This is a genomic window from Ruegeria sp., from assembly GCF_965243365.1.
In the GTDB taxonomy this organism is placed as follows: Bacteria; Pseudomonadota; Alphaproteobacteria; order Rhodobacterales; family Rhodobacteraceae; genus Ruegeria.
In genome coordinates this window covers 1,068,315-1,296,049 of sequence record NZ_CBDEUW010000002.1, presented here as the reverse complement: position 1 = coordinate 1,296,049, position 227,735 = coordinate 1,068,315, and the positions used below count along the sequence as shown (strand labels likewise).

Sequence of the window (227,735 nt, the reverse complement as noted above, 5' to 3'; positions counted from 1 at the left end):
GGAGTCTCTGGCGGCGTCGTTCGGTTATCGCGCGACCGATGATTCCGTTGCGATATCGGCACAGTTTCTGACCGAGAACCGCGAGGATGTAATCGATCTGCTGCGCACCACACTCCACGAGCCCCGCTTTGATCAGGACGCAATCGAACGGGTCCGCGCGCAGGTTCTGTCGGGCTTGCGGTCGGATCAGACTGACCCCAACGATATCGCCGGTCGTAGTTTTGCGGAAATGGCCTATGGCGACCACCCTTATGGGTCGGACGGTAAGGGGACCATTGAAAGCGTCTCAGCCCTGACGCGTGACGATATCCTTGGGGCCTATGACGGTGTCTTCGCCAAAGACCGGCTGTATGTCGGGGCAGTCGGCGACATCACAGCCGAAGAACTTGGTGCTATACTTGATAAGCTGTTGGCGGACCTGCCGGAAACCGGGAAACCGATCCCCGAGAAGGCGGACGTAAACATTGCGGGTGGCATTACCGTGGTTGATTTCGACACGCCGCAATCTGTTGCCCTGTTCGCGCAGCGGGGGATCGACCGGGATGATCCGGATTTCTTCCCGGCGTTTTTGCTGAATCACATTCTGGGTGGTGGCGGTTTTGAAAGCCGTCTGATGCAGGAAGTGCGGGAAAAACGGGGCCTCACATACGGTGTTGGAACCTATCTGGTGCCCAAGGATCTGGCCTCGGTCTATATGGGCTCGGTGTCATCGGCCAATGATCGCATTGCCGAAACCGTTGAGGTGATCCGTAACGAATGGTCCCGTGCAGCCGAGAAAGGCGTGACTCCGAAAGAGCTGGATGACGCCAAAACCTATCTGACCGGTGCCTATCCGCTGCGGTTTGACGGCAACAGCCGGATCGCCGGGATCATGGTCGGGATGCAGATGGAAGGCCTGCCGATTGACTACATCGCCACCCGCAATGACAAGGTAAACGCTGTAACATTGGAAGATGTAAACCGCGTCGCGTCGGAGTTGCTGGACCCGGAGGGGCTGCATTTCACGGTTGTTGGCAAGCCTGTCGGATTGGATGGATAGCTGACTTCTTGCCGGTGGGCTAAACGGTTAGTCGTGAACAATGGCGATCCCGGTGAGAGACTGAACCAGAAAGGGCGACATTTGCGCCAAATGTTTGCCCTTTGACAAAGTAGCTGCACAACATAAGGATAGGTTTTGGGGGCCTGATTTGGCCTTCTGGTTCTGTTTGTGCGTTAGTTACTTGGTTTGAGGTTTCAGATGTTCCGGCGTTTATTCAGCGAAATCGCCCATGATATTCCCGATGATCGCCGGGTATTGTCTCAGAACCTGCGAACCTTCGTAAATTGGCTGGCCGTGCGCCGCGTTGATCTGGGCATTTCCGCCCTTATTTGTGTCGTCAGTGGGGTGATGTACGCGTTGCTTGCCCTTCAGATCCCCCCGGCGCTAATCGACCCCGCACGCGAAGCATGGGTGTGGTTCGAGGCCGATTTGATCCGCGTTCAGGATATGATGGTGGACCGGTACGCGAATAATTATCGAACAAACGTTCATCCCCTGCAGCCGATCGTGATGTTCCCGTCCACAAAGGCTTTGATGCTGCTTGGCTTGTCCGAACGGCTTGCGGCGATCGGTTCGCTTTCAGCAGCAGCAGGTCTTTGGGCCGGGGTTCTTTTTGCGGGATTTCGCGGCCTGGGGCTTTTTCGCCTGGACGCCATCATTTTCACCGTACTTGGAATGGTTTCCAGCGCCGCAATCTTTTGGATGACCGTTCCAGAAGCGTATGCGTTTGGCGCTTTGACAGTCACAATCGCTCTGGCCATGGGGATTCTCATCCAGCGTGGAACGGTGCCACAGATCATTCAATCGCTTTCGACGGTCGTGGCGTTTTCGATCACAACCACGAATTGGATGGCAGGTATTTTGACTGTTTTATCCGCCAACCACTACAAACGCGCTGTCCGTATACTGGTCGACGGGTTCGCAATTGCGACGGCGTTGTTTGCGGTCCAGAAAGTGGCTTTTCCAAGCGCAAATTTCTTTGTGCCTCGCATGAAGCAAGAGATGGAGTATGTGTTCAACGAACTTGCGGGCGGCAATCTGGACAAGCTTCGCGCGTTCTTTGCGTATTCAATTTCCGTACCAGACGTGCCGTTTCTGGATAACCCGACCTTTCCGGAATGGATGCGGCTGACTGTTCAGTTCACGCCTCTCACCGCGCTGACTTGGATCGGTGTGATCGGCCTTGTGGCATGGGCGATTGTATTTGTCTTTGGTCTTGTCACGGCCGTTGTCAAACCCGGTCCGAACAAAGTGATTGCGCAGGCGTTGGTCTATTATCTGCTGTTTCAGGTCCTGCTGCATCTTTTCTACGGCGACGAGACATTTCTGTATTCGCTGAACTTTGTCCCGGCGATGCTGTTGCTGGCAGGTTTTTCGGTTCTTGGCCGGGCGCGACCCGTGTTCCTGACCGTTGCGGTCGTTGCCATACCGTTTTTGGCCTACAACAACATCTCGGAATACCTGCGCGTGACGTCAGATTTGCAGGCTCACGCCGATGCGTTGCTGCAAGGCACGGTTGGAGACTAGTGGCGCTGACTTCAACGGCCGTCTAAGCCTGCATGCGCTGCAGAGTAATTCAGAACGCCTGCGTGGCGACCCGGGTTGCATTTGCCATCAATGTAAAGGTCAGGTTCTTCGACGGCAGTGCCGGAAAGACTGAACCATCTACCACGAAAAGATTGTCAAAATCGTTCGACTGACAATCCCGGGTGACGGTGTGTTCTCCGCCATTTTCCGAGATCGGCAGTGTGCCAGAGTAGTGCACGCTGGCACCGGGTTTCCGAATCTGGATCATGCCGGGAACCAATGGGGCCCCGAGATCACGCATGAAGCGCTTCAACCGTGACAAAGCATCAGAGATTTCGCGGTCCTGGCCTTTGGGCGAGGCATAAGTCAACGACAGTGCGGGCCACCCCTCCACGTCTTGCCGTGGATTAAGCGTGGCATAGCTTTCCGCGCGCCGGGTGTCGTCAAAGTTCAGGTTCACGACCCCAAGTGCGGACCGTATCGTTGTGAAAATCTGACGCCCGGCACGCATGCCCAGCGGGACCTGCGCAATAACCGGATGGGCACTGCCCGTTGTCATGGTCGTGACTTGCGCGTGGACAAATTTTTCGGGGCTTTCGCCCTCCAGGCCGATGGCAAGTTGGTGGTACTGATAGGAAGACGGATCATAAGACCGCCCCAGCATGGACAGGTTAAGGAACGGGGCAAGGATCTGCTGGTTATCCATAAGCCCGGGCAGTTTGATGATTTCTCGGCTGGACTTGTAAACCGTACGCAGAAACAGATTGGCGCTACTCAGCGTTCCAGCGGCAAGAACGAAGGCGTCACCGATGATTTTTTCCTCAGTGCCGCCAGCGGCATAAGTGACGACATTTTCCAGTGACTTTTGTGCGGTCACCTCGAAGTGGCTTGCAAAGCGGTTTGGGACATAGGTGAAACGCGGGTGTCTCATAAGCGAAGCGAGTGTCAGAGAGGGAGTGTAGAACGCCCCGTTGGGGCATCCCCACAGACACCGGCCGCACTCGGTGCATGCCTTCCGGGAGCCAAGATCAGCTGACAATGCGGCCTGACGCGAACGGCCCAAACGTATGCCAGGGTGCTTGCTGCCAAGCTTGTTGCGCCGGGATTCGTACTTTTGAAGCAGCATCGCGCTGCTTTTGTCCAGCGCGATGGGGTCCATCATCCCGTCATGCACGGGATACCAGTCGGCCAGATCGTCGGCCTTTCCGCCAATACCAATACGTTCAGCCACTTTTGCATAATGCGGCGCCATGTGGTCATAACCGAACCCAAATGCGCTCAGGTCATCATCATTCAGCGTATAGGCACCGCCGGTCCAGCATTCCGCCAGACCCCCAGCGGCAAAGGACACAAGTGAGGACAACCCATGTGTTTGCATCCCAAATCGGGGCGGGTGATCAAAGACATAGTCTTTGGACGCCGGCAGCCCATAATACTCCTCATCCTGATCGGGATTGGCGGCGGGCAGGCTAACGGCCTCATATCTTTCACCCAGAAAATAGCTGACAGGATCGGGGTGCGTGGCCTTCAGATCGTAGAACCCGGCTTGTGGCAGAGGTTTCTCGTGCCCGGTTTTGCCGACATCGACCATTGTCACGTTATGCCCCCGTTCCAGGGCGGTCTGGGCAAAGTGAACACCGCTGGGGCCAGATCCTACAACGACGATATGCATGTCACTTCGGGCCGCGTGCGGCGGCAGGTTTGGATCGGCCGAGCCAAATGCGTGTGGGCATGAGAATAAGGGCTCCGACCACGGTCGCCATAACAGACATTAGTCCAACGGCAGCAAGCCGGAAAAAGGCCCCACCAGCGCCGATATCTGGGGCGTCGTCAAATGATCGATGTGTCTGGACGTCATTCTCCAATATCGCGGCGCACAGAACCTGCCGCCGCCGCAATACACCATGCCGGTGGAACAATCCGCAATACCCGTCAACCAGCCAAAGCCTCAGCCCTCCGCGTCGCGCAAGAGATAGTGTCAGTTGATCAAAACGGTTGCCTTCCTGATCCAGTCCGAGCGTTTCTAGTGCTTTTGCATAATGCGCAATTGCCGCTGAACTGGGCGATAATCCTGACATGTGTTTGCCCAAGGTTTCCGCCTCGGCCCGGGCGTCCTGCGGTGCGGTTCTAGGGGCGTCGGCCACACCATGTGTATCGTCGGTATCCTTTGGCGGTGGCGTGCCAATCTGATCGTCCAGTTTCGCCATTTCGGACCTCAAGGCATGAACCAGCCAATTGTCCGCGATGGTCGAGTTGTTGCCGAAAACTGCGAATTGCCCGGCGGTGGCTGGCATGACATTTCGGGCCACAGGCTCCAACAGGGCCAGGGGCCACTGCACCAACCGCAGCGGTAGCTTTAGAAAACGTGGTGAACGGCCAAAATGCAGCTGCGCGATCCTTCCCAGCAGATCCCGCATCGACACGACGTCCGGGCCACCAAGGTCCAAAGTTTCCCGATCAAACGCGTCACGATCCAATACTTCTGCTATCCCACGCGCAACGTCCTGAACCGCGATCGGTTGCACACTGACGTCTGTTCCTTTTTGCGGTAGCGGAACGACGGGCAAGCCGGCCAGGGTTCCCAGCGCATCTGCAATGGGGGAACCTGGTCCAAGGACAAGGGTGGGACGAAGAACAGTGTATGTCAGGTCCGACGCGGCAAGCTCTTGTTCCGCTAGGGCTTTGGCCTCGGAGTACGGGTAGAACGACTTGTCTGCATATCCAGCCGCGATAGTGCTGACGAAAAGGAAGCGTTTGATACCCTTTTCTGAGCAGGCCGAGATCAGATCTTTGGTGGCTCGACGATTGATCCGTTCATGGTCCTGCCTTGAAGCCTTGCCGGTCAGCGCGCCCAGGTGGACAACGGCATCCACCCCGTCAAGCGCCGAAAGGTAGCTGGCCGGATGGGTCAGGTCACCGACGCAAATCTCAACCTGATCGGGAAACGCGGAGGATTGTTTGGCGTCGCGCAGCAGAACGCGCAAACGCCATCCTTTCGCAATAAGCACAGGCACCAATCGTTGGCCGACGAACCCTGTTGCACCGGTCAGGAAAATCGTGCCGGTCATGTCACAACGGATCGATCAACGGCTTGTCGGTTCAGTTGCTGCGTGACCGAAATTACCGCAAGCAGGAAAATGATCGCACCAATTGTCGCCAGCCGGGAACTCGGAAAAATCTCAACCTCTGGGACGTGAAAGGCCCAGACATCAGCCAGATTCTCAGAGCGCCAGATCAAAAGTGCACCACATAAAGCAAGGGCTGAGCTGACCCACCCCCCCAGAAACAGCATTGCCAGAGGGACGGCGATCAATACAAAATCATAGATATGTAGTGGGGCCAGCGCGACAATCACTGCGCTTGTCAGCCCAAAAATCTGCCAGGCCAGGACCTGATCGTCTTCCGAGCGGGCCACGCGGGCTGGGCCGACGCAAAGCGAAAGTATCACAGCCAAGGTCACAACAGTGGCGATGGGGTTCCCGATATCGATATCCGCAATCTCCCAGATTATCAGCCGGATGCCGGTCATGGATTGCGGTAGGTTGGCGGCGGTAAACCCGTCATAAGCCCCGAGATTTTGCAAGAAATGAAAGATCGCCCCTGGCGCGGTCACCAGTGCCGGTATCATCAGCAGAACTGACAGCACAAACGATATTGCAACCACCTTGCGCGATCTGTGATCAAGCAGCAGAAGCAATATGGCAATCGGACCGCCAATCTGAGGTTTCAGAATGACCAGCGTCAGGCCTATGGCCTCGAGAAACAGCCGTTGGTTGATCCGCCCCCACAGCATCAGTGTAATTCCAAAACCCGCAATCAGAGTGGTTTGACCGACTGAAAACAGGATTGCCGTGGCTTCCAAAATGGCCATTAGAAAAAACAGTGCACTGAACACCGGCAGGAAAACCATTCCCCCAAAACGGCTTGCGACACTCTGGCTAAAGCTGGAAAAGGTTGAGATCAGGGCGCTGGACGTCATCCCGCAGATAGCGATTACCAGAACCAGCCCGCAGATGTTCCACGCAACATTCGCCGCATGCAAGCCGAGCGTTCCGAAGGGCGTGGCAAAGGCCCACCACGTCGGGGGATAAACCCACATGATGGGTACATGGCCTGCCTCGATTTTGGCGGCCCCGGTAGCTTCGTAGGTGTCACCATAGGGGTTTACCCCATCAAGCCACATATCCCCGGCCAGCCAGATATATCGGAAATCAAACCCCGGAGAACCAGCAAGTTGTTGAATTTTATAAAGTAAGTAGGCGACTCCAAGGCCGCACATCAACAGGCAAACACCCAAAACCACAGGGCGGGGGATTGTGTGCTGGGGCATGGCCACTCTCTGCAAGTCATCCATCAAAAATCACCATCACTAAAGGCCCAGATCTTGCTCATGACGTAGGTGAACGTCGGCACAATCGCGATCATCACAGCCAGAGAGGCCCAATAAGGTTGGCCGAGCATATCTGAGACGGTGAACACGATGATCTGGTTCAGAAAAAGATTGATGACCGAAATGACAAAGAATTTCGGCATCGAAGTCTGAATACGTCCGGGGGACCGAAAGGAATAATTCCGGTGGCCAAAATAAGAAACGAAGAATGCCACCGAATAGGCGACAAGGTTTGCATTGAAGGGGTCGAGCCCGGCGAAATGATGGGCCATCAAGCCGACTGCGACATGGACCGCTGTCACGATCCCGCCTGTCACGACAAATGTTACAACGCTTCTGACTGACATTTCGTATAGCCCGCCCTACTGCGCCGCGTGTTGTGATGAGGCGATCCCACTGGGCAATGCCAGGTCATCCGGGTCGTTGTCAGAGGTTGAAACCTCTCCTTGCCGGACGATCTCTTCGACGATGAACAGGGGCCGTTTTTTGGACTGAATATAGAGCCGCCCCAGATACTCGCCGATCACACCCAGAACCAGAAGTTGCCCGCTGCCAAGGATCAGCACAACCGACATCAGCGTCGTCCAACCTTGAATGGCGATACCGGTCAGATAGCTGTAGGCCGTATAGGCAAAGAAAAAGAGACCCAGAAGCGCGCAAATGAAACCAAGGTAGATCGATAGACGTAGGGGAACGATCGAAAAGCCGGCAATGGCATCCATGGCAAAGCTAAGCATCTTGCGAATTGGGTATTTTGTTTCACCGGCAAACCGGGCAACCCGGGTATATTCCAGCGGTACTTGTTTGAAGCCGACCCAGCTGACCATGCCGCGAATGAACCGGTGCTGTTCCGGCATCTCGTTCAGCACGCTTAGGGCGCGTCGACTGATAAGACGGAAATCCCCGGTGTCCTGCGGGATGTCGATATCAACCAGCATGTTGAGGAAGCGATAGAACAGGTGGGCAGAAAAACGTTTCGAGTGTGTTTCGCCCTGCCGCTCGGTCCGTTTGCCATAGACGACATCAGCACCGTCATCCATCAAGCGCATCATGTCCGGCAGAAGCTCAGGTGGGTCTTGAAGGTCTGCATCCAGGATCAGGATGCGCCTGCCACTGCAAACTTTCAAACCAGCGGTCAAAGCCAACTGGTGGCCAAAGTTTCGAGACAGGAAAACGCCAATGATCGACGGGTGTTCATCGCTGAACTTGCGGATCAGCGATCGTGTCTCATCCCGCGAACCGTCGTCAATCAGGATAAATTCGAAGTTCTGACCAACGGTTTCACTGCAAACAGCAAGAACCCGCCGCACCAGTTCCGGCAGCGACTCCTCCTCGTCGAAACAGGGAACAACGACTGATAATAACGGAGCACTCATTGCACAATGTAACCCTAAAATCAGGCTTCTATCCTAGAGCATATCTTCGGCAAGCAAAGAACTGTCAGTCGAATGTTACATGAAAAGGGGATATCTCAAAGGTATTAGATACATTGCGCACCATTCGGTGGGATTGTTGCTGTTTGATGGAAGTTAACGGCTCAATGGTTGGGTGCAGAGATGCAAGCTGCTATTGATTTTGTGTCTGAAATGGCTGCAGGACGGAATTCAAGCTTTCAAAAGGGTTGTATGACGAATGCAGCGCAAACAGTTCACCCTGCCAAGTGGGTCGTTCGCAGTGTTGTTTTCTGTCGGCCTGATCGATAATATCCAGCGAAGGTTTTTTGTAACAAGTTGAAAAATATGGAAAACATTCAAGTCCGCGAAGACTATCACGCATTGGTCCGCGAGGACGTTTTAGACTTGGTGCCACAGGGGCAAAATACGGTTCTGGATATCGGTGGCGGCATCGGGGCCTCGGCCGGCTACCTTAAAGATGCGGGAAAAGCCGAAAGATACGTTGTTGTCGACTTGGTGGCTGATGCAAAGCACCCAAGCGTGGACGCGGCCTATTCCGGCAATCTGGAAGACTCGTCGCTTTTACAAAAGATCGCGGAAGAGCAGGGCGCCTTCGATGTCATCCTGTGCCTGGATGTTTTAGAACATTTGACCGATCCTTGGTCCATCATTGAGACCTGCCACAAAATGCTGAAACCGGGCGGTGTAATTGTTGCGAGCGTTCCAAATGTCAGGAATCACCGGCTGGTGATCCCGCTGGTCTTCAAAGGGCGCTTCAACTACGCCGAAAAAGGCATTTTGGATCGCACGCATCTCAGATGGTTTGTCCGCGAAACGGCGATAGGGCTGATGACGGGGTCTGGATTGAAGCTGGAACATATTCAGGGACAGTTTTATGGCCGCCGAAAAAAATTGGTGAATTGGGTGACATTTGGTTTGCTCAGGAATTTCATATATTTGCAGTATTTTATCCGGGTTCGGCGCGATCCCTCAGAATGACCTGACAGCCGAGAGTGCGGGTGCTATTTGGTTAATTGGTTAAAAGGGTAATGAGGATATGCAGATCGAAGAGACAACCTTGCCAGGTGTCTTGGTCCTGACGCCCAAACGGCATGGGGATGCACGCGGGTTCTTTTCGGAATCCTGGAACCGCAAGACCCTATGCGAGAATGGGATCGATTTGGATTTCGTCCAGGACAATCATTCGCTTTCCGCCAATCCAAACACGCTTCGCGGCATGCATTATCAGTCTCCGCCGCACGCTCAGGACAAGCTGGTAAGATGCGGCAAGGGGGCTTTGTTCGATGTCGTTGTGGATATCCGGAAGGGATCACCGACCTACCACCAAGTGTTCGGTATTGAATTAACGGCAAAGAACGGCAGGCAATTATTGGTTCCCAAGGGCTTTCTGCACGGGTTTGTCACAAAAGCACCGGATACTGAGATCTGCTATAAATGCACCGATTATTATGCGCCTGATTGCGATGGTGCCGTGCGGTGGGACAGTTGTGGCATCGACTGGGGTTTAAACGCCGCGCCGATTTTGTCGGACAAGGACGCTGCGGCCCCCGCTCTGACCGAATTCGATAGCCCGTTCTATTGGGAGGGCACAGCATGAAGCTTTTGGTGACAGGCGGTGCGGGCTTTATTGGGTCGGCTGTCGTGCGCCGGGCGATCCGGAACGGGCATCAGGTGATCAATCTGGATGCGCTGACCTACGCAGCTTGCCTCGCAAATGTGGCAGAGGTGTCCAACGATCCGAACTACACGTTTATAAAGGCTGACATTCGTGATCGCGCTGCCGTGGATCAGGCGCTGGCCGAACATGCCCCCGATGCGATCATGCATCTGGCGGCGGAGTCTCATGTGGATCGGTCCATCGACGGGCCGGGGACATTCATCGAAACCAACATCACCGGTACCTATACCTTGCTTGAGGCCGCAAGAGGGTTCTGGGACCGACAGAGCCGACCCAATCACTTCCGGTTCCACCATATCTCGACCGACGAAGTTTACGGATCGCTTGGCGCGACGGGCCAGTTCACCGAAGAGACGCCTTATGATCCCCGCTCGCCCTATTCAGCCAGCAAGGCCGCCAGCGACCATCTGGTGCGGGCGTGGCACGAAACCTATGGTTTGCCGGTGGTGCTGACGAATTGTTCGAACAACTACGGCCCCTACCATTTCCCCGAAAAGCTGATCCCGGTGATCATTCTGAATGCTCTGGAGGGCAAGCCTCTGCCAATCTATGGCGATGGGTCCAATGTCCGGGACTGGCTATATGTCGAAGACCACGCCGAGGCTCTGTTGTTGGTGGCCCAAAAGGGTCAGGTCGGACGAAGCTACAATATCGGCGGTGAAAACGAATGTTCGAACTTACAGCTCGTGCAGACGCTCTGCGGTATTCTTGACCGCTTGCGTCCCGGACCGTCGCCTTATTCCGAGCTGATCACCTTTGTAGAAGATCGCCCGGGTCATGATGCTCGTTATGCCATTGATCCGACCCGCATCCGGCAAGAGTTGGGGTGGCGGCCATCGGTCACCGTCGAAGAAGGTCTTGAACGCACGGTCCGGTGGTATCTGGACAATGAACCGTGGTGGCGGGGGCTGCAAGACCGCGAAGGCGTCGGGAAACGACTTGGTGTGGGCCAATGACCGTTCTGGTTTTCGGCCAAACCGGTCAGGTTGCACAGGAGCTGGCAAAGTTTGACGATGTCACTTGCCTTGATCGATCTGCCGCTGACCTGACGCGGCCAGACGAATGCGTTGCTGCGATCCGCTCGACGGGCCCAACAGCCGTTATCAATGCTGCGGCCTATACCGCGGTGGATCGCGCGGAGGAGGAGGAAGCGCTTGCGACCCTCATCAACGCCGAGGCTCCTGCGGCAATGGCTCAGGAATGTGCCGCAATGGGTATTCCGTTTGTCTCTGTTTCGACCGACTACGTGTTTGACGGATCCGGGCAAGCCGCGTGGAAGCCGGATGACAAGGTCAATCCGCTGGGTGCCTATGGGCGAACAAAGCTGGCGGGAGAGCGGGGAATAACCCGCGCGAAGGGCTGTCACGGCATTCTGCGCACGTCTTGGGTTGTGTCAGCGCACGGCAACAATTTCGTCAAGACAATGTTGCGGTTAGGGGTCGAACGTGCCGAATTGTCGATCGTCGCCGATCAGATTGGGGGGCCGACACCCGCCCGCGATATTGCAGCGGCCTGTATTTCAATGGCCGGGGTGTTGGCGAAAGACCCAAATAAATCAGGCATCTACCACTTTGCCGGCGCGCCGAATACCAGTTGGGCCAAGTTTGCCCGCGAAATTTTCGATCAGGCCGGAATCCAGTGCGATGTGAATGAAATTCCGTCAAGCGACTATCCCACCCCCGCACAACGGCCATTGAATTCCCGCCTTGATTGCTCCTCACTGGAGACAAGTTTTGGTATTAGCCGCCCTGATTGGCGGCGGGGTTTGAGCGATATTCTAAGAGATCTGGAACAGCATCATGAGTAAACGAAAGGGCATCATATTGGCGGGGGGATCCGGCACTCGGCTCTACCCGATCACCATGGCTGTGTCGAAACAGCTGCTGCCGCTTTATGACAAGCCAATGATCTATTACCCGCTTTCCGTGCTGATGCTGGCCGGAATTCGCGAGATCTGCGTGATCACCACCCCACAGGATCAGGACCAGTTCAGGCGTACCTTAGGGGATGGCAGCCAATGGGGCGTGACCCTGGACTATGTTGTGCAGCCCAGCCCCGATGGGTTGGCGCAAGCATTCGTTCTTGCTGAAGAGTTTCTGGCCGGTGCGCCCGCTGCCTTGGTCCTTGGTGACAATATCTTCTTCGGGCATGGTCTGCCAAAGCTGTTGGCAGCGGCCGACAGTCATGCATCTGGCGGGACGGTGTTTGGCTATCATGTGGCGGATCCCGAAAGATATGGTGTGGTTGCGTTTGATGCCTCGGGGCACGCGCGTGAGATCATAGAAAAGCCAGAAACCCCTCCATCAAATTACGCTGTAACGGGGCTGTATTTTCTTGACGGAACCGCGTCAGAGCGCGCGAAAAAAGTTCGCCCATCTGCGCGCGGCGAACTTGAAATCACCGATCTGCTGCAGATGTATCTGGAAGAGGGCCAACTGAGGGTAGAAACCATGGGGCGGGGATACGCCTGGCTGGATACCGGCACCCATGCCAGCCTTTTGGATGCAGGTAATTTCGTGCGCACGCTGGAAGAACGTCAAGGCCTGCAAACCGGCTGCCCGGAAGAGATTGCGTGGCAACAAGGGTGGATCACGGATGAGCAGTTGCGTGAACGGGCACAAATGTTCGCCAAGAACGAGTACGGCGCCTATCTGGACGGGCTGCTGAAGTAGCTGGTCCGCGAGTGGTCAGATTCTGTAGTGATCAGGTGTTGGCGTCCTCGTCCGGCTCGATCCCGTGACTGCTTTCAACAATATACAGCGGACGATTCCGGGATTCCTCGTATAGTCGCCCCAGATATTCCCCTATGACGCCAAGAACGACGAGTTGCAGACCGCCGATCAGAAGAACGGCAACCATCAAAGAGGCATAGCCTGGAACGTCCACGCCATGGATCATGGTGCGCAGCATCAGGAACAAGCCGTAAACGATCGCAGCCAAGGCAGTCAGAATTCCGATGTACCCGGCTATTCTTAAAGGGACCGTGCTGAACCCCGTAATGCCGTCCAAAGCAAAGTTCCAAAGCCGCCAGTAGTTGAATTTCGTCTCGCCCGCAGCGCGTTTTGGTCTGTCATAGGCAACATGCGCGTGCCGAAACCCGACCCAGGCAAAAAGCCCTTTCATGAAACGGTTTTGTTCGCGCAATTGAACTATGGCGCGCACCACGCGTTGATCCATCAACCGATAGTCGCCGGTGTTGGCGGGAATAGGTACGCCGGAAAGCCTGTTGATAACCTGATAGAACTTGGCCGCTGACCAGCGCTTCATCGCAGTATCAGAGTCGCGTTGACGTCGAACGGCATAGACAACGTCAAAGCCTTCACGCCATTTTTCAAGGAAGGCCTCGATCAGCTCGGGCGGATCCTGCAAATCAGCGTCTATCGGTACAACGGCCTGACCCTTTGCAACATCGAGTCCGGCGGTCAAAGCGATCTCTTTCCCGAAATTTCGGGAAAAGTTCAGCACTTTGATGCGATTGTCACGCTGGTGGGCATCGTTCAGAAGGTCGGCGGTTCGATCTGTGCTTCCGTCATTGACACAGATAATTTCATAGCTTTCGCCCAGATCATCCAAATATGTCCCAAGACGCTCAAACAGGATGGGCAGCACGTCTTCTTCGTTGAACATTGGCACAACGATACTAAGCGTCGGAACGCTTTGATCGTGAATAACTGGCCGATGTGTAGATGTAAGCTTGTTCATGTTCGGCGGCGCGATAGTGCGCGTATTACTGTTTTGACTTGTGACCAAGTGAGCATGCCTCGGCGCTGTGTTCAAAGGAATTCACGACCCTTCAAAATTTTTCCTATAATTGCGGCAGTTTAGAGCCACCAATCAGACTAAAATTCCAGACATAGCGGACGTGTCCGGAACCACATTGTGCCGTTACCAGACTAAAGATGATCAACTTAGACAGGGTTTTGAATGGGAACGACAATGCACAAAGTTGTCGCAGATTCTGCGGCTGTGACTTGGAAACTGCAGTGAAGGCAGCGGCTTAGGACACCAATGGGCTTTGCTGTTTCTGCGTGCGAGCTTTAAACAATTTGACGCTGACAATGGCAAGAATTGCCATCAGAAGGAACATCCAGCCCGCCATCATGTAAAACCCCAAGGCCATCGACAGAGAGTACCCGGAAAACAAGGCTATTCCACCGGCGCTCAGGCCGACAAGAATTGCAATTCCCAGTAACCCCATCATTTCTTCTAGCCCTCCGGTTCTGACCCCATCCGCCTTAAACTTTGCCATCGGCGGCGACTATTCCTCGGGAAGATATCCCTGGTGAATATTCGGCGCCTCAATCGTGGCAAAATTGTGAACCACCTTGGGTTAAAGTTTGGTTATTTCCCTGACTGTTTTTTGCCTTGCTGCTCATTAACACTGCCTGCCCCCATAGGCTGGGAAGCTGGGTGGCATTCTTCAGTGATTCTTTTGCTCAGGCAATGCGAGACATAAATGGCTATAAAAACGTGCAAATGTCCGCTTGTTTGGCCAAAAACTACCGAAATGTGGCCAAAAAATCAAAACTTCGCGTATGCTGTCGGGCGCCCGAACCCCGACGTCAAACCTGTTTTACCTGCGACAGGATGATTACGCCGGTCACCACAAAGCCGACTCCGACAATTTTCTGCCAGTTCAGGGTCTCTGAGAACAAAAAGTAACCGACGACAAGAATACCCACCATCGCCAACCCTGTGACGGCGGGATAGGCAACACTCAGCTCAAGCCCTCGGATGGCGACGATGAAGCTGCTTAGCAACAGCAAGCCGCTTATCAGACCGGCCCATGCCCAGGGAGACACCAAGAAGGCGCGAATATCGACCGGTCCGGCAAGCTGCTGTACGGCCAGTTTGAACGACACGTTGGTCAAAACGTTCGCGCAGACGGCGACCAGTAGGGCAGACCAGTAGAATGACATATGTGTTCTCCTTCGTTTTCGATCTTTAGACTGCACGATGGCTAAGACGACCGCGGCGGTTCCTTGTCTGTTGGCAGGTTCACCATCCCAGCGCCCGCTCGGCTGCATTCATCATAGGGCGAGGTATTTTGCCGCCAAAGTGCACACTACAAAAGCGGCCCCAATCATGAGGCTAATTCTGTCCCGCAGGGCATACAGGACCGGATCATCAGAAATTTTACCGCGCCGGGCGCCAACCCAGATGCGGTTGCCCCAATACAAAAGCAGCAGGCACAGCAGCCACAAAATCTCAGGTGTTCTGTAAAACCCCTGCACCTCGGGGCTGTTGATATAGAGCGCCAGAATAACAACGGCGGCGGTGATATTCGCGACGCCTAGGCCGAACATCGTTTCACTGTCCGCGTGGGAGTAGTCGCGGCCATGGACCTTGCTGTCAATTTCCGGTGCTGCGGCCACTTCGACATAGCGTTTCAGGTAACCCAGGCTGACGAAGATAAACATCGAGAACGCCAATAGCCAGGAAGACAATACGATGCCGGTCGCAGCCGCCCCCGCGATCACGCGTATCGTATATAGCGAAGCCAGAACCATCACGTCTGCCGTTGCGATCTGTTTCAGCCAGAACGAATACGCCATCGTGATCAAAAGGTAGGCGAACAGGACGACCGTAAACACCACAGGCAAGAACACCAAAGACAGAAAGAATGCAACGACAGGCAAAGCCACCGCGCCGACCACGCCTGCTTGCAGGGACAGGTCACCCGATGGCAATGGACGGTACCGTTTGCTTGCGTGCTTGCGATCGGCTGACAAATCGACCAGATCGTTCAGAAAATACACGCCCGACGCGCAAAGGCTGAAGCAGAGGAAGGCCAGAAGTGCAGCAAGTACCCCGGACATCGGCAGTGATACCTGAGAGGTAAAGAGAGGCACGAAGATCAGTGCATTCTTCGCATATTGATGGGGGCGCATCGATCTAAGAAAGGCAAGCCACAATGGCGGTCGCGACGCGATCACTTTCTCGGCCGTGCCCGACGCTCGGGCGGTCGCCACATCAGATTTCGGCGCATTGACGAATATACCGGACGCAGCAGCGGCCCAGATCGGGCTATCGGCGGTGCTGTCTCCGGCATAGGTAAACGCATCTTTGTCGGTTGAATCTTGTATCGCAGCCAGTTTGTTGCGGCCTTTCAGGTTGCGATTGGAATCGGTTGCCAAAACAGAGTCGAACAAGCCCAGATGGTCAGCGACCGCATCCGCATATCTGCGGTGTGAGGCTGTTGCCAGTATCAACCGCCTGCCGCGTTCCTTCTGCTGTCTGAGGTAGTCCAAAAGAGGGGTTTCAAAAGGGAGCGTTCCGACGTCGAAACTGACCTCATGCGCGATGCGTTCCTTGGCATAGGGAATACCCCTGAGCAGCCAGAAGATCACAGAAAAGATGTTAAGCGGATTGCTTTTGAGGAACAGAAGGATAGCCTCGACAAACAGATCGGTTCTGATCAGAGTCCCGTCCAGATCAACAAAAATTCTTTCCGGCTTGTCACTCATTACTATCGTTCGACTTTTGATTGTTACGTCATAAAAGAATTTTAGCGTCTATTTCTGCCTCACAGGTAGTGGATTTGCTTCGCTGGGCGGGTGCTGCATCAGAGTTTCACAAGCCTGCTGCCCGCTACAGAAATCCCGGCTTTTGCAAAAACGTTTCTTGTATCAAAGATCAGGGACGCCTCGTGCGCGACCAGATCGTAATCCATTGCGCTATGGTCTGTAATGACAGCCACCGCGGCATAGCGCTTGAGATTCTCTGCCGTCAGCGGTTCCGAGGTGCGTCCCGCCAATTGCGGGTATTCGCCGCCCTCGGGCAGACGGGGAAAGAACGGATCGTGGTAATCTACTGTGGCGCCCAACTTCTCAAGCTCGTCCAGAAGGACCAGCGCGGGGCTGCGGCGGGTATCTTCGACATCGCGTTTATACGCGATCCCCATCAGCAGGATGCGTTGTCCGGTCAGCGGTTGTCCGGTTTCGGCCAGTGCCGAGCCATTGCGCGCTGTCAGTTCTGCCGCCATCCGTGCGGCCAGCGCGGCAGGAACGCCATCGTTGCTGCTGCGCGCCAGGTTGATGATCGGAGTATCCGACCCCGCATCTGCTGCACGCCAGGCCAGATAAGCAGGAGACACCGGAATACATGCCCCACCGATACCCGGGCCCGGATAGAAAGGCATAAATCCAAAGGGTTTGGTCGCGGCGGCCTCGATCACCTCCCAAACATCCACGTCCATCGCCTCAAGCGCGGTCTTCAGTTCGTTGACGAGGGCGATATTGACCGTGCGAAAACTGTTTTCGACCAGTTTGACCGCCTCGGCCGTCGCGGCAGAACTGACGGGTACGGCGCTGGTGACGATCGAACGATAAAAATCTTCGACCAGTTGCCGGGATTGCGGGTCGTCAGCGCCAACCACCTTGGGGATGCTGTGCGTGTCGAACTTGTCGTTGCCGGGATCCTCACGCTCGGGCGAAAAGGCCAGGAAGAAGTCAGTGCCGGCGCGCAGCCCGCCTGCCTCCAGCAAAGGCTGAACCAGAGTAGTCGTAGCCCCCGGCCAGACGCTGCTTTCCAGAACCACCAATTGGCCCGGGCGAAGATGCTGGCCGATAGTCCGGGCAGCGGCGGCGACGAACCGCATGTCAGGCTCTTGCACGTCCGTCAGCGGGGTCGGTACGCAAATCAATATGATGTCCGCCTCGGACAATGCGGCTGCATCCTGAGTCGCCCGGAAACGGCCGCTATCAACGGCTTGCGCAACCCGATCCTGCGCCAGATACGAAATGACCTGTTCGCCCTGATTGATCCGGGCCACCCGATCCGGGTTCAAATCAACCCCGGTCGTGTCAAACCCGTTGTCATATGCGGTCAAGGCCAGCGGCAAGCCGACATAGCCCAACCCAACCACGGCAACCCGGGCGTCACGGGCCGCGATAAGCTGCGTGAGGGACTGATGATGCGAGGTTTCGTAATTCATGATTAAACCTGATTATACAAAGTCACACTGGAATACAGGCGGATTTATCCGCGAAAACGGCTTGATTTCGGCCAACAGGATGAAGGGGATAAAGGGCAAAGCCAACACATTTGTTGGAATCCGAAAAAGCCATCAAACACTGTTTGGAAAATTTGGACAATACATCCATTTTTCGCGCTCTGTTTTCTGATCCGGGATGCGTTTCGAGGTGCGAGGAGGTGTGTTTTCCTCAGTGGCGGGTCGGGGCGAACTTCTCAATACTTCGCATTGCAGTGCTACGGATGCGCCGCAGGGCTTGTCGTGTGGCCAGATAAGCATTGCCCCGCCCCGACAGATGCGATTTCCATCGGGCAATATCGGTGAAATAGAACATCTCCAGCCGGGGCAGGTCATAAAGATCAGCGTTTAGCTTGGCCACCCCCAGTCTGGTGCCCACAGATGTGGCGTAATGTCGGGCGACGCATTGTTGCACTGCCGCCGAGGTCGCGCCATATGGCGGGGCGAAGTGACGAACCGGTTGCCCAAGGCGGGCGGCGATATCCTGACCTGATCGGAAAACCTCGTGATCCAGCGCGGTCGGAGATAATGTGGACAAGTCCGGGTGTGTAATACTGTGGGCACCAAAAACCACACCTTCGGCGGCCAGCTTTTCGACCCGATCCCAGCCCATCAGCGGACGGGGTGGAGTATTGCACCCAACCCAGTTTTCGGATTGGCCCATAAGACCGGACGGAAGGTAAACGATAGGCGTAAATCCCAGATCGCGCATAATCGGCCAGGCGACGCTATCAAAGTCGGTGAACCCATCGTCAAAGGTAATGACCACCGAGCGGGTCAACGGCGGTTTGGCCATCGCATCCGGAGACACGACTGGCAGGCCGGATTCGGCCAAAGCCTGCATCTGTTCACCAAACACGCGCGGAGAGATTGATGTCGGACCCGGGTCATCGGATATCGAATGATACATCAATATGTCGAGCTGAGCTCCGGCCACGGATCAATCCTCGACAATATGGGTGGCAAACACTTCGCGGTATTTGTTCCATTTTTCGCGATCGACCTGACCATTTGGTCCGATGACCTCGGCCGCAGCGTAGGCCATGGCAAATGCATGGTGGGTGTTGTCGTGGGCAAACAAACCCTGCCGCCCGAAAACCAACAATCCATCCAGTCCCAGCAACCACTGATCGACGGTATCAAACCGGCTTTGGTAGTCGACGTCGTAAACAGGGTAAGCGTGGCTGAGTCTTCGTGTCTCGCAACGGCGGACCGGGACGTTGACGGGCAATCCAAGCTGTCCCAGCCAACCCGTAAAGGCCTGCCCCAGTTCTTCATCGGACATGTCCCACCATTTCTCACCGGGGTCGCATGGCAGTTCTGCACACAGTACGGTCACACCCTTCGGCTCGGACGAGGCGGGGTAGTTTTTGGGTTCAGACATCCGGCTGATCGGAATCGAGGTTTCCGGGAAATAATGCGCGTCGAATTCTGTGAACTGGTCGGTTTCCAGAATCAGGTACAGCAGGATCATTCCACGGAACCGGATCGTACGGGCGGCCTCGACCACTGCGGACGGGGGGTCGTTGATCAGGCGTGTGAGGCCTGTCAGCGGGATGGTCGACAGAATCAAATCACCATCCACCCGGGTTTCACCATTGTCGCCGCGAATGGTCAGCCCTGTGACACGATCGCCTTCTCGCTGGATTCCGGTGATCTCAGTCTCGAACAGGAATTCAGCACCATTGTTGCGGGCGCTTTGCAGCATCGCATCCGATATCTGCCCAAATCCCCTGCGCGGATAGTAGAACCGTCCTGCGGTTTCGCTGCGCAGCCCCGGCATCAGCCGCAACATTTTCATGAGGATTTTGCCCACCGAACCGCTGCCGACCCGGCGTTCCGCCAACGTGACAGCCAGTTTGTCCGGATCAAGGCCCCAAAGTTTTCGCACATATGGGAAATAGAAATTTTCCGAGATTGTCGGCCCTAAGCCATCATAAAGAACTGTCGAGAATGTCTCGGGGCCTGTGTTCTTTTTGCGGAACGGCTTCAGGACCATGTCACCGATCAGAGACAGCGCGAAAGGCTTTGGAAGGCGCATCAGGGCATCGGTTAGCTTTAGCGGGAAATGAATCCACTTCCCGCCCAATCGAATTCGCCCGTGCCGGGGCCGCAAAAGCAGGTCGTCACCCAGTAACTTCTTTACATCATCAAGCACTTCCGGCTCGGCGGCCGGATGGAAACGATGCGAGCCAAAATCGCAAGTAACGCCCTCAATCGGGAACGAGGCCGAATTGCCTCCGGCCTGGGCGGCGCGTTCAATCACTGTGACACGCGCCTGCCCTTTGCTGGTCAGGGTATGCGCGGCAGCCAAACCTGCCGGTCCGGCACCAAGAATAATGATATGGGGCTTATCCGTGCCCGCAGTCTGTCGGGAAACATCCGTCACTTGTAATCTTCCTTTCCGGTGGGGCGGGGGGCCAGTTTCAGCCCGGGCAGGCTGAACACCAGCGCGCCAATTCCGCCTGCAACAAACAAGACCGCCTGCCACATCAGGCCAGCCGCAACGATAACGGATGGGTCAGCTCCGAATGGGGTCAGAAATACGGCCAATGTGGCCTCTCGCAGACCCAACCCATTTAATGACACCGGCAACACGGCGACGATTTTGGCCAGCGGCCAGGCAAAGAGCCAGTGACCGATTTCAACACCGGTACCTGCCGAAACTGCAAGCCACCAAGCCAGACCCGCGAGCAGACATTGGATCGCGGTCGAAGCCACAAAGGCCAAGGAAAGAAGAGCAGGCTTGCGTCGAAACTCAGCAAAAGCCACGCTCAACCTCTCGGCGAAGCTGCGGCCGGGCAGGGATGGGGCAATCCGCCATGGGATAGGCAGAAGGCGCGGTAACGCAATGACACCGGCGACGGCAACCGCAAGAAACAGGCCTACCTGAAGTATCATTCCGCCGTCTGCACCTGCATGCCGCGACAAGACCAGGCCGATGCCGGATACCGTCAGCAGGGCCAGCATGTCGATCAGGCGATCAACCGCAGCCACGGCAACCACATGCGCCCCATCTTTGACAACCGTTTGCGCCAACCCGGCCCGAACAGCGTCCCCACCGATTGCGCCGGGCAGACAGAGATTGGCGGCAAGTCCCGCGAAATGCGCGCGAATTGCCATAAGCGGCGGAAATTCTCGGTCCAGCAGCAGCCACCATTTCAGGGCGGCTGCGACATGTGCGAGCAAGAACAGCGCCAAAACCAGCAGAAAGACCCTTAGGGAAATCGACTCGAACGCCTGCCGGATCTGATCAAACGGCAGCAACCAGAACAGGATCGACAGCAATATCAAAGAGCCCACGGCCCTTATGATCCAGCCGCGCCGGATCTTTAAGGAAGAGGGCGAAGTGCTCATCTTACGGCCTGAGATGCAGCCGCGAAATCATGTCCGCGATCAGGCCAAGCGACCAGATCATGATGGCGGCTAGGAACGAGAATACGGCCGTTTCACTCAGGTTCCACTGTGTCAGGTCGTAGAGCGTCTTGAGAAAACCAAGGCCGAAAAAGACCAGACCCAACGGGATGAAAACCCGCAGCGGGTTGAACAGGGTGCTGATCCGCAGGATCAGAATGATAAAGTTCAGAAAGTCGATTGGCCGGATTTTCGATTTACCGACCCGTTTGCCGTATTCGATCGGCGTATAGATCATGCGCTTGCCATTCGACGTCATGCACAGCGTGATCGTCGTTGTGAACGAGAAATTCTGTGGCAACAGCGGCAAAAACGGGATCAACTCGGTCTTGCGGAAGACCCGCATACCGGAATTGAGGTCATTGATCTTGCGCTCGGCCAGAAATGACGCAAACGCAAACAGGAACTTTTTGGCGGGCCTGCGCAGCAGCGGGACATTTTTCATGGCAGCGCCGCGGTCACCGACAACCATGTCCTGATCCCGACACAAGGCCAGCATTTCAGGCAAGAAGCGCGCGGGATATGTGCCATCAGCGTCCATGATGGCGACATAGTCGTACTGCGCCATTTTGATCCCGCGTTTAAGGCTGGCACCATAGCCGGAATTGACGTCGTTATAGGTAACAATGACACCGGTTTCCTGCGCGCGCGCGCGGGTGGCGTCCTGACTTGCGTCATCAACCACGATGATTTCGTAGGGGATGCCAAGCGGATCAAGATGTTCGCGCACGTCGTCGATTGTACTGCGAACAGCGTTTTCTTCGTTATAAGCCGGGATAACGACGCTGAGTTCCATGTCCGCAGTGTTTGGTGCGGCCAACTCATCCGAGGCGGTCATTTCAGTCACATTGTTCATAGAGCTGAACTGTCCTTTATTTCTAATCTAATTGCCGGTCCCGATCTGAGGTCTGTGTTAGAGTCCGGATCAGGCCAAGAAGGTTTATGGTGCGGCATGGTCGTTATACTGTTTTCAAGAAAGCATAGTTGGCAAATTTGGCAAAATTCGAACACTCAAAAGCAAAAAATCATCCTCGGCCTGTATGCGACACTTCCGGCCGTCCCATGGTTTGAAACGCACTGGGCGCCACTGTTCAAGCGTGCTTCCCACCCCCGACAGTTTCGATGCGGCAAGATATCAGTGGAAATGAAAGCCGTAGCATTTGGACAAGTACCCAATTAATCAGAAAAACACGCGCCCATTGTGTTGTTTTGGATTTCGAAGTCCAGAACAAGCTGGAGCGACCGGATGATTTTGTTTTGTGCGTGTCCAAATTGGCAACAAAGCCCCAGTTAAGTCGCGTTTAGTTGCCCGTTTGGTTCAAACCTTGCCGAGTGCTTTTCTAAAGCTCGCTTCTGCCAGTTCTGCGCCTTTGTCCCAGCTGAACTTTGAGGCCTGCGAAAGGGCCTTGGCGGAATATGCATCGCGCATCCCCGGTTCGGTCAGCAAACGAATGGTCTGTTCTGCCAGCCCTGTGTCCGAAAGCGGATCAAAGTACAGCCCCCCATCGCCCACCACTTCAGGCAGGCTGCCGCGGTCGGAACTGAGAACGGGCGTGCCACACGACATGGCCTCAAGCGCGGGCAGACCAAACCCCTCCCACAGAGACGGAAAGACCAGCGCGTCGGCGGTGTTGAGCAATAAAGTCAACTGTTCGTCGTCAATCTCACCGGTGAAAACAATGCTGTTCGACCTGGCAGCGTCTGCGGCGGCGCTGGCCTTGAGGTCCTCGACATTGTCCCAAAACCGGGCGCCCGTGGTGCGTCCGACAATCGCCAGCTTGGTATCAGGTGCGCGGTCCAGTATGGCGGGCATCGCCTCGATCAGGCGCAGTACGTTCTTATGCCGATTAAATCCGCCGACATAGACCAGAAGGGGGGCATCCTTTGGGATGCCATGTGCCTGCCGTGTCTGTTCCAGAAGCTGCGTGTCATCGATGGGTCGAAACACCGCCTCTGCCCCTTCGGTGATTATGTCGGTTCGGTTTGCGGGAACGTGCAAAATGCGCTCAAGGTCATCTGCCGACGCCTTAGAGATTGTCATCACCCGCGTTGCCTGCTTTTTGGCCAGCCAGCATTTTGCTTGCCACAGACGGAAGTTCAGCTTTTTGGGGAAAATCAGATCGGGGAAGCGTTCAGGTATTGTGTCATGAAAACACACCACCGACGGCCGTCGACCAAGCTGAGGGAAATAGGAATATACGGCCGGAAAAAAGAACAGATCGCAGTCCATGCGCCGGGCCGTTCGGGCCATGGTAATCAAATCTGCTCCGCCGCGCGCCGATGCGCCGGACGAGGCTTCGGACATGGATTTATCCGATCCGGCAATTTTGACGGCCACGCCCTCCGGCACAGGGCGGGTCGGCTCTTGATCGAATAATAGTGTGTAGCGGAACCCTATCTGGCGGGCGGCCAGAGCCTGGATCAGATTTCGGGTGAACCGCCCGAAGCCACGTTCATTTTCCCAGGAACTGGCATCAACACCAATATGCAACATTCTTTAACCCAAATGATGACCCCGAACTCCGGGCCGCATGTTTCAAACAGCAGGACCCTGATCAGCCAAACCGGCCCCGCAAATAGTCTGCGGTGGCCGCCAGCCCTTTTTCAAGCGGATAGTTCGGCTCATACCCCAGCCGCAATCTTGCATGTGTAATTCGGCATTCGCCTTGGGCCGAGAAAAGCTCCAGCATGTGACGATCGGGATAGGCCACGCCATCGCCCTTGGAGGCGCGCTTTTTGGCGGCGCGAACCAATGCCTCGAACCGTTGTCGCCCAAGCACGGTCCGGCCCACGGCGCTAATGCGCGCCGCGACCGAGACGGTGTCGGGGCCCGAGGTCTGCTCTGGCTCGGGACCAAGCTGGTTGGACAGGGTTTCGTATGGTTCGGTACGGATATCTCCCTTGCCGATGATCCGGGCATATCCCTGTAGAAGATCCGTCCATGACGTGGGATTTGGACCTGAGACGATAAACCGTTCCTGGCCCAAATCCGGCAGCAGCGCGGCCCGAAGGATGGTCTGCACCACATCATCGACGAAGACACCGTTACACAGGCCTACGGGGTCGGGTATCACCTGCGTTCCATTGGCCAGATTTTCGGCAAGTTGATCGGTCCACAGCGCGCTGCCGGGCCCATAAATCAAGGTTGGTTGAAGAATTGCCGCCGGAACAGGCCCTGCCAGCAATTGCTTTTCCATTTCGATTTTCGCAACGCGATACGGGCTGCCGATATTACTTTCGATAGGGCTGCTTTCGTCCAGATCTTCGTTGGGCCAGCCATCGTAAACGACGATCGAACTGGTGTGGACGATCCGGTCAATGCCCGCGTCCTGTGCTGCACCTAGCAGCGCCGAAAAATCCGACAGGTTCTTTTCCGCCGTGGCCCGAACATCATAGGCCAGATGCACCAGTATGTCGTGCCCGTGCATGGAGGCCGCGATTGTCGCGCGATCGCTCAGCGCGCCGGTCACCACCGTTGCGCCGCGCCTTTCCAATTCTCTCGCGCCATGGCGACTGCGCAAAAGGGTTGTGACCGATGCTCCATTCTCTAACAAAGCGGGCACCAAACGCGCGCCAAGAAAGCCGGTCGCGCCGGTCACAAAGACCTTTTGACCTTGCAGATTTTCCGATCCGGTGAATCTCACTGTTGCCAATCCCCCGCCAATTCAAACTCAAACATGAAATCGTTGCGCTTCAGAAGCCTAGCGCAGGGTGAATGCGCATGCTACTCCGCATCTATGTGATTTGCTGTTATAGATGTCCGGGGTGTGACACCCCTTGGTTTTGAGTGAGGAATTTAATGAAGATCGGTGTGATTGGCGCGGCCGGCAAGATCGGGCAGATGCGCGTGCAGACCATTATTGAAAACCCCGAAGCAGAGTTGGCGGCCGTTCTGGATCTGGAGTTTCACCGGGCCGTCGCCGTGGCTGATGGTGCACCGGCATTTTCTGATTTGGATCGTTTCTTCGCCACGCCGATGGACGCTGTCGTGATCTCGACACCCGCGCATGTGCGTGAGCCTTTGTGCCTGCGCGCCTTTGAGGAAGGCCTGCACGTTCTGACCGAAAAGCCGCTGGCGCCAACTGTCGAAGGGGCGCGGCGGATCGTGGAAGCTGCGAAAAAGGCGGGCAAGGCGTTGGGCGCGGGCTTCAACATGCGGTACTACCCGTCCTTTGCCCATGTCAAAGAGGTCGTCACCTCGGGCGATATCGGAGAGATCGACCATGTTCGCGTATATGGCGGCCACGACGGGTTGGGTCATTTCGCCCATGATTGGGAATATAAGGCCGAGTATTCAGGCGGTGGCGCCTTGTGGGATGTCGGCATTCACATGACAGACATGACACGTTTCATCCTGGGTGAGATAACAAGCGTCTATGGGGTGGCCACTAATAAGGTTTGGAACGAGCCGGGGTCCGAAGACAATGCCGTGGCGATCTTCAAGAATCCCGACGGTATTCCGGCGATCTATCAGGCCTGCTGGAACGACTGGAAGGGTTATCAAAGTGTGATCGAAGTTTATGGATCACGCGGCATGGTGCGTGGGGCTTATGCGCCGATGCAGAACCTGGTCATCACCATGGACAAACCGGGTGGAACACCAAAGCGGGTGCGCAAGTTTTACCCCGAGATCATGGTGCGCGAGAAACTGCAGTCCTGGAAATCGACCGCAGTTCTGTCATTTGCTGGCGAACTGGCAGACTTCATTCGGCTGACGCGTGGCGAAACCGGTTTGAACTGTGCAGATGGCTTTGCCGGTTTGCGGGCTGTCGAAATCGCCGCTGCTGTTCCGGAAAGCTCGCGCAGTGGTCAGCCGATTGAGCTGGAAAATCTAGGGGATATGACAATCTGATGAGCAGCGATCCGACCCTTTCCATCGTTCTTACAATCGTACAAGGCGGTAGCTATGTGCGTGATTTCCTGGAAGCTGTGCGCAGTTTCGATGACCCGCCGCTGCTGGATGTGATCATCCCGTATGACGCCAGCGTCGCCGATGTGGCCCAATACGCCGATGACTACCCCGAGGTACGGTTTCTTGATCTTGGCGTCATCGACCCGATCCGTCCGATTACGTCAGAAGCGGGCAAGCACGAGCTTTACGACCGACGCCGTTCGGCCGGGCTGGCCGCAGCCACGGGTGACATTATCGGTATTCTCGAAGATCGCGGCCTGCCGCAATCGGATTGGGCCCGCACCATTGTTCGGCTTTATGCCGAAACCGGCAAGAACGTGATCGGTGGCGCGATAGAATGCATGGAGCCGGTCAGCCCTCTGAACTGGGCCTTCTATGTCACGGATTTTGGTCGCTATGGCCGCCCCTTCGAAACTGGGCCAGCTGATTGGGTGTCGGATGTGAACCTGACGTACAGCCGCAAGGCGCTGGATGAGACTCAGCACCTGTGGAAGGATCGGTATCACGAGCCAATCGTGCACTGGCACCTGATCGAACAGGGCGAGGATCTGTGGCTGTCGAACGAAGTGGTCGTGCATCACCTCCGCCCCAAAGCAACCTTTAAGGAATTGCTGCCCGAACGTTTCGACTGGGGCCGTTTGTTCGGTGAGATCCGCGTGCGCAACCAAAGTAACGCAAAGCGGCTGATGCTGATATTGGCGGGCCCATTGATCCCGCCGCTGCTTTGGGTGCGCCACTACAAGCTGCAGGCCAGCAAGGGGCGGGGGATGCGGTATCTCAAGGCACTGCCGTATGTCATGCTGCTGTCGACGGCTTGGACTTTGGGTGAGGTCTGGGGATACATCACCAAGCGCCCCTGACAAGCGCCCCCGACACGTTGCGCTAACTGAATCGGCCCGCCAATTCGTGGTATGTTTTTTCGAATTGGCGATGCACCCAATCCGGGTCGAAGCGGTCTTCCCGACTGCGTTTAAGGGCGTTTTCCGCAAGGGATTGACGGCGGGCCTCATCCGACAGGACATCCGCCACCGCAGCACAGATCGCATCGATATCGCCGATGGGCACGACTGCACCAACATCGTCGTCGATCAACTCCACCACGCCAGAGCAGGCGGTTGCCACGGCTGGGGTTCCAGCCTGAAACGCCTCGGCAATGGTGAAGGGCAGCGCTTCCCATCGCGAGGTTAGCAGGAACAGGTCTGCCGCCCGCAAAAGACGGATCGGCTTATCCGTGCGGCCAATAAACTGAAGGTGTGGGCCAAGCCCCTTTTCCTGTGCCAGCGCATGCAATTGTGCCTCGTCCGGTCCGTCGCCGGCGACGATGAAACGATAACCGGGATGGCTGTCTTTCATCCGGGCGACGCAATCAATCAGGATGTCGATCCCTTTCTGCGGCAAAAGGCGCGCCAACGTGACGATCAATCGGTCACCGTTGCCCAATAGCTCGGCCCGCAATTTCGCAATGTCCTCGGCGCTGTCTTCAGGCGGAGGCGTGACGCCCAGCCCGATGACCTTCAGCTTGTCCTGCGGCACGTTTCCGATTGTGGCCAGATCTTCGGCAGAGCGATGGCTTGGCGTAATCACAAGGTCGCATTTCGAGGCGATCCGGCCAAAGGCGGCAATGCGTTCGGGCTCTGACCCGTGATAGGTCACGGCAACTGGAATGCGTCGTCCCATACGCGCAAGATTGGCGACCAGAGCGGGCGCGGATTCATGGCAATGGATCAGATCAGCTGGGTTCTCGGCCAACCACCGGCGCAATCGCCAGGCCGCGCTGGCCGTATGGCCCAACCGATTGACAATCCCGCCGCCGTCGCCTGCCACATAGCGTGTCGGAAGGTCCAGGAAGTCGGGGTACTTGTCCGGCCCCGCCCAAATATCGGCAGTACCCGCAAGCGTCACGCGATGACCCCGGGCCTGCAGCCATTCGCTCAGCCCCAGGATGTGTCGGGTAATACCTCCCATTCCGAACTGGGTGCCCATTTCGACGACATGCAGGGGGTTTTGGGATGGGTTGGTTTGCATCTGAAACGATTGAAGCCAAATTTTCGAACTATTCCTTAACCATACCATGGGCTGTGCATTTGCACATATGGTGATCACGGCATGCCCAAGCCCGGCTGCTTTTGCGGCATGTCCGCAACACAGGGAACCAAGCGCCCGGCAGCAAAGCTTCTGTCTTTCGATTGACCTGTGGATGGTGTTTCATGCCGAAAAGTCATTGGTAATTTGGTACAATTCGCATGCAACCGTTGCGCATTTTGATGTTCACGACATTTTATCCGCCGTATTCTTTCGGAGGTGATGCAGTTGGCATCCAACGAATGGCCCGGGCACTTGTGGCACGCGGCCACGACGTCACCGTTGTCCACGATGAGGACAGTTACCTGATCCTTGGCGGCAAACCGCAACCCGAAGGCAATCCGGACGGCGTCAAGCGGATCGGGTTGCGCAGCCGCAATGGCATGCTTTCGAACCTGCTGACCCAGCAGCTTGGCCGACCCGTCATGCACTCTGCCCGCATACGCGAAATTCTGGCCGAGGTAAAACCGGACATAATCTGGCACAACAACACCTCTCTCATTGGGGGGCCCGGCCTGTTGCCGATGGGTGAAGGCCTAAAGATCTACGAAGCGCATGAACACTGGTTGGTTTGCCCGACCCATGTTTTGTGGCGACACGGGCGCGAGCTGTGCGACGAGCGTCAGTGTCTGCGATGTGTGCTGAATTACAAACGTCCTCCACAGCTTTGGCGTTACACCGGTGCGCTGGACCGAGCCTTGGATCACATGGACCTGATCATTGCCAAAAGTGAATTCAGCCGCACAAAACATCGTGAATTCGGCCTGCGTCAGGATATGCATGTGCTGCCCTATTTCCTGCCGGACATCGATCAGACTGCTTTGCCGGATCCGGCAAAACATGAAAGGCCGTATTTCCTGTTTGTCGGTCGTCTGGAAAAGATCAAAGGGTTACAGGACATATTTCCGGCCTTTGACCAATATCCCGATGCTGACCTTCTAATCCTTGGCGATGGCGACTATGCGGACGAACTGAAAAAACAGGCGGCTGGCAATGACCGGATCAAGTTCCTGGGGCGCAAAACGCTGGAGGAACTCAACGCGTATTATCGCGGGGCTATTGGGTTGATTGTCCCTTCGGTATGCTACGAAACATTCGGTATTATCCTGATCGAAAGCTTCCGATTGGGAACTCCGGTGATCGCGCGCCGGCTGGGACCGTTCCCCGAAATTGTCGAGCGGGCAGAAGGTGGTAAACTGTTCGAAACACAGGACGACCTGCTTGCGGCAATGCGCGGGTTGCAGCATGATCCGGGTCTGCGCGAGGCGCAGTCAGCCGGTGCAAGGAATGCGTTTGAAGAGATCTGGCACGAAGACAGGGTTCTGACTGAATACGGGGCCGCGTTTGCCCGCGCCGCGCATCAAAAAGGCGATGTTGATCTAGCCAGAAAACTCGAAGCTGGGTTGTTTGAAAACGGTGGCTAACCCGCCAGAGTTCCAATTCGATGCGCGTTTGCCATAACCGAAAACGTGATTGTTGTTGCTGGAATGCTTGGCAGGACGGACGCGTCGACAACATGCACGCGGGACAACCCCTTTGGCCGACCCAATATGTCCGACTGCCCCTGCAAAGGGTCAGATGACATGGGCAGCGACGCGCCAACATGAAATCCGGACCCCGGTTCTCCGGCGCGAGCGGCAAAGCTGAGAGTCGAAAGGCCGATTTTACCGAACGCTTTGGCCAACCGGGATGTGGCAGAGCTTATGACCGGATGCGTTTCGGCGTTGTGGGCAACCGAAGGTGTCAGCCGTCCGTCTGACGCAAGCGTCAGATTGATCCTGGCCGAATGGTCGGAATGCAAGAACACCTGTGCCACGATCAAACGCCGGGCCAGTGCTCTCCAAAACGGGGCGGTACCAGGCAGTTTTGAACCGTAATTTGAAACCAGGTCATGGGCGAAGAACTCGTTCCACGTATAAATCTGCGCATGGACCAGGTAGGGCGAGATGTCAGGGTCATCGACCTCAAGAAAGGCTTGGGGCAAAGTGTGAAACGGAAACTGGTCCGGCCTGCGCGGTGCTCGCCATCGGTGTAGGCTGGGCAGAAAGAAATGCTGACTGTCCTTCAGTGTCATTGATGTCAGGGCACCATTGCCTGAGGTCATCAAAAGCCTGGCGGTTTCCAGCACACCCGTTGCGACAAAAACGCGATCTGCGGTGAGCGTTTCCCCGGTGTCCAGTGTCACCGATACATTGCCCGGGGTCTCGTCAAACCGGCGAACGGCACCTGTGCGATGTTCGAATTCGGGATGATTGCGCAGTGTGCTCAAGGTGTTTCGTGCCGACCAAATGAACCCCCACGGACAGCCATGCAAACACTGACCGCAATATGTGCAACCGGGTGCCACAGCCAAACGCGAGGTACCCCCGACGACGCCCAGTTCTGCAAGTTTGGATTTTTGCCGCTCCAATCGGTCCAAAAACCGCCCCGCCTGCGGTGATGGTGTTAGGGCGGTTCGCCCTTGCATGGAAAAGGCAGGCAGAACGTTTTCCAGATCGTCGCTGCGGCCACTTACTGGCATGAAATCCGCCACAGCCTTGTAGTGCGGGGACAATTCATCCGGGCCAATCGGCCAGTCAAAGATATCCTGCGCGCGATTTGGCAACACCGCTGACCCCCAGAGGTTTGACAACCCGCCCTCGGCCATCGAAGCGCGAAGGCCTATGTCGTCCGCTGCGGATAGCGTTGCCCTGGCAGGTTCCATCGCGAAATCTGAACCAAATCGCCGAACTTGACCAGGCGGCGTTGCAAATTGCGGTGCTTGCCAATCTGCTTTTTGCGCTTCGGTCCAGTTCTCGGGTGGCGTACCGGCCATTTCTTCGCGTCGTGTGACGGAATTCGGTTCTGGAACTTTACCCCCGTCCAGCATCAACACCCGCCGCCCGCGGGCCAAAAGCGCTGTGGCCACCGACACCCCGGACGGGCCGGTTCCAATGACCAGATCAGTCATATCCAATTCGTTTCAGAACAAGGATGGATCCATCCCCAAGGGTGCCTGGGAACCGGTGAACCAACTGAAAAACCGATCCGATATCTTCTTTCAACGTTGGAATCATTCTGACGGACCGGGCGGGGAACGGTACAACCAGTACAACCGATCCCGATTGAGACAGAACAGCGTCATAATCCTGTTGAGACATCAGATTGCCCCAGTCCGCACCGAAATAGTCTGTAAACACAGGCCCGCTGTGACCGACCGAGTAAACCCTGGTGTCGACTGACCGGATGTCTTCGGCCAAGGCGAATGAACCGGCCATATCCTGTTTCGGAGCCGTGTAATTGCGCTGAATCAACACAACCGAAACAGCGATCATCACAACCGAGACGGCAATGAACAGGTTGGGCCCAAGCTGTGGCCGGCCTATCAGTTGGCCCACATATCCTGCGCAGGCTGAAACGCCGGCGACAATCAAAATCAGGACAAAGCCGATATCCGAGAAAAAGAAACGCGGCCAAATCCGCATTCCTAACACAGACAGCAGAACCACCATTAGAACGATATGCGCCAGTACGCTCAGTGCGAATAGCGATGCATGATTATGCAGCGCGCCAGCGCCGACGCAGGACATCACGATGACGCACGCAGCAACCACCAAGGGCAGGCTGCCAGCACCGCCAATGGCCGTGCGCACACCTTCGAACACTGTCCAGATCGGGTTTTGGTATTCCGACATCAGATCGACTGCCGAGGTTTCGGAAACCGTGCCGACAGTGTTCAAAACATCCGGAACGACCGGAGCGTAGAACATGGCCAGCAACAGCACCCCGACGGCGGCACCGATCAACGGAGACAGCACAAGATCTCGCGGCAAACGCCCTTTGACGGCAAGTGCGATCACCAGACCCAGCCAAATAAGCCCTTGCGCCGCAAAGAAGAACGCTCCGGTCAGATGTGTAAAAACGGCTGCTGCAAGTACGATGCCATAGGCGATCCAGACACCTCGCCCGGGGTCCCGCACACCGCGCAGGAAAAATATCATTCCCATGGTGCTCCAGAAGGCCAGCTCGGTATAGCCACGGGCATTTTGCGAGAACCAGACCTGATGATAGGACAAGGCAATCAACAGGGCTGATACATGCGCGACCTTGATGCCTGCCACATCCCGCGCAAGCCACCAAATCGCCAATACCGTGCCAATTCCAAAAAGAACCGATGGCAGCCGATAGGCCCAAATGTGGTCGCCAAACACCGAAGCGAAGAACTTGGACTGCAAGGTGAACAGGAAGTGATTGTTCATGGAATAGCCCTGCAGAACTTCGTTCCAGGGGCTGTTCACGTAGGTCTGAATGGTGACGATTTCGTCAAACCAAAGCGGAGCATTGAGGCCGATCAGCCTCAACACAATCGCCAGAGCCAGGATGGCTGCCAATACGATATAGTCAATTGACCTGAGCGCAGGTTGCTGCATCGTTGGTTTCTATGCCGTCAGTGGAAGGCGCATCTCATCGCTAATGTCGTCAATAATCTGGCTTAGTGGAACAGTCGGGCGAAAACCGGTGACACGTTCAAGTTTTGAAACGTCCGGCAGCCTGCGTTGCATATCCTCGAACCCGACAGGGTAAACCTGATCGTAAGGAACGTGCTGAATCTCAGAAGACGAGCCAACTGCCGAAATGATCTGCTCGGCCAAAGCACGGATCGATATCTCTTGATCATTGCCGATATTGAACACTTCGCCACGCGCGTCAGGTGTTTTCATGAGACGGCACAAGGCCTCGACCACATCCGAGACGTGACCGAAGCAACGCGATTGGTCCCCGGTTCCGTGGACAATCAAAGGGGCGTTGTCCAAGGCCGCCTTGATAAAGTTCGGAATAACCATGCCATAACGACCGGTCTGTCGCGGCCCGGTTGTGTTGAAGAACCTCAATACGGTGACCGGCAAGCCGGATTCACGGGCATGAGCCAAGGCCAGAAACTCATCCAGAGTCTTGGCGCAGGCATAGGACCAGCGCAGATTCTTTGTTGATCCGATGGTAAGATCGTCGTCTTCCTGAAAGGGGAATTTCGCTGATTTGCCATAGACCTCCGAGGTGGAGGCAACAAAGGTATGCGCCTTGTTTTGCAGAGCGGCGTCCAGCACATTTTCGGTGCCTGCAACATTGGTCAGCATTGACCGGCTGGGTTCGTCCATGATCAGTTTGACGCCGACGGCAGCGGCCAGGTGAAATACGACTTCGGCCGGTTGCACCAGCTCGGCAACCAGCGCGCGATCCAACACGCTGCCTTCGACAAAATTGAACGAGGGATGGCCGGAAAGAGACGAAATATTCGACAACTGCCCTGTCGACAGATCATCCAGCACCGTAATTGTGTGCCCTTCGCGGATCAGACGTTCAGAAAGATGAGAGCCAATAAACCCGGCGCCGCCGGTGATGAGAATATGCATTTTTACTCGCCAGACTTACTACGGAAAACCAATCCTGCGCTTTATAACACGTCGATCCGAAAGCATCTATAAGCCTTGAAAGAATGCAAGGTTATGGCCGGAATTTGGAGGGTTTTTTGTAACTTTTTTCGAAACAATGGGCGAAAACTAGCGTGATTGCTGAGAGCGGAGCATCACGCCGAATTTTCGGGCGCCTCGGTCTGCGGGCGCACAAACGATCGCAACAGTTCCAGCCTGTCTCTCAGGCACAGAAACGCCAGCCCCGCGAACAACACCAGACCAAACACGGTTCCGGCCAATAATACGACAATTCCTGAAACATCCGCCATTTGGCGGCTAACCACATAAACGCCCGACGCCATTATTGCCGCCAGAATCAGAGGCGCGACGTGGGGGCTGATCAGAGAGGCTGTATGGACGCCAGCGATAGAGGCGAGATTGCGGAACCGCAGCGGCCACATCAACAGGAATGCAGCAACAAATGCGATTGCTGAAGCGGTCAGCCCAAATGGGATTGCGAAATAGATCAGCACGATGCCCAGCGCAACTTCGCACCAGGCCAACGTTGCCAATACGCCAACGCGCCCCGCCGCCAGACAATATGTTTGCTGCACTTTGTCGATGCACAGATAGACCCCGAAGAGACACATGATGCTGAGCACAGGCGCTGCTGGCACCCATTTGGGACCAAAAAGAACCGTCAATGCCGGTTCGGCCAGTACGGCCAGACCGGCGAAGGCAGGAAAAACCACTAGTCCGGTCATTCGCATAATGTCTTGCAGTAACTTGGGCGCCGCTGCCCCCTGGCGCATGACATTGCCGATGGCCGGAAGCGTCACCATGCGCAATGGGGTTGTGACCAGAAATGACGCGATTTCGATGACCCGCCAGGCAATCGAATACAAACCGGCCTGAGTAGGCCCAAGCGATGCCCCTATGATGACCGAAGGCATTTGCACGGCTACAAGTTCTGCCGCCCTCAGACCGACCATCCGGTGGCCAAAGTGCAAAACCTCGCGCACATGCGTGGACGAGATGTGTAACCCTGGTCTCCAGGAGACAGCAGCCCAGGCCATGACCACGTTCACGGCAACCTGGGTGACGCGCTGACCCGCAAGGCTCCAGACCCCGAAGCCCGACAGCGCCATTCCAATGCCAACCACGCCGCCTGCAATGACGCCAGCGACGGCCCTGAGAGCCAAGGCCCGGAACTGCATTTCGCGCCGTAACAACGCAACCGGAACCGCAGTCAGGGCAATCATGGGCACTGTTGGTGACAGCGCGATGATCAAAGGGGCGACCTGTTCTTCTTTATAGAAATCAGCGATGGGTCCGGATGCGACCAGTAACAGACCCGCCAGTCCGAACCCAAATACGACCATGAGCCAGAAAACCGAATTCAAACGTTCGGTCGATAACGCATCGTTTGTCAGCAAAATCTCGGAAACCGATTCACGAACCAGAAATTCCAACAGCAGGACAAAGGCCGCCGCCATTGCCAGAATGCCAAACGCTTCGACCCCTAGAAGGCGGGCAAGCAAAGCGAACACGGCAAAGTTTATTGCCTGCTCGATCCAGCTACCGGCCGACATCCAGGCAACGCCGTTGGCAAATTTCCGTTCAAGTGACATCGCGACCTTGCCGTTTTGCCAAGGATGCTACCCGGCCAGGGCCCAGGAATGAAGGGTCGATCATTGATCGGAAGATCGGATCGTAGCGGTTACAAAGCATAGTGATAAATTGTTGAGGCAATCATGCCCAATACCAACAACGCATAAGCCCAACGAAATATTCCAAGCGCTGTCCAGACCCGTCGAATGGCGCTGACTTGATCATGATGGATGCCGTCCTGGCGGGCGGAAAAAGTCAGAATGCCACTGACCGCAACACCAAATCCAACCAAACCCAAACCGAACCATAGCAACCGCGAGGGCAGCCCGCCCCAGGTTCCGTAGTGTAGGTGATCAACAAGGTCTCCCAGCCGGGCGATACCTTTATTGTCCGCAGGGGTAAACGTTGCCAGCAAGTCCATTGTGACCGGATCAATAAAGACTTGGGCCGGACCGATTAGTTGGGCCCCCCCATCCCAATTCCCTACGAACGTGATACCTTCGCGTTTATTGCGGGGAAGAAACATCACGTTTGGAGCGAAGCCCGGCAAAGCTGTTCGCGCCACTGCTTCGGCCTGATCGATGGTCACCTCACCAAAACCTTCCGGCAGAATATCGGCCCTTTCCTGCGCTGGCGGAGGTGATGGTGTCTGCCCGTTGATACCCAGACCCGCGAGAAAGAAGATGACGGTGGTCAAAGCAATCACCAGCATCAACGCACCGGACCAAAGTGCCAGCAACCTGTGCAACCCGCCGAACCATCCACGACGGCCCAATCTGTCAGTCGGGCGGCGGAGAAAACCTTTCCAGAAGCGTTTGTAGCTGACCAGCCCGGACACAATCAGAGCCAAAAGCAGGAATGAAGTTCCTGAGACCAGAAGGTAGCCCAGCAAGTGATCTGTCATGAGCGTTTCGTGAAGCACTGAGAGAATCCCGGCAAAGCCAGGGCCGCGTTCGACGTCAACGACAGCGCTGCTTGCCGGGTCTATCCAAACTGTTTCGGCGCCACGCGTTGAGTAAACATATGCAAGATCGGCCAGTCTTGTTCCGGGTTGCTTCTCGATAATGCTGACTGCCCGAACGCCCTCGCTGGATGAGACCGTTTCGTAGATCGAGCCAAAGCTGGCCGTTCTTTCAGTGTCGGAAAGTGAGGTCCAGATTTTCGGATTGAACGCAACTTCCAGATCTCTTGAGACGGCAAGAATGGACCCCGTCAAAAACATGAAGGCCAGGAACAAAGACAAATGCAGCCCAAGCCATGTGTGTACTTTAAAGGTAATGTTGCGAAAATGACGACCCATTTGAACCCTAGAACCCCTGCAAGGCGGCTTCAAAATCCTTTGCAACTGACAGGGAGTCAAGCAGACAGCGACAGCCATTGGGGTGGCGGGCCTATGAGCGAAAATCTCGGGCTTTGGAGCGTCCACAGAAGGTCGATCATGCCAGAATTCACCAGTGCGCAGTTCGACTCAAAAGGTGATCGGGTTCCATACTATTCAAGATTGAGGCATAATGCCTCAAATTGCGTCTAACTGTTTCCCCGTTGGCGTGGCTTATAGTAGTGGTTCACTGTGTCTTGTCCGAACCTGTCAGGCGCAATTTTGAAGAGGGTTTGAAACAGTCGATTGGATAGCCGCTCTCTTGGAAGACTTGAGTTGGAGTTGAAATTATTCTCGAATGTTAGAAGTGCAATACTATTATTTAAAATTAATAATAACAATAGCTTACGATAAATGAAGTCCTGGGATTCGCGGTTCGTTTCGTCTTGAGCGCCGTGTTTCTCACTCGTTAGGTAAATTTAAGGATGCGCATTTTGCTCGCGAAAATCCGTCTGGAATTGACCCGTCGTCAACTGCGCTTGGGGGCTATTTGCATTGATCTGCTTCCGGGCCAACCTCGACGCTCAGGTGACTTTGCCGGTAGGGTGGTATTAGTTGAGAATCTGCGGCAACCTCTTGTAGCCTGAATGTAGCGTATTGGTATGGGTGTTAGTGATTTGAAAAAAGATATTGTTCCAGTCGTCGTTATTGGAGGTGGCCCAGCAGGTCTGACAGCCGCTTATGAACTCCAAAAACTGAGCGATACGCATGTTCCGCATGTTTACGAAGCTTCGGACATGGTCGGCGGGATTTCGCGAACCGAAAGCCACAATGGCTACCGCTTTGATATTGGCGGGCACCGGTTCTTTACCAAAGTGCGCGAAGTCGAAGACATGTGGCACGAGGTGATGGGGGATGACTTCATCACCGTGCAGCGTCTCAGCCGTATTTTCTATCGCGGTAAGTACTACGATTATCCACTTCGGATATTCAACGCGCTTGGCAATATCGGTCCGTATGAGACCTATAAGATCATCGGCAGCTTCGTTAAATGGAAGCTGCGCCCCAAGCCGCAGGAAGATACGTTTGAAGAATGGGTGATTAACCGTTTTGGTGGACGCCTGTATATGCATTTCTTCCGCAGCTATACGCAAAAGGTCTGGGGCATTCCGCCCTCAGAAATCCGTGCGGACTGGGCAGCGCAGCGGATCAAGAACCTGTCGCTGCCGAAAGCCGTCTGGAACGCGATCTCGGGTGCCAATGATACGGCCAGCCTGATCGAGGAATTCCAGTATCCCCGGCTTGGCCCCGGCATGATGTGGGAAAAGACCCGCGACCTGATCAAGGAAAAAGGCGGAACGGTCGAAACTCATTCGGAAGTGATGCGCGTGAATCGCGACGGCAATCGCGTGACGTCGATTGATGTGCGTCATTGGAGCGAAGACGGCGAGAAAACCACCGAACGCGTTGAAGGTGAAGAATTCATCAACTCGATGGCCGTGCGTGACCTGATTCATGCCTTCGACCCTCCGCCGCCGCCCGAAGTTGTCGAGGCCGCGGATCGCTTGCGGTATCGCGATTTCCTGATCGTGACACTGGTGCTGGATCACCCTGACCCATTCCCGGATAACTGGATCTATATCCACAGCCCGCAGGTGAAGGTCGGTCGTATTCAGAACTTCCGTGCGTGGTCGAAAGAAATGCTTCCGGATCAGGAAACAGCTTCGATCGGGATGGAGTATTTCTGCCAGAAAGGTGACGGGCTTTGGTCGTCTTCGGACGAAGAGCTGAGACAGCTTGCCAGCGAAGAATTGGAAAAGCTGAATCTGGCCGAAGCGAAGGATGTTGTCGATTTTGCGGTGATCCGTCAGCCCAAAGCCTATCCGGTCTATGACACTGACTATAAAGAAGCTTTGGATACCGTCAGCGATTGGTTGAAGACGCTTGAAAACTTCCAGACTGTTGGGCGCAACGGCCTGCATCGCTATAACAATCAGGATCATTCGATGCTGTCGGCGATGTATGCGGCGCGTAACATCATGGGTGAAGAAAATGACGTCTGGGACGTCAATGTCGAACGCTCGTATCATGAAGAGTTCGAAGTGAAGCCTGAGAAGAAGAAGATTCTGGGCCGTGCCACGAACAGAGTGGCGCAACGCTAACTGAAATGCAGATTTGAGCGTCAGGTTTTCCAGGCGCTCAAATCACGATCCAGCAATCTTTCCAGATTTTCGATTTCCGGCGTCAGCCGTTCCTGCAGAATGGCACGCGCGGCCGATGGCATTTGCACACCGCGTTTAAGGTTGAATTCTGACAATCGATCCCGAATCCTGCGCCGGGTTTCCAACGGCATCACCCGGGCAATCAACCCGGTGACGGGGTTGGGTTTCATAAGGAAGTCCTGAAAAAACCGACTGCGCGGAACGCCACCTGCGTTTGCGCGGGTAGACATATCGGGCATGAATTCCGGGTCCGCGCCGATGAACACAGTAATGTCTTCGATGACCTTCTGCGGGTCAGACTGAAACTCTTCATATGTGCGGATCAGAAACTGATCGCTGTCAAACAGGTCGAAGTACCGCGTCAACTGCTGCGCATAGAGCGGAAATCTGGAATATCCGAATAAAGGTTGCCAGCCAGCGGCAAGCCTTTCGTCTTCGGCCTCTATCGCCTTGGTGAAATCCTCTATCGGTTCAATCCGCTGCTTCACGGCATACAGATAGTGGGACAACGCCTGGTCGATTGGATTGCGCAGAATGACCACCATGCGCGCGTTCGGAACATGGTGATGAATTCTTTCCGGTGCCTTTGGAGAATACAGGTAAAGCGGTGAGGCTTCGCCACAGATATTCCCTTCCGGTGCGTCTGCAAACAGCGCCCGGTAGGCCTCGATATCCGTAACCGAGTTGTTGACGTAGTCCGCACCCGGACCGGAATAAGCCAGTGTTTCGCCTTCAAAAGCAAAGAAGTTCGGCTCTTTGGCCGTTGGCATGAAGACACTTGGGTTTTGACGCAGATATGAATACAGCGCAGTCGTTCCGGCGCGGGCTGCTCCGAGGATCAAAAAATCGGGTAGTCTTCCGTTGGTCATTGTTTGAGCGGCGGCGTCAGCTGCGGGTAACATGGAGTTTCTGCTTTTGCCCCAGGACATGATACTCGAACAGGCACCAGACATAGATAGTGGCCGAATAGACGTAATAGACCTGATGGTAGAGCAGGCATTTGAATGCAAACCATGGGCCGCCATGACCAGCCATTGTCCGGGTCAGATCCAAATTTGCGACAAACGCTGCCGCCAAAAAAACAAATGGCAAGGGCCAAGCCGTAGGCCAGAACGGCAATGCCAGAATGGACAACAACAGTAGCCCGGCAATCCCGGCCCGGACCCGCTCGGCCATCGAGGTGTTCAGATCGTCCGTCAGACCCTCTCGCGAGATCATCAGCCGCGCCCACGGCAGTGCCCGGCAATAGATGTCTGTGCTCAGGCTGTTCCGCATTGTCCAGACCTTCAGGTGTTTGCCCTGCAGTTGTGGTTCAACCAGAATGCGGCGCCCGGATTCGGCAATGCGATACCCAAGTTCGATATCTTCGATCGAAGGGACCTCGTAGGTTTTGACGTCAAAGCCACCCACTTCATTGAAAACATCGCGCCGGATAGCGCCGCACCCCGCCCAAAAGGTACAGGCCTCTCGCCGGGCCCGTTGGTGATGGTAGCGATGGAGCAGATTCTTGTAGCGTGAGAACCACGCTTGCCCGTCCGGTGCATCGTCGTAAGAGCCAAACACGGCGCCGACATTGTCTTCGGACATGGCGCGGCGGATATGTTCGGGTCCGTCGGGCCATGCAATAACGTCGGAATCCACAAACCACAGAATGTCACCCTTTGCATGCTGTGCCGCCAGGTTGCGCGCGGCACCGGGGCCGCCGTTCTGTGGTGTGGTCAGAACCGTTGCACCCATTTCGCGGGCAAGGGCGGCGGTGCCGTCCGGGGACTGGTCATCCACCACCAAAACCTCCTGCACCTGACCGGTTTTCAGCATGTCGATCAGGGGTGGCAGCACGCGCGGCAACAGATGTTCGGCGTTATAGGCGGGCATGACCACGCTAATGGAAAGAGGTTGATCAGAAGTCACGATGCTTCTCCGGCAGATATTCGCGGCGTTCCAGCCGTTCTGGCAAGGTAAAGAAAGGCTGCTGAAAAGGGCAGCAACCACATGACACGCGCGCCATAACGGTCGGCGGGTTGGGAAACTCCGCCACACACAATTGCGTTAACCGCGATGCCAATCAGGATGAACAGCGCAAAGAGCTTAACGTCCGGTGATACGCGCCCCGGTATCAGCAGCATGATCACGATATAGACAAAAGATATAAGATAGATCGAGCTATGCAAAACATCGATAGGTTCAATCCAGGAGCGGTCTACGGACAGTAGACCACCTCGGATTAACTCCTGCTGAGTTTCCGTTATGCCCGCCAACCGATGGGCATTGTTCAACTCGATATCCGACGGAATTGTCATATCAATGCTGTCGCGCAAAACCTGACGATACCCGTTGTTGATCAATGCCCAAGTTGTCGCAAACGGATGGGACAGAAACACATCTTTGGCAAAGTCCCTTTGCGTCAAAGCGATCTGTTTTTGATCTTCCTTGGGCAGCCTTCTGAACGAACCCAGTCGGGGGGAACGCTCGAAGATGATGTGTGATGCCGTCAATCTGTACGGATCGTCGGACCAGGACAGTGCTTCATGCAATGTACAGGTCGGTATTTCTGCATCCGGGCAAACGTCATTCAGGTAGTCCATTCCCGGCCCATCGACGATAAGTCTTGCAGTGATATGCGGTGTATAGACGACCTCTTTATTGGTCGTGGTTTCGACCGTGATCTGAAATGCCTTTCGCTCGGCCACCGACAGGGCAAGAACCGCGACCATGAGAACGGTCGCCCGCCAGCGCCCAGGCATTTTTCGGACCAGGGCCGCAAGGATCACGAAGGGTATCATCAACCCCGCAATCGCCATATGCGACGGATGCAGGACCGAGCACAGCAATGCCAGCCCGGAGATCAGCAACAGCTCCCAAATTCGCATTTTTGGCCCAAAAGCAGTAAGCGCCGCGATCGCCATCAACATGACCGGCGCGAATATATCGGGCATCATGTAAGCGATATAGAATGGCAGGGACGTGGTGGCGGCCACCAACAGCGGAACGGTTGTCAGGGTAATGATATTCTGAAACCCGCCCAGGGACCGGATCGCCGTTTTCGCCAGCAACCATGCCATAAGAAATACAACACACAGGTGCAGGATCGGAACAAGGCTAAGGGCATTGGCGCGAAGAAAAGAGGCCATGACAAGCCCGTAGATCAGTGACCGGGATCCGGTGGCCGTGTCGTCTTTGTCTGCTGTCGCGGCACCGCCCTGTCCGCCATCCTCAACAACAGGGGGAAACAGGCTGTCCAAAGCCACACTGCCCTGTCGGATATAGCTGCCGGTATCAAAGTAATACAGCGGTTCGCCATTGATCAGCATTACCGACAAACAGGCCAGCACAGCCGCGAGCACCAGCACAAGGGCTCTGGCGCTCCAAACCTGTTTATCAGAGCGAACCGTCACGGTCATATCCGTTCGTCTGCCCTTTCCGCCGTCAGCGCAGTTCGCTGAAAATACGCGATTGTGGCTTTCAACCCGTCTTCCAGCGCCACCTGTGGTGCCCAGCCCAGCTGTTCGCGGGCGCGGGTGATGTCCGGCTGCCGCTGAATCGGATCGTCCTGAGGCAGCGGGCGCTCAACCAGTTCGGACTTGGACCCGGTCAGGCGGATGACGGCTTCGGCCAGCTCTCGGATACTCAATTCGACGGGGTTGCCCAGATTGATCGGTCCGGTCACGTCTTTCGGGGAATCCATGAGCTTGATCAGCCCGTCGATCAGGTCGGATACAAAACAGAAAGATCGGGTCTGGCTGCCATCTCCGTAGATCGTGATGGGCTCATCGTTCAGGGCCTGCATGATAAAGTTGGATACCACGCGCCCGTCATCCGGGTGCATGTTCGGGCCGTAGGTGTTGAAAATCCGCGCGACTTTGATCGGCAGGTCGTGCTGCCGGTAGTAGTCGAAGAACAGTGTCTCGGCGCAGCGCTTGCCTTCGTCATAGCACGAGCGCGGTCCGATCGGGTTGACGTGCCCGACATAGTCTTCGGTCTGTGGATGGATTTGCGGGTCACCGTACACTTCGGATGTAGATGCCTGCAGGATGCGTGCGCCAACACGTTTTGCCAAACCCAGCATGTTGATCGCGCCATGCACGGCCGTTTTTGTCGTCTGTACCGGGTCGTGCTGGTAGTGGAACGGCGACGCCGGGCAGGCCAAATTGTAGATTTCGTCAACTTCCACGTAAAGCGGGAAGGTCACATCATGCCGCATGACTTCGAAACAGGGGTGACCCAGAAGATGGCGTAGGTTGCCGCGCCGCCCTGTAAAGAAATTGTCGACACACAAAACTTCGTGCCCTTGCTCCAGCAGGGCCGTGCAAAGATGTGAGCCCAAGAAGCCGGCGCCTCCGGTGACCAGGACACGTTTTGCGTTCAGGTTTATGTTGCTGGGGTCAAAATCAGACGCGTTCATTATCGGTCTCTACAGTTATGAGCCAAAGCGTTTGCAGCACTTCGGCATTAATAAATTGGTCAGGCACCATAAACGGTTCTAGAACATCTTCGGCCGCAAAATGAGTGCCTGTAATCGGTACATACAGCTTTGTTGAAGTTATACGAAGATTCCGGAGTGACGAAGGGTAAAGTTGAAGAGCATCCGGATTCCGTACGATTTTCCCCTTACGCTCTTTCGGCAGGAAGTCAGAAGGCGACAATATCATGGTTAACCTGGGATTGTTCCTGTGGGCAGCTTATGATTTCACGGCCATTTAGGGGCGATTTAAGGCATATGACGAATAATCGGCGCGAGGATTCTGGTTCGCCTGCAGGTTTTAGCCGGCGCAGTCGACAAGGTGCCGAAAGTCCGATGATTTCAGTAGGAGTGATTCCCGGGGGATTCGTTTTTTCGCCACAATTGGGGGTAGAATTGTAACCTCTTCGGAAACAAATCGGCGCTGAGTGTAATATTTTGTGTATAAACAACCTATAAGGACACAAAAAAAACATATTGGTAAAGATTTCACTCGCTTACCTGGAAAATAGTGTGCTAACTGAAGGCGTACTAAGTGCTGCATCCAGTTATTTCGTCTGGGTGCATTCAGACAGTGTAACGAGGGTGGAACATGTTTAACACTTTGAAGACCATGGTCATTGCCGCAACGGCAGCCCTGTTTTTCTCTGGAACCGCTGAAGCTGTAACAGTGGTTGTTGAGAACGGCAGCTATGACATCAAGTCAGATAACTTTTTCACAGGCACCGTGTCGACCAATGGTGGCCCGGGTTTTTATATGGTGAACTTCACAACCACAGTGGATCCGCTGGCCGGTAGCGCGAATGCGTCCGTCACAGCGAATATCCTGGGCACATTCAGCGGCCTGACGATGAGCTGGGTTGACGCTGCGACCAACACCTTGATCAACTCGGTTGCTCTGGTTGCGGGTATTACGTCGCTGGATACCATCTTTACGTCCGCGAACACTCAGGGCCAGAACCTGCTGTTCAGCTGGTCAGATTCGCAATCTGCGAACGGTGGTCCGATCCAGTTTGACTTTGACGTTGCCGCAGTGCCGCTGCCGGCCGGAGGCCTGTTGCTTCTGACCGCGCTGGGTGGGCTGGGGATTGTCCGTCGCCGTCGCAAGGCAGCCGTATAAGATAGTTTGGCCAAGCCGGTTTTGGTTTGGCTGACAGTTGGCAAACACAAAGAAGGCCGCGCGACAGCGCGGCCTTCTTTTTCGTTGAAAACTTAGACCAATCGCACGGACAATGAATATCTCATACCACCCGGGCAACGGGGCCCGGGCTTCGTCCTTAGATCGGTGCCCTACATTAACCGGAGCCGCAGAGTGGGTCCGTCACCCGACGTAACGCTCTGTCTTGAAGACAGTCAGGAGAGAAATCAGTGCTGAGCAAGGTTTGGGTCGGACTGATTGCATTGGTCACCTTTTTATTCGCCGTCGTAGCGTTGGGTGCAATCGGAACGCCGATGGGGCATTCATACGGTTTCAACATGAGCTGGACCCTTGCCTTTACCGAAGCTCTTGGACCCGCGTCGGTATACCCCCGGTTTCTGCCCGATCTTTGGGATGGGGTCGGCGGGTTGGATTTCTTCTTTTATGCGCCCTTGCCGTTTTATGTGACTGCGGGTCCGGCGCAATGGCTTTGCCCAGGCTGCAGCCCGCAAGTGGTGTTCGGAGTAACCGGCGGGCTATTGTGCTGGTTGTCGGGGGTCACTTTTTGGGTGTTTGCCCGACAGTTTCTACCGCCGACAGCAGCGTTGTTTTCATCCCTTTTATGGGCGCTTGCGCCCTATCATCTGGGTATCGACTGGATGTTCAGGCAGGCTGCCGGAGAGTTTGCGGCCTATGTTTTTGTTCCGCTGGTCTGTCACGGAGTGCTTGTCGCCCTGAGGGATCAGCGCCCGGCATTGTCCTTGCCGCTGGGGCTGGCCGGCCTCGGTTTTAGCCACCTGCCAACCCTTCTTCTGGTTGCGCATGTGCTGGTGGTTATCGTCGGCGCATGGCTGCTTGTCTTTCGTAGGCATGTCCTGCGCTCGGTCACGCTCCTTACGGTTATGGGAGGAGCGGGCGTTGCCCTGTCTGCGGTCTATTGGTTGCCAGCAGTGGTGCTTTTGGGCGATGTTTCCCCGGACGGGCTATATACGAAGGAACTTGTCCCAGACTATTGGTTCCTATTCGGGCTCGATACGTATCCGGACAGCAAGTTCAGAATTGCGCTGCTGATGTTTCAGGTTGTCGCGTGTATTGTCGCGGCGCTGGCTGTCACGGTCACCAGGGGCAATACCAGAAAAATCGTCACGATCTGGGCGCTGTTGCCCGCTGTCCTTGTGCTGCTGCTGAACGGCTCGTTTTCGCAGGTGTTGTGGGACAATTGGATAATTCAGAAAGTCCAGTTCCCGTATCGCTTGACGGTTATGTCCGATCTGGCGCTCGCCCTGGCGGCGGGGTCGGTGCTCTATGCTTTTCAAACTGGTCGTTGCACATGGCGTCGGGTTTCGTTTGGTGCAGGTGTTCTGGTGCTGTCATTTGCGGCGCTTGGGGTTTTGGTACCTGACCGCATTGCAAGAGGCGTCGCTGCCCGAGGCGAGTCAGTGGTTATGAGGGGGGCGCCTGAATATCTTCCCCCTGCGGTGTTTGATCCTCTGGCCGCAGAGGTCCAAGCCGCCGACGCACCGATCTGGGAACTGCCGCAATATCTGCTGGACTTCGTGGCAACGATCGACATGCCCGCATCAGGGTTCATCAAGCCCGTGGCCGTTGGCCCCCGCCAGTGGCTGATACCGTCCGGCGCATTCAGGCAGGCGGATCCGGTGAAGCCGGTGCACGTGGCCTTGATGTATTGGTCTCATTTGCAGGCAACAACTGTGGACGGGGTGCCGGTGGCGCTGTCCTGGGATACCGATAGCGGGTTTGTCACATTAGAGCCCGTCGGAGAGGATGTCAGAATTTTGCTGCCGTATCACTGGAGCGAAAAAGCTGGCCTTGCAATGACAATCGCTGGTTTGATCCTCGCTGCGGCGTTTGGCCTATGGGCGCACAAGCGGACGGGACGTGAATTGGCAAACAATCTGCCACCGAAGTAAGAGCGGCAGCGCCTAACCGGGTTTCCGAAACACCCACAGCGTCGAGATGACGTAGTTCGCGACAAACGAGGCACCAATTGCCACCAGCAGGATGAACCAGAAGGGCAGAGGCGTGAAATAAGCCAACCCCTCGACCACGGCGAGACGTATCGCTAACGAGGACAACACGGCCAGAAAATACTTGCCATACCCCCTGAGAGACATGGAGCTTTGGTCGGTGTGTTCGTAGCTGAAGATATTGTGCCCGACATAATTGATAATCGAGCCCAGGATGAATCCCAGGGTCGAGGCGATCGCGTAAGGCGTAGACAAGGTTCCGGCCAACAGCAGCGCAAGCGCATAGTCCGCTGCCGTGCCCAGGGCGCTGATGCTGAGAAACCGCAAAAGCTGGCGTTTGTCTTTAAGGTCCGAAATCACGGTGCTGCGGCTTTCTGAATCTTGTAATCAGCGTTGGGTCGGATAATTCCTGACCAGTGTGGAACCAGCCTTGAGGCGGTCGACCTCGCTGCCGGGGCGTACCCCGTATTCGTGAAATCCATTGGCTGAGCCCGTCTTATAAACGATGAACTCGCGATTATAGTACCCACCTCGCGAAGGTGACAGATCCTGAATGAGTGCGTTGTTCACAACGGCCCAGTCGCGCTGGTTTTCATATCCGACGATCTCGCTGACTGCGTTTTGTTCGATGACAACTGACGTCGAGGACGAGACGTTGATGCGTGGGATCGTAACTTGCCCGCTGTTGGATATCGGTATGCGGATGATCGAATTTTTGCGAATGGAAAGATCATCCACCCCGTGCACAGAAATTCCATGAAGATGTGCATTATAAATGACGTTGTTTTCGATCAGAATGTTTTGATGGCGCAGCTGGGGGTTGCTTGTGTCCTTGCCGCTGGCGCCCATGAAAATAGTCTGAGTGTAATCCCCGGCCCCCATATCGAAGACGTTGTCGCGGATGACGACGTTGGTGCTGCGCGTATTCGTTGTGCGCATCAGCTGGATCATATCACGGTGATCTCGCGTGCTGCCGGCGCGAAAATTGTGTACCGTGTTTCGTTCGATCAAGACATCATCGATACCGCTGAACGCCATGCCGTCTGCGCGAATATCATAAATCTGATTTCCACGGATGGTCAGGAACGTCGTGTGGACCGCAGTGATTGCACGCAACCATTTCCTCAGAATATTACCCGAGATGGTGATTTTTGAACTGTCGCGGATAAAAATACCCCGGCCAAACCCGGTCCCAGCATTGTAATCACCATCGAATATCGAATTGGAAATCGTAATGCCGTGGCTGTTTCTGATTTCAAAGCGGATCACATGAACTTTGTCACCCGGGGATCGCACATAGTCGAAAACCAATCCGTCAAATGTGATGTTGCTGGACTTTGTTACACGCAGCTCGGTCAGGCAGGCAGGAGATTGCGGATCAGCGGACCGGATGGTGACGGGCTTTTTAAAGGACTGCCGTACTCTCAATGCGCCATAGTTGCCGCCCGCCAGCAGAAATGTCTCGCCACCCTGCGCGTTTTTGAGTGCGGCTGACAGTTCTTGTGTAGTGCTGATGGTCTGGCCGCCTGTTGCCTTCGGCAACGCCTTGGTGATGACAAAACCACGGCAGGCCGCAGCGGCGTGCAATGGCGCGGTAAGGGTAAGCATGAGAATGCAGGCAAACAGCATCAGGCCAACGGTGGAGTATGTGAATCGCATGTGCAGTCACTCTTCCTGATGAGGGTGCAAAAGTACCCTACGAACACTCAGATGCCTTGTCCATGACACGATCTGGCGGGTTTTTAACGGGCGGCCAGGCCGGTTTACGCGCCGGAAAAGGGCAATTTACCGCCTATGATTAGCATGGATACGCGGCCCCACGCCTGAAAAATGGCAAAATAATGTCCTTTGTTGCGGAATAAGAATCAATTCGCCAAACCCTTAATTACCGCTAAGGGAAGAGGAACAATTCCCAGTATCGAGTATCGAGTTTCACTCGGAAATGACGGCAATGGGGCAATATTGTCTCAATTCAGGCGACAATTTCCAATCACAGCCATATTCCGGCCAACCTGTCGCCATCGTGCGGCTGTTCCCTCTGTCCCAAGTGAGCGGAAACTCGTGCGCTAACACTCATGGCGCCACTGATACAGAAGGTGAAAAATGTCGACGATAATTACGGTAACGTCTGCGACAGAGTTGAAACAGGCTCTTTCACAGGCAACTGGTGGGGAAACGATACTGTTGGCGGCTGGGGATTATGGGCGCCTGGATATCAGCGCTCAATATGCTTCGAATGTCACTATCAAATCGGCAGACGCGACCTCGCCTGCCTCGTTCTCGGAGCTGCGTGTAAAAAACGCTGCGAACATCACGTTTGAGGACGTGAAATTCGACTACACGTTTAGCGGACAAGCTCAAAGCTACAGGCCGTTTCAAATCAATGGCAGTTCGAACATCACGATCAAGGAGTCGGTCTTTGACGGGGATGTGGCGTCGGGCGTGTCTGCTTCGGCTGATGGTTTTGGGACAGGCTATGGGCTGTATGTTCGCAACAGTTCGGGCGTGACAGTTGAAAACAACGAATACTTCAACTGGCTCAATGCGCTGCATGTGGGGGCAAGCAGCAACGTTGCCATCAAGGGGAACAATATTCATTCCATTCGCGCAGACGGAATGTATTTAGACGGCAATCAGGGGATCACCGTCGAAGGTAACTATCTGCATGATTTCAACCGCTCGCTTAATTCGGGCGATCACGGGGACTTCATCCAGTTCTCGAAATTGCTGGGCCCCAGCAGCGACATTACTATCCGCGGCAACGTCATTGACATGGCCGGCGGCGATTATGCGCAGGCAATCTTTATGGGTAGCGGTCACTCCGACCCCAGCGATCCGTCTATGTTCTATCAGAACCTGCTGATCGAAGATAACATGATCTATAATGGTCACATTCACGGGATTGCTGTGTCTGGGGCCAACAATGTGACGGTTTCAAACAACACGGTTCTGGCGGTACCCGGTTTGCTGACCGGCGGTGTGTCTGTGCCCCAGATCAACGTGTCCAGCGTTTCGACGAATGTTACGATCAACCAAAACGTTACATCTGGCGTGGTCGGGCATACGGGACAGGCGGATTGGAGTGTGTCGAACAACGTCTTCGCACAGAACACCAATCCCAACGGGGCAAACTACTACGACAACCTGTTCACGTATCACGCGACCGGAGCGCAGGACGGCTATAACCAGTTCGGCGTCAAGTCGGGCAGTGTTATTGAGACGCTGGGCGCGGGGTCCAGCATCGAGCAGCAATTCCCGATGTCCTATGACTCGTGGGTTGGTACTAGCACGACAGGTTCAACTGATAACGGTGGCGGGACAACAACACCGGACAGTGGTACGACCCCTCCGGACAGTGATTCCACCAATCCTGACACTGATGCGCCTGCTCCGGATAGTGGCTCTACGCCTCCGGACGCCGATACCACACCTCCTGATGGCGGCACGACGGAGCCTGACAACGATCCGACTGCCCCGGATGGTGGAACAACTAACCCTGACTCAAGCGGTGGCGACTCGGATGATAATGCGACCGCTCCTGATGTAATCTCTCCTGTTCCAGATGAGCGTCCGTCGTCCGGAATGGTCTTCGACGATTTCGTGCTGGAAATCGCCAATTTACCGGGGAACGATCAGGCTCGGTTAGTGGGTGATGCCCATGTCGCCGACACAGGGTCCGGCCCGGCAATTCAGTTTGATGGTAAGGACGACTTTGTAAAAATGGGGCGTCTCAAAGAGTTTGAGGGATCGGACCAGATTGCCTTCACTGTCGAATACGCGCGCAATGAAGCCGATGGCAGCATGCAGCGGTTGGTCTGGAATCACACAAAGATCGGTCTGACTTTGGACGATGACGGGTTGATCGCCCACGTCGCCAACAATGACGCCAGTTTCCACAAAGGGTTCCGGGCCTATGATCTTGGCCTGAATGACACCGATACTCATGTCATTACCCTAATGGTCGATGAAACGGCGGATCGCCTTCAAGTGTTGGTTGATGGTGCGGTGGTCATTGATGAGACCAGTGTCGATTTCGACTTCTCCGGCGGCCGCGAACGTGGTTGGACCTTGGGTACTGCGTGGGGTCGGGACGTGGACGGAGAAGTCAGTGCGTTTGCGATCGACAACGAGGTCGAGTTTGTTGACAATCCCGTTGTCGTCGAGACCTGGGTTCAGGATGATTTGCAGATCGTCTGATACACGCCGCCGCTGAACAGTAGGCGAAATTTCAGAGGAATGTTCGGGAGGGGCGCACAATGGTGCGCCCCTCCTTTTTCTTTTTCGAGTCCAAATCCTGAAGTTTTCACGTTTGCCCCGCAGCCGCTTCGTGGCACTTCGCGCCCAGAAAATTAGGACTTTTCGTGCAAATTGAGGCTTCCGGGCCCTCCAGCGTCTAATTTCCCCCGAAAATTCTCGGTGTGGGTCTGAGTTTTTGGCAATCTGCATGAAAAAGGGAGATTTTGCCGGGCCTCAAGCCCGACCGCGCTTAGCAACCAGAACCTGAGACTGGTTCACCCTATTGTGGTCGCGTTTCGACCCATTCAGATATAGGGTGAAATCAATCTGGCTTTTGGTAGTATCAAACGCGACTTTGAGCAGTGGGTGGCGCAGAATTCGCTGCGCAGCAAACACCTGGGCTTGGCGGTTTGAAACAATGATTGACGAAGTTAAATGGTAGCATCGGCAGACACGACAAGAGCAACGCGCGCAACAGGAGGCCGGGCCAGCACAGAGCGTAGCCCGCTCGTCGTTCCCCTCCTGTTTATCGGATTTGTGCTGCCCTTCTATTTTGAAGTCGCCGGACTGCAGATCGGAGTATACCGACTGGTTCTGTTGATTTTCTTTATTCCGGCGCTGGTTCGTTGGCTCGATGGCTCTGGCGGACGGTATACCGCTGACTACCTCATGATCGTTTTTGCGCTTTGGAGCGGCTTGGCGATCTTGTTGAATCATGGCCTGATCAGATGGGAATTCGTTGGAATCGGCGTGGTTGAAACACTAGGCCCCTATTTGATCGCGCGCTGGGCAATACGCAGTGCAGCCGCGTTTCGGGCCTTTGCCTTATGGATGTTCATCCTGACACTGATGATGCTGCCGTTTAGCGTCTATCAATCCTTGACGGACAAATCGTTTATTCTCGACTTCTTTTCGAAATTCGGCGCCGTGGCGGATGTTGTGCACTATGAACCGCGTCTTGGGCTTTACCGCGCCCAAGGCACCATGCCGCATCCCATCTTGTTTGGCGTTTTCTGCAGCGTGGGCTTTGGCCTGACATGGTATGTGCTGGGGTATGGGAAAGGGATGGCCTACAAAGGATCCCGGGTGGGTATTGTGCTGGCTGCGACTTTCACCTCTTTATCCTCGGGCGCGTGGCTTTCGGTTGCCGTGCAGATGGCGCTGATGACCTGGAAGACTGTTCTCTCTGAGGTCAAGAAAAAGTGGAACCTGCTGCTGTACATGTTTGCCGGGCTTTACGTCTTTGTCGACTTGGTTGCCTCACGCCCCCCCGTACAGCTGTTTGCGGCCTACCTTACCCTCAATAAAAGTTCTGCCTGGTATAGGATCCATATCTTCACGCACGCGTCCGATGATATCATGAATAACCCGATTTTTGGTATTGGCCTCAGGCCGTTCAGCAGGCCGGCCTGGATGGTTCCCACCCTTGATAACTTTTGGATGGTGGTTGCCTTGCGTTATGGCTTGCCTGCCTTGTGCATTCTGGTCGCGACGGTCATCGTGACTTACATAGCCGTTGGGCGCGCAAAACTGTCCGGCCGACTGGAAAGCTATCGGTGGGGGTATCTTTTTGCCTTGGCCGGGTTTTGTATCGCCGCCATCACGGTGCATCTATGGGAGGCAACATATTGCCTTTTGATGTTCATGTTGGGTGCGGGCGCCTGGATGATTGATGCCAAGGATGAAGCGGCACAGCCAGAGGGATCGGAGGCGGAGTCCCGTCGGATCAGATACACACGATTTGAACCCAGGAAAGCGCCAGCAGAAGAAACAGCGTGACGATAGGCGCGTTGCGTTCAGAAAGTTGCTCATAAGGAATTGATGCGTGTCAGCTCAGCCAGACAAAATAATGACGGACGCGGGGATAGGTCGTAAGCCAAAAAGATCCGGGTTGCGAAAGTCTATTACCCAGATCCCTATCTCGTTTAGAAAGAACTACGGGCTGCTGAAAAATCCCGAACTGTGGCGGATGTTGCCTCTTTTCTTGGCGTGCAGAGCCAGTGCGAAAGGCACCGGTAAACTACAGCATAAGATTTTTGTCGGAACCCACCACAAGGCGATGACGACCTATTTCAAGGCGGTGCTCAAACTGCTTGCATTCGGGTTGGGGGAACGGTTCGAAGATATCGCGAGGCAAATCCCGAACCCGAAGACCAAGGTCTTTTTGTCCATTCACAGCCAGACCCCTTTATCTGAGATCGGGCCCTATAAGGGCATTCACCTAATGCGCGATCCGCGTGACATGATCGTGTCGTCCTATCACTACCATTTGTGGACAAACGAGACTTGGGTGCATGTCCCGGATGAGAATGGCCAGACCTACCAGGAGAAGTTACTGGCGGCGGACAAAACCAAAGGGCTGTTCATGGAAATTCGCCACTTTATCTTTTTCAACCGCGAGACACTGGAAAACTGGGATCTGGATGACCCGAATATTCTTGAGGTCTCGTACGACGATCTAATGGGCGAAAATCGCGATGAGCTTTATGCCGAAATGTTTTCGTTCCTTGGGCTGAAGGGCAAAGCGCATGAGCTTGCGGTACGTCTGATGCGCCTGTTCGAGGCCGGAAAACGCAGCAAAGTCTCGGCAACAAAAACAAATGAGCGCGCGCATATCCGTAGTGGGCGAAGCGGGCAGTGGAAAGACGAGCTGGAGCCCGAACATATTGCGTATATCGAACAGGAGCTGGGGCATATTCTGGACAAGTTCGGGTATGCGCGTTCGCCTGTCGAGCAATCGCAGGGCGCAATTTGACCCCTGTCTAGCGTAACGGCAGCAAACGCTTTCTGGTCATCCCCAAGGCCCGTCGCAATTGTTTGGCTGGCGGCATTTGGCCAGCAAGTATCGCGTCGAATTCAGTCTCAGTCATGTCCCCGCGCAGGGACGTGCGGGGGCGCAGGAACGCCGCATCGTTCATCAGTCCCATATCGCTGGAAAACGCGACCCGGTAGCCATGGTGACGTAGCGCACGCAAAACGTGGGCGTTGTAACGACCAAAAGGTATCCCGGCCTCGGTCACTTGTTTGGCGCACAATTCCTGCAAAACTTCGCGCGACTTTGACAGTTCCGTATCCAGCGCCGCAGGCTCCAACAGGCTCCAGTCGACATGTGCGATGCCATGGCTGCCAATGCTCATCCCACCGCCGATCAGGGTTTTGATGTGATCGCGGTTTAGCGACCCGGGCTCATCCAGCCGCCCCGTCAGAACAAAGAAAGTGGCGGTCAGCCCGCGCTGCTTCAGCGCCGGTAACGCGATCTCATAGTCCGACAGGTTGCCATCATCGAAGGTCACGACAAACTGATGCGGGTCTGGCGCTGACGCAATGCGATCAAGGACGTGAGTGAACTGTGCCTCAGACAGCCAGTAAGGTGCCTCGCCATCCTCCAGATCGCGCACCGGGGCACCGACCCCGTGAAAATTTATGCCAATCTTTCGCGCCATGTCAGGATTTCAGCTTTTTGTGCAGAGTTTCCGCAAAGTTGACCAAAGCAGCCCCTGGCCCGGCTGGCCGAGCTTCGTAGGGGCCAGCGGCAATGGCATCGGCTCCGCCCGTTCGCAGCTTGAACCGCGTGACGCTTGGGTTTGCCTCGGGGTCGATACCCCCCAGGTCAAAACACTTGATCCCCCGTTCACGGCAGTAGAGCATGGCTTGCCACATCAGATAGTGCCCAGCATTCAACCGCCGCCCCGCGTCTGACGTGGCACCGAATAAATATGTTGCAGTTGACCCGGAACACCCGATTGTCATCGCCCCGATATCTTCGCCATCTTTACGCGCGATCAACACGTCATGGTCGAAATCCGGGCCTGACAGAGCATAATAGAACTCTGGCGGGATATCAGGTTGAAACCCCTTGGCGTCTCGCACCTGTTCGTAAAGGTGGGTGAAACGATCCGACAAGTCCAGGATCGAACCCGTTTCCAGCCCTAGATCTGCCTTCAATGCGTTGCGCAATGGATTGCGCCATTTGCCATGCAGTGCGCGCATCAGGTCTTCCTCATCCTGATCCGGGTTGATCAGCACCGTTCGATACGTCGCGGCTTTGTCTGTTGATGCAAAGCCTGCTTGTGCAACTGCGTCTTCTGCCGGATTGACCTGCACTGGAAACCGCAGACGCAGAATATGACCTGCGGCACGCGCATGGTCGCGCAGTTTCGACAGGATCGCGCCAAGCATCTCGGCGGAGGGTTCGGGTTGGCCAGCAACGCAGGTCAGTGGACCGGCCGCGATCCACGCGATGCCCCGGTTCAACACCGGGATTTTCTTGATCCTCAGACAAGCTGCAGCAATCGGGATGTCCTGCGCGTCGTAAAGGGCAACAAATTCTGCACTGGCCCCGATACGGTCTGCCGCAGCCTGCGCATAGGTCAGGCTTTGCTCATATGTCAGGTCGCTGAACAGCCCACTGATGCGGGGCCAGTCTTCTGGCGCGACGGGGCGCAGGGAAAGCTGATTTGGTGTCATTGATCCGCCACCCTGATGCCCTTCACTTGCAGCATATCCTCCAGATAATCCTCTTCACTGGCCTCCAGCGGCTTGGATGGTCTGAGGGAGAACTGCGCCGGCAGCGTGTTCTGCTGCAAGGCCACTGCGGGGACATGGTGCGTGCCCAGAAACCGGGCAACCTCGGCAAGAGTCCCCTTGGGGTCCGCGCAGAGCGCCGCGTAATCAACCACGAAACGCCGGTCTGCGCCGACATGGGCGCAATCGCGTTCGATATCCTCGGCGACACCGATCACCTGACGGCACGCCCGTTCGATATCCGTATCACCGCCCGCGTTTGACGGGCGGACGGACCACCATTCATCCGCATGGGCCTCGGGCCCTTTGTTGCGGCGCTGCGCCCGCAGGATTGACCGGGCCGTGTCTTTGGCGTCGCGTTGAACTTCCAGAAACAGGCAATTGGGAAACAGGGCATCCAGCAGGCGCACCCGGTTCGAGTGCATGACGTTCTTGTTGATAAAGGGTGACGAAGACAGGTTTGACATTCCGGCCAGCGTCGATCTGATTTCGTCGACCGGTAGTTCTGCAATCTTCTTCTCATCCGTCCAGGGGCCATCCTCCAGCCAGCGCTGCCAGATCCATCCGCCCTCGTTTGGGGCAGCCCAGCCGGAAATGTGGCCATAGTCGCTTTGATAAGATGGCTGGTGGTCAGCGATGAAGGGTTGCCCAAGCCGGGTTGCCGCCAAAGGTGTCTTGTAAAACCGATGCGCCAGATTGGTGAAATATGAGAAGGCAAATTGGGTCGTCATCAACTCATAAAACAACGAAGTCCCGGATCTTGGGGCGCCAAGAATGAAAACATGGGGCCACCGGGCCTCGGCTTGCCGCGACAGCATTTTTGCTTCGATTGGAGCAAGAGCCGTATGTACCGTTCCGCGCACAAGGGATTTGGCCAACGCCTTCATGTCACCAGACCAATATCAGCTTGCGGAGGCGTCTGCCCCTTGGGTTGCCGAACCAAAGCGCCCAGCAAAAACGTAATCCGCGCACGCCAGGCCTCTGCTCCTTTATGACCAGGCCGAAGCAGAGAGAGAGGCAGAAACCAGACGCCGCGAAGAAGGTCGGCCAGAACCATAAGCATGGTTCCCAGCCACGCGACAAAGGGGCCGCGGGTAAAGCGTAGGAAAAGTATGTGGCCCTTAGCGATTTCAACCGATTTCCAAGGGGATGTCTGGCCCGTGGAAACCGCGCCATAGTGCATGAGGCGAACATCGGGATTGTAGCGCACCTTTAGGCCAGCCTGCCGGACACGCCAGCACCATTCGGATTCCTCGCTATACATGAAAAAGCGGTCGTCCATCATGCCGACTTTATCGACGACATCCCGCGAGAGCATCATGAAACAACCTGCGACAACCTCAACGTCCTGAACCGTATCGCGCGACAACGAGGCATAGCGCTGATCCCCAAAAAGCTGGCTACGGCGCAAGACACGGTTTGGAACGAAAAGGCTCCAAAACAGCTTGTTCAACGAAACTTCGCGGAACAAAGTCGGCTGCTGGGTGCCATTTTCAAGCGAAACGTGCCCACCGAGAATGCCGATTTCGGGGTTCTTGTCCATATATGCAACTGCGCGTTCCAGCGTGCCCTCATAAACCAGCGCATCGGGATTGAGGACCAGCAAGTAACGCCCCTGCGCGCGCCGGATGCCGATATTGTTCCCCCACGCATATCCGCCATTATGGCCGGTGTCTAACACGTCTATTTGCGGATGGGCTTCGCGTAACGCCTCGACGCTGCCGTCTTGGGAATCGTTATCCACCACAATCACTTCAACGTCCAAAGCGCCGGAATGGTCCAGCACGGATTGTACGGCCTTTGATGTCTCGTCGGCTGTTTTGTAGTTGACGATGATGACGCTGAGATCGATCTGATGTGTCGCCGTAAGTGTCATGGTCCGGGGCTTTCCGGTATATTCTCAGTGAAAGACATGTCTGCGCATCTTTCCCGCCAGCCTGAACACAGCGCTTTCTACACCGTCAGGCCGTTTCGACAGCTGCCAGAGCAACAGGTGAGTGCCAACATAGGCCGCAGCCCCAACCAGAACCTTCACAATGAACCGAATTCGTAACAGCGGAAGGTCATCGAAGGACTCATAGGCCCAGCCGATCACCTCGGTGCTGCCATAGGCACTGCCGACAAACAGAACAGCGGCGATCATGACAACCGTCGAAGCAAAGGACCGCCAGGCGACCGTCAGGGGGCCAACAAGCGTGCGTTTGCCATACCGCTTTGCCAGAAACAGAGTTGTAACGATGGCGGCAGCGCTTCCTGCCCCCGCACCGGCCAGCGCTCCGGTAAAGCCATAGTCCACACCGACCCACATAAACAGGCAGACAACAACCAGAAGGAACGTGTTGCGTATCAGCAGAATCCTGGTCGAGCCTTCGACGTAAGAGGCCGACTGGACGTTTTCTTGCAGTGTCTCCAATGCTTTCAGTGGTGCCAGAACCCATATGACCTGCGCCGCAGCCAGCCATTGTGGGCCAAGGACAACGATCACCACGTGGTTGGCTACCAGTGCCATTCCAACCGAAACCGGCAACACGATGGCCAGCAGCAACTCGTTCAGCCGGTTAAATGTTTCGTCCTGTCTGTTGGTGTTGCGTGAAATATCTGCAAGCCCGGGATACAGAACACGTTGCAGTGGGGCGAAAAGCTGCGTTGTAACCAATGTGCTCAACCGATTTCCCAGCCGGAACACACCGGCGTCCGCAAGTCCCAGAGTTGCCCCAACGATCAGCTGCGGCATGTTTCGGGAAAAGAACTGAGCGACCAGGGCACCGGTGGACCAGATTGAAAACGAAAAACAATCGTGCCAGCGCGCCAGCGACAACTTGGGGACCATCGGGGCAAAACCGAATGTCCAGACGCAGCGCGTGGTCAATGCACAGAAATTGGCCACGACGATGGCCCAGAAATTGCCCCAGTACCAGGCCAGGCTGATTGCGATGGCGGAGTAGATGATCCGGCTTAACGTTTCTTCTCCGGCTGCGAAGCTGAAGCGCAGATTGCGTTCGTACAGAACAAAACGCGGGCTCTTGATGGCGATGATCAGGGACAGCACACACAGAAGAGGCGTCAGTGGAACAAGTTCGGGTAGCCCGATGAACTCCACAAATGGTCTGGAAGCATAAAACAACAAACCCGCCGTAACACCCAGAATCACCTGAAAGGTGAATACCGTCTCAAGATGTTCGTGGGTGACATCGTCGAGCCGAATGAGGACGTTGGAAATCTGACGCTGCATCATCTCCAAAAACGCCGTGGCGACCAGAAAATATGCCGCGATGCCGAAATCGGTGGGCGTCAACAGCCGCGCGGTCACAATCAATGTCACCAGCCCCAGCACTTGCCGGAACAGGCTTGAGGCCAGTAGGGTTGTGGCCCCTACGGCCAGTGCAGCGCTGCGCGACGAGGTCCCATTCGGCGTCGGTTCGGTTGATCGCTTCACGTTCTATTAACTTTCCATACTCGCAACAAACTAAGCAATACTGCACCAATGTTTCCGGTGTGCGTATTCATGAATTCCTGGCTTGCAGCCGAAAATCGTGATTCCGGAACAGTAAAAACTGGGGTTAAACTACCCTGATAGTGCTATTTTATATGCGGTTCGCAACGATTTAGTTCCATTTTGCCAAGGATGTGCTTTTTACATGTCAGCACATTGAATTCTGCGTCAAAGTATAATTTCAATCGGCGTCATGAATTGGACAAGAATTACACGGATATGCCAATAGGTGGTGCTATTTCTTGTGGCTGAGTTGATGAGTTACCGATTTCAATATGGTGTGACGGAATGAAGATTGCGATTTTCGGTTTAGGATATGTGGGATTTACAGCGGCGTGCTGCCTGACCCGTGAAGGGCACGAAGTTATCGGCATTGACGTGAATGCCGACAAGGTGTCGGAGATTAACGCCGGACACCCTCCGATCAAAGAGCCCCAGGTGGCCGAGCTGCTGACTGCGGCGCTTGGCAAGGGGTTGATCCGAGCCACTGTCGAGATGCCGGATTTGTCGGATGTTGATCTGGCTATTGTTTGTGTCGGTACGCCCAGTTCGACCGATGGATCACATAACATGAGTTTTGTGGCCGAGGTTACTCGCCAGATCGCAGAAACCGTTTCGCCAGACCGGGTGCGGCCATTGACCGTGGCATATCGCTCGACCTTCCGGCCCGGCACGGTGCGCCAGTTGATCGAGCCGATCTTCCAGAGCTATCTGGGTGATCAGACCGGGAAGGCGGTCGAGATTGTCTATAACCCCGAATTCCTGCGCGAAGCCTCGGCTGTGGATGATTTCTTTAACCCGCCCAAGATCGTTGTCGGAACTGCGGACGGCAACCAATCGGCTGTGATGGACGAAATGCACGAAGGCCTAGAGGCTCCGGTTTTTTATACGGCCTTTGAAGAGGCCGAGATCACCAAATTCGTCGACAATACCTGGCATGCGACCAAGGTGGCCTTTGCCAATGAGGTCGGCCGTATCTGCCAGCGCATGGGGGTATCGGCGAAAACCATGCATGAGATTTTCGTCTCGGATACCAAGTTGAACATCTCGGCCTATTACACTCGTCCTGGGGGCGCTTTTGGCGGGTCCTGCCTGCCAAAGGACGTTCGTGCTTTGCAGCATATTGCGGGTGAGGTTGGCGCGCATACGCATCTGATTGACAGCCTGCTGCAAACCAACCAGGCGCACAAGACGTTTCAAGCGCAGGACATCATGGCCCGGGTGCCTGAAGGGGGCAGAGTGCTGATGGCGGGGTTGGCCTTCAAGGCCGGAACCGACGATCTGCGGGAAAGCCCCAATGTCGATATCGCGCGGCGGTTGCTGCAGGCCGGGTATCAGTTGTCGGTCTATGATCCGGCGATCAGGCCAGCCGATCTGCGGGGTCAGAACCTGGGTTACGCCTTCACCCACCTGCCCACAGTCAGCAGCCTATTGGTTGATCGCGCTACGGCCGAGGCTGGGCCCTGGGATATTGTTATTGGATCGAACCGCATTGTGGACGACCTGAACCTTGGCGATACACAGGTGGTGCGAACCTATGAATATGACTAGCTCTGTGTCCGCTGTTCAGCCGATCTCGTTTGACGAGTTGCGCCAGACCGAGCCTTTGAAAGGGCTCAAGGTTCTGATTGTGGTCGAAAACCTGCCGGTGCCCTTCGACCGCCGTGTTTGGATGGAGGCACGCACCCTGGCCGCAGCCGGGGCGGTGGTTTCCGTCATCTGCCCCACCGGCAAGGGGCACGAGGAACGTGTCTGGGAAGACGAGGGAATCAAGGTCTACCGTCACCCTCTGCCGTTGGATGCCAGCGGAGCGTTGGGGTATCTTCTGGAATACGGCGCGGCGCTGTTCTGGGAAAGCTGGCTGGCGCTCAAGATCAAGTTCACCCGTGGTTTCCATGTTATCCATGGGTGCAACCCGCCCGATCTGATCTTTCTGGTGGCGCTGCCGTTCAAGCTGTTTGGCGTGCGCTATCTGTTTGATCACCACGACATCAACCCCGAGCTATATGAGGCCAAGTTCGACAAACGTGGTTTCTTCTGGAAGCTCATGAACACGTTCGAGCGCTTGACCTTCGCCTCGGCGAGGGTGTCGATTGCCACCAATGAAAGCTATCGCAAAATCGCCATCGAACGTGGCGGCATGGCGCCCGAGGATGTCTTTGTCGTCCGCTCGGGTCCCGATCTGAGCCGGTTGCAACACCTGCCCCCGAACCCGGACTGGCGTAATGGGCGGAAGTACATGGTGGGTTATGTCGGTGTGATGGGCGATCAGGAGGGGATCGACCTGCTGCTGGAGTCAGTGGCGCATTTGGTCAAGGTTCAGGGCCGAGATGATATCCAATTCTGCCTTGTGGGCGGTGGCCCCAGCCTGGACAAGCTTCGGGAACAGTCTGCCGATATGGGTCTGTCGGATTACGTCACCTTCACGGGCCGTGCACCCGATCATGATCTGTTCGAAATCCTGTCGACTGCGGATGTCTGTGTGAACCCGGACCGGGTGAACGAGATGAACGACAAGTCTACCATGAACAAGATTCTTGAATACATGGCGTTCGAAAAACCCATCGTTCAATTCGAGGTAACCGAAGGCCGGTTCTCGGCGCAGGAAGCGTCGCTGTATGCCAAGGCCAATGATCCGGTGGATATGGCCGACAAGATCACTGAACTACTGGCGGATGAAGAACGTCGCGCCGCCATGGGCCGCTATGGTCGTGCCCGGGTCGAGGCCGAGATGGCGTGGCCGCATCAGGTGCCCGCACTGATTGCGGCCTACAAGAGGATCTGGAAGGGTTAGCGGGGCGACCCGACCTATTCCGCCGTTTGCTTTGACTTGACCGGTTTCGGAGTTTTGATCCAATGCCGCAGCTTCATCGCTGGAGCCTCGATCAGATGCCAGGACAGCACGGCGCAGATAAAGGTGAAGGGTAGGGAAATCGCGATATTGATGGCCGGAGTCGTCACCCCTGACTGCGCGACCAATTGCTGAATTGGAAACGCATAGATGTAGACGCCATAGGAATAGTCCCCCAGCCGGTTGTAATGCAAAAGCCAGGGCGTTTTTGCGTATCCGCAAAAGAACACGGTGTAGGACAGGCCAACTGCGAAAACAGGCAGAAACAGCGGCGTGAACCACGCTGCAACAGTGACGGCGATGACCCCGCCAAGTGTTCCCCAGGACAACGGTATGTTGTCTCGGAACAAGTAGAAGATCATCCCGGTAATGAATGGCAATCCAAGCCGTGCAAGCTGTTCAATGCGCGGGTTTAACTCAAAGACCATCGTTGCGGCATAGGCACATAAAAACAGCAAAGTCAGCCCGACAAACGCCTTTCGGTGCCCGAGCAGACCAAGAACCCCGCAGATGAAGACACCAGCATAGCACGTGACCTCGTATGACAAGGACCACAGCGATCCGTTGATACCGGCACCGCCAGGGTTGTCGACGAACACGCCGGGCAACGAGTATTGCAGGTTGAACAGCGTAATGTTTCGGATGAAGTATTCTCCGGTTGCGGCCCAATAGATGGATGGGGCCGCTTGGGTCAGGAAAAATCCGGCAAATAGAATCGTAACAATCAACACCGTGGCCAGCGCTGGGAACAGACGCAGTATCCGGGCCATCAGGAACGATGAGATCAATGGCGTCCGGTCAAAGCTGCGCGTGATGAAAAAACCAGAGATTGCGAAGAACAGCCAGACGCATACAGTTCCTAATGCCGTACCGTGGAGCAAACCTTCCAGTGGCTGAGTCGCGCCAATACCCCAGCTCAATGGATAAGCGTGCGAAACCAGCACACCGGTGGCTGCCAGAATGCGGATCAGGTTGAAATTGTTGTCGCGCCCGCCTGCCCGGTCGGCAATGAACTCAGCGCTTTGGCTGGCGGCTTCGCGCGTCAATCCTGCTGTCATCTGCGATTCCCTGGGCTGATCCTATCATGAACTCGGAATGCGGCTATTGCGCGGCAGCGCGCTGATACAATGTCCACGGCGCGGTCGCAGAGATGATCTCATAGCCCTCAATCTCGGCCGCAAAGGAGGCCGTCGAGCAAACGACAACGGTATCCGTCTTTGCGGTCGCCAGAACGGAAAGGGCAAAGGATACCGTCTGCCCGGTTTGAGAGTTGATCTGCCGGATGGTTGCCTGCACATCACGAAGATTGCCAATAATACGAAGGGGCTGCTGGGTGGGGTTGGCAAATGTCGGCACTGCGGTCCCATTGAAGGTCATCAAGAACGGCAGCGGCATGCAGCTTGGTGCCACTGCGCCAGGGTCTTCTGTCCCTTCCAGATAGACCCCTGCGCCCAAGTTGCGTGTGTCGTGTTGGCGCATCGCGTCCAAATAAGAGGAATAGACCAAACCATCCTGATACCAAGAGACACTCAGTATCAGATTTCGAACCAGTAACAGAGCCGCAAGCACCACAAGTGCGGTGTGCTGGTGTTTCTTCAATGCCTGAGGATTCAGGGACAGACTCGCGGCCAAAAGCGTCAGCAGCAAAAGCGGGATGCGCTCACTCAGATGGCCGACACCGAACAGATTGGGGGGCGTGATCACCACAAGGACAATGCAGAGCGCGATAGCAAGCCGCATTCGTTTGTCAATCTGCCAGATGCCTGCCAGCAGTCCGATTGCCAATGTAGCCCAGACCAGCGCTCCAAGTCCGTAATCCGCTGTTCGGGACGTCGATTCCACGACACGCAGAATGCCTTCAGCCCTCAGTGAAACCTCGGTGCCCAGACGGGTAGCCAATGTTCCCTGTTCTGCGTGGGTTACGAAATTGGTGAATGCCGTGGCCGCACCACCTCCTACCGTTTTCGTTTGAAGGAACAGAATGACCGGAGCGACTGCGACCAACAGCAGACGGCCCGCCCGACGCGCAAGTTCAGACAAGCTTGTCTGACCTGCTTGTCGCGCCAGGGAAAGTTCGACCGCGCCTAGAAGCAGACCCCACAGCGCAAATGCCAGACCGTGTATGAAAAACAAGATCAGGCCGAGGCAGACCGTCACAGCTAACTGCCGACTGGGTCGATCGCGGGCGGCGATCCAATATCCTGTGGCGCCCAGCAGGACCCCAAGCCCCAGCAGGAAGTTGGAGAACCCCCAGATCAGAATATGATTGTACGCAACCAGCCCGGCCAAAAGCACGTGCAGGATCGAAACTCTGCCGTGAAGAACATGTGCCAGGTACAGAACACCGGCCATGGGCGCCGCAATAATCAGACCCGCAATCAATTTTCCCGCCAGCAGCGGCGGCAGCGCCTTCATCAAAAAGACACCCAATACGTCGAGGCCCAAATTAGGCAATAGTTGCCAGGCGGTTTCGTAGCTTTCCTGCAGCGTTGGCGAGTCCGCCAGATTGGCAAGAACGTAGTACCGCGCGACATGCGCATAGAAATCGGTCAGAGGCAGGACAGGCGTCACCAACAGTGGAATAAAGCTGAACACCAGAACGAGGACCACCGTCAGGCGCATTTTGCCACCATGAGTCAGGATATCCGTTTCGACTTTTGGCACGTTATTTCCATAGGACAGAATTCTAGTCATCGCGTCTGTTTGTTACCCGAGGGACCTTAAAGTATTGAGATTGTTGTCCAGAGTTGCCCTCACGCATCATGTTTTCGCGGACTATGCCGAGAACGGAATACGCGTCTTGTATTGGCCAACAGTGGGTTTGTTCCTTGGTGTGAGTGTGAAATTGCCGGTTATGTGCTCCGGTTGAGGTGAATTCTAGAATGGAACGAATTGCGGCAGGCGGTTCAGACTGGGTTGCATGAAACGTTGGAGTCGTGCGTCTGCCTCTGCTTCGGTTTCGCCGGGCAGGATCGGAGTCACATATCGAACCAAAGCGCCATCTGTGCGGCCCATCGTGAACCCGTCCTGAATAACGCTCAGCTTGGCGTGGAAATCATTGACCATACGTTTGCCCCGCTGTTCGAACCAGTAATAGACAAGCTGTTTGGACAGTTCTTTCTGAATGACCGCGCGGTTCACGGTGAAGCTGCCATACGGTGTGTTGCCTGGATTGATTTCGACGGGCTCCAGGCTGAAAATCTCCCATCCGCCCACGGGCAGGCATACTTCAGGCGAGTGAATACCGTCTCCGTCGGTTTGTTTGTCGTAGAAGGCGACGAACATATTTACGTAGTCGCCTGACTCCGTATCGATGTAGCTGGCGTTGAGGTAATCGCTTGCCCCAAGCGTGCGCTCGACCTCGGGATCAAGACTGGTCGTTGCGCCAGACCACGGCCCGAGCTGGCGCGGGTACAATACGAAAGGATCTCTGTCGATGGGCTGGACTTCCGAGGCTGGTCGCATCGCCCAACCCGTCGAAACCGCAAGCGTCAAAAGGGCGGCCACGGCCATGGCAACGGATGCCTTGATGCTGAAGATGCGCAAGGCGATGGGTCCAAACCCTTCGGTGTCCAGATCGATTGTTTCGGCAAAGGGTTGAGGATTTGGTGTCAGACGCTGAAGGCCGATTGCCATCAGAAACAGAATAGCCACGCAAAGTAGGAAGATGATCCAGCCTTCGAAGAAATGCATGAACCCTTCTGCCTGTTCGATGCCGTTGTGATTGACCAGAACACCGATCACCCCGATGCGGATGGAGTTCATAAGTACCGTTAACGGGGCGGCAGACAACATGAGAACCGCCTTGTGCCAGATCGGCCCCCGGTAAAGCAGAGCAAACAGGTACGAAAAGCTTAGGATTGGGAACAGGTAGCGCAACCCTGAACACGCCTCGGCCACCTGAAGTTTATAAACGCCAAGATCGATGACATTGCCTTCGATAAAGACCGAGACTCCGGCCATCTGGACAAACCAGACCCCAAGCTCTGAGGAGACCCACTGCAGGAAGATTGTAAGCTTCCAGTAGACGAACTGGGGCAGCGGCAGCATGAAGACCAGGTGAATTACGGGCAACTGATGATGTTTGCCCCGTTCCCACCCGAAGACGACCAGCATGACGCCGCCGACCCAGATGATCATCGCGTAGGTGACGATATCCGGAATACGGGCCAGATTGCCCAAGATAGCAACCAACAGTGCAACCAGAATAACGGCCACACCCGGCCAGCGGTCGTTTACATTGGGGTAGGGTGTGGGGGCGTGGCGCAGTTCTCGCAGGAACAGGTACAGCGAAATGATCGGGATCAGCGGTCCGTGGCTGTATTCCGGCGTGCTCCACGCCGCGCCTAATGAGACGATGCCGATCCAGAAAATCGGCACAGATCCGAGTAAAAGCAAGGTGAACCAGAACAGCCCCGCCGCGTTTATCGCAGGCAGGCCCCTTTGGGCTGCCTTAAGTACGGAGCCCTGGCTATCGTTCGAGTCGAGACGTTGCATCACCAACGATCTTACTAGATAAACACTTGAATTTAAATTGTTCGGTGGCAGTTCGCGCGCTTTTGATCATGCGCCGAAACAATTGAATTGTTCCGGCGCAATTAGTTCAGTTCCAGTGATAAGTCGTGGAAAATCAGGGCCTAAGCGTGAATCGACGTCCAAGTGTCACAAAGACCGAGTTGGATGTAGCTTTAAAGCCATTCTGATCATCAAACTCATACTGATAGCCCACGTTCATCGCCCAATCCCGGGTAATCGCGTGCGAGTATGACGCGTTAAACGTACCCCGTTCTCGTGGGTTGCTGGAGGCTCTGCCTTCATCTTCCTGATCGATGTAGCTGAGGCTGAAAGACAGGCCCGATACCGGGTTGATGACGTAATCGTAGGTCAGGAACGCAAGGGTCTGGCGGGTTTCAACACTCTGCGTGCTGGTGCCAACCCGGCGCTGTATGGTCGCCCCGATCTGAGAGCTGGCCAACTGGTATCTGTAGTCGATCTGACCAATTGGCGTGACTTCATCAAACGGACCTCTGGTCGCGCCGACATTGACGTTGAGCAAAGAATTTGCTCGCTGAAAGCTACGCCCGAATGTTGCGTTTGTTCTGGTGCCGTTGACGCCAAATGTCTGATCGACAAAAATATCGGCGGTTCCGTCCGGCAGTATCTTGTTCCACCCAAAACTCCAGACGAAATCTTCGGTTACATTGCTGACGTTGGTTGTACGTTCGGAATCGTCAACTTTGCTGTAACCGACATTTGCGCTGACCGATGTAACGGCCGAAGTGTTATAGGTAACACCTGTCGAAACAACCGTGGTTTGCCGGTCGGTCCGGACGGTGTCCTCGGCTTTGAAATCTTGATAGCTGACGCGAAGATTGGCCTGAAGGATGGGCGAGAACCGGAAGAATGTTGTCGCGGCAAAATCGTCGTAGCTGTTGTCAAACAGGTTCGGATCGATCGTGTCGGAATAGGTCCGTTCTCGATGGCTGTAGTTGAACAGGAACCCGACCGGATCGGTCTGGCCAATTTCCCAATCAAGGTTCGCACGGGTGTTGACCTGATCGCCAATCGTTCCGATGACGTCCGATGCGTCGATGACTCCATCTAGGTTGGTGTCAGTCAACCACCGGTTGAAGGCCAAATCCCTCTCGCGGTATTCCAACAACAACCCAAGCCGGCTTTTGGTCCCGTTACGCTGATAGTCCAGGCGCGCCAGCGGGTCGGAAAAACTGGAATCTGTGCCAATGATCGGCTCATTTGCGATCCGATAAAGTCCCGACAGATCGAAACTGAGCCTGGAACTGGATGTCTGCTGCAGGACATTCAGGGCAAGGGCGTTTTCCCACCAAGTGGTAGAGCCAAGCGAAGGATCGGTCAGGCGGAGGTTATCATCGTGTCTCAGCGACGAAAAGTAATCCAGGGTGACGGTGGTGCCGGTACCGACCCCGGTTTGCTGATTGTTTTGCAACTGGCCGACCTGACGCGCAGGGTTCTGCTGGGCTTGTTGCCTTATCAGTTGCAAACTGGGCGTCTGCTGAATTTGCGTTGGTGCAACAGTGGTCTGTTGCACGGTCGCCTGTTGTGTGGTGGCCAGCGTCTGTTGCGTCGACGCTGGCGATTGCCGTGGACTTGTCTGCTGCCCGATCGCTGGTGTTATAATTGTGAAAACAGCGACCCCACCCCAAAGTGCCGAGGTAAGTCTGAATTTGGATTTCTCCACCTGTGTCAGCCCCTATTCGAACAAGCGGCGAGATGGAACAACCACGACGTCTCCGGGTTTGAGCACTGTATTGCCTTTGATGCCACTGCCCGAACCGTTGTGATTGTATGTATATTTGTTCATCACGCCTGTTTTATTGTCAGCCCGACGCAATTCGATGCGCTTTGGGGCCGCGAAGTTTGTCAGGCCACCCGCCTGAGCCAAAACCTGAAGGATGGTTGTGCCTTGGGTCGCCAGATGTTTTCCGGGGATGCCCACTTCACCCATAATAAAGACCTCGATCGTCGGACCGGTTGCGGCAACTGCGCCCGGAAGCGGCGGCGGAGCCAGCGATGCGATCGACACGAATACCGACGGAGGAGCATTGAAGTTCGGTGCCAACGCAGCAGCGAGCGACGATCCTAGCGCGCCCGTTGACTGGCCAGCAGCCCGAAGGGTTCCAGCCAATGGAAAGTTGACAGACCCATCTGGCAACACCAGCACTGTTCTGTTCAGCGTTGGGTCCTCAAGGACTTCAACACGCAACGCGTCGCCTGGTTGAATTTGGTAGGATTGCGCCCAAGCGCTGGTTGCAACAACCATGGTTACAACAAATGCGATCAGTGACCCTATTGCATTCCGCATTTTACAATCTCTCATCTTCTTCCCCTTTATGCCTTGTTCTATTTTTCTAAACAATCCCCGTTGAATTCGCCGAAGGCATGATGCGGCAGAATTGCAGCGGTGTCCATTATTGCCCCGCGGTGACCGCGGCGCTGAGCCGTTGTATTTCCTCAGTTAAGTTTGGTGTTACGTCCAAAGTGGCGTCAATTTCCTGCGCTGCTTTGAGGGCTTGCAGGGCGTTTTCCGTCTGGCCGACGGCCTCATAAGCTTTGCCCAGGTGATACAGAACCAGCGGATGATCAGACAAAGCGCTGGCAGCAGGTTCCAGATAAGATAAAGCTTCCTCATAATTACCCAGACGGTAGGCTACCCAGCCATATGTTTCCTGGAAAGCGGGTTCGCGCGATCCCCTTAGGCGGCGCGCAAATTGCTGTGCTTTAAGCAGGCTTTCTTCGTCCGAACGATGAGTTGTAAGAAGGCTGGCAAGGTTGTTGGCAACGACCAGCGACCGGTTGCTGAGCGGGTAGAGCTTTTCATAAACCGCGATGGCCTCGTCCAGCTCTCCGGCGCGTTCGTGTTCCGCGGCCTGGAAAATCAGCAGGTCCGGGTTCTCTGGCACAACTTGCAACGCTGCGTTCAGCGTCTCCCGGGCTTGTTCTGTTCTGCCGCGCTCTGACTGCAAAAGATACAGCGCAAGCCAGGCCCTGTTGGTCGTGGGGCTGTCTTCAAGAATTCCGCGATACACCTGCTCTGCCTCGTCCAGCTTGTTGTCGCTCAACAACGCGCGGGCCTTTACGAAACGAAGGATAAGCGAATCGGGGTCCTCTTTCAGAAGTTCATCCAGCTGCGCGGTGGCACCGGCGACGTCGTCCTGTGTCAGCATCAGCCGGATAAGGGCAATATCTGCGGACAATCCAAATTCGGGATCATTTGCCAGTTCGTTCAGAAATGACGCCAGTTCGTCCGTCTTTTTCTGGGCCGACAGCATCTGCGCCCGAAGTTCATTTGCATGACGCGATGCTTCCGGATCGTCCAGCGCCTGAATAGACGCCAGAATGGTATCCAGGCGCCCCCAATTCTGCATGATCAGATAGACCTGCCCCAGCTGGACCAGCAAAGCCGGATGCCGAGGATTCTGGTTCAACGCCTCGACCAGAATGCTCTCCGCGATCTCGTAGTCCCCCCCTTGAAGCAGGAAGTTCGAATACCGCAGGGTCTCTTCCGGTGCACTTTGTGAAACCTCAACGGCAAGCGCCAGCATTTCACCCATCAACGCTCTGTCCCCATTGCGTTCATGCGCCTGAGCCATCAGAGACATCAATTGGTAGTCGCGTGGCGATGCGCTCAGCGCTTCGCGCAATAGCAGGATTGCATCGCCGATATTGTCCTCTTCGATCAGCCACGCGGCTTTGAATTTCACGGCATCTGCCTGAGAAATGTCTTCTTCAAGTACTTTGTCGATCAACGCGCGTCCTGCGTCGACTTGGCCCGATGCAAATAGCATGCGGGCGTATTCCACTTCGTTTTGGCGGGTTTGTGTCGTCCGAGGCGCGTCTTCAAGCAGCTCCTGCATTTCTGCCAGAGCCTGATCGGTGTTTCCGGATTGAAATTTCAACGCCGCGCGCATGGTCTTGAAACGGGGCGTGTTGCCTTCGCCCTCGGCGATAACTGTGTCCAGTTCGGCAATGGCGGCATCTGCGCCACGATGTTCGATTAGAAATGCGACCAATCTCTGAACGGGCAAGGGGTTGCTGATGTCAGCTTCTTTCTGATCGCGCAGGATTTGTTCAGCGGCGTCCAGATCCTTTTGATTGAGATGATGTTCGAAGAGCATCTGGACTACGCCAGCATCCTCTGGGAACAACGCCATCATTTCTTTCAGCTGGGTCTCAATCTCTTCGGTCTTCTTCAGCTCTTGCAGCGCCCGCAGCCGGATCGCGTAAAGGTTGGCCTCTTCCGGTGCGTAACTCAGGGCAGTGTCCAGCTCTGCCAGAAGGTTTGTCCACTCTTCCGCACGCAGCAGGTGATCGACGACAATCTGCCGGGCTGCGACAAGTTCCGGGTGTTCCTTCAGCAAGGATTGCGCGTTGCCGATAGCAAGACCAACCGCGTTTGCATCCCCATTCTGGATGCCTTCCGAATAGCTCAGAGTGTTGTTGAGCGCGAAGATTTCAACGTCTTCGGGCGCCAGTTCCGCCGCTATGCTGCCGTATCGCTTCAGGTCTTCCCAATTCCCCAATTGCAATGCCATTTCGGCCAAAGCACGATGGCCTTCCAGATTGTCTGGATACTGTTCGATCACAAGCAGGTATTGGCTGTACGCGGCGGGGATATTGCCCCGTTCGCGTTCCAGACGCGCATAGGTCAGGCGCGCTTCTTTATGTTCGCCATTAAGCTTGAAGACATTTCTGAATTCGATCAGCGCGCGTTCGACGTCGCCCTGCTCCAGATGAGCCATACCAGCCTGGAAGTGAGCTTCTGCCCGTTCTTCAGCAGAGTCGCAAGCGCTCAGAAGCAAGGTCAGTGAAAGGGCTACAACAGCCAGGCCGTTGCCGGTCGGAAAGCCAATTTTACTTAGTTTTGTCATTCTTTAAAAACCCTGCGACGAAAATTGCTGCCCGATCAAACCGGACAGCAAGCCACGGCGTCAACAGCCAGTGCCGCGCAGAACGACAGAAACCGTACGCATCAGGATATTGAGGTCCGTCGAAAAGGACATCTTCTCCCAGTACTCGGTATCGTGGTGGGCACGCTCGGCGAACGACGAATTGTTGCGCTTGGAAACCTGCCATTGACCGGTAATCCCGGGAAGCATGGCGTAATAGCGTGTACCTGGGTATAGGTCCTGCTGGTTCACCATCATCGGGCGGGGGCCAACCATGGACATCTCACCAACCAGAACATTCCAGAATTGCGGCAATTCATCCAAAGAGCTTTTGCGCAAGAATGAGCCAAACTTGATGATCCGCGGGTCGTTGCGCAGTTTCTGATTACGATCCCATTCATCCTGAGCATCCGGATTGGCTGCAAGATGCTTCTTCAGCACCGTTTCGGCGTCGTGCACCATTGTGCGGAGTTTCAGTAGCTTGAAAATCTGGCCATTTTTGCCGACGCGTTCCTGACGATAAAACGGCGAAACGCCTTGGCAGGCTAGAAAAATGGCCAAACCAATAATTACAGGAAGAACGAATGGCGCGCTAAGCACAACGAACGCAACATCCAGAAAACGCTTGCCGGCACCTCGGTAAAGACCCGATTCATGTACCGAAGTCCGCGGAACGGAAATTTTAGGATAGACCGGACGCGCGTCGGCCACCTCTTTTGAATGAATTGTCACTATTTAAACCCCCGGTACACACAACAAACCAAGAATCACCTACTCGATTCAGGAACCAACTACGCTCAACCTCAAACTTTGCTCAAAACTGTTATACTTTTATGTCTTTGTTTGACCCACGCCAGCTTATACATAAACAGCAGACGACCCGCGACTAAGTTTTAACAAATTCTTACTGTCTTGCAAAACAAAATTCATGTCCAAAACCGGGTCCGAGCACTGAAAACAAGTGCTTTCCGCGATATGCGGTTTTTGCGGTTACCCTTGATTTATAAGGAATTTTGCGATTCTTTGTCTCCCCATTGGAAACAATTGACTGCGATTCTTCCGATAGGTTCCATTTGGTCTATTGTCTGCGGTTGGTATGAGGTGCCGAAATTTGCATCATTGCGGCGTCGATCTGCCGGATGTAGTGGCATGCCTATCAATCAGAAATAGGAAACAATGATGTGTAAAGCCTTTGATTGGGGTCTTGGGAAGGTCAATTCGCCGCCTGTAATGTTCTAAGATAAGCACTATCTTGATTTTGTGGCAGAGTCGTAGCTTAGTTCAACCGGGTCGTGTAACGTCTCTTTATTGTGTTAGGGTTTTTAGTGGTTCAGGGCGCAAGTATGAGTAACCTCCGAAGTGCCAGGATAAGTTTTGACAAGGCGGAAGGCGACCGGGGTGCCATGGCCTCAAGCGACGGGTTCTATCTAGACTTCTTCGGGCTTGATCAGCGGCCTTTCACGCTGCTGCCGGATCCCGGATTCCTGTATTGGTCACCGCTTCACAAGCGGGGCTATTCTGTTTTGCAGTTCGGCGTGATGAGCTGTGCCCCGATTACGGTTCTTACAGGTGAGATTGGTGCCGGTAAAACGACACTTGTTCAGCACCTTCTGAGCGAAATGGAGCACTCGGTAACGGTTGGGCTGGTTTCAAACGCCCAGGGCGGTCGAGGAGAACTGTTGCAATGGGTCTTGCATGCTCTGGGGCTGCCCATCGATCAAGACGCGACCTATGTACAGCTGTTCCGCGAGTTGCAGGATTTTCTTGTTTCGGAATACGCCGAGGGGCGACGGGTTATTCTGATTTTCGACGAGGCGCAGAATCTGACGGTCGAAGGGTTGGAAGAAATCCGCATGCTGACCAACATAAATGCCAACACGGATGAGTTGATTCAGCTTGTTCTGGTTGGGCAGCCCGAATTGCGCGATATGGTTCTGGACCCTAAGATGCGCCAGCTGACGCAAAGGGTCGCCGCAAGCTTTCATCTTGAACGCATGGATGAGGCCACAGTCGAGCGCTATATCAGGCACCGCATGATGATCGCCGGTGGCAATGGCGAAGAATTCACGGAAGAAGCCTGCAAGACGATTGCAAGTCAAACACGCGGAGTGCCGCGTCTTGTTAACCAGTTTTGTGATTTTGCTCTGCTTTATGCCTGGACCAATGAGTCGCACAAAGTGGACGAAGACATCGTGAATCAGGTGATCCAGGACGGTGTGTTCTTTGGAGGAAACTCGCTTGAGAAGGAGCTGACAGACTGAAATGGGCCTGGTTCGTTACTATCTTTCAATATTTCTAAGACGGCTTCCGTATTTCCTGGTTGTGGCCACTATTGTCTCGGCGGCTTCGATCATTGTCGCATTGAATATGCCGTCGACATATGTTTCGCAGATGCGGTTGATCGTGGAGTCACCGCAAATTCCAGGTAATCTTGCGGCCAGTACGGTGAACACCACTGCCGGTGAGCAGCTTCAGATCATCGAACAGCGTTTGTTGACGCGTCCCGTCCTTCTGGAGATTGCGCGCAAACATGAGGTGCTCGCCAATCAGGACGAGGCCAAGCCCGATCAGATTGTCGATACAATGCGCAACAATACGTCGACATTTATCAGCGCCGGTCGAGAGCAAGCCAGCCTGATGATGATAACGTTTGAAGCGCGCTCTGGCCAGATCGCCGCTGCCGTTCTGAACGATTATCTGACGGAAGTTCAAAAGCTTGACGTGTCCTACCGCAAGAATCGCGCATCGGATACGCTTAGCTTTTTCCAGCAGGAGGTCGACCGTCTGGGCAAGGAACTGGACGAGCGCAGCTCTCGCATTCTTGAGTTTAACCGACAGAACTCGGAAGCTTTGCCTGACAGTTTGCAATTCCGTCTGGCGCAGCAGGGCTCGATGCAGACGAATATCGAACAGATGGATCAGCAGATATTTGGTCTGAAGGGCCAGCGCGAAAAGCTGCTAGAGACTTATCGGTCTACGGGTCAGATTATTGGCGTTGCGCAGATGAACATGACGCAGTCGCAGATTCAGCTGGAGCAGTTGCGCAACCAGTTGGACACACAACGAGCCATTTATTCCGAGAGCAACCCGACGATTAAAATCTTGCGCGCCCGGATTGCACGCCTGGAAGAAACGGTGGCGGCAGAGCAGGCGGCAAACGTGAACTCGAACGCTGATCAAGCCACGTTATCCACAACTGGCAATACAACACTTGATCTTCAACTGGCTCAAATCGACAGCCAGGTCGAAGCTTTGGAGGATCAGCGGGCGCTGGTTCAGGATCGTCTGGCTAAGCTGACACTGACGATCGACCAGACTCCGGCCAATGCAATTGCGCAGGCCGAACTGCAACGGGATCACGACAATATTCAGGCGCAGTACAATGCGGCTGTACAAAGGCTGGCATCGGCTTCTACCGGTGAACGGATTGAGGTCACGTCGCAAGGGCAGCGCATTTCGGTGATTGAATACCCTTCGGCTCCAAGCTCTCCGACCAAGCCAAATCGCATGGCAATTGCTGGCGGCGGTGTGTTCTTCGGGATTGCTCTGGGCGTTGGATTGATTTTCCTGATGGAGCTTTTGAACCGCTCGGTGCGTCGCCCCGAGGATCTGATCAAAAAGCTCGAGGTTTGGCCGATTGCAGCTATTCCCTACGTGCGGTCCAGGGGTGAAGTGATCCGGGTTCGGTTGGCGTGGTCCGCGGTTGTCTTGGCCATTCTCATTGGCGTTCCAGCAGCTGTCTGGGCCGTTCACACCTATTACTTGCCCTTGGATCTTATTGCCGAGCGGGTGATCGACAAGCTGGAGGTTTATTGGTGATTGTAACTCCTGAATTTTTGGGGATGACGTGATGGAGCGCCTTCAGGAAGCTATTCAAAAGGCCCGAAAGGCGCGCGCAAGCCGTCAGGTGGAACCACTTGTTCTGTCTGATGCGCACGCCCCTGCTGAAGCCGAAATCGACGAGAACTTGTGGCAATCGCTGCCCGAGATGAAGATCGACCCCTCGCTGATCGAGAAAAACCGGTTGATCTCGTTCCGGGGCGGGCCCGAGGCGACACCTTACGACATGTTGCGCACAAAAATGCTGCAGCAGACATTGTCCAACGGTTGGCGGCGCGTGGCCCTGACGTCACCCTACAGCGGGTGCGGCAAAAGCACGGCGGCTGCAAATCTTGCATTCAGCCTGGGACGGCAGGCCGATCTGCGCACCATCGTTATCGATCTGGATATGCGGCGGCGCGGTTTGGTCAATATTCTCAAGCAAACCGGAAGCCACAGTATGGCTGACGTGTTGCAGGGGAAAGTGCCGTTTCGCGAGCATGCCCGGCGGTATGGTGACAACGTGATCTTCGGGTTGAACTACACGCCGACGAGGAATTCTTCGGAAATCTTGCAAAGCCGCCAGACAATCGAAGTGCTTGAACAGATCGAAAATGAGTTCAAGCCGGATATCATATTGTTCGATACGCCACCTCTGATGGTCAGCGATGATAGCCACGGCTTTCTGAAAAACGTTGATTGTTCCTTGCTGCTGGCTGCGGCCGAGGAAACCAGCATTGACCATATCGATGTAGCCGAACGGCAATTGGCAGAGCTGACCCAGGTGATGGGCATTGTGTTGAACAAGTGCCGCTATATCAGTGGATCCTTCGGCAATGAACAAGGCTATTACTGAGAGCGCCCCAACCGACGCGGTCATTATTCCGCATTACAACGACATCCCAAGGTTGGAGCGCTGCCTTAGGGCGCTAATGGCCAATGACATCGCTGGTACAGAGATCGTGGTGATTGACAATGCGTCGCCAGTTTCACTGGACGACTTGCGTTATACGTTTCCAAAGGTCCGCTTTATTGTCGAGACGCAAAAAGGGGCTGCGCACGCGCGTAACAGGGGCGTCGCTGAAACAACGGCGCAGCGCTTGTTCTTTATCGACGCGGATTGCGTGCCGGATTCTGACTGGCTGGCAGTTGGGCGCGAGATTGCGGCCAACGCGGATTTGATAGGCGGGCGTGTTGATGTTTTTGATGAAACGCCCCCACCACGCAGCGGTGCCGAGGCCTTTGAGGCCGTTTTCGCGTTCAATTTCAGACGATATATCGAGGTGCAGGGATTTTCCGGGGCTGGAAATCTTTTAACCCGCCGCGATGTATTTGATGCCATCGGCGGCTTTATCAACGGGGTTTCCGAAGACCGGGAATGGACCATGCGTGCCGTGGATCGGGGTTATAGCTTGATCTACGAAGATCGGTTCCGTGTCAGTCACCCCTCCCGTCAGGATTGGCCTGCGCTCAAGGCGAAATGGCGGCGGACGACGCAAGAGGCCTTCATGCTGCACGGGAACGGTTTGGTTGCGCGTTTGCGCTGGGCGTTGCGCGGGCTGGCGATGCCGGCAAGCGCCGTGGTGCATACCCCCAAGGTTCTGTTCAGTGACAAAGTAACCTCACCGAATGAGGTGCTGCGTGCCGTTTCAACTTTGGTGCGTCTCAGATGTACGCGCATGGTTTGGATGTTGCGTCAGGCGATGGGTAGAACAATCTGAGGCTGATGCCTGGAAACGGCGCTATTGCGTTTCATTTACCTACAGCGTTGAGGGTTTTGCCTGTGCCCGCAGCATCTGCCCCATCATTTGTCCAAACTTGCCCGACCCGCGCTGATATAAGGCCCCATCCACGGCCAGCACCGTGCCGCTGATATAGCTGGCCATGTCCGAGCTGAGGAACATGCAGGCATTGGCCACGTCCTGCGCTTGGCCCCAGCGGCCCAGGGGAACGTCCCCAAGGATTTGTCTGCCCGCATCCGGCGTCGGAGCCAGGCGCTTGGCCCCTTCTGTGCCTTCGATGAAACCCGGAACGACCGAATTCACCCGGATGCCTTCCACACCCCATTCCATCGACAAGGTGCGGGTGATCTGGTCGACACCAGCCTTCGCCGCACAGACATGGGCCTGCCCTTCATAGGGCAGGTAGGATTGCGGGGCCGAGATATTGATGATGCTGGCTCCGGGGCGTTTCAGGTAGGGATACGCGCCTTTCATCACATGGATCGTACCCATCAGATCGATATCGATCACCGCTTTAAACGCATTCGTCGACATCTCAGCCGCCAGCGCAGGAAAGTTCCCCGCCGCGCCGGACACCAGAACGTCGAAGTCGCCGAATGCGTCGTGAAATTGCTTGAGGCCCTCATTCACCGCCTCAGGGTCACGTACGTCGAACGCTGCGCCGATGGCATCTGAAGCGCCTGCCGTTTTCAGGGCTGCAACGGTATCATCCACCTTCTCTTGCGACCGGCTGGCCACAGCCAGTTTTGCGCCCGAGGCCGCAAAGGCCTCGGCAATGCCCCGGTTGATACCGCTGGTGCCGCCAATGACGATGACGGTTTGTCCTGAAAAATCCATGAGGGCCTCCCTTTGCCGGAAGCCCTACTCGCCGTAGGGCACCCAGATGTTTTTCACTTCGGTGGCAGCCTGCAGGAAGCGGCGCGAATGGTCCACGCCCCAATCAAAAGCCGTGGCGTTATTGACCCAAGTGCGCTTGAGGTTCCCGGCGGATACGCCTTCGATCTCCTTCGACAGGTCCGTGGACGAGAACGACCACACCGCATCCACATTCAGATGCGAGGCCAGCGGTTTGGCCAATTCTGCATGGCTGCCGGTCAGGATGTTGACCACTCCGGCGGGCACGTCTGAGGTTTCGAGGATCTGGTAGAAGTCGGTCGCCGCCAGCGGGTAGGGCTCCGAGGCGGCCAGCACCACCCGGTTGCCCATCGCAATCGCCGGGGCCATGGCTGAAACCAGACCCAGCAGCGGTGCTTCGTCCGCGCACAGCGCGCCGATCACGCCGACCGGTTCCTTCATCGCAATGGCAACGCCCCGGATCGGAACGCCATGCACCTGACCGTCATATTTGTCGGCCCAGGCGGCGGCAGTGAACAGGCGCTGGATCGAAGCTTCGACCTCTTTCGCGCCGTCCTTTTTGCCGGTCATGGTGTCGATACGGGTGGCGAATTCACCGGCACGGGCCGAGAGGTTCTCGCCGATATAGTACAGGATTTGCGCCCGCAGGTGCCCGGTGGTCTTGGGCCAGCCTTTCGCGCTCGCCGCGGCCTCAACCGCGTTGCGCACGTCCTTGCGGTTGGCAAGGCCCACGTGACCCAAAAGACCTGACTTACCCCAGACAGGTTTCGAATACCCGCCGTCGGGCCGGGCCTGCTTACCGCCAACATACATCTTTGCAGTCCGGTCGATGGGGTCGACCGGGGCGCCTTCGCCCGTCACCGCCTCGACTTTTGCCAGAGGCTTGGCCTTGCCTTTGGGCTTGGTATAGGCCGCCAGACCCTCCCAACCGCCTTCACGGCCAAAGCCGCTTTCGCGCACGCCACCGAACCCAGCAGCCGCGTCAAACAGGTTGGTGGCATTCACCCAGACCACGCCGGCAACCAGCTTGGGTGCAATATCCAGTGCAAGGTTCACATTCTCGGTCCAGACCGTCGCGGCCAGCCCATAACGGGTGTTGTTTGCCAGCTCGACCGCCTCGGACGGAGTGCGGAAGGTCGAGGACACCAGCACTGGGCCAAAAATCTCCTCTTGCATCAGCGGATCGGATGTTTCGAGGCCCGAGATCAGGGTCGGAGGGTAGTAACAACCGTTTTCCGGCAGCTCACAGGCAGCTTGGTGTACGTGGCCAACGGTGTTGCTTTCCACCATCCCCTTGATGGTCTGCAACTGAACCGGGTCCACAACCGCGCCCACGTCGATGCATTTGTCCAGCGGATCACCGATGCGCAGATTGTCCATCCGGGCACGCAGCTTTTCGTGAAAACGGTCGGCGATGCCCTCCTGCACCAGCAAACGAGACCCGGCACAGCAGACCTGACCCTGATTGAACCAGATCGCGTCGACCAGCCCTTCGATGGCGCTGTCGATATCGGCATCGTCAAAGACGATGTAGGCGGATTTTCCGCCCAGTTCCAGGGTCAGTTCTTTGCCCGAACCAGCGGTTGCCTCGCGTATACGCCGCCCCACAACGGTCGAGCCGGTGAACGCGATCTTGTCCACGTCTGCATTCACGATCATCTCGCCCACCGCGCCGTCTCCGGTCACGATATTGACCACGCCCTTCGGCAACCCGGCCTGCGAACAGATATCGGCAAACAGCAGCGCCGTCAGCGAGGTATACTCGGCCGGTTTCAGAACCACCGTGTTGCCCATCGCCAGCGCCGGAGCGATCTTCCATGCCAGCATCAGCAGCGGGAAGTTCCACGGGATGATCTGTCCGCACACGCCCAAGGCCTGCGCATCGGGCAGCTCGCTTTCCATCAACTGCGCCATGCCCGCGTGATAATAGAAATGCCGCTGCGCCAGAGGGATGTCGATATCGCGAGACTCACGGATCGGCTTGCCGTTGTCCATGCTCTCGAGCACTGCAAACAGGCGCGAATGCTTCTGCAACAGTCGCGCAATCGCATAGAGATACTGTGCGCGACCCGCACCACCCAGCTTCTCCCATTTGGGCTGCGCTTTGCGGGCGGCGGCAACGGCAGCGTCCACATCGACCTGTTTCGCTTGGGTCAGCTTGGCCAAAACCTCTCCGGTCGCCGGGTTGCGGCTGTCAAAGCCTTTGCCCGGCTTGGTGAAGGCACCGTCGATATAGTGACCAAACTTGTCGCCCTGATCGACCAGCCAGGCCAGCGCTTCGGCGGCGCTTTCGGGGGCGGGGCCGTAGTCCATGGTCTCGAAGATTTCTTTAACTGTCATTGTTCTTTCCTTCTCCCGGGGCTTCGCCCGTTCGGCAATGAAATCGCTCCACCGGAGCGATTTCCGGGCGTGCCTCACCCCATAGAATGACGGTAACCGGCGGAGTACGCCCCGGTGACATAATGTTCCAACTGCCGTTCGATATCGCCCAGCAGCGACGAAGCGCCAAAGCGGAATAGGTCCGGTTCCAGCCAGCGGTCGCCCAACTCGTCCTTGATCAGCGACAGGTAAACCAGCGCGTCCTTTGCCTTGGAGATGCCTCCCGCAGGTTTGTAACCCACGCGGTACCCGGTGCGGTCGTAATAGTCGCGGATCGCTCGGATCATCACCAGCGACACGGGCAGGGTGGCGTTGACGCTTTCCTTGCCGGTCGAGGTCTTGATGAAATCCGCCCCCGCCATCATGCAAACCAGCGAGGCGCGGGCGACGTTGCGCAGGCTGCCCAGCTCTCCGGTGGCGAGGATCGCTTTGACATGGGCGTCACCGCAGGCAGCGCGGAACGCTTTCATCTCATCATAAAGCGCCTGCCAATCACCCGACAGCACGTGACGGCGCGAGATCACGATGTCGATCTCTTCGGCGCCGGCCTTCACACTTTCTTCAATCTCTGCCACGCGCAGGTGGAACGGCGACAGGCCCGCAGGGAAGCCGGTTGAGACGGCGGCGACCGGGATGCCGGTGCCTTTCAGAGCCTCGACCGCCGTTTCGATCATATCGTGATAGACGCAGACCGCGCCCGTCGTGATCGGCGGCATGTCCATCGCCTGCAATACCGCAGGCGCAACCGGCTGGCGTGCCTTGGCACACAGGCGGCGCACGCGGCCCACGGTGTCGTCACCGGCCAGAGTGGTCAGGTCGATCATGGTGATCGCCTTCAGCAGCCACGCGGCCTGATAATCCTTTTTCACCGACCGCCGACCGGGCAGGGTCGCTGCACGGCGTTCGATGGCCGAGGTATTGGCCTGCACGGCGCGCACCCAGTCCAGACCCAGCTCCATGCCAGGATTTCTGGGTTCGGTCACTTGCGGCAGATGCGCGGTGCGCACGGGGCTTTCTGAGCTCTGCGTTTCCATCTTTCCATCCTTTGGGAGGTTTGCGCCAAAATCGCACGAGCCGCGCTTAAAGGGAAGGGATCGAAGACCTGAAATGGAATTTTTTTGACCATTTGGACAAAATCAGCATTTTCTTGCGAGTAATTCGCAATAGCATTGACTTAGTTGCGAATGGTTCTCATATTCATTGCAACGAGACACGAATTTCGGGGTCAAATATGATTCGCCGCAGTTTTCTGACTGTTCTAGCATTTGCAGCGGCCTTGCCTTTCACGGCGTGGGCGCAGGAACCTTTGAAGGTTGTTGCCACGACAGGGATGATCGCTGACGCCGCGCGTCAGGTCGGTGGTGATCAGGTTGACGTCAAAGGCCTGATGGGGCCGGGTGTTGACCCGCATGCCTACCGTCAGACGCGCAGCGATATCGTTGCGATGACGCGTGCCGATCTGGTTTTGTGGCATGGACTCTATCTGGAAGCGCAGATGGAGGGTTTCTTTGAGGACCTGAGCCGAAAACGGAATGTGGTCGCCGTGGCCGAAGGCATCGACAAGTCCAAACTGCGTGCCCACGACGACTATGCCGATAAATACGACCCGCATGTTTGGATGAGCCCCACGCTTTGGGCTGATGTTGTGGCCCAGGTGCAGAATGCCCTGACCGAAGCACGCCCCGAGGCGGCGGACACTTTTGCGCAAAATGCAAAGGCGCATCTGGCTGAATTAGAGGCCCTGACAACTTATGCGGATCAGGTTCTGGCGACCGTTCCGGAAAGCAACCGTATGCTGGTGACTGCGCATGACGCGTTTGGGTATTTCGGGGCGTCCTATGGCTATGAGGTGATGGGGATACAGGGTATCTCGACCCAATCCGAGGCCGGTCTGAACCGGATCGGCGAGCTGGTCGATACGCTTGTTGATCGCCAGATATCTGCTGTCTTCGTCGAAAGCTCGGTCTCGGACCGGTCCATGCGTGCCCTGATCGAAGGGGCTGCGGCGAAGGGGCACAACGTGATGATCGGTGGAGAGCTGTATTCCGATGCCATGGGTGAGCCCGGAACCTATGAGGGGACCTATGTCGGGATGCTGGATCACAACATCACTTCGATTGCGCGGGCGTTGGGGGCAGAAGCTCCGGCGCGCGGCATGAACGGCAAGTTGTCTGCGGGGTTTTGAATGACACTGGAACTTGCATCCGTTCAGGGTATCCCGGTCGAGGATCAAGGGATCGACAATAGCCCGCTGGCCATCCGCGGTCTCACGGTGTCTTACGGCGACAAGCCTGCTGTATTCTCGGTGGATATGTCCGTCGAGCCGGGTGCAATGACGGCCATCATCGGGCCGAACGGGGCGGGAAAATCGACGCTGCTGAAGGCAGCGCTGGGGATTTTGAAACCGTTGTCGGGGCATGTCACCGTTTTCGGCAAACCGCTTGAACAACAACGCGCCCGAATTGCCTATGTGCCACAACGATCCAGCGTCGACTGGGATTTTCCGACCCGCGTGATTGATGTGGTGCTGATGGGCCTCTCGCGCGAGCTTGGGCTGCTGGGCCGCGTCCGCGCGCGCCACCTGTCCCGTGCGATGGATTGCCTGCATCGGGTTGGCATGCGTGATTTTGCAGATCGTCAGATTGGCCAGTTGTCCGGAGGCCAGCAGCAACGGGTTTTTCTGGCCCGCGCGCTGGCGCAGGATGCCGATCTGTACCTGTTGGATGAACCTTTCGCCGGAGTGGACGCTGCCACCGAAAAGGCGATCATTGCGGTTCTGAAAGCATTGAAGGACGCCGGAAAAACCGTTGTGGTGGTGCATCATGACCTGGCCACGGTGACCGACTATTTCGACCATGTTTTCCTGATCAATACCCGCAAAGTGGCAGAAGGCCCGGTCGCAGAGACCTTCACTGCCGAGAACCTGCAATCAGCGTATGGCGGGCGACTGGCCACCGCCCAGATCGACCAGATTTCGCGCGCGCTGGGATAACTCATGTTCTGGGACGCATTGACCCTGCAGCTTGGCTATAACGCCACGCTGGTCGCCATCGGTGCGACCCTGCTGGGCGTGTCGGCGGGGGTGACCGGAACGTTCCTGTTTCTGCGCAAAAGGGCGTTGGTCAGTGATGCGATCAGCCACGCGACGCTGCCCGGTGTGTGCCTGGGATTCATGGTGCTGGTCGCTTTGGGCGGGGATGGGCGCAACCTTGTTGGTCTTCTGGCAGGCTCGGCCATATCCGCATGGGTGGGCCTGCTCTGCATGAATTGGCTGACCCGCCATACACGTCTGGCCGAGGACGCCGCCATCGGGGCAGTGCTTTCGGTTTTCTTTGGCCTGGGGATCGTTCTGTTGACCATCATTCAGACCATGGGCGTTGGTCGTCAGGCGGGGCTCGAAGGGTTTCTGTTGGGCTCGACCGCCGGGATGCTATGGGCGGACGCATTGATTATAGCCTTTGGCGGGGCTGCAACTCTGGTTTTGGTGTTGATCATTCGGCGACCGATGACGCTGGTGGCCTTCGACCCGGAGTATGCGGCGGCCCGGGGGTTGCCGGTCCACCGGATTGACCTTGCCATGATGGGGCTGGTCATGGCGGTTACAGTTGTGGGGCTTAAAATCGTTGGCCTCATCCTGATCGTTGCTCTTTTGATTATCCCGCCGGTGACCGCCCGGTTCTGGTCGGATCGCTCGGACCGGGTGGTCCTGCTGGCTGGGTTGGTCGGAGGGTTGGCGGGTTATCTGGGTGCTGCGCTATCGGCCTCGGCCCCGAACCTGCCTACGGGTCCGATCATCGTGCTGGTGAGCTTCGGGTTTTTCGCTGTTTCGTTGTTTCTGGCCCCGTCGCGAGGTGTGCTGGCGGCGATTCTGCGCCATCTGAGGTTTCAGCGCCGTGTGCATATCCGGCAGGGCTTGCTGGCGCTGGCGCAGGGCCAAAAGATCTACGAACCTTTGACCTTGCGCCTGTTGCGCCGTGCGGGGATCGTCCGCGCCGATGGTGTGGCGACCGAGTCCGGAAAGGCCCGTGCCGCCAAGGCATTGCGTGACGAGAAACGCTGGGAAATCGTCCGCGCCGATCAGGCGCATGAGGCAACTGCGGCGCTATACGATGGGCTGCGTGATATCGAGACTGTTTTGACCCAAGACCAGATCGCCGAGATCGACCGCCGCATCGGCGGTCCGCAGGGGGTTTCGGCATGAGTGGTGAAGAGTTCGTTCCTCTGTCCTTGACGCCACTGCTGATTGGAACCTTTGCAGCCATCGCATGTGCGCTGCCCGGAAACTTTCTAGTGCTACGCAAGCAGGCCCTGATCGGTGACGCGATCAGCCATGTGGTGCTGCCGGGCATCGTCGTGGCGTTTCTGCTGACCGGGGCGATCTCGACCTGGCCCATGATGTTGGGTGCGGCAGGTGCCGCCGTGGTTGCCGTTGTCCTGATCGAGGCGATCCGGCGTCTGGGACAGATCGAAGCTGGTGCGGCCATGGGTGTGGTCTTTACCACCATGTTCGCAGCGGGCGTGCTGTTGCTGGAGCAGACAGATACATCCACTGTTCATCTTGACGTGGAACACGCGTTGTATGGAAACTTGGAAAGTCTGATCTGGCTGGACGCAACCGGTTGGGCATCGCTATGGGACCCGCTTGCGCTGGCCGGGCTGCCGCCGGAACTGCCGCGCATCGCCTTTACGCTGGTCGGAGTGATTTTGTTCACTTGGCTGTTCTGGCGCCCGCTCAAGATTTCAACCTTCGATGAAGGTTTTGCCCGCACCATCGGTATTCGCACGGGGGCTTTGGGAATGGCGCTGGTCATTGTTGCGGCAATCGCTGCTGTTGCGGCCTTTGATGCGGTGGGGTCGATAATCGTGATTGCGATGTTTATCTGCCCGCCTGCCGCAGCACGAATGGTGACCAATCGGCTTGAGGCGCAGATCGGCTGGAGCGTTCTGTTTGCCACTGTTTCCGCGGTTTCAGGATACGTGCTGGCCGGCTACGGACCGCTGTGGTTAGGGGGGTCGGATGCTGTGAGCGCAGCGGGGATGATTGCAACGATGTCGGGCCTGATTCTCGCCGTCTGCGCAGTATTTGGCCCCTGCCGCGCCCGGGCCGGAGCCCCGACAGCCATTTGATTTGGCATCTTATCGCCTGCCCCAAGCTCCTGAGATCGGCTGATATTTGCTTAGCCGGAAACAGTGGCGTTCTGAGCATAACACTGATCGAAAATATGTGCTAAACGTGCTACAATTCTTACGGAATAGCGACCACTCACCAAGTTCGCCCGGTACCCGGTAAGCAATCCCAACGATGTAGGGGGAGTGTATTGGGGGCCGGGCGATGCTCGTTTTGCTGTGGAAAACACATCTGTGACCGGTGGTAGAATCGCGCCGCACTGTGCTAGGTCTAGCGGTATGGCGCATGCAAACCCCAATATCAGCCAGGAACGGCCTGTCATTCGGCAATTGGATGACGCTGCGATCAACCGGATTGCGGCAGGTGAAGTTGTCGAACGTCCCGCCTCTGTCGTCAAAGAGCTGGTGGAAAATGCAATCGATGCCGGGGCCACTCGGATCGCCATCGATATCGCTGATGGTGGCAAGACGCTGATCCGCGTCACCGATGATGGCTGTGGTATCGCCGCCGAGGATCTGCCGCTGGCCCTGTCCCGTCACGCAACCTCAAAAATCGATGGTTCGGACCTGCTGAACATCCACACCTTCGGGTTCCGGGGTGAGGCGTTGCCGTCGCTGGGCGCAGTTGGGCGGCTGACCATCACCAGCCGTGTGGAGGGCGGGGATGCGGCCTCGGTCCATGTGGCGGGTGGCAGGATGGAGGCGGTCAAACCCGCGGCCCTGCGCGCCGGCACCGTGGTCGAACTGCGCGATCTGTTCTACGCCACACCCGCCCGGCTGAAATTCATGCGCACGGACCGGGCCGAAGCGCAAGCGATCACCGACACGGTCAAACGTTTGGCCATGGCTGAACCCGCGATCACCTTCACCCTACGCGATGCCTCGGGCGGGGGCGAGGGCCGCGTGACCTTCCGCGCCGACCGCGAGAACGGTGATCTGTTCGACGCTCTGCACGCTCGCTTGGCGCGTGTGATCGGGCGCGAGTTTGCCGAGAATGCGTTGCAGATCGACGCCACGCGGGACGGTATCCGACTGTATGGCTATGCCGCGCTGCCGACCTATTCGCGGGGGGCTGCGGTGGCGCAGTATTTGTTCGTAAATGGCCGCCCGGTGCGGGACAAGATGCTGACCGGGGCCTTGCGCGCCGCCTATTTTGATTTCCTCAGTCGCGACCGTCACCCGGCAGCGGCGCTGTTTATCGATTGCGATCCGACGCTGGTGGATGTGAACGTCCACCCCGCCAAATCCGAGGTACGGTTTCGCGATCCCGGTGTTGCGCGCGGGCTGATCGTATCCAGCCTGCGCCATGCTTTGGCAGAGGCCGGGCATCGGGCATCTTCGACTGTTGCCAACGCGACCTTGGGGGCGATGCGACCGGAACCGGCGCAACCAGCCCCGGCGCGGGTGTATCAGATGGACCGGCCTTCGCCCGCGGCGCGACAAACTGCGTATCAGGCGCAATCCCCGGGTTTTGCCGAATTGGCCAACGATTATAGTGGCAGCATTGTCGAACCGACCCCAATGGCGACCCCAGAGCCGGAGGAGGAACCGCAGGATCTGCCACTGGGCGCGGCGCGCGGGCAAGTGCATGAGAATTACATCATCGCGCAGACCGCCGACGGCATGGTGATCGTCGATCAGCACGCGGCGCATGAGCGGTTGGTTTACGAGAAACTCAAAACCCAAATGGCAGAGAATGGTGTCGCTGCCCAAGCGCTGCTGATCCCTGAAATCGTGGAACTGTCGGAAGGGGACTGCGCGCGCCTCATGGGCGTCGCTGACGACCTGTCGCGGTTTGGCTTGACGCTTGAACCCTTTGGTGGCGACGCCATTGCCGTGCGCGAAACCCCGGCTATTCTGGGCAAGGTCGACGCCCGCGCGATGATTCTGGATATCCTAGACGAACTGGCCGATCAGGGCGAAAGCCAGATGGTGCAGGCCCGGATCGAGGCGATCCTCAGCCGCATCGCCTGTCATGGCTCGGTCCGTTCCGGCCGCCGGATGCGAGCCGAAGAGATGAACGCTCTGCTGCGCGAGATGGAGGCAACGCCCCATTCCGGTCAGTGCAACCACGGGCGGCCGACTTACGTGGAACTGAAGCTGAGTGATATCGAACGTCTGTTCGGGCGCAGTTGATCACCGAGCATTGATCCGGTGGCCCTGCCGGGCTATGAAGAATAAAACAAGAACATCCGAGGCGATATGATCGAGATTGCTGGAACCCAAGTGGCGCTAAACGACCCCGTGATTCTGATCGCGGGTGGTGTTGTGGCGTTGATCCTTCTGCTGCTGTTTCTGTCGGTGCGGGCAGCCAACCGTTCGGCCCGGATGGCGGAACCTCTGGCCCGTCAGATGGCGCATCTGGGGCAGCATGTTCAGCAGCTTGGGCAGGGGCAGGAGCAATTGCGTGGTGGATTGCAGCATGTCTCGGACACGCAGGCTAATGCGCAGGTGCAGGTGATCCAGACGGTCGAAACGCGCCTGTCCTCGGTCCAGCAGCAGATGAATGATCGGCTGGCGGACAACGCGATGAAATCGGCCCGCGCGTTGGCCGAGATGCAGGAGCGGATGAAGGAATCGCTGCATGGCTCGTCGAAGCAGACAGCGACCTCACTGACACAATTGCAGGAACGTCTGGCTGCCATCGACAAGGCGCAGGACAATATCACCAAGCTGTCGGGTGATGTGCTGTCTTTGCAGGACATCCTGTCGAACAAACAGACGCGTGGCGCTTTTGGTGAAATCCAGTTGAACGACATCGTCTCAAAAGCGCTGCCGCGGGACAGTTTTCAACTGCAGGCGACCCTGTCGAACGGGCGTCGCGCGGATTGCCTGATCAACCTGCCAAACCCACCGGGACCGATTGTGATCGATAGCAAGTTCCCGTTGGAGGCGTATGAAGCGCTGATTGGCGCGACCAATGATGCCGAATTGAAAGCCGCCGTGCAGATGTTCCGCAGCACGGTACGCAAACACATCACGGATATTTCCGAGAAATACATTCTGGACGGCGAAACCGCTGACGGCGCGCTGATGTTCCTGCCGTCCGAAGCGGTCTATGCTGAACTGCACGCCAAATTCCCTGAGCTTGTGCAGGAGAGCTTTTCCAAACGCGTCTGGATCGTCTCACCCACCACCTGCATGGCGACCCTGAACACGATGCGCGCGATCCTCAAGGATGCGCGGATGCGGGAACAGGCTGGGGCGATCCGCAAAGAACTGGGCATGCTGCACAAGGATGTTGATCGTCTGGGTGAGCGCGTCACAAACCTCGACCGCCATTTCGGGCAGGCGGCTAAAGATATCTCGGAAATCAAAATCAGCGCCGAAAAAGCCGGTCGCCGCGCACAGCGGCTGGACAATTTCGACTTTGAGGAGCTGGCTCCGGACGATCACACCAACGTAGTGCCCTTGGGCAAAACCGAAGGGTGACCTGATCAGATTCGCAGGAAAGGCTGGAACAGTCGCGGCATTAGCTTGCTAAACTTTAGCGGCGCATCAGTCACGGCCAGACAAATGCAATCTTCCGAGATGTCAGCGGTTGGCGTGTGGTGCAGGTCCTCATCGGCGATTTCAACATCGCCGCGGGCAAAATGGTCGACTTCATCCGAGAACGCACCTTGCAGCACCATTGTCAGCTCCATTCCATTGTGGCTGTGATCTGGCACTGCGGCACCCGCCGGAATGAACAGCAACCGGGCGGTCGCCTCACGCGTGGTCGGCAGGATCGCCTGTTTGACCCCCATGCCGATGGGGCGCCATCGGATTGCGTTCACATCGCCACCGACATAATCCTGCAATGGTGCCGGCAGGACCGAGCAGGCCGGACGCGCAGGTTTCGACGTCGGTGCGCCCTGTGCAATCAACGCCATCGTCGCGGCCAAGGCTTCGGAACCCATAGACGCAGCATCCGCTTGTTCCTCAAGAACATGACCGCCCACGGCGTCAAAGCTCTCGGCGCGCGCGCGGCAATGGTCGCACAGCGACAGATGCGTGGCGACCATAAGGTCGAACGCCTCAGGAAGGGTTCCTGCTGCATAAGCCATCAGCAGGTCATCCGTCAGGTGATGTTTGATATCCTTGCTCATCTTCATCATCTCAGTTCATCGCATGGCGCAAGCGGTCCAGCGCCAGCCTAATTCTCGATTTGATCGTGCCCAGCGGTAACCCGGTCTGCGATGCAATCTCGCGGTGGCTCAGGTCGCCGAAATAGGCTTTCTCGATCAGTTCTCTCTGCGCTTCGGGCAATGCTGTCAAAGCAGTGCGCAGCTGCGCGGTTTCCTGTTGCAGCGCGATAATGTCGTCCTGATCCGGCTCGGCCTCGGGTCCCCAACCCAGATCTTCGGGCTCGGGGCGGCGTTGCTTGCGCAGAACGTCTATGCGCTTGTTCCGAGCGATCGTGAACACCCAGGTAGCAACCGTGGCGCGCGACGGGTCGAACAAATGGGCCTTGTGCCACAAGGTCGCCATCACCTCTTGCGCGCATTCTTCGGCCAGCGTCGCATCAGACCCTGATTTGATCAGGAACGCCTTGATACGCGGCGCGAAGTGTTGGAACAGCTCGGCAAAGGCCGACTGATCCTGCGCATCCCGGATGCGAATGACATGGCTCACCCATTCTGTTTTGGTGCCACAATTGCCGTTCGATCCGTTCACCCGTTTGCCCTTGATGCGTTTCTTTACAACCACGGACGATCCCACGCTTGAGGGTAGCGCGGGATCGTCCAGGGTCGCTGTATCGATCTCGGTAAACATAACCACATTACGGCGCTGCGCCCAAGCCGGATCACTTTCAGTGAATTTTTTGATCCGATTTGCGTCAGAAATCGTAGTGCAGACAGATGCACAACGCCGAAATTTGTGTCATATGAACAGTTTAAAGGCAGATCGGACGCAGCCCACTCATGAGCGGAATAGATCACATCGCTGGCCACACATACCACGGCCGCAAGGGCCATGTTGACAACGCGTTTCGCTATTCCATCGACTATATCCTGTTGGACCCCGAGGCGTCTTCGACCACCCCGACACTGTTTTCCATCAACCGCCCGAACCTGACCAATTGGCGCGACCAGGATCACGGAGGTGTGCCAAAACAAGGCCGCGGTGCTGTCTGGCTGCGCGAGTGGTTCGATGCGCTGGGGGTCCCACAACCTGTCCGACTGGCATTGCTGACACAGCCGCGCGTATTGGGGCATGTTTTCAACCCGGTCAGCTTCTGGTTCTGCTTCGACCGACAGGATCAGCTATACGCAGTTGTGGCTGAGGTAACGAACACCTACGGGACGCGGCACAGCTATTTGTGTCATAAGCCGGACATGTCGTTGATTGAGCCGACCGACCGGATCGTTGCAGACAAGCTGATGCATGTCTCACCGTTTCAGGAAATCGAGGGCACGTACTCGTTTCGCTTTGACTATCGCCCGGATCGCGTTGGGGTCTGGATTGACTACGGTCGCGCGGGTGGTGGGCTGATCGCAACCCTGACCGGACCGCGCTCGCCTTTGACCAACCGAAAAATTCTGTGGTCATTGCTGCGCCGCCCGTTCGGTGCGCGCAGGGCGGTTGTTTTGATTCACTGGCAGGCCGTGAAACTCTGGTGGAAAAAAGCGACCTTCCGACCGTTCCGGACCGCTCCGGTGCCCAAACAGCCGATTTCCCGGGCGCATCGCTAAAACGCGTTTCTTGCGTAAGATCAAAGACGGGCGCGGTTTCGGGTGGTTTTAATTGATCGAAACCGCGAACACGAGGAGTTGGGACAGATGCTGGAAATCTCCGCACGAAAAGTTGCTCAGGTCGCCATGATGGGGCGTGAACTGGGCCGCGCCGAAGGTGAATTGCGCGCCTTTGTCGACCGGATGAGCGAGGATGAGCAAGCCGAGCTGGTGGCCATCATGTGGATCGGTCGGGAAAGCTTTTTTGCTGAAGACCTGGCCGAGGCGATTGCAACCGCCAGGTCCGAGGCCTCGACCCCCTGTGCAGACTACCTGATCGGTACCCCGCATCTGTCCGATCATCTTGAAAACGGCCTGGACGCACTGGGTATTTCGGCCGAGGACGTCGAGAATGACCTGATGTAACTACGGTTCAGGCCCATTGCGTAAATGTCGAACAGCGTGTGTTTCGGGAAATTGTAAACGGGTCTTAATCCTTCTGCCTGCGATCCGTTAACCTGCACCTCCTTTATGTGAGTTCAGAACATCACTGAACAATCACATCAAAGGAGACAGGCATGGCATACGCACAGACAATCACCCCCCGGAGCAGCCTTTTTGCGAGCCTGTTCTCCGGCTATTCGAATGCAAAGGCTGAGTTTGCCCGGCGCAGGATGTTTGGAAAAACCATCCGTGCGTTGAATGCTCTGAGTGATCGGCAACTGGCCGATATCGGAATCCCGCGAGAGCATATTAACCGCCACGCTTACCTGAGAATCTACGACCAGCGACGCCATCTGCAGTAGGCAGGCCGCTGCAAGTCACCGATAGAGAAGGGAGGATATGACGATGCTGGATACAAACGTAACCGTTGAGACTGGAGTGCCAAGCAGCGCCTTGCTGTTGTTTGATCGGGCTATGACCATGCGGGCGATCAGCGGAGATATTGTACGCGCTGCGCAAGAGCTCAATCGCCTGTCGGATCATGAACTGTCCGAACTGGGTATCAATCGAACCGACATCGAGGACGTCATAGCACAATACATCTGATGTTATCTTCGGCATGCAGATGACGCAGGCCCGCAGGGCAATGCAGACATTGTAAAGCCATTCCGACCGTGTCGGGATGGCTTTCTTTGTGGGCGCTGGCTTGGGCAACACGCTACTTTATGGCAACAGGCTGAATGTGGATTTAATGTTAAGGTACTGGACATACATAGTTAACTATGGCTAGGTCAGCCTAGTTTAACTTCAGGTTGATTAAATGTTACCAGGTTCCCTTGATAAAAAAGCCTCCGTTAAGCTCTCAGTTGTTCGTATTCTTTTACTACTTTTGATTGTACTGATCACCGCGCTGGCTTATGCGCGCGTCCAAAGCAAGCCCGCGGCAGAGATGTGCGACAACGCCGATCACCAGGTCGCACAGGCATCGGACACCTGTGAGGAATAACTGACCTGCATGTCTTGCCTGAAGACACGGTCTTGATCCCCGATCACCGCCTGTCTGCCGACAGATGACGTTTGGCAGAGCGGGAATAATTGATCCGGGCTGAAACCTTTCCCAACCAACGACGTTTTATTGCCTGGGAAAGGTGCCGTGAATGAACTAGTCGGAGTGATCCACAATTTGCAGGTGCTGCGCCAGCGTATCGATCTGCGCCATCCAATCCTGCACCAGTTTAGGATCACTCGGGGCGGCATGAACCCCCGCTGGGATGGCGCGGTTCAGAACGGCCTCGACAGCCAGAGAAACCGGAATTGAAACCAGACGCGCCATTGCGGTGCCGCGATCGTCGCCCCAGGCATCCATGACATAGGTTTTGTGCCAGACTTCGATACCGTCCTTCTCGGCCTTCAGGCCCACGCACAGAACCACACGATCCGGTTCGCCTTCGTCATAGGCGTTTTCCGCCCAGAACTGATCAGACATCTCTTGCAGGCGCGCATCGCCTTCGGGGCCTGACAGGGTTTCGATTTCACGAAACACATCTGACCACGCATCTGCCCAACCGTTCAAACGCAGGGTGCCACGGACGAACTGTTTGACCGGCCAGTGATCCTCGAAATGGTACTGGGCCATGAAGGGGAGTGAATCGCGGTTGGGGTAGACCTCAAAACTCTCGGGCGTGGGTAGCGGAGCGATGTAGCTGGTGATTGCATCCCACGGCCGAGCCACATCCAGCGGGGCATAGTCGCGGATCGATTTCGATGGCGAACGCAGGGCTTTCAATACGCCCAGAGGCGACCAGCTGAATTTGTAGCGGAACGGGTTGGGGTTCTTTGGAATGCCGCCGCAATAAGAGATGAAGCTCAGGTGGTTTTGCGGATCGAACCTGTCTGAGGCACGGTAGTCGGCAACCAGCGCGTGCGCCATCAGATGGTCGATGCCGGGGTCCAGCCCGACCTCGTTAACCAGTGCCACACCAGCCTCACGCGCCTTGTCGTCCAGCGCGCGCATTTCAGGTGCGATGTATGACGATGAGACGAAGTTGGCCTCATTCGAGATCGCCAGTTCCGCCAGAGGCACATGCCAGTCGCCGGGTAGCATCGAGACGATGACGTCGCCTTTTTCCAGTACCTCTCCAAGCACATCGATGTCGAAAACGCGAATGTCGTCGGTCAGATCTCCGACCTCGGCCTTGGCCTTGTCGATGGTCCGGTTCCAGACGGTGACCTTGTGCCCGCCTTCAATGAGGCGGCGCAGGCCGGGGATGGCCGAAAGGCCGGTGCCACACCAGTGAATCGTCATCGCTCAAATCCCTTCGATATGCGTTTTGTAGGTGGCTTCTGCCCGGCCCCAGACGCCACTGTTCAGATCGGTCAGGGTCATCAGCGAGGGCAGCAGCTGCGCCGCGTAGTCATCCGAACTTTCGACCGGCAGCATCGACGGCAGGTTGTCGATTGCCATCACGTCCATCACCGGGTCGGTGGCCACGCGCAGGGCGGGGGCCTCCCACGTGGTGGCGCGGTCATAGACGGTAACCGGGTTGTAATCGCTGTCCGGGTCGCAGGCCACGTCGCCGATGGCGGTCAGGTTGCGCGGGGCAGTCAGTGCCTCGCGCGGAACAAAGATCGGCGTGCCGGGGCGCGCGAAGATGCAATTCAGGAACAGATCGTGGTCAAGGATTTCCGGGAACGGCCCGCCGCTGGCGGTCTCGGCCATGTCCCATTTGGTCACTGATACGCCCATAGCTTCGCACAGGTCAGCGGCACCGGTGCCAACACGGCCCAAAGCGCCGATGACAATGGCGCGGGGGCGCTGGGATCCGGTTGCATCCAGTTCAGTCAGCAACTCAGCATTTAGCGCGTCCTTGCTGGGATAGACACCAACCGGTGGGCATTCCTGATCGCGTTGCTGCGCCGCCCATGTTTTCAGCGTGACCGCAGCACCCGCGTAACCTGCCCAATAGCCGAACGCAGCGACGCGGCGACCATCTTCATCCACGAGATATTCCAGATCGTAAAGCGTACCGCCCCCGGTCTTGAAACGTTCCAGCAGTGCACGGCCCGAGTGTTGCCCCTTATAGGCGTGGCCGAACATGATGTGGCGATGGGGCAAGGGTGTTCCGTCTTCGGGCAGTTCCTTTAGGCCGAATATGACCGCATCCAGCGGGGCATCGGGCCAGGAATTCTCAGCCGCGATCTCGCAACCTGCACCCTTGTAGCCGTCAATCGGAATGGCGCGAACAGAACTTTCCTCGACCGTCACACGAATGCCCGCCGCAATCAGCGCAGCGGCTCCTTCGGGGGTCAGCCCGACCCGTTCCTCGTTCGGGCGCTGTTCTGCCCGGACCCAGAGATGTGTCATTCCTATTCCTTTTGTCAGAGCATTCCGGCGGCGCGGACCGCCTGAACCGAAGGGCGCGCCTCCATCGCATCGCGAAAGGCGAGAATCCTGGGGAAGGCCGAGAGTTCAACACCGTCGCCTTCAAGCCAACTGCAGACCACGTAGAGATATGGGTCGGCCAGCGAGAACGCCTCGCCCAGCACAAACGGCCCGCGCAGCCCCTTCGAAGCGATATAATCGCAAGACGCCGTCATCGTCTGTGTGACTTTGCCTTTCATATCCTGCCAACTGGATTTCTTATCTGCCCAGCGGTGCCCGCGCATCCCATGCGCGTGGTTCACATGCATGGTCGAGGCGAGATAATACATCACTTCACGCATCCGCGCGGCCATGACCGGATCTTCGGGGGCCAGCCCGGCCTGTGGCGCAATCGCGGCCACATAATCCAGAAGTGCCCCGGTTTCGGTCAGGATGCCACCATCTACCACCAGCGCCGGGACACGGCCTTTGGGATTGATCTGCTTGTAGGCGGGTTTTGTGTGCTCACCGCCTGCAAAATCCAGTTCGATGGCTTCGTAATCCAGCCCCGCCTCTTCCAACGCAATCGCAACGGCGACCGAGATTGTACGAGGTGCATAATAAAGCTGCATTGGGGCCTCCTTACAGATGGGTTTGCGCGTATTGCCGGTCGGGCGCTTCCAGATGGGGCACCGCGTTGAACAGAACCGGGCTTAGCTGCGCGCCAATCGGATGCAGACGATGCATCGACGTATTCATGATGGCAAGAGCCACGCGCGCCATAGCGGGAATATCCAACCCCATCGCCTGCCGCACCACCATCGAGATCAGCCCACCCGATGTGACAACGATGGCCGGGCCGCTGCCCGCCCCGATCTCATTCAGGGCATCACGAACGCGGGATTCGAATTGTTCGAACGTTTCCGGGGTGTCTTCAATCTCGCCATTGGCCCATGCGGCGAAAGTATGGGGCAGATGCTCGACAAACCCTTCGCGGTCGCTGGGTATTGGAACGCCATGCTGCTCTTCGTACAGTTTCGCGATGTTGAAATACTCGATCTCGTTCAGGCGAGCGTCGCAAATTGGGCCCGTCAAACCCATACTGGCAGCAGTCTCGACGTGGCGGGTCAATGTCCCGCAATAGACCCGCGGGTGATGCGCGCGCGTGTCGCGCAGATGCGCGCCCAGCCAGCGCGCCTGTTGATGGCCCAGCTCGCTGAGCTTGTCGTAATTTGCCTCATCCCGCGCGGCGGTGTTGGCCTGCCCGTGGCGGACCAGTGTGATATGTGACATGTCGTATCCTCTTGGGCCGAAGTCTTAGGGCAGGGGCCGCGAAGGGGCCAGAGGCGTTTCATGCTGCGTGGAAAAAATCCTCGCCCAGATCCGATTTCTGGCTATGGTCGCCGCAACCTTTTGCTCCGGAGGACCCTGGATGGCTGTCGATCACAAGCGTTTTCTGGCGGATTTGCACAAGTTGCGTGAATTCGGAGCTTCGGGCGTCGGCAAAGGCGTAATCCGCCCGGCCTATTCGGATGCGGATATCGCAGCGCGCAAGTGGCTGGCAGAGCGGATGATCGGAGCCGGGCTGGCGCCGCATTTCGATCCGGTGGGAAACCTGTTTGGGTTGGCAGAGGGTACCTCGCTGTTAATGGGATCCCATTCCGACAGCCAGCCCGAAGGCGGCTGGTTGGACGGTGCGTTAGGGGTCATCGCCGCGCTAGAGATTGCGCGCTCCTGTGACCGTCCGATATCGGTTGTCAGTTTCCAGGATGAGGAAGGGCGGTTCGGCGTGACAACAGGCTCGGCCGTGTGGTCGGGCGGTTTGCCGCTGGAGCATGCGGACGGATTGACCGACGGGGCGGGAATAACCTTTGGGGCTGCGCGCTCTGCCATGACTGATTTGTCGCAGGGTTTTGTTGATCCGGCCCGGTTCAGCGGTTTCATCGAGATGCATATCGAACAGGGCCCGTCTCTGGATGCGTCAGGGGATCAGATTGGGGTTGTGACCGATATCGTCGGCATCCGGGACATGTCGATCACATTTCAAGGCCAACAGAACCATGCAGGCACCACACCCATGCATCTGCGGCGTGATGCGTTTCAGGCTCTGTCCCTGTTCAACACGCGTCTGAACGACCGGTTTCGCAACGTTGTGACACCGCAAACAGTCTGGACCATCGGGCGTGTCGATCTGCATCCCAACGCATCGTCCATTGTGCCCGGGCGTGTGCGGTTCTCGATGCAATGGCGCGATGGCGATGCCGACAGGTTGGCACGGATGGAGGAGATCATTCGCGCCACCGCGCAGGAGGTGGCAGATCAACAGGGCTTGGTGTTGGAGTTCGGTCCGCTGTTGGGATTGGAACCCGTTGCCATGGATACGACGTTGCGCACCGCGCTGGAAAACGGTGCCGGGCGGGTCGCCCCGGGTAAATGGCGCAAGATGCCTTCGGGCGCGCTGCATGATGCAACAAACCTGTCCCGGTTGATGCCGGTGGCCATGTTGTTTGTGCCCTCGATCAACGGAATCAGCCACGATTTTGCCGAAGACACCGCCGAACGTGATCTGGTCGCCGGGCTAGACGTGTTGGAACACGCCGTCCAGGCACTGGTTTGATCCTGCATTGGGCCTGAATCTCATCGGGGAACCTTGTTGACTACCTTCGTCCCTGGGGCAGTGTTGCCTAACGGAAAAAAGTTTCCTATAGGAACATTCTGGGTGCATGCGCCCGTATACAGTCCTGCTCTACGGGTGGCGCTTCGACCTGAAAATTGGCTGGAATCGTTGCAATCTTTGCAACTTGGGTCAGACTGACGAAGATGCGTTCCAGCCCTTTAGGTACGAAAAGGTATTCGCCATGACAGAGTCTCCAAAACGCACGCCTCTCCACGCATTGCACGTTGAGTTGGGAGGAAAGCTGGTTGATTTTGCTGGTTGGGAGATGCCTGTACAGTATCCTTTGGGGATTATGGGGGAGCATAAGCAGTGTCGTGAGAAGGCGGCGTTGTTTGATGTGTCTCATATGGGTCAGGTGATTTTGCGGGGCGAGAATGTGGGGGAGAAGCTGGAAGCTTTGTGCCCGCAGGCCTATGCGACGCTGAAAGAGGGCAAGGCGCGGTACGGGTTCTTTACCAACGCGGACGGCGGGATCATGGATGATTTGATCGTGTCGAATGCGGGGGATCACTATTTTGTGGTGGTGAACGCGGCGCTGCGGCATCAGGACATTCCGCATATGGAAGCGAACCTCGAAGGTGTCGAAGTGACCGAGATCTTCGACCGGGCTCTGGTGGCTGTGCAAGGTCCCGCAGCGGAAAACGTCGTCGGCGAACTCTGCCCTGCGGCGCGGGATCTGAAGTTCATGGAAACCACCGTGGCGGATATCAACGGCGTTGAATGCCGTATCTCGCGTCTGGGCTATACCGGCGAGGATGGCTATGAGATCTCGATCCCCGAGGACAAGGCGATCGAGATCAGCAAGGCCTTCCTGGCCCATGAGGACTGTGAACCAGCGGGTCTGGGCGCGCGCGACAGCCTGCGGCTGGAGGCGGGTCTGTGTCTCTATGGCAATGACATTGACCAGAGCACCTCACCGATCGAGGCCTCGCTGGGCTGGGCGATCCAGAAACGCCGCAAGGAAGAAGGCGGTTTTCCGGGCGCGGATCGCGTGCAAAAGGAACTGGCCGAGGGCCCCGCACGCAAGCTGGTGGGCATCAAGCCCGAAGGTCGCGCCCCGGCGCGTCAGGGTGTGGAAGTGCAATGTACCAATGGCAACACCATCGGTCAGATCACCTCGGGCAGCTTTGGCCCCACGGTGGGTGGCCCGGTGGCGATGGGCTATGTGAGCAAAGGCCATGGCGAGCCGGGCGAGAAGGTGAACCTGATCATCCGGGGCAAGGCGCAACCGGCGCAGATCGTGGCGCTGCCCTTCGTCAAACAGAATTACAAGCGTTGAAGTCAGGAGAGAGACAACATGGCAACCTATTATTCCGAAGAGCATGAATGGCTGACCGTTGAGGGCGACACCGCCACGCTGGGCATCACCAAACATGCCGCCGAGCAGTTGGGCGAAGTGGTCTTTGTCGAGCAGCAGGAAGCGGGCGACGAGTTCGAAAAGGGTGGCGAGATCGGCGTGATCGAATCCGTCAAGGCAGCCTCGGAACTTTATGCCCCGGTCGATGGCGAGATTACGGAAGTCAACGAAGCGCTGGCCGACAATCCCGGCGCGCTGAACGAAGATCCCGAAGGCGAGGCCTGGATCTACAAGATCAAGATTGCGGACGCGGCGCAGCTGGACGACCTGATGGACGAAGCCGCCTACAAAGCCTTCATCGGCTAACCACATTCGGAGCCCCGCCTTTGGGGCTCCCCCCGCTTCATCAGGGGCTTCCGATTGGGGCTCCGCCCGTTCGGGCCTGAATCTGTCCCCCGGACAGATTCAGGGACGGCCCTCACCCCCCGCCGGAGGCATCTGCCTGCCCGGTCGGACCTGACCTATTCGACAGGAGCGCAACACATGGCCTTCAAACTGACCGATTACGAAGCCTATGACTTCGCCAACCGCCGCCACATCGGCCCGTCGCCCACCGAGATGCGCGACATGCTCAAGGTGATCGGCTTCAAGACGCTGGACGAGCTGATCGACGCCACCGTCCCGCCTGCGATCCGGCAGAAAGAGCCGCTGGACTGGGGTCCGGCGATGACCGAGCGCGACGCGCTGTTCCACATGAAAGAGGTGGCGAGCAAGAACACCGTTCTGACCTCGCTGATCGGTCAGGGCTATTACGGCACCACAACGCCCGCGCCGATCCTGCGCAACATTCTGGAAAACCCGGCCTGGTATACCGCCTACACGCCGTACCAGCCCGAGATCAGCCAGGGCCGTCTTGAGGCGCTGCTGAACTTCCAGACCATGGTCAGCGACCTGACCGGGCTGGACGTGGCCAACGCGTCCTTGCTGGACGAAGCCACAGCCGCGGCGGAGGCGATGGCGATGGCCAAGCGCGGCGGGCGGTCCAAGGCCAACAACGCGGCCTTCTTTGTCGATAAGAACTGCCACCCGCAGACCATCGCGGTCATTAAAACCCGCGCCGAGCCTCTGGGCATCGACGTGCAGGTGGGTGACCCCGACAGCCTTGAGGCCGGTGCCGTCTTTGGTGCGATCTTCCAATATCCCGGCACCCACGGTCACGTGCGCGACTTCACATCGGAAATCGCCGCGCTGCATGAACACAAAGCCATCGCCATCGTCGCCGCCGACATCCTGTCGCTGGCGCTGCTGAAATCCCCCGGCGAGATGGGCGCGGATATCGCCATCGGTTCGACCCAGCGCTTTGGCGTGCCGATGGGCTATGGCGGGCCCCATGCTGCCTATATGGCAACCACCGACAAGCTGAAGCGCTCGATGCCGGGCCGGATCATCGGTGTCAGCATCGACAGCCGTGGCAACAAGGCCTACCGCCTGTCGCTGCAAACCCGCGAGCAGCATATCCGGCGTGAAAAAGCCAACTCGAATGTTTGCACCGCGCAGGCGCTGCTGGCGGTCATTGCCTCGATGTATGCGGTTTATCACGGTCCCGACGGCATCAAGGCCATCGCGCAATCGGTGCACCGCAAGACCTCGCGCCTGGCGGCTGGTCTGGAAGAGGCGGGCTTTGCCGTTGAGCCGGAAGTGTTCTTCGACACCATCACGGTTGAGGTTGGCCACCTGCAAAAAACGGTGATGGAGGCCGCCGTGGCGCGCGGTGTGAACCTGCGCAAGGTCGGCGATACACGCGTGGGCATCAGCCTGGACGAACAGACCCGGCCCGAGACCATCGAGGCCGTCTGGGGTGCCTTCGGCATTGACCGCACCGATGACAGCTCGAACGTGGCCTATCGCCTGCCGGATTACGCACTGCGCGAAAGCGAATACCTGACCCACCCGATCTTCCATCAGAACCGGGCCGAGGCTGAGATCACCCGCTATATGCGCCGTCTGGCCGACCGCGACCTGGCACTGGACCGGGCGATGATCCCGCTGGGGTCCTGCACCATGAAGCTGAACGCCACGATCGAGATGATCCCGGTCACCTGGCCCGAGTTCGGCAATCTGCACCCGTTCTGCCCCGAAGATCAGGCGCAGGGCTATCATGAGATGATCGCCGACCTGAACGACAAGCTGTGCCAGATCACCGGCTATGACGCGATCAGCCAGCAGCCCAACTCGGGCGCGCAGGGGGAATATGCGGGCCTGCTGACCATCCGCAACTACCACTTTGCCCGCGGCGAAGGGCAGCGGAACGTCTGCCTGATCCCGACCTCGGCGCATGGCACCAACCCGGCCTCGGCGCAGATGGTGGGCTGGCAGGTTGTGCCGGTTCTGGCGGATGAAAACGGCAATATCGACCTCGCGGACTTCCGCGCCAAGGCGGAAAAGCACTCGGATCATCTGGCCGCCTGCATGATCACCTATCCGTCCACCCATGGCGTCTTTGAGACCACCGTGCAGGAGGTCTGCCAGATCACCCATGACCATGGCGGTCAGGTCTATATCGACGGGGCCAACATGAATGCCATGGTCGGTCTGTCGCGTCCGGGAGACATTGGCGGCGATGTCAGCCACCTGAACCTGCACAAGACCTTCTGCATCCCCCATGGCGGCGGCGGCCCCGGCATGGGTCCGATCGGCGTCAAGGCGCATCTGACCGAACACCTGCCCGGCCACCCGGAATACGGCACCGCCGTGGGTCCGGTCTCGGCGGCACCCTTTGGCTCGCCGTCCATTCTGCCGGTCTCATGGGCCTACGTGCTGCTGATGGGCGGTGCAGGTCTGACGCAGGCGACCAAAGTGGCGATCCTGAACGCCAACTACATCGCGGCGCGTCTGAAAGACGCCTATCCGATCCTCTACACGTCCGAGACGGGCCGCGTGGCGCATGAATGCATCCTCGACACCAGACCGCTGGACGCCGAGGCGCATGTCAGCGTCGACGATGTGGCCAAGCGCCTGATCGATTCAGGCTTCCACGCGCCGACCATGTCCTGGCCGGTGGCGGGCACTCTGATGGTCGAGCCCACCGAGTCCGAGCCCATGGCGGAACTCGACCGCTTCTGCGATGCCATGCTCTCGATCCGATCCGAGGCGCAGGACATCATCGACGGCAAGATCGACGCGGAAAACAACCCGCTGAAAAACGCCCCCCACACGGTGCGCGATCTGGTCGGCGACTGGGACCGGCCCTACACCCGAGAACAGGCCTGCTTCCCTCCGGGCTCCATGGGCGTCGACAAATACTGGTCCCCCGTCAACCGCGTCGACAACGCATATGGCGACAGAAACCTCATCTGCACATGCCCTCCAATGGACGCATACCAAGACGCAGCCGAGTAAAAACACAAACAATAAAAACCCCCGCCACAAAAGGCGGGGGTTTCTTAGGGTTTAAATCCTTCGGGCACGCCGAAGGGGGGTGTATCGACACTTGTCCCGGTCAGGGCGTTCAGGAATGTGACAAGGTTGTCGATTTCGGCGTCTGTCAATTGAACGGGGATAATGTCGATCTTGTTGCGCATCCGCTGCATCTCTGGTTGATCCTGCCAGACGATGAAGTCCGCCTTTTGCAACCATGGAACCTTGGGTAGCGCTGCCATATTCGGGGTCCATTTTGCGAGACTGGCCTGTGGGTTCAGATGGTGGCGGATCATGCTTTCGAGATCGGGAAACGCGCCGTTATGACCATAGGGCGCGGTCAGGGCGACGTTTCGCAGCATGGGAGTGCGGAAACGGTAGGCGTCTTCGATCCGGTTGCTTTCGCTCATACGGCCCACATCGCGTGCGTAGGGGTCCCATTGGCGGGTGCGGCCGGGGCCAAACGGGGGCAGGGCCAGAGCATGGAATTTCTGATCCGACATTAGGGGACCAGAGTGGCAGGACGAACAGTTTGCCTTGCCATAAAACAGGTTCATGCCGTCCTTCTGAGCGCTTGTCAGGGCCGACGTGTCTCCTGCCAGATACCGGTCAAAAGGGCTATCGGTGCTGCGCCATTCGATTGCCATGAAGGCGGCCAGGGCGTTGGCGATCTGGGAAATGGTGATGTCTTCGGTGGTGCCGACCTCGTTAAAGGCAGCCACCATGGCGGGGCCATAACGCGGGTCCGTACGCACACGCTTGGCAAGGATGGGCCAGCCTTTGTCGATACGGTCGTGAACGGCGCCCGTCACCTCGTTCTCGGCGACATTCCCGGCCATCTCAAATTGCGAGGTCAGCGGAAACAGCGCCTGCGCGGCCAGAAGCGAATTCAGTCCCTCTGGCAGCCATTCCTGCGCCGGAGAATTAAAACCGTTGCCGTAGATGTCCGAGATGCTCAGGCGACCATCATGAAAGACAGTATGGATATCCCGCGCGCCGAGGTTCCACAGCCCCGGCGAATTGCGTGGGATGCGTTTGCGGATCTTATTTGCTCCGAAGCCGGGCGTGCGGTCTGGGCCAAGCCCTTCGCCACCTTCGCCAATCCCTAACGATAGCCCGTCGGATGTGCCGAAATCCGGATGGTGGCAATGGGCGCAAGATATGTTCAGGTTGCCCGACAGGATGGGGTCGTAAAACAGTTGATGACCGATGGCGGCCTGTCCCATATCAAAGGGGAGGAAGTCATCATCGGTCAGCGGGCGCGGCAACTCCTGTGCCGCCGAAGTCCCAGCCAAAAGGAAAGCAATCCCATGCGCCAGTTTGTATTTGCCCTTTGCCTGTTTGCATCCCCGGCGCTGGCTGAATTGGAACAGGCGCGCGATCTGATGGAGGCCGGAGAGTTTGAGGCCGCGCGCGAGGAGCTGCTGCCCGCCGCGCGGTCGGGCAATGCGGAAGCCGAGGAACTGATCGGCGTTATGTACGGGCTGGGCCTTGGGGTGGAACAGGATTATGAACGGGCGTTCGAATGGTATCTGCGCGCCTCGATGAAGGGTCATCCCGGGGCGCAGTCGGGCGTTGGCTGGTATTACGAGCTGGGTCTGGGTATGCCCGCGCCCGATTTGGTGCGGGCGTATATGTGGTATACGCTCAGCGCCATTGGCGGCGATCCCGACGCGGCGATCAGCCTTGAGGAAGTGGTTAAGAAAATGTCGCCGGAGCAGATCGAAAGAGCGCATATCCTCGTGAACGATTACAAAGGGTGGATGTACCCTTTCAGATGACGGATCAGGCCCTTAACGGTTTCGCAAACCGTTTCGGGGCGTTGGTTTCCGGGTCGATAATTGGGCCCGAGGAATATTGGCATACAAAGGCCCGGCGTGGATTTTGTGTTGTGTTCGCACCTGAACTGTGGAGCGTCAGGCTTGAAAACGCCACGATAGTACCAGCCTTGCAGGTCATCGGGGTTCCGGTTTCTGAGCCAAAATATCCGTTGAGCTCGTTGCTATCATCCTGCCATTCATGCCGGTCAAGGCCCGGCTCGGCATCGATATCGCGTGGCAGAATGTAAACGCAGCCATTCTCTTCAGTTGCGTCGTCTACTGCGATCCATACGGTCAGATAAGGCACGTGATCAAAACCAACATACGCCCCGTCTTGATGCCAGGCAAAACTTGCCCCTTTGCCTGCCCCTTTGACCACGAATTGTTCATTGAACAACATCGGGTCTTCAATTCCGCAGGCACTGGTGATCTCGGCGATTTTGCTGCCCAGCAGGAATTCCTCGAGTCGAGGAAATTCGGCGTGCCGGTGGCGCAGAAAGCGACGCGCATCGCCCAGTCCGATTTTGTGCACGTTCCCGCCACCATCATGTGCTGGCTCTTCTAGCAGCGCGTCGCAGGTACCGCGCAGCATCTGCAATTCTTCGTCACTCAATGCGTTCTCAAATACGAGGTAACCTTGACGGCGAAATGCGTCGGATTGATCAAGCATGCTGGGTCTCCCGAGCGAAAGATCTGGGTTTGATTGGGCGATTCAGTGGGTCCGTCGCGCGCGACATTTGCCGCGCGCAACAATTTTGAGCTGCCAGAGCTTATTGCGTTTCAGCAGCGCGCGTCGCCGCGATTTCCGCTTCGGCCTCGGCAACGGCTGCGACAAGCGCGTCAAAGGCCGCTTCGCCACCATCTACATTGGCTTTGAACCAGTCATACACAGGGGCCGCTGCCTCTTTGAAGGCCGCTTTCTCTTCTGGAGTTGGCACATAAAGGTCCCCGCCTTCGGCGACGAAGTCTTCATAGGCTTGAATCGACTTACGCTTGGGTGATGCAAAGGTGGCCTGCTGAAGCTGATAGAAGCCATCGACAATGACATTTCGCAGTTCTGGCGGCATCGACATGAACTTTTCGTTGTTCATGAACCACAACGCACCCATGTAGGCGTGCCCATCCAATGTGACATATTTCAGACCGGCATCCGGGAATTTCATACCCATGATATCGGTGATGCCGTTCTTGGAACCTTCGACAACACCAGTCTGGAAGCTGGTGAACAGTTCTGGCCACGGGATCGGGGTCGGGGATGCGCCCAGTGCTTTCACCAGTTCCTGCGGCAGGTCGGCGACCACGGTGCGGATCTTCAAACCTTCCATGTCTGCGGGGCTGGCCACGCGGCGCTGCGTGTTGGCAAAATTGCGCCATCCGCCGGTATTACCGATGGTCATCAGACGTAATGCACCGCCCGAGTTTTCGGCGACCATCTCTTGCATTTTTGTGACGAAGGGCGAGCCGTTGGCCAGCGCTGCTTCCGCAACGCGATCATCTGACATCAGATAGGGCAGGTCTAGAACCTGCACGAAGGGGAAGATGCCTGATGTCCCACCCGAGGTCTGAATGACAATATCGATCTGACCCTCAGCAACACCCTGAAGGCATTCTGCGCCGTTCGAACAAAGTTGCGTCCCGATGAACAACTCGACCTCGATCGCACCGTTCGAGGCGGCCTCGACATAGTTCTTGAAGACGATGAGGCCGTCATAGTCCTCGTCATTTTCGTTCGAGTTTGCGGTCGCGCGTAGTGTGTAGTCGGCAGCTGTCGCCGCGATGGCAGAGACGGCTACCAGCGATGTGGCCACCGCGGCGGTTTTGATAAAGTTTCTGAGCATGCGTTTCCTCCCTGTGGAACTCAGTTAGTTGGCAAATCCCGTTATCCTCGGGATCGTCATGGATAGTGCGGGGATGTAGGTGATCAAAAAGATCACGATGATTTCGACCGCCAGGAACGGCAGGATCGCCTTGGCGATGGTTTCAACCCGTTCCCGTGACACGGCAGCGGCCACGAACAGGACCAAGCCCATGGGCGGCGTGGCGAGGCCGACGGTCAGGTTGACGCTCATGATGATGGCGAAATGGATCGGGTCGACGCCAAGGCTTGTGAAGATCGGGCCAAGGATGGGCCCAAGGATGATGATCGCGGGACCTGCGTCGAGGAACATGCCAACGATAAATAGCAGCAAGTTGATCAGGAATAGCAGGATCAGCGGGTTTTCCGACAGGCTGAGGATCAGCGAGGCCAGTTGTTCCGGCGCATGGCTGAGGCTGACCACGGTTTTGAATGCCATAGCGGCACCGACCAGCAGCAGCACGACGGCTGAGGTCATGCCTGCGTTGCTGAGCACCTCGGGCACCTCTTTCCATGTCAGCGTGCGCAGGACGAAGAAGCCGATGATGAAGGCATAGCCCACCGCAACAGCAGCGGCTTCGGTCGGGGTGAAGATACCGCCTAGAATACCGCCCAGAATGATCACCGGCGTCATCAGCGGAAAGAAGGCTTTGAGGCTCGCCTGACGCCGCTCGGGCCATGTGTATTTGCGGCTGGCGACCGGAAAGTCGTATCGGTCAGCCATCAGCTTGATCATCAGCATCAGACCAACGCCGACCATCACGCCGGGCACGATGCCTGCAAGGAATAGGGCGGCGACACTCTCGCCCATCACATAGGCGTAGATGATCATGATGCCCGAAGGTGGGATAATCGGTCCGATCACGGAGCTGGCCGCCGTAATCGCCGCAGCGAATTTGCGGGTATAGCCCTGTTTCTCCATCGCCGGGATCAGCATTGACCCCAAAGCGGACGTATCGGCCACCGCAGACCCCGAGAGGCCCGCGAACAGGATGGAACTCAGCACGTTCACATGCGCCAGACCGCCCCGCAGGTGGCCCATCAGGGCCTGAGAGAACTCAACCAGACGGATGGTGATGCCGCCCCGGTTCATCAGCTCTCCGGCCAGCATGAAGAAGGGGATCGCCATCAGCGGAAAGCTGTCCATGCCATTGTAGACATTGCGATACAGCAGCGTGATGTCGTTGGTCTGGCCGTTAAGCCACAGAAGGATGCCAGGCGCGGCCAGAAGGGCGAAAAAGACCGGCAGGCCGATCAGCAGAAAAATCAGGAAAGTAGGCAGGAACCAAATCAGCATTTATTCGGCCCCCACTGCAGCTTCGGGAATTTCTGGCAACAGGTGCCCTCCGCCCAGAAGGGTGACGAAGGATCGCAGGATCAGTTCGATATTCACCGAGATCAGCAGGACAACCCCCACCAGCAGCGAGGCCATCATCCAGCTGCGTGGAATGCGGTACCATTCGTCGAAACCGAAAGAGGTCGGCAGATACAGGGCCGCGGTCGCGAATTTACCACCAAAGCCGGTAACTTCGGACCAGCCGATAGTGACCGCAACCAGCAGGACGGCCAGAGAAATCAGCAGCAGTACCAGATTGAGTGAAAGGCCCAACACGCGCGGCAGGAACCGCTGCAGCATATCGATGGCAACAAAACCCCCGCGACGGAACGCGGTAGGGGCCATCAGGCCGGTCATCCAGAGCATACAGAACCGGGCGGCCTCATCCGGCCACGGCAGAGCGTTGCCCAAGACATATCGAAAAAACACCTGGATCAGGATTGCGATGACCATGAGTGCAATCGCAACGACTCCAACCGCGCGGCCCAGACGCAGCACGGTTTCGTTCACGATTGCAATCGGTGCAAGCACCGTTGCCAGTCCGCTCATGCGGATCCTCCCTTTTTCAGCCGCGGGTTTGTCCCGCGGTCGTCAGATCGCGCTTAGGGCTGCGCGAATTGGCCGAGTTTCCCGGCATAAAAGGTCAGCGCGTCTCCATCCGCCATGCTGGCCTTAAGGACTTTTCCAACGACAATGACGTGGTCTCCTGCGTCGTGGTATGCATGCTGTTCGCACTCGAACCGCGCCAAACAATCAGACAGCAAAGGGGTGCCGTTCTCGCACCTGTCATGCGCGATGTCGCGCAGTGCGAACGCGTCCTTGGAACAGCCAAAACACAGCTCGGCCTGTTCCGAGGACAGCACATGCACGCTGAAATGGCGGGCTTTGTGGAAATAGGGGAAGCGGCGCGAGTTGCGGTCACCCGCCCACATGATCAAGGGCGGGTCCAGTGACAGAGATGAAAAGCTGTTGGCCGTAATACAAACAGGGCCGTCCGGGCTGTCGCAGGTCACGATGGTGACGCCGGTGGCAAACCGGCCAAAGGCATCGCGCAGGGTGCGGGTGTCGTCCTTATGCGGAACGAATGTGTGGGTCATGTCCTTCGAGATTGCATTCATCATGGTACCTCTTGTCCCAGTGCCGCCTCGTACAGGCGGAACCAGCTCTCGCGATCCAGATTGACTTTCAATGCGTCGGACGCGCGTTTGATGCGGTCCAGGTTGTTGGTTCCCAGCACTGGCAGTATGCCAGCAGGATGGGCCAGCAGAAAGGCCACGGCCACGGCGGCACGATCCACGCCGAATTCGGCTGCGATTTCATCGGCGACAACGCCGACAGGCGGATTTCCGGCCATCAACAAGCCACCGCCTAACGGAGACCACGCCATGATCGGTTGCCCATGCTGTTGATGGAAGGCCAGATCGCCATTAGTGAACGGACGAATCTCGCCCAGGGAGATTTCGATCTGGTTGGTGACCAGTTGCGTCTTCATCGCCGATTGCAGCAGCGTCCAATCCCAGGGGCGGAAGTTGGATACTCCGACGGCGCCCACTTTGCCGCTGGCAACGACCTCATCCAGTGCAGCACCGGTTTCATGGTGATCCATCAGGGGATCAGGGCGATGGATCAGCAGCAGGTCGATATGATCGATAGCCATTTCCGACAGAGATATATCGACCGATTTCAGGATATGCGCGCGTGAGGTGTCATAGTATTTCACCTTTGCATCCGCATATCGGCCGACAGGCACGACGATGTCACATTTGGTGACGATTTCCATCTGTTTGCGCAGGCTCGGGTTGGCCCGCAACGCGGCACCCAACACAGCCTCGGCTGCGTAGCCGCCATAGATATCGGCCTGATCGAAAGTGGTGATGCCCTGATCCAGACAGGCCTGAATCTTGGCCTCGACATGGCTTGCTGACGTGTCCGTGTCATCGCCCAGCCGCCACATGCCATAGACAAGGCGACTCATTTCCAGCGTGTCGGATAGTTTCACACGTTGCATCAGCGGCGTTCTCCGTTGCCCAGCGGGGTCGCAGGGGTGTTTGCAGGCACGCGTCCATAGGCCTCGGGCAGCGAGCATGTCTTCAGATTTGGCATGACACGGGCGCCGAAATGACGGGCTTCGTCCATGTGCGGGTAACCCGAGAAGATGAAGGCGCGGATGCCCATCTTTTGGTATTCCTCAATCTTGGTCATGACCTGATCGGTTGATCCAACCAGAGCCGCCCCGCACCCGGAACGCGCCCGGCCGACGCCTGTCCACAGGCCGGGTTCGACATAGCCATATTCATCCGCCAGATCGCGGTTCTTGGACTGATGCGCGACACCCAACGAGGTCGCGTCCAAAGCCCGTTCGCGGATGGCGCGGCCATATTCGTCGTCCAGCTTCGAGACGATGTAGTCGGCGTATTCCTGCGCTTCAGCCTCAGTATCGCGGACGATCATGTGAACGCGCAGGCCGTAATCCAGCGTGCGGTTGTAGTTTTCGGCTACCGCATGAACGGCTTTCATCCGTGCGGCCAGTTGGTTCTTTGTCTCCGGCCACATCAGATAGACGTCGCAATGCTCGCCACACAGGTCCAGCGCGGATGGCGAATACCCTCCGAAATACAGCAGCGGTCCGCCGGTCTGATAGGGTTTCGCCGGATCGGTCGTCAGGCCCTCGAAGTTATAGACCTCGCCCACATGGTTGATTTCATCCTGCATCCAGGCCTTTTTCAGAATCTCGACCACTTCGCGCGAGCGTTGATAGCGGAACGCACTGTCGGCTTTCTCGCCGGGGAAATCGGACGAGATGATATTGACGGTCAGGCGCCCCTTTAGCATGTGATCCAGCGTAGCAATGGTGCGGGCCAACATGATCGGCTGCATCTCACCGCAGCGCACGGCGGCCAGCAGGTTGATTTTTTCGGTGATTGGCGCACAACCAGCGACAAAGCTCAGCGTGTCCTGACCAACCTGATAAGAAGAGGGGCACAGGATGTTGCGGAACCCCTGCGCCTCGGCCTCTTTCACGATGCCCGAGCAGTGATCCCAACTGGATCGAAGATCCCCGTCCGGAACCCCCAGAAACTGATAATCGTCCGAGCACAGCGCTGCAAACCACGAGACCTCAGCCGCATCCAGATCGGGGGATGTGATGGGGACGATGGTCATTTGATTCGTTCTCCGTGCATCTTTTGACTTTCCTCTTGCGTAGCAATCACTTTGATGTAGATCAATAGTGTATCAATTTTTCCCGCGACTCAGTGAAGCGCTCCAGAATGACCACCAACAGCCGAAACCCCAACGCCCTGCCGGTTTACATCCAGATCGCGGAGCTTCTGATCCGCGATATCGCCGCTGGCCGCCTGATCGATGGTGAACGTCTGCCGCCCGAACGGGACATGGCCGCAGGTCTTCAAGTCTCGGTCGGGACGCTGCGAAAATCACTTGCTGAGCTTGAGAAAAAGGGGATGTTGGAGCGCATTCAGGGCTCGGGCAATTACGTGCGCGAGACCGGAACCCAGAATAGTGTCTACGCAATGTTCCGGCTTGAACTGCCCCAGGGCGGCGGCTTGCCGCGTGCGGATATCCTGTCGGTCGATCAACTGAGGAAGCCCGCCGACCTACCGCAATTCGGGAAATCCGAACGGGGATCGCGGGTGCGCCGGATGCGCTATCTGAATGACACAATTATCGCGGTCGAGGAAATCTGGCTGGACGAATCAGCCGGTCAGGTCGATCAGGCGCTGCTTTCGGATTCGCTCTATCGTTATTACCAGCGTCAGCTTGGCTTCTGGATCACGCGGGCCGAGGACCGGGTCACAGTGCGGCCATTGCCAGACTGGACCCCGCCCGGGTTCACCAAACCTGCGGGCGACATGGCCGGATATATCGAGCGGTTCAGCTGGTCGGACAGGCCCGAGCCTGTGGAATTCTCAAAAACATGGTTCGATCCGGATCGGGCCACTTATGTCCAACGTTTGAAGTAAAAGGAAACCTGCATGACCCGGACCATAAACTACGGGCTGATCGGATGCGGCATGATGGGGCAGGAGCATCTGCACAATATTGCGTTGCTTGACGGCACGCGTGTCTCAGCGGTCTACGAACCCGATCCGGAGATGGCAAAAGCTGCACAGGGCATAGCGCCTGACGCAACTATGGTGAGGTCCGTACAGGAATTACTGGCGGTCGAGGATTTGGATTGCTTGGTCATTGCCAGCCCCAACCATCTGCATGTGGACCAAATCTGTGAAATTGCGGCGACACGCCCTCTGCCTTTGTTGGTAGAAAAGCCGTTGTTCACGGACCCGCAGGATATGGCACGGCTGGAGCAGCTTTACGGCAGCTATCCACACCCTATTTGGGTGGCAATGGAATACCGCTATATGCCGCCGATCGCTGCGCTTATCGATAAGGTCGATAAGACGGGCGGCGTCAGGATGCTGACGATCCGAGAGCATCGGTTTCCGTTTCTCGAAAAGATCGGGAACTGGAACCGTTTCAACCGGAACACAGGCGGAACGTTTGTCGAGAAATGCTGCCACTTCTTCGACCTGATGCGGTTGATCCTGCAATCGGACCCGGTTCGGATCACTGCCAGCGGCGGACAGGCCGTGAACCATCTGGACGAAAATTATGGCGGAGAGACGCCGGACATTCTGGATCACGGGTATGTTCTGGTCGATTTCGCCAATGGCACACGCGCCATGTTGGAATTGTGCATGTTTGCCGAAGGCGCACGTTATCAAGAGGAAATCTCGGCCGTGGGGCCAAAAGCAAAGATCGAAGCGTTGGTTCCTGGCCCGGGCCGGTTCTGGCCCGGTCACCTGGGAGAGCCGCCAGTGCCGCAGGTGATTGTCAGCCCGCGTGATCCAAAGGGACCCATTGTTCAGGACATCCCCGTTGACCCACGCCTTTTGGCCGCAGGGGACCACAACGGCTCGACCTTTTATCAGCACCAAGGGTTTCTGGAGCTTTTACGCGGTGATCGGGCGGCACCGGACGTGACTCTGAACGACGGTCTGTGGGCGGTTCGCATGGGGCTGGCGGCGCAGCAGGCGCTGACAGCAGGAGAAGCCGTTCGATTGGCGCGCTGACCTTTTCGCAACCAGACTCCGTTCTGGGTGGGATTTGCGCCTATCGGAAACATGCGTTCCGAAATCGCCCCCAGAGAGGTGTCGTTTTTCGATTCTGAAGCGTCTTTTTCGCTTGCTGGCGCGGCAAGTGGGTTTTAGCCCTGTCCGTGGGACACCCCTCCCCAACGAGGGGCGTGTATCTGGAAGGGTAATACAGATGAGTATTCAACAACCGGCAACGCGGCCGGCGAATCCGCGTTTTTCCTCGGGCCCTTGCGCCAAACCCCCTACATTCGAGTTGTCCAAACTGGCCGATGCCGCGCTGGGTCGTTCTCACCGCGCTGCTGTTGGCAAGGATAAACTGAAAGCGGCCATCGAAGGCACGCGTGAGGTGCTGGGCATTCCGGCAGACTACAAGATCGGCATCGTTCCCGCCTCGGACACCGGCGCGGTCGAGATGGCGCTTTGGTCGCTGCTGGGCGAACGCAAGGTCGAGATGCTGGCATGGGAGAGCTTTGGGTCTGGCTGGGTCACTGATGTGGTCAAGCAGTTGAAGATCGACGCTGAGGTGAAGACTGCGGATTACGGACAGATCGTCGATCTGGCTTCGGTCGATTTCGCCAATGACGTGGTGTTCACATGGAACGGCACCACCTCGGGTGTACGAGTGCCGAATGGCGACTGGATCGCGGATGACCGTCAGGGTCTGACGATCTGCGACGCGACCTCGGCGGCCTTTGCGATGGACCTGCCGTGGGACAAGCTGGATGTGACCACCTTCAGCTGGCAGAAAGTACTGGGTGGCGAGGCGGCCCATGGGATGTTGATCCTTTCGCCCCGCGCTGTGGAGCGGTTGGAAAGCTATACCCCCGCATGGCCGTTACCAAAGATTTTCCGCCTGACCAAAGGCGGCAAGCTGATCGAAGGTATCTTTACCGGGGCCACGATCAACACGCCCTCGATGCTGGCGGTCGAAGATTACCTTTTCGCTTTGGACTGGGCACGCTCGGTTGGGGGGCTGCAAGGGCTGATCGCGCGTGCCGATGCCAATGCCGGAGCCGTGCATGCGTTCTGCGACCAAAATGACTGGATCGCCAATCTGGCCGAGGATGCAGCGACGCAATCCAACACTTCGATCTGTCTGAAGTTCACCGACGCCCGCATTCAGGACGGTGGCACCTTCGCCAAAGCCGTGGCCAAACGGCTGGAGGCCGAGAATATAGCACTGGATATCGGCGCCTACCGCGACGCGCCTGCCGGTCTGCGCATCTGGTGCGGTGGTACGGTCGAAACCTCGGATATCGAGGCGATGTTGCCCTGGCTGGCTTGGGCCTTCGAGGCTGAAATCGCGGCGCAGTCTGAGGCTGCCTGACTTTTGACCGGGCCGCCCAAGGCCCGGACCTTCCATACAATTCAAGGATCAGAGAATATGGCTCCCAAAGTACTCGTATCCGACAAGCTCAGCGAAACCGCCGTGCAGATTTTCCGCGACCGCGGCATCGACGTGGATTTCATGCCCGATCTGGGCAAGGACAAAGACAAGCTGGCCGAGGTGATCGGTCAATATGACGGCCTCGCCATCCGCTCGGCCACCAAGGTTACGCCGACCATTCTGGAAAAGGCCGACAAGCTGAAAGTCATCGGTCGCGCCGGGATTGGCACGGATAATGTCGACAAGGATGCGGCGTCGAAAAAAGGTGTGATCGTGATGAACACGCCGTTCGGCAACATGATCACCACCGCTGAACACGCCATCGCAATGATGTTCGCCGTGGCGCGGCAGATCCCAGAGGCCAGCACCTCGACCCATGCAGGCAAGTGGGAAAAGTCCAGGTTCATGGGGATCGAGCTGACCAACAAGACCCTCGGCGTCATTGGTGCGGGTAACATCGGTGGTATCGTGTGCGAACGCGCGCTGGGTCTGAGGATGAAGGTTGTTGCTTATGATCCCTATCTGGGCGAAGAGAAAGCAGCTAAAATGGGCGTGGAAAAGGTCGAGCTGGACGAACTGCTAGCGCGTGCTGATTTCATCACGCTGCACGTGCCGCTGACCGATCAGACCCGCAATATCCTGAACCGCGAGAACCTCGCCAAGACCAAACCCGGCGTGCGCATCATCAACTGCGCCCGCGGTGGTCTGGTCGACGAAGACGCTCTGGCAGAGGCGCTGCAATCGGGCCATGTCGCCGGGGCTGCCTTTGACGTGTTCAGCGAGGAACCGGCCAAGGAAAACGCCCTGTTCAACCTGCCCAACGTTGTCTGCACACCCCACCTTGGTGCGGCCACGACCGAAGCGCAGGAGAATGTGGCGCTGCAGGTGGCCGAGCAGATTTCGAACTACTTGCTGACCGGCGCGGTAGAGAACGCTCTGAACATGCCCAGCGTCACGGCCGAAGAGGCCAAGGTGATGGGCCCATGGATCAAGCTGGCAGGCCATCTGGGCAGCTTCATCGGCCAGATGACGGATGAGCCGATCAAGGCGATCAACATCCTCTATGACGGTGTTGCCGCCGAGATGAACCTGGCCGCGCTGAACTGCTCGGTTGTGGCTGGCATCATGAAGAAATTCAATCCCGAGGTGAACATGGTCTCGGCCCCGGTTGTGGCCCGTGAGCGGGGCATCCAGATCTCGACAACCAATCAGGACAAATCCGGTGCCTTTGAGGGATACATCAAAGTAACCGTTGTGACCGAAAAGCGCGAGCGTTCCATCGGTGGTACTGTGTTCAGCGACGGCAAGCCGCGCTTTATCCAGATCAAGGGTATCAACATTGATGCTGAGGTCGGTGCGCATATGCTCTACACCACCAACGAAGACGTGCCGGGCATCATTGGCGCGCTGGGTCAGACCATGGGCGAGAACAACGTCAACATTGCCAACTTTACCCTTGGCCGGGCCGAGGCTGGGGGCGAGGCGATTGCGCTGCTTTATGTGGATGAACCCGTCCCGGCTGAAGCACGTGCCAAGTTGGCGGAAACGGGCCTGTTCACCCAGATCAAACCATTGGAGTTCGACGTCGCTTAAAGGGCGGTGTTGAATATCGGTGACAATCGGAAGCCCGCGCCCGGGATGGCGCGGGCGTTCTCTTTTGTACTGCGCCGTTTTGCGCCAAAAGGTCCTCACATCAGCCTATGAGGGAATGACATGACGACTCCGATCTATGCTGTTGGCGACCTGCACGGGAACGTCGCTGAATTCGACAGGATCCTGGCCTTGATCGAGCGAGATGGTGGTGCGGATGCCCGCGTCGTCTTTCTTGGCGACTATGTTGATCGAGGGGCGGACAGTCGGGGTCTTCTGGACCGGCTGATTGCGGGTCGGGATGCCGGTCGGGACTGGGTCATGCTGCTGGGCAATCATGATCGGATGTTTGCCTGGTTTCTGGAGGATACACCCAGGCACGATCCGCATTTGCTGGTCGGCTATCATTGGCTGCATGACCGGCTGGGTGGTGTCGAGACTCTGCGCAGCTATGGTGTGGAATTCGAAGGACAAATCCGGTTGGAGGACCTGCATGCGATGGCGTTGGCCGCAGTGCCGCGCGCACATATTGCCTTTCTGCGTGAGCTGGTTCGGATGCATCAGACCGCTGATCTGGCCTTTGTACATGCGGGTATCCGCCCCGGTGTTCCATTGAACGAGCAGCGTGAGAACGATCTGGTATGGATACGAAAAAGCTTTCACGATCATAAGGGCCCACATCCAAAGTTGATCGTGCACGGCCATACTCCGGTGGATCGCGCAACCCATTACGGCAATCGCGTGAACCTTGATACAGGCGCCGGCTATGGCCGTCTTGCGGGTGTGGCTGTGTTCGAGGGCCGATGCGGCTGGCTGTTGACCGATGCTGGTCGCGTTCCGTTGGAACCTAGGCCGGAGTGAAGACGTCCTTATAAATTTCACGCAAGGCGTTCTTTTGCACTTTGCCCATCGTATTCCGCGGCAACTCGTCCAGCACGATCAGCTGTCGTGGATGTTTGAAGCGGGCAAGCTGATCTTGCACCGTCGCAAGAATGGCCTGCAGGTCCGGTGTCTGCCCGGCTTCGGGTACCAGAATACCCAGAACGGTCTCACCAAAATCCGGATGCGGCACGCCAATCACTGCGCTTTCCAGCACGCCGGGTTGATCGTCCAACAGCAACTCAATCTCTTTCGGATAGATATTGAATCCACCCGAGATGATCAGGTCCTTGCCCCGCCCGACGATGTGGACATAGCCGTCCTCGTCCACCCGGCCCAAGTCGCCGGTGATAAAGAACCCATCGTCGCGCAATTCTTCGGCGGTTTTTTCGGGCATTTGCCAGTACCCCTGAAACACATTTGGCCCGCGTACCTCGATCATGCCGATCTCACCTTGCGGGAGTGCCTCGCCAGTTTCAGGGTCGGTGACCTTCAGGTCGACGCCGGGCAGAGGGAAACCGACCGTGCCCGCGCGACGGTCTCCGTCATAAGGGTTGGAGGTGTTCATGTTGGTTTCTGTCATGCCATAGCGCTCCAGAATACGGTGGCCGGTTCGGGCCTCGAACTGCTCATGGGTTTCCGCCAACAACGGTGCCGAGCCAGAGATAAACAGCCGCATATGCCGGGCCAAATCGCCTGTGAAGCGATCATCGTCCAGCAGGCGGGTGTAGAAAGTAGGGACACCCATCATCGAGGTGGCCTGCGGCATCAGGCGCAGCATGTCGTTCAGGTCGAATTTGGGCAGAAAGATCATTGATCCACCTGCGGCCAACATGACGTTGGTTGCCACAAACAGGCCGTGCGTGTGAAAGATCGGCAGCGCATGCAGTAGCACGTCATCTTTTGTAAACTGCCACTCCCGCACCAATGTTTCCGCGTTCGACAACAGATTGGCCTGCGTCAGCATCGCACCCTTGGACCGCCCTGTAGTGCCCGAGGTGTACAGGAACGCGGCCAGATCGTCCTCGGATCGTCTCACCGGTTCGAATGCGGTCAGCATGCCAAGCGCGCGCCGCATCAGACTGCCACTGCCATCGGCGTTCAGTGTTTCCAAACGAGCGTTCTGAGCCTGGGCCAGAGGGGCCAAGCCTGCTTCGTTAACTGTGTCGCAAACCACCAGCGCAGCCCCGCTGTTTTCGATGAAATAGGTCAGCTCGGCCGTTTTGTATGCGGTGTTTAATGGCAGGAAGATCAACCCCGCCTGCGCGCATGCCGCATAAAGCGCCAGCATTTCCGGCGATTTCTCGACCTGCACTGCAACCCGGTCGCCGGGTTCCAGCTCTAACCCGGTCAGGGCATTGGCGATGCGCGCGGCCATATCCAGAAACTCGGAATGGGTGATAATGCGCCCATCGGGCAGATGCAGAAAGGCCGTGTCTTTGCCCGCATGAATGCCAAACAAACGATCGTAGAGAGGGTTGCCCATCCCGAATTCCTTTCACTCACCTATTGTGTTGGCGTGAATCTGTCCCGGAACTTTGGCGGGGTAAAGCCTTGATCGTTGTAATTCGTGCCAATTCGAAACTGTCTCTGGCAAACATGCTGCACCTGCGATAAGCGCAGGGAAGCTTGCCGGAGGTCGAAGATGTATGTAGCCACATTGTTAACCAGCCCCACCGCGCCGTCATTGGACCACATATTGGTGGAGTCGCTGCGGAATGCTTGGGGTGGTGGCGACATCCGATGGCTGAGCACCAACGAGGCGGCTGAATTCCCGTTGACCGAGGTGCCGGGCAACCGCTGGGATGCCTGGGCTGAGCTGCAGCAATTGGGCGTGGACCTGATCGTACAGCCCTCTGAAGGGCGGCGCAAAGAGATGCTGCTGGCTGATATGGACAGCACCATGATCCAGCAGGAATGTATCGACGAGCTGGCTGATGAGGCCGGTGTTGGCGACCGCGTCAAGGACATCACCGCGCGTGCGATGAACGGAGAGCTGGATTTCGAAGGTGCCTTGATCGAACGGGTGGGACTGATGGCGGGTCTGGACGAGGCCGTGATTGGCAAAGTTCTGAACGAGCGGATCACTCTGATGCCCGGCGGCAAGAACCTGTTGGGCACGATGCGGGGCAACGGCGCCTACGCCGCGTTGGTGTCGGGTGGATTCACGGCCTTTACTGCGCGCGTGGCCAAGGAATTGGGCTTTGACGAAAACCGGGCCAACACGCTGCTTACACAAGACGGCAAGCTGACCGGCGACGTTCAGCGCCCGATACTGGGGCGGCAAGCCAAGATCGAGGCGTTGGAGCAGATATCCACCCGGCTGGGTATCTCTGAGGCTGAGGTGATCGCCGTTGGCGATGGGGCCAATGATCTGGGCATGCTGGAGCGCGCCGGGACGGGCGTTGCCCTGCATGCCAAGCCTTCAGTTGCGGCGCAATGCGATGTCAGGGTCAACCATGGCGATCTGACGGCGCTTTTGTTCTTGCAGGGCTACCACCGGGACGAGTTCGAGCAGGCCTAAGGGGTTTTCTTTATTTAACTTTAGTGTTAAACAGAGGTCATGAACACACTTCTGGCCGCCTTTTCCGCATTGTCCGATTCTACCCGCTTTGCCATCGTTGAACAATTGATGGAGCAGGGCGAGTTGCCCGCCGGTGAATTGATCGACGGCAAGGGCATGTCCGGTGCCGCGATCTCGCGCCATTTGAAGGTGCTGCGGGAGGCCGGTCTGGTACAGCAACGCGTGCAGGGCACACAGCGGATGTATTCCGTGCAACCCGAGGGGCTGCGGGCGATTGCCGACTGGACCATCTCGAAACGGCAATTCTGGGAAAGCAGCCTCGACCGTTTGAGCGATTTGATTGAAAGGGAGACTTCATGGCCGACCTGAAACTGGAACGGGAGTTTCCCGTTAGTCCCGAAGATCTGTTTGCATGGGTCAGTGATGGATCGAAATTATTGCAGTGGTGGGGTCCCGAAGGGATGCACGTGCCGGAGCATGATCTGGATTTTTCGCGTACTGGTCCGTGGTATTCCGTAATGGAGAACAGCGAGGGCCAGCAATACAAGGTGTCAGGCCACGTGACCCATATTGATCCGCCAAAATCGGTGGGGTTCACCTGGGCCTGGCATGACGATCAGGACAAGCGTGGGCCTGAAAGTCATGTCACCTTTTCTGTTACGGCTACAGCCAACGGGTCGCGTCTGGTTCTGGACCACCGGGAACTGGCGGATGCCGAAGCAGCAGCCAACCACAATCAGGGCTGGACATCGTCGCTGCGCAAGCTCGAAGCGAAGTGCAAGTAAATTTCATCAGGGAGGAGCGTTATGCCCCAATTTTTGTTTGTCTATCACGGCGGTCACACCCCAACGGACCCCGCCGAAATCGAAGCGACCATGGCAGCCTGGGGCGCATGGTTTCAGGACATGGGTCCCGCGCTTGAGATTCCGGGCAACCCGGTGGGTCAGTCCTACACCGTAAGTTCCGGTGGAGTGGCGGATAACGGCGGATCAAACCCGGCTTCGGGTTTTACCGTGATCAAGGCCGACAGCATTGATGCTGCGACCGAGATGGCCAAAGGTTGCCCGATGGTCGTGAACGGGTCAGGCTCGGTCGAGGTGGCCGAGGTGCACGAAATCGAAATGTAAAGGCCTTAGGCGGGGAAGCCCGCCGCAGGTTTGATCACGCCGCATTCCAGCCCGCGACGGCTGTATTGCGTAGCGTTCAGGAATTTGCGGGTGGCCGGGTGATCGGCCTCCAGCACCCCCAGGCTGACCAGCAGCGCGGCGATGGCGCATTCACTGGCGCGGGTCGTGCCGTCGGTGATCTTCAGTGCGATCCCCATTCGCTTTTCCGGGATGATGGCGACGAACACGGCTTCAGCTCCGGTCTTGATTGCAGCGCGGCCCTCCATGGCACGCATCAGCTCGGTGCAGGCGCGGGTTTCTCCGGCGACCAGTTCGGGGTGTTTGATCATGGCTGCCGTCAGCTGCGCCGCCGCGTCGCTGGCCCGGCCGGATCGGTCTGCGGCCGAGGCGAACCATGCCATCGACCGCGCCAAACCTACCAGTGACGTGGCGAAGTTCGGGGCCGAGCAACCATCGATCCCATAAGCCGGGCTGGTTTCACCTGTGGTTTCCTCGACTGCGGACAGGCAGGCCTGCTGCACAGGATGGTCGATCTCAAGATACTCCGGCCCTGCGCCCATATGCTGCGCGACGGTCAGGAACCCGCAATGCTTGCCTGAACAATTGTTGTGAATCTGGCAGGGCGTGTCGTCGGCCAGGATCAGCCCGTCACGGGCGGCCATATCGGCGGGCTCTTGCGGGCCGCAGCGCAAATCCGGTTCAGCCAGACCCAGATGATCCAGCCAGGCCGAAACACGGTCGGTGTGGATATGAGCACCGTTGTGCGAGGCGCAGGCGAGCGCCAGATGCTCGGAATTCAGGCCGTATTTCGCAGCCGCGCCAGATGTGATCAACGGCAGCGCCTGGATCATCTTGGCCGAGGATCGGGGATAGATCACCGCATTCGGATCACCCCAGCTTTGCACGATCTGACCGGTGTCGTCGCAGATCACCGCATGGCCCAGGTGCAGGCTTTCCAGCAATGGACCGCGCCACAGTTCTGTCATTGGTACGGGCTGCGTCATCTGGACCTCCGATTTTATGCGCAAAATTCTGCCAATCGCCCTTTCGCCTGTGGCGAAACCTGCGTTAGTGTGTGTATGTCGGCAAACATCGGAATGCGCAACGTTACAGACGAACCGGCAGGGTTCGCAGTCACATCCGATGGGTATGAGGTATGAGTCGAGCTAGGAGGCTGGACAGATGGGATCGAAACTCGTCCGTGTGATCGCGGGCCTGTGCATGGCCGGGATGGCCACAACCGCAATCGCCCAGCAGGCGACCAGCACCAACCGTGTCGCGGCCAAGACCGATTGGAGCGTGTTTGTCGAAGACGATCCCACCGAATGCTGGAGCGTGTCTGCACCCAAGGAAACCGTGAACACCCGTGGCGGTCGTGTGGTTTCTGTTCGTCGAAGCGATATCCTGCTGTTTGTATTCTATCGCCCGAATGCCGAGGTCAAAGGTCAGGTGACCTTTACCGGCGGATACCCCTTTGCGTCCGGCTCGACGGTCAATCTGGTGGTCGATGGTTCGGAATTCGAACTGTTTACAGATGGCGAATGGGCTTGGCCCGCGACCGCAGCGGATGATGCCAAGATTGTCACCGCCATGAAACGCGGCACCGAGGCTGTTCTGACCGCCCGGTCCGAGCGCGGAACACAGACCAAGGATACCTTCTCACTGCTGGGCTTTACCGCAGCGATTGAAGACGCCGAGACACGCTGTACCAATTAACAGCCGGTTTTCGAAACACGGTATCATCTGACGGATTGCAAGGTAGGATCGGGGCACAACCAGTGTCACCGATACAGGAGTTCTGCGATGCGTCCCGCCATTCTTCTCTTCTTAGTGCCCTTCGCCGCATTGGCTGATCCAACGCTTGAATGTTCGGATGCCCCGTCTCAGGTCGAGATCGGGGATTGTGTCGCGCAGATGGAGGACCGTGTGAATTCTGCTCTGCAAGCCGCTTATGGATTTGCAGCCGCCGCGGCGCAAGAGTTGGATGATGTGACAGAGCGGGATGCGGCCCTGCCTGCGCTTGAGGCCGCGCAGTCCGCCTGGGCCGCCTATCGTGATGCGCAATGCGAGGCCATTGGGGCCTCGTACGGCGGTGGGTCGGGGACCGGAATTGGCATTACAGCCTGTCGCGTCGATCTGGGGCGCATGCGTGTGGACGAATTGCTGCGCTTTGCGAATTAAGCAGCACGATTTCTTTTGATCTTTGCGTGCGATCCTATATAGAGGCGCATCCCAAGCCAGAATCCGCAGAGATACGCCAAATGTCGCCCAAAGCGCCGATCACTCAAGACGTCATGACCATCCCCCGCAAACTGCCCGAGGGGAAGATCAACCTTGTCGGTCTGACCCGCGATCAATTGCGTGCGGCGTTGATCGAATATGGGACGCCTGAAAAGCAGGCCAAGATGCGCACCGGGCAAATCTGGCAGTGGATCTACCAGTGGGGTGTTCGCGACTTTGCCGAGATGACCAACCTCGCCAAAGCCTATCGCGCGCAGCTGGCCGAGAATTTCGTGATCGAAATCCCTGAGGTGGTGACGCGTCAGGTCTCTGAGGACGGCACGCGCAAATATCTGTGCCGCATCGCTGGTGGGCATGAGGTCGAGGTTGTCTATATCCCAGAAGAGGATCGCGGCACGCTGTGTATCTCATCGCAAGTCGGCTGCACGTTGACCTGTTCCTTCTGCCACACCGGCACGCAGAAATTGGTGCGCAATCTGACCGCGGCGGAAATTGTCGGTCAGGTGATGATGGCACGCGACGATCTTGAGGAATGGCCGACCCCGGGCGCGCCGAAGGATGAAACCCGCCTTTTGTCGAACATCGTTCTGATGGGCATGGGCGAGCCGCTTTATAATTTCGAAAACGTCCGCGACGCGATGAAGATTGCGATGGACCCCGAGGGGATTTCCCTGTCGCGACGCCGGATCACTCTGTCGACGTCGGGTGTGGTGCCTGAGATCGCGCGCACGGCTGAGGAAATCGGTTGCCTGCTGGCGATCTCGTTCCATGCGACCACCAATGAGACCCGCGATGTGCTGGTTCCGATCAACAAGCGTTGGAATATCGAGGAACTGCTACAGGCGCTTGCCAGCTATCCCAATGCCTCGAACTCGGAGCGGATCACGTTTGAATATGTGATGCTGGACGGCGTGAATGACAGCGACGAAGATGCGCATCGACTGATCGCGCATATCAAGCGCCACAATATCCCGGCCAAAATCAACCTGATCCCGTTCAACGAATGGCCCGGCGCGCCGTACAAGCGCAGTTCGAACAACCGTATCCGGGCGTTTGCGAATATCATCTATCACGCCGGTTATGCCTCCCCCATCCGCAAGACACGGGGCGAGGACATCATGGCGGCGTGCGGTCAGTTGAAATCGGCCACGGAACGCGCCCGCAAATCGCGTAAGCAGATCGAATCCGAAGCCGGTTTGGGTTGAAAGCACTGATGCACGTGCAAGGCACGGATGAAATACTCTGCGCCATCTGTCTATTCATCTTCAAATTTGCTAATGTTTAATTGCGATCAAGCGGTCTCAACTTCACGCACAAGGCGGTGAGATTGTGATCCGGGTCATAGAAAGAATTTTCAGAGCCGCTATTTTGTGAACGGGTGAACCGGGGCGGCGTTCAGGCGAAACCGTATCAAAGACGGATGGGCCACCACGATGATTACAAAACACACGCAGGGAATTGCGGCTTTGGCCGTTCTGCTAGCCGGAGTGTCTGGAACCATTGCGCAGACCAATGAACAGGATGCGCATCTGGCCATCGAAAACCCGGCTGAGCTGACCAAGGATGAGGCAAATCAGCATTACCGCTCATTGACGCGGCGCATGGCCCGAGGTTATGCGGCGGCTCAGCTTGACCTAATCCGCAACTATCAGAACTGGCCTCTGTTCAACGACGCGCCCTATATCTCGGCCACGCATGGGCAGCGCTTTGTAAACAGCTATGCCAACCGGATGGCGCACAACTACGGGACCCTGGCCGAGGGCGAGGTCCTGCCCGCCGGATCGGTTCTGGCCAAGGACAGTATGACGGTGACGGATGAGGGCAAGGTCTTTGTTGGTGCCATGTTCGTGATGGAAAAACTACCCAAAGACACCAGCCCCGATACAGCTGACTGGCGCTATATCATGGTGCTGCCGGATGGTTCGCTGTTTGGCGACACGATGGGAGACCGCGCAGGTGCGGTAGCCTATTGCCATGACTGTCACGAGGCCGTCGCTGACCGGGATTACACGTTTTATGTCCCCGAGGAGTACCGCGTCGCGCAGTGACCCTCAGACGACCTGATCCGGGAGTTTCAGTGCGGTCGCCTCGCGCCGGCTAAGCTGTTCGCCCTGTTTGCGCCTGGACAGAACCTCGCGCGCCTTGGCGTATTTTTCGTCCTGCCAGAAGATCAGGCAGCCGTTGCAGCCTTTGCCGCAACAGCCCTCGGTACCGATGCGGTTCGTCTTGAAACGACGCTCGTTGCCATCTTCTCCGATCCTTTCGACCAACTCGTTGCGGCGGCGCTCATACGCTTGGGGATTGGTGCGGCCAGTCGTTTCCAGACCCTGCACAAGCTTGTCAAAGCGGATGCGGCTCCAATGTTCGTCAGTCAGCGCGCGTTCCTTGCGCAGGACCGAGTAGACGGGGAACCGCGCGCGCAGGTCTTCGATGTCTTCGTGATCGAACAGGGCAAAGGGCAGGCGGATGATGGTTTTTGTACTGCCATGCACCGCGTCCAGCCGCGCGCCATCGTGGGCGCGTTCGAAATCATAGACCCGCAGTAGAACCGTTTCGCGTGAAATCGGCGAGACGAAATCCAGCACGTCGCCCGGTTCAAGCTTGTTCTTCACCTCGACCAGAAACGCATCTTCGGTCACTTCGGTGACGATCCCGGCATATTCCCATTGCGCGATTGAGGCCGTGTGCTCGTAGTCATGCGCATAGTTGGTCAGGCGACCTTCGTGGAAGGCCAGCGTGTAGCCACGGTTTCCGACGGTTTCGAGTTCGCGCATATAGGGCTTCGGGTCCCAGTTGTCAGGGTCCGCGTGATAGTCGTCGATGGCCATACGATAGGCACGCGCGACAATGGCGGCGTAATATTCCGACTTGCCGCGCCCTTCGACCTTGAGGCTGTCGACGCCGATCTTCAGATACTCATCCAGTTTCGGCATGATGCACAGGTCGCGGGAATTCAGGATGTACGAGCCGCGATCATCCTCTTCGATGGGCATCAGATCGCCGGGGCGACAACCCTCTTCCAGAAGGAACTCGAACAGGTCGGCGTTTTCGTCCGTTATGCGCAATTCCTGATGTGTGCCATCCTTGAGGCGAAGCTTCAGACCATAGTTCCAGCGGCAGGAATTGGCGCAGTTGCCCTGGTTCGCGCCGCGCTCAGCCATGAAATTCGACAGCAGGCAGCGGCCCGAATAGGTCATGCACATGGCGCCGTGTACGAACGCCTCAAGCTTGATGTCGGGGCATTTCTCGCGGATCTCGACCAGTTCGGGGTAAGAGACTTCGCGGGCCAGCACCACAAGCTCGGCCCCCTGATCCTGCCAGAACTTCACCGAGAGCCATGAACAGATATTGGCCTGGGTCGAGATATGCAGTGGCAATTCAGGGGCACGCTCGCGTACGTATTGAAAGACGCCGGGGTCAGCGATGATCAACCCGTCGGGCTTCACCTTACGGACCGTGTCGATGTATTCATCCAGCTTCGGGATGTCTCTATTGTGCGAAAACAGGTTCAGCGTCAGATAGGCGCGCCGCCCATGCCGGTGGCAGAACTCAACCCCTTCGATCACCTCTTCCAGCGAAAATTCGGACTTGGTGCGCAGCGACATATCCGGCGTGCCCAGATAGACCGCGTCCGCGCCGTACAAGATGGCGAGTTTCAACTTTCGCAGATTGCCCGCAGGCATCAGCAATTCGGATCTGGACTGGGTCATGGGGCTACCGGGCAAAGGATCAAGGCGGGTTTCTACGGCAAATCCTGCGTCGCCAAAACCCCACTACCTGCGACGGAACCGCGCTGTGCCGATCACCTCGACCAGTTGCTGCCGCACCGGTTCGGGTTGCGCTTCAACTGCGCTCAGAACCTCGCGCAGCTCGGCCCGCAGCCCGTGCATCTGGTCGATCAGCGAGATCATCATCGACAGCGCATCGGCCTCCATATCGTATTGTTCGTGCAACTCGCAGGCCAGTTCCAGCCGCGCGACGTCGATGCTGTGATAGACCAACCCCTGTTCCGATTGCTCGGGGATCACGATTTCGGCGGCCAGATATTCGGTTAGACGGTCCGAAGTCAGGCGGGCGATGGTTTCGATCAGTTCTTTCTCGGTCAAGGTCATGACGGCATTCCTTTCCGCGGATCGTAGCGATGTGTTTCCCGCCAGGTCTCCATGAATTGCTTCAATTCATCGTCAATCTTGTCCGGCATCGTGACCGTCAACTCGATCAACTGATCCCCACGCTCGGACGAGCCGCGTTTCTTGACTCCCTTGCCGCGCAGCCGAAGCGTTTTGCCGCTGCTTGTGCCTGCCGGAACACTGACATTCACCCCGCCATCGATGGTGGGGGCCGGGACTTTGCCGCCCAAAATGGCTTCATCGATGGTGATCGGCAGAGAGATATGAATATCATCGCCCTGACGATCAAATACTGGGTGTTTGGCGACTGAAACTGTCACCAGTGCGTCGCCCGCAGGACCCTCGCCATAACCCGGAGCGCCCTTGCCCCGCAGCCGGATGGTCTGCCCGTCAGTGATACCGGCGGGGATCTTGACCTCGATCCGATCGCCATCTGGCAGGGTCAGCTTTTGGCTGGCCCCGAACACCGCATCCAGAAAGCTGATCTGAAGCGAATAGTTCAGGTTATGGCCCGGCGCGTGGAACTCCTGCGTGTGCTGACCGCTGAATCCGCCGCGCCCGCGCATGAACTCGGCGAAGATGTCGGACATATCGTCCGGGTTGGCCTGACGTCCACGATAGGGGTTGCCCGCGGCCTCGGCATAATCGCGATAGTATTGTTGTTGGGGACGCTCCTGACCCGAAGCGTCGATTTCGCCGTTGTCATACTTTGCCCGCGTCTCGGGGTCTTTCAACAGATCGTAGGCAGCGGCTGCGGCCTTGAATTTGGCCTCGGCTTCGGCGTCTCCCGGTTTCAGGTCCGGGTGGCACTCCTTGGCGATACGCCGGTAGGCTTTCTTGATCTCGGCGTCGCTGGCATCCTTCGCAACGCCAAGTACGGAATAGGGGTCGTCGCTCATCACACTCTCGCAGGTCGTGGGCATGTCTGATCTTGATGAATGTGTTTTATCATGCGTTTTCAACTGGCCAAAAGGAAGAGGCGATTGAATTGGCTCGAAAAATCCTGCAAGCCTGCTAATATCTGCATGTTTTAACCTGTGATTGACGGAGGCCGACCCATGTCGCGCAGAATTAAGTCCGCTTTGGCCTTGCTGGCCGGAAATGCCATCGGGTTGTTACTGGCGATGCTGCTGCTGTCCGGGTTTGCGATCCGGCCTTTATCCTTCATCGTCGTCGTGATCGTGTTCACTGTGGTTCAGGTTGTGGCAGAACCGTTGATCCTGAAGCTGGGTGAGAAGAAAGCACCAGCCCTGAAAGGTGGGATCGCGTTGATCGTGACTTTCGTCGGCCTGTTGGTCACGGATTTGATCACTGCAGGGCTTACGATTGGTGGCATCTCTAACCTGCTGGCCGCGACGCTGCTTGTGTGGTTGGGTGCTTTGATCGGCAGTATCGTGCTGCCGATCTACGTGTTCACCGAACTGCGTGAGCCTAAGCAGTAGTCACAGGGCGTTCAGGCTGTTTTCGATGGCCTGCCACAGCTCCTCGACCGGCTCGCATCCGACTGACAGCCGAATGAAGGCTGGGTCGACATTATCGCCCCAACGCGCCCGGCGCTCGGCCGAGCTGTGGACACCGCCGAAGGAGGTTGCGGGGCGCAAAAGCGGGCAGGTATTGATGAAGGCCTCGGCCTGGTCTTCGCTGTCCAGCGTCAGGGACAGCAGAAAGCCGAACCGCGCGGTCTGTGCCTGTGCCAGCGCGTGAGATGGATCATCCGGCAAGCCGGGGTAGCGGACTTTGTTGACAGCCGGATGCACAACCAATCTTTCGGCAAGGACCTGCGCCGAATTACACATTCGGTCGAACCGCACGTCCAGTGTCTCCAGTCCGCGATGTAACAGCCATGCCTCATGCGGGCCGGGGATCGTGCCGGAAACGCGTCGCCATTCCTCGACCCGCTCCATGATCTGTGTGCTGCGGCTTGCGACGTGACCCATCAGCACGTCGGAATGACCGCCCATCGCCTTGGTGTCAGACGACACGACAACATCTATGCCAAGGTCCAGAGGCCGTTGGCCCAGCGGAGTCATCGTTGTGTTATCGGCGATTGTGATACCGTCCGCAGCGCGCACCTGTTCTGCCACGGCCCCAAGGTCAATCATGTCCAGACCGGGGTTTGAGGGGCTTTCGACGAGCACCACATCGAACCCGTCAAAACCACCTTTGGTGAACGCTGTGGTCGGGCGTTCCTCAACCACCACCCCCAGATGAGATAGGAACCGGTCGGCCAGCAGACGCGTGACGTAATAACCGTCCGATGGGATCAGAACGCGCGATCCAGCCTTTAGGGTTGCAAACAACGCCGCAGAAATCGCTGCCATGCCCGACGGGAAGATGAGGCAGGGTGCATCTTCCAGATGCGACAGCACGTGCTCCAACTGCACCCATGTCGGGTTGTCGACCCGGCCATATGTGGCATGGCCGTCCGGCGCGCCCGGCAGATGGAACATGCTGCTTTGGGTCAGCGGCAACGCCACCGGCTCACCCTTGTTCAGGGTGTTCCCGCGCAGGTGCAGCATCTCTCCGATCTTGGGGGCCATGGCTCAGCGCCCCGGAATTGCGTCGCGGGGCGGGGCGGGTTCCCAGTTCTCGATGATATCGACGGCCTCTTGCGCGGTGTCGACAAAGCGGAACAGGTCGAGGTCTTCGTCCGATATGGTGCCTGCGTCGGCCAGAGCCTCCCAGTTGATCACCTTCTCCCAGAACGCGCGGCCAAACAGCAGGAAGGGCACGCGATCCATCCGGCCGGTCTGGATCAGGGTCAGGGATTCGAACAGTTCATCCATCGTGCCGAAACCACCGGGGAAGATGGTGATGGCGCGGGCGCGCATCAGGAAGTGCATCTTGCGGATAGCGAAGTAATGGAAATTAAAGCTGAGGTCGGGCGTGACATACAGGTTCGGTGCCTGTTCATGCGGCAGCACGATGTTTAGACCGATGGAACAGCCGCCCGCATCCTGCGCGCCGCGATTTCCGGCCTCCATCACGCCGGGGCCGCCGCCGGTGACGATCACATTCTCGCGGCAGCCTGTGGCGTTGGATTTCTCGGTCATCAGACGGGCAAACTCGCGCGCCTCATCGTAATACTGCGACAGACCGGCCAAGGTTTCCGTCCGCGCGGTGTGTTTTTGCGATGGCTCAGGAATCCGAGCGCCGCCGAACATGACAATGGTCGAGGTGATCTCGCGCTCGCTCATGATCATCTCGGGTTTCAGCAGTTCCAGTTGCAGACGCACTGGGCGCAGCTCATCCCGGCATAGGAATTCGTCATCGGCAAAGGCAAGGCGATAGGCCGGGGATCGCGTCTGCGGCGTGTCCGGAACCTCGCTCGCGGTCGAGCGGTCGGTCTGCGCGTCGCGGAACGGGCTGTGGCGGTCTTCTCTCATCGGTGATCGATCCCTGCTTGCGTGTTTGTCAAACAGCTATAGGGTTCGCGGGCAGAGTGCCAGTCACGGAAAGACAAGAATGGATTGGAAGAGTGAAATATCCGCAGCGCGGAACCGTATCAAAGGATACGCGCAGGTCACGCCGGTGTTGGACAGCCACGCTTTGGGATTGGGCTATCCCGTCGAAATGAAGCTGGAGCATCTACAGCACACCGGCAGCTTCAAAGCGCGCGGGGCGTTCAATACCTTGCTCAGCACGGATGTACCCAAGGCGGGCGTTGTCGCAGCATCTGGCGGCAATCATGGGGCAGCGGCGGCCTATGCGGCGCGAGCGCTGGGCCATCCTGCTAAGATTTTTGTGCCCGAGCTTGCGGGGCCGTCCAAGATTGCCCTGATCGAACGTATCGGAGCCGACCTTAGTGTCGTGCCCGGAGAATACGCGAACGCGCTGATCATGGCGCAAGAACACGAAGAGACGTCGGGCGCGATGCAAATCCATGCTTATGACGCCCCTGCCACGGTTGCCGGTCAGGGTACCTGCTTTGCCGAATGGGATGCGCAGGGCCTGCAGGCCGATACGGTTCTTGTGGCCGTCGGCGGTGGTGGATTGATCGCCGGAGCTTTGGCATGGTTTCAGGGCGCGCGAAAGGTCGTTGCGGTCGAGCCCGAGACCTCTTGCGCGCTGAACGCGGCGCTTAGGGCTGGCGAACCGGTAGACGTTTCTGTTTCGGGGATCGCGGCCAATGCGCTGGGCGCACGCCGGATCGGGTCGATCTGCTACGGGTTGGCACAGGGCATGGCTTCGGTTCTTGTCCCGGATGAGGCGATAGCCAATGCCCAAAAAACCCTGTGGCAGGCCCATCGCATTCTGGTCGAGCCCGCCGGAGCAGCGGCGTTGGCGGCCCTGGCATGTGGGGCTTATCAGCCGGAAGAGGGCGAGAAAGTTGCGGTGCTGGTGTGCGGTGGAAATATCGCTCCGGATCCGTTGCAGGGGTAAATTATCCGCTTGTGGAAGTGAGTTATGGTTTTTATCTATAATTCATGACCGCGACCATCGCCGACACGATCTATCAACACCTTAGTCAGCAAATCATCACTGGCGACTTGCTGGCCGGTGAGAAGCTGCGCCAGGACCATATCGCCCGGTCCTTTGACACCAGTCATGTGCCCGTGCGCGAGGCGTTGTTGCGCCTCGAAGCCCACGGATTGGCAAAAAGTGAGCCGCGCCGGGGCATGCGCGTAACTGCACTGGACCCAGCCGAAGTGCGGGAAGTGATCGAGATGCGTGTCGCGCTTGAGACGCTGGCGTTGCAGCACTCGGCCCAGAATATGACGCCTGCGGCCTTGAAATTGGCTGACGAGGCCCGTCTTGCCTGTGACAGGGCCGACAGTATGCCGCTATGGGAAGCGCGCAACCGCATCTTTCATCGTGCGATCCTGACCCCCTGTGGAATGGCGCGCCTGCTGCACACGATCGATGATCTGCACATTGCCAGCGCCAGGCACTTGTTTGCCCATTGGCGGCCCAAATGGGTACAGCGTGTCGATACGGACCATGCGGCTATTGTTCAGGCATTGAAAACCAAGGATGCCGCCGCTGCGACCTCGATTCTGGTGCGCCATATCCGGCGGGCCAATTAACCCGTTTTCCGCAACTATCCCCCAATCTTTGCGCGGTTTCACGCGACAAATGGCAAAAGACGCAATCAGAACCCTCTGCGTCGCATTGCGCCCTCGCTTTCCCTTGCGTATAGGCCAGACCAACGTGAACAGAGTCTGACGGAGTAACCCCATGTCCAACGCGCAACTGGAAGCCGCCATCGAAGCCGCATGGGAGGTCCGCGACTCGATCAGCCCAGCGACAACCGGCGAACAACGCGAAGCGATCGATGATACGCTGAACGCATTGGACAGTGGATCTCTGCGTGTTGCCGAGAAACTGGAGAATGGCGACTGGCATGTGAACCAATGGGCCAAAAAGGCGGTTCTGTTGGGCTTCCGCGTCAAGGACATGGAAATCCAGCCGGGCGGCCCGCAGGCTGGTGGCTGGTGGGACAAGGTGGACAGCAAGTTCGCCGGTTGGGGTGAAAACCAGTGGCAAGCCGCCGGTTTCCGCGCGGTTCCAAACTGTGTCGTCCGTAAATCGGCCTACATTGCGCCGGGCGTGGTGCTTATGCCGTCCTTTGTGAACCTTGGCGCTTATGTGGACGAAGGCACCATGGTCGACACCTGGGCCACTGTTGGGTCCTGCGCACAGATCGGCAAGAACGTGCACCTGTCGGGTGGCGTTGGTATCGGCGGTGTGTTGGAGCCCATGCAGGCCGGTCCGACCATCATCGAGGACAACTGCTTTATCGGTGCACGGTCCGAAGTGGTTGAAGGCTGTATCGTCCGTGAAGGTTCGGTTTTGGGCATGGGCGTCTTTATCGGCAAATCCACCAAGATCGTTGACCGCGAAACCGGCGAAGTCATGTATGGCGAAGTGCCGCCCTATTCGGTGGTCGTGGCGGGCTCGATGCCGTCGAAGAACAATGTCAGCCTGTATTGTGCGGTGATTGTGAAGCGTGTCGACGAAAAGACCCGCTCGAAAACCGGGATTAACGAACTGCTGCGTGACTAAGGCAGTTACAAAACCGAACAAAAGCCGCCGCGACCTGCTGCGGCTTTTTCTTTAGGATTTGATCGGATATCGGTCCGGTTCTTCGAATACGTCAATGACCCGCGTCCCGGCCTGAATCCGACCGCCATGCTCAACGCCTGACGGAATAGAATAACTGTCGCCCGGGCGGTATGTTCTGGTTTCTGTCCCGATAGTCAGTTCAACTTCGCCCTCAATCACCGTGCCCCATTGCGCCTTGTGCGAATGTGCGGGCAGTTCAAAATCCTTGAGAAAAGTGAAGAACGCAACCAGTCCTGAATCTGACCGGATCACCGCAGTTTGCACCACATCATCGGGGAACGGCAATTCGAGGCCTGGAAAACTTTTGATGAAATCGGGGTAAGACATGAAACGCCCTCTGTAAGAATGAAATGGCTTGCATGGGCACTATGACGGCAAAGCGGGACGTTAGCAATTTCCCGGCGGCTTGACCGGGGTTAAGCGCACCGGTATGGCCCCAGATATGGAAAAGCAAAAAAAGCCCTCGCGTCAGCAAGTTTATACCCTTCTCGTGCAGATCGGACGGAAGGAAGGCGACGGCCTGCCTGATGGCGCGACCGGGGCGGCGTTGATGTGTTTTGCCAGCGGAGTTGATGAAGCCGAAGCGGTGCGCGAAACGGTGGCGATCCTGAAACAGGCAGACACGGCACCGTTGGACGTCACCGGATACGGCACTCTGGCCGAACGAGAGGCTCAGGGGCATGAGATAGACCCCGATGAACGCGCTCTGATGCAGCGGGCGCTGGATGAAAACGCGGTTATTGTCGCCCAGATGACTCCGTTTTACGGGGACGCGGACTAGTTCCGCATCCCAAACCACTTACGGTAAATCTCATCATAAGTGCCGTCTTCACGCAGGGCCAGAAGCGCTTGGTTGACCTCTTCGACAAGGGGTGACCCGGTTGGGAACGCGATGCCGTAATTCTCGCGCAGAAAGATGCCGCCGGTCATGGTTGCAATCCTGCGTCCGTCATGGGCCGCGAAATATGACAGGATGGGCGCATCGAAAACGACAGCATCCAGGTCTTTGCCCGTGAAAGCCGCCAGCAAGCTGTCCAGATCGTTGTAACCTGCAAACTCGATTTCGCGGCGGTTGAGGAAATTCGCTGCGGTCGACCCCGAGATGGTCCCGACTTGCTTTCCGTAAAGATCGTTGACAGAGTTCACGTTGCCGCTGATGGCATCCACGGTCATGACCGAGGTGATACGGGCCGTGAATACCGATACGATAAACAGGGACGAGACCACCAGAACCACGCCCAACAGACGGCCGAACGGAGTGCGCGGCATGCGTTCCTCGAACCCGCCATTGACGACAAGGTTCAGCGCCCACCAGAAAGACGGGAACCAGGCCTCGTTCAGTTTGCGGTCGAAATATGGTTGCGCACGGCGTTCAAAGCCCCACATCAGCATGCCGCCGCCCAGCAGGATGGCGAAGGCCAGACCGATGGCGATGAACAGCTCGCGCGACAACAGCGCCTGCAGCAGAGATGGTCGCCGCGCTGCGTCCGAGGGGACCATGATCTGCAGTCCTGCCTCGAAAATTGGCTGGCTGAAATCCATCATCGTTTCGCGCGACGCCGTGATTGAGATGTTTGCGATTGCCAGATCGGCGCTGCCGTCCTGAACCGCCGAAAGCATGTCACCAAAGCCCTCGACACGGTTGACCGAGTAATCCCAGTTCAATGCCTCGGACAGCGCCTCGAGCAAATCCATCGAAAAGCCGGTTTGGGCTCCGTCTTCGACATAGGAAAACGGAGGGCGGGTCACGGTGGTGACCGTAAGGGACTGAGCCTGGCTTTGCTGAGCAAGAACCGCGAAAGTCAGGCAGATCAGAGCGAAGAGGGCGCGCATATTGTCAATTCACCTGTTTCGCGGCCCTCTATCTTACTTGCAGGGCGTGCGGCAAGTCGGTCGCGGGGTCATCTTGCGTGTTTTATTCGCATATCATTGTGAAACACCGGTGGATTTGTACGGGAAATCCGGCTGGTTGGGGTTGGCAATCCGGCCAATTCGTTGAATCTGTGTACGAACCCAGGCCGGAACCAACCCACGAGGCTTTCTATGACCGATCCCGTTCAGCTGACCGCAGATCTGATCCGTTGCCCATCGGTCACACCTGATGAAGGTGGGGCACTGGTTTTGCTGGAAAAATTTCTGTCTGAGGCCGGGTTTGACTGCACCCGCGTTGATCGTGGGGGCATTGCCAATCTGTTTGCCCGCTGGGGGCAAAAGGGGCACGCACGCAGCTTTGGATTCAATGGACATACCGATGTTGTTCCGGTCGGGGACGAAGCCGCATGGACTGTCGCACCCTTTGGGGCCGAGATCCGCGATGGCGTGATGTATGGGCGAGGGGCGACAGACATGAAATCCGGGGTGGCGGCTTTTGCCGCCGCTGCTGTTGAGTTCGTACGGGATACGCCGCCGGACGGGGCCATTATCCTGACCATCACCGGGGATGAGGAAGGCGACGCGCTGGACGGCACCACAGCCCTTCTGGATTTCATGGAGCAAGAAGGCGAGCGTATGAGCGCCTGTCTGGTCGGTGAACCTACTTGCCCCAACCGGATGGGTGACATGATCAAGATAGGTCGCCGGGGATCAATGACCGCGTGGTTTACGGTAACAGGTGTTCAGGGACATTCCGCTTATCCGCACCGGGCCAAAAATCCGTTGCCCGTGATGGCGCGGTTGATGGATCGGTTGGCCAGCCACAAGCTGGATCACGGCACGGATCATTTCGATGCGTCAACCCTGGCCGTGGTGACAATGGACACAGGTAATCCCGCCACAAATGTCATTCCGGCCCAATGCACCAGTGCTGTCAATATCCGCTTTAATGACAGCCACACCGGGGCCAGTCTCAGTGACTGGCTGCTGTCCGAAGCCGCGCAAGTCGCAGATGAGTTTGGTGTTCAGGTCGACACCAGGATCAAGATTTCGGGCGAAAGCTTCCTGACACCGCCGGGCGCACTTTCTGATCTTGTTGCCCGCGCAGTTCAGGCCGAGACCGGCATACAGCCCGAATTGTCAACTACAGGGGGCACGTCGGATGCGCGGTTCGTCAAGAACCACTGCCCGGTGGTTGAATTCGGCCTTGTCGGGCGTACGATGCATCAGGTCGATGAATGTGTCGAGGTCGCGCAGATTCATCAACTCAAGAACATCTACGCACGTATTTTGCGCGATTATTTTGCCTGACCCGACCCACGTATTTGCCGCGCTGCTTTTTGGTCATGACGCGGTCGCATCCGCGTGATAGGCCGGAATTATGACTCGCATTCCCACCAAGCAGGAGGTCCTCGATTGGATCTCGGCGAACCCCACCCTGACTTCGAAACGTGATATCGCCAAAGCCTTCGGCATCAAGGGCGCGGATCGGATTGATCTGAAGCGCATCCTCAAAGAGCTTATATGAGAAAGCGGTTGTCAAGCCCGGAGATTTTGGGTTCTAGAGCATTTCGTTTTCCTTCGTTCAGGCGGCCTTGCTGGCTTGGTATTCGGGTCGGAACGTTTCTTTGCAACGGTTGCGCCTTGTGTGCGCTTCACCAAACTTATATCCGGGTGGCTTCCAGCGACGCTGGTACTCTCCCACAATCCCGCGTGCTGCGGGCACAACGTTCCGGAGGTGGGACCCATCTCGGGATCGGCGTCTTTCAGCCTCGTGCCATTACGGTCACACACCGCCCGGTCTCCAGCCCTGCCGCGTCCGGCCAGACTAGATTCTATAGGGTCAGGCGAGTTTTGCCTCAGTGGGAACGAGCCCGGTTTCACAGAAACGCCATAGCGCAATCAGCAGTTTGCGAGCGAGTGCTACAATCATCACCCTGCGCATGCGCCCTTTTGCCCCTGCAGTGCGCTTTTCAAACCACTTGCTGAGCGCGCTATCAGGCTGATATCTAACCCAGCGCCAGGCCATTTGGATCAGGTTTGCGCGGATCCATCCAGGGCCATCGCCGCCGATCCCCTGATCCCGTTCCGTATCGCCACTTGCATGGGGAGTCGGTGCGATCCCAACCCAACCGGCCAGTTCGCGGCGATTGCGGAAGTCTCGGTAGAAGACCTCATTGACCAGCAAAGTGGCATCGTTCGCGCCGATCCCTTTGAGCTGGCTGAGTGTCGCAATCTTTGCGGCCACCTGTTCATCGCTGCCTGCGACCGTATCAGCTATCGCTATCGTTGCGCCCTTGCAGGCAACTTCGTCACGTTCAGCCTCAACCTCCGCAATCTGTTTCTCGGCCAGTTGCATCCGATCCAGAATCCGCAATATTTCCTTGCGGGCCTGTGCAGGGAACGGCGTCCCATAGGCGGTTTTCACCTCATTGAACCGCGCTTCAAAGTCTTTGCTCCGAGGGTCGAGATCGAAGATGCCGTGCAGCTTCAGCAACCCCTTGATCGAGTTTGTTTTAGATGTTCGATCTTTGACCAATCGATTACGTTCTCGAAGCAGACGTTTACGGTCTTCCTGTTCAACATTCGGAACACGCACCTGGCTGAGAACCGAACTGTCGCCTCGATCATGCGCTAACAGCGCCCGCACCATCTTCTTGGCATCGATCCGGTCGGTCTTGCGCTGTTTAGCCTTGCGATTGACCAGCAAGCTGGCCGGATCCAGTACGATTGTCTCAATCGACATGAACTGATCCAGCCAGCGGGCCAACCAGAAGCCTTCATAACCAGCTTCATAGCAGCAAAGGACGCGCACCTGCTGGCCAAGCACTCGCTCTGCCCTGGCCTGTTGTTCTTCGATCAGGGTTTTGAGGGCGTCCGTGTCTGCCGCTGGAAGCACGTGCAGGCCGATCCGATCCCGGGTCGGGCTTTTAATCCCGAACACCCAAGACTTGCGTGATATTTCCACTGCGACGTAGACCGTGTTATTCTCGCCGAAGACTGGTGCTGCGGTGGCGTTTGTGGTGGACATTCGTGTTCTCCTATTCTGTGTTTGACGGCGCGATTTTGGCACCAGTCGCCGCTTTCTCATAGGATCTTGAGGCAGAGGGTCATCTGGAAAAGCGCAAGCGCAGCTATCGCGACCCGGATCGTCTGCCGCCGGTCAGTGTATTGCAGGTCAAGGCACCCAATGCGGATGGTGATCTGTTCGCACGCCCCTTGGAATGGCATGGCGAAGGGGTTGAGCCAGTTGTTTTGATCATTGCCCGCGCCAGCGATCCTGCGCTGGGCGAGGGTGATCGCATTCTGGCCCGCCTGACCGTGGTGCATGAGGAAGACCACAATTATGAGGCGCGCCTGATCCGCCGCATTGGTACCAACCCGCGCAAGATCGTCGGCATCTTCCGCAAAGGGGCCGAGGGCGGGCGGATCGTGCCCATCGACAAGGCGGGGTCCACCGAATGGCTGGTTGCGGACGGGGCGGTTCTGGGTGCCAAGGACGGTGAGCTGGTCGAGGCCGAACAGGCCGGGCCCAAGAACCGCATGGGTCTGCCCCGCGCGCGGATCGTCGAGCGGCTTGGCGACCCCACTGCACCCAAGGCGGTTTCGCTGATCGCGATCCATCAGCACGGTATCCCGGACGATTTTCCTGACAAGGTGATCGACGAGGCCGACAAGGCCAAACCCGTCGGTTTAAAGGGACGCGAAGACCTGAGGGACATGCCGCTGCTGACCATCGACCCTGCGGACGCGCGCGATCATGACGATGCTTGCTATGCGCATGCCGATGAAGACCCCAAGAACCCCGGCGGCCACGTTATCTGGGTCGCCATAGCTGACGTCGCCGCCTATGTGCAGCCCGGTACCGCGCTGGACCGCGAAGCGCGCAAGCGGGGCAATTCCAGCTATTTCCCCGACCGCGTTGTCCCGATGTTGCCCGACCGTCTGTCAGGGGACCTGTGTTCTTTGCACGAGGGCGTCCCGCGCGCCTGTATCGCCGTGCGGATGCAGATCGACGCCGAGGGCAACAAGATCGGTCACCGGTTTGTGCGGGGTCTGATGCGTTCTGCCGCTTCGTTGAACTATACCGAGGTGCAGGAGGCCATCGACGGTACGCCAAACGACCGCACCGGGCCGTTGTTGGAGACGGTACTGAAACCGCTCTACGCCGCCTATGCCGCGTTGAAAAAGGCGCGGTCCATGCGGCAGCCGTTGGAACTGGACTTACCCGAACGCAAGATCGTCCTGTCCGACACCGGCGAAGTGACCAGCGTGGCCTTCCGCGACCGGCTGGATGCGCATAAGCTGATCGAGGAGTTCATGATCCTCGCCAATGTCGCCGCCGCAGAGACTCTGATTGCCAAACGCCGACCGCTGCTGTTCCGGGTGCATGAAGAGCCCGCGCCCGAGAAGCTGGAAAGCCTGCGGGAAACGGCACAGGCGGCAGGGCTTAACCTGGCCAAGGGGCAGGTGCTGCAAACCCGGCATCTGAACGCGCTGTTGAACGCTGCCGCCGGAACCGAGGATGCGGAGCTGATCAACCTGACCACCCTGCGGTCAATGGCGCAGGCCTATTACAACCCCGAGAACTTTGGCCATTTCGGTTTGGCATTGCGGAACTACGCGCATTTCACCTCTCCCATCCGGCGCTATGCCGACCTGATCGTGCATCGCGCGCTGATCTCGGCCCACGGCTGGGGCAAGGACGGGCTGACCGAGGATGAAATCTCACGGCTGGAGGAAACGGCCACCCATATCTCGGACACCGAACGCCGCTCGATGATGGCTGAACGCGATACGACCGACCGTTATCTGGCGGCGTATCTGAGTGAGCGTGTGGGCAACGAGTTCACTGGCCGGGTCAGCGGCATTGCCCGGTTCGGAGCGTTTGTGAAGATGGACGAAACGGGCGCGGATGGTCTGGTGCCTGTGCGCTCTCTGGGGCGGGAGTTCTTCCACTTCGACCGTGAGGCAGGCACGTTGATGGGATCGGACACCGGCCTGATCATCGCGATAGGTCAACGCGTCACCGTGCGCTTGACCGAGGCGACACCGGTTACCGGTGGGCTGGAGCTGGAGCTGCTGTCCATCGACGATCAGGCGCTGCCTCGGGGACGCGGCCCGGCCAAAAGGGGCGCTCGGCGCAAGGCTGTCAGCACCAAGCGCAAGAAGGACAAGATCAAGCGTAAGGTGGAACGCAAACGGCGTCAGAGGTGATAGGTCAGCGCCCGGGCAATCAGCCAGCCATGGCGGTTCGGGTCGATCTGATCGGGGCTGTCAAACAGAACCGCGCGGGTTCCGTCAATCCGATCTTCGCCCGGGAAAACCGATGTGAAATCCCCCATCAACCGGCTTTGGCAATGCACGAACAGGGCAAAGGACGCTGATTTGTGCCCGCCGAGCCGAATTGTCGATCCTTTGGGTGCCAGATAAGCAGGCTGCCCCCAACGCAGCTCCTCGTTAATGAGGGGTGCGCCGGACAGCGATGCGGCTGTATCAAAGATGAGATCGCGTAGAGCCAATGCGCCTGTGCGGGTGGGCGGGGGCAGGGCCTCGAACGCAGAGGCGACTTTTGGATTGTCAAACGGTCTCATACGATGGGTATCGCCTGTTCCATGCGGTCGATATAGCTGTTCAGTAGATTATCCTGTTTTATCCGTCGGGTCAGCGGTGTATCCGCCGGTGTTGCCCGCATGGTGGCAAGAATGGGGCCAACACTCATATCCACAGCGGTTGGTCGATCCCCCAGCAGAAAAGGCGATTGCCACAGATAGGCCGAGATCGCCTCGAGATCGCTCTCAAGCCGGTCGGTTCGCTCGGCATCCGAAAACCGCGATACGCCTTGCCCATCCACGCGCTTCATGACCGATTTGCGAATGGCGCTGCTTACCGGTTTTCGGATCAGGGCGGGAATGCCGGAAAAGAACATTTCGCGCAGGATCGGCCAGACCTGATCATTGCCCCAACGATCCAGGACGATGTGGTAATAGATATGCTCTTCGGCCATGCGGATCAGGGCGCGCGATTGGGCTTTTTCAATGTCACTAAGACCTTGGTCGAAATCGGCCCCCTGTGCTTCAAGCCAGTCGCGAATTAGGTCGCTGTCGGGCAGCAGGCGTTCGGGCGTGCGCAGGGCAGGCAGTTTCTGATGTGGCATCTTGCTGGGGTCCAAAAGGTCGGATCGCTGCCATTTCTGGCCCGAGTGTTCCAGCATCAGAGCGGTTTTTACGCAGAAGGGGCTGGCGCTGAACAGGCCAAAGGCGGCGGGAAAGGTCAGAAGGGTCAGCATCTTTGGCTCCGTGATTATGGTGGCCCATGGATAGCGGCGGCTAATGACAGTTATTGTCATCAGGTGTACGTTAGGCTGAATCATGTCCCGCACCGCCCGTCTGTTTCAATTGATGCAAGCCCTACGCTCTGGCCCTTCGCCGAAAACATCGGTGCAACTGGCGCAGGATCTGGGTGTATCCGCCCGAACCGTTCATCGCGATATAGAGTCGTTGCGCGGTCTTGGCGCCGTGATCGATGGCGAGGCTGGCTTTGGCTTCACCTTGATCGAAGACGCCACCTTGCCTCCGCTGAGTTTTACCGATGACGAACTGGAAGCGCTGGTTCTGGGCCTGCGCGAGGTGCAGGCGATTGGCGATCCGGGCTTGTCTGACGCAGCCAGCGCAGCCCTGCGGAAGTTGCAGGGGCGCTTGCCGCCAAGACAGTCGCATCGCCTGAGCCACGCGGTTCTGACCGCAACCCGCTTTGACCGCCCGGCAAGGCCAAGCGTTGACGTGGCCAGTCTGAGGCAGGCCACATGGGACGAACGTGCGATTGAGTTCGCTTATACGGACGCCAAAGGTGATGACACCCAACGCCGGGTCAATCCGCTGAGTATCGTCTACATGGACCGCGCCAGCGTGTTGTTGTCCTGGTGCCATTTGCGGCAGGATTTCAGGGTTTTCCGTCTGGATCGGATGCGGGAAATGTCGGTGACAGACGAAAGTTTCAGGCCCAACCGTGTGCCTTTGTTGCGTAAGGCGCTGGCCCGCATTCGCGCCGAGCGGGAAGCAAAAGACCGCGAGGGTGCAGAGTGAGCACTTTGTGAAAATTCGGTTTTGCGCTATCCTGATGCCCGAGCAGTAATCAGGAAAATCGGAATGCGAAAATGCATAAGCGGCGTCATGACCGCTGCATTATGGGCATCCATTGTGCAGGCGGAAACGACAAAACAGTCGCAGAACTTGGAGTTCCCCAAGGCCATGAAATTGGCCTCGGCGGATGTCATGGTATCAATTCGGCCGGTTCTGAGGCCTGCGATCAAGGGGCAGCACGTGTCGGCAGAAGGTAACGCAAGATTTCAGGCCTGGCTTGGCGCGTTTCGAGAGCGGGCTGCTGCGCAAGGGATTGAAGCTGCGACGCTGGATGCGGCGCTGGCTGGGGTGACTTACGACAAGGAGGTCATCAAACGAGATCGCAATCAGGCGGAATTCTCTAAGCCGATCTGGGAATATCTGGATTCTGCCGTGTCAGATACGCGCGTTTCAAACGGGCTGGCCGGGCTGGAACGGCATCGAGAAATTCTGCAACTGATCGAGGCAACCTACGGTGTCGAAAAAGAGGTTGTGACAGCACTCTGGGGGCTTGAGACCTCGTTCGGGTCGCATCGTGGCAGTGATCCGACTATCCGATCTTTGGCCACGCTGGCGTTTGACGCGCGCCGCGCGCAGTTCTTTGAGGCGCAACTGATTGCTGCATTACAGATCATTCAGGCCGGGGATGTGCGCCCTGAGGATATGGTCGGCAGTTGGGCGGGTGCCATGGGGCACACCCAGTTCATGCCGACCTCGTTTCTGGATCACGCGGTGGATTTCGACGGTGATGGTCGACGGGATATCTGGTCGGATGATCCGGCGGACGCGCTGGCCTCGGCAGCGTCATATCTGGCCCGGCATGGCTGGACCAAAGGGCAGCCATGGGGTGTTGAGGTGCAGTTGCCCGAAGGGTTTGATTATGCCACGGCAAAGCGCGGTTTTACACTTTTGCCATCGGAATGGGCGACCCACGGGGTTCTTTCCGCTGAGGGCGGCGCGGTGCCGGATCATGGTCAAGCCGCCATCCTGCTGCCCGCAGGCGGGCAGGGTGTTGCTTTGATGATCTTTGATAATTTCAAAGCAATCGAGGCTTACAACGGCGCCGACGCTTATGTGATCGGGATCGGTCATCTGTCCGATCGACTTGCTGGCCAAAGCCGCTTTCAGGCCAACTGGCCGCGCGGTGACCGGGCGCTGAGCTTTACCGAGAAGAAAGAGCTGCAAACCCGACTGACGGAGGCCGGTTTTGACACGCAGGGTATCGACGGTCGTACCGGTCCAAATACGATCAACGCGGTTCGCGCCTATCAATTGGCTTGGGGTTTGGTGCCGGACGGGTATCCATCTCTGCGGTTGCTGGAACGGTTGAGGTAGCGGCGGGGGCTCTGCCCCCGTCGCCTTTGGCGACTCCCCCGGGATATTTTTGGCCAGATGAAGCAGGCGGATCAGGAGGCGGCCTTCATCAACCCCTGCGCGATGATCTCGGCCCGAGCCTCGTCCAAAGATTTGTGGATGCGTATGAACATCTCGTCGATATCCTCAGGGGTCAGGATCAGCGGCGGTGAGATAATCATCCGGTCGCCCACATGGCGCATGATCAGGTTGTTGGCAAAGCAGCGGTCGCGGCAGATGTAACCGACCTTACCCGGATCAGAGGCGAATTTCGCGCGGCTGGCTTTGTCAGGGGTTAGTGCGATCGAAGCCATCATGCCAACGATCTTCGCTTCACCCACCAGCGGGTGATCGGCGAGAGCTTCCCACTTTTCTTTCAGATATGGGGCGGCGACGTCGCGGACGTGCTCGACGATCTTTTCTTCTTCGAGGATGCGCAGGTTTTCCAGGGCCACGGCAGCGGCAACAGGGTGACCGGAATAGGTGTAGCCGTGGTTGAATTCGGTGCCGCCAATGACCTCGGCGATCTCATCGGTGACAATAGAGCCCCCGATGGGCGCGTAGCCCGAACTGAGGCCCTTGGCGATGGTCATGATATCTGGATTGATGCCAACTGTTTCGGAACCGAACCAGTTGCCTGTCCGGCCAAAGCCGCAGATCACCTCATCCGCGATCAGAAGGATTTCGTATTTGTCACAGATGCGCTGGATTTCCGGCCAATAGGTGTCGGGTGCGACGATTACTCCGCCCGCACCTTGCACGGGTTCGGCGATAAAGGCTGCGACACGGTTTTCACCCAGTTCCAGGATGGCTTCCTCTAACTCGCGCGCGCGGGCCAGGCCGAATTCCTCGGGCGTCGTGTCACCGCCTTCTGCCCACCAGTTCGGTTGGTTGATGTGATGGATGTTTGGGATCGGAATGCCGCCTTGCGCGTGCATCCCGGCCATGCCGCCCAGTGAAGCCGACCCAACGGATGAGCCATGGTATGCGTTGTGGCGGCTGATGATGATATTCTTGTCGGGCTGACCTTTCTCGGCCCAGTAAGTGCGGACAAGGCGGATGTTTGTATCGTTGGCCTCGGACCCGCCTGCGGCGAAGAAGACATGGTTCAGATCGCCCGGCGCCAATTCGGCAATCTTGGCGGCCAGCGCGATTGCAGGAACATGGGTCGTCTTGAAGAACGTGTTGTAATACGGCAATTCGCGCATCTGTCGGGCAGCAACCTCGGCCAGCTCATCACGGCCGTAGCCGATATTGACGCACCAGAGGCCCGCCATGGCATCCAGAATTTCTTCGCCTTCGCTATCAGTCAGGTAGACCCCGTTGGCGCGGGTGATGACGCGCGCGCCTTCCTGCTCCAATGCCCCGTTGGCGGAAAATGGATGAATGTGATGAGCCGCATCCAGCGCCTGCAACTCGGCGGTCGGCATGTGGTTGGTGATGGTCGACATCAGAGAATCTCCTGCGCAAGAGCGGTTGCCGATCACAATATGATCAAATTTTAGACTGTCAATCGAATCGACCCATTCTTATGGGCTGTCCAGGGCGCCAACCATCAGTTCCATCCCCTGTTCGATGTCCTGAGCGGTTGCCCGGGCCGCTTTGTCAGCGTCCTGTGCCCGCAGGGCGGCGATGATATCCTTGTGCCGATCCGGAAGGCTGCGAGTTCCGAACCGACCGCAAACTACGCGCAAAGAGGGGCCGAACCTGAGCCAGAGCCGATCCGCCAGATCGTTGAGGATTGGTGCGTTCGCATAGGAATAGAGCATTTCATGGAACGCGTGGTTCAGCCGTAGATACCCGCCGACATCACCGTCCGCGATTGTGCGGTCCAGCCGCAGGTCAATACGCTCAAGCTGATCAATATCGCGGCTTTTCAAATTCGCTGTGGCGCGGCGGGAAAGCTCTGATTCTATTGACTTTCTGGCAAATATCATCTGCTGGACATCGTCGCCGGATAACAAGGGAACACTGACCCGGCGATTGCCCTGAAAAACCAATGCTCCGTCTGAAATGAGACGCCGGATCGCTTCGCGCACGGGGGTCATTCCGACACCCAGCGAATCGGTCAGGCCCTGTATCGTGACGGGCTGTCCCGGTATCAGGTCACCATACATGATCTGTAACCTGAGGGTCTGGTAAACCTGCTCATGTGCCGGTTGTTTCCCGGGGCCTTCCTGTTGGCGCGCTGCCTTATTTTTGATCAAATCCAACTAGTTTGCCCTGTTTCCGGTATTGGTGACTTGCCTGGTATCAGACCTCGTGAAACCATACGCCGGAACGGGGGAAAACGCAAAACTTGATCAAATCCAAAAAAACGGGAAAATACCCGTACACTTTCAGGGAGAGAAAAATGTCAATCAAGACGCTGACACTAACAGCGGTAATCGCATTGGGGACTTCGGCGGCCTTCGCCGAAGAAGTGCGTGTCTACAACTGGTCCGACTACATCGACGAAGATTTGCTGAGCAAGTTTGAAGAAGAAACAGGTCTGACCCTGATCTACGACGTATTCGACAGTAACGAGGTTCTGGAAACCAAGATGCTGGCCGGTGGATCAGGCTATGACGTGGTCGTGCCGTCTGGCACGTTCCTTCAGCGTCAGATCCAGGCCGGCGCGTTTCAGGAGCTGGATGCGTCCAAGTTGTCGAACGCAGGCAATTTGTGGGATGTGATCCAGGAACGTACCGCCGGCTATGATCCGGACAACGCGTATTCGATCAACTACATGTGGGGCACGACCGGTATCGGCGTGAATGTCGACAAGGTCAAAGAAGCTCTTGGCGACGACGTGGCGCTGAACAGTATGGACCTGGTTCTGAAACCAGAGAACATGGAGAAGCTGGCCTCTTGCGGGGTACATTTCCTGGATGCGCCAGCTGAGATGATACCGATGACATTGCAGTATATCGGTGAGGATCCTGACAGTCATGATCCGGATGTCATCAAGAAGGCCGAAGAGATTCTGGCCAGTGTCCGTCCGCATATCCAGAAGTTCCACAGTTCGGAATATATCAACGCGCTGGCCAATGGTGATATCTGCGTGGCTGTTGGATGGTCAGGCGATATCCTGCAGGCGCGGGACCGCGCGGTTGAGGCAGACAATGGCGTGGAGATCGAGTACCACCCGTTTGCCGAAGGCTCGCTGATGTGGTTCGACCAGATGGCCATTCCGGCAGATGCTCCGAACCCGGAAGGCGCGCATAAGTTCCTGAATTTCATTCTGGACGCCAACAACATGGCGGCCGCGTCGAACTATGTCTATTACGCCAATGGCAACAAGGCCTCGCAGGAGTTTCTTGAGGAAGACGTGATTGGCGATCCGGCGATCTATCCGGATGAGACAACCATGCAGAATCTCTATATCACGACGCCTTATCCGTCGAAGACTCAGCGGGTTGTTACCCGTCTTTGGACCAAGATCAAATCGGGCACCTGATCCGGTTTATCTGCGCAAGGCGGCCGGAGCCGCCTTGCTGCCATATTCAGATAGTCGAACGGGGGCCATAGTGAACTCTGAAGTCTTTGCGCCGTGGGAAGACCCGCAGGCGAAACCGTTGATCCAGTTCCAGAATGTCACCAAGCGCTTTGGTGAATTCACGGCCATCGACAACCTGTCTTTGGATATTTTCGAAAAGGAGTTCTTTGCCCTGCTCGGGCCGTCGGGTTGCGGCAAGACCACCATGATGCGGATGCTGGCGGGTTTTGAGACCCCGACCGAAGGGCATATTCTGCTGGGCGGTCAGGATATCGACCCGATCCCGCCGAATAAGCGGGCGGTGAACATGATGTTTCAGTCATACGCCCTGTTCCCTCACCTAAGCATCTGGGAGAACATCGCCTTCGGGCTGCGTCGGGACAACATGCCCAAACATGACTTGGAAGACCGTGTTGAAGAGATGCTGCGTCTGACCCGGCTAGAGCAATTCGCCCGCCGCAAACCGCATCAGATATCGGGCGGGCAACGTCAGCGGGTGGCGCTGGCGCGGTCTCTGGCCAAGGCGCCGAAGTTGCTGTTGCTGGACGAACCACTGGGTGCGTTGGACAAAAAACTGCGGCAGGACACGCAGTTCGAATTGATGGACATTCAGGAAAAGACCGGCACCACTTTCGTGATCGTGACCCACGATCAGGAAGAGGCGATGACCGTCGCCAGCCGTGTCGCGGTGATGGATCAGGGTCAACTAATGCAGGTGGCCACGCCAGACCGGATTTATGAAAGCCCGAATTCTGTCTACGTGGCCGACTTTATCGGTGACGTGAACATCATCGAAGGGCGCGCATCGTCCAATGGCGAAGAAACCTATCAGATCGACTGGGCCGAGGGGCAGACTCCGCTGACCGCGACCTCGGCCAACGGGTTTTCGCCGGGGCAGGCTTGTCATCTGGCGATCCGGCCCGAGAAGGTGACGATCTCGGCCGACCGCCCGGCAGACGCGATCAACGCGGTGCAGGGAAAGGTGCATGACATCGCCTATCTGGGCAACCTGTCGACCTATCATGTCGAGTTACCGAACGGCACGATCATCAAGGCGCAGACAGCCAACACCCGCCGCATATCGCGCAGGTCGTTTACATGGGAAGACCCGGTCTGGCTGTCCTGGACAGCAACGGCTGCGGTTCTGCTGGCCAACTGATGCGCCGCGCGTTCCTCATCGCCGTTCCGTATGTCTGGTTGCTGGCACTGTTTCTGGTGCCGTTCTTTATCGTCCTGAAAATCTCATTGTCGGACACAGAACTGGCGATCCCACCCTACACGCCCACACTGGATTTGTCGCAGGGCTGGGCGGGGATCAGGGATTTCTTCAGTCAACTGGATTTCGAGAACTTCATCTGGCTGACCGAGGATGACCTGTATTGGAAAGCCTATCTGTCCAGCGTCAAAATCGCTCTGATCTCGACCTTTTTCACGCTACTGGTGGGCTACCCGATTGCCTACGGCATGGCCCGCGCGCCCGAGGAATGGCGCCCGACGCTGATGATGCTGGTCATCCTGCCCTTCTGGACCTCCTTCCTGATCCGCGTCTATGCGTGGATGGGCATCCTTTCGAACGAGGGCTACCTGAACCAGTTGCTGCTTTGGACGGGCATCATCTCAACCCCGCTGACCATCCTGAACACCAACACGGCGGTCTATATCGGCATCGTCTATACCTATCTGCCCTTCATGATCCTGCCGATCTACTCGTCGCTCGAACGGATGGACGGATCTTTGATCGAGGCCGCCGAAGACCTCGGCTGTTCCCGTCTGCAAGCCTTCTGGCTGGTGACTATCCCGCTGTCGCGTCCCGGCATCATCGCAGGCTGCTTTCTGGTGATGATCCCGGTGATCGGTGAGTTCGTGATCCCGTCCCTGCTGGGCGGCTCGGGCACGCTGATGATCGGTAAAGTTCTGTGGGAAGAGTTCTTCTCGAACCGCGACTGGCCCGTCGCCAGCGCTGTGGCTGTTGTCCTGCTGTTGATCCTTGTGATCCCGATTGTGCTGTTCCAGCGCAACCAGCAAAAGCAGACGGAGGCCGAGAAATGAACAGGCTGAGCTGGTTCAACACGGTCTCGCTGACGCTGGGGTTTGCGTTTCTTTACATCCCAATGATTATCCTGATCATCTTCAGCTTCAACGAAAGCAAGCTGGTGACGGTTTGGGCGGGTTTTTCGACCAAATGGTATGGCGAGCTTGTCCAGAACGAGGCGTTTCTGGATGCTGCATGGGTTACCCTTCGGGTTGCCGTGTTTTCCTCAACGCTGGCAACCATCTTGGGCACCGCGGCCGCTTACGTGCTGGTGCGCGGAGGGCGCTTCTTTGGCCGAACACTGTTCTCTGGCATGATCTATGCGCCGCTGGTCATGCCTGAGGTGATCACAGGCTTGTCGCTGTTGCTGCTGTTCATTGGCATCGGGTTAGACCGGGGTATCCTGACCATCGTGCTGGCCCACACCACCTTTTCCATGTGCTTTGTTTCGGTCGTCGTATCCTCGCGGCTGGTGACCTTCGACCGTTCACTGGAAGAGGCCGCGCTGGACCTTGGATGCTCACCTGCTCAGGCCTTCCGTCTGGTGACCCTGCCGATCATCGCGCCTGCGGTCATCTCGGGGTGGTTGTTGGCCTTTACCCTGTCACTAGATGATCTGGTGATCGCATCCTTTACCTCGGGCCCGTCCGCCACGACCCTGCCCATCAAGATCTTCTCGGCTGTGCGATTGGGTGTCAGCCCTGAAATCAACGCCCTGTCGACCTTGATGATTGCCGTGGTGACCGTGGGCGTCATCACTGCCTCGCTGGTCACAAAACGCGCGATGATGCGCCAGCGCGAGGATGAGATGGCCGCAGCGCGTACGGAATGAAGCGGATATTCTCGGATTACGCCTATGGCCCGGAACCGCGCGCTGCGTGTTGGTGGGACGAAACCATCGCGGCCCCGGAATGGCCTGTTCTATCCGAGGATCTGAGTGTTGACGTCGCCATTATCGGTGGCGGTTTTACTGGCATATCGGCGGCTTTGCATCTGGCGCAGAACGGTGCCTCGGTTGCGGTGCTCGAAGCGGAAACGCCCGGTTGGGGTGCCTCGGGCCGCAACGGTGGATTTTGCTGTCTGGGTGGGGCAAAGCTGGATCAGGCCAGGATGGTCATTCGCTTCGGAGCGGATGCCGCGCAAAGCTATGACAAGGCCGAAGTTGAGGCCGTAGATCTGGTTGCCAACCTGCTTTCAACGCACAGGATTGACGCAGACACGCATTCAAACGGCGAAACCCAATTGGCGCATTCCCGGCGGGCCATGGAACGGTTGCGCCGTTTGGAAGACGAACAAGGTACTCTGCATGAGCCCAAAGACCTGCCGTCATTGGGTTTTGGCGATGGGTTTTACGGAGGGTACACCCTGCCGGTTGGTTTTGGGCTGAACCCCAGGAAATACCTGTTTGGTCTCGCCGCAGCGGCAGCGGCGCACGGTGTCAGGTTGTTTCAGAACAGCGCCGTTTCAAACATAGGGCGTATTAAGTCCGGGTATGAACTGGTTACATCGCAGGGCCGTATTCGATCGGATCAGGTTCTTGTCTGCACCAACGGATACTCAAGCGAGGACATTCCAGATTGGATGGCGGCGCGGTATATGCCCGCACAATCGACGGTTATGGTGACGCGCCCTTTGTCCGATGCGGAACTGCACGCGCAGGGATGGACCACTGACCAGATGGCCTATGATACGCGCAACCTGCTGCATTACTTTCGTCTGATGCCGGATCGTCGGTTTTTGTTCGGGATGCGGGGCGGGCTGTTTGCCTCACCGTCGGCAGAGGCAGCAATACAGCGAAAGCTTGCAGCGGATTTTCAGCGCATGTTTCCCGCCTGGAGGCAGGTTGAAGCCACGCATGTCTGGTCTGGGATGGTGTGTCTGTCCCGAGATCTGGTGCCTTTTGCGGGGCCTGTTTCGGGCCAGCCGGGGATGTTCGCGGGCTTCGCCTATCACGGAAATGGTGTGGCGATGGGGACGTATTGTGGGCGTGCGTTGGCGCGTCTGGTGTTGGGACAGTCATCGAATCTGCCGACCCCGATCACCCATACACCGCACCGCTTTCCATTCGGTCGATGGCGTCGTGTTTTGATGCCGCCCGTTTATGCACTGCTGGCCTTGGCAGATTTAGGCTAGGTCAGAGCGCTTTGATCTCCAGTTCAAACCCGGTCTGGTAGTCGGTTGCTCCGTTTTCCGCCCGCCACAGGCAATAGGCTGCCATTCTCCAAGCATACCAAGGACGCAATGCCCGATAACGGGCCGTGATAGTAGGATTCCCATAAGCCGACAGAAATTTCGCCTCTTCGTCCGACGACAGCGGCGCGGCGCGGTATAGCTGTTGCATCGCGGGTGACAGGAACATGGCCAGATCCTCGCAGGGATCACCAAAAACCGGGCACTGCCAATCAATCAGCGTCAGGCCGGTATCCGATACCAGGATGTTGCCCGGGACCGGATCACCATGCACAAGGTACCTGCGTGGAAGGGGCGATACGGCATGCTGCGGTTGGAGATTGGCGAGCGCGGACCGTTGCTCGGATCGACAACCCGCCAGAATTTGCGCGCCGTGACGGGCCAGATCATCGCTGCCATTGCAGCCCTCGGGCAGCGTAAGGGTCACTGGCTGATCGTGTAACTCTCGCAGAAGATGCGCGACGGGTTCGACCCCGCGCTGCCAGGGTTTGCCGGGGGCGTGGTCGTAGAAAACCCATCTGTCGCGGCCGAATGATCCGGTTGCGCGCAGATTGGGCACAAACCCTGTTGACTGCAATGCGTTCAGACAGGCCGCTTCCAGTTCGGCATCATTGCGAAACAACGGGTTGCGCAAACCAGACCGGTAAAGCTTGAGCACAGCATCACTGCGCCCGTCCTGCACTTTCCAAACCTGGTTTGTGCGTCCGCCATACAGCGTATCGAAACGAGCTTTTGGCTTTGTTAGCCCGCCATCGGCAAGCTGTTTCACAAGGCCGGGGGGCGGCAGAGGCAGATCAGTCAGTGGGTTACCCAATTCTTCAGGCGAGTCGTGGTGTCCCCAGCTTTGGACCGCGCGGCCCTTCAGATCAAGCGCCTGCGCGAATCCCGCTGACTTTGTCCGCTGAAATCTCGGCCCCGCTGTCCAAGGTCAGTATGATCTGGCCGCCTTCCATCTGCGCTGCAACCACAGTGCTGTAAACCGCTGCCGGATTTTCGGCCAGAAGCTCATCCCCATTATAGCTTTGCAGTGAGGCTGAATAGGAACCTGCAGGCATAGGGTCGCCCGCGTCGTCCACTCCCGCCCATACGAACTCATTTTCGTCTACCGGTACCGGGATTTGATCGACAACCGTTCCTTCAGCGTCACGGATGACCATGATGGCTTTGTCTGCGGTTGGTTCGGCGTGGACCGAGATTGCAACGGGCTGCGTATCGAACCGGAAAGCCGCTGTTGCCTGCACATCCATGCCCACCCAACCAGCCAATTGATCCAGATTGACGCTGCCCAGGGCCACGGCAAGACTCGAGAGCAGATCGTTTGTTTGAACCTGCTGTTCGACCATCGAGAACTGCGCCAACTGTGATGCGTATTCTGACGAATCTAACGGCTCCAACGGGTCCTGATTGCGCGCTTGCGCTGTCAGCATCCGCAGAAATGTTTCAAAATCCGAAGTCAGGGCTGAGGATTGCGAGGTGCCTGTTGATTGTGGGGCGGCGTTTGGAACAGTGGAATTGACGGAGGTCATCATGGCTCAAAGTCTCATATCAAGGCCGCGTAGAGGCCCGGTTGGTGTGGGGGCAGCGATACTCTCGGACTCGGTTTGCGGGTCGTCTGGCCCAAACGCGGGTTCCGAGGGGTCAGTTTCGCTACCCTGCGGGGTATCCGCCGAGGTTCCGAGATCGAAGGACAAATCGCCATAACCAAGCTTCTGGAATTCGACTGACAGAACAGAAATATGCCTGCGCATCAGTTCCAGCGTCTCGGGGCGTTCGGCTGCAATGGTCAGGTGAAGACCATCCTCACGCCCGTTCAAGGTAATAGACACGCGCCCCAACTCTTCTGGATTTAGGGCGATCTCGACCCCGCCAGAGCCCGGTTTTGCGGTGATGGCGGCGGCTATCTGCCCGGCGACCGCGCGCGCGATTTCAGCCCGGGGGGTGGTCAGGCCTTGCTGTATCCCGGTGTCTCGCCCCGTCGAAACGAGAGGATCGCCCTTGGCTGCTGCAATCTCGTCCCCTTCAAACGCAATGCCGGGGTCCAGCTGAATATCCGGTTGATCCGGCGTTGGTTGCGCAGGGGGCGTGCCTTGGTTGGATGCGGTCTGGGCGGATTTGACCGCAATGGCAGATGTCGACGGAGCACTCATGGCCGAACCTGTTTGGGGTTTCAAACGACTACGTGATGGCCCCTCAGCCCCGGTAGGAGGATGCCCGCGGGCCCGCATGATCACTGCCTGCTCAGCAATTTGATTTGAGGTTGTTTTTTGATAACCGTCGGAGGTCTGCGCCGGAGGTTGATCGGTTTGCGAGCGGTTTGCGATGCCTCCGCGCAGCTTCATCTCTTCGTTCGACAGGGTGCCTTTTTGAGTGATCCCAGGTTGAAAACTATCACCGCCAGCAGAGGCAGCCGACTGCGATTTCGCGGATATCTCGGGTTTATCGTGCGGTCCTGTGACGGCCTCGACCGCCATCATATGTCTGTCGGGTTCGCCGCCGTTAATCGCCTGCAAAGACGGTTCCGTTGACTTGCTGTCAGGCAATTCCAGGTTCAAGTCAGCAGCCGACCCGGTGGCCGCGGTTTCGCCCATTTCACCAACAATCTGTTCTTCCAGTGCAGTCTCTGTCAGGACATCTTCAAATGCCGTGGCGCCCTCGGACTCGTCGACCTCAGGCGAGCGTCCTTCAGGATGTCCAGCCGCTTTTGGCGCGGCGACTGTAAGAATCAGCGGGTTGGGCATTTGCTCCGGCTCCGTTTGTCTGACCGGTAATCTGCCCAAAGGAAGTTACGTTTATTTTAACCGATTTCCTCTTTGATGCCGAAAGTTCCAAGCAATTTTCGGAGAACCCGATGAAGATTCAAATGAACGTTCCAACAGCGCCGCCACAGCCTGCCCAAACCAAGCTAAAGGCCGCCGCCGTCGAGCTTGAGGCAACTTTTCTGGCCGAAATGTTGAAATCCGCAGGGCTGGGCAAAGCGCGCGCTTCGTTTGGAGGAGGTGCGGGTGAGGATCAGTTTGCCTCGATGCTGGTTCAGCATCAGGCACGGCAGCTTGCTCAATCTGGCGGTATTGGTCTGTCGGAAACTCTGTTCGCCACGTTGATGGAGAACTCCAATGCAGGATGACTCGATCAAAGCGCTTGAGGAGGTTCTTGATCATGAACGCACCGCGCTGGTGGAAGGTGATCTGGATAGTCTCGAAACAATGGCGCTGGAAAAAGAAAGGCTGATCGACGCGATCAGTGGGCTTCAGGTACCGGATAGTGACGACCTGATCCGGGTGCAGAAAAAGGTCGACCGGAATCAGGCCTTGCTGAGCAGCGCTGCCGAGGGGATTCGTGCTGTCGCCGACAGAATGTCCGAACTGCGTCGGGTGCGTCGGGAATTCAGCTCCTATGACGCTGCCGGTCAGCGCAGTGGGTTTACGGTGCGCGGCAAAGTCAGATTGGAAAAACGGGCCTAGGGCACGCGTTGAATCAAATGCAATCTTTTCGATCTTGAGGCTTTAGCACTCCGTTAGGGGATAGCGTTCCAAGATAGCCGTGCACCTGAAAATGCGGGTGGCGCGTTGGCCGCAAGGCAAGACGCACAGGTCAGAACGACAGAATGCCCGCCGGTCCGGCGGGGCAAATATGGGCGTCAAATGCGCCTGAACCAAACAAGGATGACACATATGTCCAGCATTCTGACAAATAACGGCGCGATGGTCGCGCTGCAGACCCTTAAGTCGGTCAACAAGAACCTTGCTCAAACCCAGAACGCCATCTCGACCGGTAAAGATGTTGCCACCGCCAAGGATAACTCGGCCGTCTGGGCGATCTCGAAAGTGATGGAATCAGACGTCAAAGGTTTTAACGCGATCAAGGACAGCCTTGCATTGGGTGAATCGACGGTTGCGGTGGCGCGCAACGCGGCGGAAACCGTGACCGATCTGCTGACCCAGATGAAAGGCAAGATCGTTGCGGCGCAGGAAGACAACGTCGATCGCGGCAAAATCAATACTGATGTGGCGGCCATGAGGGATCAGATTGCTTCGGTTGTTGGTGCAGCGCAGTTTAATGGCCTGAACCTGGTGGATGGGTCGGCGGGCTCTGCGTCAATCCTGGCTTCGCTTGATCGCGACAATGCGGGTGGCGTAACGGCGTCTTACATCTCGGTTGCCGGTCAAGACCTGTCGATCGGTGGTTACACCGCCAATGATATCTTCTCGGGCAGTTCTGCAGGGGCGTCGACCAACGGCGATACCGTTGCGCTGGCATTGGACAATGGTGGTGGTAACGAGCAGATCGAGATTGCCGAAAACGCCACTGCATTTGCTGCAGGCGATAGCGTAAGCCTGACAGTTGGTGACCAGACAGTTTCCTACACTGTGACGGCGGATGATGCAGCGGCCACTACCACTGCGGATATCGTGGCGGTTGCACTGAAGGCCAAAGTTGATGAGCTTGGGGTTGCGGGCCTGACCGTGGATTATGACAGTGGTACGCCGGGCACGCTTAACCTTACCAACAACGGGACCAACGATCTGACAGTCAGTGGCCAGTTTGCCAATGCTGGCTCGGGCGGTTTGGGCGCGTTGTCTTCGATTGATGTCTCCACCGGTGCTGGGGCCAATGCTGCCCTAGCAACTGTTGAAACACTGATCGACACCGCAATTGACGCTTCGGCGGCTTTTGGCTCGGCGCAGGGTCGGATTGAGACCCAAAAGGAGTTCATTTCGAATCTGGCCGACTCGTTCAAATCCGGTATTGGCTCTCTGGTAGATGCCGATATGGAAGAAACCTCGGCCCGACTTCAGGCGCTTCAGGTGCAGCAGCAGCTTGCAACACAATCGCTGTCGATTGCCAACCAGGCTCCGCAGTCCATCCTGTCACTGTTCCGTTAATCACGGATCAAACACGGGGCACGCTTGTCGTGCCCCGTTAACGCCCGCCCGTTGATGGCCAATTGGAAGGATTTCAAGTGACACCGCAAGCTCTTGCACAGCGTGCTTACGCGCAATCGGCAGCTCCGACCCGGACGCCGCGAGATACGGAATATGAGGTGATCTCAAAAATCACGCACCGCCTGAAATCAGCGACTGCGCTCAAGGCGTCAGATTACAGCGGGTTCGTCCAAGCCTTGCATGAGAACCGGCGGTTGTGGAGAGTGTTGGCAACTGGCGTTTCAGATTCCGACAATGCGCTGCCAAATGATCTGCGAGCACGAATTTTCTATCTTGCAGAGTTCACCGAACAGTATAGCAGCCAGATTCTGGGGAACAGGGCGGCCGTCGAGCCACTTCTGGAAATCAACATGGCAGTTCTGCGCGGCCTGCGTCAGATGCGGGGGGTGTGATGGGGGGATTGGTTTTAAAACTCGCCCCCAAGGAGCGAGTGCTTATCAACGGGGTGGTGATTGAAAACGGGGACCGCCGCAGCCGGTTCTCGATCATGACGCCGCAGGCCAACGTTCTGCGTTTGCGCGACGCGATTCATCCGGAAGAGGTCACGACTCCGGTGCGTCGGGCGTGTTACGCGGCACAGTTGGTATTGTCAGGAGATATCGAACCTGAAAGCGCCCATCAGCAGCTTTTGCGCCGAGTGGAAGAGCTGAGTCAGGTTTTCACTGACGCCGATAGCCGCCGGGTTCTGGCCGAAGCCACCGAAGCCTTGGTCGCCGAGCAATATTACAAGTGCCTTAAATCTCTGCGTTCTCTGTTGCCACGTGAAGAACGGCTAGTGGCATATCGGCAATGACGTTCCAGCCCATCGTACCAACCGGGGGCTTGGTCGGCTGGCGGTTCCTGCAACGCACCTATGACGCGCAGTTTGAAAGTTATGCGGGGGGCAGCGTCAATCAAAGGGATACGCAGTACTTTCTGGAGAACATCAGCAAGGTGCGCTCTGCCGAAAATCTGGTTTCCGACAGGCGATTGCTACAAGTCGCACTTGGCGCGTTTGGATTGGAGGACGATCTGAACAACCGCTTCTTCATCCAGAAAATCCTTTCAGATGGGACTCGGGCCGAAGACGCTTTGGCGAACAGACTTGCGGATAAAAGATATCGAGAGTTTTCGGCTGCGTTTGGTTTTGGGCCGGGTGATATTCGCAAAACCGGCCTGATCACCAACATGGAAAAGATCGCGCAGGATAATCTGACGTCCCGGTTTGAAGTTGCGGTGGGGGAAGCTGACGACTCCATGCGGATTGCCCTTTATGCGCAACATGCGCTGGGTGAACTTGCTGCCCAACAAGGAAGCGAAGACAAGAAGTGGTTTGATCTGATGGGCCTGCCGCCCCTGCGCCGTATGATGGAAACGGCCCTAGGTCTGCCAGTCGCTTTTGCGCAGCTGGATATCGACAAACAGTTAGAGGTGTTCAAGGACAAGCTGTCGCGTGCGACGGGCTCAGAAAACCTGTCTCAGTTCACCGACCCGGATGCAGTCGCCCAATTGACGGACCAGTATCTGGCCCGCGATCAGATCGCACAGCTGCAGAACGCGATTTCGCCTGCCCAGACAGCGTTGATCTTGCTGGGACCATAGTGTCGCTTGATTTGTTTTTTGAATTCGCAACCCTAGAAGTCAGGCCGCAAATGAGCTGCGGTATTACAAACAGGCGATCGAAATCTGCTATCGTGCCACACCCGAAGAACCCATGCTGATAAGGTGGAAAGGCTCTAGCCCTCGGGTGCCAAGCTCATGTCTGCTTCGGTCTGTAGCGCATAACACGCGATGGGCGCCGAGACGTTGTGAAGCTTGATCGGTCCTAGTGGAACAGCGTTTTTGCAGGCTGGCTCGATGTCCTGTGACACAACGATTCTATACCCCGTTGACTTGCTGTACTCTCCAAGACGTGCCGCAATATTGGCCGCGTGGCCGATGACAGTAAAGTCCAGCCGCTCGCGAGACCCGACATTGCCATAAGTGACACGGCCATATGACAGACCAATCGAGCAATCGCAGCCGTGATCCGTTTCGGACTGGCGCAGCTCGGCCAGCCGTTCGACAATTTCTACCGCCGTGCGTTGCGCGTTTGAACGTGCTTCCGCAGCATTTTCCCCGGCCGGGAAGACGGCCAACACAGCATCCCCGATGAATTTCAGAACCTCACCATCATTCTCATGTACGATGCCCGAGACGGTTTCGAAGAATGTATTCAAAAGGTTGATATAGGCCCCACGGCCCAGCTGTTCCTCTAGGGTCGTAGAGTTTCGAAGGTCGCAGAACATGATCGCGGCATCGATGTCGTCGCCATCACCGCGCCGGATCTCACCGCCCAGCACACGGGCGCCGGTACGCTTGCCGACATAGGTCTCAAGCAGAACCTGCGCGTTTTCCCTTTGCATGAAGACTTCGTAAAACCGGGCAATGACCGATGAGCACTCAAATGTCAGGCCCAGGTTTTCGGTTGTGAAACCATCAGGGTGATCACTGGTCAGAGTCAGAACATTGGTCCGCCCATCCGAGAATGGCAGTGGCATGGCGACATAGTCTGTGCCACCCTTGGCCCTCAGGTCCTCCATGATCGGAAAGCTGTTATGTGGGTTATCGGTATTCAACCGTTGTCTTACCCCTCCAAGCCCGTTCGAGACATGGCGCAGCGGGCTGTTGATAAAGGCCGGGTGGTCGTGAATTTCATAGGTTGGGATATGGGTCGAAATCTCAGCCGAATCCTTTTCCCAGATATAGTGTTTCCCCGCGATCAAAGGATGCAAAGACCACGCCAAAATGCTGAGGCGCTGAATCGCGATCCCGTGTTCCAGCATCTTCTCGGCCAATGCTTTGGTGAAATCTTCAGGTGTCTGAATCTCGGATGCGCCGCGCATCAGCCAGTCGATCAGGGGGCCACTGATATTGCCGTCGTCGGGTTCCCTGAGCCGGTTTTCACCAAAATCAATATGGGTGAAAGCGTCTGGCATAAACCCGATATGCCCCTGGATTGCGGCACTTTCCGGCAGCGCGTCCTCATACGCCCAGATTGAATTGGTCAGCCGCTCGCCGGGCAGGCTGATGTCGTGATAGGTCGCCGTCCCTTTGAAGGGGCAGAATGTCTGCAATTCGGTCTCAGGGCTCAGTTCGACACGCAGGTCTTCACGTGGGATGTATATCGCCGGGGGCAGCCGGGTTTCATACATGACCTTCGCGTTGCTGCTTTCGGCAAGCAGGATATCGCCGCGATAGATTGCAACGCGGGATTTCAGTCGCTCGACGGAAATCCCGTAGCCTTTTGGTTTTGGTGTGGCATGGACGTTCATCATCAGCCTCCCTTGCCCGGGCCCTTATAGAATGGGCCTTGATATCAGGCTTTCCAAGGGGTGGCGTCGAGTTTAGCGCGAAGGCGGGTCCTAGACCATTTGAATCACGTCTTTTTCAATCGACAACATATAGCCTTTCTTGGCGATGTTCTTGACCAGCAACTCGCTGACCATCTGATTGCCAAGCGCATCGCGCAACCGCTTGATCCGCGTGGCCCCTGCGGCTTCGTCGCAGTCGGCGGCATTTTTGCCGGAAATCATCGCCTCAATCTGTGCGCCCGACAGAACTTCGTCATCCAGACGCGATTCCGCAAGAATGGACAGGGTTTCCATTGCCGCCGGGGTCAGTTTGAAATCCATGTTGTTCAGGTAAACGGTGTTTTCTTCCCGGCTGATCAGCAGTGAGGTCACCTGAATCCCTGTCCGTTCAATCTGCGCCATGCGTCGGTTCAGCAAGACAAGCATCACCAGAAATACCAGCGCTGCCACCAGCATGGCGCTGGCAAAAACCAGCAGCACAAAGATCACCATGCGATAGCTGGACAGCGTATCGGCAAAGGCGGTGCCGGACTGGGCCAGAATTTCGAGCAGACGGATCTCGGATTGTGAGGTCAGATCAGCCTCGACAAACAACCGCTCGACTCTTGCGTTGAAGGCGTTGGCGTCGGGAAGCGTCCAGAACAGAAAGACTGCGGCGGTGACAAGGATGGCGACAATTGCTGCGATACCCAGGCCGACCAGACGTACACCGGAACGGCGGGCTTCAGAAACGGAGATAGAATTTTCCGGCATTTGCCTTCCTTTGGTCCAACCCTTCCGGCCCGAAAACGGACATTACGTTCAGCAAGGTCCATCCGGACCCTTTCAGGCGCTGGGCGACTTCTTTTTTTGCCTGTCCCTTGTTGCAGCTTGGGACTTGCATGACGCCGTAATGCAGACGCAGCGGGTTGTCCTGTTTGGCTTTGTAATCCGCATAGCAATCCGCCGCTGCCGCCGCATCGCCGAGCGATATCAAGGCCGCAATGGCCAGAGAAGAGAGGAGCTTTTTCATAGGCCACATCCTGCACATGGCTGGTCAGGATATTCAATAACATAAGGGGAATATGACGCCTGATATTGGATAACAGATGCGCGTTATTGCTTGTCTGAAAGGGGCGGTTGCAGTGTTGGGGCATCATTTTCGCGGCCCACCTCCGGGCTGCACCAACATCCAAAAGGACAGACGTTATGCACCGGAAATTCATTGCCTTGATCGTTGCCACCGCTATTGCCATCACCGGTGTGTCCGCCTCGCAAGCGCGGGCGGCCGACACAGGGGATATATTGGGCGGGCTGGCCGCGATTGCGATCATCGGCGCGGCGGTCAATCACTATAACAAGGAAAAGCGCAAGGATCGGGCCAGCCGCCAGCAGCACCATGTCTATAAGGAGCCAAAGGTTGTGCATCCGCATGTCCGCCCGGTCCCGAAACGCGTGGCGCGATACGATCTGCCGCAGCGTTGCCTGCGCACATACAAAGGCTACGGACCCAACCGGCAATTGCTTGGGCCGAAATGCCTGAAGAAGCACTACAAACATGCCAATAGCCTGCCCAAACAGTGCAAGGTCGGTTTCTGGAACGGCAAAAAGGTGAAGCGGGCGTATGAACCCGCATGCCTGCGCCAGCAAGGATACCGCGTGGTTTACCGGTAAACGTTTTCGAGCAGGAGCAGCGCCGCAGAAGCGCTGCGTCGGAGGGGGCGACACACACCGCCCCCTCTTTTTTCTTGCGGTGGGTGTCGAAAAGCGGTTTGCCGGTCAGTATGACAAAACCGGATTTTGAATTAGAGCGCGCATTGCGGGATCGGGGCCATGTCAGGATTGCTGGCGTGGACGAAGTGGGCCGCGGGCCTTTGGCTGGCCCGGTAGTTGCGGCGGCTGTGATCCTGAACCCCGAGGATATTCCAGAGGGGTTGAATGACTCCAAGAAGCTGTCACTCAAGCGGCGAACCGCTTTGGATGCCGCATTGCGCGAGCGGGCCGAGATTGCAGTGGCCGAAGCTTCGGTCGCTGAGATTGACGAACTCAATATCCTGCGCGCGTCGCATCTGGCGATGGTGCGCGCGGTTGAGGCATTGAACGCCGCGCCGGATTTTCTGCTGATCGACGGAAACATGATTCCCAATGGCCTGACGATCCTGTCACAGGCCGTGGTCAAGGGGGACGGGCGATCCGTATCGATTGCGGCCGCTTCGATTATCGCCAAAAACTGGCGTGATCGGGTGATGGTGGATTTGGCGCAACAGCATCCCGGTTATGGATGGGAGGCAAACGCGGGATATCCGACAAAACAGCATCGCGAGGCGCTGCAAAATCTTGGCGTGACCCCACACCATAGACGTTCGTTCAAACCGGTCCACAATATCTTGTATCAAGAGTAAATCGTAAGTCGCTGATTCAAAAAAGAAATTGACGGCGAATCATCTTTGACTCATCCTTGTCTCAACCAAATGAGCGCAAAAGCGCCGTGGACACTTGAGGCAGTGATATGACAACGACCACCAAAAAGGGCGCAAAAGCGCTCCCTTTAAACACGATTCTATCCGGGGACTGCATCGATGTGATGAACAGTCTGCCCGAGGCGTCGGTGGACCTTATTTTTGCGGACCCGCCCTATAATTTGCAGCTGAAAGGCCAGTTGCACCGACCGGATAATTCTCAGGTGGATGCGGTTGATGATCATTGGGATCAGTTCAGCAGCTTTGGGGTCTATGACCAGTTTACCCGCGAATGGCTGAAGGCAGCCCATCGTCTGCTGAAGCCCAACGGCGCGATCTGGGTGATTGGGTCATATCATAACATCTTCCGCGTAGGCTCGGCCCTACAGGACGCGGGGTACTGGATTCTCAACGATGTGGTCTGGCGCAAGTCGAACCCGATGCCGAATTTCCGTGGCAAGCGTTTTACCAACGCACATGAGACAATGATCTGGGCGTCCAAGCGTGAAGGCGCGAAATACACTTTCAACTATGAGGCGCTGAAGGCCCTGAACGAAGGTGTGCAGATGCGCAGCGACTGGGTTCTGCCGATTTGTACCGGGCACGAGCGGCTCAAGGACGAAAACGGCGACAAGGCGCATCCGACACAGAAACCGGAATCTCTGTTGCACCGTGTCCTGATCGGCTCGACCAATCCGGGTGACGTGGTGTTGGACCCGTTCTTTGGTACTGGGACCACAGGGGCCGTCGCCAAGATGCTGGGCCGTGAATTCATCGGGATCGAGCGCGAAGAAAGCTATCGGAAGGTGGCAGAGAAGCGCATCGCCAATATCCGTAAATTCGACCGCGAGGCGCTGGAGGTCAGCGCCAGCAAACGCGCCGAGCCGCGCGTGCCCTTTGGCCAGTTGGTCGAACGCGGCATGCTGCGCCCGGGTGAGGAGCTTTATTCCATGAATCAGCGCCACAAGGCCAAGGTTCGCGCGGATGGGACTCTGGTGGGCGATAATGTCAAGGGCTCGATCCATCAGGTGGGCGCCCATCTGGAAAATGCGCCCTCCTGCAATGGCTGGACTTACTGGTGCTTCAAGCGCGACGGCAAGACGGTGCCGATCGACGTTCTGCGCCAGCAGATCCGGTCCGAGATGCACAACTGATATTACGAATACCGCCGGTGCCTGTGGCCTGACACATGGCACTTAGCCTTGCCCCGCCGATCTCGGCGGGGTCTTTTGTTTTCGCCTCAGGAATGATTGCATGGGGCAACCCTGACGCCCGTGTGGGAGAACAAGGCAATGACTGAAACGACCGCCAGCCAATCCCGTATCGACAGAATGTTTCTGACCCAGCCGGACAATTTCGATCTGGAGAACAAATATACCGAGGCTGCGCTGGAGCGGCACAAGCGCGAGGGGTTGGAGCTGGCCGTCCGCGCGCGCTGGATCGCGATGGCGCTGACGGCAGTGTTGCTGATTTTCCTGAACCCGCATTGGGAGGTGCTTTGGTACCACTTCATCCTGCTGTTGATCTGCGCCAATGGCTGGCTGATCCGGCGCGCAGGACGGGTGGGGCAATCCCGGATCGAACTGCTTTTGATCTTTGTCGATCTGTTGATCATGACGCTGGGCATGATTGTCCCCAACCCGTTCAGCGACGATGTGCGACCGCTGGCAATGCAATATCGGTTCGACAATTTTCAGTATTTTTTCATCATTCTGGCGGCAGGCACTCTGGCTTATTCCTGGCGCACAGTGATCGCGATCGGGTCTTGGACCGCCATCATGTGGACCGTGGGCTGGGTGGTTGCCTGGTGGGTGGCAACGCCGATCCCGGGGATCAGCGAACGGGTTGCCCAGGCTTTGCAGGGCTATCCGGATGTGGCTGAGTTGATTGACCCGAATAGTTTCATGATCCCTGAGCGCATTCAGCAAGTAATCGTTTTTGTAATGGTGGCCGTGACTTTGGGCATTTCGATGCAGCGTCTGAGCCGTTTGCTGATGACCAATGCAGGCCTGGAACGCGAGCGCGCCAACCTGTCGCGTTATTTCTCACCCAATGTGGTGGATGAACTAAGCCGGAATGACGAGCCTCTGAAACAGGTCCGCAAGGAAAACGTGGCGGTGCTGTTCATCGACATCGTGGGCTTTACCAAATACGCCGCCGGGCGTGATCCGTATGAGGTGATTGAGGTGCTGCGCGGTTTCCATGCGCGCATGGAGACCGAGGTTTTCCGGCACTACGGTACTTTGGACAAATATCTGGGCGATGGGCTTATGGCCACGTTTGGCACGCCGGTCACAACGCCTCTGGACGCGAGCAATGCACTGGCCTGCGCGCGGGGGATGACGGACGTTATCGATCGCTGGAATCTGGATCGCCGCCGGGCGGGAGAGCCCGAGATACATGTCGGGATCGGTGTGCATTACGGCCCGGTCGTTTTGGGTGATATTGGCGCAAACAGGCTGGAATTTGCGGTGATTGGCGATGCGGTGAACGTGGCGGCCAAGCTTGAGGCCCTGACCCGCGATTTCAACGCACGGATTGTCGTCAGTGATGCGGTGCGGAAACAAGCCGAGCAAGAGGCGCCCGCAGCGCAAGATGTGATGGCTGGGTTTGAGGCAAAACCGTCTCAGTCGGTTCGAGGGGTGGAAGGGCTGATGGATATCTGGGTTCTTTAGAGGGCATGGCTCCCGCCCATCGGAACCACATCAAAGATGCAGTGCCGATGGTTGGGCCGGGCAGCGCGCTGGCGCGCACTGCGGTCACGTGTTGGGCGAGGGGGTTTGTGCCTTATTGTAGGGCTGCCAGTTTGTGATCTCGGGGTAATATTGCCGTCGCCATGCCCGGACGCGCGGATTCATAACGCGCCGCCAGAGCGGTGGGATCATGGCAGCGACAGTCATGACAGGATAGCCATAGGGCAGCTGTGGTGCAGCGTCCTGAGAATGATGTTGCAACAGCGGAAAGCGTCGGTTTGGTTTATGATGGTGATCCGAATGGCGTTGCAGATTTATCAGCAGCCAGTTCGAGGCCTTTTGTGAAGCATTCCAGGAATGTCTTGGGCTGACATGCTCGTATTTTCCATCGCCAAGATATTTGCGGGTTAGGCCGTAGTGTTCGACGTAATTCACCAGTTCCAGTTGCCAGATCGCGGTACCTGCCTGGATCAGGAACAGGACCAGGCCAGACCAGCCGCCAATCAACAGGGCAAGCAACACCATCGCCCCCTGCAATCCCCAGTAGCGCCAGAACGGGTTTGCGGCATCGCTCCACCTTCGGTCTTTGCGGGCGAGTTTTTCTCGTTCAGCCCGAAAGGCAGACAGCAGGCTTTCGCGCAGGACGCGCGGATAGAAACGGTGAAACCCCTCATTGTACCGTGCTGTCACCGGATCCCGGGGGGTGCCGACATAGCGATGATGGACCAGCAGATGCTCGGATCGGAAATGGGAATAAAGCACCATCGCCAGCAGGATATCGCCCAGCCAACGCTCAAACCGGCCTTTCTGGTGCATAAGCTCATGGCTGTAATTGATCCCGACCGTGCCCGAGATGACACCCATGCTAAAGAAGATGCCGAATTTCTCTAACCCGGACAGATCGGATCGGGTGACGTACCAGATGAGCCCGTAAAGTGTCAGGAATTGGATCGGCGCCCAGATATTGGTCAGCAGGATGTGCCATCGTAGCATCGAATCCGGTGTGTCGGGATCAGCGTTTTCGACATTCAGGCCGGTCAGCCGGTCCAGCACCGCAAAGACCCACCATGTCGACAGAGGTACCAGCACTATCCACCAACCCCCCGCAAGTGTGGTTGCCCAGATGAGAGGGATCAGCAGGATTGACACCCAGAAGGGCAGGGCGGATTGCCAGCGGGACAGAGACTCTGATGGCGTCATGAAACAGCTCCGGAATCGTGATTTACCCTAGCCATGCGCGGGGTGGATGAACAATGCGCTAATGGCCGCGCCAAAGGTCGTATGCCTTGCGCATGACCGTTGGCAGGTCACTGGGGCGAAAGGCGTGTTTGTCCATGACAATCAGGTCGCCGGTTTGCGCGGCGCCGGGCAATTCCGCCGCCCAGATACGCAGGATCAGGTGAAAATGCGTAAAGGTATGGCGGACTTCGCCCGACAAGGTTTGCCATTGGGCCGAAAAAGGCGGGGTTTCGGGCGGATTGGCAGACCATTCTGACCCCGGCCAGCCGAGCATTCCACCCAACAGGCCCTTGTCGGGGCGACGCTCCAGCAACAGGGCTCCGTCCGCGCGCTGTGCGATGTAGATGTGGCCGTACCGCGTTGGTTTGGGTTGTTTCGGGGTTTTGCGGGGCAGATCGCCCTGTGTTCCCGCGATCCGGGACCGGCAGGGCGCGCGCAGCGGGCAGATGCCGCAAGCAGGGGATTTGGGAGTGCAGATGGTCGCGCCAAGATCCATGACAGCCTGCGCATAATCTCCGGGGCGGAGAGAGGGCGTAAGTTCCGCCGCTTTTGCCTTCAGAATCGGTTTGGAGCCGGGCAGTGGATCGTGAACATCGAACAGCCGCGCCATCACGCGTTCGACGTTGCCGTCCAGCACGGTTTCCGGCCGATCAAAAGCAATGGCCGAGATTGCGGCAGCGGTATACGGGCCGATACCCGGCAATTTCAGCAAAGTGTCATAGGTATCGGGGAACTGCCCGCCGTGGTCTCGCGCGACCACGCGCGCGCATTTCAGCAGGTTGCGGGCGCGGGCGTAGTAGCCCAGACCGGCCCATTCCCCCATAACTTGATCATCCGGCGCGGCGGCTAGCGCCATCACATCCGGCCAACGGGTGGTGAAACGTATGAAATAGTCGCGCACGGCCGCCACGGTTGTTTGCTGCAGCATGACCTCGGACAGCCAGACCCGGTAAGGATCCGGCCATATCCCCGCTGCACGATCAGCCGGACCAACGCGCCAAGGCATCTTGCGCGCGTGCTGGTCGTACCAGCCCAGCAGAGCACCGCTCACATCAAATTCACCGCTGTCACGCAAGTTTTATCTATCTCCCTGTCGGGTTTTGCTGGCGCCTGCCCCTATGCCCCTTACAATAGCGGCGCAGGAGTTGGAAACCAGATGCAGCGCAGACGTTCTTCGACCCGCGGGTTCAAACGCACCGCGACATTGCTGAACGACCAAATCAGACGCGCCGGTGAAAGCCGGGGCTTTGCTGTGTCGCGCCTTCTGACGCATTGGGCCGAGATTGTGGGGCAGGACATCGCCTCGATCGCGCGCCCGGTCAAAGTGGGCTACGGCAGGGACGGGTTAGGGGCAACACTGACGGTGCTGACCACCGGGCCGCAGGCCGAAATGCTTAACATGCAGCGTGAGCAGCTGCGCGCCAAGGTGAATGCGGTTTATGGTTTTAATGCCATCAGCCGTGTACGCATCACGCAGACCGCCCCGATTGGATTTGCCGAAGGGCAGGCCAGTTTCGATCATAAGCCGAAACAAGCCAACCCTAAGATACCACCAGAGATTGCAGCCGAGGCAGGCAAAGTGTCGCGAGATGTTCATGATGAAGATTTGCGCGCTGCCCTTGAACGTCTGGGCCGCAACGTTTTATTCAAGCAGAAACGCTGAGAAAGGGCTGAGAAATGAGCCGTATTGCAACCGTAATCTGTGCGGCTGTCGCCGTAGCCGCTGGCGGCTATTGGCTGACCACGTCGAACCAGACCCCTACCTATCCGCTAGTTAGCAGCGCCGAGGCGCAAGAGGCCGATCTGGACACCTCGACCATTGTTGAAATGGTTCTGGGCGCCGAGGACGCGCCGGTCGAGATCATCGAATACGCGTCTTACACTTGCCCGCATTGCGCGAATTTCCACAACGGGCCGTACAAGCAGCTAAAAGAGGACTTCATCGACACCGGGAAGGTCAGGTTCACCTATCGCGAAGTGTATTTTGATCGCTACGGTCTTTGGGCCTCGATGGTGGCCCGCTGTGCAGGGCCCGATAAGTTCTTTGGCATCACCGACCTGATCTACGATGGTCAGTCCGAGTGGACCAAAGCGGGCGGCCCGGCAGAAATCGTCGATGAGCTGCGAAAGATCGGGCGTTTGGCCGGGATCGACAATGACCAGCTTGAGGCCTGCTTGCAGGATGGCAACCGCGCGCAGACGCTGGTGGCCTGGTATCAGGAAAATGCCGAGCGTGATGGAATTCAGTCGACCCCGTCTTTCATCGTGAACGGCAAGCCGGTTTCCAACCAGTCCTATGCAGATTTCAAGGCTCTGATCGAAGCCGAGCTTGGCAGCTGAGGATTTCGGCCAGTCCTTTCGCGGGGCTGGCCAGCCTTTCAGGGGGCTGGCGCGATCTGAGCCAGCATGTCCTTCACCTGATCGCTTTGCGGTACGTTCAGACGGACCGGCAACGTAATCACCTTATGGCGAAATGCAGCGGGCAGGCGCACCGCGTCTTTTTCCGTGGTAACCAACTGAGCTTTCAGTGCCTTGGCTTCACTTTCCAGACGATTCATCAAGGCCGGGGTCAGGGGCTGATGGTCGTCCAGTGGCTCGGCCCTGACAAGGGTGGCACCTTGCGCGCGCAAGGTTTGAAAAAACTTCTCGGGATAACCTATTCCAGCAAACGCCAGAACCGGAGTGCCGCTCCAGTCCATACCGGTTTGCAAGGGACTGACCTCGCCTGTGACATGGGGTACGGTCAGGGAACTGGCCCAGTTAGCGGAAAACGCGGCCTGTGCTTCTGTGTCACCCAAAGACAAAACCAGATCAGCGCGTTTCATTCCGGCTGAAACAGGCTCTCGCAAAGGGCCCGCTGGCAAACACAGCCCATTGCCAAATCCACGGGCGGCATCCACGACGAGGATCGAGAAATCCTTGACGACTGTAGGGTTCTGGAAGCCGTCATCCAATACAATCACGGAAGCCCCGCCTTCCGCCGCTGCTTTCGCCCCTGCAGCGCGATCCTTGGCGACCCAAACATCGGCAAAGGCGGCCAGCAGCAGCGGCTCGTCCCCGACCTGAGCAGCGGTGTGTTTGCGCGGATCGACCTTGACGGGACCTTCCAGCGATCCGCCATGACCACGGGTGATCACATGCGGTTCGTGCCAAAGGCCTCGCAGCAGGTCCAGGACCCAGATTACGGTCGGCGTTTTGCCGGTGCCGCCTGCGTTCAGGTTTCCGACACATACAACCGGAACGCCTGGCGCCGTACCGGGTTTCGAGGCCACACGACGCGCGGTCGCCGCCGCATAGACCCAACCCAGAGGCGCCAGCAGACGCGCGCGCAGGTCCAACTGATCGGGCCGTGTGCTCCAGAAATCAGGTGCGCGCATCTTGGGCTCTCCGCCGGTCCAGCATGTCCTGAACCATCTCTACCATCTGATCGGATTGCGGCGCACCCTCGGTCACCACTTGCCATCCGGCCAGCGCCATATCGGCACAACGATCCGGGGCCAGCATCTCCACAACCGCATCGCCGAGTTCGGTTGCGCTTCTGACAGCCCGCGCTGCGCCCGCGCGTCCCAATCTTTCGTAACTGTCCCGGTGCAGGTGCACAAAGGGGCCGTGCACAACCGCCGATCCCAACGCGGTTGACGTCAGCGGATCCTGTCCGCCTGCCCCGCGATCAAGCGAGCTGCCCATGAATGTGACGGATGATACCCGATGCCACAGGCCCAGATCTTCGGCCTCAGATGACAGGATCACCTGCGTTGTATCCTCGATCGGTTGGCCGTCATCCCAGCAGGCGCACCGCAGATCCATCGTTTCAAGCCGACGTTGCAAAGGTGAGCTTTCCGCCGGATCCGCAACATTCATCACAAGCGCAAGTCTCGGCAGGATTTTCATGGCCTGACGATGCGCGCTCAGGACCGAAATAAATTCGGTGTCTTTGACACAGGCTGCCAGCCAGACCGGTCGCCCGGACAAGGCGTGGTTTATTTCGATCAGCTCATCCTCGGGCCAGGGGCGCGGCATCGGGCTGATCCTGAGTGGTGGCGATACTGTCACCTTGCTGAAGGCAATGCCAAGCCGCCTTATCGCGCGCGCAGCTTCTTCAGTTGGGGCCAGAACCTGATCAAAGCAATCCAGTGTGTAACGGGTGATGTCCGGCAACCATCGCCCCCCACGTGCAACCTTGGTGTCTGTTTCCGCCTCGATCAGAAGCAGCGGGATGCCTTTTTCTTCGGCCCGCGTAATAACATTGGGCATCAGCCCGCCCCCGACCCACAGCCCAATGTCGGGCCGCCAATGATCCAGAAATGCGCGCGCGCCGCCTGTCTGCTCTGCTGGCAGCTTGATCAGAGAAGGTGCGTGTTCGGCCCAGGGGGCCAGATCGGTGTCCGGCGGTACAGTGAACAGCAGGGACAGCCCCGGGCGCACCGCCAGAATTCTTTGGCACAGGTCACTGACAACCCTCAACCGGTCTTCTGAATTGACGTGAACCCACAGCACTTCGCCTTCGGGCCGTGGCCCGGTTGCCGCCACCGAAGGATGCGGCACACCCCAGGATAAAACCCGATAGGCAGCAAGGCTGAGGGATCGTGGCTTGCTCATGCCTGTATTCCTGCGCCCTTCGGATCAAGTCTGGCGTATAGTTGGGCGTGCAAGTCAGGCCCGGCTGCGACGACACCGTTCAGTCGGGGATGAGGGTTGTTGAACCGCAACGCTTGCCCCGCACGATCCGTGCACAGCCCACCCGCTTCGCGCAGGATAAGATCTCCGGCGGCGATGTCCCATTCCCAACTGGGGCGCAGGGTCAGCATACCGTCGAACCGTCCCTGAGCGACCAAAGCCATGCGATAGGCCAGCGAGGGCCGGTAAACACGGTTGAAGTCGGGCACATCCCCCGCGCGCCAATGCTTAGGGTCCAGATTTGGTTTTGCAGCCAGTATTTCGGCTTCGTTCATTGCTCCGGGGGCTGAGGCGTGAATTGGTGTACCGTTCAGCTTGGCACCCTGACCTTGCGCCGCCGCATAAAGCAGGTCGCGTAGCGGCAAATAGATGACAGCGGCCGTGATCCATCCATCCTCGGCAACCGCCAGCGAATGCGCCCATGTGCGCGACCCTTCGGCGAAACTGCGGGTGCCATCGATGGGGTCGATGATGAACACCTTGTCGCGGGACAACCTGTCCGTCGAATCCTCGGTCTCTTCACTCAGCCAACCGTAGTCGGGCCGCGCTGCCTGTAGCTCGCGTTCCAGCATCGCGTTGACGGCCAGGTCGGCTTCGGTCACGGGGCCTGTGCCGTCAGGTTTGTCCCATCGTTGCGCCTGCGTGCCGGAATACCGGGTCGCAATGCGACCCGCTTCGCGCGCGGCGTCGATCAATAGGGGCAGATCAGTTGCCGGCAAGTGTCATCCCTTCGATCAGGATCGAGGGCACAACGCGCGACAGATAGCTGCGCGCGTCATTTGCGGGGATGATCCGCATCAGCATGTCGCGCAGGTTGCCTGCGATAGTGCATTCATTGACCGGGTGACTAATTTCTCCGTTCTCCACCCAAAACCCCGAAGCCCCGCGTGAATAATCTCCGGTATTGGGGTTGATGGTGGATCCGATCATCGAGGTCACGAGCAGACCGGTTCCCATGTCACGTATCAGATCAGCCCGGCTGCGGTCGCCTTGCGTGAGGCTCAGGTTCCAGTTGCTGGGTGACGGCGGCCCGGACACGCCGCGCGCCGCGTTGCCTGTCGAACTCATATCCAGCTTGCGGGCACTTGCCAGATCCAGTGTCCAGCCGGTCAGTACGCCATTTTCAACAATTGCTCGGCGCCGTGTTGGCAAGCCTTCGGCATCGAACGGGCGCGAGCCTGAAATGCGCGGGCGGTGCGGGTCTTCGATCAGCGACAAATGCTCGGGCAGAACCTGTTGGCCCAGTGCATCCTTCAGCCAGGATGCACCCCGCGCTATTGCCGCGCCATTGCTGGCTGCGAGCAGATGTCCAATCAATGAAGAGGAGATGCGTTCGTCAAACAGAACCGGAAAAGTGCCAGTCGCGGGCTTGCGCGCCCCGACCTGTTCAACCGCGCGTTCCCCGGCGGTGCGTCCAATCTCGACTGGGCTGCGCAGGTCGGCCTGAAAACTGCGGCTGTCACCGTCATAGTCCCTCTCCATCCCAGTGCCTTCGCCCGAGATCGCAACACATGATGTCGACCGGCTGGTGCGCGCGTATCCGCCCGAAAACTCGTTGGTTGCCGCCAGATGAACACGATGGGTGCCATAAGCGGCTGCCGCGTCCGATACCTGTGTAACGCCATTCACAGCCAATGCTGCGGCCTCTGCCGCCAGCGCGTCCTGCATCAAAGCCTCGGCGCTGGGTTCCGGGGTTGGGTCGAACAGTTCCAGCGTGTCCATGTCCCATTCGGCGATCAACTGATCGGCGTCGGCAAGACCGGTAAAGGGGTCCTCTGGCGCTTCCTTGGCCATGGCGACCGCACGTTCGGCCATTGCTGTCAGAGTTTCGGGGCGGCTGTCCGAGCTGGAAACGATCGCCTGCCGCTTGCCAAGAAACACCCGCAGCCCAAGATCAGTCCCCTCAGCCCGTTCGGCGTGTTCCAGCGCGCCATGCCGGACCTCGACCGAAACCGAGGAACCGTCGATCACGATGGCATCTGCAGCATCGGCCCCAGCTTTGCGGGCCGCATCCAACAGGTGATGGCTGATCTCTTCGGGCGTTTTGGTCATAGGGCCTCCGGTCTGGTTGTCTTGGACCTAGCCTTGCGCAGTCGGCCTCGCAAGGGCTGCAACACCAATGTGTTGAATTTTGGTCTGACGTAGAACGGAATCCTTGCCAAAGGCCAAGTAATCAGCGCGCACCGGCCTTTCGGTGGTTGAGGGATAGCAGCCGGGTCAAATTGCCTGCTATGATAAGGCAAACAGGCAAGAGGGCAAAATGCAGGATCACCTCAACTTACATGGGATTCTGATCCCAGATGACTCGCAGATCATCACGGACAGGGTCAGGCGATCCATTTCGGCCGGACGTTACGAAAGGGATGAAATGACGGGCTTGCCCAAATTTATCGACCCTGCGGACCGGGTTGTCGAGCTTGGGGCCGGTATCGGCTTCATTTCTTCTTTCCTGACCAAGCGCTTGGGGGTGCGTCAGGCCTTGTGTATCGAAGCCAACCCCACCTTGTGTGATTTCATTGGTCGCGTGCATGCTGCCAATGGCATCCAAGACGTCGATGTTGTCAACGCTGTGGCGGTTAGCGAGGCTCAATCCGGCGAAACGTCCAGCTTTTATGTCAGAGAGCCATTCTGGTCATCGTCGATGGATTCAAAACCGGAATACGAACGTGTTGTAGACGTCCCGCAGGTCTCTTTGCCTGATGTCTTGCGCGATATGGATGCCAATACGCTGATCGTTGACATTGAAGGCGGCGAGAAAGGGCTGTTTGAAGGGATGGATTTGGTGAATGTCACCAAGGTCTATCTTGAGGTCCACACGCGCAAGATCGGACTGCGCGGTATCAAGAACTGTTTCGACAGTCTTTCCGCGTTGGGGTTTGTTTACGACCAACGTGTAAGCTGCGGGGGGTCCGTCCTATTCCGCCGTATGCGCGGGCGATAAAGCGTGTCGGGAAGGCAGGCTTGCCGCCTTCCCGGGTGTCGTCACTTCAGGCGCTGACCGTTGGCCAGAATCTGACCATCTTCGGTAAACTCGATTTTCGAGTTCAGCGTGTCCGGTTCTTCGCCCGGAACTGCCATCAGACCCATCATCATCCGTGCGCCCAAGGCATCGTTTTCGGATACAAAGCCCATGCTGATCAGCGTGTCGATCAGGGTATTTGCGCCGACCAGTTGCAGGGTTGCTTCACCCACTGGGGTCGGCATGCCGTCAAACGCTTCGGTGTTGGAGTTGTCGAAGGTGAAATCGCCAGTCCCCGTCAGGCTGGCCCCAACCAGCGATACGATCAACTCGTTGATCTTCAGCGAATGCAACTCACCCGGTGCCGCATCGCCAGCTTCAAGCGCTGCAACCGCCTCGGGGTCCATGAAATCGACCATCACTTTACCGGTGCCGCTGGTATCAAGCGCTATGGTCGCCGGATCGCGGGGCAGCGCACCTGCGGGGTCAAACATGCCCCACAAGACGTCCGACATGGTGAAGTTGGTCAGGTTCATCGCAAAGGCAAAGGGTTCCACCTCATCCGATGCGGCGATCGGGAACTCGAATTTAAACCCTGCCTTTTCCATGGCAATTTCGATTGGGAACGGCAGGTCGGCTGTGGTCACCGCTACTTTCGCGCTGTTCTGCTCCAGATCATAGGCGATGCGGTTGGCGTCGATGCTGCCTGCAAACCGACCCCCTTCCGAGTCACTGGCCATCGAGAACGCTTCGCCTTCGGCCGTGCCCGCCATTTCGGTGTTGCCTGCGCCATAAGTGAAGATGCCCGACGCAGCAAAACCGGCTTTGTACAGGTTCTGGATGTTCTCCAGATCAAACTCGGACGGTAGAACGCTGTCGCCTTCGAAGGTCAGTTGTTCCAGCTGACCTTTGATCCGCGCGTCGTCTCCTGATTCGGGATCGTTGAAGGCAATGTTGTAGCTGGCGTTGTCTGCCGTGAACGTCTGGGTGATGTCCCGGTTTTCGCCAATCTTCATCAGCGACGATCCGGTCATGTTGTTGATCGCCAGACCAAGGTCGATCATATCCTTCGAGACCGTTTCGCCATCAAACTCGACCGAATTCAGGCTGAGACCCAGACTGTTCGCCTTGTAGTCATAAGTCATCTCTTTCGGAGTGCCCGAGACCACCATGTCCAGCGCGTCATTGGTGAACAGAAGTTCTGCCGTGAACGGCTCACCTTCCGAGTCGCCGGACACCATGACCGGGTAGCTGGGCGGGAAACCGATGTTGACGGTGCCGTCGCCGTTTTCGGTCAGGGTCATTTCGGGAATGACGACCTGAATCCGCTCCTCTGTTTCCGGAAGCGCCATCATCATCGTCATGTCAGTAATTGTCGTAACGTCGCCAGACACGCTTTCATCGCCGGTTACGGTATAGCCGACACCGCCCAGATAGGCCTTCCAATCGGCCCAGACATCTTGTGCGGTTACGTCGGCAAAAGCACTGTGGGTGGCAACGGCATAGGCCAGCGCTGCGCCACAGCTACGGCGAAATAAAACAGACATAAGAGAACCCTTCTCGATCAATTTTTCCGGCATCGTCGTGGTTGCGGCTGCTATCGTCAAGGGGCAAGGGCTGGACCAGTTCCCCCTTTGCACGGTACGAGTTTATCAAATCTCAACTCAGGGGGGCTAGAGGATGCAGATGAAAGGGAAAACCGTTCTTATTACGGGCGCCAGCCGGGGCATAGGGGCCGAGGCAGGGCGCGTTTTTGCCGCAGCAGGGGCCAACGTGGCATTGGTTGCGCGCAGTCGCGATCAGATTGGCGCTCTGGCCGAAGCGTTGGGCGACAACGCCATGGCGCTGGCATGTGACGTTAGTGATTTTGCTCAGGTTGAACAGGCGGTCGCCGATTGTGTTGATCGGTTTGGCGGGTTGGACGTTCTGATCGGCAACGCCGGTGTGATCGATCCGATTTTCCACATGTCCAGCGCCGAGGTCGCCGCCTGGAGCAAGGCCATCGACATCAACCTCAAAGGTGTTTTCTATGGTATGAGAGCGGCCTTGCCGGTCATGCGGGCCACCGGGGCCGGTACGGTGCTGACCGTGTCGTCCGGCGCGGCGTCAAATCCGGTCGAAGCCTGGAGCCACTATTGCTCGTCCAAAGCCGGTGCCAAGATGCTGACCGAATGTCTGCATCTGGAAGAGGGACATCACGGTATTCGGGCGATGGGCCTGTCGCCGGGGACCGTCGCCACCGACATGCAGCGCTCGATCAAGGCCAGCGGGATCAACCCAGTCAGCCAGTTGGAGTGGGAGGATCATATTCCCGCAGATTGGCCGGCGCGCGCCTTGCTATGGATGTGCTCATCTGATGCCGATGAGTTTCTGGGTGCCGAAATCTCACTGCGCCGCGAGGATATTCGCCAAAGGATTGGCCTGTCGTGAATGACTTGACGAAACAGGGCCGGCCGCGACCGGTTGCACCTTTTTCCCGGGGTAGGGTTGAGGTGCGTGCATGAGGATGTCCGCCGTTATCTTGCGCGTGGCTGATCCCGAGGGGTTGGCGCAGTTCTATCGGAACGTGCTGGGCATGCAGGTCCTGGTTGAAGGGGATGCGCGTCGTGTCGGCTATCCCGGGCGAGATGCCGACCTGCTGCTGATCCCCGGCGGGGGTGGTTACGTTCAGGATCGCGGGCAGCGATACTGGAAGATCGGGATCACCCTGCCGAATGTCGACCTGGCTGTGGCGCATCTGGAGGGCCTTGGCGTTCCTGTCAGCGCACCAAGGCAATTTCTGGACATCGGATACATGTGCCACCTGAATGATCCCGAAGGGTTTGGCATCGAACTGTTGCAGCACGACTTCGATGGCAACCGGCCCGAGGGTGCGGGTGACCCCGCGGCTCCCTTCGCCCGGGCGTGCGTCGGGCAGATCACGTTGCGCACAGGGGATATCGCCGCCGAAGACGCCGTCTGCCATAAGCTGGGAATGCGCTTGTTGTCCGTGCAGGACGTTGCGCATTATGGGTTCGATCTGCACTTCTATGCATTCACGGATGAAACACCGCCGGCGGCCGATCTTTGGGCTGTTGAAAACCGCGAATGGTTGTGGAAACGCCCCTATACGACGCTGGAATTCCAACATATTGCCGACGCCCAATTCTCACCGGTTCCCGACTACATGGGGATCGAGATTGAGGGGCAGGAGGAGCCAATTTTCACCGTCTGATCAGCGCGTTCGTCGCTTGCCGGGTACTTTCGACCGAAAGCCGGGCGGGCGTTTGCGGACCCAGTTCAGGAATTTCTCAAGCCGGGGATGGGTGCGCAGGGCGTCAATCGTATGAAAGCTGCGCGACAGTTCGGTTTCTGTCAGGGTGGCGTGAACCTCTTTGTGGCAGATCTGGTGCAGCAGAACGGTCGGGCCGCCCTTGCCTCCTTTGAGTTTTGGGATCAGATGGTGCAGGCTGCCGCTCCCGTTGGGGATCAGGCGGTCACACAAGGGGCAAATCGGGTCACTGTCGCTCATACCGGCAGCGTCGCGCCGATCAGCGGGCAAGGCAAGAGGGCAACCATGGCACAAACAGTGGTGATCGGAGCAGGCCCGGCAGGTCTGATGGCTGCCGAACATCTGGCCAGAGCCGGGCATGATGTTCTGGTGACAGACGCCAAGCCCTCGGTCGCGCGCAAGTTTCTGATGGCCGGGAAATCGGGTCTGAATCTGACCAAGGACGAGCCGCCGGAGACGTTGATGAACGCCTATGGGGAGGCCGCCGATTGGCTGCGCCCGATGATCGCGGAACTGGATGCACGGGCCATTCAGCACTGGGCCCGTGATCTTGGGCAAGACCTGTTCACAGGGTCCACCGGGCGCGTTTTTCCGAAGGTGATGAAGGCCTCGCCTTTACTAAGGGCTTGGTTGGCGCGGCTTGACGAAAAGGGTGTGCAGATCAGAACGCGCTGGCGCTGGACCGGCTGGAATGGGCCTGCGCTGAGTTTTGAAACGATCGAAGGGCCGCAATGTGTTCAGGCGGATGCAACGGTTCTGGCCTTGGGCGGTGCCAGTTGGGCGCGGTTGGGTTCAGATGGAGCCTGGGCGGACGTTCTGGCGGGCAGGGGTGTCGAGCTTGCGCCCTTCGCCCCTGCGAACTCGGCCCTGGCTGTGGATTGGAGCCACCACATGCAGCCGCATTTCGGATCAGCCCTAAAAGCGGTGTGCTGGAAAGCAGGGTCGTTGACCAGCCGCGGAGAAGCGGTGATTTCAGCCAAAGGGCTGGAAGGCGGCGGGTTGTATTCCCTGACCCCGGCCTTGCGGGCAGGTGCGCCGCTATCCGTGGATTTGTTGCCTGACCTGATGCCCGACAGTCTGTCGGCTCGGTATAAGGCAAAGAAACCAAAGGCTTCCCTGACCAGTTGGCTGAAAACAGGCCTGCGCCTGCCGCCACAGAAAATCGCTCTGTTTCACGAGATGTCGAAGGGCTCATCAGTGGATGTGTGCTGCCTGCTCAAGAATCTGCCCATTCACAATTCAGGCCTGCGACCGATGGATGAAGCAATCTCAACCGCAGGCGGCGTCACGCGCGGCGCATTGGACGACCGGTTGATGCTGACCGCTTTGCCTGGTGTGTTCTGCGCTGGAGAGATGCTGGACTGGGAGGCCCCGACCGGAGGCTATTTGCTGACTGCGTGTCTGGCGACAGGCCGGTGGGCCGGTCGATCAGCAACCGATTGGCTACAAGCGCGTTAGCGGCTTTGTGCCAGCATTGCCAGACGGATCATGGCGCGCTCGACCAGCGCCATCGCGGGCGCGGTCTGCCCGGCGGATCGCAGCGACAGGTCGGTGTCGGTCAACACGGTTAACGCAGTCTGCAACCTAGGCGCGCCCCATCCTTGAGCCTGACGCAGGATTCTATCCCGTCGCTTGCCGTAAACCGGGGGGCGCAGCTTTCCGATCCCCTGCGCCGCACCGCCCGGATCAGAGGCGCAGGCGTACAGAGTGCGGAAATGCCGGGTTGCCCCGATGCACAGGGAAACGGCATTTGTGCCCTGCGCCTGCAACCGGCGGATCAGCGGCCCGATCTCTGCCGCGCGCCCTTCGGCGACTACGTTCAATACATCGTCCAAGGCGGCCTCGGTTGACCGAGGTGCGCAGGCTTCGATGTCTTCGACGCCAACTTCGGACGCATCACCTTGCTTGTAAAGCGACAGTTTTTCAACGGTTTGTGCAAAATCCCCGGGGCTGAGGGCAACGGCAAGTTCGCCCAGCGCTGACATGGAATCGCGTGGAATGTTCTGCAATCCAGCCTGCGTAAGAATCCGTTCAACCTCGGCGCGCGACGGCGGATCGTCATAGATGCCGACCGCATAGGCCGCCGGATGACTTTCGAACGCTTTGCGAATTTTCGAGCTGGGTTTGAGCTGTCCGGCCGTCACGATGATCTGCGCATCACCCGGTGACCAGTCCTCAAGCGCGGCTAGAATTGCGGGTGCGGCGGTTTCGGTGGCGTCTTCCACAAATACCGCACGAGGGCCGGGAAAAAAGCCCACTGCCTTGACGGCATCCAACAGCTGCGCCGGGTCGCCCCGCAGGTCGCCGCCTGGCATCCGTGTCAGGCGCATTTCCTCTTCGGCACCCTTCCCTAATAGGGCCGCTAGCACCTGCTGCCGCTTGAGAGCGACGCGCATCGCATCCGCGCCGTATATCAAAAGCCCGGTCTTGTCCGCGTCCGGTTTGGCGAAATACCCATCGGCCTCACGCGGGCTTAGTTTCATGAGGTCAGGCCCGGTGCCGCGTAAAGCCGCGTCACGATCTGATCTGAAAGAATCACCATCAACCGCTCTTTGGCCGCGCGTTCGTCGGCAAGGGTCGAAACGGTCGAGCCGGCGGCGGAATAGGCGACGAAATCGATAACGGTACCCGAGGCAATCACTTGCCCAGTTTCTTTTGACATCAGGCTATAGTTGGCGCGCCCATCGATCGTATAGCGATTGGTTTCGTTTGTCGGAGTGATTGCCGCGGCCCGGGTCACGGTCGAGACATTCACATCCAGACCATAGGCACTGCTGGACTGGGCGCTGCGCCCCAGACGTTGCTCTAGATTCTGGACCAGCATGAAGCTGTCGGTCGTGTTTGGGTCCGACACGGCGACTTTGCCGAACAAGGCCGAGCCAGAGCCGCCGGGGGCATAAACCGGCTCAAAACCGCAGGCGGCCAGCGCCAGCGGCATGAGCAACAAGGTTCTGCGATCAAACGACGACATTCACGATCCGGCCCGGGACGACAATTACTTTCTTCGGCGCATTGCCATCCAGCGCCTTTTGCACAGCTTCGGTGCTGAGCGCGATTTTTTCAACCTCGTCCTTGGCCATATCCTTGGGAACGCTGATTTCCGCGCGGCGCTTGCCGTTGATCTGGATCGGCAGGGTGACGGTATCGTCAACCAGCATTGCTTCATCAGCCACCGGCCAGGGCGCGGTGGCGACCAACCCTTCGCCGCCGAGCATTTGCCAAAGCTCCTCGGACAGGTGTGGGGTCATCGGCGACATCAGTTGGGCCAGCGTTTTGGCCGCCTCACGTTTGGCCGCAGTACCCGCTTTGGATTTTGCCAAGGTGTTGGTGAAGGCGTAAAGCTTGGCGATCGAGGCGTTGAAGCCAAACGACTCGACCCCGCCCGACACGTCGTGAATTGCCTTGTGCATCTCACGCAGCAGGGTTTCGTCCTCGGCATTGTCTGGGGCGTCCGACCCCGTGATCTCGGACGCGATACGGTGCACACGGGAAAGGTGTTTGAACGCGGCTTCCGCCCCCGAGGCGGTCCATTCCACGTCCCGCTCGGGCGGCGAATCGGACAGAACGAACCACCGCGCGGTATCGGCCCCGAAAGCCGAGATGATGTTGACTGGGTCCACCACGTTTTTCTTGGATTTGGACATTTTGGCCGAGGGGATGATCTCAACCTCGGTACCGTCTGACAGTTTTCCGTCGGTTACATCCTCCGGCAGATGATAAACCGGACGGCCATTGGCGTCGCGGGTTTGGTAAATCTCATGCGTCACCATGCCCTGAGTGAACAAGGCGTCGAACGGCTCGATGGCCTTTTTGGGCAGGTGGCCGGTGATCTGCATCGCCCGCGCAAAGAAGCGGGAATAGAGCAGGTGCAGAATCGCATGTTCGATCCCACCGATATACTGGTCGACATTCATCCAGTATTCCGCCTCGGCCAGATCGGTGGGCGTTTCGGCACGCGGGGCGGTGAAGCGGGCATAGTACCAGGACGAATCGACAAACGTGTCCATCGTGTCGGTTTCGCGCATGGCCGGTGCGCCACAGGACGGGCAGGGCGTATCCCGCCAATTCGGGTGACGGTCCAGCGGGTTGCCGGGGATCGAAAAGTCGATGGGCTTGCCGTTGCCATCGTCATAGGGCAGCTCAATCGGCAGGTTCTCTTTCTTTTCGGGCACCGTGCCGCATTTCTCGCAATGGACAACAGGAATCGGGCAACCCCAATAGCGCTGGCGCGACAAGCCCCAGTCGCGCAGACGGTATTTGGTGACCCCTTCGCCCCAACCGGCCTTTTCGGCGAAATCGACGGTGACGTTGATCGCCTCTTCACCTGTCGCCTCGGTCAGACCCGCGAAATGGTTCACCCATCGGACTTTCTCGGTCTTAGGTGGAACGAACGCGATCTTGTCGACCGGCGTATCGTCATCCAGAGCAAAGAAAGTATCAATGACGGGCAGACCGTATTTGCGGCAGAAATCGAGGTCACGCTGATCATGCGCGGGGCAGGCGAAGATTGCGCCGGTGCCGTAGTCCATCAGGATGAAGTTGGCGATCCAGACCGGCAGCTCCCAACTCGGGTCCAGGGGGTGTTTGACCTTGATACCGGTGTCATAGCCCAGCTTTTCGGCGGTTTCGATCGCCTCTTCAGTGGTGCCACCCTTGCGGCATTCGGCAACAAATTCAGCGACTTCCGGGTTTTCGGCCTCAAGCTGCTTGGCAATCGGGTGGTCCGGTGAGATGCCGACAAAAGACGCACCCAGCAGAGTATCTGGGCGAGTCGTGTACACTGTGATCGGCTCACCGCCATCTGTGCGGTCAAATGAGAATTGCAGGCCGCGCGACTTGCCGATCCAGTTCTCCTGCATCAGCCGTACCTTGGCGGGCCAGTTCTCTAGCGTGTCCAACGCGTCCAGCAATTCCTCGGAATAGTCCGAGATCTTGAAGAACCACTGTGTCAGTTCGCGCCGTTCGACCAGAGCGCCCGAGCGCCAGCCACGGCCGTTCTCAACTTGTTCATTAGCCAGCACGGTCATATCGACCGGGTCCCAGTTCACCACGGCGTTCTTGCGATAAACCAGACCGGCTTCGAGCATATCCAGGAACAGAGCCTGCTGCTGGCCGTAATATTCCGGGTCACAGGTGGCGAATTCACGCGACCAGTCGATGGACAGGCCAAGAGGTTTCATCTGCCCGCGCATGTCAGCGATATTGCCATAGGTCCAGTCTTTGGGGTGGCCGCCGATGGCCATCGCGGCGTTTTCTGCAGGCATCCCGAAGGCATCCCAGCCCATCGGATGCAGCACATTGTGACCGGTGGCCAGCTTGTGCCGCGCGATCACGTCGCCCATCGTATAGTTGCGCACATGCCCCATATGGATTCGGCCAGACGGGTAGGGGAACATCTCAAGCACATAGTATTTCGGCTTGTTCGCCTTGTGGTTGGCGGCGAAGATTCCGGCCTTGTCCCAGGCCTCTTGCCATTTTGCTTCGATTTCGTTGGCCGAATAGCGCGACATCATGCGGTCCTTCGTGAATGAAAACGCCGGGCATGAACCCGGCGTGGTAATATTGTGAATTTCTGCGGGTGGCTAGAGCTTGTTGTCCGCAATACGTAGCTGCCGCGCCCGCGAGAGAATCGCATCTTCAACCGCGCGCGTGGTTGCAGCACTGACCGGAGCGCCCCCACTGGTTTGCAAAGAGACCGACAGCGAACGCGCTGCAAGGGCTGGATCACTGATATGCACAGTTGCACGGTATTGGCGGCCTCCGCCCGGTGGTCGACCGTAACCTGTTACGATTACACCGGTAAATGGATCAACTTCCTGCACTGGCAGGAAATTCAGCACGTCCAGAGACGCGCGCCACAAATAGCGATTTACCTGAGTAACCTGCTCGGAATTGTCTGGCCCAAATACATCCCAAATCGTACTGCGATTCGGATCGTTCAGCTCCCGTTCCTCGCTGGAGCTGCCGTCGACGGTCAGGGATCTGGCATCGCCCGGAGGTGGCCGATTCTGTCCGCAGGCCGAGACGGTGACCGTCACAATCGTAAAACCCAGAATCGTCAGCAGGCGCATCTTTGGCAGGTCCTGTATCACTTGTTGTGTGTTGTTCGGGTGATACTCCTAGACAAGGAGCGGTGCTGCAACAAGCCTATTCTTTACATAAGGGCGTGAGCGGGCGGCAGGAATTGGACCAAAATCGACTGTGGCATCCTTGCACCAATCCAACCTGAATGACGGGGCGGGGTTTATGCCAAGCTTGCGCAAAGGGGGCAAAAAGAGCGACACGGTGACCGTGCTGAGACATGTGCCCGGCATGTGTCGAGTAAGAAATCTTTGAAACCGAGGGAAACAAGATGAAAAAAGTTCTCTTCGCATCGACCGCTCTGATCGCAACAGCGAGCGTTGCAGCGGCCGACGTTAAGTTCAGCGGCTACGGCCGTTTTGGTATTGGCTACGTTGAAGATCGTAGCTACTCCGCTACTGCGGTCACTACGACAGTAAGCGGCGCAACCACTACCATTACCGCGACCGTCGACAGCCCCGACACTATCCTGATTTCGCGTTTCCGTCTGAACATCGACGGCACCGCAGAAACCGACGGTGGTGTTGAGTTCTCGGCTCGTGTTCGTCTGCAGGCGGACGAAAACGCCGCAACTGGCGAAGCAAACAGCGCAGGTCTGAACGGCGCTCGCTTCTCGGCCATCTACGGTGGTTTGCGTGTTGACGTGGGCAACGTTGCAGGTTCGTTTGACAACTTGGCGAACTACTACGGTAACGAGCCTGGTTTGGAATTCTTCATCGGCCAGTACGCGGCTGTTGACTATGACTTCCTGGCTTACTCGTCGACCGGTTCGGGTTCGAACGCTGTGTTCTTCCAGTACGCAGTTGGTGACTTCGCATTTGGTGCGTCCTATGACCAGCGCGATGCGGTATCGGTAACCCTTTCGACTGGTGGTACTCCGGTTGCAACTGGATCCGTAGAAAGCACCGACCGTTGGGATATCAGTGCAACTTACACCTTTGGCAACATTACTGCTGCTCTGGCCTATGGTCAGTCTGACGTTGCTGGTGGTGGCGACACAGAAAGCCTGACTGTTCTGACGCTGGGTGGTGACTTCGGTGATCTGAACGCAACTCTGTTCGTTGCGGACGATGACGTGAACAACTCAGCCCAGAACGGCACTGCATATGGTTTGTCGCTGGCTTATAACGTTGGCGCAGCAACCACCATTACCGCAGCTTACGGTGACGGTAGCGGTGACGGCGATACACAGAACTACGGTGTTGGCTTCATCCATGACCTGGGTGGTGGTGTGTCACTGAAAGGTGGCCTTGGCAACATCAAAGCCGGCGATAATGCTGACAGCCGTCTGCGCGCAGACTTTGGTGTAAACTTCAACTTCTAAGTTGATGTGAACCGCAAGGTTTAAGGGCAGGTCTTCGGGCCTGCCCTTTCCTTTTGCGCCGACATGGTGTTTTTCTGCGGCAACCGCAAAGTGAGAGGCCCTATGTCGCTACAAGAAATCTCTGACCGCATTGTCAAAGCTGAAGCCAAGGCCGAACGATCCGCTGGGTCAGTCAAGTTGATTGCCGTATCCAAAGTGCAGCCAAACGAGCGGGTTGAAGCCGTGTTGCAGCAGGGGCACCGTTGTTTTGGTGAGAACCGCGTGCAAGAGGCAGCAGGTAAGTGGCCTGGGTTCAAGGAAAAATACTCTGATATAGACTTGCACTTGATCGGTCCGCTCCAGACCAACAAGGCGCGTCAGGCGATGGAGCTATGCAACGCAATTCACTCAGTGGATCGTCCGAAGCTCGCCAAAACCATTGCCCGCATTGCGCAAGAGATTGGTGCCTGCCCGGATCTGTTCATTCAGGTCAATACCGGCGAGGAAGATCAAAAGGCGGGTGTATTGCCCGCAGATGCAGATGCGTTCATCGCTGAGTGCAGGACTCTGGACTTGCCGATTCAGGGCCTCATGTGCATCCCGCCTGTCGTAGAAGAACCGTCCCTTCACTTCGCGCTATTGGCAAAAATTGCCAGCCGAAACGGTCTGGAAGGCTTGTCGATGGGGATGAGCAGTGATTTCGAATCCGCCATTGCACTTGGGGCAACCCATGTACGTGTTGGGTCGGCCATCTTTGGCGAACGGGTCAAACTGCAGGGATAATCAACCGGGTTCCCGGCAAGATTTGCCGGGCGATCCAGAGTAAATGGTCGCGGCGAAAGGCGACGCACCCTTCGGTTGGAAAACCGGGGCGTCGCCATTGATGCAGGAAAATCGCCGATCCGCAGCCCGGGATGGCATTTGGCCAGTTCCAATCCGTCAAAAGAACCAGATCATACAAAGGGTCTGAGCGTCGTAGGTATTCATGGGACCCCGCATAGGGCGTCTGGACCAGTTGATTGTAGTCAGATTGTGATTGATCATCCGACCACAGATCTTGTGGCCCGATCGGACGTGCCCACGGCGTAGGCGCGACCAATCGATCCGGCCGGTACAGCATCCCAACGATCCGATGTGTTCCGGTGGGTGTGGCACCGTCGCCTTCGCGTTTGGAGTTGCTCAGCCCGCCCTTGCCGATCGCACACGGAAACACGCGCCCAAGAAAGCGCACACCTCTCGGTGTCAGAACCAGATCACCTGGTGTCACAACAAATGACCTGATTTCGCAGCCTTGGTCGCTAGGTACCCGCGATTATGGGCCGTCTCTCCGACCTTGAGCGGAACGCGTTCAGTAACGGCGATTCCGGTGCGTTCCATCATTGCGATTTTGGCGGGGTTGTTGGTCAGCAAGCGCACTGCGCCAAATCCCAGCGATTTCAGAATGTCCGAGCCGAGACGGAAGTCGCGCTCGTCATCTTCGAAACCCAGTCGATGGTTGGCCTCGACGGTATCAAATCCTTGATCTTGCAGGAAATAAGCGCGCATCTTGTTCGCCAGACCAATCCCGCGCCCCTCTTGGTTAAGGTACAAAAGAACGCCAGCCCCTTCTGCGCCCATCTGAGCCAGCGCGCCGCGCAGCTGCGGCCCGCAATCGCATTTCAGGCTGCCCATCAGGTCGCCTGTAAAACAGGCCGAATGGAGTCGGGCCAATACCGGTTTGTCCCGGTCTGGCCGCCCTATCTCGATGGCATAGTGTTCTTCGCCGCCGTCTTCGGGGCGGAAAACATGCAAGCGGCCGGCCTCAGACACTTCCATCGGCAGGCGAGCGGCCACGACTTCGCGCAGGGTGCTGCGGTCAGCCAGATGAGGGGCGGCACGCGTGTGATCAACGCAAGTCAGCCCGTGCGCTGCTGCAAACCCGCGACCGTCTTCGACGGGAACAACGACGGCTGCGGGCAGCAGACGGGCGGACTTGGCCAGTGCGATGGCGATTCGATGGAGATTGGCATTGCCCTTCCGCTCGCTCATCAACGGGCCTTTCATCGGCGTGCTGAGGTCGTCGGAAGGGTCTGCAACAGCCTGTACCCAGCTGTGATCGGCATCCGCCGGAATCAGGACCCGCGCCAAATCACCGTCATAGGCTCTGGCCTTCAACGTTTCCGCCCGCCGGTTGGTGATTGCAACGACCGGGTCACCGTCCAATCCGCGCAGGTCAGCCAGGCGCTGCGGATTGAGCGTTTCGGACGCGATGGCCAGAACACTTGTGCCGCTGTCATCCGTCAGAACAACAGGAAGCCCCATGCGCAGATCTGCGCGCGCACGTGCCAGAAGTTCGGTGATGTCTGGGATGAGACTCATGTATGTTACCCTATAACGTCCGGCACTTCTCCTACCCTGAACGAATGGAAATGTGAAACATTTCCTCCGCATCAGACACGAGGGCGTGAGACCGTTGCAGCAAATCTTGCTGATTGCATCTTCCGCGCGCAAGTGATGGAAAAGCGTTAGGAGGACCGCATATGGCTCAGCTCAAAAAGATCCTGTTGGTGGATGACGACGAAGACCTGCGCGAAGCGCTGAGTGAACAACTGGTGATGACCGAAGACTTCGACGTGTTCGAGGCATCAGACGGGGCATCCGCCATGGAGCGGGCACGTGAAGCGATTTACGATTTGGTCATTCTGGACGTGGGCCTTCCGGATACGGACGGGCGAGAGCTGTGCCGCCTGATGCGCAAACAGGGCGTCAAAAGTCCGATCCTGATGCTGACCGGCCATGATAGCGATGCAGATACAATTCTGGGTCTGGACGCCGGTGCTAACGACTATGTGAGCAAACCGTTCAAGTTCCCGGTTCTGCTGGCCCGTATCCGCGCCCAGCTGCGCCAGCATGAACAGTCCGAAGACGCTGTATTCGTTCTGGGCCCCTACACGTTCAAGCCTGCCATGAAGATGCTGATGACCGAGGATGACCGCAAAATCCGCCTGACCGAGAAAGAGACGAACATCCTGAAGTTCCTCTATCGCTCGACCGATGGCGTGGTGGCACGGGACGTATTGCTGCACGAGGTCTGGGGTTACAACGCTGGTGTCACGACACACACTCTGGAGACGCACATCTACCGGTTGCGTCAGAAGATCGAGCCCGATCCATCGAATGCGCGCCTTTTGGTCACAGAATCTGGCGGATATCGGTTGGTCTCTTGACGAGTGGTGGATTGACTTGGATCAAAGTGATACTCTGTAGGTAGAATTAGGTTACTCCCAACCCGCGCATGTCCGGGTTATGACATGCACCTCCCTGTTGGACTGCCGGGCCTGATGGCCCGGCTTTTTTTGTGGGGAGGGTGGGGTTGAGGTTGGTTTTGAGCCCAAATTTTGATTTACGTCATCGTGAGATTTGACGATGTTAGGAACCCGAACAGTGATCCTTTAACAAATTGTTGAATAGCTGCGGCTCGTAGAAGGCACGATGATAGCAATTTCAGGAACGAAAATACCTTTGTCTTTGAGCGTTGCAGTATTCCTTGGCGCATGCGCACAGTCGTTTGCGACATCTTCGGTCTACATCAAAAGCTCATACGTTACCTTGGAACTACGGGAAGAACTCGTGACGAAAGTCTATGAAAAGGCCATTCTATTAGGTGGAAAATGTAAGCTGATTAATGCTGAACGTCATTACCACACCTGTCAACTTGCGCCGGGAAACCCTAGCTTAGAGTTGACCGTTGGGTACAATCCGGGGGGCGAATATCGAATTTCCGTCAAATCTACTTACGTCCACTGGTTGCCACAAAGTGAACGGAAAATAACGTCCGGGAAATATGTTGGAGCACAACAAAAAAGCCTCGAAAAATGGATGCGTTCGGTTGTACCAGGTGACGCGGTTGATCGTGCAGAACGGACTTACTTGGACAATGACACGATTCAAGAATTTTAGTCTACATATTGCGAAGTACCTAAAGTATTCTAGTCGAAACGGTTAAAGGTCGGCTCCGTCCGCATAGCAGTCAACTGTCCATCATATGCTCGGGCCTCTTTTCTCGTGGCACCCCGTCCCTCACCACGCTAACCTCCCGCCAATCGCGACAGAGGAATCCCCATCATGCCCTTCACCCTTGCCACCTGGAACATCAACTCGGTCCGCCTGCGCGAGCCCATCGTGTTAAAACTGCTGCAAGAAGAAGCACCGGATGTTTTATGTCTGCAGGAGTGCAAGTCCCCGGTTGAAAAAATCCCGACCGAAGGGTTCGCCGAACTCGGGTACACCCATATGATCGCCCGTGGGCAAAAGGGCTATAACGGCGTCGCCATCCTGTCGCGCCTGCCGATGGAAGAAGTGGGCGACAAGGATTTCGCGGGGCTCGGCCATGCCCGTCACATTGCGGGTCGGTTGGAGAATGGCGTTACCATCCACAATTTCTATGTTCCGGCGGGTGGTGATGTGCCGGATCGGGAGGTGAATGAGAAATTCGGTCAGAAGCTCGACTACCTCACCGATATGCGCGACTGGTTTCATGCGGAAAAGCCTGAAAAGTCCATTCTGGTCGGCGATCTGAACATCGCCCCGCGTGAGGATGATGTGTGGTCGCACAAGCAGTTGCTCAAGGTTGTCTCTCACACGCCGATTGAGGTTGAGACGCTTGCCGAAACTCAGGATGCGGGCGGATGGGTTGATATCACCCGCAAAGACATCCCTGAAGGGCAGCTTTACAGCTGGTGGTCCTATCGCGCCCGCGATTGGGACGCGGCGGACAAGGGGCGGCGGCTGGATCATGTCTGGGCCACGCCCGATATCTCGAATGCCGGGCACTCCAGCCGTATCCTGCGCGACGCGCGCGGGTGGGAGAAACCAAGTGACCACGCCCCCGTCTTTGCGAGTTTTGATCTGTAACCGCGCAACTCACCCCTTGGTTTCTGCCGCAGGTGACTGCATATAGGGCGCAAGTTCGAACCAGAGAGTGATAGTCATGGACCTTCTGAACGCAGCAGACAGCAGCGCAGCCACCGATCTGATCAAGGACGGAACCGAGGCCACATTCATGGCCGATGTCGTTGAGGCGTCGCAGGAAACTCCGGTCATCGTGGATTTCTGGGCACCTTGGTGTGGTCCGTGCAAAACGCTGGGTCCGCAGTTGGAAGAGGCCGTTACTGCCGCCAAAGGCGCGGTGAAGATGGTCAAGATCAATGTGGATGAGGCACAGATGATCGCCTCGCAAATGCGTATTCAGTCGATTCCAACAGTTTATGCGTTCCATAAAGGTCAGCCCGTAGACGGCTTTCAGGGCGCCGTGCCGGGATCGGAGATCAAGGCTTTCGTGGATCGCGTGATCGAAGCGGCAGGCGGCGAAAGCCCCAGTGGTCAACTGGATGATGCCGTGCAGGCAGCCGAAGAGATGCTGGCCGAAGGTGCAGCCGTAGATGCCGCGCAAACTTTTGCCGCCATTCTGGGGGAAGATCCAAACCACGCCGCAGCCTATGGCGGGCTCGTGCGTGCGCATATCGCGTCGGGTGATTTGGAGCAGGCTGAGGCGATCCTGAATGGCGCGCCGGCCGAAATCTCGACTTCGCCCGAGCTGGAGGCGGCTCATGCTCAGTTGGAATTGGCCAAACAAGCCGCTGATGCCGGTCCTGTGGGTGAGTTGACCGCCGCAGTCGAGGCGGACCCTGACAACCATCAGGCCCGGTTCGATCTGGCGCAGGCGCTGCATGCCAATGGCGATGTCGAAGAGGCTGTCATCCAGCTTCTGGAACTGTTCCGCCGCGACCGTGAATGGAATGAAGGCGCGGCCAAGGCGCAGCTGTTTACGATCTTCGATGCGCTCAAGCCCAACGACCCGATTGTGCTGAATGGTCGGCGCAAGCTCAGCTCGATGATATTTGCCTAAATTCCGATCAGGGCTACACTCGGGTACATGATGCATCCAGCTGATCTGCCGGAAACGATTGCTGTTTTCCCATTGCCCGGGGCGCTGCTTTTGCCCCGCGCGCGTCTGCCACTGCATATTTTCGAACCGCGGTATCTGCAAATGTTGGACGACGCGCTGAAAACACAGGAACGCCTGATCGGAATGGTTCAGCCTAACCCCTGTCAGAGCAATGAAAACAAGCTGCATCAGATCGGATGCGCCGGTCGCGTCACGCAGTTCTCGGAGACCGAGGATGGCCGGTATCTGGTCACCCTGACCGGGATTTCACGCTTTCGGGTGAAGTCTGAATTGGACGGTTTCACGCCTTATCGCCGCTGTTCCGTGTCTTGGGACGGGTTTGATCGTGATCTTGGCAAGGCGGAGCTGGACGCAGGCTTTAACCGCGATGGGTTCCTGACTTTGCTGGAAAGGTTCTTTTCTTCCCGCCAGTTGTCGACCGATTGGGAGACCATGAAAGATGCGGATGACGAATTGTTGGTCAATTCCTTGTCCATGCTTCTGGACTTTGATCCGGAAGAAAAACAGGCTCTGCTGGAAGCCCCGTGCCTGCGCACGCGACGGGAAACTCTGGTGACGTTGATCGAGTTCGCCATGCGTGGCGGCTCAAACGAGGAAAAACTGCAATGAGCGATGTCGAGCACGCCTTTGAACGCCACATGTTAGAGGCGCTGATCTGCCCGCAGACCCACACGACCCTGCATTACGATGCCGAGAAACAGGAACTGGTGTCCAAGGCAGCCGGGCTGGCTTTTCCGATCCGCAATGGCATCCCGGTGATGCTGGTCGATGAGGCGCGCGAACTGGACTAAATCGCGCGTCCCTGCAGCAATTTGGGAAGGTCTCCGGTCAAACCTGCGGCCTCGCGCACGAAGCCGCGGCGCAGGCCCGGAAGTGATCCGACAATCCCCATTCCGATGTCTCGGCCCATCCGCAGTAGCGGGTTGTCGTTGGAAAACAGCTTGTTGAACACGTCCGTCGCCATGGCCAGAGAGGCCGTGTCAAACCGGCGCCACTCCTGGTAGCGCTCCAGCACCAGCGGCGAGCAGATGTCCTCACCCCGCCGACCGGCCAGTGTCAGAACTTCGGCAAGCGCACCAACATCACGTAGACCTGCATTCAGGCCTTGCCCCGCAATCGGATGCATGCCGTGCGCGGCGTCTCCGACCAAAGCCAGACGGTCGCTGATAAAGGAATTGGCGATGGTCAGGTTCAGCGGGTAGGTGAACCGGTCGCCTTGCAGCTTGATATCACCCAGAAAATCTCCGAACCGAGGGCGCAGGACCTGCAGGTATTGGGCCTCGGAAAGGGCGTTGATGCGTTTGGCCGCTTCGGTCCGTTCGCTCCAGACAATCGAGCTACGATTTCCGGTCAGCGGTAGGATCGCCAGGGGGCCCGGTGGCATGAAGAACTGATGTGCGATGCCGTGGTGGGGCAATTCATGTTCGATGGCACAGACAAGCGCGGTCTGGCCGTAGTCCCAGCCGGTACGTTTGATCCCCGCGCGTGCTGCGGTACCGCTGCGTCGACCGTCGCAGCCGACCAGCAGGGCACCTGTCAGTTCTGTGCCATCGTCCAATGTCAGGGTCACACCAGACATATCCGACACCTGCCCGATCACCGTCTTGCCGCTGATTTCTGTGATCCGCGGCTCGTCAGCCATTGCTTCCATAAACGCGCGGCGCAGGTGCCGGTCTTCGACCATATAGCCCATTGGGCCTTCTTCGATCTCGGCATGGTCGAAATGCATGAAAAATGGTGACGGGCCAGCGCCGGCATGGCCATCGGTGACCTTGATCTCCAGCATCGGCTGGGCGTGATCTTTCACGCGATCCCAGATGCCGATTGCCGCCAATAACCGCTGCGAGGCCAGCGCCAGTGCATAGGCCCTGCCGTCAAAGGCCGCGTTCTTGCGTACCTTTTCGGCTAAACCGTCGATCACAGTGACCGAATGGCCCGTTTGTGCCAGCGCCAGCGCCAAAGCGGGGCCGTTCAGCCCGCCGCCTACGATCAGTATTTCGGAACCTCGAGTCATGGCCTGCACTATGCGCGCCCTTTCGGGATTGTCCATGTGCGGTCCTGTCGCTACCGTCGCTCTGGGCAGATTTTCCGCAGGGGGAGGCAGGATGAAAGACTGGCTGACAATGACCGCATGTGATCTGGGCCGGGGCATCGGCATGGGGCAGATTGATCCGGTGGACCTGACCGAAACTTACCTGTCGGCGATAGATGATCATCCGCATCGCGACCGCATCTATGCCCGCGTAACCCATGACCGCGCCCGGGCCGAGGCAAAGGCCGCGCAGGAGCGAGCCGGTCTGGGTCTGCGCCGGTCCCTGTTGGATGGGGTGCCGATCAGTTGGAAAGATCTGTTCGATACTGCCGGAATCGGTACCGAGGCTGGCTCGGCTTTGCTGAAGGACCGTGTCCCGGATGCGGATGCGCTGGTCCTGCGCAATGCAACGGCCTTGGGTACGGTCTGTCTGGGTAAAACCCATATGAGCGAGCTGGCCTTTTCCGGGCTTGGTCTGAACCCGATTACCGAAACGCCGCCTTGCATCCATGATGAAGAAGCTGTTCCGGGTGGTTCATCCTCGGGCGCTGGCGCTTCGGTAGCATGGGGATTGGCCGCGGGTGGGATCGGCTCGGACACTGGTGGTTCGGTGCGTATTCCGGCGGCATGGAACGATCTGGTCGGTTTGAAAACCACCGCGGGCCGTCTGAGCCTTGAAGGGGTCGTGCCCCTGTGCCTGCGGTTTGACACAGTTGGCCCTTTGACGCGATCGGTAGAAGATGCGGCGCATATGCTGGCCTTGTTGGAGGGTGGTTCGCCCGCTGATCTAAGGGGCGCATCGCTAAAGGGTCGCCGGTTTGCGGACCTTCAGACAATTGCACAGGACGATGTGCGCGATGCGCCGCGCAAAGCGTATGACGAGGCGGTTGCAAAAATTCGAGAGGCCGGTGCCGAGATCGTTCCGCTTGAGGTGCCCGAACTGGCCGATGCGATGGCACTGACAGGCACCGTCTACACAACCGAGGCCTATGGGCTTTGGCGCGACGTGATCGAGGCTAACCCCGAGGCGATGTATCCCGAAATCCTCGAACGGTTCCGGATTGGCAAGGATATTTCCGGGCCGGATTATGTGGCGGCCTGGGCCAAGCTGAAAGCGTGCCGAAATGCTTGGGACGCAGCGACGAACGGATTTGACGCGGTTTTGGCGCCAACCGCCCCGATACTGCCGCCCAATCTGGACCGCCTGATGAATGATCACGAATACTATGTCACCGAAAACCTGCTGGCCCTGCGCAACACGCGTATTGGCAATCTATTGGGGTTGGCGGCGCTGACATTGCCCACAGGAACCCCAAGTTGCGGGTTGATGATGTTGGGCTTTCCCCGCTCGGAAGAAGTGCTTTTGCGGTTGGGTTCTGCGGTGGAAGCAGCATTGGCCTGAATGCCACAATCCTCTGATTCGACGTCTCTTTGTCTGGACGTGGGTCGGTGCGGGTTGTAATCTGCCAGAAAACCGGGGCGCGAATGATCCCGGCATTGAGGCAGTAGTTATGAATTTTCCCGAGCGGTTTTCGGACCTACCGGCATATGCATTCCCGCGTCTGCGCGCCTTGTTGGATCATCACCAGCCTGGCGGCGAAGTCGTTCATATGACAATCGGCACACCCATGCACGATTTTCCGAGCTGGGTTACTGACGTAATCACGGAAAATGCTGCTGATTTTCAGGGGTATCCGCCAAATGAGGGCTCACCGGCGCTGCGCGGGGCCATAACGGATTGGATTGACCGTCGTTATGGCGTGACGCTGGACCCTGAGACCAACGTGATGGCCCTGAACGGCACGCGCGAGGGTTTGTATAACGCTGCGATGGCGCTGTGCCCCGAGCAGAAGAGTGGTCAGCAGCCCATCGTTTTGTGTCCGAACCCGTTTTATCAGGTCTACATGGTCGCCTCGATTTCGGTCGGAGCGCAGCCCTATTTCGTGTCGGCTACGGATGCGACCGGGCATCTGCCGGACTATGCCAGCCTGCCCGAGGACGTGCTGAACCGCACCGCCATCGCCTATATCTGCTCACCCGCCAATCCGCAGGGCGCGGTCGCGTCGCGGGACTACTGGGCGGAACTGATCCAGTTGGCCGAGAAATACGATTTCCGCATCTTCGCAGACGAATGTTATTCCGAGATTTATCGCGACGAAGCACCTACAGGCGTTCTGACCGTCGCGCAGGAGCTGGGCGCTGATCCTGAGCGCATTACCCTGTTTAATTCCCTGTCCAAACGTTCAAATCTGGCCGGATTACGCTCGGGTCTGATTGCAGGTGGGCCAGAAACGATCAAGCGGGTCAAGCAGTTGCGGGCCTATTCCGGAGCCCCATTGCCTGCCCCTTTGCAGGCCGCTGCCGCCAAGGTTTGGGCAGATGAGACGCATGTCGCCGAGAACCGTGCACTTTATCGGGAAAAATACGCTATTGCGGATGAGGTCTTTGCCGGACTGCAAGGCTACATGCCACCCGAGGCCGGGTTTTTCCTGTGGCTGCCCGTCGAAAACGGCGAGGCAACCGCGCTGAAGCTGTGGCAAGAGACTGGAGTGCGGGTCTTGCCGGGCGCATATCTTTCTCAAGGCGATCCGGGGCAAAACCCGGGCGAGCAATTTATCCGGGTCGCGATGGTGGCCCCAAAAACAGAGATGCAGCGCGGGCTGAAAACGCTGCGCGACTGCATCTATTCGTGAGGTACGAGGGCAAAATGGCATCATTGAACGCGCGCAACCGCGATCCGCTATTGGACAGCACTACGCAGGCCGCAATTGAACGGCGCAGCAAGGAACTGATCGGGATTGCCCTGATCCTGCTGGGCCTTGCTGCCGCCGCGATGATCTGCTCCTACACGCCGGATGATCCGAACTGGATGGTGTCCACGGATGCACCGGTGCAAAACTGGATGGGCCGCGTTGGTGCATCGCTTGCGGCGCCACTGTTCATGATCGTCGGCTGGGGCAGTTGGAGCATTGCATTGGTTCTGATCGGCTGGGGCATCCGATTTGCCGGTCACTTTGGTGAGGATCGCGCAATTGCCCGGCTGATTTTTGCACCGATCTGGATTGCCGTTGTCGCCGTCTACGCAGCAACCCTGGTACCGGGCGAAGCGTGGCGTGCCACGCATAGCTATGGTTTGGGCGGGTTGTTTGGTGACACAGTGATGGGTGCGCTTTTGACTCTGCTGCCGATCTCGTCTCAGTTGTTGGTCAAGTTGATGTCGCTGGCCATGGCTGCCGGAATGTTGGCGCTGGGCGTGTTTGTTTTGGGCTTTAACAAGGCCGATGTGCGTAAGGGCTTCCGTGCCTTCCTGTTGGGCCTGGTCATGTCATATGACATTTTGATGAACTTGCTGGGGCGCGGAGCGGCAGCAACCGCGCAGGCCGCCCGCGATCGCCGTTCGCAATGGGAAGACCGCCGTGCTGCGCGGGTCGAACCGGTGTTCGAAGACGATGTCACCTATGCCGATCCGGTTTTTGAAGACTTTGAAGTCGAAGAACCGGAACCCGTCAAAACCGGCCTGCTGGCACGCATGCCTTCGCTGATCCGCCGCCCAGAACCCCTGCCGAAACCCGAATTGATTGATCCGGAACCCGTTGCCGGTTTCGAAGAGATGCCGGGTGAAGACCGTATTCGGACAAAGATCTCGGCTGCGGTCCGTAATCGCAAAGTGGCGACCGGAGAAATGACGCCCGAGCCCGACCCAAGCCTGCCTTTGACCAAAGGCCGGGGTCGTGGGCCGGATCCGCTGATCCTGAACTCGGGCCAGTCTGATGCGCTGCCGGCTGAGCCACCGATGACCGCTTCAGCCTTGCCGCCAGAACCTCCGATAACTGCTGGTGCCATGCCAGAGTGGCATGAGCCCGCGCCGACAGGCCACGCGCCCGAGTTAATGCAGGACGACTATGCGGCCGAGCCCGAGCTGGATGACGATATTGTCTTCGAAGACACGGCCGAGCCTGCCTTGCAGTCGCGACCTGCCATGAAAATCCCGGTCGCCGAACCGCGTAAACCTGTTGTGGCACAGCCCGTACGCCGGACACCCCCGCCTTCGCGGCGTGCGCAGGCCGAGGCCCAGCCTACACTGTCCTTCGAGGATAAACATGCGGATTTCGAGCTGCCTCCGCTGGGGCTGCTCTCCAACCCGGCCAGCATCCAGCGCCATCACCTGAGCGACGAGGCGCTGGAGGAAAACGCCCGGATGCTGGAAAACGTGCTGGATGACTATGGCGTCAAGGGTGAGATCGTCAGTGTCCGCCCCGGCCCCGTGGTAACCATGTACGAACTGGAACCCGCACCGGGCTTGAAAGCCAGCCGGGTGATCGGTCTGGCGGACGATATCGCGCGGTCCATGTCGGCTTTGTCGGCACGGGTATCGACCCTGCCGGGCCGCTCGGTCATCGGGATCGAACTGCCTAATGAAAACCGCGAGATGGTGGTGCTGCGCGAAATCCTCGCCAGCCGCGATTTCGGCGATGGCAATCACGCGCTTCCGCTGGCGCTGGGCAAGGATATCGGCGGTGAGTCCGTTGTGGCCAACCTCGCGAAGATGCCCCACTTACTGATCGCGGGTACGACCGGCTCGGGTAAGTCGGTGGCGATCAATACGATGATCCTGTCGCTGCTGTATAAGCTGACGCCTGATGAGTGCCGCCTGATCATGATCGACCCCAAGATGCTGGAACTGTCCGTCTATGACGGCATTCCGCACTTGCTGTCGCCCGTTGTAACCGACCCGAAAAAGGCGGTTGTTGCCCTAAAATGGGTCGTGGGCGAGATGGAGGATCGCTATCGCAAGATGTCCAAGATGGGCGTCCGTAACATCGCGGGTTACAACGGTCGCGTGAAGGACGCGCTGGCCAAGGGCGAACTGTTCAGCCGCACGGTCCAGACCGGGTTCGACGATGAAACCGGCGAGCCGATGTTTGAGACCGAGGAATTCGCACCCGAAGCGATGCCCTATATTGTTGTTATCGTTGACGAGATGGCCGACCTGATGATGGTTGCGGGCAAAGAGATCGAGGCCTGCATCCAGCGTCTGGCGCAGATGGCGCGAGCCTCGGGCATTCACCTGATCATGGCCACCCAGCGCCCCTCGGTCGACGTGATCACCGGTACGATCAAGGCGAACTTCCCGACGCGGATTTCGTTCCAAGTAACATCGAAAGTCGACAGCCGGACCATTCTGGGCGAGATGGGGGCCGAGCAACTGCTGGGGCAAGGCGATATGCTTTATATGGCGGGCGGCGCCAAGATCACCCGTTGCCATGGTCCGTTTGTTTCGGATGAAGAGGTCGAAGAGGTCGTAAACCACCTTAAACAGTTCGGCGCACCCGAGTACGTGGGTGGGGTGGTTGAAGGACCGGCAGAGGAAAAAGCCGACAATATCGACGCTGTTCTGGGGCTGAACACCGGTGGCAACACCAACGGAGAAGATGCCCTGTACGATCAGGCCGTGGCGATTGTCATCAAAGACCGCAAATGCTCGACCTCGTATATTCAGCGGAAACTTGCCATTGGGTACAACAAGGCCGCCCGGCTTGTTGAGCAAATGGAAGACGAAGGCGTTGTTTCAGCGGCAAATCATGTTGGTAAGCGGGAAATCCTCGTCCCCGAGCAATAGGATATTTAATAACAAGGGCAGAGCGCATATCTGTGAGCCATGAAACAGATTGCCTTTGCCCTTGCTTTGACACTCGCCGCGCCCGCGGCTTGGGCGGCTGACAAGCTGCCGTTGTCGGAAATCTCAAACTACCTGAACCAGCTGGAAACGGTTCAGACCAGTTTCACCCAAGTGAACGACGATGGCTCGTTAAGCACGGGAAAGTTGTGGCTGCAACGGCCCGGCAAGATGCGGTTCGAATATGATCCGCCCAACAGCGCGGTGGTTCTGGCGCGGGCTGGTACAGTGCAGATTTTTGACCCGAAATCCAACCAACCGCCCGAGCAATACCCTCTGAGGCGAACACCCCTGTCGCTGGTCCTAGCGCGTAACGTTGATCTGGGACAGGCCAACATGGTGGTCGGTCACGATTTCGATGGGACCGCGACCGTAGTGACCGCACAAGACCCAAAGAACCCTGAAAGTGGCAGGATAGAACTGATGTTCACCGGCGACCCGGTTGAGCTGCGCAAATGGGTCATTCATGACAATGCGGGCAGTCAGACAACGGTCCTGCTCGGCCCGCTGACCGAGGGTGGCTCGCTGGATCAGGATTTGTTTTCAAACAGAAAACGGAGTGGATCAGCGAACCGCTGATCCACCTGTGCTCAATGCCGACAAGTCGCCAGTTGCGCCTGATAAAGCTGCGCCCGCGCGTCCACGTCACTGGCCACGTTTAGCAGCCATGACTTGTTGTTGTGGCTACCACGGGCATAGCCAGCATGGCCTTCGTGATAGGCCAGATACTGGTTGCGTGTATCGCCGGGGTGGATGCCGTTACGCTCGTAACTTTTGTTCATATACCAGCCGATGAAATCCGATGCATCGCGGATGCGGTCCCGCTTGGCGCGGCGTTTGCCGGTTTCGCGCTGGTACTGTTCCCATGTGCCATCCAGTGCCTGCCCGTATCCGTAGGCGCTGCTTTGGCGGCCCATTGGAATGACGCCCAGTACATATTTATGCGGCGTCCGTGCATCGTGGCGGTATCGGCTTTCCTGATAGATCGTGGCCATTTGAACGTGTACGGGGATGCCCCATTTGCGTTCGGTGTTCTTGAAGGCCTTGATATAGTCAGGCTTTTCGCGCGCAATGCTGCACGCGTCATTCAATCTGCTGGGCGGTTGTTTCGACCCGCCCCCACAGGATGCCAAAACAAGCACCCCTAAGAGTACGAAAAGAAATCTGCTCATGTGCCTCGTGCCTTTTTTCGGGCATTCTAGCGCAGATTGAGCGTTTAGGAAATCACATTCGCTACAGAACAATAGCTAGAATTAATGGCAATGCGGCCACGGACAGCAAGGTTGACACCATGACCATCCCCGCCACTGCGTCTGCATCCGCATCAAAGCGTTCCGCCAACAGGTAAGACGTAACGGCAACGGGTGTGCAGATCTGCAGGACCAAAACGCCAAAAGCGATGGCCTCCAGTTGCAGTATCGCCCCAAGAGCCCAGCCCAGGGCAAAACAGACCAACAGCTTGACCAGAGACAACCAAATAGCCTGCCCAAGCTTGCCCGTGCTCAGCCGCGCCACCGCAACGCCCAGCGTGATCAGCATCATGGGAACGGCCATCTGCCCCAGCAGGTCGAGCGTGTTGGTCAGAAACAGCGGCGTCTCCCAACCCCGCCACAGAAACAAGGCACCCAGCAGGGTGGCCCAGACGATGGGTTCTTTCAGCACCTTGCCCATGCTGCCACGACCGGCAACCAGATAAAGGCCGAATGTAAAGGAAAACAACGCTGTGACCGCTAAAAAGATAACAGCAAAACCAAGACCCGCCTGACCAAAAGCAAAGATGCTCAGGGGCAGGCCAAGATTGCCGGTATTGCCAAAGATCAACGGCGCAAGATAGGTGCGTTGCTCTAACCCCACTATCCTGACGAAAATCCAGAACACCGCGCCCAGTACCGCGTGGGCAGCAATGGCGGCCAATGTAAACCGGGTCAGTTCACCTCCCGGAATCTCAGTCTGCATCAACGCCACGAAAATGAGGCTGGGCACGGCAAGCGTGACCGCAAGGCGCGTTACGAACTGCAACCGATACTCAAAACCAAGTTTGACCCAGGTAAAGCCGACCCCCGCCAACAGAAATACGGGCGCTACAATTTCAAACACTGTCAGGAGTAAGTTCACAGACTGTTTCCCTGTTTTTCAGATCAATGATTGGCTTTTCGTATCGGAAAGAGGTAGTTAGAGCATTGGGGGCTGAAATTATGTTGAAGACACAAGCTAAGTACTGCCTGGGTCAGGTAGTTCGACATCGAAGACATCCATTTCGGGGTGTTATTTTTGACGTGGATCCGGAATTTTCGAACTCGGAAGAATGGTACGAAGCCATTCCCGAAGACAGTCGACCGGTCAAGGAACAGCCGTTCTACCACCTGCTGGCGGAGAACGACCAATCCTTCTATGTTGCTTATGTTTCTGAACAAAACCTGGTTGAGGACCAGTCTGGTGAGCCTGTGGATCACCCGGACATTCCGAATATGTTCGGTCCGTTTGAGGACGGATCTTATCCGCTGCATTTCCAGTTGAACTGATTTTTGACACCGGGCCTTCTGCCCGGCGCATTCTTCAATATCCAAGGGCGCATCCGTCTTTTCTGGGATCGCTGGCGCCGATCAAAACACCGTTGTCACAGATGCAAATGGCCTGACCTCCGCCCAATGGCGTTTCCGGTACTTCAATAGTGTGCCCTAAATCCGATAATTGTTGCTGGACCGTTTCGGAATACCCCCGCTCGACTTTCAGCACACCGCCATCGGCGAAAGCGCGGGGACCGTTCAGGCTTTCTTGAAGCTCCATATCGAAATCCACCAGATTTGACAGGAACCGCGCGTGACCAGTGGGCTGGTACGCCCCACCCATCACGCCAAAAGGCATCGTCACGCGGCCCTCCTGACGCAACATACCGGGAATGATCGTATGCATGGGGCGTTTGCCCCCACCCAGCTCATTCGGGTGCCCTTCTTGCAACGTGAAGCCGGCGCCGCGGTTTTGCAGCAGAATGCCGAATTTCTCGGACGCGATGCCCGAACCGAACCCGTGGAAGATCGAATAGATCAGCGAAACGGCCATGTGATCACCGTCAACAACGGTAATGTAGACCGTATCCTTGTGCACTGCTTCGGTCAGCGGGGCCGCAGCAGGCATTGAGTGGTGCGGGTCGATCAGGGCGGCCAACTGCGCGGCGATTTCGGGCGATTGGAATTTTTCGACGCATGCGAAATAGTCGGGATCAGCAACAAAGCGATTGCGCGCGTCATAGGCCAGTTTTGTCGCCTCAGCCTCGATATGAATGCGTTCGGCACCCCACGGGTCCATTTGAGAAAGATCGAAATGCTTCAAGATGTTGAGCAACAAGATCGCAGTAGCACCTTGGCCGTTGGGGGGATGTTCCAACAATTCAACTCCGCCGTACTCACCGCTCATCGGTTGTGTGGCGTCGCATTTTGCGGTGGCAAAATCCTGCGCTGTATGACCGCCGCCTCGGCTGGACAGCGCAGTCAGCATATCGTCGGCGATCTCACCGGAATAGAATGCATCGCGCCCGTCCCGCGCGATGCGGCGCAGAACCTCGGCCTGACCCGGAGAACGGAATATCTCTCCGGCGCGCAAGGCCTTCCCATCCATGAGGTAGTGATCACGCGCCGCGCCTTGCAGGGTGCCTTCGTCTCGGCCCCAATCAAAAGCCACGCGCGGGGCGACGGGTACGCCGGTTTCGGCATAGTGGATCGAAGGTTGCAAAATAGCGTCCAAGCCCAGACGCCCTTCCGTTTCGGACAAATGGCAAAACGCGTCAATCGCGCCCGGGATTGTCACCGCATCCGGACTGTTCACGGGGACGGCAGTCAGGCCCTGGCCGCGCAGGGTCTCAGCATCGGCCTTTGCCGGTGCGCGCCCCGAGCCATTTAGCGCCCGGACTTTGTTTTCACCCGGTCGATTGTACAAGACGAAGCAGTCGCCGCCGATTCCGGTCATTTGTGGTTCGCAAATCCCCAACAGAACCGCTCCGGCAATGGCCGCGTCCATGGCATTGCCGCCGCGTGCCATAATATCCAACGCAACTTTAGCGGCGAGCGGGTGCGACGTGGCGCACATCCCGGTTGTCCCAAAAACCTCTGATCGGCCTGGCACATGTAAATCCCGCATTTACGGATCCTCCCCAATAACAGGGCAGACACTAAGAACGCAGCGCGAATTGTCCAATGATTTCGGGAAGGAAGTCCTCGGCGCCGTTCACTGGGTGGGGGCTGTGACGATAGGCGCCGAGGGAAGCTATCTGAGCTACACCTTGTTTCTGGCCCTTGTTTGCGGCGCTACAATGGTTCGATCTGGGCGTTATTGTGACCATTTTCGGCAGGTCATGACTTTTCCGCGAGGTCAAACCGCAGAAACAGCTGATTTCTGCCGTCCACGCGGTCGTACTGGATTTCACTGGTGAGTTGCCGAATCAAGTACCAGCCGAACCCCCCCTCGGGTAAATTCGGGCGCGGAGTTTCGACCGAGGCTGGAATACCACCAGGCAACCGCAGCCCGGGCATCGGATTTCCCGTGTCCGAGAGTTCAACGTCCAGCCTGTTGGGGCACAACGTGCACTTAATGTGTACCTCTGCTGGTGCCATATCGGCATAAGCGTGTTCCACAACATTATTGATCGCTTCGGCCAGCGCTATTTTGATATCTCCGATCTTTTCGGCGGGAAGGCCCATATCCGACAATCTTTCGCCAAGTAACTTGATCCCGGCGCTGGCCGGCGCAGCGATCGCCCGAAAGTTCAGTTCCAGACAGTCATGTTCGCAGTTTCGGGCCACGCCGATCCACTCCTGCCCGTTATTGGTCCGCACCTGCGGTCAAGGCGTCGTCCAGCGACGGGAAAAGGTCGAACACAGTATCCATGCGTGTCAGCCGGAAGACTTTTCTGACCACCGGATGCAAGCCCGCCAGATCCAGCCGGCACCCTTCTTCCAACTGTTTCATCGACGCAACGATGGCGCCCAGCCCGCTGGAGTCGATGAATTCAACCGACGATAAATCCAGAATGATCCGATGGGCAGTATCATCGGTTTGCGCGCGCATATCTTCCTTGAACTGAATGGCCATGGCTGCATCGATGCGGTCGCAATGGACTGTGATAACCTGTGTGTCGCCGGACGTGGTGCTGCTGAGCGCCATGGTTGACCGTCCTCCGGTTTTGGAAATTGATCGTAGAAATACGCTAGACGGCAATTCTTACCATTCGGTATCCAAGTTCTGGAATTCCAAGGGGAGGCGTCAGATGAAAGAAGTTGTGATCGCAGGGGCCGCGCGCACGCCGATGGGCGGGTTTCAGGGCATGTTCGACGGGGTCTCGGCGGCTGATCTGGGTGGGGCCGCTATCCGCGCTGCTTTACTGGGCGCGGGCGCGCAGACGGTGGATGAGGTTTTGATGGGCTGTGTTCTGCCAGCCGGGCAGGGACAAGCCCCGGCGCGGCAGGCCGGGTTTGCGGCTGGGCTGGGCGAAGAGGTTCCTGCGACGACCCTCAACAAGATGTGCGGCTCGGGCATGAAGGCGGCGATGATGGCTTTCGATCAGATTGCGCTTGGTCACGCTCAGACCATGGTGGCAGGCGGGATGGAAAGCATGACGAATGCCCCCTACCTGCTGCCCAAGATGCGCGGTGGCGCCCGTATTGGCCACGGCCAGGTGGTGGATCACATGTTCCTGGACGGGCTTGAGGACGCCTATGACAAGGGCCGCCTGATGGGCACCTTTGCCGAAGATTGCGCCGAAGCTTTTCAATTCACCCGCGAGGCGCAGGATGAATATGCCCTGAAATCCCTCTCGAACGCCTTGGCGGCGCAAGAAAGCGGCGCATTTGATCAGGAAATCACGCCAGTCACTATTCCCACCAGAAAAGGTGAGATCACACAGGACGCGGATGAACAGCCAAAATCAGCCCGTCCCGAGAAGATCCCGACTCTGAAACCGGCCTTTCGTAAGGATGGTACGGTCACTGCGGCCAACTCATCTTCCATTTCGGACGGCGCTGCTGCTTTGGTGCTGGCCTCTGCCGAAGCGGCCGAAAGTCAAGGTCTTGCCGTCCGGGCGCGCATCGTCGGGCATGCCAGCCACGCACAAGCGCCGGGCCTGTTCACCACTGCCCCTGTTCCAGCCGCACAAAGGCTGCTGTCGCAGATCGGCTGGAGCAAAGACGACGTCGACCTGTGGGAGGTTAACGAAGCCTTTGCGGTTGTCCCCATGGCCTTCATGCATGAGATGGGACTGCCCCGTGATATCGTAAACGTCAACGGAGGGGCCTGTGCGCTGGGCCACCCCATCGGCGCTTCGGGCGCGCGGATCATGGTCACTTTGTTGAACGCGCTGGAAAAACGAAACCTCAAACGGGGGGTTGCTGCGATCTGCATCGGCGGTGGCGAAGGCACGGCCATCGCCATCGAACGCATTTGACGCTTCATCTTTTTCCAAATACTCCGGGGGTTCGGGGGCAGCGCCCCCGTTTGCCTAACCTGGAAGCGCAGTGAAATGACCGTAGACTACGAAACGCTTGCCAAAACCATCGCCGCCCTGACCGAAGGCGAAACCGACCAGATCGCGCTGATGGCGACGGTGGCTTGCGAGGTGCATCATTCGGACGATCGTTTTGACTGGACCGGGTTTTATCGCGTGACCGAACCCGGCCTGTTGAAAATCGGCCCGTATCAGGGCGGTCATGGCTGTCTTGTCATCCCGTTCGAGCGCGGCGTCTGCGGCGCTGCTGCCCGGACCGGAGAGGTTCAGCTTGTCGCCGATGTAGACGCTTTCCCGGGCCATATCGCCTGCGCATCTTCCACCCGGTCTGAACTGGTTCTGCCAGTCCGCAACGCGGACGGAGAGGTGATCGCGGTGTTTGATATCGATAGCGATCAGCCGGATGCGTTTGATGAAAACGATGCGGCGTGTCTTCAACACATACTGGCTCAGGTCTTTGCCGAGACGGCCGTTCACTGATTCAGGATTAGTGCCCCGTTCTGCAATACCGTGAGACAGGTAAATGCCTGCGCTCCGAAGATGCACATCAACCAAACCGAAAACCCACGTTTTCTGGTTTTATGCTTGAACATCCACCGCCCCAGCAGCGCGCCGGGGCTGCCGCCAAGTGCTGCCAGCCACAATAAGCGGCGTTCGGGTATTCGTCTTCTCCGCCGTCGGGCACGGGCCTTGTCCCATCCAAAAGCCAATAAGGTCAGGGCGTTGATCGCCCACAGATAGATCACTGCAATCCACATACGGCATGCTTAGTCAGGCGCACGCAGGGCTGCAAATGAAAAAATGCTTGGAAATTTCACGAGAATCGCCCATCGTGAAAAACAGGAAGAAAATTTCACAAGATTCGGAGCGGCCGGTGAACAGCCAAGCCCCCCAAAGTGCGACACTCGGAGCGGACCTGCGCGCCTTGCGAAAGGCGCGAGGTATGACGCTGACCGAGATTGCAACGCGGCTTGATCGGTCCGTTGGGTGGCTTAGTCAGGTTGAGCGGGACATGTCCGAGCCCTCGATCTCGGACCTGCGGGAGATTGCGCAATGTCTGGGTGTGCCGATGTCGATGCTGTTTGCGCATTCGGCAGCTCCGGCAGATGAACAAGGGTATATCGTGCGGGCCGGATCGCGCCGCCCGATGGGGTCGGGCGACGAAGGACTTATAGAAGAGTTGTTGTCCCCTGATCTGACCGATGATTTCGAGATGGTGCATTCCACCTTTAAGCCTCATTCGCGGATGCAGACACCAGCTAACCGGTCGACGCAGGAAGTGGGCTACCTGATCTCGGGCCGACTGGATCTGATCATCGGATCCCGGCAGTTCACGATCGGTCCGGGCGACAGTTTCCGGATACGACATGAGTCTTTCCAATGGGCTAACCCCTATGATGAGCCTGCCGTTGCCATCTGGGTCATCGCCCCGCCGGTGTACTGATGAGTTTCGAGGCCTGGACCATATTCGCGCTGTTCTGGGTGGTCTTCGTGACCACGCCGGGGCCGAATGCAGTTAACTGTATCTCGAATGGGATGAGCCTGCCGTTTGCCAAGGCGATGTTGGGCGTGGCTGCGATCCTGACGCAAGCCAGTGCATTTCTGATCCTGTCGGCGCTGGGGGTGACGGCGCTGATCGCAGCGTCGGAGACCATGTTCTTCATAGCTAAGCTCATCGGCGCGGGATTTCTGATCTGGCTTGGCGTTCGCGGTTGGATAAATGCGGCCAGGCCAGCGCCCACATCCGAACGCCCTGCGCGACACGTTTATCTGCATGCTTTGGCTGTCGCCACGATCAACCCCAAAAGTGTTGCAGGATATCTGGCTGCGTTTTCGCAATTCGTGCAGCCCGGGGTACCGATCTGGCAGCAGATGACCGTCATCATGCCCACGGCGCTGATCATAACAACGCTCAGTTATACCGGGTTCACCTTACTGGGGGCCTTGATGGGTGGCGCCGCCTTAAGCGCGGTGTTCAGCACTTGGGTGCGCCGTGTGATGGCCGCCTGCTTCATCATCTATGGCGTTTTGCTGGGAACCAGTAGCACGCCCACGGCAAGGGGGTAATCAAATGAAAACGGGGTCCTGCCTCTGTGGTTCGGTTGCATTCTCGATTGATGGCGAGTTGTCGCCGCCGTCGGCCTGCCATTGCGGCCAATGCCGCAGGCAATCGGGTCATGTCTGGTCTTCAACTTCGACCCACCAAGACAACCTGACCTTCACCGCCAGCGACACGCTCAAATGGTTCCGCGCTTCGGACATTGCCCGGCGCGGGTTTTGCAGCCAATGCGGCTCGTTCCTGTTCTGGCAGCACAATGGCGAGGACACGATTTCAATCTCGATGGGCGCGTTGGATGAACCCACCGGCCTGAAACTCTCGAAACACATCTTTGTCGCTGACAAGGGTGACTACTACGACATCTCAGACGACCTGCCTCAAGAGGCACAATAACAGGGATCAAACGACATGAGTGATTTTCCAACGAAAGCCCGCGTGGTCATCATCGGTGGCGGTGTGGTGGGGATTTCCTCACTGTACCATCTGGCCAAGAAGGGCTGGACCGACTGCGTTCTGCTGGAAAAGAACGAACTGACTGCAGGTTCAACCTGGCATGCAGCGGGCAATGTGCCGACCTTTTCGACCTCTTGGGCGATCATGAATATGCAGCGCTATTCGACCGAGCTGTATGCGCGCCTGGGGGACGAGGTCGACTATCCGATGAACTACCACCAGACCGGCTCGATCCGTCTGGCGCATTCGAAAGAACGTGTTCAGGAGTTCGAACGCGCCCGCGCCATGGGCCGCTATCAGGGCATCGAGATGGAGATGTGGACACCCGAGCAAGCAAAAGAGCGGTATCCATTCCTTGAAACGCACGATCTTGAGGGCGTTCTATATGATCCAACCGATGGCGACATCGACCCGGCGCAGCTGACACAGGCGCTGGCCAAGGGTGCCCGCGACATGGGCGCAAAGATTCTGCGCTTCACTCCGGCAACCGGGGTGACCCAGCATGATGATGGAAGCTGGACCGTCAGCACGGAAAAAGGTGATATCGACTGCGATTATGTTGTGAACGCAGCCGGTTACTATGCTCAGCGCGTCGGGGAATGGTTCAAACCATACGGCGGGCGCACTGTGCCGATGATGGTCATGAGCCATCAGTATCTGCTGTCCGAAGAGATCCCCGAAATCGAGGCATGGACCAAAGAAACCGGACAAAAACTGCCTCTGCTGCGCGATGTGGATGTGTCCTATTATCTGCGGCAGGAAAAGCACGGCTTCAACCTCGGCCCGTATGAGCCCAACTGCAAGGGCCACTGGATGACTGACGATGACCAGATGCCGGATGATTTCAGTTTCCAGCTGTGGAATGACGACCTTGACCGGATCGAAGACATCGTGACCGACGCGATGGAGCGCGTACCGCTGATGGGAACGTCAGGTGTTTCTCGCGTCATCAACGGACCTATCCCATACGCGCCGGATGGTCTGCCGCTGATTGGCCCGATGCCAGGCGTGAAAAACGCGTTTGAGGCTTGTGTATTCACCTTTGGCATCGCGCAGGGCGGTGGGGCTGGCAAGGTGTTGGCCGAATGGATCGTGGACGGCGCAACCGAATGGGATATGTGGGCGGTCGATCCTCGCCGTTACACCGACTACACCGATCAGGACTACTGCAATCGGAAGGGCATGGAGGTCTACGGCAATGAATATGCCATGCACTTCCCCCATCACGAATGGCCCGCCGCGCGGGACAAGAAACTGTCTCCGGTTCATGCCAAGGTCAAGGAACTGGGCGGTGTCATGGGCGTCTATAACGGGTGGGAGCGTGCCAACTGGTTCGCGCAACCCGGCGACGACGTGACCGAAGAAAGCACCCACACCTGGGGCCGCTCTGGCCCGTGGGAGCAACGGATCAAAGAGGAATGCGAAGCCGTCCGCGATCATTGCGGTGTGCTGGACTTGCCGGGCTTCTCGCGCTTTATGGTCGAAGGTGACGGCGCTGCCGAGGCCCTGCGCGGCCTGATCACTGGCGGATTGCCAAAGGTGGGTCGTATCAATCTGGTCTACATTGCTGATGAACGTGGTCGTATCCTGACCGAAATGTCCTGCCTGCGGCTGGGTGAGGACGAATTTGTCATGATCACCGCCGCGACGGCGCAGTGGCACGACCGGGATATCCTGATGCGGGCCATGCCTGCAGGTGTCACTGTCAAAGATGTAACCACCACCCGCGACACGCTGATCGTCACGGGGCCCAAGTCGCGCGAGATTCTTGCGGGCCTGACCGATGCCGATCTGTCCACCGGTTGGCTGACGCATCAGTCGGCGACGGTTGCCGGGCAACCCGCCTATCTTATCCGCGTTTCTTTCGCGGGCGAATTGGGGTGGGAGGTTCACGCCCTGAACGAACACATGCCCTCGATTTACGAGGCAATTGTCGATGCCGGGGCTAAACCGTTCGGTATGTATGCGCTCAATTCACTGCGTATCGAGAAAGGCTACCGCGCTTGGAAGGGTGATTTGTCGACCGATTACTCGCTGCTTGAGGGGGGTCTGGATCGCTTTGTCAAACTGGACAAGCCGCAGGATTTTCCGGGCAAAGCGGCTATCCAGAATGAAAAACAGCAGGGCGTGCAAAAGAGATTTGTTACGATGCTGGTCGAAGCCAAGGATTGTGACGCACCGTATATGTCCTGCCTTTGGAGCGGGGATGAGATTGTGGGTGAAACCACCTCGGGTGCCTGGGGCTATCGTATCAACGCCTCGGTCGCGCTGGGCATGGTACGCGCCGATCTGGCCGCCCCGGGCACCGAGCTTGAGGTTGAAATCTACGGCGAGAAATGCCGCGCTGTGGTACAGGAAGATCAACCGCTCTGGGATCCCGCAAACGAGCGGTTGCGCGCCTGACGGCCAAAGGAGGACCGCATGACCAAGCGCTACGCCATGCTCGGACCGGGTAAAGGTCCGAACTATGACTGGGAAAATGACCATACCTTCGTCAAGGTATCCGGTCAGGACACTGATGGTGCCTACACGCTGATGGAGGACAACCTCAAAGCCAGTTTCGCGCTTGGCCTTCACCGGCATGACAGCCATGCCGAGACCTTCTATTTCCTTGAAGGCGCAGTGGATTTCTATGTCGATGGTGATTGGCATCGGTGCACGCCCGGCACAACAATGCACGTGCCACCGGGGGTTCCACATGCCTGCCGGGTCGCGGACGATACCGCGGCTAAAATGCTGATGATCTTTCAGCCTTCCGGGTTTGACGGGTTTCTCGCAGAGCTCGCGACAATGTCTGAAACGGATTTCGCGGATGAGGCCAAAATGGCGACTCTCAATGCCCGTTACGACATCGTCCCCATGGGCCCCGTGCCCGCACATCCAGATGATTGAGGGTGCGTTATGACAATACCACAACACATGTCCGGCGTTTACTTGACCGGTCACGGGGGACCGGAGGCGCTGGAATGGCGTGACAATATTCCCGTGCCAACCCCAGGACCCGGTCAGGTTCTGGTACGCGTAGCGGCGGCTGGAATAAATAACACTGACATCAATACGCGGATTGGCTGGTATTCCTCAGAGGTCACCGGTGCGACGGACTCGGTCGATCAGGACGTCGAGGCTGGTGGTTGGGGCGGAGCGCTGCAATTTCCACGCATTCAAGGGGGCGACCTGTGTGGGATTGTTGAAGTCACCGGTACGGAGACCGGTTTCAAGCCGGGACAGCGTGTGACCTGCCCGATAAACCTGCCGCGTCCGCGTCCCGGTCACCCGTCAGGTTTTATCGTATTGGGGTCCGAATGCGACGGAGCATTCGCACAATATTGCCTTGTTGAGGCTGGCGATCTTTATGACGTGACTGAATCGCCGCTTTCCGATCTGGAAATTGCAGCCATTCCTTGCGCGTTTGGAACCGCAGAAAACATGCTTGCCCGGGCCGGGGTCACTTCGGGCCAGAAGGTGCTGATCACTGGCGCCTCCGGCGGTGTGGGGCTGGCTGCGGTCGAGTTGGCCGCACTGCGGGGTGCAGCTGTGTGGGGTGTCACCGGTGCCGCCAAGGCCGAGGTTGTCAAAGGGCAGGGCGCAACCGCAACGTTCGATCGGAACGCGCCGCTGCCAACGGATATGTTTGATGTGGTGATTGATGTTGTGGGCGGTCCGGCCTGGCCTGATCTGATACTGGCCTTGAAACCCGGCGGGCATATCGCCGTGGCAGGTGCCATCGCGGGTCCGATTGTAAACGCCGACCTGCGTGACATCTATTTACGTGACATCACCATACATGGCTGCACCCATCAGGCCTTTGACGTCTTTGGCCGCCTTGTCGAGATGATGAATGCTGGCCGTATCAAGCCGCTGATATCAAAGACTTATCCGCTAAAAGATATCGCCCGCGCGCAAGAGGATTTCCAATCCAAGGCGCTGCCGGGAAAGCTGGTCCTGATCCCCTGAGGCGCATGCGGCATGGCTCACATCACACTTCTGGACGGGTCCATCGGGCAAGAACTGGTCAAGCGCAGCGGCGAAACTCCGACACCGCTCTGGTCGACACGGGTGATGATCGACCAGCCCGAGTTGGTCGGCGCGGTGCATGCCGACTATTTCGCGCGTGGCGCAACGATTGCAACAACAAACACTTACGCCGTTCATCGATCACGGCTGGAACGGGTCGGGATCGCGGATCAATTGCCTGCCTTGATTGATGCCGCCGTGTCACAGGCCGAAAACGCACGGCGAGGCAGTGGCGGACGTATTGCCGGTTCGCTTGGCCCGCTGCTGGCGACGTATCGACCTGACCTGAACCCCGACCCGGACGATGCGGCCCGGAAGTTCAAGGAACTGGTCGACCTGATGGCAGACCGGATCGATCTTTTTCTGATCGAGACCGTGTCATCGGTGCAAGAGGCCGAGGGCGTTCTGCGTGGCACAAATGGCTGTGGCAAACCGGTCTGGCTGGCGTTGACAGTCATGGACCACGACGGAACCCGCCTGCGCTCTGGCGAGCAGGTCAGCGATATCGCGCCTCTGATCGACAGGTTTGCACCTGATGCCCTGCTGATCAATTGCGCCAGGCCCGAGGCAATTCCCGCCGCGCTTAAGATATTGTCGAATTTCGACCTGCCGTTTGGGGCTTACGCGAATGGGTTCACGGAAATCTCGGAAGGCTTCCTGAAAGACGCCCCGACAGTCGACGCGTTGCAACAGCGCCATGATCTTGGACCCGACGCCTATGCCGAACACGCAATGGGCTGGGTTTCGCAAGGGGCCACCATCGTTGGCGGCTGTTGCGAAGTCGGGCCAGATCATATCGAAACCCTTGCCCGACATCTGCGGGATGCCGGGCACAGGATCGTTTGAACAAGACATGAACAACTCAAATTCTCGGAGACATCATCATGGTTGACCTTCCCACAAAGGCGCGCGTGGTCATCATCGGCGGCGGCGTGATCGGATGTTCCGTTGCCTACCATCTGACCAAGAAAGGCTGGAAGGATGTCGTGCTGCTGGAGCGGAAACAGCTAACCAGCGGCACCACATGGCATGCTGCCGGTCTGATCGCTCAGTTACGGGCAACGGCCAACATGACCAAACTGGCAAAATACAGTCAGGAGCTCTATGGCGCACTCGAGGAAGAAACCGGTGTTGCCACCGGGTTCAAACGCTGTGGCTCGATCACCGTGGCGCTGACCGAAGATCGCAAAGAGGAGATATATCGCCAGGCGGCGATGGCCCGCGCTTTTGGGGTCGAAGTTGAGGAGATTTCGAATGAACGCGTGCAAGAGCTGTATCCTCATCTGAACATTGAAGGGGTAAAAGGGGCCGTGTACCTGCCGCTGGATGGTCAGGGGGACCCGGCCAATATTGCGCTGGCTTTGGCCAAGGGCGCCCGCCAACGCGGCGCTATCGTGAAAGAGCGCGTCAAAGTTGCAAGCATCGCCAAACAGGGTCGCTCGGTTACGGGTGTCGATTGGGTTGCCGATGACGGCAGCGCCTCGGGTCATATTGAATGCGACATGATCGTGAACTGCGCGGGCATGTGGGGGCACGAAGTCGGGCGCATGGCAGGTGTCAACGTTCCGCTGCACGCCTGCGAACACTTTTACATCGTCACGGAAAGCATCGAAGGGCTGACTCAACTGCCCGTCCTGCGCGTGCCGGACGAATGCGCCTATTACAAGGAAGACGCGGGAAAGATTCTGCTGGGCGCATTCGAACCGAACGCAAAACCCTGGGCGGCGGGTGGTATTCCTGACAGTTTTGAGTTCGATCAACTGCCCGAGGATTTCGATCACTTCGAGCCGATCCTGGAAGCGGCCTGTAGTCGGATGCCCATGCTGGCCGAGGCCGGGATTCATACCTTCTTCAACGGGCCAGAGAGCTTTACACCCGATGACGCATACCACTTGGGCCTTGCGCCCGAGACGGACAATGTCTGGGTCGCTGCGGGCTTTAACTCAATCGGTATTCAATCCGCGGGCGGTGCCGGCATGGCGCTGGCCGAGTGGATGGATACCGGCGAAAAACCGTTTGATCTGGGCGATGTGGACATCAGCAGGATGCAGCCGTTTCAGGGCAACAAGACGTATCTGTTCGAACGGTCAAAGGAAACATTGGGCCTGCTTTACGCCGACCATTTCCCCTATCGTCAAAAGGCGACCGCGCGCGGTGTACGCCGGACGCCGTTCCACTATCAGATGAAGGAGCACGGCGCGGTTTTCGGCGAATTGGCCGGTTGGGAACGCGCCAACTGGTTCGCAGTCGAAGGGCAAAAGCGAGAATACGAATATAGCTGGAAACGTCAGAACTGGTTCGAAAACGCAGCAGCCGAGCATAAGGCTGTGCGCGAGAATGTGGGCATGTACGATATGTCCTCTTTCGGGAAAATCCGCGTCGAAGGCCCCGATGCCGAGAAGTTCATGAACTATATCGGCGGCGGTGATTATTCAGTGCCCAACGGCAAGATCGTTTACACCCAGTTCCTGAACCGTGCCGGAGGGATCGAGGCTGACGTGACTGTCACCCGCCTGACCGAGACAGCCTATCTGGTTGTCACCCCTGCGGCGACCCGCCTGGCCGACCAGACCTGGATGATGCGCCACGCGGGCAACTTCAACGTGGTCATCACCGATGTCACCGCGGGTGAAGGTGTTCTGGCCGTCATGGGGCCAAACTCCCGCAAGCTGCTTGAAAAGGTCTCACCCAACGATTTCTCGAACGCGACCAACCCGTTCGGTACTGCGCAGCAGATCGAAATCGGCATGGGCCTGGCCCGTGCGCATCGTGTGACATATGTGGGCGAGCTGGGGTGGGAGATTTATGTCTCTGCCGATATGGCGGGGCATGTGTTTGAAACTCTGCACGAGGCCGGGCAGGACATGGGGCTGAAACTCTGCGGTATGCATATGATGGACAGCTGCCGCATCGAAAAAGGCTTCCGCCATTTTGGCCACGACATCACGTGTGAAGACCATGTCGTGGATGCAGGGTTGGGCTTTGCAGTGAAAGTGGACAAAGGCCCTGATTTCATCGGGCGCGCCGCAGTGATTGAGCGAAAAGAAAACGGGCCTCAAAACCGTCTGGTGCAGTTCAAGCTGACCGACCCTGAACCTTTGCTGTTCCACAACGAACCTATTGTTCGGGACGGTGAATATGTTGGGTATCTCAGTTCGGGAAACTATGGCCATACTTTGGGCGGCGCCATCGGCATGGGCTATGTGCCCTGCGAGGGCGAAAAGGCGGCTGACGTATTGGCATCGACCTATGAAATCGATGTCTGTGGCGCAAAGGTCAGGGCGCAAGCATCGCTGAAACCAATGTACGACCCCAAAGCCGAGCGGGTCAAAGCCTGACCTTTTGCTACAAAGGGGGCGCTGCCCCCGCCGCGGCAAACCGCGACTCCCCCGGGATATTTATAGCCAGATGAAGCAGGGGATCCGTACTTCATCTGGCCCCAAATATCCCGGAGCGCGAGGCAGAGCCTCGCATCGCTCGCCCGCCGCCTGCGCCAGGGAGCGAGTTTGCGAACCATCACGGATCATGATGCAGGTGTTCACGTTTTCGCAGTTTCCAAGGCCTGATGAATTGCCCTAAAGAAAATGGGTATCAGTCGGAGACCTGTCATGGAGGAAATCACCAACGAGTCTCAGAATGCAGACACTCCAACAGGTCTGGTTTTGGCTGTGACAGCCTATGTGCTTTGGGGGTTTGTGCCACTCTATCTGAAGGTGGTTGCCCATATAAACCCAGTTGAGGTTGTGGCCCATCGAGTTGTCTGGTCCGTGCCAGTGGCCGGGCTGCTGCTGATCGCGCTCGGGCGAACGGGGGATTTGCGGGCAGCAGTGCGAAGCCCAAAAATGTTGGGCATGGCCTGTCTGACGGCAGCGCTGATTTCGTTCAACTGGGCGGTTTTTGTTTGGGCGATCGGCAGTGGCAACGCTCTGGATGCGGCACTTGGCTATTACATCAATCCATTGTTCAGCATCGCTTTGGGCGCGGTTTTGCTGCGAGAGCCGTTGAACCGCACGCAATTGATGGCCGTCGGTCTTGCTGCGTTGGGCGTTCTGGTATTGGTGCTCGAGGCAGGGCGCCTGCCTTGGGTGGCGCTGGCGCTGATGGTCAGCTGGGGATTTTACGCCTTTTGCAAGCGTTCGCTTCCAATCGGGCCAAATCAAGGGTTTCTGTTGGAAGTTCTGATCCTGTTGGTTCCGGCCCTGATCTATATGGGCTGGCTTAGCGCGCAAGGGGCGGGGCATTTCGGTGGAACCCTGTCGGACACTATACTGTTGGTCGGCGCAGGTGTTGTGACGGCGGTGCCGCTGCTGATCTATGCCAACGGGGCGAAGCTTGTACGCCTGTCCACAATGGGCATTCTGCAATACATCGCACCAACCATGATCTTCATCACGGCAATCGCGATATTCGGAGAGCAGATCGACCGTGGCCGCATGTTTGCCTTTCCGCTGATTTGGGCGGCGCTGGTGGTGTACTCGGTCCCGATGATCCGGAAGACCCGCGCTCAGGCCTGAAGCAGGTGGGCCGCTTGTTGCGCCCAAAGAGCATAGGCTTTGGGGCTGGGGTGATATCCATCCGGTGCGGCAAGCGCTGGGTCATCCGGAAGGTCCAGTGTCAGATACTTGGCTTGCGGGAATGCCCCCACGACCTGTTGCAGCCCATGGTTCAACCGCTGCGCCTGCCGCCCCAGCACCCAGGCCAGAGGTTGCGGCAAGGCCGGAAACAGGTTCATTTGCGGTACGGCCGTAACCACAACCCTGCGCGCGCTTAACGGCCCTGTGAGATAGGACAATAAACGGGTCTGCCGATCCGAAAACTGCTTTAGCGTTACGCCGCGGGTTACATCATTCACACCCAAAGCGGTTACAACCGCGTCAAACTTATCGTCCAAACGCGCGAGGCGCTGGATCGTGTCTTGTGTGGTGTGGCCTGTCGTCGCCTCCAGCCGCCATTCGACAGTATTGTGTTTGGCCAGTTTGGCGACCAGATGCCCGGACAGGGCCTGCGCTTGGGTGCCGGCACCCACACCGGCGGCAGAGCTGTCGCCGGTGATCAGCAGCCGCAGGCGCGGCCCCCGTCCGGCGCGTCCTTCGCGCGGGCCCGTGGGCTCTGGCAACGACAATGCGTTGCGGCGCACCGACAGGCCCTGAACCGCCAAGATTGGCAGCAACGGAATCCGTATCACCTGATCGGCTGCAATCGGGGCGGGCATGGTCAACTCAGGGCGTCTTTGAACTCGAGGAACCGCGCATCCGTCATGATCCGCGCCATCATCGTCTCGCGGAGTGCTCCGATCGTTTTGTAAGGGCGCATGGCCACTTCGAACTCTTGAATCAGCCCGTCGTTGTTCAAGGTGATCAAGTCGACACCAATTGCGTCCAGATCACCGACCCTGCATTGAAATTCCAGCGCCCAGTCGTTTCCTTCGCCCATAATGCGACGGTAGCGAAAATCCGAAAACACCTGCGCCACATGCCCCAATACGGCTGCAACGGCGGCACGCCCGGTCCAGGTTTTGTAGTAAGTCGGCGGAAGGAAGCGAACATCTTCTGCCAGCAGCGCATGGATCAGGTTTTCGTCGCCCGTGGCGACCGCATCCTGCATGTGTTTGATTGTCGGGTGCATAGGGCCTCCGTTCTGTTGGTGTCAGAGTTGCGGAACCGGCGCAGGCAGGCAAGGGCGACGTTGCGGGAGGGCGCGTGCTGGGATAGGCAGGCCCGCATGAGCGAAACTTATGATCCCCCGCAGACGCCTCTGGATGTGCTGCACGAAGATGCGCAACTGATCGCTGTGAATAAACCGTCGGGTTTGTTGTCTGTACCGGGTCGAGGTGAGCACTTGGCCGATTGTCTGCTGACCCGTGTTCAGGCGGCGTTTCCGCAGGCCTTGCTGGTACATCGGCTGGATCGGGATACATCGGGTGTCATGGTTTTTGCCCATAGCCCGCATGCGCAAAGACATCTGAGCATGCAGTTCGAAAAACGTCAGACCCGCAAGATTTACGTTGCCCGTGTCTGGGGGCGGCTTAACCAAAAAAGCGGGACTGTGGACCTGCCCCTGGTCGTCGATTGGCCGAACCGCCCTCTGCAGAAAGTCTGCCACGAAACAGGCAAGCCAGCTGTAACGGATTGGCGTGTGGTCAAGTACGAAGGGGACACGACGCGCGTGCGATTGTTCCCGAAAACCGGTCGGTCACATCAGTTGCGCGTCCATATGCAGGCGCTGGGCCATCCGATCCTGGGCGATCCGTTTTATGCTGAAGGTGCGGCGCGAGAATATCCCCGGCTGATGCTGCATTCCGAGGAATTGCGCCTGAAAAATCCCGAGGGAGGCATGGCAATGAAATTCCGTGTGTCGGCTGATTTCTGAACGCGAACGGCGGGTAATCGCCGATTTCACCGATTTGTTGCTTGAGCCTCCGCTCGGGTCGCATGCTATACTGGTGCAAACCAACGAAACCCGGTGAACGGGTTATGGAGCAGAAGGTGATTTAATGACCATTTCCAAGAGTTTCCTGACGGTCGGACTGTGTTCGGCTTTGTTTCTGGGTGCCTGTACGGACCCCGGCACTTTGAGCGTTCCAAGTGATCCCAACCAGAACACCAAGCAAGGCGCGTTGCTGGGCGGTTTGATCGGGGCTGGTGTTGGCGCGATCGCGAATGACTCTGACCCGCTGTTGGGCGCATTAGCCGGTGGTGCGATCGGTGCGGCCGGTGGCGGGCTGATCGGTAACCAATTGGACAAGCAGGCCGCAGAGCTGCGTCAGCAACTGGCCAATGATGGTATTACGATTGTGAATGCCGGAGACCGTCTGATCGTGACCGTGCCGAATGACATCACGTTCGACACTGACAGCTCGACAGTGCGTCCGGCGCTGCGGGCTGATCTGGTGAAGGTTGGGCAGAACCTTGTGAACTATCCCAATTCCAACGTTCAGATCATCGGTCATACCGACAGTGACGGCGATGCGTCCTACAACTTTGGCCTTTCGGAACGTCGCGCCAATGCAGTGGCCGATATCCTTCAGGCGAATGGTGTCAGCTATTCGCGCATCACGACGGTTGGCCAGGGTGAGAACAATCCTATTGCTTCGAACCTGACAGCAGCAGGCAAGGCGCAGAACCGCCGGGTGGAAATCGTGATTGTGCCCAGCGGCAACGCCTGATCCGGACGCTTGATTTAAAGAACATAGGCCGCCTTGTGCGGCCTCTTTTTTTTGCACATTGACTGCGCGTCACATGGGCTATGGTATGTCTTTGATTTTGGTAAATTACCCCAGATCTGAATGACGGAGTTATCCTGTATGTCCGAACCCATCCTGCTGGCCCTGTCGGGCTCGTTGCGCGAAAACGCCACCAACCGGAAACTGCTGCGCGAGGCAGCGCGGCTGTTTGATCCCGGCACTTACATTGAGGCGGACCTGAACCTGCCCCTTTACGACGGCGATCTTGAGGATGGCGAGGGTATTCCTGAAAAGGTTCAGAAACTGGCGGATCAGATTGCGCAGGCCCATGCTGTGATCATCTCGACCCCGGAATACAACAAGGGGCCGTCCGGCGTGTTGAAAAATGCGCTGGACTGGGTCAGCCGGACGGAGGGGCGCCCGTGGATGGATAAACCTGTGGCCGTCATGTCGGCAGCAGCAGGGCGCGCCGGAGGTGAGCGGGCACAGATGGTGCTGCGGTCCTATATGGTGCCGTTTCAGCCACGCATTTTGCAGGGGCCAGAGATTCATCTGGCAAACAGCTCGAACGAGTTCGACGATCAGGGCCGGTTGTCCAGTGAAAGGTATGAGAGTTCGTTGCAAACCTTGATGCAAAAACTGCGTACGGCCTCCGGTCACTAAGGTGTGGTTGTACGGGGCCTTCGCCGGTCTTAGGCTGCCGGAATGACGCAGGTGGAAACCCAAAGTGACATGATGGACCCGGCCCGTGCTGCCGCGTTTCAGGTGGCGATGGGGCAGGTGGCGACGATTGAAAACGGCGCGGCCTTGCCGCCGTTTTTCCACCAGCTCTATTTTTGGTCACCTCAGCCGCCCAAAGGGCTGGGGCGCGACGGGCATCCGCTGGTGGGGCAGAGGCTGATCCCCGATATGGGGTTGCCACGCCGGATGTGGGCCGGGGGTCGATTGCAGTTCCACACGCCTCTGATAGCTGGCGTCCCGGCGGAACGGCGATCCATGTGTGAGGCCGCGATCCCCAAGACCGGGCGTAGTGGCCCGCTGGCCTTTGTCACTTTGCGTCATGAGTTCTGGCAGAAAGGCGTGTTGTGCCTGACGGAGTGGCAGGATTTGGTTTATAGACAGGACCCTTCACCACAGGTGCCAACACCAACGCCAACCATTGCCCGGACCGATGAAACGGACCGGCGCGAGGCCCGGTTCGACAGCACGTTCCTGTTTCGCTATTCCGCACTGACCTTCAATGGCCACCGCATCCATTATGACCTCGACTACGCACGTGATGTTGAAGGCTACGGTGGCCTTGTGGTACATGGCCCGCTATTGGCACAGCATCTGATGCTGCTGGCCGAAGACCTGATCGGGCCTTTGGCACAGTTTTCCTTTCGTGCGTCGTCGGCCCTGATGCATTTCGAAACCGCGACCCTGTGCCGGAACGGATCGGACCTGTGGGTGCGTGGCCCGGACGGACGGCAATGCATGCAGGCGGTCGCCGTGTCAGAGTGACGCCTCGGGCCGGAAATCCGTGGGAATTGTGTCGCGCCCGTCCAGCACCAGATCGGCCATCACTTCGGCCACTTTCGGGGCCATGCCAAAGCCGATCTTGAACCCGCCATTGGCAATGAAATGCCCCTCGTGCAATGGATGCGTGCCCAGCATCGGTGCGCGGCTTTTGCTGCGCGGGCGGACCCCGGCCCAGCGTTCGATCACCTCGGCCCCGTGCAATACGGGAACGGCTCGGGTGGCCCGTTCGATTACATCGTCAAGCGCGGTATCCGTGCTGGAAGGATCGTCATATTCCCGCTCCGAGGTCGATCCAATTGCCAGAGTGCCATCTGCGTGTGGCACGATATGGATTGCGTCGGCAAACAGTTGAGGCACCGGACCCGCATCGAACCGCAGCAAGGCAGCCTGACCTTTCACACCGTTGCCGACCGTCTTGCCGAAGGCTTGGCTAAGCTCCTGCAACCCGGCCAGCCCGGTTGCATGAATCACCTGCCCGGCATCAGGAGCCTCGGGCACAACCTCAACCCCCATCACAGCCAGGGCCGAGACCAGCGCCGCGCAGGCCCGGCGCGGGTGCATGCGGGCCGTCAGGGTGTCGTGGATCACGAACCCGGTTGGGCTGGGCGGGCACCACGCGCCGACCTCATCGACCGGCAACACTTGCCACATGGCGCGACCCTGCCACAGTTCGCTGGCCGTATCGGCACGAGCGCGGGCCAAGTCCAGCCCCCGTTCATCAGGGATGGGTTGCACGCGCCCCAGCCGGGCATAACCGGGGGATACGCCGCCCGTTGCCTCGACCTGCGTCCAAAACGGTTCCGCCATGATCAGGCTGTCGAATTGAAACGCCTTTTTAGCGTTCCAGTTTTCCGGCACATGCGGCGCCAGCGCCCCAACCAGCCCGCCGCTGGACCCGGTCCCGGGACCGAAGGGATCGATGACTTGCACTTTCGCGCCCCGCCTTGCGCAGGTCCAGGCGATGGACAGGCCAAAGATTCCCGCACCTCGCACCGTCACATCGGCCATTGCAAAACCCCATTTCCTTGTTCAGTGTCGCGCCGCTTAGCTACAGGATAACCCGATGGCAGACCAGCGCGCCAAACTGACCTGGCGGGACGATCAGATCCCGGTCTCGGATCGTTTTGACGATCCCTATTTCTCGTTACAGAACGGGTTGGAGGAAACGCGCCATGTGTTTCTGGCCGGTAATGATCTGCCCGCGCGGTTCGCCCCCGGCTTTCACATTGCCGAGCTTGGTTTTGGCACTGGCCTGAACATGCTAACCGCCTGGTCAGAATGGGAGAAATCCGGGCAGACGTCACCACTGACCTTCACCAGTTTCGAGGCGTTCCCGATGGCTGCGACCGATATGGCGCGGGCCTTGGCCGCCTTTCCCAAGCTTAGTCAATGGGCTGACCGTTTCCTGTCGGTCTGGCAGGGTGGGTTCTGCGACCTGGGAACCTTGCATCTTGAGGTCATCGAAGGGGATGCCCGCACCAGATTGCCGCATTGGCACGGGCAAGCGGATGCGTGGTTTCTGGATGGGTTTTCACCGGCCAAGAACCCCGAACTGTGGGGCGCCGACCTAATGCAGCAGGTTGCGGATCATACCGCACTGCAGGGTACGGCCGCGACATATACTGCCGCAGGATTTGTCCGCCGCGGGTTGGAGAGCGCAGGCTTCGAGGTAACCCGAGCGCCCGGCTACGGCCGCAAGCGTCATATGACCCGGGCCGTTCTGGCATGACGCAGCAAAACAATACGCGCGCCGGTATCGCGTTGATGATCGGGGCAACGATTGTGTTCGCCTTGCAGGATGGAATCTCACGCCATCTGGCGGGGACGTACAACACCTACATGGTGGTCATGATCCGGTATTGGTTCTTTGCCGCCTTTGTTGTCGCATTGGCTGCGCGGGCGCCGGGCGGACTTAAGGCGGCAACACAAACCAGCCAGTTGGGGCTTCAGATTCTACGAGGTCTGCTGTTGGCCGCTGAAATCTGCGTGGCCGTATTCAGCTTTACGATCCTAGGCCTGATCGACAGCATGGCTGTATTCATCTGTTATCCTTTGCTGGTGGCAGCGCTCAGCGGACCGATCCTTGGCGAGAAGGTTGGCTGGCGCAGATGGTCGGCTATTGGGGTCGGATGCGTTGGCGTTTTGATCATCCTGCAACCGGGTGTGGGTGTCTTCAACCCATGGGCCATCATCCCGTTGATTGCCGCGCTGATGTTCGCGGTGTACGGGCTGTTGACCCGTTTTGCCGCCCGCAAGGACAGCACGGCCACCAGCTTCTTCTGGACCGGTATCGCCGGGGCCGCGGCAACGACCTGCGTTGGAATCTGGTTCTGGGAGCCCATGGCCGGCAGCGACTGGTTCTGGATGCTGCTGTTGTGCATCGGAGGTGTGCTGGGCCATTGGCTATTGATCAAATGCTATGAAATGGCCGAGGCCAGCTCGGTTCAGCCCTTTGCCTATTTTCATCTTGTCTGGAGCGCCATCGTGGGGATTTCGATCTTTGGCGAAACCCTGCGCCCCGAGGTTGTTGCGGGCGCAGCGCTGGTTGTGGCGGCGGGCCTGTTCACCCTATGGCGCGAAAGACGACAGGGTTGAGCCGATCAGTTCCTGAGAAAACGGGACCGGCAAAGCGGGTTTGCCCAACCGTGCGCGGTAGACCGGCAGGCTTTCGGCGACGCGCATGACGTAGTTGCGGGTCTCGCTGAATGGAATAGTCTCGATCCAGTCGACTACGTCGACCTCACCCCGGCGCGGGTCGCCAAAGCGATCCATCCATGAGATCGGACGGCGTGGTCCGGCATTGTAGCCCGCCGCCATCATTACGACATTGCCGTTGAAATCTTCGGCCAGCCCGGCCAGATAGTTCGCCCCCAGCTTGGCGTTATACTGCCAGTCCGAAGTCAGACGACCCGTCTTGTGCCCTCCAAGGATACCCAGCTCACCGGCAACCAGTTTGGCCGTGGCTGGCATCACCTGCATCAATCCGCGCGCGCCTGCGCCGCTGATGACAACCGGGTCAAACTCGCTTTCCCGCCGGGCAATCGCCAGAGTCATCTCTTTGGCCATCGGCAAGCCCAGATCGGCGACCGGATGCACCGGATAATAGGCTGCGGGCAGTACGACCCCGGTTGTCGCCGCGCGTTTGGCGATCATCACGGCCAGATGGGGCTCTCGTAGCTCCAGCGCCAGATCGCCCAGCTGCCCCGCCTCGACCGGGCCGAGGCTTTCGACCAGGTGGGTCAGATACCGCTCGGCCAGATTGTCCTCACCTGCGCGATGCAGCAACAATCCAGCTTCCAAAACGCTGGAGTCGGCAAATCCGGCCTGCTTCCAATGCGGTGCCCGGCGCGGATTGGCCAGCTCACTGTCAAAGGGGCGGCCGATGCGTTCCGCTGCCAGCAGGCCATAAAACGAGGTCTGATGATCCGCGCCCTTGGAATAAGCCTCATACGCCTTGTCCGCGTCTCCCTGCGCGGCGTAAGCCCGGCCCAGCCAATATCCACCGCGTCCCTTGGAGATCGGAGATTGAACAGCGCTCGAGAAATTCTGGAAGTGCCGTATCGCAGTGTCGGGGTCGTTCAGGCGGCGCAGAGCCAGAAACCCGGCGAGCCATTCCAGATCGGCATAGGCATAGCCCATCTCGGGCGTCATATGATGGTTGGCGGCGATCTGGTAGGCCCGGTTTGCGTTTCCGCCCCGCATTTCAAGCCGGGCCAGACGGCGGCGGCCTTCAGCCCACTTGTCCGGCTCGCCCAGCGCCTGCGGCCCGGTCGAACGAGACAGCATCAAGTCAATGGCGCTATCATCCAGCTCTTTCCTGTCACGCCAGACAAAACGGTCAAAGGCTAGCCCCGGAGATGAAGCAATCGATTTCGGCACTGCCGCGACCTTGCCATCCACGCCATTTTGGCGTTTTTGCAGCGCGATCCGCGCTTCGGCCAGCTTGCGGTAATCCGAACTGACCAGCGGTAGCATTTGCCCGGCGCTGACCAGATGACCATCCCACAACATTCGATCCAGACGCGCCTCATGATGTGGTTTCAGAAGCTTGCTGAAGTTTTCAAGATAGGTCTTCTGCAACCCCGCTCCCATCGGCATGGTGCGCCACGCGGTCACGATATCGGCCTCTGCCTCGCCATGACGACCCGCAGCCAACAGCGCCACCGCATAGTTCAACGCGCCTTCTGCGGTTTGCGGTGGTGTATCGGCATAGAATTTCAGAACCCGGTCGGTATCGGCTCCGGTAAACGCAGGCTCACTTTTGCGCCGCAGCCAGGCCAATCCAGGCCAGTCCGGGCGACGGTCCAGAAACACCAGCACATCACCCGAGCTACCGAAACCTTCGCGCAGCCAATGCCAGACGATGATATCGCGGGACACCGATCCACGTGTGCCTGAAACCTTCAGCGCCTGTTGCCAGTTGCCTTTGCGCATTTCAGCCAACCCCGCCCGCAAATCACCGGCCGCGTCTGCGCGCGCGGCATTTGCATGCAGTCCAGAAAACAGAATCACTGCCGCCAAAAAGGCCAGAACACGTGTCATCCCTTGCATTTCCCAACCAACCGAGGATACAGCCATTCAGGATAAACCTTGCGCCGTCGGGATCAACTCACAAACCAAAAAACGTGAGCAACCGATGCGCAAATAATGCAACCGCACCTTAAGGAGCGCGACCCATGTTCAAAGGCTCGATGCCAGCCCTCGTCACCCCGTTCAGCAACGGCGAGTTGGACCTGGATACGCTCAAACACCTTGTGGAATGGCAAATCGAGTGCGGATCAACCGGGCTGGTGCCCGTAGGCACCACCGGCGAAAGCCCGACCCTCAGCCATGAGGAGCATGAAACGGTTGTTGAAGAAGTCGTCAAAGCGGCCGCAGGTCGTGTGCCGGTGATTGCTGGCGCCGGATCGAACAACACGGTCGAGGCCGTGCGCTTTGTCCAGTTCGCCAAAAAGGTCGGCGCGGCGGCGGCGCTTGTTGTGACACCCTATTACAACAAACCGACCCAGCGTGGCCTGATCGAGCATTTCTCGACTCTGCACGAATGCGCCGACATCCCGATCATCATTTACAACATTCCGGGTCGTTCGGTGATTGATATGACACCTGCCACCATGGGAGAACTGGCCCGGCTGCCCCGGATCGTTGGGGTCAAGGACGCCACCGGTGATCTGGCCCGCGTCAGCCAACAGCGGGCAAGCTGTAGCGCTGATTTCTGCCAATTGTCTGGCGAAGACGCCACCGCATTGGGGTTCAACGCCCATGGCGGTGTTGGCTGTATCTCGGTGACGGCAAACGTCGCCCCCAAACTCTGTGCCGAGTTCCAGCAGGCCACGCTGGAGGGCGATTATTCCAAAGCGCTGGCATATCAGGACCGCCTGATGCCACTTCACGAGGCTATCTTTATCGAACCAGGCCTGGTCGGCGCAAAATACGCGCTCAGCAAGCTTGGTCTGTGCAGTTCCGAGGTCCGTTCTCCTCTGACACAGCTCGAAGACAGTACAAAATCGGCCATTGACGCTGCAATGGCCCATGCTGGCCTGATCTAAGACCAGTTCACATACAAAAAGGGCGACCCGAGTTGGGCGCGCCCTTTTTCAGGATCCGTCCTTCATCTGGCTGAAAATATCCCGGGGGAGCCGCGGCTTGCCGCGGCGGGGGCAGAGCCCCTTCAACGCTTCCCGTAATACAGCCCGACCACGTGTTCTGCCTGTGCAAAAAACAGCCATCTGGACATAGCCACCCCGGCCATATGCGAGATCACCGCCAAAAGCGGCAGAACGTGTTTGGTCACGACACTGTCTATGGGTATGGCGATCAGAACAAGCGGCAGCACAAACGCCAGTGTAAAGGCGATGATCCGCAGTTTCTCGGCGTGTTTGCGGCCGATCACATGCACGAACTCCCGCAGCAGATAGTTGGTGCCGGTATGCGGCGGCTCAAACGCCCTTACCGAGCCGCGTTGACCAAGCCCAGTCGCCGTACCCAGCGTTGTGCCGGATGCAGCCAATGCCCTATCGCCCTGCTGCCAATACAGGATTTGTACTAACGCTGTGATCAGCAGCATCAGCATTGCAATCGGCGTCTGCCCCGCCAGAAGGGCCCCGCCGGTCAGGCTGAAACTCAGGAACATTACTGGCGTCAGCTTCATGTTCCACCGTGGGATGGTCTTAAGCTGTGTGTAGATCATGGACGTGGTAAAGACTGTCGCCAATGAAAACAGCGCGCCCAGCCAACCCAGCAGGCTCCACCGAACGCCCCAAAAGACCAAGCCAATGGCATAGAGCCCCATCACGATCAAAGCAATGACCGCGCACCACCCCTCGCGGCTAAGCCAACTGGATTTCCACTGAGTGAATGCCTTCCACGCCCGTTCGGGATGCCCGAGGTGAAAAGTCGAGGCCAACAGCCCGCCAACTGCCAGCGCATAGGCAATTGCAAAGAACACAAAGGCCACCCAGCCCGTGACCTCGGGCATCCCAAGGCCAAGAAAGAACAGAAGGCCAAAACCGAGACCGGAAAGAGTGGTGAAGATGATGACGGACGGGGCTGGGTGCATCAGAGTTTCTCCAGCGTCTTGTCGAGCCAGCCCAGAAAGCCTTTGGGCTCTTCGGCGACAGGCGTCAGCAACGGCGCCAGAATGTCGATTTGGTCTTCAACGGTGTCCTTGGGGCGTGGGGGCAGGTATTTGTTGACGGGCTTTGTGCCCATTTCGGGCATCAGGTCCATACCCTCTCGCTCTGCCACAAGTCTGCTGATATCGCTATCCGGGTCTCCCAGATCACCAAAATGCCGTGCGCCGGCCGGGCAGGTGCGCACGCAGGACGGCACCCGGTCTACTTCGGGCAGGTTTTCGTTGTAGATGCGATCAACACAGAGCGTGCATTTTTTCATCACGCCCTCGGCCATATCCATTTCCCGCGCGCCATAGGGGCAGGACCAGGCGCAGAGGCCACACCCGATGCAATCGCTTTCATTGACCAGCACGATGCCGTCTTCGACCCGTTTGTAGCTGGCACCGGTGGGGCAGACGGTCACGCAGGGCGCGTCTTCGCAATGCAGGCAGGATTTTGGAAAATGGATCAGCTGCGCTGGTCCCTGTTCGGGCTGTACTTCGTAAGAGTGGACCCGGTTCAGAAAGGTGCCCGAGGGGTTGCCGCCATAGGCATCCTGATCGGACAAGGGTGCGCCGTAGTTTTCTGTATTCCAGCCTTTGCAGGAAATGACGCAGGCGTGGCAGCCGACACAGGTGTCGAGGTCGATAACCAGACCCATCTTTCGCTCGGTGGATGTGGGTAGCTGGGTCATGTCAGTGAACCTCTGCTGGGGAGGTAGGGAAGGGGGCCAGCCCCCTCTTGAGCCTTTGGCTCAATTCACCCCCGGGATATTTTTGGCCAGATGAAGCACGGATCCGGATCATTCGCCGACCTTCCAAATGAGGTCTTTGGGGCCGGTGCCAACAGGGGATTTGATAGAGGCAAATTCCGGTTGGCTTTGTGCATCGGATGGGGGGGCGGCTTTTTCGATTTTAACCTTGAGGTCGAACCATGCGGCCTGCCCCGTAACCGGGTCGGAGTTGGCCCACCGCATTCCGTCGCCCTTGGGGGGGAGCAATTCGTGGATCAGGTGATTCAGGAGAAAGCCCTTTGTGGCCTCGGGGGCGTTCTCTTGTAGGGCCCACGCGCCTTTGCGCTTGCCGATGGCGTTCCATGTCCAGACGGTGTTGTCGTTCAGCGCGGCCATTTCCATGACCGGGACGGTGATTTCCCCGTGCGGAGAGCTGACCCTGGCCCAGTCGCCATCGCTCAGCCCGTGTTCCCGCATCAGTTTCGTTGGCACGTAGAGCGGGTTGCGACCGTGTATCTGCCGCAGCCACGCGTTCTGGGTGCCCCAGCTGTGATACATCGCCATCGGGCGCTGGGTTAGCGCATTGACGGTGAAACCTTCGTTGCCCTGCTGGTCGGTCTCATACCAGATCGGCAGCGGGTCCATCGTATCTTTGATGCGCTGGCGTAGGTGTTCGGGGGGCTGGCGGTCGCCATGCCCTTCGGCAGCTAGTTGGAACTTGCGCATCGGCTCGGAATAAAGCTGGAACAGGTAGGGTTGTGGGCTGTCATAGATCCCCATCCCCACGGCCCAATCCTGATAGGCCGTATTCCATGGTTTGTAGTAATCCGCGCCTTCCGGGATATGAGCCACGTAGAAGCCGCCATTTTCGATATAGCGGTTCAACTGGTCGGGATTGACCGCGCCGCGCCCTTCCTTGTCGCCGTTTTCGCCTCGGAACCCGGCCAGAGGGCCGATGCCCGGCTTGCGTTCGTGATTGACGATATAGTCGGCGTAATCCTTCCACTTGGGGGTGCCGTCCTCGTTGGTGAAACCCGGCAGGCTCATGCGGTTGGCGAGTTCGATCAGGACAGACTGGAAGCCGCGCACGTCGCGGTCGGGTTCGATCACCGGCCAGCGGATGGCGTCGGCGGCGGCATCGGCCTCGCAGATCGGGCGGTCGAGCAGCGAGATGCAGTCGTGCCGCTCTAGATAGGTGGTGTCCGGTAGGATCAGGTCGGCATAGGCGACCATTTCCGACGAGTAGGCATCGGAATAGATGATCTTGGGGATGACGTATTTGCCGTCTTCGTTGCGAGCGGTCAGCATCTCCATCACGCCCTTGGTGTTCATGGAGGAGTTCCACGACATGTTCGCCATATACATGAACAACGTGTCGATCTTGTAGGGATCCCCTGCGGCGGCGTTCGAGATCACCATATGCATAAGCCCGTGGGCCGACATCGGGTTTTCCCAGGTGAAGGCTTTGTCGATGCGCTGGGCATTGCCGTTTTCGTCGATCAGCAGGTCCTCGGGGCCGCGCGGGAAACCCAGATGCGGACCCTCCAGTGGGCGGCCGGGGCGACGGTCGCCATGCGGAGTGGGATGCGCCTCGACCGGTTTGGGATAGGGGGGCTTGAATCGGAAACCGCCCGGAACCTCAACCGTGCCCAGAAGGATTTGCAGCACGTGCAGCGCGCGGCAGGTCTGGAACCCGTTGGCATGGGCCGAAATACCGCGCATGGCATGGAAGCTGACGGGGCGCCCCGTCATTTTCGAGTGTTTCTCACCCCGGAAATCGGTCCATTCGTGGTCCAGCTCGATGGCCTCGTCAAAGGCCACGCGGGCAATTTCGGCTGCGATAGCGCGGATGCGCTGGGCAGAGATGCCGCAACGCTCGGCCACGGCTTCGGGCGCGTGATCGTCGCTGAGGTATTTCTCAGCCATTAGGTGGAAGACCGGACGGTGGGTGATGCCGTCTTTTTCGTAGGTGGCCGACAGGTCGGGGCGAACGCCGGGTTTGTCGAAAGCTGTCGGCTCGCCGGTGACGCGGTCGATGACCAGTGGCTTCCCATTGGCGTCGCGCAAGAACAGACCGTTTT

The 227,735-nt window shown here is 57.6% G+C and carries 217 protein-coding genes and 1 pseudogene (2 of these 218 cut by a window edge); 113 read left to right on the top strand and 105 right to left on the bottom strand.

Annotation, left to right across the window (positions count from 1 at the left end; translation table 11 throughout):
* On the top strand, positions 1-1,039 hold the 3' portion of the coding sequence (locus ACP0GE_RS10085) for a M16 family metallopeptidase (protein WP_424831819.1). The gene continues 266 nt to the left of window position 1, outside the view; only the last 1,039 of its 1,305 coding nucleotides appear in the window; its start codon lies off the left edge, out of view; the stop codon is at positions 1,037-1,039.
* 198 nt (positions 1,040-1,237) lie between these two features.
* Positions 1,238-2,566 (top strand): hypothetical protein, encoded by a 1,329-nt coding sequence (locus tag ACP0GE_RS10080; RefSeq protein WP_424831818.1) that lies wholly within the window; start codon positions 1,238-1,240, stop codon positions 2,564-2,566.
* Between the two features lie 49 nt (positions 2,567-2,615).
* On the opposite strand, the gene ACP0GE_RS10075 is transcribed toward ACP0GE_RS10080, so the two are convergent.
* Genes ACP0GE_RS10075 through ACP0GE_RS10055 form a run of 5 tightly spaced genes read right to left on the bottom strand, consistent with a single transcriptional unit; the run spans position 2,616 to position 8,332 of the window.
* Positions 2,616-4,238, bottom strand: coding sequence for a GMC oxidoreductase (locus ACP0GE_RS10075; protein WP_424831817.1), 1,623 nt, complete (start codon positions 4,236-4,238; stop codon positions 2,616-2,618).
* A 1-nt stretch (position 4,239) separates the two neighbouring features.
* Positions 4,240-5,634 carry an SDR family oxidoreductase gene (locus tag ACP0GE_RS10070; RefSeq protein ID WP_424831816.1) on the bottom strand — a complete coding sequence of 465 codons (1,395 nt, stop codon included), beginning with the start codon at positions 5,632-5,634 and terminating at the stop codon, positions 4,240-4,242.
* Complete coding sequence (locus ACP0GE_RS10065) at positions 5,631-6,896, bottom strand: glycosyltransferase family 87 protein (protein ID WP_424831815.1); 1,266 nt, start codon at positions 6,894-6,896, stop codon at positions 5,631-5,633. Before ACP0GE_RS10065 ends, ACP0GE_RS10070 begins: the two co-directional genes overlap by 4 nt.
* 23 nt (positions 6,897-6,919) lie before the next feature.
* Positions 6,920-7,303: a GtrA family protein gene (locus ACP0GE_RS10060; protein WP_424831814.1), complete on the bottom strand. Its 384-nt coding sequence runs from the start codon at positions 7,301-7,303 to the stop codon at positions 6,920-6,922.
* Between the two features lie 15 nt (positions 7,304-7,318).
* Positions 7,319-8,332 carry a glycosyltransferase family 2 protein gene (locus ACP0GE_RS10055; RefSeq protein WP_424831813.1) on the bottom strand — a complete coding sequence of 338 codons (1,014 nt, stop codon included), beginning with the start codon at positions 8,330-8,332 and terminating at the stop codon, positions 7,319-7,321.
* A gap of 363 nt (positions 8,333-8,695) precedes the next feature.
* Here ACP0GE_RS10055 and ACP0GE_RS10050 point away from each other — a divergent pair, with 363 nt between their 5' ends.
* The 5 genes from ACP0GE_RS10050 to rfbA are packed head-to-tail and all read left to right on the top strand — an operon-like array spanning position 8,696 to position 12,721.
* Positions 8,696-9,349 carry a class I SAM-dependent methyltransferase gene (locus ACP0GE_RS10050; RefSeq protein WP_424833834.1) on the top strand — a complete coding sequence of 218 codons (654 nt, stop codon included), beginning with the start codon at positions 8,696-8,698 and terminating at the stop codon, positions 9,347-9,349.
* 58 nt (positions 9,350-9,407) lie between these two features.
* Positions 9,408-9,968 carry a dTDP-4-dehydrorhamnose 3,5-epimerase gene (gene rfbC, locus ACP0GE_RS10045; protein WP_424831812.1) on the top strand — a complete coding sequence of 187 codons (561 nt, stop codon included), beginning with the start codon at positions 9,408-9,410 and terminating at the stop codon, positions 9,966-9,968.
* Positions 9,965-11,005, top strand: coding sequence for a dTDP-glucose 4,6-dehydratase (gene rfbB / locus ACP0GE_RS10040; protein ID WP_424831811.1), 1,041 nt, complete (start codon positions 9,965-9,967; stop codon positions 11,003-11,005). The genes rfbC and rfbB overlap by 4 nt, the downstream gene beginning before the upstream one ends.
* Positions 11,002-11,856, top strand: coding sequence for a dTDP-4-dehydrorhamnose reductase (gene rfbD, locus ACP0GE_RS10035; protein WP_424831810.1), 855 nt, complete (start codon positions 11,002-11,004; stop codon positions 11,854-11,856). Before rfbB ends, rfbD begins: the two co-directional genes overlap by 4 nt.
* Positions 11,849-12,721 (top strand): glucose-1-phosphate thymidylyltransferase RfbA, encoded by an 873-nt coding sequence (gene rfbA / locus ACP0GE_RS10030; RefSeq protein ID WP_424831809.1) that lies wholly within the window; start codon positions 11,849-11,851, stop codon positions 12,719-12,721. Before rfbD ends, rfbA begins: the two co-directional genes overlap by 8 nt.
* Before the next feature lie 31 nt (positions 12,722-12,752).
* On the opposite strand, the gene ACP0GE_RS10025 is transcribed toward rfbA, so the two are convergent.
* From ACP0GE_RS10025 to ACP0GE_RS09975, 11 genes are all read right to left on the bottom strand, one after another.
* Positions 12,753-13,751, bottom strand: a complete 999-nt coding sequence (locus ACP0GE_RS10025; protein ID WP_424831808.1) for a glycosyltransferase family 2 protein — start codon at positions 13,749-13,751, stop codon at positions 12,753-12,755.
* Between the two features lie 295 nt (positions 13,752-14,046).
* Positions 14,047-14,298: a hypothetical protein gene (locus ACP0GE_RS10020; protein WP_424831807.1), complete on the bottom strand. Its 252-nt coding sequence runs from the start codon at positions 14,296-14,298 to the stop codon at positions 14,047-14,049.
* A 313-nt stretch (positions 14,299-14,611) separates the two neighbouring features.
* Entirely contained in the window at positions 14,612-14,968 is a 357-nt protein-coding gene (locus ACP0GE_RS10015; RefSeq protein ID WP_424831806.1) for an SMR family transporter, read from the bottom strand.
* Positions 14,969-15,079: 111 nt separating this feature from the next.
* The gene (locus ACP0GE_RS10010) at positions 15,080-16,516 is read right to left on the bottom strand and encodes a UbiA family prenyltransferase (RefSeq protein ID WP_424831805.1); all 1,437 of its coding nucleotides are present in this window, start codon (positions 16,514-16,516) and stop codon (positions 15,080-15,082) included.
* Between the two features lie 98 nt (positions 16,517-16,614).
* Positions 16,615-17,985, bottom strand: a complete 1,371-nt coding sequence (locus ACP0GE_RS10005; RefSeq protein WP_424831804.1) for a nucleotide sugar dehydrogenase — start codon at positions 17,983-17,985, stop codon at positions 16,615-16,617.
* Between the two features lie 229 nt (positions 17,986-18,214).
* Positions 18,215-18,979 carry a polysaccharide deacetylase family protein gene (locus ACP0GE_RS10000; RefSeq protein WP_424831803.1) on the bottom strand — a complete coding sequence of 255 codons (765 nt, stop codon included), beginning with the start codon at positions 18,977-18,979 and terminating at the stop codon, positions 18,215-18,217.
* Positions 18,980-18,982: 3 nt separating this feature from the next.
* A complete protein-coding gene (locus ACP0GE_RS09995) occupies positions 18,983-20,431 on the bottom strand; it encodes a protoporphyrinogen/coproporphyrinogen oxidase (RefSeq protein ID WP_424831802.1) in 1,449 nt (482 codons plus the stop codon).
* The gene (locus ACP0GE_RS09990) at positions 20,428-21,399 is read right to left on the bottom strand and encodes a lysylphosphatidylglycerol synthase transmembrane domain-containing protein (RefSeq protein ID WP_424831801.1); all 972 of its coding nucleotides are present in this window, start codon (positions 21,397-21,399) and stop codon (positions 20,428-20,430) included. The genes ACP0GE_RS09995 and ACP0GE_RS09990 overlap by 4 nt, the downstream gene beginning before the upstream one ends.
* Position 21,400: 1 nt before the next feature.
* Complete coding sequence (locus tag ACP0GE_RS09985) at positions 21,401-22,312, bottom strand: glycosyltransferase family 2 protein (RefSeq protein WP_424831800.1); 912 nt, start codon at positions 22,310-22,312, stop codon at positions 21,401-21,403.
* A 462-nt stretch (positions 22,313-22,774) separates the two neighbouring features.
* The gene (locus ACP0GE_RS09980; RefSeq protein ID WP_424831799.1) at positions 22,775-23,950 is read right to left on the bottom strand and encodes a glycosyltransferase family 4 protein; all 1,176 of its coding nucleotides are present in this window, start codon (positions 23,948-23,950) and stop codon (positions 22,775-22,777) included.
* A 61-nt stretch (positions 23,951-24,011) separates the two neighbouring features.
* Positions 24,012-25,100 carry an NAD-dependent epimerase/dehydratase family protein gene (locus ACP0GE_RS09975; protein ID WP_424831798.1) on the bottom strand — a complete coding sequence of 363 codons (1,089 nt, stop codon included), beginning with the start codon at positions 25,098-25,100 and terminating at the stop codon, positions 24,012-24,014.
* A 155-nt stretch (positions 25,101-25,255) separates the two neighbouring features.
* On the opposite strand from ACP0GE_RS09975, the gene ACP0GE_RS09970 reads away from it, so the two are divergent.
* Both ACP0GE_RS09970 and ACP0GE_RS09965 read left to right on the top strand, forming a co-directional pair.
* Positions 25,256-26,308: a Gfo/Idh/MocA family protein gene (locus ACP0GE_RS09970; RefSeq protein ID WP_424831797.1), complete on the top strand. Its 1,053-nt coding sequence runs from the start codon at positions 25,256-25,258 to the stop codon at positions 26,306-26,308.
* On the top strand, positions 26,308-27,228 hold the full coding sequence (locus ACP0GE_RS09965; protein ID WP_424831796.1) for a glycosyltransferase: 921 nt from the start codon (positions 26,308-26,310) through the stop codon (positions 27,226-27,228). Before ACP0GE_RS09970 ends, ACP0GE_RS09965 begins: the two co-directional genes overlap by 1 nt.
* 22 nt (positions 27,229-27,250) lie before the next feature.
* Here ACP0GE_RS09965 and ACP0GE_RS09960 read toward each other — a convergent pair whose 3' ends face one another.
* On the bottom strand, positions 27,251-28,351 hold the full coding sequence (locus ACP0GE_RS09960) for a glycosyltransferase family 4 protein (protein WP_424831795.1): 1,101 nt from the start codon (positions 28,349-28,351) through the stop codon (positions 27,251-27,253).
* A 260-nt stretch (positions 28,352-28,611) separates the two neighbouring features.
* Here ACP0GE_RS09960 and ACP0GE_RS09955 point away from each other — a divergent pair, with 260 nt between their 5' ends.
* Positions 28,612-29,874 carry a glycosyltransferase gene (locus ACP0GE_RS09955; protein WP_424831794.1) on the top strand — a complete coding sequence of 421 codons (1,263 nt, stop codon included), beginning with the start codon at positions 28,612-28,614 and terminating at the stop codon, positions 29,872-29,874.
* Here ACP0GE_RS09955 and ACP0GE_RS09950 read toward each other — a convergent pair.
* The 5 genes from ACP0GE_RS09950 to ACP0GE_RS09930 all read right to left on the bottom strand — a co-directional run bounded on the left by ACP0GE_RS09950 (position 29,871) and on the right by ACP0GE_RS09930 (position 36,751).
* The gene (locus tag ACP0GE_RS09950) at positions 29,871-31,400 is read right to left on the bottom strand and encodes a GMC oxidoreductase (RefSeq protein ID WP_424831793.1); all 1,530 of its coding nucleotides are present in this window, start codon (positions 31,398-31,400) and stop codon (positions 29,871-29,873) included. The genes ACP0GE_RS09955 and ACP0GE_RS09950 overlap by 4 nt on opposite strands.
* Complete coding sequence (locus ACP0GE_RS09945; protein ID WP_424831792.1) at positions 31,393-32,859, bottom strand: glycosyltransferase family 39 protein; 1,467 nt, start codon at positions 32,857-32,859, stop codon at positions 31,393-31,395. The genes ACP0GE_RS09950 and ACP0GE_RS09945 overlap by 8 nt, the downstream gene beginning before the upstream one ends.
* Positions 32,860-32,868: 9 nt before the next feature.
* Entirely contained in the window at positions 32,869-33,840 is a 972-nt protein-coding gene (locus ACP0GE_RS09940; RefSeq protein WP_424831791.1) for an NAD-dependent epimerase/dehydratase family protein, read from the bottom strand.
* Between the two features lie 173 nt (positions 33,841-34,013).
* Positions 34,014-35,471: a lipopolysaccharide biosynthesis protein gene (locus ACP0GE_RS09935; protein WP_424831790.1), complete on the bottom strand. Its 1,458-nt coding sequence runs from the start codon at positions 35,469-35,471 to the stop codon at positions 34,014-34,016.
* A gap of 89 nt (positions 35,472-35,560) precedes the next feature.
* Positions 35,561-36,751, bottom strand: coding sequence for a PepSY-associated TM helix domain-containing protein (locus ACP0GE_RS09930; RefSeq protein WP_424831789.1), 1,191 nt, complete (start codon positions 36,749-36,751; stop codon positions 35,561-35,563).
* A 695-nt stretch (positions 36,752-37,446) separates the two neighbouring features.
* Between ACP0GE_RS09930 and ACP0GE_RS09925 the strand changes: the two genes are divergently transcribed.
* Positions 37,447-38,931, top strand: a complete 1,485-nt coding sequence (locus ACP0GE_RS09925; protein ID WP_424831788.1) for an NAD(P)/FAD-dependent oxidoreductase — start codon at positions 37,447-37,449, stop codon at positions 38,929-38,931.
* Positions 38,932-38,951: 20 nt separating this feature from the next.
* On the opposite strand, the gene ACP0GE_RS09920 is transcribed toward ACP0GE_RS09925, so the two are convergent.
* From ACP0GE_RS09920 to ACP0GE_RS09905, 4 genes are read right to left on the bottom strand one after another with little or no spacing between them, the layout of a single operon-like run.
* A complete protein-coding gene (locus ACP0GE_RS09920) occupies positions 38,952-39,893 on the bottom strand; it encodes a sulfotransferase family protein (protein ID WP_424831787.1) in 942 nt (313 codons plus the stop codon).
* The gene (locus ACP0GE_RS09915; protein ID WP_424831786.1) at positions 39,877-40,902 is read right to left on the bottom strand and encodes a glycosyltransferase family 2 protein; all 1,026 of its coding nucleotides are present in this window, start codon (positions 40,900-40,902) and stop codon (positions 39,877-39,879) included. The genes ACP0GE_RS09920 and ACP0GE_RS09915 overlap by 17 nt, the downstream gene beginning before the upstream one ends.
* The gene (locus ACP0GE_RS09910) at positions 40,899-42,392 is read right to left on the bottom strand and encodes a hypothetical protein (RefSeq protein WP_424831785.1); all 1,494 of its coding nucleotides are present in this window, start codon (positions 42,390-42,392) and stop codon (positions 40,899-40,901) included. Before ACP0GE_RS09910 ends, ACP0GE_RS09915 begins: the two co-directional genes overlap by 4 nt.
* Positions 42,389-43,393 carry a UDP-glucuronic acid decarboxylase family protein gene (locus ACP0GE_RS09905; protein WP_424831784.1) on the bottom strand — a complete coding sequence of 335 codons (1,005 nt, stop codon included), beginning with the start codon at positions 43,391-43,393 and terminating at the stop codon, positions 42,389-42,391. Before ACP0GE_RS09905 ends, ACP0GE_RS09910 begins: the two co-directional genes overlap by 4 nt.
* Positions 43,394-44,042: 649 nt before the next feature.
* Here ACP0GE_RS09905 and ACP0GE_RS09900 point away from each other — a divergent pair.
* Together ACP0GE_RS09900 and ACP0GE_RS09895 are read left to right on the top strand one after the other, a co-directional pair.
* On the top strand, positions 44,043-44,570 hold the full coding sequence (locus ACP0GE_RS09900) for a VPLPA-CTERM sorting domain-containing protein (protein WP_424831783.1): 528 nt from the start codon (positions 44,043-44,045) through the stop codon (positions 44,568-44,570).
* Positions 44,571-44,818: 248 nt separating this feature from the next.
* Positions 44,819-46,519, top strand: a complete 1,701-nt coding sequence (locus ACP0GE_RS09895) for a hypothetical protein (protein ID WP_424831782.1) — start codon at positions 44,819-44,821, stop codon at positions 46,517-46,519.
* Positions 46,520-46,531: 12 nt separating this feature from the next.
* Here ACP0GE_RS09895 and ACP0GE_RS09890 read toward each other — a convergent pair whose 3' ends face one another.
* Both ACP0GE_RS09890 and ACP0GE_RS09885 read right to left on the bottom strand, forming a co-directional pair.
* Positions 46,532-46,936, bottom strand: a complete 405-nt coding sequence (locus tag ACP0GE_RS09890; protein ID WP_424831781.1) for a GtrA family protein — start codon at positions 46,934-46,936, stop codon at positions 46,532-46,534.
* 27 nt (positions 46,937-46,963) lie between these two features.
* A complete protein-coding gene (locus ACP0GE_RS09885) occupies positions 46,964-48,235 on the bottom strand; it encodes a right-handed parallel beta-helix repeat-containing protein (RefSeq protein ID WP_424831780.1) in 1,272 nt (423 codons plus the stop codon).
* A gap of 444 nt (positions 48,236-48,679) precedes the next feature.
* Here ACP0GE_RS09885 and ACP0GE_RS09880 point away from each other — a divergent pair, with 444 nt between their 5' ends.
* From ACP0GE_RS09880 to ACP0GE_RS09870, 3 genes are all read left to right on the top strand, one after another.
* Positions 48,680-50,773 carry a right-handed parallel beta-helix repeat-containing protein gene (locus tag ACP0GE_RS09880; RefSeq protein WP_424831779.1) on the top strand — a complete coding sequence of 698 codons (2,094 nt, stop codon included), beginning with the start codon at positions 48,680-48,682 and terminating at the stop codon, positions 50,771-50,773.
* 870 nt (positions 50,774-51,643) lie between these two features.
* The gene (locus tag ACP0GE_RS09875; protein ID WP_424831778.1) at positions 51,644-52,591 is read left to right on the top strand and encodes an O-antigen ligase family protein; all 948 of its coding nucleotides are present in this window, start codon (positions 51,644-51,646) and stop codon (positions 52,589-52,591) included.
* Between the two features lie 280 nt (positions 52,592-52,871).
* Positions 52,872-53,567: a sulfotransferase domain-containing protein gene (locus ACP0GE_RS09870; protein ID WP_424831777.1), complete on the top strand. Its 696-nt coding sequence runs from the start codon at positions 52,872-52,874 to the stop codon at positions 53,565-53,567.
* Between the two features lie 7 nt (positions 53,568-53,574).
* On the opposite strand, the gene ACP0GE_RS09865 is transcribed toward ACP0GE_RS09870, so the two are convergent.
* The 5 genes from ACP0GE_RS09865 to ACP0GE_RS09845 all read right to left on the bottom strand — a co-directional run bounded on the left by ACP0GE_RS09865 (position 53,575) and on the right by ACP0GE_RS09845 (position 58,772).
* A complete protein-coding gene (locus tag ACP0GE_RS09865) occupies positions 53,575-54,255 on the bottom strand; it encodes a polysaccharide deacetylase family protein (protein ID WP_424831776.1) in 681 nt (226 codons plus the stop codon).
* Position 54,256: 1 nt separating this feature from the next.
* The gene (locus ACP0GE_RS09860) at positions 54,257-55,279 is read right to left on the bottom strand and encodes a lipid II:glycine glycyltransferase FemX (RefSeq protein WP_424831775.1); all 1,023 of its coding nucleotides are present in this window, start codon (positions 55,277-55,279) and stop codon (positions 54,257-54,259) included.
* Positions 55,276-56,154, bottom strand: a complete 879-nt coding sequence (locus ACP0GE_RS09855) for a sulfotransferase family protein (protein WP_424833833.1) — start codon at positions 56,152-56,154, stop codon at positions 55,276-55,278. The genes ACP0GE_RS09860 and ACP0GE_RS09855 overlap by 4 nt, the downstream gene beginning before the upstream one ends.
* 65 nt (positions 56,155-56,219) lie before the next feature.
* Positions 56,220-57,212, bottom strand: a complete 993-nt coding sequence (locus ACP0GE_RS09850) for a glycosyltransferase family 2 protein (protein WP_424831774.1) — start codon at positions 57,210-57,212, stop codon at positions 56,220-56,222.
* A gap of 24 nt (positions 57,213-57,236) precedes the next feature.
* Positions 57,237-58,772: an oligosaccharide flippase family protein gene (locus ACP0GE_RS09845; RefSeq protein ID WP_424831773.1), complete on the bottom strand. Its 1,536-nt coding sequence runs from the start codon at positions 58,770-58,772 to the stop codon at positions 57,237-57,239.
* 345 nt (positions 58,773-59,117) lie between these two features.
* On the opposite strand from ACP0GE_RS09845, the gene ACP0GE_RS09840 reads away from it, so the two are divergent.
* Together ACP0GE_RS09840 and ACP0GE_RS09835 are read left to right on the top strand one after the other, a co-directional pair.
* Entirely contained in the window at positions 59,118-60,380 is a 1,263-nt protein-coding gene (locus ACP0GE_RS09840) for a nucleotide sugar dehydrogenase (protein WP_424831772.1), read from the top strand.
* Positions 60,367-61,623 (top strand): glycosyltransferase family 4 protein, encoded by a 1,257-nt coding sequence (locus tag ACP0GE_RS09835; protein ID WP_424831771.1) that lies wholly within the window; start codon positions 60,367-60,369, stop codon positions 61,621-61,623. The genes ACP0GE_RS09840 and ACP0GE_RS09835 overlap by 14 nt, the downstream gene beginning before the upstream one ends.
* Positions 61,624-61,637: 14 nt before the next feature.
* Here the strand turns inward: ACP0GE_RS09835 and ACP0GE_RS09830 are convergent, their stop codons facing one another.
* The 7 genes from ACP0GE_RS09830 to ACP0GE_RS09800 form a co-directional block, all read right to left on the bottom strand.
* Entirely contained in the window at positions 61,638-62,738 is a 1,101-nt protein-coding gene (locus ACP0GE_RS09830; protein ID WP_424831770.1) for an acyltransferase family protein, read from the bottom strand.
* A 43-nt stretch (positions 62,739-62,781) separates the two neighbouring features.
* The gene (locus ACP0GE_RS09825; protein ID WP_424831769.1) at positions 62,782-64,374 is read right to left on the bottom strand and encodes a hypothetical protein; all 1,593 of its coding nucleotides are present in this window, start codon (positions 64,372-64,374) and stop codon (positions 62,782-62,784) included.
* A gap of 183 nt (positions 64,375-64,557) precedes the next feature.
* Positions 64,558-66,177, bottom strand: coding sequence for a VPLPA-CTERM-specific exosortase XrtD (gene xrtD / locus ACP0GE_RS09820; protein ID WP_424831768.1), 1,620 nt, complete (start codon positions 66,175-66,177; stop codon positions 64,558-64,560).
* A 133-nt stretch (positions 66,178-66,310) separates the two neighbouring features.
* Positions 66,311-67,699: a hypothetical protein gene (locus ACP0GE_RS09815; RefSeq protein ID WP_424831767.1), complete on the bottom strand. Its 1,389-nt coding sequence runs from the start codon at positions 67,697-67,699 to the stop codon at positions 66,311-66,313.
* Between the two features lie 210 nt (positions 67,700-67,909).
* Positions 67,910-68,521 (bottom strand): polysaccharide biosynthesis/export family protein, encoded by a 612-nt coding sequence (locus tag ACP0GE_RS09810; RefSeq protein ID WP_424831766.1) that lies wholly within the window; start codon positions 68,519-68,521, stop codon positions 67,910-67,912.
* 106 nt (positions 68,522-68,627) lie between these two features.
* Positions 68,628-71,087 (bottom strand): tetratricopeptide repeat protein, encoded by a 2,460-nt coding sequence (locus ACP0GE_RS09805; RefSeq protein WP_424831765.1) that lies wholly within the window; start codon positions 71,085-71,087, stop codon positions 68,628-68,630.
* A gap of 60 nt (positions 71,088-71,147) precedes the next feature.
* On the bottom strand, positions 71,148-71,837 hold the full coding sequence (locus ACP0GE_RS09800; protein WP_424831764.1) for a sugar transferase: 690 nt from the start codon (positions 71,835-71,837) through the stop codon (positions 71,148-71,150).
* 611 nt (positions 71,838-72,448) lie between these two features.
* On the opposite strand from ACP0GE_RS09800, the gene ACP0GE_RS09795 reads away from it, so the two are divergent.
* The 4 genes from ACP0GE_RS09795 to ACP0GE_RS09780 are packed head-to-tail and all read left to right on the top strand — an operon-like array spanning position 72,449 to position 76,645.
* Positions 72,449-73,366 (top strand): ExeA family protein, encoded by a 918-nt coding sequence (locus tag ACP0GE_RS09795; protein ID WP_424831763.1) that lies wholly within the window; start codon positions 72,449-72,451, stop codon positions 73,364-73,366.
* Between the two features lies 1 nt (position 73,367).
* On the top strand, positions 73,368-74,924 hold the full coding sequence (locus ACP0GE_RS09790) for a GumC family protein (RefSeq protein ID WP_424831762.1): 1,557 nt from the start codon (positions 73,368-73,370) through the stop codon (positions 74,922-74,924).
* 31 nt (positions 74,925-74,955) lie between these two features.
* Positions 74,956-75,780 (top strand): CpsD/CapB family tyrosine-protein kinase, encoded by an 825-nt coding sequence (locus ACP0GE_RS09785; RefSeq protein WP_424831761.1) that lies wholly within the window; start codon positions 74,956-74,958, stop codon positions 75,778-75,780.
* Entirely contained in the window at positions 75,761-76,645 is an 885-nt protein-coding gene (locus ACP0GE_RS09780; protein WP_424831760.1) for a glycosyltransferase family 2 protein, read from the top strand. Before ACP0GE_RS09785 ends, ACP0GE_RS09780 begins: the two co-directional genes overlap by 20 nt.
* A 39-nt stretch (positions 76,646-76,684) precedes the next feature.
* Here ACP0GE_RS09780 and ACP0GE_RS09775 read toward each other — a convergent pair whose 3' ends face one another.
* The 3 genes from ACP0GE_RS09775 to deoC form a co-directional block, all read right to left on the bottom strand.
* Entirely contained in the window at positions 76,685-77,503 is an 819-nt protein-coding gene (locus ACP0GE_RS09775; protein ID WP_424831759.1) for an SDR family oxidoreductase, read from the bottom strand.
* A gap of 24 nt (positions 77,504-77,527) precedes the next feature.
* Positions 77,528-79,861 carry an aldehyde dehydrogenase family protein gene (locus tag ACP0GE_RS09770; RefSeq protein WP_424831758.1) on the bottom strand — a complete coding sequence of 778 codons (2,334 nt, stop codon included), beginning with the start codon at positions 79,859-79,861 and terminating at the stop codon, positions 77,528-77,530.
* Positions 79,862-79,935: 74 nt separating this feature from the next.
* On the bottom strand, positions 79,936-80,934 hold the full coding sequence (gene deoC, locus ACP0GE_RS09765) for a deoxyribose-phosphate aldolase (protein WP_424831757.1): 999 nt from the start codon (positions 80,932-80,934) through the stop codon (positions 79,936-79,938).
* Between the two features lie 197 nt (positions 80,935-81,131).
* Here deoC and ACP0GE_RS09760 point away from each other — a divergent pair, with 197 nt between their 5' ends.
* The 6 genes from ACP0GE_RS09760 to ACP0GE_RS09735 all read left to right on the top strand — a co-directional run bounded on the left by ACP0GE_RS09760 (position 81,132) and on the right by ACP0GE_RS09735 (position 88,459).
* Positions 81,132-82,085, top strand: coding sequence for a metal ABC transporter solute-binding protein, Zn/Mn family (locus ACP0GE_RS09760; protein WP_424831756.1), 954 nt, complete (start codon positions 81,132-81,134; stop codon positions 82,083-82,085).
* Positions 82,086-82,892: a metal ABC transporter ATP-binding protein gene (locus ACP0GE_RS09755; RefSeq protein WP_424831755.1), complete on the top strand. Its 807-nt coding sequence runs from the start codon at positions 82,086-82,088 to the stop codon at positions 82,890-82,892.
* Between the two features lie 3 nt (positions 82,893-82,895).
* Positions 82,896-84,101 carry a metal ABC transporter permease gene (locus tag ACP0GE_RS09750; protein WP_424831754.1) on the top strand — a complete coding sequence of 402 codons (1,206 nt, stop codon included), beginning with the start codon at positions 82,896-82,898 and terminating at the stop codon, positions 84,099-84,101.
* Positions 84,098-85,027 carry a metal ABC transporter permease gene (locus ACP0GE_RS09745; RefSeq protein WP_424831753.1) on the top strand — a complete coding sequence of 310 codons (930 nt, stop codon included), beginning with the start codon at positions 84,098-84,100 and terminating at the stop codon, positions 85,025-85,027. The genes ACP0GE_RS09750 and ACP0GE_RS09745 overlap by 4 nt, the downstream gene beginning before the upstream one ends.
* A 279-nt stretch (positions 85,028-85,306) precedes the next feature.
* Positions 85,307-87,163, top strand: coding sequence for a DNA mismatch repair endonuclease MutL (mutL, locus tag ACP0GE_RS09740; RefSeq protein WP_424831752.1), 1,857 nt, complete (start codon positions 85,307-85,309; stop codon positions 87,161-87,163).
* Between the two features lie 66 nt (positions 87,164-87,229).
* On the top strand, positions 87,230-88,459 hold the full coding sequence (locus ACP0GE_RS09735; RefSeq protein ID WP_424831751.1) for a DNA recombination protein RmuC: 1,230 nt from the start codon (positions 87,230-87,232) through the stop codon (positions 88,457-88,459).
* A 5-nt stretch (positions 88,460-88,464) separates the two neighbouring features.
* Here ACP0GE_RS09735 and ACP0GE_RS09730 read toward each other — a convergent pair whose 3' ends face one another.
* Positions 88,465-89,115 carry a ChrR family anti-sigma-E factor gene (locus ACP0GE_RS09730; RefSeq protein ID WP_424831750.1) on the bottom strand — a complete coding sequence of 217 codons (651 nt, stop codon included), beginning with the start codon at positions 89,113-89,115 and terminating at the stop codon, positions 88,465-88,467.
* 10 nt (positions 89,116-89,125) lie between these two features.
* Positions 89,126-89,782, bottom strand: a complete 657-nt coding sequence (locus tag ACP0GE_RS09725) for a sigma-70 family RNA polymerase sigma factor (RefSeq protein WP_424831749.1) — start codon at positions 89,780-89,782, stop codon at positions 89,126-89,128.
* A gap of 149 nt (positions 89,783-89,931) precedes the next feature.
* Between ACP0GE_RS09725 and ACP0GE_RS09720 the strand changes: the two genes are divergently transcribed.
* The 5 genes from ACP0GE_RS09720 (at position 89,932) to ACP0GE_RS09700 (ending at position 92,131) form a co-directional block, all read left to right on the top strand.
* Positions 89,932-90,702 carry a DUF1365 domain-containing protein gene (locus ACP0GE_RS09720; protein ID WP_424831748.1) on the top strand — a complete coding sequence of 257 codons (771 nt, stop codon included), beginning with the start codon at positions 89,932-89,934 and terminating at the stop codon, positions 90,700-90,702.
* Between the two features lie 87 nt (positions 90,703-90,789).
* A complete protein-coding gene (locus ACP0GE_RS09715) occupies positions 90,790-91,107 on the top strand; it encodes a DUF3775 domain-containing protein (RefSeq protein ID WP_424831747.1) in 318 nt (105 codons plus the stop codon).
* Between the two features lie 152 nt (positions 91,108-91,259).
* Positions 91,260-91,487 carry a DUF1127 domain-containing protein gene (locus tag ACP0GE_RS09710; protein WP_424831746.1) on the top strand — a complete coding sequence of 76 codons (228 nt, stop codon included), beginning with the start codon at positions 91,260-91,262 and terminating at the stop codon, positions 91,485-91,487.
* Positions 91,488-91,530: 43 nt separating this feature from the next.
* The gene (locus tag ACP0GE_RS09705) at positions 91,531-91,731 is read left to right on the top strand and encodes a DUF1127 domain-containing protein (RefSeq protein WP_424831745.1); all 201 of its coding nucleotides are present in this window, start codon (positions 91,531-91,533) and stop codon (positions 91,729-91,731) included.
* Between the two features lie 214 nt (positions 91,732-91,945).
* The gene (locus ACP0GE_RS09700; protein ID WP_424831744.1) at positions 91,946-92,131 is read left to right on the top strand and encodes a hypothetical protein; all 186 of its coding nucleotides are present in this window, start codon (positions 91,946-91,948) and stop codon (positions 92,129-92,131) included.
* Between the two features lie 156 nt (positions 92,132-92,287).
* Here ACP0GE_RS09700 and ACP0GE_RS09695 read toward each other — a convergent pair whose 3' ends face one another.
* The 4 genes from ACP0GE_RS09695 to ACP0GE_RS09680 are packed head-to-tail and all read right to left on the bottom strand — an operon-like array spanning position 92,288 to position 95,779.
* Positions 92,288-93,430 carry a saccharopine dehydrogenase family protein gene (locus ACP0GE_RS09695; protein WP_424831743.1) on the bottom strand — a complete coding sequence of 381 codons (1,143 nt, stop codon included), beginning with the start codon at positions 93,428-93,430 and terminating at the stop codon, positions 92,288-92,290.
* A gap of 3 nt (positions 93,431-93,433) precedes the next feature.
* Complete coding sequence (locus tag ACP0GE_RS09690) at positions 93,434-94,489, bottom strand: saccharopine dehydrogenase (RefSeq protein ID WP_424831742.1); 1,056 nt, start codon at positions 94,487-94,489, stop codon at positions 93,434-93,436.
* A gap of 14 nt (positions 94,490-94,503) precedes the next feature.
* Complete coding sequence (locus ACP0GE_RS09685) at positions 94,504-95,118, bottom strand: glutathione S-transferase family protein (protein ID WP_424831741.1); 615 nt, start codon at positions 95,116-95,118, stop codon at positions 94,504-94,506.
* A 10-nt stretch (positions 95,119-95,128) separates the two neighbouring features.
* On the bottom strand, positions 95,129-95,779 hold the full coding sequence (locus ACP0GE_RS09680) for a histidine phosphatase family protein (protein ID WP_424831740.1): 651 nt from the start codon (positions 95,777-95,779) through the stop codon (positions 95,129-95,131).
* Positions 95,780-95,918: 139 nt separating this feature from the next.
* Here ACP0GE_RS09680 and ACP0GE_RS09675 point away from each other — a divergent pair, with 139 nt between their 5' ends.
* The 4 genes from ACP0GE_RS09675 (at position 95,919) to gcvP (ending at position 101,859) form a co-directional block, all read left to right on the top strand.
* Positions 95,919-97,103: a Zn-dependent hydrolase gene (locus ACP0GE_RS09675; RefSeq protein ID WP_424831739.1), complete on the top strand. Its 1,185-nt coding sequence runs from the start codon at positions 95,919-95,921 to the stop codon at positions 97,101-97,103.
* Between the two features lie 241 nt (positions 97,104-97,344).
* Complete coding sequence (gene gcvT / locus ACP0GE_RS09670; protein ID WP_424831738.1) at positions 97,345-98,442, top strand: glycine cleavage system aminomethyltransferase GcvT; 1,098 nt, start codon at positions 97,345-97,347, stop codon at positions 98,440-98,442.
* Between the two features lie 18 nt (positions 98,443-98,460).
* A complete protein-coding gene (gene gcvH / locus ACP0GE_RS09665) occupies positions 98,461-98,826 on the top strand; it encodes a glycine cleavage system protein GcvH (protein WP_424830542.1) in 366 nt (121 codons plus the stop codon).
* Between the two features lie 177 nt (positions 98,827-99,003).
* Complete coding sequence (gcvP, locus tag ACP0GE_RS09660; RefSeq protein ID WP_424830543.1) at positions 99,004-101,859, top strand: aminomethyl-transferring glycine dehydrogenase; 2,856 nt, start codon at positions 99,004-99,006, stop codon at positions 101,857-101,859.
* A gap of 44 nt (positions 101,860-101,903) precedes the next feature.
* Here gcvP and ACP0GE_RS09655 read toward each other — a convergent pair whose 3' ends face one another.
* A complete protein-coding gene (locus tag ACP0GE_RS09655) occupies positions 101,904-103,172 on the bottom strand; it encodes a cytochrome-c peroxidase (protein WP_424831737.1) in 1,269 nt (422 codons plus the stop codon).
* 15 nt (positions 103,173-103,187) lie between these two features.
* Between ACP0GE_RS09655 and ACP0GE_RS09650 the strand changes: the two genes are divergently transcribed.
* The gene (locus ACP0GE_RS09650) at positions 103,188-103,658 is read left to right on the top strand and encodes a tetratricopeptide repeat protein (protein ID WP_424831736.1); all 471 of its coding nucleotides are present in this window, start codon (positions 103,188-103,190) and stop codon (positions 103,656-103,658) included.
* Positions 103,659-103,662: 4 nt separating this feature from the next.
* Here the strand turns inward: ACP0GE_RS09650 and ACP0GE_RS09645 are convergent, their stop codons facing one another.
* The 7 genes from ACP0GE_RS09645 to ACP0GE_RS09615 all read right to left on the bottom strand — a co-directional run bounded on the left by ACP0GE_RS09645 (position 103,663) and on the right by ACP0GE_RS09615 (position 110,050).
* Complete coding sequence (locus ACP0GE_RS09645; protein ID WP_424831735.1) at positions 103,663-104,367, bottom strand: phytanoyl-CoA dioxygenase family protein; 705 nt, start codon at positions 104,365-104,367, stop codon at positions 103,663-103,665.
* Positions 104,368-104,467: 100 nt separating this feature from the next.
* The gene (gene dctP / locus ACP0GE_RS09640) at positions 104,468-105,535 is read right to left on the bottom strand and encodes a TRAP transporter substrate-binding protein DctP (protein WP_424831734.1); all 1,068 of its coding nucleotides are present in this window, start codon (positions 105,533-105,535) and stop codon (positions 104,468-104,470) included.
* 24 nt (positions 105,536-105,559) lie between these two features.
* The gene (locus ACP0GE_RS09635) at positions 105,560-106,849 is read right to left on the bottom strand and encodes a TRAP transporter large permease (protein ID WP_170378746.1); all 1,290 of its coding nucleotides are present in this window, start codon (positions 106,847-106,849) and stop codon (positions 105,560-105,562) included.
* A complete protein-coding gene (locus ACP0GE_RS09630) occupies positions 106,850-107,437 on the bottom strand; it encodes a TRAP transporter small permease (RefSeq protein WP_424831733.1) in 588 nt (195 codons plus the stop codon). It abuts the gene before it with no gap.
* 53 nt (positions 107,438-107,490) lie between these two features.
* The gene (locus tag ACP0GE_RS09625; protein ID WP_424833832.1) at positions 107,491-108,006 is read right to left on the bottom strand and encodes a flavin reductase family protein; all 516 of its coding nucleotides are present in this window, start codon (positions 108,004-108,006) and stop codon (positions 107,491-107,493) included.
* Complete coding sequence (locus ACP0GE_RS09620; RefSeq protein WP_424831732.1) at positions 108,006-108,896, bottom strand: aldo/keto reductase; 891 nt, start codon at positions 108,894-108,896, stop codon at positions 108,006-108,008. The genes ACP0GE_RS09625 and ACP0GE_RS09620 overlap by 1 nt, the downstream gene beginning before the upstream one ends.
* A complete protein-coding gene (locus ACP0GE_RS09615; RefSeq protein WP_424831731.1) occupies positions 108,896-110,050 on the bottom strand; it encodes an LLM class flavin-dependent oxidoreductase in 1,155 nt (384 codons plus the stop codon). Before ACP0GE_RS09615 ends, ACP0GE_RS09620 begins: the two co-directional genes overlap by 1 nt.
* A 107-nt stretch (positions 110,051-110,157) precedes the next feature.
* On the opposite strand from ACP0GE_RS09615, the gene ACP0GE_RS09610 reads away from it, so the two are divergent.
* The 5 genes from ACP0GE_RS09610 to ACP0GE_RS09590 all read left to right on the top strand — a co-directional run bounded on the left by ACP0GE_RS09610 (position 110,158) and on the right by ACP0GE_RS09590 (position 115,840).
* A complete protein-coding gene (locus ACP0GE_RS09610) occupies positions 110,158-110,868 on the top strand; it encodes a GntR family transcriptional regulator (RefSeq protein ID WP_424831730.1) in 711 nt (236 codons plus the stop codon).
* A 12-nt stretch (positions 110,869-110,880) separates the two neighbouring features.
* Positions 110,881-111,978 carry a Gfo/Idh/MocA family protein gene (locus ACP0GE_RS09605; protein ID WP_424831729.1) on the top strand — a complete coding sequence of 366 codons (1,098 nt, stop codon included), beginning with the start codon at positions 110,881-110,883 and terminating at the stop codon, positions 111,976-111,978.
* A 196-nt stretch (positions 111,979-112,174) separates the two neighbouring features.
* On the top strand, positions 112,175-113,329 hold the full coding sequence (locus tag ACP0GE_RS09600; RefSeq protein ID WP_424831728.1) for a phosphoserine transaminase: 1,155 nt from the start codon (positions 112,175-112,177) through the stop codon (positions 113,327-113,329).
* 57 nt (positions 113,330-113,386) lie between these two features.
* On the top strand, positions 113,387-114,982 hold the full coding sequence (serA, locus tag ACP0GE_RS09595) for a phosphoglycerate dehydrogenase (protein ID WP_424831727.1): 1,596 nt from the start codon (positions 113,387-113,389) through the stop codon (positions 114,980-114,982).
* 120 nt (positions 114,983-115,102) lie between these two features.
* Positions 115,103-115,840, top strand: coding sequence for a metallophosphoesterase family protein (locus ACP0GE_RS09590; protein ID WP_424831726.1), 738 nt, complete (start codon positions 115,103-115,105; stop codon positions 115,838-115,840).
* On the opposite strand, the gene ACP0GE_RS09585 is transcribed toward ACP0GE_RS09590, so the two are convergent.
* Entirely contained in the window at positions 115,827-117,344 is a 1,518-nt protein-coding gene (locus ACP0GE_RS09585; protein ID WP_424831725.1) for a malonate--CoA ligase, read from the bottom strand. The two genes, ACP0GE_RS09590 and ACP0GE_RS09585, sit on opposite strands and share 14 nt — an antisense overlap.
* Before the next feature lie 159 nt (positions 117,345-117,503).
* Here ACP0GE_RS09585 and serB point away from each other — a divergent pair, with 159 nt between their 5' ends.
* From serB to ACP0GE_RS09565, 4 genes are read left to right on the top strand one after another with little or no spacing between them, the layout of a single operon-like run.
* Positions 117,504-118,382 carry a phosphoserine phosphatase SerB gene (gene serB, locus ACP0GE_RS09580; protein WP_424831724.1) on the top strand — a complete coding sequence of 293 codons (879 nt, stop codon included), beginning with the start codon at positions 117,504-117,506 and terminating at the stop codon, positions 118,380-118,382.
* Positions 118,383-118,421: 39 nt separating this feature from the next.
* Positions 118,422-118,751: an ArsR/SmtB family transcription factor gene (locus tag ACP0GE_RS09575; RefSeq protein WP_424831723.1), complete on the top strand. Its 330-nt coding sequence runs from the start codon at positions 118,422-118,424 to the stop codon at positions 118,749-118,751.
* The gene (locus ACP0GE_RS09570) at positions 118,739-119,167 is read left to right on the top strand and encodes an SRPBCC family protein (protein WP_424831722.1); all 429 of its coding nucleotides are present in this window, start codon (positions 118,739-118,741) and stop codon (positions 119,165-119,167) included. Before ACP0GE_RS09575 ends, ACP0GE_RS09570 begins: the two co-directional genes overlap by 13 nt.
* Before the next feature lie 21 nt (positions 119,168-119,188).
* The gene (locus ACP0GE_RS09565; RefSeq protein WP_424831721.1) at positions 119,189-119,509 is read left to right on the top strand and encodes a YciI family protein; all 321 of its coding nucleotides are present in this window, start codon (positions 119,189-119,191) and stop codon (positions 119,507-119,509) included.
* 5 nt (positions 119,510-119,514) lie between these two features.
* Here ACP0GE_RS09565 and ACP0GE_RS09560 read toward each other — a convergent pair whose 3' ends face one another.
* Positions 119,515-120,513 carry an asparaginase gene (locus ACP0GE_RS09560; RefSeq protein ID WP_424831720.1) on the bottom strand — a complete coding sequence of 333 codons (999 nt, stop codon included), beginning with the start codon at positions 120,511-120,513 and terminating at the stop codon, positions 119,515-119,517.
* 178 nt (positions 120,514-120,691) lie between these two features.
* Here ACP0GE_RS09560 and ACP0GE_RS09555 point away from each other — a divergent pair, with 178 nt between their 5' ends.
* From ACP0GE_RS09555 to ACP0GE_RS09540, 4 genes are all read left to right on the top strand, one after another.
* Positions 120,692-121,225, top strand: coding sequence for an invasion associated locus B family protein (locus ACP0GE_RS09555; protein WP_424831719.1), 534 nt, complete (start codon positions 120,692-120,694; stop codon positions 121,223-121,225).
* An 87-nt stretch (positions 121,226-121,312) separates the two neighbouring features.
* Positions 121,313-121,690 carry a lysozyme inhibitor LprI family protein gene (locus tag ACP0GE_RS09550; RefSeq protein WP_424831718.1) on the top strand — a complete coding sequence of 126 codons (378 nt, stop codon included), beginning with the start codon at positions 121,313-121,315 and terminating at the stop codon, positions 121,688-121,690.
* An 80-nt stretch (positions 121,691-121,770) separates the two neighbouring features.
* A complete protein-coding gene (gene rlmN, locus ACP0GE_RS09545; RefSeq protein ID WP_424831717.1) occupies positions 121,771-122,955 on the top strand; it encodes a 23S rRNA (adenine(2503)-C(2))-methyltransferase RlmN in 1,185 nt (394 codons plus the stop codon).
* Between the two features lie 228 nt (positions 122,956-123,183).
* Complete coding sequence (locus ACP0GE_RS09540; RefSeq protein ID WP_424831716.1) at positions 123,184-123,798, top strand: cytochrome P460 family protein; 615 nt, start codon at positions 123,184-123,186, stop codon at positions 123,796-123,798.
* A gap of 3 nt (positions 123,799-123,801) precedes the next feature.
* On the opposite strand, the gene ACP0GE_RS09535 is transcribed toward ACP0GE_RS09540, so the two are convergent.
* The 3 genes from ACP0GE_RS09535 to ACP0GE_RS09525 all read right to left on the bottom strand — a co-directional run bounded on the left by ACP0GE_RS09535 (position 123,802) and on the right by ACP0GE_RS09525 (position 126,779).
* Complete coding sequence (locus tag ACP0GE_RS09535; protein WP_424831715.1) at positions 123,802-125,460, bottom strand: U32 family peptidase; 1,659 nt, start codon at positions 125,458-125,460, stop codon at positions 123,802-123,804.
* A 63-nt stretch (positions 125,461-125,523) separates the two neighbouring features.
* Positions 125,524-125,862 carry a hypothetical protein gene (locus ACP0GE_RS09530; RefSeq protein ID WP_424831714.1) on the bottom strand — a complete coding sequence of 113 codons (339 nt, stop codon included), beginning with the start codon at positions 125,860-125,862 and terminating at the stop codon, positions 125,524-125,526.
* Positions 125,859-126,779 (bottom strand): DnaJ C-terminal domain-containing protein, encoded by a 921-nt coding sequence (locus tag ACP0GE_RS09525; protein ID WP_424831713.1) that lies wholly within the window; start codon positions 126,777-126,779, stop codon positions 125,859-125,861. The genes ACP0GE_RS09530 and ACP0GE_RS09525 overlap by 4 nt, the downstream gene beginning before the upstream one ends.
* A 159-nt stretch (positions 126,780-126,938) precedes the next feature.
* On the opposite strand from ACP0GE_RS09525, the gene ACP0GE_RS09520 reads away from it, so the two are divergent.
* Complete coding sequence (locus ACP0GE_RS09520) at positions 126,939-127,322, top strand: hypothetical protein (RefSeq protein ID WP_424831712.1); 384 nt, start codon at positions 126,939-126,941, stop codon at positions 127,320-127,322.
* On the opposite strand, the gene ACP0GE_RS09515 is transcribed toward ACP0GE_RS09520, so the two are convergent.
* On the bottom strand, positions 127,323-128,420 hold the full coding sequence (locus tag ACP0GE_RS09515) for a cystathionine gamma-lyase (protein WP_424831711.1): 1,098 nt from the start codon (positions 128,418-128,420) through the stop codon (positions 127,323-127,325).
* Between the two features lie 3 nt (positions 128,421-128,423).
* Entirely contained in the window at positions 128,424-129,266 is an 843-nt protein-coding gene (locus tag ACP0GE_RS09510) for a TIGR00730 family Rossman fold protein (protein WP_424831710.1), read from the bottom strand.
* Positions 129,267-129,345: 79 nt separating this feature from the next.
* Between ACP0GE_RS09510 and ACP0GE_RS09505 the strand changes: the two genes are divergently transcribed.
* From ACP0GE_RS09505 to dapD, 3 genes are all read left to right on the top strand, one after another.
* Positions 129,346-130,263: a serine/threonine dehydratase gene (locus ACP0GE_RS09505; RefSeq protein WP_424831709.1), complete on the top strand. Its 918-nt coding sequence runs from the start codon at positions 129,346-129,348 to the stop codon at positions 130,261-130,263.
* 44 nt (positions 130,264-130,307) lie between these two features.
* A complete protein-coding gene (locus tag ACP0GE_RS09500; RefSeq protein ID WP_424831708.1) occupies positions 130,308-130,907 on the top strand; it encodes a GntR family transcriptional regulator in 600 nt (199 codons plus the stop codon).
* A gap of 151 nt (positions 130,908-131,058) precedes the next feature.
* Entirely contained in the window at positions 131,059-131,886 is an 828-nt protein-coding gene (dapD, locus tag ACP0GE_RS09495; RefSeq protein ID WP_424831707.1) for a 2,3,4,5-tetrahydropyridine-2,6-dicarboxylate N-succinyltransferase, read from the top strand.
* A 51-nt stretch (positions 131,887-131,937) separates the two neighbouring features.
* Here the strand turns inward: dapD and ACP0GE_RS09490 are convergent, their stop codons facing one another.
* Positions 131,938-132,273: a cupin domain-containing protein gene (locus ACP0GE_RS09490; protein ID WP_424831706.1), complete on the bottom strand. Its 336-nt coding sequence runs from the start codon at positions 132,271-132,273 to the stop codon at positions 131,938-131,940.
* A 115-nt stretch (positions 132,274-132,388) separates the two neighbouring features.
* Between ACP0GE_RS09490 and ACP0GE_RS09485 the strand changes: the two genes are divergently transcribed.
* Positions 132,389-132,727, top strand: coding sequence for a hypothetical protein (locus tag ACP0GE_RS09485; RefSeq protein WP_424831705.1), 339 nt, complete (start codon positions 132,389-132,391; stop codon positions 132,725-132,727).
* Here ACP0GE_RS09485 and ACP0GE_RS09480 read toward each other — a convergent pair.
* Positions 132,724-133,779 (bottom strand): transporter substrate-binding domain-containing protein, encoded by a 1,056-nt coding sequence (locus ACP0GE_RS09480; protein WP_424831704.1) that lies wholly within the window; start codon positions 133,777-133,779, stop codon positions 132,724-132,726. The two genes, ACP0GE_RS09485 and ACP0GE_RS09480, sit on opposite strands and share 4 nt — an antisense overlap.
* Before the next feature lie 210 nt (positions 133,780-133,989).
* On the opposite strand from ACP0GE_RS09480, the gene dapE reads away from it, so the two are divergent.
* Both dapE and ACP0GE_RS09470 read left to right on the top strand, forming a co-directional pair.
* Positions 133,990-135,129, top strand: coding sequence for a succinyl-diaminopimelate desuccinylase (dapE, locus tag ACP0GE_RS09475; protein ID WP_424831703.1), 1,140 nt, complete (start codon positions 133,990-133,992; stop codon positions 135,127-135,129).
* 70 nt (positions 135,130-135,199) lie between these two features.
* Complete coding sequence (locus tag ACP0GE_RS09470; protein WP_424833886.1) at positions 135,200-135,346, top strand: hypothetical protein; 147 nt, start codon at positions 135,200-135,202, stop codon at positions 135,344-135,346.
* A gap of 315 nt (positions 135,347-135,661) precedes the next feature.
* Here the strand turns inward: ACP0GE_RS09470 and ACP0GE_RS09465 are convergent, their stop codons facing one another.
* Positions 135,662-136,849, bottom strand: coding sequence for an IS110 family transposase (locus ACP0GE_RS09465; RefSeq protein WP_424831702.1), 1,188 nt, complete (start codon positions 136,847-136,849; stop codon positions 135,662-135,664).
* A 62-nt stretch (positions 136,850-136,911) separates the two neighbouring features.
* Here ACP0GE_RS09465 and rnr point away from each other — a divergent pair.
* Positions 136,912-139,035: pseudogene (gene rnr / locus ACP0GE_RS09460) on the top strand (ribonuclease R); the annotation flags it as partial.
* On the opposite strand, the gene ACP0GE_RS09455 reads toward rnr, so the two are convergent.
* Positions 139,026-139,412, bottom strand: a complete 387-nt coding sequence (locus ACP0GE_RS09455) for a DUF1801 domain-containing protein (protein WP_424831701.1) — start codon at positions 139,410-139,412, stop codon at positions 139,026-139,028. The pseudogene rnr and the gene ACP0GE_RS09455 overlap by 10 nt on opposite strands.
* Positions 139,409-140,107, bottom strand: coding sequence for a glutathione S-transferase family protein (locus ACP0GE_RS09450; protein WP_424831700.1), 699 nt, complete (start codon positions 140,105-140,107; stop codon positions 139,409-139,411). Before ACP0GE_RS09450 ends, ACP0GE_RS09455 begins: the two co-directional genes overlap by 4 nt.
* Positions 140,108-140,189: 82 nt before the next feature.
* Between ACP0GE_RS09450 and ACP0GE_RS09445 the strand changes: the two genes are divergently transcribed.
* Together ACP0GE_RS09445 and ACP0GE_RS09440 are read left to right on the top strand one after the other, a co-directional pair.
* A complete protein-coding gene (locus tag ACP0GE_RS09445) occupies positions 140,190-140,903 on the top strand; it encodes a helix-turn-helix transcriptional regulator (RefSeq protein WP_424831699.1) in 714 nt (237 codons plus the stop codon).
* Between the two features lie 63 nt (positions 140,904-140,966).
* Positions 140,967-142,274 carry a lytic murein transglycosylase gene (locus ACP0GE_RS09440; RefSeq protein WP_424831698.1) on the top strand — a complete coding sequence of 436 codons (1,308 nt, stop codon included), beginning with the start codon at positions 140,967-140,969 and terminating at the stop codon, positions 142,272-142,274.
* Positions 142,275-142,345: 71 nt separating this feature from the next.
* On the opposite strand, the gene ACP0GE_RS09435 is transcribed toward ACP0GE_RS09440, so the two are convergent.
* Positions 142,346-143,743 carry an aspartate aminotransferase family protein gene (locus ACP0GE_RS09435; protein WP_424831697.1) on the bottom strand — a complete coding sequence of 466 codons (1,398 nt, stop codon included), beginning with the start codon at positions 143,741-143,743 and terminating at the stop codon, positions 142,346-142,348.
* 78 nt (positions 143,744-143,821) lie between these two features.
* Positions 143,822-144,505, bottom strand: a complete 684-nt coding sequence (locus tag ACP0GE_RS09430; protein WP_424831696.1) for a GntR family transcriptional regulator — start codon at positions 144,503-144,505, stop codon at positions 143,822-143,824.
* A gap of 140 nt (positions 144,506-144,645) precedes the next feature.
* Here ACP0GE_RS09430 and ACP0GE_RS09425 point away from each other — a divergent pair, with 140 nt between their 5' ends.
* The 5 genes from ACP0GE_RS09425 (at position 144,646) to ACP0GE_RS09405 (ending at position 149,935) form a co-directional block, all read left to right on the top strand.
* The gene (locus ACP0GE_RS09425) at positions 144,646-145,731 is read left to right on the top strand and encodes a polyamine ABC transporter substrate-binding protein (protein ID WP_424831695.1); all 1,086 of its coding nucleotides are present in this window, start codon (positions 144,646-144,648) and stop codon (positions 145,729-145,731) included.
* Positions 145,732-145,801: 70 nt separating this feature from the next.
* Positions 145,802-146,929: an ABC transporter ATP-binding protein gene (locus tag ACP0GE_RS09420; RefSeq protein ID WP_424831694.1), complete on the top strand. Its 1,128-nt coding sequence runs from the start codon at positions 145,802-145,804 to the stop codon at positions 146,927-146,929.
* Positions 146,929-147,819, top strand: a complete 891-nt coding sequence (locus ACP0GE_RS09415) for an ABC transporter permease subunit (RefSeq protein ID WP_424833831.1) — start codon at positions 146,929-146,931, stop codon at positions 147,817-147,819. Before ACP0GE_RS09420 ends, ACP0GE_RS09415 begins: the two co-directional genes overlap by 1 nt.
* A complete protein-coding gene (locus ACP0GE_RS09410) occupies positions 147,816-148,634 on the top strand; it encodes an ABC transporter permease (protein ID WP_424831693.1) in 819 nt (272 codons plus the stop codon). The genes ACP0GE_RS09415 and ACP0GE_RS09410 overlap by 4 nt, the downstream gene beginning before the upstream one ends.
* Positions 148,631-149,935, top strand: coding sequence for an NAD(P)/FAD-dependent oxidoreductase (locus ACP0GE_RS09405; RefSeq protein WP_424831692.1), 1,305 nt, complete (start codon positions 148,631-148,633; stop codon positions 149,933-149,935). Before ACP0GE_RS09410 ends, ACP0GE_RS09405 begins: the two co-directional genes overlap by 4 nt.
* A gap of 1 nt (position 149,936) precedes the next feature.
* Here ACP0GE_RS09405 and ACP0GE_RS09400 read toward each other — a convergent pair whose 3' ends face one another.
* Genes ACP0GE_RS09400 through ACP0GE_RS09390 form a run of 3 tightly spaced genes read right to left on the bottom strand, consistent with a single transcriptional unit; the run spans position 149,937 to position 152,730 of the window.
* Positions 149,937-150,806: a phosphotransferase gene (locus ACP0GE_RS09400; protein WP_424831691.1), complete on the bottom strand. Its 870-nt coding sequence runs from the start codon at positions 150,804-150,806 to the stop codon at positions 149,937-149,939.
* 52 nt (positions 150,807-150,858) lie between these two features.
* Positions 150,859-151,521 carry a flagellar hook capping FlgD N-terminal domain-containing protein gene (locus ACP0GE_RS09395; RefSeq protein WP_424831690.1) on the bottom strand — a complete coding sequence of 221 codons (663 nt, stop codon included), beginning with the start codon at positions 151,519-151,521 and terminating at the stop codon, positions 150,859-150,861.
* Between the two features lie 3 nt (positions 151,522-151,524).
* Positions 151,525-152,730: a flagellar hook-length control protein FliK gene (locus ACP0GE_RS09390; RefSeq protein WP_424831689.1), complete on the bottom strand. Its 1,206-nt coding sequence runs from the start codon at positions 152,728-152,730 to the stop codon at positions 151,525-151,527.
* Between the two features lie 110 nt (positions 152,731-152,840).
* Between ACP0GE_RS09390 and ACP0GE_RS09385 the strand changes: the two genes are divergently transcribed.
* From ACP0GE_RS09385 to ACP0GE_RS09360, 6 genes are all read left to right on the top strand, one after another.
* Positions 152,841-153,116, top strand: a complete 276-nt coding sequence (locus tag ACP0GE_RS09385) for a rod-binding protein (RefSeq protein WP_424831688.1) — start codon at positions 152,841-152,843, stop codon at positions 153,114-153,116.
* On the top strand, positions 153,106-153,453 hold the full coding sequence (locus ACP0GE_RS09380; protein ID WP_424831687.1) for a flagellar biosynthesis protein FlgN: 348 nt from the start codon (positions 153,106-153,108) through the stop codon (positions 153,451-153,453). Before ACP0GE_RS09385 ends, ACP0GE_RS09380 begins: the two co-directional genes overlap by 11 nt.
* Before the next feature lie 210 nt (positions 153,454-153,663).
* The gene (locus ACP0GE_RS09375) at positions 153,664-154,875 is read left to right on the top strand and encodes a flagellin (protein ID WP_424831686.1); all 1,212 of its coding nucleotides are present in this window, start codon (positions 153,664-153,666) and stop codon (positions 154,873-154,875) included.
* Between the two features lie 77 nt (positions 154,876-154,952).
* The gene (gene flaF, locus ACP0GE_RS09370) at positions 154,953-155,327 is read left to right on the top strand and encodes a flagellar biosynthesis regulator FlaF (RefSeq protein WP_424831685.1); all 375 of its coding nucleotides are present in this window, start codon (positions 154,953-154,955) and stop codon (positions 155,325-155,327) included.
* On the top strand, positions 155,327-155,728 hold the full coding sequence (gene flbT / locus ACP0GE_RS09365; protein ID WP_424831684.1) for a flagellar biosynthesis repressor FlbT: 402 nt from the start codon (positions 155,327-155,329) through the stop codon (positions 155,726-155,728). The genes flaF and flbT overlap by 1 nt, the downstream gene beginning before the upstream one ends.
* Entirely contained in the window at positions 155,725-156,516 is a 792-nt protein-coding gene (locus ACP0GE_RS09360) for a DUF1217 domain-containing protein (protein ID WP_424831683.1), read from the top strand. Before flbT ends, ACP0GE_RS09360 begins: the two co-directional genes overlap by 4 nt.
* 134 nt (positions 156,517-156,650) lie before the next feature.
* Here the strand turns inward: ACP0GE_RS09360 and ACP0GE_RS09355 are convergent, their stop codons facing one another.
* From ACP0GE_RS09355 to ACP0GE_RS09345, 3 genes are all read right to left on the bottom strand, one after another.
* Positions 156,651-158,228: a DUF427 domain-containing protein gene (locus ACP0GE_RS09355; RefSeq protein ID WP_424833830.1), complete on the bottom strand. Its 1,578-nt coding sequence runs from the start codon at positions 158,226-158,228 to the stop codon at positions 156,651-156,653.
* Between the two features lie 90 nt (positions 158,229-158,318).
* Positions 158,319-159,020 (bottom strand): winged helix-turn-helix domain-containing protein, encoded by a 702-nt coding sequence (locus tag ACP0GE_RS09350; protein WP_424831682.1) that lies wholly within the window; start codon positions 159,018-159,020, stop codon positions 158,319-158,321.
* Positions 158,992-159,279, bottom strand: coding sequence for a hypothetical protein (locus tag ACP0GE_RS09345; RefSeq protein WP_424831681.1), 288 nt, complete (start codon positions 159,277-159,279; stop codon positions 158,992-158,994). The genes ACP0GE_RS09350 and ACP0GE_RS09345 overlap by 29 nt, the downstream gene beginning before the upstream one ends.
* A gap of 176 nt (positions 159,280-159,455) precedes the next feature.
* On the opposite strand from ACP0GE_RS09345, the gene ACP0GE_RS09340 reads away from it, so the two are divergent.
* The 4 genes from ACP0GE_RS09340 to ACP0GE_RS09325 all read left to right on the top strand — a co-directional run bounded on the left by ACP0GE_RS09340 (position 159,456) and on the right by ACP0GE_RS09325 (position 163,380).
* Positions 159,456-159,920 carry a hypothetical protein gene (locus ACP0GE_RS09340; RefSeq protein WP_424831680.1) on the top strand — a complete coding sequence of 155 codons (465 nt, stop codon included), beginning with the start codon at positions 159,456-159,458 and terminating at the stop codon, positions 159,918-159,920.
* A gap of 110 nt (positions 159,921-160,030) precedes the next feature.
* Complete coding sequence (locus ACP0GE_RS09335) at positions 160,031-160,648, top strand: ribonuclease HII (protein ID WP_424831679.1); 618 nt, start codon at positions 160,031-160,033, stop codon at positions 160,646-160,648.
* Between the two features lie 107 nt (positions 160,649-160,755).
* Positions 160,756-161,859: a site-specific DNA-methyltransferase gene (locus tag ACP0GE_RS09330; protein WP_424831678.1), complete on the top strand. Its 1,104-nt coding sequence runs from the start codon at positions 160,756-160,758 to the stop codon at positions 161,857-161,859.
* 138 nt (positions 161,860-161,997) lie between these two features.
* Positions 161,998-163,380 carry an adenylate/guanylate cyclase domain-containing protein gene (locus ACP0GE_RS09325; protein ID WP_424831677.1) on the top strand — a complete coding sequence of 461 codons (1,383 nt, stop codon included), beginning with the start codon at positions 161,998-162,000 and terminating at the stop codon, positions 163,378-163,380.
* An 84-nt stretch (positions 163,381-163,464) separates the two neighbouring features.
* Here ACP0GE_RS09325 and ACP0GE_RS09320 read toward each other — a convergent pair whose 3' ends face one another.
* Positions 163,465-164,598 (bottom strand): alkane 1-monooxygenase, encoded by a 1,134-nt coding sequence (locus ACP0GE_RS09320; RefSeq protein WP_424831676.1) that lies wholly within the window; start codon positions 164,596-164,598, stop codon positions 163,465-163,467.
* A gap of 58 nt (positions 164,599-164,656) precedes the next feature.
* Positions 164,657-165,712, bottom strand: a complete 1,056-nt coding sequence (gene mutY / locus ACP0GE_RS09315) for an A/G-specific adenine glycosylase (RefSeq protein ID WP_424831675.1) — start codon at positions 165,710-165,712, stop codon at positions 164,657-164,659.
* 81 nt (positions 165,713-165,793) lie between these two features.
* Here mutY and ACP0GE_RS09310 point away from each other — a divergent pair, with 81 nt between their 5' ends.
* Complete coding sequence (locus ACP0GE_RS09310) at positions 165,794-166,300, top strand: DUF721 domain-containing protein (protein ID WP_424831674.1); 507 nt, start codon at positions 165,794-165,796, stop codon at positions 166,298-166,300.
* Positions 166,301-166,314: 14 nt separating this feature from the next.
* The gene (locus ACP0GE_RS09305) at positions 166,315-166,977 is read left to right on the top strand and encodes a DsbA family protein (RefSeq protein ID WP_424831673.1); all 663 of its coding nucleotides are present in this window, start codon (positions 166,315-166,317) and stop codon (positions 166,975-166,977) included.
* 38 nt (positions 166,978-167,015) lie between these two features.
* Here ACP0GE_RS09305 and lpxK read toward each other — a convergent pair whose 3' ends face one another.
* The 4 genes from lpxK to ACP0GE_RS09285 are packed head-to-tail and all read right to left on the bottom strand — an operon-like array spanning position 167,016 to position 171,366.
* Positions 167,016-168,014 carry a tetraacyldisaccharide 4'-kinase gene (gene lpxK / locus ACP0GE_RS09300; RefSeq protein WP_424831672.1) on the bottom strand — a complete coding sequence of 333 codons (999 nt, stop codon included), beginning with the start codon at positions 168,012-168,014 and terminating at the stop codon, positions 167,016-167,018.
* The gene (locus tag ACP0GE_RS09295; protein WP_424831671.1) at positions 168,001-169,236 is read right to left on the bottom strand and encodes a 3-deoxy-D-manno-octulosonic acid transferase; all 1,236 of its coding nucleotides are present in this window, start codon (positions 169,234-169,236) and stop codon (positions 168,001-168,003) included. The genes lpxK and ACP0GE_RS09295 overlap by 14 nt, the downstream gene beginning before the upstream one ends.
* Positions 169,233-170,033: an inositol monophosphatase family protein gene (locus ACP0GE_RS09290; RefSeq protein WP_424831670.1), complete on the bottom strand. Its 801-nt coding sequence runs from the start codon at positions 170,031-170,033 to the stop codon at positions 169,233-169,235. Before ACP0GE_RS09290 ends, ACP0GE_RS09295 begins: the two co-directional genes overlap by 4 nt.
* Positions 170,020-171,366: a TldD/PmbA family protein gene (locus ACP0GE_RS09285; RefSeq protein WP_424831669.1), complete on the bottom strand. Its 1,347-nt coding sequence runs from the start codon at positions 171,364-171,366 to the stop codon at positions 170,020-170,022. Before ACP0GE_RS09285 ends, ACP0GE_RS09290 begins: the two co-directional genes overlap by 14 nt.
* A gap of 208 nt (positions 171,367-171,574) precedes the next feature.
* Here ACP0GE_RS09285 and ACP0GE_RS09280 point away from each other — a divergent pair, with 208 nt between their 5' ends.
* Positions 171,575-172,255 carry an FkbM family methyltransferase gene (locus ACP0GE_RS09280; protein ID WP_424831668.1) on the top strand — a complete coding sequence of 227 codons (681 nt, stop codon included), beginning with the start codon at positions 171,575-171,577 and terminating at the stop codon, positions 172,253-172,255.
* Positions 172,256-172,296: 41 nt separating this feature from the next.
* Here the strand turns inward: ACP0GE_RS09280 and ACP0GE_RS09275 are convergent, their stop codons facing one another.
* Positions 172,297-173,820 (bottom strand): DUF2125 domain-containing protein, encoded by a 1,524-nt coding sequence (locus ACP0GE_RS09275; RefSeq protein ID WP_424831667.1) that lies wholly within the window; start codon positions 173,818-173,820, stop codon positions 172,297-172,299.
* 133 nt (positions 173,821-173,953) lie between these two features.
* On the opposite strand from ACP0GE_RS09275, the gene ACP0GE_RS09270 reads away from it, so the two are divergent.
* Together ACP0GE_RS09270 and ACP0GE_RS09265 are read left to right on the top strand one after the other, a co-directional pair.
* Complete coding sequence (locus tag ACP0GE_RS09270) at positions 173,954-174,703, top strand: SDR family oxidoreductase (RefSeq protein ID WP_424831666.1); 750 nt, start codon at positions 173,954-173,956, stop codon at positions 174,701-174,703.
* Between the two features lie 76 nt (positions 174,704-174,779).
* On the top strand, positions 174,780-175,487 hold the full coding sequence (locus tag ACP0GE_RS09265; protein WP_424831665.1) for a VOC family protein: 708 nt from the start codon (positions 174,780-174,782) through the stop codon (positions 175,485-175,487).
* On the opposite strand, the gene ACP0GE_RS09260 is transcribed toward ACP0GE_RS09265, so the two are convergent.
* On the bottom strand, positions 175,488-175,784 hold the full coding sequence (locus tag ACP0GE_RS09260; protein WP_424831664.1) for an HNH endonuclease: 297 nt from the start codon (positions 175,782-175,784) through the stop codon (positions 175,488-175,490).
* An 18-nt stretch (positions 175,785-175,802) separates the two neighbouring features.
* On the opposite strand from ACP0GE_RS09260, the gene ACP0GE_RS09255 reads away from it, so the two are divergent.
* Positions 175,803-177,002 carry a TIGR03862 family flavoprotein gene (locus ACP0GE_RS09255; protein ID WP_424833829.1) on the top strand — a complete coding sequence of 400 codons (1,200 nt, stop codon included), beginning with the start codon at positions 175,803-175,805 and terminating at the stop codon, positions 177,000-177,002.
* Here ACP0GE_RS09255 and holA read toward each other — a convergent pair.
* From holA to ACP0GE_RS09235, 4 genes are all read right to left on the bottom strand, one after another.
* On the bottom strand, positions 176,999-178,027 hold the full coding sequence (gene holA, locus ACP0GE_RS09250) for a DNA polymerase III subunit delta (RefSeq protein WP_424831663.1): 1,029 nt from the start codon (positions 178,025-178,027) through the stop codon (positions 176,999-177,001). The two genes, ACP0GE_RS09255 and holA, sit on opposite strands and share 4 nt — an antisense overlap.
* Entirely contained in the window at positions 178,024-178,515 is a 492-nt protein-coding gene (lptE, locus tag ACP0GE_RS09245; protein WP_424831662.1) for an LPS assembly lipoprotein LptE, read from the bottom strand. The genes holA and lptE overlap by 4 nt, the downstream gene beginning before the upstream one ends.
* Complete coding sequence (gene leuS / locus ACP0GE_RS09240; RefSeq protein ID WP_424831661.1) at positions 178,502-181,054, bottom strand: leucine--tRNA ligase; 2,553 nt, start codon at positions 181,052-181,054, stop codon at positions 178,502-178,504. The genes lptE and leuS overlap by 14 nt, the downstream gene beginning before the upstream one ends.
* Positions 181,055-181,126: 72 nt before the next feature.
* Positions 181,127-181,615 carry a DUF3576 domain-containing protein gene (locus tag ACP0GE_RS09235; protein WP_424831660.1) on the bottom strand — a complete coding sequence of 163 codons (489 nt, stop codon included), beginning with the start codon at positions 181,613-181,615 and terminating at the stop codon, positions 181,127-181,129.
* Positions 181,616-181,896: 281 nt separating this feature from the next.
* Here ACP0GE_RS09235 and ACP0GE_RS09230 point away from each other — a divergent pair, with 281 nt between their 5' ends.
* A complete protein-coding gene (locus ACP0GE_RS09230) occupies positions 181,897-182,949 on the top strand; it encodes a porin (protein WP_424831659.1) in 1,053 nt (350 codons plus the stop codon).
* A 102-nt stretch (positions 182,950-183,051) separates the two neighbouring features.
* On the top strand, positions 183,052-183,711 hold the full coding sequence (locus ACP0GE_RS09225) for a YggS family pyridoxal phosphate-dependent enzyme (protein ID WP_424831658.1): 660 nt from the start codon (positions 183,052-183,054) through the stop codon (positions 183,709-183,711).
* Here the strand turns inward: ACP0GE_RS09225 and ACP0GE_RS09220 are convergent.
* Both ACP0GE_RS09220 and ribA read right to left on the bottom strand, forming a co-directional pair.
* Positions 183,695-184,195 carry a L,D-transpeptidase family protein gene (locus tag ACP0GE_RS09220; protein ID WP_424831657.1) on the bottom strand — a complete coding sequence of 167 codons (501 nt, stop codon included), beginning with the start codon at positions 184,193-184,195 and terminating at the stop codon, positions 183,695-183,697. The two genes, ACP0GE_RS09225 and ACP0GE_RS09220, sit on opposite strands and share 17 nt — an antisense overlap.
* A complete protein-coding gene (gene ribA / locus ACP0GE_RS09215) occupies positions 184,192-185,286 on the bottom strand; it encodes a GTP cyclohydrolase II (protein ID WP_424831656.1) in 1,095 nt (364 codons plus the stop codon). The genes ACP0GE_RS09220 and ribA overlap by 4 nt, the downstream gene beginning before the upstream one ends.
* Before the next feature lie 161 nt (positions 185,287-185,447).
* On the opposite strand from ribA, the gene ACP0GE_RS09210 reads away from it, so the two are divergent.
* The 6 genes from ACP0GE_RS09210 to ACP0GE_RS09185 all read left to right on the top strand — a co-directional run bounded on the left by ACP0GE_RS09210 (position 185,448) and on the right by ACP0GE_RS09185 (position 189,666).
* Complete coding sequence (locus tag ACP0GE_RS09210) at positions 185,448-186,134, top strand: response regulator transcription factor (protein ID WP_424831655.1); 687 nt, start codon at positions 185,448-185,450, stop codon at positions 186,132-186,134.
* A 265-nt stretch (positions 186,135-186,399) separates the two neighbouring features.
* Positions 186,400-186,867, top strand: a complete 468-nt coding sequence (locus ACP0GE_RS09205; RefSeq protein WP_424831654.1) for a hypothetical protein — start codon at positions 186,400-186,402, stop codon at positions 186,865-186,867.
* Positions 186,868-187,032: 165 nt separating this feature from the next.
* Positions 187,033-187,821: an exodeoxyribonuclease III gene (locus tag ACP0GE_RS09200; protein WP_424831653.1), complete on the top strand. Its 789-nt coding sequence runs from the start codon at positions 187,033-187,035 to the stop codon at positions 187,819-187,821.
* A gap of 76 nt (positions 187,822-187,897) precedes the next feature.
* Complete coding sequence (gene trxA / locus ACP0GE_RS09195) at positions 187,898-188,815, top strand: thioredoxin (protein WP_424831652.1); 918 nt, start codon at positions 187,898-187,900, stop codon at positions 188,813-188,815.
* A gap of 27 nt (positions 188,816-188,842) precedes the next feature.
* Complete coding sequence (locus ACP0GE_RS09190; protein ID WP_424831651.1) at positions 188,843-189,484, top strand: LON peptidase substrate-binding domain-containing protein; 642 nt, start codon at positions 188,843-188,845, stop codon at positions 189,482-189,484.
* A complete protein-coding gene (locus ACP0GE_RS09185) occupies positions 189,481-189,666 on the top strand; it encodes a Trm112 family protein (protein ID WP_424831650.1) in 186 nt (61 codons plus the stop codon). Before ACP0GE_RS09190 ends, ACP0GE_RS09185 begins: the two co-directional genes overlap by 4 nt.
* Here ACP0GE_RS09185 and ACP0GE_RS09180 read toward each other — a convergent pair.
* The gene (locus ACP0GE_RS09180; protein WP_424831649.1) at positions 189,663-190,889 is read right to left on the bottom strand and encodes an FAD-dependent monooxygenase; all 1,227 of its coding nucleotides are present in this window, start codon (positions 190,887-190,889) and stop codon (positions 189,663-189,665) included. The two genes, ACP0GE_RS09185 and ACP0GE_RS09180, sit on opposite strands and share 4 nt — an antisense overlap.
* 91 nt (positions 190,890-190,980) lie before the next feature.
* Here ACP0GE_RS09180 and ACP0GE_RS09175 point away from each other — a divergent pair, with 91 nt between their 5' ends.
* From ACP0GE_RS09175 to ACP0GE_RS09160, 4 genes are all read left to right on the top strand, one after another.
* The gene (locus tag ACP0GE_RS09175) at positions 190,981-192,309 is read left to right on the top strand and encodes an amidase (protein WP_424831648.1); all 1,329 of its coding nucleotides are present in this window, start codon (positions 190,981-190,983) and stop codon (positions 192,307-192,309) included.
* Positions 192,310-192,418: 109 nt separating this feature from the next.
* Positions 192,419-193,600 carry an aminotransferase class I/II-fold pyridoxal phosphate-dependent enzyme gene (locus ACP0GE_RS09170; protein ID WP_424831647.1) on the top strand — a complete coding sequence of 394 codons (1,182 nt, stop codon included), beginning with the start codon at positions 192,419-192,421 and terminating at the stop codon, positions 193,598-193,600.
* Positions 193,601-193,614: 14 nt separating this feature from the next.
* Complete coding sequence (locus ACP0GE_RS09165; RefSeq protein ID WP_424831646.1) at positions 193,615-196,527, top strand: DNA translocase FtsK 4TM domain-containing protein; 2,913 nt, start codon at positions 193,615-193,617, stop codon at positions 196,525-196,527.
* A 39-nt stretch (positions 196,528-196,566) separates the two neighbouring features.
* Entirely contained in the window at positions 196,567-197,163 is a 597-nt protein-coding gene (locus ACP0GE_RS09160; protein ID WP_424831645.1) for a LolA family protein, read from the top strand.
* 11 nt (positions 197,164-197,174) lie between these two features.
* On the opposite strand, the gene ACP0GE_RS09155 is transcribed toward ACP0GE_RS09160, so the two are convergent.
* Together ACP0GE_RS09155 and ACP0GE_RS09150 are read right to left on the bottom strand one after the other, a co-directional pair.
* On the bottom strand, positions 197,175-197,756 hold the full coding sequence (locus tag ACP0GE_RS09155; RefSeq protein WP_424831644.1) for a lytic transglycosylase: 582 nt from the start codon (positions 197,754-197,756) through the stop codon (positions 197,175-197,177).
* 61 nt (positions 197,757-197,817) lie between these two features.
* The gene (locus ACP0GE_RS09150) at positions 197,818-198,699 is read right to left on the bottom strand and encodes an AEC family transporter (protein ID WP_424831643.1); all 882 of its coding nucleotides are present in this window, start codon (positions 198,697-198,699) and stop codon (positions 197,818-197,820) included.
* 80 nt (positions 198,700-198,779) lie between these two features.
* Here ACP0GE_RS09150 and hspQ point away from each other — a divergent pair, with 80 nt between their 5' ends.
* A complete protein-coding gene (gene hspQ / locus ACP0GE_RS09145) occupies positions 198,780-199,106 on the top strand; it encodes a heat shock protein HspQ (RefSeq protein WP_424831642.1) in 327 nt (108 codons plus the stop codon).
* Between the two features lie 34 nt (positions 199,107-199,140).
* Here hspQ and ACP0GE_RS09140 read toward each other — a convergent pair whose 3' ends face one another.
* The 3 genes from ACP0GE_RS09140 to ACP0GE_RS09130 form a co-directional block, all read right to left on the bottom strand.
* The gene (locus ACP0GE_RS09140; protein WP_424831641.1) at positions 199,141-200,718 is read right to left on the bottom strand and encodes a gamma-glutamyltransferase family protein; all 1,578 of its coding nucleotides are present in this window, start codon (positions 200,716-200,718) and stop codon (positions 199,141-199,143) included.
* Between the two features lie 212 nt (positions 200,719-200,930).
* On the bottom strand, positions 200,931-201,380 hold the full coding sequence (locus ACP0GE_RS09135; protein ID WP_424831640.1) for an ATP-binding protein: 450 nt from the start codon (positions 201,378-201,380) through the stop codon (positions 200,931-200,933).
* 19 nt (positions 201,381-201,399) lie between these two features.
* Positions 201,400-201,741 (bottom strand): STAS domain-containing protein, encoded by a 342-nt coding sequence (locus tag ACP0GE_RS09130; RefSeq protein ID WP_424831639.1) that lies wholly within the window; start codon positions 201,739-201,741, stop codon positions 201,400-201,402.
* Between the two features lie 103 nt (positions 201,742-201,844).
* Between ACP0GE_RS09130 and ACP0GE_RS09125 the strand changes: the two genes are divergently transcribed.
* Positions 201,845-203,017: a thiolase family protein gene (locus ACP0GE_RS09125; protein WP_424831638.1), complete on the top strand. Its 1,173-nt coding sequence runs from the start codon at positions 201,845-201,847 to the stop codon at positions 203,015-203,017.
* 75 nt (positions 203,018-203,092) lie between these two features.
* Positions 203,093-203,557 (top strand): GAF domain-containing protein, encoded by a 465-nt coding sequence (locus ACP0GE_RS09120; protein WP_424831637.1) that lies wholly within the window; start codon positions 203,093-203,095, stop codon positions 203,555-203,557.
* On the opposite strand, the gene ACP0GE_RS09115 is transcribed toward ACP0GE_RS09120, so the two are convergent.
* A complete protein-coding gene (locus ACP0GE_RS09115) occupies positions 203,551-203,823 on the bottom strand; it encodes a DUF1294 domain-containing protein (RefSeq protein ID WP_424831636.1) in 273 nt (90 codons plus the stop codon). The two genes, ACP0GE_RS09120 and ACP0GE_RS09115, sit on opposite strands and share 7 nt — an antisense overlap.
* A gap of 128 nt (positions 203,824-203,951) precedes the next feature.
* Here ACP0GE_RS09115 and ACP0GE_RS09110 point away from each other — a divergent pair, with 128 nt between their 5' ends.
* From ACP0GE_RS09110 to rarD, 9 genes are all read left to right on the top strand, one after another.
* On the top strand, positions 203,952-204,521 hold the full coding sequence (locus tag ACP0GE_RS09110; RefSeq protein ID WP_424831635.1) for a helix-turn-helix domain-containing protein: 570 nt from the start codon (positions 203,952-203,954) through the stop codon (positions 204,519-204,521).
* Positions 204,521-205,144, top strand: coding sequence for a LysE family translocator (locus ACP0GE_RS09105; RefSeq protein ID WP_424831634.1), 624 nt, complete (start codon positions 204,521-204,523; stop codon positions 205,142-205,144). Before ACP0GE_RS09110 ends, ACP0GE_RS09105 begins: the two co-directional genes overlap by 1 nt.
* A 4-nt stretch (positions 205,145-205,148) precedes the next feature.
* Complete coding sequence (locus tag ACP0GE_RS09100) at positions 205,149-205,529, top strand: GFA family protein (protein ID WP_424831633.1); 381 nt, start codon at positions 205,149-205,151, stop codon at positions 205,527-205,529.
* A 15-nt stretch (positions 205,530-205,544) separates the two neighbouring features.
* Positions 205,545-207,992, top strand: a complete 2,448-nt coding sequence (locus ACP0GE_RS09095; RefSeq protein WP_424831632.1) for a GcvT family protein — start codon at positions 205,545-205,547, stop codon at positions 207,990-207,992.
* Positions 207,993-208,010: 18 nt separating this feature from the next.
* Positions 208,011-208,481: a cupin domain-containing protein gene (locus tag ACP0GE_RS09090; protein WP_424831631.1), complete on the top strand. Its 471-nt coding sequence runs from the start codon at positions 208,011-208,013 to the stop codon at positions 208,479-208,481.
* A gap of 9 nt (positions 208,482-208,490) precedes the next feature.
* Positions 208,491-209,543 (top strand): alcohol dehydrogenase family protein, encoded by a 1,053-nt coding sequence (locus tag ACP0GE_RS09085; RefSeq protein ID WP_424831630.1) that lies wholly within the window; start codon positions 208,491-208,493, stop codon positions 209,541-209,543.
* A 12-nt stretch (positions 209,544-209,555) separates the two neighbouring features.
* The gene (locus ACP0GE_RS09080; protein WP_424831629.1) at positions 209,556-210,449 is read left to right on the top strand and encodes a homocysteine S-methyltransferase family protein; all 894 of its coding nucleotides are present in this window, start codon (positions 209,556-209,558) and stop codon (positions 210,447-210,449) included.
* Positions 210,450-210,487: 38 nt separating this feature from the next.
* Positions 210,488-212,941 (top strand): GcvT family protein, encoded by a 2,454-nt coding sequence (locus ACP0GE_RS09075; protein WP_424831628.1) that lies wholly within the window; start codon positions 210,488-210,490, stop codon positions 212,939-212,941.
* Positions 212,942-213,211: 270 nt separating this feature from the next.
* A complete protein-coding gene (gene rarD, locus ACP0GE_RS09070; protein ID WP_424831627.1) occupies positions 213,212-214,117 on the top strand; it encodes an EamA family transporter RarD in 906 nt (301 codons plus the stop codon).
* On the opposite strand, the gene ACP0GE_RS09065 is transcribed toward rarD, so the two are convergent.
* Together ACP0GE_RS09065 and ACP0GE_RS09060 are read right to left on the bottom strand one after the other, a co-directional pair.
* Complete coding sequence (locus tag ACP0GE_RS09065; RefSeq protein WP_424831626.1) at positions 214,108-214,815, bottom strand: SGNH/GDSL hydrolase family protein; 708 nt, start codon at positions 214,813-214,815, stop codon at positions 214,108-214,110. The genes rarD and ACP0GE_RS09065 overlap by 10 nt on opposite strands.
* Positions 214,816-214,817: 2 nt before the next feature.
* Positions 214,818-215,228: a nuclear transport factor 2 family protein gene (locus ACP0GE_RS09060; RefSeq protein WP_424831625.1), complete on the bottom strand. Its 411-nt coding sequence runs from the start codon at positions 215,226-215,228 to the stop codon at positions 214,818-214,820.
* A gap of 96 nt (positions 215,229-215,324) precedes the next feature.
* On the opposite strand from ACP0GE_RS09060, the gene ACP0GE_RS09055 reads away from it, so the two are divergent.
* The 4 genes from ACP0GE_RS09055 (at position 215,325) to ACP0GE_RS09040 (ending at position 218,289) form a co-directional block, all read left to right on the top strand.
* On the top strand, positions 215,325-215,972 hold the full coding sequence (locus tag ACP0GE_RS09055) for an RluA family pseudouridine synthase (protein WP_424831624.1): 648 nt from the start codon (positions 215,325-215,327) through the stop codon (positions 215,970-215,972).
* Positions 215,973-216,096: 124 nt separating this feature from the next.
* Positions 216,097-216,768: an OmpA family protein gene (locus tag ACP0GE_RS09050; RefSeq protein WP_424831623.1), complete on the top strand. Its 672-nt coding sequence runs from the start codon at positions 216,097-216,099 to the stop codon at positions 216,766-216,768.
* A 138-nt stretch (positions 216,769-216,906) separates the two neighbouring features.
* Positions 216,907-217,449 (top strand): NADPH-dependent FMN reductase, encoded by a 543-nt coding sequence (locus ACP0GE_RS09045; protein WP_424831622.1) that lies wholly within the window; start codon positions 216,907-216,909, stop codon positions 217,447-217,449.
* Positions 217,450-217,491: 42 nt separating this feature from the next.
* On the top strand, positions 217,492-218,289 hold the full coding sequence (locus tag ACP0GE_RS09040; RefSeq protein ID WP_424831621.1) for an acyl dehydratase: 798 nt from the start codon (positions 217,492-217,494) through the stop codon (positions 218,287-218,289).
* Here the strand turns inward: ACP0GE_RS09040 and ACP0GE_RS09035 are convergent.
* Complete coding sequence (locus tag ACP0GE_RS09035) at positions 218,281-219,315, bottom strand: NAD(P)/FAD-dependent oxidoreductase (protein WP_424831620.1); 1,035 nt, start codon at positions 219,313-219,315, stop codon at positions 218,281-218,283. The genes ACP0GE_RS09040 and ACP0GE_RS09035 overlap by 9 nt on opposite strands.
* A gap of 55 nt (positions 219,316-219,370) precedes the next feature.
* Here ACP0GE_RS09035 and mnmD point away from each other — a divergent pair, with 55 nt between their 5' ends.
* Both mnmD and ACP0GE_RS09025 read left to right on the top strand, forming a co-directional pair.
* Positions 219,371-220,036 (top strand): tRNA (5-methylaminomethyl-2-thiouridine)(34)-methyltransferase MnmD, encoded by a 666-nt coding sequence (gene mnmD, locus ACP0GE_RS09030; RefSeq protein ID WP_424831619.1) that lies wholly within the window; start codon positions 219,371-219,373, stop codon positions 220,034-220,036.
* Positions 220,033-220,902: a DMT family transporter gene (locus ACP0GE_RS09025; protein ID WP_424831618.1), complete on the top strand. Its 870-nt coding sequence runs from the start codon at positions 220,033-220,035 to the stop codon at positions 220,900-220,902. Before mnmD ends, ACP0GE_RS09025 begins: the two co-directional genes overlap by 4 nt.
* On the opposite strand, the gene ACP0GE_RS09020 is transcribed toward ACP0GE_RS09025, so the two are convergent.
* Entirely contained in the window at positions 220,876-222,849 is a 1,974-nt protein-coding gene (locus ACP0GE_RS09020; RefSeq protein WP_424833828.1) for a transglycosylase SLT domain-containing protein, read from the bottom strand. The two genes, ACP0GE_RS09025 and ACP0GE_RS09020, sit on opposite strands and share 27 nt — an antisense overlap.
* A 134-nt stretch (positions 222,850-222,983) precedes the next feature.
* On the opposite strand from ACP0GE_RS09020, the gene dapA reads away from it, so the two are divergent.
* Positions 222,984-223,856, top strand: a complete 873-nt coding sequence (gene dapA / locus ACP0GE_RS09015; protein WP_424831617.1) for a 4-hydroxy-tetrahydrodipicolinate synthase — start codon at positions 222,984-222,986, stop codon at positions 223,854-223,856.
* A 122-nt stretch (positions 223,857-223,978) separates the two neighbouring features.
* Here the strand turns inward: dapA and ACP0GE_RS09010 are convergent, their stop codons facing one another.
* The 3 genes from ACP0GE_RS09010 to ACP0GE_RS09000 form a co-directional block, all read right to left on the bottom strand.
* The gene (locus ACP0GE_RS09010) at positions 223,979-224,866 is read right to left on the bottom strand and encodes a dimethyl sulfoxide reductase anchor subunit family protein (RefSeq protein ID WP_424831616.1); all 888 of its coding nucleotides are present in this window, start codon (positions 224,864-224,866) and stop codon (positions 223,979-223,981) included.
* A complete protein-coding gene (locus tag ACP0GE_RS09005; protein WP_424831615.1) occupies positions 224,866-225,615 on the bottom strand; it encodes a 4Fe-4S dicluster domain-containing protein in 750 nt (249 codons plus the stop codon). Before ACP0GE_RS09005 ends, ACP0GE_RS09010 begins: the two co-directional genes overlap by 1 nt.
* A 108-nt stretch (positions 225,616-225,723) precedes the next feature.
* Positions 225,724-227,735, bottom strand: partial view of a molybdopterin oxidoreductase family protein gene (locus ACP0GE_RS09000; protein WP_424831614.1) — the 3' portion only. Its footprint extends 805 nt past the window's final position; 2,012 of the gene's 2,817 nt are visible here — the last part of the coding sequence; the start codon falls outside the window, past its right edge; it ends in the stop codon at positions 225,724-225,726.

Coding starts and splice junctions, on each gene's coding strand:
- ACP0GE_RS09490 (WP_424831706.1), bottom strand. CDS start 132,273: ATGTCTTACCCCGATTTCATCAAAAGTTTTCCAGGCCTCGAATTGCCG.
- ACP0GE_RS09040 (WP_424831621.1), top strand. CDS start 217,492: ATGACGCAGGTGGAAACCCAAAGTGACATGATGGACCCGGCCCGTGCT.
- ACP0GE_RS09425 (WP_424831695.1), top strand. CDS start 144,646: ATGTCAATCAAGACGCTGACACTAACAGCGGTAATCGCATTGGGGACT.
- ACP0GE_RS09685 (WP_424831741.1), bottom strand. CDS start 95,118: ATGCAGCTTTATTATGCACCTCGTACAATCTCGGTCGCCGTTGCGATT.
- ACP0GE_RS09025 (WP_424831618.1), top strand. CDS start 220,033: ATGACGCAGCAAAACAATACGCGCGCCGGTATCGCGTTGATGATCGGG.
- ACP0GE_RS09335 (WP_424831679.1), top strand. CDS start 160,031: ATGACAAAACCGGATTTTGAATTAGAGCGCGCATTGCGGGATCGGGGC.
- ACP0GE_RS09910 (WP_424831785.1), bottom strand. CDS start 42,392: ATGACCGTGACGGTTCGCTCTGATAAACAGGTTTGGAGCGCCAGAGCC.
- ACP0GE_RS09235 (WP_424831660.1), bottom strand. CDS start 181,615: ATGCGCCTGCTGACGATTCTGGGTTTTACGATTGTGACGGTCACCGTC.
- ACP0GE_RS09855 (WP_424833833.1), bottom strand. CDS start 56,154: ATGCTGTCGCGGCAAGCCGAGGCCCGGTGGCCCCATGTTTTCATTCTT.
- mnmD (WP_424831619.1), top strand. CDS start 219,371: ATGGCAGACCAGCGCGCCAAACTGACCTGGCGGGACGATCAGATCCCG.
- ACP0GE_RS09730 (WP_424831750.1), bottom strand. CDS start 89,115: ATGAGCAAGGATATCAAACATCACCTGACGGATGACCTGCTGATGGCT.
- ACP0GE_RS09530 (WP_424831714.1), bottom strand. CDS start 125,862: ATGACCTTGACCGAGAAAGAACTGATCGAAACCATCGCCCGCCTGACT.
- ACP0GE_RS09955 (WP_424831794.1), top strand. CDS start 28,612: ATGCAACCGTTGCGCATTTTGATGTTCACGACATTTTATCCGCCGTAT.
- ACP0GE_RS09940 (WP_424831791.1), bottom strand. CDS start 33,840: ATGCATATTCTCATCACCGGCGGCGCCGGGTTTATTGGCTCTCATCTT.
- ACP0GE_RS09675 (WP_424831739.1), top strand. CDS start 95,919: ATGGCTGTCGATCACAAGCGTTTTCTGGCGGATTTGCACAAGTTGCGT.
- ACP0GE_RS09450 (WP_424831700.1), bottom strand. CDS start 140,107: ATGCTGACCCTTCTGACCTTTCCCGCCGCCTTTGGCCTGTTCAGCGCC.
- mutL (WP_424831752.1), top strand. CDS start 85,307: ATGGCGCATGCAAACCCCAATATCAGCCAGGAACGGCCTGTCATTCGG.
- ACP0GE_RS09630 (WP_424831733.1), bottom strand. CDS start 107,437: ATGAGCGGACTGGCAACGGTGCTTGCACCGATTGCAATCGTGAACGAA.
- ACP0GE_RS09945 (WP_424831792.1), bottom strand. CDS start 32,859: ATGCAGCAACCTGCGCTCAGGTCAATTGACTATATCGTATTGGCAGCC.
- ACP0GE_RS09125 (WP_424831638.1), top strand. CDS start 201,845: ATGAAAGAAGTTGTGATCGCAGGGGCCGCGCGCACGCCGATGGGCGGG.
- ACP0GE_RS09965 (WP_424831796.1), top strand. CDS start 26,308: ATGAGCAGCGATCCGACCCTTTCCATCGTTCTTACAATCGTACAAGGC.
- ACP0GE_RS09060 (WP_424831625.1), bottom strand. CDS start 215,228: ATGCACCCGACAATCAAACACATGCAGGATGCGGTCGCCACGGGCGAC.
- ACP0GE_RS09950 (WP_424831793.1), bottom strand. CDS start 31,400: ATGACTGATCTGGTCATTGGAACCGGCCCGTCCGGGGTGTCGGTGGCC.
- ACP0GE_RS09970 (WP_424831797.1), top strand. CDS start 25,256: ATGAAGATCGGTGTGATTGGCGCGGCCGGCAAGATCGGGCAGATGCGC.
- ACP0GE_RS10075 (WP_424831817.1), bottom strand. CDS start 4,238: ATGCATATCGTCGTTGTAGGATCTGGCCCCAGCGGTGTTCACTTTGCC.
- xrtD (WP_424831768.1), bottom strand. CDS start 66,177: ATGCAACGTCTCGACTCGAACGATAGCCAGGGCTCCGTACTTAAGGCA.
- ACP0GE_RS09445 (WP_424831699.1), top strand. CDS start 140,190: ATGTCCCGCACCGCCCGTCTGTTTCAATTGATGCAAGCCCTACGCTCT.
- ACP0GE_RS09455 (WP_424831701.1), bottom strand. CDS start 139,412: ATGAGACCGTTTGACAATCCAAAAGTCGCCTCTGCGTTCGAGGCCCTG.
- ACP0GE_RS09830 (WP_424831770.1), bottom strand. CDS start 62,738: ATGACAGCAGGATTGACGCGCGAAGCCGCCAGCCAAAGCGCTGAGTTC.
- ribA (WP_424831656.1), bottom strand. CDS start 185,286: ATGAGTCTCATCCCAGACATCACCGAACTTCTGGCACGTGCGCGCGCA.
- ACP0GE_RS09205 (WP_424831654.1), top strand. CDS start 186,400: ATGATAGCAATTTCAGGAACGAAAATACCTTTGTCTTTGAGCGTTGCA.
- ACP0GE_RS09565 (WP_424831721.1), top strand. CDS start 119,189: ATGCCCCAATTTTTGTTTGTCTATCACGGCGGTCACACCCCAACGGAC.
- ACP0GE_RS09005 (WP_424831615.1), bottom strand. CDS start 225,615: ATGACCCAGCTACCCACATCCACCGAGCGAAAGATGGGTCTGGTTATC.
- ACP0GE_RS09325 (WP_424831677.1), top strand. CDS start 161,998: ATGACTGAAACGACCGCCAGCCAATCCCGTATCGACAGAATGTTTCTG.
- ACP0GE_RS09865 (WP_424831776.1), bottom strand. CDS start 54,255: ATGGCGCGAAAGATTGGCATAAATTTTCACGGGGTCGGTGCCCCGGTG.
- trxA (WP_424831652.1), top strand. CDS start 187,898: ATGGACCTTCTGAACGCAGCAGACAGCAGCGCAGCCACCGATCTGATC.
- ACP0GE_RS09900 (WP_424831783.1), top strand. CDS start 44,043: ATGTTTAACACTTTGAAGACCATGGTCATTGCCGCAACGGCAGCCCTG.
- ACP0GE_RS09870 (WP_424831777.1), top strand. CDS start 52,872: ATGACGACCTATTTCAAGGCGGTGCTCAAACTGCTTGCATTCGGGTTG.
- ACP0GE_RS09180 (WP_424831649.1), bottom strand. CDS start 190,889: ATGACTCGAGGTTCCGAAATACTGATCGTAGGCGGCGGGCTGAACGGC.
- ACP0GE_RS09790 (WP_424831762.1), top strand. CDS start 73,368: ATGGGCCTGGTTCGTTACTATCTTTCAATATTTCTAAGACGGCTTCCG.
- ACP0GE_RS09310 (WP_424831674.1), top strand. CDS start 165,794: ATGCAGCGCAGACGTTCTTCGACCCGCGGGTTCAAACGCACCGCGACA.
- ACP0GE_RS09410 (WP_424831693.1), top strand. CDS start 147,816: ATGAACAGGCTGAGCTGGTTCAACACGGTCTCGCTGACGCTGGGGTTT.
- ACP0GE_RS09090 (WP_424831631.1), top strand. CDS start 208,011: ATGACCAAGCGCTACGCCATGCTCGGACCGGGTAAAGGTCCGAACTAT.
- ACP0GE_RS09775 (WP_424831759.1), bottom strand. CDS start 77,503: ATGGATTTTTCAGGACAAACCGTCATCGTCATTGGCGGCACCAGCGGT.
- ACP0GE_RS09140 (WP_424831641.1), bottom strand. CDS start 200,718: ATGCGGGATTTACATGTGCCAGGCCGATCAGAGGTTTTTGGGACAACC.
- ACP0GE_RS09770 (WP_424831758.1), bottom strand. CDS start 79,861: ATGACAGTTAAAGAAATCTTCGAGACCATGGACTACGGCCCCGCCCCC.
- ACP0GE_RS10080 (WP_424831818.1), top strand. CDS start 1,238: ATGTTCCGGCGTTTATTCAGCGAAATCGCCCATGATATTCCCGATGAT.
- ACP0GE_RS09520 (WP_424831712.1), top strand. CDS start 126,939: ATGTCGCGCAGAATTAAGTCCGCTTTGGCCTTGCTGGCCGGAAATGCC.
- serA (WP_424831727.1), top strand. CDS start 113,387: ATGGCTCCCAAAGTACTCGTATCCGACAAGCTCAGCGAAACCGCCGTG.
- ACP0GE_RS09805 (WP_424831765.1), bottom strand. CDS start 71,087: ATGACAAAACTAAGTAAAATTGGCTTTCCGACCGGCAACGGCCTGGCT.
- ACP0GE_RS09360 (WP_424831683.1), top strand. CDS start 155,725: ATGACGTTCCAGCCCATCGTACCAACCGGGGGCTTGGTCGGCTGGCGG.
- ACP0GE_RS09705 (WP_424831745.1), top strand. CDS start 91,531: ATGCTGGATACAAACGTAACCGTTGAGACTGGAGTGCCAAGCAGCGCC.
- gcvP (WP_424830543.1), top strand. CDS start 99,004: ATGGCCTTCAAACTGACCGATTACGAAGCCTATGACTTCGCCAACCGC.
- ACP0GE_RS09485 (WP_424831705.1), top strand. CDS start 132,389: ATGGAAAAGCAAAAAAAGCCCTCGCGTCAGCAAGTTTATACCCTTCTC.
- ACP0GE_RS09465 (WP_424831702.1), bottom strand. CDS start 136,849: ATGTCCACCACAAACGCCACCGCAGCACCAGTCTTCGGCGAGAATAAC.
- rfbA (WP_424831809.1), top strand. CDS start 11,849: ATGAGTAAACGAAAGGGCATCATATTGGCGGGGGGATCCGGCACTCGG.
- ACP0GE_RS09095 (WP_424831632.1), top strand. CDS start 205,545: ATGAGTGATTTTCCAACGAAAGCCCGCGTGGTCATCATCGGTGGCGGT.
- ACP0GE_RS09160 (WP_424831645.1), top strand. CDS start 196,567: ATGAAACAGATTGCCTTTGCCCTTGCTTTGACACTCGCCGCGCCCGCG.
- ACP0GE_RS10025 (WP_424831808.1), bottom strand. CDS start 13,751: ATGAACAAGCTTACATCTACACATCGGCCAGTTATTCACGATCAAAGC.
- ACP0GE_RS09330 (WP_424831678.1), top strand. CDS start 160,756: ATGACAACGACCACCAAAAAGGGCGCAAAAGCGCTCCCTTTAAACACG.
- ACP0GE_RS09210 (WP_424831655.1), top strand. CDS start 185,448: ATGGCTCAGCTCAAAAAGATCCTGTTGGTGGATGACGACGAAGACCTG.
- ACP0GE_RS09700 (WP_424831744.1), top strand. CDS start 91,946: ATGTTACCAGGTTCCCTTGATAAAAAAGCCTCCGTTAAGCTCTCAGTT.
- ACP0GE_RS09275 (WP_424831667.1), bottom strand. CDS start 173,820: ATGTCTGTTTTATTTCGCCGTAGCTGTGGCGCAGCGCTGGCCTATGCC.
- ACP0GE_RS10055 (WP_424831813.1), bottom strand. CDS start 8,332: ATGAGTGCTCCGTTATTATCAGTCGTTGTTCCCTGTTTCGACGAGGAG.
- ACP0GE_RS09850 (WP_424831774.1), bottom strand. CDS start 57,212: ATGACACTTACGGCGACACATCAGATCGATCTCAGCGTCATCATCGTC.
- ACP0GE_RS09535 (WP_424831715.1), bottom strand. CDS start 125,460: ATGACCCAGTCCAGATCCGAATTGCTGATGCCTGCGGGCAATCTGCGA.
- rlmN (WP_424831717.1), top strand. CDS start 121,771: ATGTCGCCCAAAGCGCCGATCACTCAAGACGTCATGACCATCCCCCGC.
- ACP0GE_RS10010 (WP_424831805.1), bottom strand. CDS start 16,516: ATGAGTGACAAGCCGGAAAGAATTTTTGTTGATCTGGACGGGACTCTG.
- ACP0GE_RS09840 (WP_424831772.1), top strand. CDS start 59,118: ATGAAGATTGCGATTTTCGGTTTAGGATATGTGGGATTTACAGCGGCG.
- ACP0GE_RS10015 (WP_424831806.1), bottom strand. CDS start 14,968: ATGTCATTCTACTGGTCTGCCCTACTGGTCGCCGTCTGCGCGAACGTT.
- ACP0GE_RS09170 (WP_424831647.1), top strand. CDS start 192,419: ATGAATTTTCCCGAGCGGTTTTCGGACCTACCGGCATATGCATTCCCG.
- ACP0GE_RS09555 (WP_424831719.1), top strand. CDS start 120,692: ATGGGATCGAAACTCGTCCGTGTGATCGCGGGCCTGTGCATGGCCGGG.
- ACP0GE_RS09750 (WP_424831754.1), top strand. CDS start 82,896: ATGTTCTGGGACGCATTGACCCTGCAGCTTGGCTATAACGCCACGCTG.
- rfbD (WP_424831810.1), top strand. CDS start 11,002: ATGACCGTTCTGGTTTTCGGCCAAACCGGTCAGGTTGCACAGGAGCTG.
- ACP0GE_RS09610 (WP_424831730.1), top strand. CDS start 110,158: ATGACCACCAACAGCCGAAACCCCAACGCCCTGCCGGTTTACATCCAG.
- ACP0GE_RS09265 (WP_424831665.1), top strand. CDS start 174,780: ATGTCCGCCGTTATCTTGCGCGTGGCTGATCCCGAGGGGTTGGCGCAG.
- ACP0GE_RS09105 (WP_424831634.1), top strand. CDS start 204,521: ATGAGTTTCGAGGCCTGGACCATATTCGCGCTGTTCTGGGTGGTCTTC.
- deoC (WP_424831757.1), bottom strand. CDS start 80,934: ATGGAAACGCAGAGCTCAGAAAGCCCCGTGCGCACCGCGCATCTGCCG.
- holA (WP_424831663.1), bottom strand. CDS start 178,027: ATGAAACTAAGCCCGCGTGAGGCCGATGGGTATTTCGCCAAACCGGAC.
- ACP0GE_RS09735 (WP_424831751.1), top strand. CDS start 87,230: ATGATCGAGATTGCTGGAACCCAAGTGGCGCTAAACGACCCCGTGATT.
- ACP0GE_RS09795 (WP_424831763.1), top strand. CDS start 72,449: ATGAGTAACCTCCGAAGTGCCAGGATAAGTTTTGACAAGGCGGAAGGC.
- ACP0GE_RS09625 (WP_424833832.1), bottom strand. CDS start 108,006: ATGAATGCAATCTCGAAGGACATGACCCACACATTCGTTCCGCATAAG.
- lpxK (WP_424831672.1), bottom strand. CDS start 168,014: ATGCGCGCACCTGATTTCTGGAGCACACGGCCCGATCAGTTGGACCTG.
- ACP0GE_RS09920 (WP_424831787.1), bottom strand. CDS start 39,893: ATGTTACCCGCAGCTGACGCCGCCGCTCAAACAATGACCAACGGAAGA.
- ACP0GE_RS09020 (WP_424833828.1), bottom strand. CDS start 222,849: ATGACACGTGTTCTGGCCTTTTTGGCGGCAGTGATTCTGTTTTCTGGA.
- ACP0GE_RS09340 (WP_424831680.1), top strand. CDS start 159,456: ATGCACCGGAAATTCATTGCCTTGATCGTTGCCACCGCTATTGCCATC.
- ACP0GE_RS09905 (WP_424831784.1), bottom strand. CDS start 43,393: ATGAACGCGTCTGATTTTGACCCCAGCAACATAAACCTGAACGCAAAA.
- ACP0GE_RS09130 (WP_424831639.1), bottom strand. CDS start 201,741: ATGGCGCTCAGCAGCACCACGTCCGGCGACACACAGGTTATCACAGTC.
- ACP0GE_RS09645 (WP_424831735.1), bottom strand. CDS start 104,367: ATGCTTGATCAATCCGACGCATTTCGCCGTCAAGGTTACCTCGTATTT.
- ACP0GE_RS09575 (WP_424831723.1), top strand. CDS start 118,422: ATGAACACACTTCTGGCCGCCTTTTCCGCATTGTCCGATTCTACCCGC.
- ACP0GE_RS09885 (WP_424831780.1), bottom strand. CDS start 48,235: ATGCGATTCACATACTCCACCGTTGGCCTGATGCTGTTTGCCTGCATT.
- ACP0GE_RS09585 (WP_424831725.1), bottom strand. CDS start 117,344: ATGGGCAACCCTCTCTACGATCGTTTGTTTGGCATTCATGCGGGCAAA.
- ACP0GE_RS09980 (WP_424831799.1), bottom strand. CDS start 23,950: ATGTTGCATATTGGTGTTGATGCCAGTTCCTGGGAAAATGAACGTGGC.
- ACP0GE_RS09305 (WP_424831673.1), top strand. CDS start 166,315: ATGAGCCGTATTGCAACCGTAATCTGTGCGGCTGTCGCCGTAGCCGCT.
- ACP0GE_RS09985 (WP_424831800.1), bottom strand. CDS start 22,312: ATGAACAATGTGACTGAAATGACCGCCTCGGATGAGTTGGCCGCACCA.
- ACP0GE_RS09270 (WP_424831666.1), top strand. CDS start 173,954: ATGCAGATGAAAGGGAAAACCGTTCTTATTACGGGCGCCAGCCGGGGC.
- ACP0GE_RS09440 (WP_424831698.1), top strand. CDS start 140,967: ATGCGAAAATGCATAAGCGGCGTCATGACCGCTGCATTATGGGCATCC.
- ACP0GE_RS09960 (WP_424831795.1), bottom strand. CDS start 28,351: ATGGGCACCCAGTTCGGAATGGGAGGTATTACCCGACACATCCTGGGG.
- ACP0GE_RS09285 (WP_424831669.1), bottom strand. CDS start 171,366: ATGACCAAAACGCCCGAAGAGATCAGCCATCACCTGTTGGATGCGGCC.
- ACP0GE_RS09405 (WP_424831692.1), top strand. CDS start 148,631: ATGAAGCGGATATTCTCGGATTACGCCTATGGCCCGGAACCGCGCGCT.
- ACP0GE_RS09035 (WP_424831620.1), bottom strand. CDS start 219,315: ATGGCCGATGTGACGGTGCGAGGTGCGGGAATCTTTGGCCTGTCCATC.
- ACP0GE_RS09375 (WP_424831686.1), top strand. CDS start 153,664: ATGTCCAGCATTCTGACAAATAACGGCGCGATGGTCGCGCTGCAGACC.
- dapA (WP_424831617.1), top strand. CDS start 222,984: ATGTTCAAAGGCTCGATGCCAGCCCTCGTCACCCCGTTCAGCAACGGC.
- ACP0GE_RS09010 (WP_424831616.1), bottom strand. CDS start 224,866: ATGCACCCAGCCCCGTCCGTCATCATCTTCACCACTCTTTCCGGTCTC.
- ACP0GE_RS09755 (WP_424831755.1), top strand. CDS start 82,086: ATGACACTGGAACTTGCATCCGTTCAGGGTATCCCGGTCGAGGATCAA.
- ACP0GE_RS10060 (WP_424831814.1), bottom strand. CDS start 7,303: ATGTCAGTCAGAAGCGTTGTAACATTTGTCGTGACAGGCGGGATCGTG.
- ACP0GE_RS09355 (WP_424833830.1), bottom strand. CDS start 158,228: ATGAACGTCCATGCCACACCAAAACCAAAAGGCTACGGGATTTCCGTC.
- ACP0GE_RS09320 (WP_424831676.1), bottom strand. CDS start 164,598: ATGACGCCATCAGAGTCTCTGTCCCGCTGGCAATCCGCCCTGCCCTTC.
- ACP0GE_RS09065 (WP_424831626.1), bottom strand. CDS start 214,815: ATGCCCGCCCCGATTGCAGCCGATCAGGTGATACGGATTCCGTTGCTG.
- ACP0GE_RS09350 (WP_424831682.1), bottom strand. CDS start 159,020: ATGCCGGAAAATTCTATCTCCGTTTCTGAAGCCCGCCGTTCCGGTGTA.
- ACP0GE_RS09500 (WP_424831708.1), top strand. CDS start 130,308: ATGACCGCGACCATCGCCGACACGATCTATCAACACCTTAGTCAGCAA.
- ACP0GE_RS10005 (WP_424831804.1), bottom strand. CDS start 17,985: ATGAATTACGAAACCTCGCATCATCAGTCCCTCACGCAGCTTATCGCG.
- ACP0GE_RS09480 (WP_424831704.1), bottom strand. CDS start 133,779: ATGCGCGCCCTCTTCGCTCTGATCTGCCTGACTTTCGCGGTTCTTGCT.
- ACP0GE_RS09780 (WP_424831760.1), top strand. CDS start 75,761: ATGAACAAGGCTATTACTGAGAGCGCCCCAACCGACGCGGTCATTATT.
- ACP0GE_RS09570 (WP_424831722.1), top strand. CDS start 118,739: ATGGCCGACCTGAAACTGGAACGGGAGTTTCCCGTTAGTCCCGAAGAT.
- ACP0GE_RS09635 (WP_170378746.1), bottom strand. CDS start 106,849: ATGCTGATTTGGTTCCTGCCTACTTTCCTGATTTTTCTGCTGATCGGC.
- ACP0GE_RS09745 (WP_424831753.1), top strand. CDS start 84,098: ATGAGTGGTGAAGAGTTCGTTCCTCTGTCCTTGACGCCACTGCTGATT.
- ACP0GE_RS09380 (WP_424831687.1), top strand. CDS start 153,106: ATGCAGGATGACTCGATCAAAGCGCTTGAGGAGGTTCTTGATCATGAA.
- ACP0GE_RS09605 (WP_424831729.1), top strand. CDS start 110,881: ATGACCCGGACCATAAACTACGGGCTGATCGGATGCGGCATGATGGGG.
- ACP0GE_RS09875 (WP_424831778.1), top strand. CDS start 51,644: ATGTTCATCCTGACACTGATGATGCTGCCGTTTAGCGTCTATCAATCC.
- ACP0GE_RS09620 (WP_424831732.1), bottom strand. CDS start 108,896: ATGCAACGTGTGAAACTATCCGACACGCTGGAAATGAGTCGCCTTGTC.
- ACP0GE_RS09515 (WP_424831711.1), bottom strand. CDS start 128,420: ATGGCCCCCAAGATCGGAGAGATGCTGCACCTGCGCGGGAACACCCTG.
- ACP0GE_RS09295 (WP_424831671.1), bottom strand. CDS start 169,236: ATGAGCAAGCCACGATCCCTCAGCCTTGCTGCCTATCGGGTTTTATCC.
- ACP0GE_RS09155 (WP_424831644.1), bottom strand. CDS start 197,756: ATGAGCAGATTTCTTTTCGTACTCTTAGGGGTGCTTGTTTTGGCATCC.
- ACP0GE_RS10050 (WP_424833834.1), top strand. CDS start 8,696: ATGGAAAACATTCAAGTCCGCGAAGACTATCACGCATTGGTCCGCGAG.
- ACP0GE_RS09715 (WP_424831747.1), top strand. CDS start 90,790: ATGCTGGAAATCTCCGCACGAAAAGTTGCTCAGGTCGCCATGATGGGG.
- gcvT (WP_424831738.1), top strand. CDS start 97,345: ATGACAGAGTCTCCAAAACGCACGCCTCTCCACGCATTGCACGTTGAG.
- ACP0GE_RS09825 (WP_424831769.1), bottom strand. CDS start 64,374: ATGACTAGAATTCTGTCCTATGGAAATAACGTGCCAAAAGTCGAAACG.
- ACP0GE_RS09710 (WP_424831746.1), top strand. CDS start 91,260: ATGGCATACGCACAGACAATCACCCCCCGGAGCAGCCTTTTTGCGAGC.
- ACP0GE_RS10065 (WP_424831815.1), bottom strand. CDS start 6,896: ATGCCCCAGCACACAATCCCCCGCCCTGTGGTTTTGGGTGTTTGCCTG.
- ACP0GE_RS09690 (WP_424831742.1), bottom strand. CDS start 94,489: ATGACACATCTCTGGGTCCGGGCAGAACAGCGCCCGAACGAGGAACGG.
- ACP0GE_RS09385 (WP_424831688.1), top strand. CDS start 152,841: ATGAAGATTCAAATGAACGTTCCAACAGCGCCGCCACAGCCTGCCCAA.
- ACP0GE_RS09055 (WP_424831624.1), top strand. CDS start 215,325: ATGAGCGAAACTTATGATCCCCCGCAGACGCCTCTGGATGTGCTGCAC.
- ACP0GE_RS09990 (WP_424831801.1), bottom strand. CDS start 21,399: ATGAGCACTTCGCCCTCTTCCTTAAAGATCCGGCGCGGCTGGATCATA.
- ACP0GE_RS09880 (WP_424831779.1), top strand. CDS start 48,680: ATGTCGACGATAATTACGGTAACGTCTGCGACAGAGTTGAAACAGGCT.
- rarD (WP_424831627.1), top strand. CDS start 213,212: ATGGAGGAAATCACCAACGAGTCTCAGAATGCAGACACTCCAACAGGT.
- ACP0GE_RS09860 (WP_424831775.1), bottom strand. CDS start 55,279: ATGACACCAAATCAGCTTTCCCTGCGCCCCGTCGCGCCAGAAGACTGG.
- ACP0GE_RS09190 (WP_424831651.1), top strand. CDS start 188,843: ATGATGCATCCAGCTGATCTGCCGGAAACGATTGCTGTTTTCCCATTG.
- ACP0GE_RS09230 (WP_424831659.1), top strand. CDS start 181,897: ATGAAAAAAGTTCTCTTCGCATCGACCGCTCTGATCGCAACAGCGAGC.
- ACP0GE_RS09525 (WP_424831713.1), bottom strand. CDS start 126,779: ATGAGCGACGACCCCTATTCCGTACTTGGCGTTGCGAAGGATGCCAGC.
- ACP0GE_RS09590 (WP_424831726.1), top strand. CDS start 115,103: ATGACGACTCCGATCTATGCTGTTGGCGACCTGCACGGGAACGTCGCT.
- ACP0GE_RS09470 (WP_424833886.1), top strand. CDS start 135,200: ATGACTCGCATTCCCACCAAGCAGGAGGTCCTCGATTGGATCTCGGCG.
- rfbC (WP_424831812.1), top strand. CDS start 9,408: ATGCAGATCGAAGAGACAACCTTGCCAGGTGTCTTGGTCCTGACGCCC.
- leuS (WP_424831661.1), bottom strand. CDS start 181,054: ATGTCGCGCTATTCGGCCAACGAAATCGAAGCAAAATGGCAAGAGGCC.
- ACP0GE_RS09120 (WP_424831637.1), top strand. CDS start 203,093: ATGACCGTAGACTACGAAACGCTTGCCAAAACCATCGCCGCCCTGACC.
- ACP0GE_RS09435 (WP_424831697.1), bottom strand. CDS start 143,743: ATGTCGACCATCACCAACCACATGCCGACCGCCGAGTTGCAGGCGCTG.
- ACP0GE_RS09185 (WP_424831650.1), top strand. CDS start 189,481: ATGAGCGATGTCGAGCACGCCTTTGAACGCCACATGTTAGAGGCGCTG.
- ACP0GE_RS09760 (WP_424831756.1), top strand. CDS start 81,132: ATGATTCGCCGCAGTTTTCTGACTGTTCTAGCATTTGCAGCGGCCTTG.
- ACP0GE_RS09550 (WP_424831718.1), top strand. CDS start 121,313: ATGCGTCCCGCCATTCTTCTCTTCTTAGTGCCCTTCGCCGCATTGGCT.
- ACP0GE_RS09225 (WP_424831658.1), top strand. CDS start 183,052: ATGTCGCTACAAGAAATCTCTGACCGCATTGTCAAAGCTGAAGCCAAG.
- ACP0GE_RS09600 (WP_424831728.1), top strand. CDS start 112,175: ATGAGTATTCAACAACCGGCAACGCGGCCGGCGAATCCGCGTTTTTCC.
- ACP0GE_RS09695 (WP_424831743.1), bottom strand. CDS start 93,430: ATGACGATTCACTGGTGTGGCACCGGCCTTTCGGCCATCCCCGGCCTG.
- ACP0GE_RS09680 (WP_424831740.1), bottom strand. CDS start 95,779: ATGTCACATATCACACTGGTCCGCCACGGGCAGGCCAACACCGCCGCG.
- serB (WP_424831724.1), top strand. CDS start 117,504: ATGTATGTAGCCACATTGTTAACCAGCCCCACCGCGCCGTCATTGGAC.
- gcvH (WP_424830542.1), top strand. CDS start 98,461: ATGGCAACCTATTATTCCGAAGAGCATGAATGGCTGACCGTTGAGGGC.
- ACP0GE_RS09720 (WP_424831748.1), top strand. CDS start 89,932: ATGAGCGGAATAGATCACATCGCTGGCCACACATACCACGGCCGCAAG.
- rfbB (WP_424831811.1), top strand. CDS start 9,965: ATGAAGCTTTTGGTGACAGGCGGTGCGGGCTTTATTGGGTCGGCTGTC.
- dctP (WP_424831734.1), bottom strand. CDS start 105,535: ATGCTCAGAAACTTTATCAAAACCGCCGCGGTGGCCACATCGCTGGTA.
- flbT (WP_424831684.1), top strand. CDS start 155,327: ATGGGGGGATTGGTTTTAAAACTCGCCCCCAAGGAGCGAGTGCTTATC.
- ACP0GE_RS09510 (WP_424831710.1), bottom strand. CDS start 129,266: ATGAGAGAAGACCGCCACAGCCCGTTCCGCGACGCGCAGACCGACCGC.
- lptE (WP_424831662.1), bottom strand. CDS start 178,515: ATGTCGTCGTTTGATCGCAGAACCTTGTTGCTCATGCCGCTGGCGCTG.
- ACP0GE_RS09045 (WP_424831622.1), top strand. CDS start 216,907: ATGTCCGAACCCATCCTGCTGGCCCTGTCGGGCTCGTTGCGCGAAAAC.
- ACP0GE_RS09085 (WP_424831630.1), top strand. CDS start 208,491: ATGACAATACCACAACACATGTCCGGCGTTTACTTGACCGGTCACGGG.
- ACP0GE_RS09260 (WP_424831664.1), bottom strand. CDS start 175,784: ATGAGCGACAGTGACCCGATTTGCCCCTTGTGTGACCGCCTGATCCCC.
- ACP0GE_RS09390 (WP_424831689.1), bottom strand. CDS start 152,730: ATGCCCAACCCGCTGATTCTTACAGTCGCCGCGCCAAAAGCGGCTGGA.
- ACP0GE_RS09560 (WP_424831720.1), bottom strand. CDS start 120,513: ATGACGCAGCCCGTACCAATGACAGAACTGTGGCGCGGTCCATTGCTG.
- ACP0GE_RS09650 (WP_424831736.1), top strand. CDS start 103,188: ATGCGCCAGTTTGTATTTGCCCTTTGCCTGTTTGCATCCCCGGCGCTG.
- ACP0GE_RS09165 (WP_424831646.1), top strand. CDS start 193,615: ATGGCATCATTGAACGCGCGCAACCGCGATCCGCTATTGGACAGCACT.
- ACP0GE_RS09930 (WP_424831789.1), bottom strand. CDS start 36,751: ATGGGTCGTCATTTTCGCAACATTACCTTTAAAGTACACACATGGCTT.
- ACP0GE_RS09280 (WP_424831668.1), top strand. CDS start 171,575: ATGCAGGATCACCTCAACTTACATGGGATTCTGATCCCAGATGACTCG.
- ACP0GE_RS09615 (WP_424831731.1), bottom strand. CDS start 110,050: ATGACCATCGTCCCCATCACATCCCCCGATCTGGATGCGGCTGAGGTC.
- ACP0GE_RS09785 (WP_424831761.1), top strand. CDS start 74,956: ATGGAGCGCCTTCAGGAAGCTATTCAAAAGGCCCGAAAGGCGCGCGCA.
- ACP0GE_RS09415 (WP_424833831.1), top strand. CDS start 146,929: ATGCGCCGCGCGTTCCTCATCGCCGTTCCGTATGTCTGGTTGCTGGCA.
- ACP0GE_RS09725 (WP_424831749.1), bottom strand. CDS start 89,782: ATGTTTACCGAGATCGATACAGCGACCCTGGACGATCCCGCGCTACCC.
- ACP0GE_RS09080 (WP_424831629.1), top strand. CDS start 209,556: ATGGCTCACATCACACTTCTGGACGGGTCCATCGGGCAAGAACTGGTC.
- ACP0GE_RS09505 (WP_424831709.1), top strand. CDS start 129,346: ATGGATTGGAAGAGTGAAATATCCGCAGCGCGGAACCGTATCAAAGGA.
- dapE (WP_424831703.1), top strand. CDS start 133,990: ATGACCGATCCCGTTCAGCTGACCGCAGATCTGATCCGTTGCCCATCG.
- ACP0GE_RS09175 (WP_424831648.1), top strand. CDS start 190,981: ATGAAAGACTGGCTGACAATGACCGCATGTGATCTGGGCCGGGGCATC.
- ACP0GE_RS09345 (WP_424831681.1), bottom strand. CDS start 159,279: ATGAAAAAGCTCCTCTCTTCTCTGGCCATTGCGGCCTTGATATCGCTC.
- ACP0GE_RS09395 (WP_424831690.1), bottom strand. CDS start 151,521: ATGATGACCTCCGTCAATTCCACTGTTCCAAACGCCGCCCCACAATCA.
- ACP0GE_RS09810 (WP_424831766.1), bottom strand. CDS start 68,521: ATGCGGAATGCAATAGGGTCACTGATCGCATTTGTTGTAACCATGGTT.
- ACP0GE_RS09075 (WP_424831628.1), top strand. CDS start 210,488: ATGGTTGACCTTCCCACAAAGGCGCGCGTGGTCATCATCGGCGGCGGC.
- ACP0GE_RS09200 (WP_424831653.1), top strand. CDS start 187,033: ATGCCCTTCACCCTTGCCACCTGGAACATCAACTCGGTCCGCCTGCGC.
- ACP0GE_RS09540 (WP_424831716.1), top strand. CDS start 123,184: ATGATTACAAAACACACGCAGGGAATTGCGGCTTTGGCCGTTCTGCTA.
- ACP0GE_RS10020 (WP_424831807.1), bottom strand. CDS start 14,298: ATGGCAAAGTTTAAGGCGGATGGGGTCAGAACCGGAGGGCTAGAAGAA.
- ACP0GE_RS09100 (WP_424831633.1), top strand. CDS start 205,149: ATGAAAACGGGGTCCTGCCTCTGTGGTTCGGTTGCATTCTCGATTGAT.
- ACP0GE_RS10070 (WP_424831816.1), bottom strand. CDS start 5,634: ATGACCGGCACGATTTTCCTGACCGGTGCAACAGGGTTCGTCGGCCAA.
- ACP0GE_RS09050 (WP_424831623.1), top strand. CDS start 216,097: ATGACCATTTCCAAGAGTTTCCTGACGGTCGGACTGTGTTCGGCTTTG.
- ACP0GE_RS09935 (WP_424831790.1), bottom strand. CDS start 35,471: ATGTCACTTGAACGGAAATTTGCCAACGGCGTTGCCTGGATGTCGGCC.
- ACP0GE_RS09835 (WP_424831771.1), top strand. CDS start 60,367: ATGAATATGACTAGCTCTGTGTCCGCTGTTCAGCCGATCTCGTTTGAC.
- dapD (WP_424831707.1), top strand. CDS start 131,059: ATGTCCAACGCGCAACTGGAAGCCGCCATCGAAGCCGCATGGGAGGTC.
- hspQ (WP_424831642.1), top strand. CDS start 198,780: ATGTTGAAGACACAAGCTAAGTACTGCCTGGGTCAGGTAGTTCGACAT.